At 69.5% G+C, this 225,060-nt stretch carries 209 protein-coding genes and 1 tRNA gene (1 of these 210 only partly in view); 131 read left to right on the top strand and 79 right to left on the bottom strand.

The genetic code is table 11. From position 1 onward, the window contains the following. From JJ685_RS01050 to JJ685_RS00955, 20 genes are all read left to right on the top strand, one after another. Positions 1 to 703, top strand: the 3' portion of a protein-coding gene (locus JJ685_RS01050) for a pseudouridine synthase (RefSeq protein WP_236598645.1). 770 nt of this gene lie to the left of the window's left edge; the window shows 703 of its 1,473 coding nt (coding positions 771-1,473); its start codon lies off the left edge, out of view; the stop codon is at positions 701 to 703. A 245-nt stretch (positions 704 to 948) separates the two neighbouring features. Beyond that, the gene (gene ndk / locus JJ685_RS01045) at positions 949 to 1,374 is read left to right on the top strand and encodes a nucleoside-diphosphate kinase (RefSeq protein ID WP_201672320.1); all 426 of its coding nucleotides are present in this window, start codon (positions 949 to 951) and stop codon (positions 1,372 to 1,374) included. An 85-nt stretch (positions 1,375 to 1,459) separates the two neighbouring features. Then, on the top strand, positions 1,460 to 2,605 hold the full coding sequence (gene rlmN, locus JJ685_RS01040) for a 23S rRNA (adenine(2503)-C(2))-methyltransferase RlmN (protein WP_201672319.1): 1,146 nt from the start codon (positions 1,460 to 1,462) through the stop codon (positions 2,603 to 2,605). Positions 2,606 to 2,608: 3 nt separating this feature from the next. Then, positions 2,609 to 3,445 carry a type IV pilus biogenesis/stability protein PilW gene (gene pilW / locus JJ685_RS01035; protein ID WP_201672318.1) on the top strand — a complete coding sequence of 279 codons (837 nt, stop codon included), beginning with the start codon at positions 2,609 to 2,611 and terminating at the stop codon, positions 3,443 to 3,445. After that, entirely contained in the window at positions 3,438 to 4,382 is a 945-nt protein-coding gene (locus JJ685_RS01030; RefSeq protein ID WP_201672317.1) for a helix-turn-helix domain-containing protein, read from the top strand. Before pilW ends, JJ685_RS01030 begins: the two co-directional genes overlap by 8 nt. Next, positions 4,382 to 5,653, top strand: coding sequence for a flavodoxin-dependent (E)-4-hydroxy-3-methylbut-2-enyl-diphosphate synthase (gene ispG / locus JJ685_RS01025; protein ID WP_201672316.1), 1,272 nt, complete (start codon positions 4,382 to 4,384; stop codon positions 5,651 to 5,653). The genes JJ685_RS01030 and ispG overlap by 1 nt, the downstream gene beginning before the upstream one ends. A 5-nt stretch (positions 5,654 to 5,658) precedes the next feature. Then, a complete protein-coding gene (gene hisS, locus JJ685_RS01020; protein ID WP_201672315.1) occupies positions 5,659 to 7,002 on the top strand; it encodes a histidine--tRNA ligase in 1,344 nt (447 codons plus the stop codon). A 72-nt stretch (positions 7,003 to 7,074) separates the two neighbouring features. Next, a complete protein-coding gene (locus JJ685_RS01015; protein WP_201672314.1) occupies positions 7,075 to 7,752 on the top strand; it encodes a YfgM family protein in 678 nt (225 codons plus the stop codon). Next, positions 7,749 to 8,900, top strand: coding sequence for an outer membrane protein assembly factor BamB (bamB, locus tag JJ685_RS01010; RefSeq protein ID WP_201672313.1), 1,152 nt, complete (start codon positions 7,749 to 7,751; stop codon positions 8,898 to 8,900). Before JJ685_RS01015 ends, bamB begins: the two co-directional genes overlap by 4 nt. Before the next feature lie 8 nt (positions 8,901 to 8,908). Next, positions 8,909 to 10,249, top strand: coding sequence for a ribosome biogenesis GTPase Der (der, locus tag JJ685_RS01005; RefSeq protein WP_201672312.1), 1,341 nt, complete (start codon positions 8,909 to 8,911; stop codon positions 10,247 to 10,249). Positions 10,250 to 10,380: 131 nt separating this feature from the next. Then, complete coding sequence (gene hfq, locus JJ685_RS01000; protein WP_201672311.1) at positions 10,381 to 10,629, top strand: RNA chaperone Hfq; 249 nt, start codon at positions 10,381 to 10,383, stop codon at positions 10,627 to 10,629. A 61-nt stretch (positions 10,630 to 10,690) separates the two neighbouring features. Next, complete coding sequence (gene hflX / locus JJ685_RS00995; protein WP_236598644.1) at positions 10,691 to 11,866, top strand: GTPase HflX; 1,176 nt, start codon at positions 10,691 to 10,693, stop codon at positions 11,864 to 11,866. A gap of 53 nt (positions 11,867 to 11,919) precedes the next feature. Then, positions 11,920 to 13,278, top strand: a complete 1,359-nt coding sequence (gene hflK, locus JJ685_RS00990; protein WP_201672310.1) for an FtsH protease activity modulator HflK — start codon at positions 11,920 to 11,922, stop codon at positions 13,276 to 13,278. Positions 13,279 to 13,366: 88 nt separating this feature from the next. Then, positions 13,367 to 14,287, top strand: a complete 921-nt coding sequence (gene hflC / locus JJ685_RS00985) for a protease modulator HflC (RefSeq protein ID WP_201672309.1) — start codon at positions 13,367 to 13,369, stop codon at positions 14,285 to 14,287. Between the two features lie 5 nt (positions 14,288 to 14,292). Next, positions 14,293 to 14,481, top strand: coding sequence for a DUF2065 domain-containing protein (locus JJ685_RS00980; RefSeq protein WP_201672308.1), 189 nt, complete (start codon positions 14,293 to 14,295; stop codon positions 14,479 to 14,481). Positions 14,482 to 14,600: 119 nt separating this feature from the next. After that, positions 14,601 to 15,764: an ATP phosphoribosyltransferase regulatory subunit gene (locus tag JJ685_RS00975; protein WP_201672307.1), complete on the top strand. Its 1,164-nt coding sequence runs from the start codon at positions 14,601 to 14,603 to the stop codon at positions 15,762 to 15,764. Between the two features lie 39 nt (positions 15,765 to 15,803). Continuing rightward, complete coding sequence (locus JJ685_RS00970; RefSeq protein ID WP_201672306.1) at positions 15,804 to 17,135, top strand: adenylosuccinate synthase; 1,332 nt, start codon at positions 15,804 to 15,806, stop codon at positions 17,133 to 17,135. A 13-nt stretch (positions 17,136 to 17,148) separates the two neighbouring features. Beyond that, positions 17,149 to 17,673, top strand: a complete 525-nt coding sequence (locus tag JJ685_RS00965; RefSeq protein ID WP_201672305.1) for a phosphoribosyltransferase — start codon at positions 17,149 to 17,151, stop codon at positions 17,671 to 17,673. Positions 17,674 to 17,843: 170 nt separating this feature from the next. Next, on the top strand, positions 17,844 to 19,058 hold the full coding sequence (locus tag JJ685_RS00960) for a PLP-dependent transferase (RefSeq protein ID WP_201672304.1): 1,215 nt from the start codon (positions 17,844 to 17,846) through the stop codon (positions 19,056 to 19,058). Positions 19,059 to 19,100: 42 nt separating this feature from the next. Further along, positions 19,101 to 19,895: a DUF2189 domain-containing protein gene (locus JJ685_RS00955; protein ID WP_201672303.1), complete on the top strand. Its 795-nt coding sequence runs from the start codon at positions 19,101 to 19,103 to the stop codon at positions 19,893 to 19,895. A 149-nt stretch (positions 19,896 to 20,044) separates the two neighbouring features. On the opposite strand, the gene mnmH is transcribed toward JJ685_RS00955, so the two are convergent. Then, a complete protein-coding gene (mnmH, locus tag JJ685_RS00950) occupies positions 20,045 to 21,097 on the bottom strand; it encodes a tRNA 2-selenouridine(34) synthase MnmH (protein ID WP_201672302.1) in 1,053 nt (350 codons plus the stop codon). Then, positions 21,094 to 21,732 (bottom strand): arylesterase, encoded by a 639-nt coding sequence (locus JJ685_RS00945; protein ID WP_201672301.1) that lies wholly within the window; start codon positions 21,730 to 21,732, stop codon positions 21,094 to 21,096. Before JJ685_RS00945 ends, mnmH begins: the two co-directional genes overlap by 4 nt. On the opposite strand from JJ685_RS00945, the gene JJ685_RS00940 reads away from it, so the two are divergent. The 8 genes from JJ685_RS00940 to JJ685_RS00905 all read left to right on the top strand — a co-directional run bounded on the left by JJ685_RS00940 (position 21,731) and on the right by JJ685_RS00905 (position 27,966). Beyond that, positions 21,731 to 22,402, top strand: coding sequence for an ABC transporter ATP-binding protein (locus JJ685_RS00940; protein ID WP_201672300.1), 672 nt, complete (start codon positions 21,731 to 21,733; stop codon positions 22,400 to 22,402). The two genes, JJ685_RS00945 and JJ685_RS00940, sit on opposite strands and share 2 nt — an antisense overlap. Before the next feature lie 47 nt (positions 22,403 to 22,449). Beyond that, a complete protein-coding gene (locus JJ685_RS00935; protein WP_201672299.1) occupies positions 22,450 to 23,283 on the top strand; it encodes a TauD/TfdA dioxygenase family protein in 834 nt (277 codons plus the stop codon). A gap of 26 nt (positions 23,284 to 23,309) precedes the next feature. Next, on the top strand, positions 23,310 to 24,284 hold the full coding sequence (locus JJ685_RS00930) for a Bug family tripartite tricarboxylate transporter substrate binding protein (protein ID WP_201672298.1): 975 nt from the start codon (positions 23,310 to 23,312) through the stop codon (positions 24,282 to 24,284). A gap of 57 nt (positions 24,285 to 24,341) precedes the next feature. After that, a complete protein-coding gene (rlmB, locus tag JJ685_RS00925) occupies positions 24,342 to 25,082 on the top strand; it encodes a 23S rRNA (guanosine(2251)-2'-O)-methyltransferase RlmB (RefSeq protein WP_201672297.1) in 741 nt (246 codons plus the stop codon). Next, the gene (locus JJ685_RS00920) at positions 25,079 to 26,200 is read left to right on the top strand and encodes an NAD(P)/FAD-dependent oxidoreductase (RefSeq protein ID WP_330901684.1); all 1,122 of its coding nucleotides are present in this window, start codon (positions 25,079 to 25,081) and stop codon (positions 26,198 to 26,200) included. The genes rlmB and JJ685_RS00920 overlap by 4 nt, the downstream gene beginning before the upstream one ends. Continuing rightward, positions 26,197 to 26,934, top strand: a complete 738-nt coding sequence (locus tag JJ685_RS00915; protein ID WP_201672296.1) for an NAD-dependent deacylase — start codon at positions 26,197 to 26,199, stop codon at positions 26,932 to 26,934. The genes JJ685_RS00920 and JJ685_RS00915 overlap by 4 nt, the downstream gene beginning before the upstream one ends. A gap of 5 nt (positions 26,935 to 26,939) precedes the next feature. Continuing rightward, the gene (locus tag JJ685_RS00910; RefSeq protein WP_201672295.1) at positions 26,940 to 27,275 is read left to right on the top strand and encodes a hypothetical protein; all 336 of its coding nucleotides are present in this window, start codon (positions 26,940 to 26,942) and stop codon (positions 27,273 to 27,275) included. Between the two features lie 82 nt (positions 27,276 to 27,357). Continuing rightward, positions 27,358 to 27,966, top strand: coding sequence for a 3-keto-disaccharide hydrolase (locus tag JJ685_RS00905; protein WP_201672294.1), 609 nt, complete (start codon positions 27,358 to 27,360; stop codon positions 27,964 to 27,966). Positions 27,967 to 28,014: 48 nt separating this feature from the next. On the opposite strand, the gene JJ685_RS00900 is transcribed toward JJ685_RS00905, so the two are convergent. From JJ685_RS00900 to JJ685_RS00885, 4 genes are read right to left on the bottom strand one after another with little or no spacing between them, the layout of a single operon-like run. Next, positions 28,015 to 28,590 carry a chromate transporter gene (locus tag JJ685_RS00900; RefSeq protein ID WP_201672293.1) on the bottom strand — a complete coding sequence of 192 codons (576 nt, stop codon included), beginning with the start codon at positions 28,588 to 28,590 and terminating at the stop codon, positions 28,015 to 28,017. Beyond that, positions 28,587 to 29,174 (bottom strand): chromate transporter, encoded by a 588-nt coding sequence (locus JJ685_RS00895; RefSeq protein WP_201672292.1) that lies wholly within the window; start codon positions 29,172 to 29,174, stop codon positions 28,587 to 28,589. Before JJ685_RS00895 ends, JJ685_RS00900 begins: the two co-directional genes overlap by 4 nt. 8 nt (positions 29,175 to 29,182) lie before the next feature. Beyond that, a complete protein-coding gene (locus tag JJ685_RS00890) occupies positions 29,183 to 30,064 on the bottom strand; it encodes a DMT family transporter (RefSeq protein WP_269117365.1) in 882 nt (293 codons plus the stop codon). Positions 30,065 to 30,072: 8 nt separating this feature from the next. Next, on the bottom strand, positions 30,073 to 31,008 hold the full coding sequence (locus JJ685_RS00885; RefSeq protein WP_201672290.1) for a bifunctional helix-turn-helix transcriptional regulator/GNAT family N-acetyltransferase: 936 nt from the start codon (positions 31,006 to 31,008) through the stop codon (positions 30,073 to 30,075). Between the two features lie 79 nt (positions 31,009 to 31,087). On the opposite strand from JJ685_RS00885, the gene JJ685_RS00880 reads away from it, so the two are divergent. The 3 genes from JJ685_RS00880 (at position 31,088) to JJ685_RS00870 (ending at position 33,194) form a co-directional block, all read left to right on the top strand. Continuing rightward, entirely contained in the window at positions 31,088 to 32,380 is a 1,293-nt protein-coding gene (locus tag JJ685_RS00880) for a M20/M25/M40 family metallo-hydrolase (RefSeq protein WP_201672289.1), read from the top strand. A 65-nt stretch (positions 32,381 to 32,445) separates the two neighbouring features. Further along, positions 32,446 to 33,003, top strand: a complete 558-nt coding sequence (locus JJ685_RS00875) for a sigma-70 family RNA polymerase sigma factor (protein WP_201672288.1) — start codon at positions 32,446 to 32,448, stop codon at positions 33,001 to 33,003. Next, on the top strand, positions 33,000 to 33,194 hold the full coding sequence (locus JJ685_RS00870; protein ID WP_330901683.1) for a zf-HC2 domain-containing protein: 195 nt from the start codon (positions 33,000 to 33,002) through the stop codon (positions 33,192 to 33,194). The genes JJ685_RS00875 and JJ685_RS00870 overlap by 4 nt, the downstream gene beginning before the upstream one ends. Here the strand turns inward: JJ685_RS00870 and JJ685_RS00865 are convergent. The 3 genes from JJ685_RS00865 to JJ685_RS00855 form a co-directional block, all read right to left on the bottom strand. Beyond that, positions 33,191 to 34,204 (bottom strand): DUF7482 domain-containing protein, encoded by a 1,014-nt coding sequence (locus JJ685_RS00865; protein ID WP_201672287.1) that lies wholly within the window; start codon positions 34,202 to 34,204, stop codon positions 33,191 to 33,193. The two genes, JJ685_RS00870 and JJ685_RS00865, sit on opposite strands and share 4 nt — an antisense overlap. A gap of 107 nt (positions 34,205 to 34,311) precedes the next feature. Further along, positions 34,312 to 36,459, bottom strand: a complete 2,148-nt coding sequence (locus tag JJ685_RS00860; RefSeq protein WP_236598717.1) for a 3-hydroxyacyl-CoA dehydrogenase NAD-binding domain-containing protein — start codon at positions 36,457 to 36,459, stop codon at positions 34,312 to 34,314. Between the two features lie 2 nt (positions 36,460 to 36,461). Further along, positions 36,462 to 37,667: an acetyl-CoA C-acetyltransferase gene (locus tag JJ685_RS00855; protein WP_201672285.1), complete on the bottom strand. Its 1,206-nt coding sequence runs from the start codon at positions 37,665 to 37,667 to the stop codon at positions 36,462 to 36,464. A gap of 172 nt (positions 37,668 to 37,839) precedes the next feature. On the opposite strand from JJ685_RS00855, the gene JJ685_RS00850 reads away from it, so the two are divergent. Further along, positions 37,840 to 40,332, top strand: coding sequence for a DUF6351 family protein (locus tag JJ685_RS00850; RefSeq protein ID WP_201672284.1), 2,493 nt, complete (start codon positions 37,840 to 37,842; stop codon positions 40,330 to 40,332). A 43-nt stretch (positions 40,333 to 40,375) separates the two neighbouring features. Here the strand turns inward: JJ685_RS00850 and JJ685_RS00845 are convergent, their stop codons facing one another. Next, positions 40,376 to 40,897, bottom strand: a complete 522-nt coding sequence (locus tag JJ685_RS00845) for a GlcG/HbpS family heme-binding protein (RefSeq protein WP_201672283.1) — start codon at positions 40,895 to 40,897, stop codon at positions 40,376 to 40,378. A gap of 149 nt (positions 40,898 to 41,046) precedes the next feature. On the opposite strand from JJ685_RS00845, the gene JJ685_RS00840 reads away from it, so the two are divergent. After that, entirely contained in the window at positions 41,047 to 41,394 is a 348-nt protein-coding gene (locus JJ685_RS00840; protein WP_201672282.1) for a GFA family protein, read from the top strand. Between the two features lie 13 nt (positions 41,395 to 41,407). Continuing rightward, on the top strand, positions 41,408 to 41,803 hold the full coding sequence (locus tag JJ685_RS00835) for a VOC family protein (protein ID WP_201672281.1): 396 nt from the start codon (positions 41,408 to 41,410) through the stop codon (positions 41,801 to 41,803). A gap of 21 nt (positions 41,804 to 41,824) precedes the next feature. Here JJ685_RS00835 and JJ685_RS00830 read toward each other — a convergent pair whose 3' ends face one another. The 5 genes from JJ685_RS00830 to JJ685_RS00810 all read right to left on the bottom strand — a co-directional run bounded on the left by JJ685_RS00830 (position 41,825) and on the right by JJ685_RS00810 (position 45,154). Then, on the bottom strand, positions 41,825 to 42,295 hold the full coding sequence (locus tag JJ685_RS00830; RefSeq protein ID WP_201672280.1) for a YXWGXW repeat-containing protein: 471 nt from the start codon (positions 42,293 to 42,295) through the stop codon (positions 41,825 to 41,827). A 106-nt stretch (positions 42,296 to 42,401) separates the two neighbouring features. Further along, positions 42,402 to 42,869, bottom strand: coding sequence for a J domain-containing protein (locus JJ685_RS00825; protein WP_201672279.1), 468 nt, complete (start codon positions 42,867 to 42,869; stop codon positions 42,402 to 42,404). Positions 42,870 to 42,945: 76 nt separating this feature from the next. Further along, positions 42,946 to 43,332 carry a hypothetical protein gene (locus JJ685_RS00820; protein WP_201672278.1) on the bottom strand — a complete coding sequence of 129 codons (387 nt, stop codon included), beginning with the start codon at positions 43,330 to 43,332 and terminating at the stop codon, positions 42,946 to 42,948. Between the two features lie 135 nt (positions 43,333 to 43,467). Next, positions 43,468 to 43,980, bottom strand: coding sequence for a hypothetical protein (locus JJ685_RS00815; protein WP_201672277.1), 513 nt, complete (start codon positions 43,978 to 43,980; stop codon positions 43,468 to 43,470). Positions 43,981 to 43,990: 10 nt separating this feature from the next. Next, positions 43,991 to 45,154: a mandelate racemase/muconate lactonizing enzyme family protein gene (locus JJ685_RS00810; protein ID WP_201672276.1), complete on the bottom strand. Its 1,164-nt coding sequence runs from the start codon at positions 45,152 to 45,154 to the stop codon at positions 43,991 to 43,993. 99 nt (positions 45,155 to 45,253) lie between these two features. On the opposite strand from JJ685_RS00810, the gene JJ685_RS00805 reads away from it, so the two are divergent. After that, entirely contained in the window at positions 45,254 to 46,120 is an 867-nt protein-coding gene (locus JJ685_RS00805; RefSeq protein ID WP_201672275.1) for a LysR family transcriptional regulator, read from the top strand. A gap of 573 nt (positions 46,121 to 46,693) precedes the next feature. On the opposite strand, the gene araD is transcribed toward JJ685_RS00805, so the two are convergent. Next, a complete protein-coding gene (araD, locus tag JJ685_RS00800; protein WP_201672274.1) occupies positions 46,694 to 48,424 on the bottom strand; it encodes an L-arabinonate dehydratase in 1,731 nt (576 codons plus the stop codon). An 88-nt stretch (positions 48,425 to 48,512) separates the two neighbouring features. Continuing rightward, positions 48,513 to 49,250: a DnaJ domain-containing protein gene (locus tag JJ685_RS00795; protein WP_201672273.1), complete on the bottom strand. Its 738-nt coding sequence runs from the start codon at positions 49,248 to 49,250 to the stop codon at positions 48,513 to 48,515. A gap of 541 nt (positions 49,251 to 49,791) precedes the next feature. On the opposite strand from JJ685_RS00795, the gene JJ685_RS00790 reads away from it, so the two are divergent. After that, positions 49,792 to 51,948, top strand: a complete 2,157-nt coding sequence (locus JJ685_RS00790; protein WP_201672272.1) for an AAA family ATPase — start codon at positions 49,792 to 49,794, stop codon at positions 51,946 to 51,948. A 51-nt stretch (positions 51,949 to 51,999) separates the two neighbouring features. Here JJ685_RS00790 and JJ685_RS00785 read toward each other — a convergent pair whose 3' ends face one another. Next, positions 52,000 to 52,596, bottom strand: a complete 597-nt coding sequence (locus JJ685_RS00785) for a DUF2059 domain-containing protein (RefSeq protein WP_201672271.1) — start codon at positions 52,594 to 52,596, stop codon at positions 52,000 to 52,002. Between the two features lie 34 nt (positions 52,597 to 52,630). Continuing rightward, positions 52,631 to 52,849, bottom strand: a complete 219-nt coding sequence (locus tag JJ685_RS00780; RefSeq protein WP_201672270.1) for a hypothetical protein — start codon at positions 52,847 to 52,849, stop codon at positions 52,631 to 52,633. Between the two features lie 212 nt (positions 52,850 to 53,061). Here JJ685_RS00780 and JJ685_RS00775 point away from each other — a divergent pair, with 212 nt between their 5' ends. Both JJ685_RS00775 and JJ685_RS00770 read left to right on the top strand, forming a co-directional pair. Then, a complete protein-coding gene (locus tag JJ685_RS00775; protein ID WP_201672269.1) occupies positions 53,062 to 53,241 on the top strand; it encodes a DUF3606 domain-containing protein in 180 nt (59 codons plus the stop codon). 90 nt (positions 53,242 to 53,331) lie between these two features. Then, positions 53,332 to 55,671, top strand: a complete 2,340-nt coding sequence (locus tag JJ685_RS00770; protein ID WP_201672268.1) for a DUF3482 domain-containing protein — start codon at positions 53,332 to 53,334, stop codon at positions 55,669 to 55,671. 41 nt (positions 55,672 to 55,712) lie between these two features. On the opposite strand, the gene JJ685_RS00765 is transcribed toward JJ685_RS00770, so the two are convergent. Continuing rightward, positions 55,713 to 57,680, bottom strand: a complete 1,968-nt coding sequence (locus tag JJ685_RS00765) for a hybrid sensor histidine kinase/response regulator (RefSeq protein ID WP_201672267.1) — start codon at positions 57,678 to 57,680, stop codon at positions 55,713 to 55,715. A 183-nt stretch (positions 57,681 to 57,863) separates the two neighbouring features. Between JJ685_RS00765 and JJ685_RS00760 the strand changes: the two genes are divergently transcribed. Beyond that, positions 57,864 to 58,643 (top strand): transglutaminase domain-containing protein, encoded by a 780-nt coding sequence (locus JJ685_RS00760; protein WP_201672266.1) that lies wholly within the window; start codon positions 57,864 to 57,866, stop codon positions 58,641 to 58,643. A 51-nt stretch (positions 58,644 to 58,694) separates the two neighbouring features. Here JJ685_RS00760 and JJ685_RS00755 read toward each other — a convergent pair whose 3' ends face one another. The 5 genes from JJ685_RS00755 to JJ685_RS00735 all read right to left on the bottom strand — a co-directional run bounded on the left by JJ685_RS00755 (position 58,695) and on the right by JJ685_RS00735 (position 64,348). Further along, positions 58,695 to 59,012: a hypothetical protein gene (locus JJ685_RS00755; protein WP_201672265.1), complete on the bottom strand. Its 318-nt coding sequence runs from the start codon at positions 59,010 to 59,012 to the stop codon at positions 58,695 to 58,697. A 121-nt stretch (positions 59,013 to 59,133) separates the two neighbouring features. Then, positions 59,134 to 61,086 carry a hybrid sensor histidine kinase/response regulator gene (locus JJ685_RS00750; RefSeq protein ID WP_201672264.1) on the bottom strand — a complete coding sequence of 651 codons (1,953 nt, stop codon included), beginning with the start codon at positions 61,084 to 61,086 and terminating at the stop codon, positions 59,134 to 59,136. After that, on the bottom strand, positions 61,079 to 61,540 hold the full coding sequence (locus JJ685_RS00745) for a response regulator (protein WP_201672263.1): 462 nt from the start codon (positions 61,538 to 61,540) through the stop codon (positions 61,079 to 61,081). The genes JJ685_RS00750 and JJ685_RS00745 overlap by 8 nt, the downstream gene beginning before the upstream one ends. Further along, positions 61,540 to 63,756, bottom strand: coding sequence for an ATP-binding protein (locus tag JJ685_RS00740; RefSeq protein ID WP_201672262.1), 2,217 nt, complete (start codon positions 63,754 to 63,756; stop codon positions 61,540 to 61,542). The genes JJ685_RS00745 and JJ685_RS00740 overlap by 1 nt, the downstream gene beginning before the upstream one ends. After that, on the bottom strand, positions 63,734 to 64,348 hold the full coding sequence (locus JJ685_RS00735) for a biliverdin-producing heme oxygenase (protein ID WP_201672261.1): 615 nt from the start codon (positions 64,346 to 64,348) through the stop codon (positions 63,734 to 63,736). Before JJ685_RS00735 ends, JJ685_RS00740 begins: the two co-directional genes overlap by 23 nt. A 238-nt stretch (positions 64,349 to 64,586) precedes the next feature. Between JJ685_RS00735 and JJ685_RS00730 the strand changes: the two genes are divergently transcribed. Further along, positions 64,587 to 66,092 carry a capsule assembly Wzi family protein gene (locus JJ685_RS00730; protein ID WP_201672260.1) on the top strand — a complete coding sequence of 502 codons (1,506 nt, stop codon included), beginning with the start codon at positions 64,587 to 64,589 and terminating at the stop codon, positions 66,090 to 66,092. A gap of 3 nt (positions 66,093 to 66,095) precedes the next feature. Here the strand turns inward: JJ685_RS00730 and JJ685_RS00725 are convergent, their stop codons facing one another. Next, positions 66,096 to 66,395 (bottom strand): DUF2917 domain-containing protein, encoded by a 300-nt coding sequence (locus JJ685_RS00725; protein WP_201672259.1) that lies wholly within the window; start codon positions 66,393 to 66,395, stop codon positions 66,096 to 66,098. Positions 66,396 to 66,468: 73 nt separating this feature from the next. Between JJ685_RS00725 and JJ685_RS00720 the strand changes: the two genes are divergently transcribed. Further along, positions 66,469 to 67,476: a LysR substrate-binding domain-containing protein gene (locus tag JJ685_RS00720; RefSeq protein ID WP_236598643.1), complete on the top strand. Its 1,008-nt coding sequence runs from the start codon at positions 66,469 to 66,471 to the stop codon at positions 67,474 to 67,476. Here JJ685_RS00720 and JJ685_RS00715 read toward each other — a convergent pair. Next, the gene (locus JJ685_RS00715; protein ID WP_201672258.1) at positions 67,421 to 68,089 is read right to left on the bottom strand and encodes a hypothetical protein; all 669 of its coding nucleotides are present in this window, start codon (positions 68,087 to 68,089) and stop codon (positions 67,421 to 67,423) included. The two genes, JJ685_RS00720 and JJ685_RS00715, sit on opposite strands and share 56 nt — an antisense overlap. Positions 68,090 to 68,109: 20 nt before the next feature. Continuing rightward, positions 68,110 to 69,072, bottom strand: a complete 963-nt coding sequence (gene ku / locus JJ685_RS00710; RefSeq protein ID WP_201672257.1) for a non-homologous end joining protein Ku — start codon at positions 69,070 to 69,072, stop codon at positions 68,110 to 68,112. A gap of 301 nt (positions 69,073 to 69,373) precedes the next feature. On the opposite strand from ku, the gene JJ685_RS00705 reads away from it, so the two are divergent. The 9 genes from JJ685_RS00705 to JJ685_RS00665 all read left to right on the top strand — a co-directional run bounded on the left by JJ685_RS00705 (position 69,374) and on the right by JJ685_RS00665 (position 82,775). After that, entirely contained in the window at positions 69,374 to 70,021 is a 648-nt protein-coding gene (locus tag JJ685_RS00705; protein ID WP_201672256.1) for a response regulator, read from the top strand. A 3-nt stretch (positions 70,022 to 70,024) separates the two neighbouring features. Then, positions 70,025 to 70,672 (top strand): response regulator, encoded by a 648-nt coding sequence (locus JJ685_RS00700; protein WP_201672255.1) that lies wholly within the window; start codon positions 70,025 to 70,027, stop codon positions 70,670 to 70,672. Positions 70,673 to 70,707: 35 nt separating this feature from the next. Continuing rightward, positions 70,708 to 72,774, top strand: a complete 2,067-nt coding sequence (locus JJ685_RS00695; RefSeq protein ID WP_201672254.1) for a multiheme c-type cytochrome — start codon at positions 70,708 to 70,710, stop codon at positions 72,772 to 72,774. A 400-nt stretch (positions 72,775 to 73,174) separates the two neighbouring features. Next, positions 73,175 to 73,513 (top strand): ComEA family DNA-binding protein, encoded by a 339-nt coding sequence (locus JJ685_RS00690; RefSeq protein ID WP_201672253.1) that lies wholly within the window; start codon positions 73,175 to 73,177, stop codon positions 73,511 to 73,513. A gap of 226 nt (positions 73,514 to 73,739) precedes the next feature. Then, the gene (locus tag JJ685_RS00685) at positions 73,740 to 76,451 is read left to right on the top strand and encodes an OmcA/MtrC family decaheme c-type cytochrome (RefSeq protein ID WP_201672252.1); all 2,712 of its coding nucleotides are present in this window, start codon (positions 73,740 to 73,742) and stop codon (positions 76,449 to 76,451) included. Positions 76,452 to 76,690: 239 nt separating this feature from the next. Beyond that, positions 76,691 to 77,011: a c-type cytochrome gene (locus JJ685_RS00680; RefSeq protein ID WP_201673647.1), complete on the top strand. Its 321-nt coding sequence runs from the start codon at positions 76,691 to 76,693 to the stop codon at positions 77,009 to 77,011. 109 nt (positions 77,012 to 77,120) lie between these two features. Further along, complete coding sequence (locus JJ685_RS00675) at positions 77,121 to 79,565, top strand: OmcA/MtrC family decaheme c-type cytochrome (protein WP_201672251.1); 2,445 nt, start codon at positions 77,121 to 77,123, stop codon at positions 79,563 to 79,565. Positions 79,566 to 79,585: 20 nt separating this feature from the next. Continuing rightward, positions 79,586 to 80,557, top strand: coding sequence for a DmsE family decaheme c-type cytochrome (locus JJ685_RS00670; protein WP_201672250.1), 972 nt, complete (start codon positions 79,586 to 79,588; stop codon positions 80,555 to 80,557). A gap of 22 nt (positions 80,558 to 80,579) precedes the next feature. Next, positions 80,580 to 82,775, top strand: coding sequence for an MtrB/PioB family decaheme-associated outer membrane protein (locus JJ685_RS00665; RefSeq protein ID WP_201672249.1), 2,196 nt, complete (start codon positions 80,580 to 80,582; stop codon positions 82,773 to 82,775). 69 nt (positions 82,776 to 82,844) lie between these two features. On the opposite strand, the gene JJ685_RS00660 is transcribed toward JJ685_RS00665, so the two are convergent. The 3 genes from JJ685_RS00660 to JJ685_RS00650 all read right to left on the bottom strand — a co-directional run bounded on the left by JJ685_RS00660 (position 82,845) and on the right by JJ685_RS00650 (position 84,067). Beyond that, positions 82,845 to 83,165 (bottom strand): c-type cytochrome, encoded by a 321-nt coding sequence (locus tag JJ685_RS00660; protein ID WP_201672248.1) that lies wholly within the window; start codon positions 83,163 to 83,165, stop codon positions 82,845 to 82,847. Positions 83,166 to 83,404: 239 nt separating this feature from the next. Beyond that, the gene (locus tag JJ685_RS00655; RefSeq protein WP_201672247.1) at positions 83,405 to 83,575 is read right to left on the bottom strand and encodes a hypothetical protein; all 171 of its coding nucleotides are present in this window, start codon (positions 83,573 to 83,575) and stop codon (positions 83,405 to 83,407) included. Between the two features lie 24 nt (positions 83,576 to 83,599). Beyond that, complete coding sequence (locus tag JJ685_RS00650; RefSeq protein ID WP_201672246.1) at positions 83,600 to 84,067, bottom strand: hypothetical protein; 468 nt, start codon at positions 84,065 to 84,067, stop codon at positions 83,600 to 83,602. A 60-nt stretch (positions 84,068 to 84,127) separates the two neighbouring features. On the opposite strand from JJ685_RS00650, the gene JJ685_RS00645 reads away from it, so the two are divergent. From JJ685_RS00645 to JJ685_RS00635, 3 genes are all read left to right on the top strand, one after another. Beyond that, positions 84,128 to 84,343 carry a hypothetical protein gene (locus JJ685_RS00645; RefSeq protein WP_201672245.1) on the top strand — a complete coding sequence of 72 codons (216 nt, stop codon included), beginning with the start codon at positions 84,128 to 84,130 and terminating at the stop codon, positions 84,341 to 84,343. Positions 84,344 to 84,380: 37 nt separating this feature from the next. Continuing rightward, a complete protein-coding gene (xth, locus tag JJ685_RS00640) occupies positions 84,381 to 85,190 on the top strand; it encodes an exodeoxyribonuclease III (protein WP_201672244.1) in 810 nt (269 codons plus the stop codon). 92 nt (positions 85,191 to 85,282) lie between these two features. Next, positions 85,283 to 85,918, top strand: coding sequence for a hypothetical protein (locus JJ685_RS00635; RefSeq protein WP_201672243.1), 636 nt, complete (start codon positions 85,283 to 85,285; stop codon positions 85,916 to 85,918). Here the strand turns inward: JJ685_RS00635 and JJ685_RS00630 are convergent. Beyond that, positions 85,915 to 86,475 carry a DUF924 family protein gene (locus tag JJ685_RS00630; protein WP_201672242.1) on the bottom strand — a complete coding sequence of 187 codons (561 nt, stop codon included), beginning with the start codon at positions 86,473 to 86,475 and terminating at the stop codon, positions 85,915 to 85,917. The genes JJ685_RS00635 and JJ685_RS00630 overlap by 4 nt on opposite strands. A gap of 61 nt (positions 86,476 to 86,536) precedes the next feature. Next, on the bottom strand, positions 86,537 to 86,806 hold the full coding sequence (locus JJ685_RS00625) for a hypothetical protein (protein WP_201672241.1): 270 nt from the start codon (positions 86,804 to 86,806) through the stop codon (positions 86,537 to 86,539). A 311-nt stretch (positions 86,807 to 87,117) separates the two neighbouring features. Here JJ685_RS00625 and JJ685_RS00620 point away from each other — a divergent pair, with 311 nt between their 5' ends. The 4 genes from JJ685_RS00620 to JJ685_RS00605 all read left to right on the top strand — a co-directional run bounded on the left by JJ685_RS00620 (position 87,118) and on the right by JJ685_RS00605 (position 91,589). After that, the gene (locus tag JJ685_RS00620) at positions 87,118 to 87,504 is read left to right on the top strand and encodes a CHRD domain-containing protein (RefSeq protein WP_236598641.1); all 387 of its coding nucleotides are present in this window, start codon (positions 87,118 to 87,120) and stop codon (positions 87,502 to 87,504) included. Positions 87,505 to 87,510: 6 nt separating this feature from the next. Beyond that, on the top strand, positions 87,511 to 89,103 hold the full coding sequence (locus tag JJ685_RS00615; protein ID WP_201672239.1) for an FAD-dependent monooxygenase: 1,593 nt from the start codon (positions 87,511 to 87,513) through the stop codon (positions 89,101 to 89,103). Beyond that, entirely contained in the window at positions 89,100 to 89,294 is a 195-nt protein-coding gene (locus JJ685_RS00610) for a hypothetical protein (RefSeq protein ID WP_201672238.1), read from the top strand. The genes JJ685_RS00615 and JJ685_RS00610 overlap by 4 nt, the downstream gene beginning before the upstream one ends. A gap of 75 nt (positions 89,295 to 89,369) precedes the next feature. Beyond that, complete coding sequence (locus JJ685_RS00605) at positions 89,370 to 91,589, top strand: YgiQ family radical SAM protein (protein WP_201672237.1); 2,220 nt, start codon at positions 89,370 to 89,372, stop codon at positions 91,587 to 91,589. A 59-nt stretch (positions 91,590 to 91,648) separates the two neighbouring features. Here the strand turns inward: JJ685_RS00605 and JJ685_RS00600 are convergent, their stop codons facing one another. Then, a complete protein-coding gene (locus tag JJ685_RS00600; RefSeq protein WP_201672236.1) occupies positions 91,649 to 92,542 on the bottom strand; it encodes a CoA transferase in 894 nt (297 codons plus the stop codon). 110 nt (positions 92,543 to 92,652) lie between these two features. On the opposite strand from JJ685_RS00600, the gene JJ685_RS00595 reads away from it, so the two are divergent. Further along, a complete protein-coding gene (locus JJ685_RS00595; protein WP_201672235.1) occupies positions 92,653 to 93,627 on the top strand; it encodes a tripartite tricarboxylate transporter substrate-binding protein in 975 nt (324 codons plus the stop codon). 185 nt (positions 93,628 to 93,812) lie between these two features. Here the strand turns inward: JJ685_RS00595 and pobA are convergent, their stop codons facing one another. Beyond that, complete coding sequence (gene pobA / locus JJ685_RS00590; RefSeq protein WP_201672234.1) at positions 93,813 to 94,988, bottom strand: 4-hydroxybenzoate 3-monooxygenase; 1,176 nt, start codon at positions 94,986 to 94,988, stop codon at positions 93,813 to 93,815. Between the two features lie 113 nt (positions 94,989 to 95,101). Between pobA and JJ685_RS00585 the strand changes: the two genes are divergently transcribed. The 6 genes from JJ685_RS00585 to JJ685_RS00560 all read left to right on the top strand — a co-directional run bounded on the left by JJ685_RS00585 (position 95,102) and on the right by JJ685_RS00560 (position 100,457). Continuing rightward, positions 95,102 to 95,857: an IclR family transcriptional regulator domain-containing protein gene (locus JJ685_RS00585; protein WP_201672233.1), complete on the top strand. Its 756-nt coding sequence runs from the start codon at positions 95,102 to 95,104 to the stop codon at positions 95,855 to 95,857. A gap of 136 nt (positions 95,858 to 95,993) precedes the next feature. Beyond that, positions 95,994 to 96,992 carry a sulfate ABC transporter substrate-binding protein gene (locus tag JJ685_RS00580; protein WP_201672232.1) on the top strand — a complete coding sequence of 333 codons (999 nt, stop codon included), beginning with the start codon at positions 95,994 to 95,996 and terminating at the stop codon, positions 96,990 to 96,992. A gap of 6 nt (positions 96,993 to 96,998) precedes the next feature. After that, positions 96,999 to 97,883: a sulfate ABC transporter permease subunit CysT gene (gene cysT / locus JJ685_RS00575; protein WP_201672231.1), complete on the top strand. Its 885-nt coding sequence runs from the start codon at positions 96,999 to 97,001 to the stop codon at positions 97,881 to 97,883. A gap of 1 nt (position 97,884) precedes the next feature. Beyond that, the gene (gene cysW / locus JJ685_RS00570; RefSeq protein ID WP_201672230.1) at positions 97,885 to 98,784 is read left to right on the top strand and encodes a sulfate ABC transporter permease subunit CysW; all 900 of its coding nucleotides are present in this window, start codon (positions 97,885 to 97,887) and stop codon (positions 98,782 to 98,784) included. Beyond that, positions 98,781 to 99,881 (top strand): sulfate/molybdate ABC transporter ATP-binding protein, encoded by a 1,101-nt coding sequence (locus tag JJ685_RS00565; protein WP_201672229.1) that lies wholly within the window; start codon positions 98,781 to 98,783, stop codon positions 99,879 to 99,881. Before cysW ends, JJ685_RS00565 begins: the two co-directional genes overlap by 4 nt. A 27-nt stretch (positions 99,882 to 99,908) precedes the next feature. Next, entirely contained in the window at positions 99,909 to 100,457 is a 549-nt protein-coding gene (locus JJ685_RS00560) for a disulfide bond formation protein B (RefSeq protein WP_201672228.1), read from the top strand. Positions 100,458 to 100,502: 45 nt separating this feature from the next. Here the strand turns inward: JJ685_RS00560 and JJ685_RS00555 are convergent, their stop codons facing one another. The 3 genes from JJ685_RS00555 to argA all read right to left on the bottom strand — a co-directional run bounded on the left by JJ685_RS00555 (position 100,503) and on the right by argA (position 103,721). After that, positions 100,503 to 101,849, bottom strand: a complete 1,347-nt coding sequence (locus JJ685_RS00555; RefSeq protein WP_201672227.1) for an erythromycin esterase family protein — start codon at positions 101,847 to 101,849, stop codon at positions 100,503 to 100,505. 89 nt (positions 101,850 to 101,938) lie between these two features. Next, complete coding sequence (locus JJ685_RS00550) at positions 101,939 to 102,361, bottom strand: hypothetical protein (RefSeq protein ID WP_236598640.1); 423 nt, start codon at positions 102,359 to 102,361, stop codon at positions 101,939 to 101,941. Between the two features lie 10 nt (positions 102,362 to 102,371). Then, complete coding sequence (gene argA, locus JJ685_RS00545) at positions 102,372 to 103,721, bottom strand: amino-acid N-acetyltransferase (protein WP_201672226.1); 1,350 nt, start codon at positions 103,719 to 103,721, stop codon at positions 102,372 to 102,374. Positions 103,722 to 103,906: 185 nt separating this feature from the next. On the opposite strand from argA, the gene JJ685_RS00540 reads away from it, so the two are divergent. The 3 genes from JJ685_RS00540 to JJ685_RS00530 all read left to right on the top strand — a co-directional run bounded on the left by JJ685_RS00540 (position 103,907) and on the right by JJ685_RS00530 (position 109,977). Continuing rightward, entirely contained in the window at positions 103,907 to 105,154 is a 1,248-nt protein-coding gene (locus tag JJ685_RS00540) for a GGDEF domain-containing protein (RefSeq protein WP_201672225.1), read from the top strand. Positions 105,155 to 105,291: 137 nt separating this feature from the next. Continuing rightward, a complete protein-coding gene (gene hrpA / locus JJ685_RS00535) occupies positions 105,292 to 109,185 on the top strand; it encodes an ATP-dependent RNA helicase HrpA (RefSeq protein WP_236598712.1) in 3,894 nt (1,297 codons plus the stop codon). A gap of 87 nt (positions 109,186 to 109,272) precedes the next feature. Further along, entirely contained in the window at positions 109,273 to 109,977 is a 705-nt protein-coding gene (locus JJ685_RS00530) for a twin-arginine translocation signal domain-containing protein (RefSeq protein ID WP_201672224.1), read from the top strand. A gap of 37 nt (positions 109,978 to 110,014) precedes the next feature. Here the strand turns inward: JJ685_RS00530 and JJ685_RS00525 are convergent, their stop codons facing one another. The 5 genes from JJ685_RS00525 to lptF form a co-directional block, all read right to left on the bottom strand. After that, positions 110,015 to 111,178, bottom strand: coding sequence for a pyridoxal phosphate-dependent aminotransferase (locus JJ685_RS00525; protein ID WP_201672223.1), 1,164 nt, complete (start codon positions 111,176 to 111,178; stop codon positions 110,015 to 110,017). Positions 111,179 to 111,290: 112 nt separating this feature from the next. Then, positions 111,291 to 112,238 (bottom strand): CysB family HTH-type transcriptional regulator, encoded by a 948-nt coding sequence (locus tag JJ685_RS00520; RefSeq protein ID WP_201672222.1) that lies wholly within the window; start codon positions 112,236 to 112,238, stop codon positions 111,291 to 111,293. A gap of 44 nt (positions 112,239 to 112,282) precedes the next feature. Then, a complete protein-coding gene (locus JJ685_RS00515; protein ID WP_201672221.1) occupies positions 112,283 to 112,639 on the bottom strand; it encodes a sirohydrochlorin chelatase in 357 nt (118 codons plus the stop codon). Between the two features lie 142 nt (positions 112,640 to 112,781). Beyond that, positions 112,782 to 113,885, bottom strand: coding sequence for an LPS export ABC transporter permease LptG (gene lptG / locus JJ685_RS00510; protein ID WP_201672220.1), 1,104 nt, complete (start codon positions 113,883 to 113,885; stop codon positions 112,782 to 112,784). Further along, positions 113,882 to 114,982, bottom strand: a complete 1,101-nt coding sequence (gene lptF / locus JJ685_RS00505; protein WP_201672219.1) for an LPS export ABC transporter permease LptF — start codon at positions 114,980 to 114,982, stop codon at positions 113,882 to 113,884. Before lptF ends, lptG begins: the two co-directional genes overlap by 4 nt. A 42-nt stretch (positions 114,983 to 115,024) precedes the next feature. Between lptF and JJ685_RS00500 the strand changes: the two genes are divergently transcribed. From JJ685_RS00500 to JJ685_RS00470, 7 genes are all read left to right on the top strand, one after another. Beyond that, positions 115,025 to 116,575 carry a leucyl aminopeptidase gene (locus JJ685_RS00500; RefSeq protein ID WP_201672218.1) on the top strand — a complete coding sequence of 517 codons (1,551 nt, stop codon included), beginning with the start codon at positions 115,025 to 115,027 and terminating at the stop codon, positions 116,573 to 116,575. A gap of 10 nt (positions 116,576 to 116,585) precedes the next feature. Next, positions 116,586 to 117,023 (top strand): DNA polymerase III subunit chi, encoded by a 438-nt coding sequence (locus JJ685_RS00495; protein WP_201672217.1) that lies wholly within the window; start codon positions 116,586 to 116,588, stop codon positions 117,021 to 117,023. Continuing rightward, positions 117,023 to 117,340 (top strand): hypothetical protein, encoded by a 318-nt coding sequence (locus JJ685_RS00490; RefSeq protein ID WP_201672216.1) that lies wholly within the window; start codon positions 117,023 to 117,025, stop codon positions 117,338 to 117,340. The genes JJ685_RS00495 and JJ685_RS00490 overlap by 1 nt, the downstream gene beginning before the upstream one ends. A gap of 158 nt (positions 117,341 to 117,498) precedes the next feature. Further along, entirely contained in the window at positions 117,499 to 118,629 is a 1,131-nt protein-coding gene (locus JJ685_RS00485) for a branched-chain amino acid ABC transporter substrate-binding protein (RefSeq protein ID WP_201672215.1), read from the top strand. An 808-nt stretch (positions 118,630 to 119,437) separates the two neighbouring features. Beyond that, positions 119,438 to 125,578, top strand: coding sequence for a HAMP domain-containing protein (locus JJ685_RS00480; protein ID WP_456320563.1), 6,141 nt, complete (start codon positions 119,438 to 119,440; stop codon positions 125,576 to 125,578). Positions 125,579 to 125,597: 19 nt separating this feature from the next. After that, positions 125,598 to 127,673, top strand: coding sequence for a hybrid sensor histidine kinase/response regulator (locus JJ685_RS00475; RefSeq protein ID WP_201672214.1), 2,076 nt, complete (start codon positions 125,598 to 125,600; stop codon positions 127,671 to 127,673). Positions 127,674 to 127,714: 41 nt separating this feature from the next. Continuing rightward, a tRNA-Ser gene (locus tag JJ685_RS00470) sits at positions 127,715 to 127,805 on the top strand. On the opposite strand, the gene JJ685_RS30015 is transcribed toward JJ685_RS00470, so the two are convergent. Further along, on the bottom strand, positions 127,765 to 128,073 hold the full coding sequence (locus tag JJ685_RS30015; RefSeq protein ID WP_330901682.1) for an NADPH-dependent FMN reductase: 309 nt from the start codon (positions 128,071 to 128,073) through the stop codon (positions 127,765 to 127,767). The genes JJ685_RS00470 and JJ685_RS30015 overlap by 41 nt on opposite strands. Positions 128,074 to 128,257: 184 nt before the next feature. Here JJ685_RS30015 and JJ685_RS00460 point away from each other — a divergent pair, with 184 nt between their 5' ends. From JJ685_RS00460 to JJ685_RS00390, 15 genes are all read left to right on the top strand, one after another. After that, complete coding sequence (locus JJ685_RS00460) at positions 128,258 to 128,593, top strand: hypothetical protein (RefSeq protein WP_201672213.1); 336 nt, start codon at positions 128,258 to 128,260, stop codon at positions 128,591 to 128,593. A gap of 30 nt (positions 128,594 to 128,623) precedes the next feature. After that, positions 128,624 to 130,054 (top strand): patatin-like phospholipase family protein, encoded by a 1,431-nt coding sequence (locus JJ685_RS00455; RefSeq protein ID WP_236598638.1) that lies wholly within the window; start codon positions 128,624 to 128,626, stop codon positions 130,052 to 130,054. A gap of 64 nt (positions 130,055 to 130,118) precedes the next feature. Then, on the top strand, positions 130,119 to 130,475 hold the full coding sequence (locus tag JJ685_RS00450) for a DUF4148 domain-containing protein (RefSeq protein WP_201672212.1): 357 nt from the start codon (positions 130,119 to 130,121) through the stop codon (positions 130,473 to 130,475). A gap of 206 nt (positions 130,476 to 130,681) precedes the next feature. Then, a complete protein-coding gene (locus JJ685_RS00445) occupies positions 130,682 to 133,570 on the top strand; it encodes an ATP-binding protein (RefSeq protein ID WP_201672211.1) in 2,889 nt (962 codons plus the stop codon). An 84-nt stretch (positions 133,571 to 133,654) separates the two neighbouring features. After that, entirely contained in the window at positions 133,655 to 135,943 is a 2,289-nt protein-coding gene (locus JJ685_RS00440) for a DUF3141 domain-containing protein (protein ID WP_201672210.1), read from the top strand. Between the two features lie 9 nt (positions 135,944 to 135,952). Continuing rightward, complete coding sequence (locus JJ685_RS00435; protein WP_201672209.1) at positions 135,953 to 136,534, top strand: MaoC/PaaZ C-terminal domain-containing protein; 582 nt, start codon at positions 135,953 to 135,955, stop codon at positions 136,532 to 136,534. Between the two features lie 55 nt (positions 136,535 to 136,589). Beyond that, entirely contained in the window at positions 136,590 to 136,802 is a 213-nt protein-coding gene (locus tag JJ685_RS00430; RefSeq protein WP_201672208.1) for a hypothetical protein, read from the top strand. Beyond that, positions 136,799 to 137,134 (top strand): hypothetical protein, encoded by a 336-nt coding sequence (locus JJ685_RS00425; protein ID WP_201672207.1) that lies wholly within the window; start codon positions 136,799 to 136,801, stop codon positions 137,132 to 137,134. Before JJ685_RS00430 ends, JJ685_RS00425 begins: the two co-directional genes overlap by 4 nt. Before the next feature lie 10 nt (positions 137,135 to 137,144). Continuing rightward, entirely contained in the window at positions 137,145 to 137,594 is a 450-nt protein-coding gene (locus JJ685_RS00420; protein ID WP_201672206.1) for a hypothetical protein, read from the top strand. 119 nt (positions 137,595 to 137,713) lie between these two features. Then, positions 137,714 to 139,165 (top strand): efflux transporter outer membrane subunit, encoded by a 1,452-nt coding sequence (locus JJ685_RS00415; RefSeq protein ID WP_201672205.1) that lies wholly within the window; start codon positions 137,714 to 137,716, stop codon positions 139,163 to 139,165. Between the two features lie 28 nt (positions 139,166 to 139,193). Beyond that, complete coding sequence (locus JJ685_RS00410; protein WP_201672204.1) at positions 139,194 to 140,312, top strand: efflux RND transporter periplasmic adaptor subunit; 1,119 nt, start codon at positions 139,194 to 139,196, stop codon at positions 140,310 to 140,312. After that, on the top strand, positions 140,309 to 143,404 hold the full coding sequence (locus JJ685_RS00405; RefSeq protein ID WP_201672203.1) for an efflux RND transporter permease subunit: 3,096 nt from the start codon (positions 140,309 to 140,311) through the stop codon (positions 143,402 to 143,404). The genes JJ685_RS00410 and JJ685_RS00405 overlap by 4 nt, the downstream gene beginning before the upstream one ends. A gap of 14 nt (positions 143,405 to 143,418) precedes the next feature. After that, positions 143,419 to 144,159 carry an MgtC/SapB family protein gene (locus JJ685_RS00400; protein WP_201672202.1) on the top strand — a complete coding sequence of 247 codons (741 nt, stop codon included), beginning with the start codon at positions 143,419 to 143,421 and terminating at the stop codon, positions 144,157 to 144,159. 6 nt (positions 144,160 to 144,165) lie between these two features. Continuing rightward, the gene (locus JJ685_RS00395; RefSeq protein ID WP_330901681.1) at positions 144,166 to 146,037 is read left to right on the top strand and encodes an AI-2E family transporter; all 1,872 of its coding nucleotides are present in this window, start codon (positions 144,166 to 144,168) and stop codon (positions 146,035 to 146,037) included. 10 nt (positions 146,038 to 146,047) lie between these two features. Further along, the gene (locus tag JJ685_RS00390; RefSeq protein ID WP_201672201.1) at positions 146,048 to 146,857 is read left to right on the top strand and encodes an MlaA family lipoprotein; all 810 of its coding nucleotides are present in this window, start codon (positions 146,048 to 146,050) and stop codon (positions 146,855 to 146,857) included. A 281-nt stretch (positions 146,858 to 147,138) separates the two neighbouring features. On the opposite strand, the gene JJ685_RS00385 is transcribed toward JJ685_RS00390, so the two are convergent. Continuing rightward, the gene (locus JJ685_RS00385; RefSeq protein ID WP_201672200.1) at positions 147,139 to 148,038 is read right to left on the bottom strand and encodes a LysR family transcriptional regulator; all 900 of its coding nucleotides are present in this window, start codon (positions 148,036 to 148,038) and stop codon (positions 147,139 to 147,141) included. Positions 148,039 to 148,163: 125 nt separating this feature from the next. Here JJ685_RS00385 and JJ685_RS00380 point away from each other — a divergent pair, with 125 nt between their 5' ends. Both JJ685_RS00380 and JJ685_RS00375 read left to right on the top strand, forming a co-directional pair. Beyond that, on the top strand, positions 148,164 to 148,796 hold the full coding sequence (locus tag JJ685_RS00380) for an NADPH-dependent F420 reductase (protein WP_201672199.1): 633 nt from the start codon (positions 148,164 to 148,166) through the stop codon (positions 148,794 to 148,796). A gap of 29 nt (positions 148,797 to 148,825) precedes the next feature. Next, entirely contained in the window at positions 148,826 to 149,281 is a 456-nt protein-coding gene (locus tag JJ685_RS00375; protein ID WP_201672198.1) for a DoxX family protein, read from the top strand. Between the two features lie 75 nt (positions 149,282 to 149,356). On the opposite strand, the gene JJ685_RS00370 is transcribed toward JJ685_RS00375, so the two are convergent. After that, the gene (locus tag JJ685_RS00370; protein WP_201672197.1) at positions 149,357 to 149,806 is read right to left on the bottom strand and encodes a cupin domain-containing protein; all 450 of its coding nucleotides are present in this window, start codon (positions 149,804 to 149,806) and stop codon (positions 149,357 to 149,359) included. Positions 149,807 to 150,106: 300 nt separating this feature from the next. On the opposite strand from JJ685_RS00370, the gene JJ685_RS00365 reads away from it, so the two are divergent. Beyond that, positions 150,107 to 150,691 carry a DUF4136 domain-containing protein gene (locus JJ685_RS00365; protein ID WP_201672196.1) on the top strand — a complete coding sequence of 195 codons (585 nt, stop codon included), beginning with the start codon at positions 150,107 to 150,109 and terminating at the stop codon, positions 150,689 to 150,691. A 7-nt stretch (positions 150,692 to 150,698) separates the two neighbouring features. Here JJ685_RS00365 and JJ685_RS00360 read toward each other — a convergent pair whose 3' ends face one another. The 14 genes from JJ685_RS00360 to JJ685_RS00295 all read right to left on the bottom strand — a co-directional run bounded on the left by JJ685_RS00360 (position 150,699) and on the right by JJ685_RS00295 (position 164,287). Then, on the bottom strand, positions 150,699 to 150,989 hold the full coding sequence (locus tag JJ685_RS00360) for a PepSY domain-containing protein (protein ID WP_236598637.1): 291 nt from the start codon (positions 150,987 to 150,989) through the stop codon (positions 150,699 to 150,701). A 165-nt stretch (positions 150,990 to 151,154) separates the two neighbouring features. Further along, positions 151,155 to 151,895: a GntR family transcriptional regulator gene (locus JJ685_RS00355; RefSeq protein ID WP_201672195.1), complete on the bottom strand. Its 741-nt coding sequence runs from the start codon at positions 151,893 to 151,895 to the stop codon at positions 151,155 to 151,157. Beyond that, a complete protein-coding gene (locus JJ685_RS00350; RefSeq protein WP_201672194.1) occupies positions 151,888 to 152,565 on the bottom strand; it encodes a cysteine hydrolase family protein in 678 nt (225 codons plus the stop codon). The genes JJ685_RS00355 and JJ685_RS00350 overlap by 8 nt, the downstream gene beginning before the upstream one ends. Further along, on the bottom strand, positions 152,562 to 154,154 hold the full coding sequence (locus JJ685_RS00345) for an ABC transporter ATP-binding protein (protein WP_201673640.1): 1,593 nt from the start codon (positions 154,152 to 154,154) through the stop codon (positions 152,562 to 152,564). Before JJ685_RS00345 ends, JJ685_RS00350 begins: the two co-directional genes overlap by 4 nt. An 8-nt stretch (positions 154,155 to 154,162) precedes the next feature. After that, positions 154,163 to 154,849, bottom strand: coding sequence for a biuret amidohydrolase (gene biuH / locus JJ685_RS00340; RefSeq protein ID WP_201672193.1), 687 nt, complete (start codon positions 154,847 to 154,849; stop codon positions 154,163 to 154,165). After that, on the bottom strand, positions 154,850 to 155,893 hold the full coding sequence (locus tag JJ685_RS00335) for a formamidase (protein WP_201672192.1): 1,044 nt from the start codon (positions 155,891 to 155,893) through the stop codon (positions 154,850 to 154,852). A gap of 3 nt (positions 155,894 to 155,896) precedes the next feature. After that, the gene (locus JJ685_RS00330) at positions 155,897 to 156,817 is read right to left on the bottom strand and encodes an ABC transporter permease (RefSeq protein WP_201672191.1); all 921 of its coding nucleotides are present in this window, start codon (positions 156,815 to 156,817) and stop codon (positions 155,897 to 155,899) included. Further along, positions 156,814 to 157,908, bottom strand: a complete 1,095-nt coding sequence (locus tag JJ685_RS00325) for an ABC transporter permease (protein WP_201672190.1) — start codon at positions 157,906 to 157,908, stop codon at positions 156,814 to 156,816. The genes JJ685_RS00330 and JJ685_RS00325 overlap by 4 nt, the downstream gene beginning before the upstream one ends. A 19-nt stretch (positions 157,909 to 157,927) precedes the next feature. Beyond that, positions 157,928 to 159,034 (bottom strand): BMP family ABC transporter substrate-binding protein, encoded by a 1,107-nt coding sequence (locus JJ685_RS00320; RefSeq protein ID WP_201672189.1) that lies wholly within the window; start codon positions 159,032 to 159,034, stop codon positions 157,928 to 157,930. 42 nt (positions 159,035 to 159,076) lie between these two features. After that, positions 159,077 to 159,460, bottom strand: coding sequence for an oxalurate catabolism protein HpxZ (gene hpxZ / locus JJ685_RS00315; protein ID WP_201672188.1), 384 nt, complete (start codon positions 159,458 to 159,460; stop codon positions 159,077 to 159,079). Positions 159,461 to 159,463: 3 nt separating this feature from the next. Next, a complete protein-coding gene (locus tag JJ685_RS00310) occupies positions 159,464 to 160,870 on the bottom strand; it encodes an AtzE family amidohydrolase (protein ID WP_201672187.1) in 1,407 nt (468 codons plus the stop codon). Next, a complete protein-coding gene (locus JJ685_RS00305; RefSeq protein WP_201672186.1) occupies positions 160,867 to 161,076 on the bottom strand; it encodes an AtzG-like protein in 210 nt (69 codons plus the stop codon). The genes JJ685_RS00310 and JJ685_RS00305 overlap by 4 nt, the downstream gene beginning before the upstream one ends. A gap of 14 nt (positions 161,077 to 161,090) precedes the next feature. Then, positions 161,091 to 162,797 (bottom strand): allophanate hydrolase, encoded by a 1,707-nt coding sequence (gene atzF, locus JJ685_RS00300; protein ID WP_201672185.1) that lies wholly within the window; start codon positions 162,795 to 162,797, stop codon positions 161,091 to 161,093. A gap of 131 nt (positions 162,798 to 162,928) precedes the next feature. Continuing rightward, a complete protein-coding gene (locus JJ685_RS00295) occupies positions 162,929 to 164,287 on the bottom strand; it encodes a lipase family protein (RefSeq protein WP_201672184.1) in 1,359 nt (452 codons plus the stop codon). A 290-nt stretch (positions 164,288 to 164,577) separates the two neighbouring features. On the opposite strand from JJ685_RS00295, the gene JJ685_RS00290 reads away from it, so the two are divergent. The 5 genes from JJ685_RS00290 (at position 164,578) to JJ685_RS00270 (ending at position 170,264) form a co-directional block, all read left to right on the top strand. Further along, positions 164,578 to 165,336: a FadR/GntR family transcriptional regulator gene (locus JJ685_RS00290; protein ID WP_201672183.1), complete on the top strand. Its 759-nt coding sequence runs from the start codon at positions 164,578 to 164,580 to the stop codon at positions 165,334 to 165,336. A gap of 61 nt (positions 165,337 to 165,397) precedes the next feature. After that, positions 165,398 to 166,594, top strand: coding sequence for a fumarylacetoacetate hydrolase family protein (locus JJ685_RS00285; RefSeq protein ID WP_201672182.1), 1,197 nt, complete (start codon positions 165,398 to 165,400; stop codon positions 166,592 to 166,594). Next, positions 166,594 to 168,150, top strand: a complete 1,557-nt coding sequence (locus JJ685_RS00280; RefSeq protein ID WP_201672181.1) for a UxaA family hydrolase — start codon at positions 166,594 to 166,596, stop codon at positions 168,148 to 168,150. Before JJ685_RS00285 ends, JJ685_RS00280 begins: the two co-directional genes overlap by 1 nt. A gap of 42 nt (positions 168,151 to 168,192) precedes the next feature. Next, positions 168,193 to 169,155, top strand: a complete 963-nt coding sequence (locus JJ685_RS00275; protein WP_201672180.1) for a tripartite tricarboxylate transporter substrate binding protein — start codon at positions 168,193 to 168,195, stop codon at positions 169,153 to 169,155. Next, positions 169,155 to 170,264, top strand: coding sequence for an Ldh family oxidoreductase (locus tag JJ685_RS00270; RefSeq protein ID WP_201672179.1), 1,110 nt, complete (start codon positions 169,155 to 169,157; stop codon positions 170,262 to 170,264). Before JJ685_RS00275 ends, JJ685_RS00270 begins: the two co-directional genes overlap by 1 nt. A gap of 7 nt (positions 170,265 to 170,271) precedes the next feature. On the opposite strand, the gene JJ685_RS00265 is transcribed toward JJ685_RS00270, so the two are convergent. The 3 genes from JJ685_RS00265 to JJ685_RS00255 form a co-directional block, all read right to left on the bottom strand. Then, positions 170,272 to 171,441, bottom strand: a complete 1,170-nt coding sequence (locus tag JJ685_RS00265) for an aldo/keto reductase (RefSeq protein WP_330901680.1) — start codon at positions 171,439 to 171,441, stop codon at positions 170,272 to 170,274. Between the two features lie 126 nt (positions 171,442 to 171,567). Next, positions 171,568 to 172,410 (bottom strand): SDR family oxidoreductase, encoded by an 843-nt coding sequence (locus tag JJ685_RS00260; RefSeq protein ID WP_201672177.1) that lies wholly within the window; start codon positions 172,408 to 172,410, stop codon positions 171,568 to 171,570. A 36-nt stretch (positions 172,411 to 172,446) separates the two neighbouring features. Then, the gene (locus JJ685_RS00255) at positions 172,447 to 173,433 is read right to left on the bottom strand and encodes an aldo/keto reductase (RefSeq protein WP_201673639.1); all 987 of its coding nucleotides are present in this window, start codon (positions 173,431 to 173,433) and stop codon (positions 172,447 to 172,449) included. 249 nt (positions 173,434 to 173,682) lie between these two features. Between JJ685_RS00255 and JJ685_RS00250 the strand changes: the two genes are divergently transcribed. After that, positions 173,683 to 174,549, top strand: a complete 867-nt coding sequence (locus JJ685_RS00250) for a LysR family transcriptional regulator (protein ID WP_201672176.1) — start codon at positions 173,683 to 173,685, stop codon at positions 174,547 to 174,549. Positions 174,550 to 174,648: 99 nt separating this feature from the next. Here the strand turns inward: JJ685_RS00250 and JJ685_RS00245 are convergent, their stop codons facing one another. The 3 genes from JJ685_RS00245 to JJ685_RS00235 form a co-directional block, all read right to left on the bottom strand. Continuing rightward, the gene (locus JJ685_RS00245) at positions 174,649 to 175,116 is read right to left on the bottom strand and encodes a (R)-mandelonitrile lyase (RefSeq protein WP_201672175.1); all 468 of its coding nucleotides are present in this window, start codon (positions 175,114 to 175,116) and stop codon (positions 174,649 to 174,651) included. An 81-nt stretch (positions 175,117 to 175,197) separates the two neighbouring features. Next, positions 175,198 to 176,025, bottom strand: a complete 828-nt coding sequence (locus JJ685_RS00240) for an SDR family oxidoreductase (protein WP_201672174.1) — start codon at positions 176,023 to 176,025, stop codon at positions 175,198 to 175,200. A 48-nt stretch (positions 176,026 to 176,073) separates the two neighbouring features. Further along, a complete protein-coding gene (locus tag JJ685_RS00235) occupies positions 176,074 to 176,820 on the bottom strand; it encodes an SDR family oxidoreductase (protein WP_201672173.1) in 747 nt (248 codons plus the stop codon). Between the two features lie 238 nt (positions 176,821 to 177,058). Here JJ685_RS00235 and JJ685_RS00230 point away from each other — a divergent pair, with 238 nt between their 5' ends. After that, a complete protein-coding gene (locus JJ685_RS00230) occupies positions 177,059 to 178,069 on the top strand; it encodes a LysR family transcriptional regulator (RefSeq protein ID WP_201672172.1) in 1,011 nt (336 codons plus the stop codon). On the opposite strand, the gene JJ685_RS00225 is transcribed toward JJ685_RS00230, so the two are convergent. Together JJ685_RS00225 and JJ685_RS00220 are read right to left on the bottom strand one after the other, a co-directional pair. Beyond that, on the bottom strand, positions 178,059 to 178,820 hold the full coding sequence (locus JJ685_RS00225; protein WP_201672171.1) for an ABC transporter permease: 762 nt from the start codon (positions 178,818 to 178,820) through the stop codon (positions 178,059 to 178,061). The genes JJ685_RS00230 and JJ685_RS00225 overlap by 11 nt on opposite strands. Then, a complete protein-coding gene (locus JJ685_RS00220) occupies positions 178,817 to 179,752 on the bottom strand; it encodes an ABC transporter ATP-binding protein (RefSeq protein WP_201672170.1) in 936 nt (311 codons plus the stop codon). Before JJ685_RS00220 ends, JJ685_RS00225 begins: the two co-directional genes overlap by 4 nt. Before the next feature lie 128 nt (positions 179,753 to 179,880). On the opposite strand from JJ685_RS00220, the gene JJ685_RS00215 reads away from it, so the two are divergent. The 3 genes from JJ685_RS00215 to JJ685_RS00205 are packed head-to-tail and all read left to right on the top strand — an operon-like array spanning position 179,881 to position 181,291. Further along, a complete protein-coding gene (locus JJ685_RS00215) occupies positions 179,881 to 180,885 on the top strand; it encodes an adenylate/guanylate cyclase domain-containing protein (RefSeq protein ID WP_201672169.1) in 1,005 nt (334 codons plus the stop codon). Between the two features lie 28 nt (positions 180,886 to 180,913). Then, complete coding sequence (locus JJ685_RS00210; protein WP_201672168.1) at positions 180,914 to 181,105, top strand: hypothetical protein; 192 nt, start codon at positions 180,914 to 180,916, stop codon at positions 181,103 to 181,105. After that, entirely contained in the window at positions 181,106 to 181,291 is a 186-nt protein-coding gene (locus JJ685_RS00205) for a hypothetical protein (protein ID WP_201672167.1), read from the top strand. Here the strand turns inward: JJ685_RS00205 and JJ685_RS00200 are convergent. Together JJ685_RS00200 and JJ685_RS00195 are read right to left on the bottom strand one after the other, a co-directional pair. Next, a complete protein-coding gene (locus JJ685_RS00200; protein WP_201672166.1) occupies positions 181,264 to 182,226 on the bottom strand; it encodes an SPFH domain-containing protein in 963 nt (320 codons plus the stop codon). The two genes, JJ685_RS00205 and JJ685_RS00200, sit on opposite strands and share 28 nt — an antisense overlap. 13 nt (positions 182,227 to 182,239) lie before the next feature. Then, positions 182,240 to 182,665, bottom strand: coding sequence for an NfeD family protein (locus JJ685_RS00195; RefSeq protein WP_201672165.1), 426 nt, complete (start codon positions 182,663 to 182,665; stop codon positions 182,240 to 182,242). Between the two features lie 110 nt (positions 182,666 to 182,775). Here JJ685_RS00195 and JJ685_RS00190 point away from each other — a divergent pair, with 110 nt between their 5' ends. Then, a complete protein-coding gene (locus JJ685_RS00190) occupies positions 182,776 to 185,040 on the top strand; it encodes an arginine/lysine/ornithine decarboxylase (RefSeq protein WP_201672164.1) in 2,265 nt (754 codons plus the stop codon). 98 nt (positions 185,041 to 185,138) lie between these two features. Here the strand turns inward: JJ685_RS00190 and fabI are convergent, their stop codons facing one another. After that, entirely contained in the window at positions 185,139 to 185,927 is a 789-nt protein-coding gene (gene fabI / locus JJ685_RS00185) for an enoyl-ACP reductase FabI (RefSeq protein WP_201672163.1), read from the bottom strand. Between the two features lie 37 nt (positions 185,928 to 185,964). On the opposite strand from fabI, the gene JJ685_RS00180 reads away from it, so the two are divergent. The 4 genes from JJ685_RS00180 (at position 185,965) to JJ685_RS00165 (ending at position 191,640) form a co-directional block, all read left to right on the top strand. Then, a complete protein-coding gene (locus tag JJ685_RS00180) occupies positions 185,965 to 187,785 on the top strand; it encodes an extracellular solute-binding protein (RefSeq protein WP_201672162.1) in 1,821 nt (606 codons plus the stop codon). A gap of 89 nt (positions 187,786 to 187,874) precedes the next feature. Then, the gene (locus tag JJ685_RS00175; RefSeq protein WP_201672161.1) at positions 187,875 to 188,906 is read left to right on the top strand and encodes a microcin C ABC transporter permease YejB; all 1,032 of its coding nucleotides are present in this window, start codon (positions 187,875 to 187,877) and stop codon (positions 188,904 to 188,906) included. A 7-nt stretch (positions 188,907 to 188,913) separates the two neighbouring features. Then, positions 188,914 to 190,014, top strand: a complete 1,101-nt coding sequence (locus JJ685_RS00170; protein ID WP_236598636.1) for an ABC transporter permease — start codon at positions 188,914 to 188,916, stop codon at positions 190,012 to 190,014. Positions 190,015 to 190,017: 3 nt separating this feature from the next. Continuing rightward, positions 190,018 to 191,640, top strand: coding sequence for an ABC transporter ATP-binding protein (locus tag JJ685_RS00165; protein WP_201672159.1), 1,623 nt, complete (start codon positions 190,018 to 190,020; stop codon positions 191,638 to 191,640). 266 nt (positions 191,641 to 191,906) lie between these two features. On the opposite strand, the gene JJ685_RS00160 is transcribed toward JJ685_RS00165, so the two are convergent. Next, positions 191,907 to 192,575 (bottom strand): hypothetical protein, encoded by a 669-nt coding sequence (locus JJ685_RS00160; RefSeq protein ID WP_201672158.1) that lies wholly within the window; start codon positions 192,573 to 192,575, stop codon positions 191,907 to 191,909. After that, positions 192,572 to 193,972 (bottom strand): selenium-binding protein SBP56-related protein, encoded by a 1,401-nt coding sequence (locus JJ685_RS00155; RefSeq protein ID WP_201672157.1) that lies wholly within the window; start codon positions 193,970 to 193,972, stop codon positions 192,572 to 192,574. Before JJ685_RS00155 ends, JJ685_RS00160 begins: the two co-directional genes overlap by 4 nt. 217 nt (positions 193,973 to 194,189) lie before the next feature. Here JJ685_RS00155 and JJ685_RS30190 point away from each other — a divergent pair, with 217 nt between their 5' ends. From JJ685_RS30190 to JJ685_RS00070, 17 genes are all read left to right on the top strand, one after another. Continuing rightward, positions 194,190 to 195,005, top strand: a complete 816-nt coding sequence (locus JJ685_RS30190) for a PAS domain-containing transcriptional regulator (RefSeq protein ID WP_201672156.1) — start codon at positions 194,190 to 194,192, stop codon at positions 195,003 to 195,005. Between the two features lie 128 nt (positions 195,006 to 195,133). Next, positions 195,134 to 196,000: an FAD binding domain-containing protein gene (locus JJ685_RS00145; protein ID WP_201672155.1), complete on the top strand. Its 867-nt coding sequence runs from the start codon at positions 195,134 to 195,136 to the stop codon at positions 195,998 to 196,000. Between the two features lie 22 nt (positions 196,001 to 196,022). Beyond that, complete coding sequence (locus JJ685_RS00140) at positions 196,023 to 196,508, top strand: (2Fe-2S)-binding protein (RefSeq protein ID WP_201672154.1); 486 nt, start codon at positions 196,023 to 196,025, stop codon at positions 196,506 to 196,508. Positions 196,509 to 196,519: 11 nt separating this feature from the next. Beyond that, the gene (locus JJ685_RS00135; RefSeq protein ID WP_201672153.1) at positions 196,520 to 198,925 is read left to right on the top strand and encodes an aerobic carbon-monoxide dehydrogenase large subunit; all 2,406 of its coding nucleotides are present in this window, start codon (positions 196,520 to 196,522) and stop codon (positions 198,923 to 198,925) included. 39 nt (positions 198,926 to 198,964) lie between these two features. Then, positions 198,965 to 199,606 carry an SRPBCC family protein gene (locus JJ685_RS00130; protein ID WP_201672152.1) on the top strand — a complete coding sequence of 214 codons (642 nt, stop codon included), beginning with the start codon at positions 198,965 to 198,967 and terminating at the stop codon, positions 199,604 to 199,606. Positions 199,607 to 199,618: 12 nt separating this feature from the next. Continuing rightward, positions 199,619 to 200,512 carry an AAA family ATPase gene (locus JJ685_RS00125; RefSeq protein WP_201672151.1) on the top strand — a complete coding sequence of 298 codons (894 nt, stop codon included), beginning with the start codon at positions 199,619 to 199,621 and terminating at the stop codon, positions 200,510 to 200,512. Next, positions 200,506 to 201,687, top strand: a complete 1,182-nt coding sequence (locus tag JJ685_RS00120) for a vWA domain-containing protein (RefSeq protein ID WP_201672150.1) — start codon at positions 200,506 to 200,508, stop codon at positions 201,685 to 201,687. The genes JJ685_RS00125 and JJ685_RS00120 overlap by 7 nt, the downstream gene beginning before the upstream one ends. Beyond that, complete coding sequence (locus JJ685_RS00115; protein WP_201672149.1) at positions 201,684 to 202,322, top strand: nucleotidyltransferase family protein; 639 nt, start codon at positions 201,684 to 201,686, stop codon at positions 202,320 to 202,322. The genes JJ685_RS00120 and JJ685_RS00115 overlap by 4 nt, the downstream gene beginning before the upstream one ends. Further along, on the top strand, positions 202,319 to 202,888 hold the full coding sequence (locus tag JJ685_RS00110; protein ID WP_201672148.1) for a hypothetical protein: 570 nt from the start codon (positions 202,319 to 202,321) through the stop codon (positions 202,886 to 202,888). The genes JJ685_RS00115 and JJ685_RS00110 overlap by 4 nt, the downstream gene beginning before the upstream one ends. A 215-nt stretch (positions 202,889 to 203,103) precedes the next feature. Then, complete coding sequence (rimP, locus tag JJ685_RS00105; protein ID WP_201673638.1) at positions 203,104 to 203,670, top strand: ribosome maturation factor RimP; 567 nt, start codon at positions 203,104 to 203,106, stop codon at positions 203,668 to 203,670. Positions 203,671 to 203,674: 4 nt separating this feature from the next. Beyond that, positions 203,675 to 205,177 (top strand): transcription termination factor NusA, encoded by a 1,503-nt coding sequence (gene nusA, locus JJ685_RS00100; protein WP_201672147.1) that lies wholly within the window; start codon positions 203,675 to 203,677, stop codon positions 205,175 to 205,177. Between the two features lie 20 nt (positions 205,178 to 205,197). Next, the gene (gene infB, locus JJ685_RS00095) at positions 205,198 to 208,110 is read left to right on the top strand and encodes a translation initiation factor IF-2 (RefSeq protein ID WP_201672146.1); all 2,913 of its coding nucleotides are present in this window, start codon (positions 205,198 to 205,200) and stop codon (positions 208,108 to 208,110) included. 158 nt (positions 208,111 to 208,268) lie between these two features. Next, positions 208,269 to 208,637, top strand: coding sequence for a 30S ribosome-binding factor RbfA (gene rbfA / locus JJ685_RS00090; protein ID WP_201672145.1), 369 nt, complete (start codon positions 208,269 to 208,271; stop codon positions 208,635 to 208,637). A gap of 3 nt (positions 208,638 to 208,640) precedes the next feature. Next, on the top strand, positions 208,641 to 209,594 hold the full coding sequence (gene truB, locus JJ685_RS00085) for a tRNA pseudouridine(55) synthase TruB (RefSeq protein ID WP_201672144.1): 954 nt from the start codon (positions 208,641 to 208,643) through the stop codon (positions 209,592 to 209,594). Further along, a complete protein-coding gene (gene typA / locus JJ685_RS00080) occupies positions 209,591 to 211,420 on the top strand; it encodes a translational GTPase TypA (RefSeq protein ID WP_201672143.1) in 1,830 nt (609 codons plus the stop codon). The genes truB and typA overlap by 4 nt, the downstream gene beginning before the upstream one ends. Before the next feature lie 162 nt (positions 211,421 to 211,582). After that, positions 211,583 to 212,455, top strand: coding sequence for a DMT family transporter (locus tag JJ685_RS00075; RefSeq protein ID WP_201672142.1), 873 nt, complete (start codon positions 211,583 to 211,585; stop codon positions 212,453 to 212,455). Beyond that, on the top strand, positions 212,452 to 213,537 hold the full coding sequence (locus JJ685_RS00070; protein ID WP_201672141.1) for an enoyl-CoA hydratase/isomerase family protein: 1,086 nt from the start codon (positions 212,452 to 212,454) through the stop codon (positions 213,535 to 213,537). The genes JJ685_RS00075 and JJ685_RS00070 overlap by 4 nt, the downstream gene beginning before the upstream one ends. Before the next feature lie 6 nt (positions 213,538 to 213,543). On the opposite strand, the gene JJ685_RS00065 is transcribed toward JJ685_RS00070, so the two are convergent. From JJ685_RS00065 to smpB, 3 genes are all read right to left on the bottom strand, one after another. Next, complete coding sequence (locus JJ685_RS00065) at positions 213,544 to 214,353, bottom strand: anti-sigma factor family protein (protein WP_201672140.1); 810 nt, start codon at positions 214,351 to 214,353, stop codon at positions 213,544 to 213,546. Between the two features lie 17 nt (positions 214,354 to 214,370). Further along, positions 214,371 to 214,895: a sigma-70 family RNA polymerase sigma factor gene (locus JJ685_RS00060; RefSeq protein WP_201672139.1), complete on the bottom strand. Its 525-nt coding sequence runs from the start codon at positions 214,893 to 214,895 to the stop codon at positions 214,371 to 214,373. 168 nt (positions 214,896 to 215,063) lie between these two features. Next, positions 215,064 to 215,537, bottom strand: a complete 474-nt coding sequence (gene smpB, locus JJ685_RS00055; protein WP_201672138.1) for an SsrA-binding protein SmpB — start codon at positions 215,535 to 215,537, stop codon at positions 215,064 to 215,066. A gap of 60 nt (positions 215,538 to 215,597) precedes the next feature. Here smpB and JJ685_RS00050 point away from each other — a divergent pair, with 60 nt between their 5' ends. Together JJ685_RS00050 and JJ685_RS00045 are read left to right on the top strand one after the other, a co-directional pair. Next, complete coding sequence (locus tag JJ685_RS00050; protein ID WP_201672137.1) at positions 215,598 to 216,038, top strand: type II toxin-antitoxin system RatA family toxin; 441 nt, start codon at positions 215,598 to 215,600, stop codon at positions 216,036 to 216,038. A gap of 4 nt (positions 216,039 to 216,042) precedes the next feature. Beyond that, on the top strand, positions 216,043 to 216,375 hold the full coding sequence (locus JJ685_RS00045) for an RnfH family protein (protein ID WP_201672136.1): 333 nt from the start codon (positions 216,043 to 216,045) through the stop codon (positions 216,373 to 216,375). Here JJ685_RS00045 and JJ685_RS00040 read toward each other — a convergent pair. Continuing rightward, a complete protein-coding gene (locus tag JJ685_RS00040) occupies positions 216,369 to 216,878 on the bottom strand; it encodes a DUF4124 domain-containing protein (protein ID WP_201672135.1) in 510 nt (169 codons plus the stop codon). The two genes, JJ685_RS00045 and JJ685_RS00040, sit on opposite strands and share 7 nt — an antisense overlap. 123 nt (positions 216,879 to 217,001) lie before the next feature. Here JJ685_RS00040 and guaB point away from each other — a divergent pair, with 123 nt between their 5' ends. From guaB to JJ685_RS00015, 5 genes are all read left to right on the top strand, one after another. Then, positions 217,002 to 218,471, top strand: a complete 1,470-nt coding sequence (gene guaB / locus JJ685_RS00035) for an IMP dehydrogenase (RefSeq protein WP_201672134.1) — start codon at positions 217,002 to 217,004, stop codon at positions 218,469 to 218,471. 96 nt (positions 218,472 to 218,567) lie between these two features. Then, complete coding sequence (locus JJ685_RS00030) at positions 218,568 to 218,879, top strand: type II toxin-antitoxin system Phd/YefM family antitoxin (RefSeq protein WP_201672133.1); 312 nt, start codon at positions 218,568 to 218,570, stop codon at positions 218,877 to 218,879. Next, positions 218,866 to 219,282: a type II toxin-antitoxin system VapC family toxin gene (locus tag JJ685_RS00025; protein WP_201672132.1), complete on the top strand. Its 417-nt coding sequence runs from the start codon at positions 218,866 to 218,868 to the stop codon at positions 219,280 to 219,282. Before JJ685_RS00030 ends, JJ685_RS00025 begins: the two co-directional genes overlap by 14 nt. A gap of 4 nt (positions 219,283 to 219,286) precedes the next feature. After that, complete coding sequence (gene guaA / locus JJ685_RS00020; RefSeq protein ID WP_201672131.1) at positions 219,287 to 220,900, top strand: glutamine-hydrolyzing GMP synthase; 1,614 nt, start codon at positions 219,287 to 219,289, stop codon at positions 220,898 to 220,900. 225 nt (positions 220,901 to 221,125) lie between these two features. Beyond that, positions 221,126 to 222,532 carry a tyrosine-type recombinase/integrase gene (locus JJ685_RS00015; RefSeq protein ID WP_201672130.1) on the top strand — a complete coding sequence of 469 codons (1,407 nt, stop codon included), beginning with the start codon at positions 221,126 to 221,128 and terminating at the stop codon, positions 222,530 to 222,532. 438 nt (positions 222,533 to 222,970) lie between these two features. Here the strand turns inward: JJ685_RS00015 and JJ685_RS00010 are convergent, their stop codons facing one another. Together JJ685_RS00010 and JJ685_RS00005 are read right to left on the bottom strand one after the other, a co-directional pair. Next, positions 222,971 to 223,453, bottom strand: a complete 483-nt coding sequence (locus JJ685_RS00010; protein ID WP_201672129.1) for a GreA/GreB family elongation factor — start codon at positions 223,451 to 223,453, stop codon at positions 222,971 to 222,973. 289 nt (positions 223,454 to 223,742) lie between these two features. Then, entirely contained in the window at positions 223,743 to 224,369 is a 627-nt protein-coding gene (locus JJ685_RS00005) for a tyrosine-type recombinase/integrase (RefSeq protein WP_201672128.1), read from the bottom strand. Positions 224,370 to 225,060: the final 691 nt, after the last annotated feature.

The raw sequence follows: 225,060 nt of genomic DNA, 5'->3' as shown, positions 1-225,060 counted from the left end.
GCGCTCGCGCCTGCTGGAAGGCGTGGAACTGGAGGACGGCCGGGGCTCCTTCACCTCGATCGACGAGGGCGGCGGCGAGGGCTCCAACGTCTGGTACCGCGTGACGATCAGCGAAGGGCGCAACCGCGAGGTGCGCCGCCTGTTCGAGGCGGTGGGCCATGCGGTGAGCCGCCTCATCCGCATCCGCTACGGCGCGATGGTGCTGCCGCGCGGCCTCAAGCGCGGCGCCTGGATGGAGCTCGACGAGCGCGACATCAACTCTCTCACTAGGGCGGCGGGCGTGCCGGGCCTGGCGCGGCCGGAACGAGGCGGCCGCGAGCAGGGTGAAGGCCGCGGCGGCGAAGGCCGCGGCGGCGAAGGCCGGGGTGGGCGCAACAAGCAGCGCCGCTCCGGTGCTCCGCGCGGCGACGGCCCGCGGCCGTCCGGCGGTCCCGGGGCCCGGCAGCCGAATCCGCTGGGCCCAACAGGCGGTGGCGGCCAGGGCCGGCGCAAGTCCGGCGGCGGGGGTGGTGGCGGCGGCGGTGGCGGCGGCGGTGGTGGCCAGCCCGACCCGATGAAGACCTCCTTCGGCTACATCGGCGCCGACAGCTTCAACCGCCAGCGCCGCCAGGGCAGCCCGGCCGGTACCGGGAAGCGCCGCGGTGGCGGTGGTGGCGGCGGTGGCGGCGGCGGTGGCGGCGGCGGCGGCCGCGGGCGGGGCTGAGGCAGTCGAAAACAAGATACCGAACGCAGAGGGCGCAGAGGGTACGCAGAGGGCGCAGAAGACAGCCATTTGCAGAGGTCTCCTTCTGCGCCCTCTGCGTATCTTTTGCGTCCTCTGCGTTCGGCTGTCTGGTTTTCAGAGGCCCTGTCGGGGCAATGTCACGCCATCCAAGCTAAAATTGCGGGCTTTGCCGAAACTTCCGCTACCGGCAAAACCCTAAGAAACCAACCCCAGGACCCAAGCACATGGCAATCGAACGCACCCTTTCCATCATCAAGCCCGACGCCGTGGCCAAGAACGTGATCGGCCAGATCTACGCGCGCTTCGAAGCCGCCGGCCTGAAGGTCATCGCGGCGAAGATGGCCCACCTGTCGCGCCGGGAAGCCGAGCAGTTCTACGCCGTGCACAAGGAGCGTCCCTTCTTCAAGGACCTGGTGGAATTCATGATCTCCGGCCCGGTGATGATCCAGGTGCTGGAAGGCGAGGGCGCGATCCTGAAGAACCGCGACCTGATGGGCGCCACCGATCCCAAGAAGGCCGCCCCCGGCACCATCCGCGCCGACTTCGCCGACAGCATCGACGCCAACGCGGTGCACGGCTCCGACGCCCCCGAGACCGCGAAGAACGAAGTCGCCTTCTTCTTCCCGGCGATGAACATCTACGCGAGGTAACAGTGCCCCGCCGCTCCACCGCGTTGCGCTGCCCCCCGAGGGGGCGAGGCGCGCCTGGGGCGGCCCGGCGCTGCGCCTGCACGCGATGACGGCCAACCTGCTCGATTTCGACCTCGAGGGTCTGGCCACGTTCTGCGCGGAACTCGGCGAGAAGAAGTTCCGCGCGACCCAGCTTTTCCGCTGGATCCACCAGAAGGGCGCCAGCGACTTCGGCCAGATGACCGACCTGGCGAAGTCGCTGCGCGAGAAGCTGGAAGGCAACGCCTGCATCCAGGGCCTTCCGGTCCTCTCGCAGCACGAATCCTCCGACGGCACGATCAAGTGGCTGTTCGACGTCGGCGACGGCAACGCCGTCGAGTCCGTGTTCATCCCCGAGGACGACCGCGGCACCCTGTGCGTGTCCTCGCAGGCGGGCTGCGCGGTGGGCTGCCGCTTCTGCTCCACCGGCCACCAGGGCTTCTCGCGCAACCTCTCCAGCGGCGAGATCGTGGCGCAGCTCTGGTTCGCCGAGCACTTCCTGCGCAAGCACCTGAACACCGGCGGCGAACGCGTCATCTCCAACGTGGTGATGATGGGCATGGGCGAGCCGCTCCAGAACTACCAGGCGCTGATCCCCGCGCTGCGCATCATGCTGGACGACCACGGCTACGGCCTGTCGCGTCGCCGCGTGACCGTGTCCACCTCCGGGGTGGTGCCCATGATCGATCGCCTCGGGGAAGACGCCCCGGTGGCGCTCGCGGTGTCGCTGCACGCGCCGAACGACGAACTGCGCGACAAGCTGGTGCCGCTGAACAGGAAGTACCCGGTGGGCGACCTGCTGGACGCGTGCAACCGCTACCTGGAACACGCGCCGCGCGACTTCATCACCTTCGAATACTGCATGCTCGATGGCGTCAACGACCTGCCGGAGCATGCGCGCGACCTCGCGCACCTCGTGCAGCACCACGCGGGCCGCGGCGTGTCGTGCAAGCTGAACCTGATTCCCTTCAATCCCTTCCCGGCCTCCGGACTGGTGCGATCCCCGCAACATCGGGTGCAGGCATTCGCGAAAATCCTGAGTGATGCTGGTATCGTGACGACGGTGCGGAAGACGCGCGGCGACGACATCGACGCCGCCTGCGGCCAGCTGGCCGGCGACGTGAAGGACCGCACCCGGGTGGACCGGCGCATCGCGCAGCAGCGGATGATCGTCCTGAAGCCGGTGCCCGCGGAAAGCACGAAGGAGGGGTAGGGAATGAGGATGGCGATGGTGGGGCGGAGCCGCTCCACGGCGCACTGGCTCGCGGCCGCGGGCCTGGCATCGTTGCTGGCTTCGACGCTGCTCGCGGGCTGCGCCACGCAGGCGTCGCAGCAGCAGGCTTCCACCATCGACATGGTGACGCCTTCCGACGAACCCGAGAACCGCAAGCGCGCCCGCATCCGGCTCGAACTGGCCACCGGCTACTTCCAGGAAGGCAAGACCGAGGTCGCGCTCGATGAGCTGAAGCAGGTCATCGCGGCCGATCCCACCCTGGGCGACGCCTACAACCTGCGCGGCCTGGTCTACATGCGCCTCGGCGACAACCGCGAGGCCGAAGAGAGCTTCCGCCGCGCGATCGCGATCAATCCGCGCGACGCCAACGCGCACCACAACTACGGCTGGCTGCAGTGCCAGCTCGGTCGTTACCCGGAGTCGTACCGCTCCTTCGACCAGGCGATGGCCAACCCGCTGTATCCCGACAAGGCCAAATCGCTGATGACGCTGGGCCTGTGCCAGGCGCGCGGGGGCCTGCGCCCGGAGGCGGAACGCAGCCTGACCCGCGCCTACGAGCTCGATGCCGGCAATCCCATCGTCGGCTACAACCTGGCGCGCCTGCTGTACCAGCGGGGCGACTACGAGCGGGCGCAGTTCTACATCCGCCGCCTGAACAACAGCGAGCTGGCCAACGCCGAGACGCTGTGGCTCGGGATCAAGGTGGAAAACCGCATGAACGACGCCGAGGCGATGGCCCAGCTGAGCGACCAGCTGCGCAAGCGCTACCCGCAGTCGCGCGAGCGCCAGTCCCTGGACCGGAAGGCTTTCGATGAGTGAGAACCAGGCGCCCGTCACCGACGACGGCGTGAGCGCCGGCACGCTGCTGCGGCAGGCCCGCGAGGCCGCCGGGCTGCACGTCGCGACGCTCGCGGCCAACCTCAAGGTGCCCGTGCGCAAGCTCGAGGCGCTGGAGGAGGACCAGTACGAGGAGTTGCCGGATGCGGTGTTCGTGCGCGCGCTCGCGTCCAGCGTCTGCCGCACGCTCAAGATCGATCCGATGCCGGTGCTGCAACGGCTGCCGCAGAACCCGCAGCCGCGGCTGGCGGAGCGGGCCTACGCGGTCAACGAACCCTTCCACTCGCCCAAGGACGGGCCGCTGCCCGGCCTGCTGGCGCAGGTCTCGCGCCCGGTGGTGCTGACGGTCGTCGCGCTCCTGCTCGGCGCGCTCGTGCTGATCTTCCTGCCGCTCGCGCAGCGCAGCTACGACAGCGTGGCGCCTGGCGGCTCCGAGCCGGCCCCGGCCCCCGCTGCGGCCGAACCGCGACCGGAGCAAGGCACCTCCGCGCCGGCGATCGGCGCCGCCCCCGGCCTGCCGGCCACGCCCGCGTCGGCCGCCGGCCCCGTGCCCACGCCCGCCGCCGTGACGCAGGCGCCCGAGGTCGCCGGCATGCAGTTGCGCACCAGTCCGGGCACGGCCGCCGTGCCCGCCGCTGCCGCCCCGGCGCCCGCCGTCGGCGCTTCCGGCCCGGTCCAGACCACGGGCATCGTCGTCTTCCGCGCCCGCGCCCAGTCCTGGGTCCAGGTGAAGGACGCGAGCGGCACCACCGTCATGCAGCGCCTGCTGGAACCCGGCGAGTCCGCCGGCGTGGACGGCCCGCTGCCGCTGTCGGTGGTCGTCGGCAGCGCCCAGAGCACCGAGGTGCAGGTGCGCGGCAAGCCGTTCGACATCGCGCGCCTGTCGCGCGACAACGTCGCCCGATTCGAAGTGAAGTGATGAAGCCAGACTGCCTCCCGATCGAACCCGCCGCCCCCCGGGCGCGCCGCTCCGCCCAGGCCCGCGTCGTGTGGGGCGCGCGCGTGGTCACGGTCGGGGGCGACGCGCCGGTGCGCGTGCAGTCGATGACCAACACCGACACCCAGGACGCGATCGCCACGGCGATCCAGGTGAAGGAGCTCGCCGTCGCGGGATCGGAGCTGGTGCGCATCACGGTCAACACGCCGGAAGCCGCGCAGCAGGTGCCCTACATCCGCGAGCAGCTCGATCGCATGGGCATCGACGTGCCGCTGGTGGGCGACTTCCACTACAACGGCCACCGCTTGCTGACGGAATTCCCGGGCTGCGCGCAGGCGCTGTCCAAGTACCGCATCAACCCCGGCAACGTCGGCAAGGGCGACAAGAAGGACCGCCAGTTCGCGCAGATGATCGAGGCGGCGCTGCGGTGGGACAAGCCGGTGCGCATCGGCGTCAACTGGGGCAGCCTCGACCAGGAGCTGCTCGCGCAGCTGATGGACGAGAACGCCCGCCGCGACCCGCCCTGGGACGCGAAGCAGGTGATGTACGAGGCGCTGATCACCTCCGCCCTCCAGTCGGCGCGCCTGGCCGAGGAGCTCGGCATGCGGCACGAGCAGGTCCTGCTGTCCTGCAAGGTCAGCGGCGTGCAGGACCTGATCTCGGTCTACCGCGAGCTGGCCCGCCGCTGCGACTACCCGCTGCACCTGGGCCTGACCGAGGCCGGCATGGCCACCAAGGGCACGGTGGCCTCCGCCGTGGCGATGGGCATCCTCCTGCAGGAAGGCATCGGCGACACGATCCGCGTCTCGCTCACGCCGCAGCCCGGCGAAGCGCGCACGCAGGAAGTCGTGATCGCCTCCGAGATCCTGCAGGCCCTGGGCCTGCGCAGCTTCGTGCCGAGCGTCACCGCCTGCCCCGGCTGCGGCCGCACCACCAGCACCACCTTCCAGGAACTCGCCAAGCAGATCGACGACTTCCTGCGCGCGCAGATGCCGGTGTGGCGCGCGAAGTACCCGGGCGTCGAGAAGATGAAGGTGGCCGTGATGGGCTGCATCGTCAACGGCCCCGGCGAGAGCAAGCATGCCGACATCGGCATCAGCCTGCCCGGCACCGGCGAGGCGCCCGCCGCGCCCGTCTTCATCGACGGCCAGAAGGCGATGACCCTGCGCGGCGACAACATCGCGAACGAGTTCCACCAGATCGTCGAGAACTACATCGAGAAGCGCTTCGGCCGCGTGGCCGAGAGCGCCTGAGCGACATGACCACCGAAAACAATGCCGCCGCGAAGAAGGCGGAGAAACTCGTTGCCGTCAAGGGCATGAACGACATCCTGCCGCCCTCCGTGCCGCGCACGGAACGGCTGCCGGACTCCGCCCTGTGGCAGTGGTTCGAATCCTGCGTGCGCACGGCCATGGCGCGCTACGGCTACCAGTACCTGCTGACGCCGATCGTCGAGCCGACCGCGCTGTTCGTGCGCGGCCTCGGCGAAGTCACCGACATCGTGGAGAAGGAGATGTACTCCTTCGTCGATTCCATGAACGGCGACCGCCTGACCCTGCGTCCCGAGGCCACCGCCGGCATCGTGCGCGCGATGAACGAGCACAACGCCCTGTACAACGGCCCGCTGCGGCTGTGGACCATCGGGCCGATGTTCCGCCACGAGCGGCCGCAGAAGGGCCGCTACCGCCAGTTCTTCCAGCTCGATGTCGAGGCGCTGGGCTTCGCCGGCCCCGACGTGGACGCCGAGATGATCCTCATGGCCCGCGCCCTGTGGCGCGAGCTGGGCCTGGTCGAGGGCCGCGACGTGCGGCTGGAGTTGAACAGCCTGGGCCAGCCGGAGGAGCGGCGGGCCCACCGCGAGGCGCTGGTGGCGTACTTCCAGCAGCACGCCGACGCCCTGGACGAGGATTCGAAGCGGCGCCTGCACACCAACCCGCTGCGCATCCTGGACAGCAAGGTGCCCTCCATGCAGGCCCTGATCGAAGGGGCGCCGCGGCTGATCGACCACCTCGGCGAGGCTTCGCGCGCCCACTTCGACGCCGTGCGCGCGGCGCTGGACGCGGTGGGCCTGGAATACCGCGTCAACCCGCGCCTGGTGCGGGGCATGGACTACTACAACCTCACCGTGTTCGAGTGGGTGACCGACCAGCTCGGCTCGCAGGGCACGGTCTGCGGCGGCGGCCGCTACGACGGGCTGATCGAGCAGCTGGGGGGCAAGCCCGCGCCCGCGGTGGGCTTCGGCCTCGGCATCGAGCGCCTGCTGCTGCTCCTGCAGGAGCTGAAGGTCGCCGTGCCCAGCGCGGCGCCCGATGCCTATGCGGTCGTGCCGGCGGGCACCCCGCTGCCCCCGGTGATCGTCGCCCTGGAGGCGCTGCGCACCGCCGGCGTGCGCGTGCAGCAGCACGCGGGCGGGGCGGACGGCCCCGGCAGCATGAAGTCGCAGTTCAAGAAGGCCGACGCGAGCGGCGCCCGCTTCGCCCTGGTCTTCGGGGGCGACGAACTGGCGCAGGGACAGGTCACCGTGAAGGACCTGCGGGCCGGCTCCCAGGAACTGCGGCCGCTCGCCGACCCGGCGGCCTGGGCCGGCACGCTGCGCGCCTGAGCCCCCGCCCGGGCGGCTCACCTACAATCCCACCCCAACCGGGCGCACAAGAAGCCCTCCGAAGGGCATGACATGGCTAGACACTTAGACCTCGAAGAACAGGAACAGCTTGACGAACTCAAGCACTTCTGGAACCAGTACGGCAACCTGATCACCTGGATCCTCATCGTCATCTTCGGCTCCGTCGCCGCCTGGAATGGCTGGCAGTACTGGCAGCGGCGGCAGGCGGTGCAGGCCTCCTTCCTCTACGACGAGGTGGAACGCGCCGCGGTGGGCGGCGACGCCGCCCGCGTGGAGCAGGCCTTCAAGGACATCAAGGACAAGTTCGGCCGCACCACCTACGCGCAGCAGGCGGGCCTGCTGGCCGGGCGCGTGCTCGCCGAGACCGGCAAGGCCGATGCGGCCAAGTCCGCGCTCCAGTGGGTGGCCAGCGACGCCAGCGACGAGGGGCTGCAAGCGGTGGCGAAGCTGCGCCTGGCCGGCCTGCTGGTGCAGGCCAAGGACTTCGACGGCGCCCTGAAGCAGCTCACCTCCGGCGTGCCGCGCGAGTTCGAGCCGCTGGCGGCCGACCGCCGCGGCGACATCTACAACCTGCAGGGCAACAAGGACCAGGCCAAGCTGGAATACATGAAGGCCTGGCAGGGCTTCCCCGCCGATTCGCAGTACCGCCCGCTGGTGGAGGTGAAGCTCACCGCCCTCGGCGTGGACGTGCAGACGCTCAAGCCCGCCGGGGAGCCCGCCAAGTCATGACGGGACCGCGCCTCACCCGCGCCGTGCTGGCCGCCGGGGCGGTCGCGCTGCTGGCCGGCTGCTCCTTCCTGAATTCGCTGCCCTTCGTGGGAGGGGCGGAAAAGCCGAAGCCGGCCGACCTGCAGCCCAACCCCAACCTGATCGGCGTGCAGCAGTCCTGGACCGCCAGGGTCGGCGCGGTCGATTTCCCGCTGGTGGTGGCCGTCAACGGCAATGTCGCCGCCGTCGCCTCCAGCGACGGCACGGTAGCCGGCTTCGACGCCACCAGCGGCCGCGAGCAATGGCGCGGCAGCGCCGGCGCCCCGCTGGCCGCCGGCGTGGGCTTCGATGGCGGCACGGCCGCCGTGGTGACGCGCAACAACGAACTGGTCGCCTTCTCCAGCGGCAAGGAAGTCTGGCGCCAGAAGCTCAACGCCCTGTCGTACACCGCGCCCCTGGTGGCCGGCGCGCGGGTGTTCGTGCTGGGGGGCGACCGCTCCGTGTCCGCCTTCGACGGCGGCACCGGCCGCCGCCTGTGGACGCAGCAGCGCCAGGGCGAGCCGCTGGTGCTGCGCCAGGCCGGCGTGATCCTGGCCGTGGGCGACACCCTCGTGGTGGGGCAGGGCGGCCGGCTGGCGGGCCTGAACCCGCTGAACGGCAGCGTGCGCTGGGAAGTGCCGATCGCCACCGCGCGCGGCATCAACGACGTCGAGCGCCTGGTCGACCTGGTCGGCCGGGTGAGCCGCGTGGGCGACTCGGTCTGCGCGCGGGCCTTCCAGGCCGCCGTGGGCTGCGCCGACGCGGCCCGCGGCACCGTGGCCTGGACGCAGCGCGCCAACGGCTCCGAGGGCCTCAGCGGCGATGCCGCCAACGTGTTCGGCACCGAGAGCGACAGCAAGATCGTCTCCTGGCGCCGCAGCGACGGCCAGCGGGCCTGGGTCAACGACAAGCTCCAGTGGCGCGGCGTCGGCACGCCGCTCGCCCTGGGCCGCTCCGTGGTGGTCGGCGACGAGTTCGGCTTCGTCCACCTGCTGTCGCGAGAGGACGGCTCGCTGCTCAATCGCCTGCCCACCGACGGCACCGCCATCGCGGCCGCACCGGTCGCCGCGGGGAACACGCTGGTGGTCGTGACGCACGGCGGCAACGTCTACGGGTTCGTCCCGCAGTAAGGATAGACATGAAGCCGGTGATGGCCCTGGTGGGCCGCCCCAACGTCGGGAAATCGACGCTCTTCAACCGGCTGACCAAGTCGCGCGACGCCATCGTCGCCGACTTCGCGGGCCTCACGCGCGACCGCCACTACGGCAACGCGAAGCAGGGCCGCTACGAGTTCATCGTCATCGACACCGGCGGCTTCGAGCCGACCGCGGAGCAGGGCATCTACAAGGAGATGGCCAAGCAGACGCAGCAGGCGGTGGCCGAGGCCGACATCGTGGTGTTCGTGGTCGATGCGCGGGGCGGCCTGTCCGCCCAGGACCACGACATCGCCAACTACCTGCGCAAGCTGGGCAAGCCCACCGTGCTGGCGGCCAACAAGGCCGAAGGCATGCAGGAGGGCGCGCAGCTGGCCGAGTTCTACGAACTGGGGCTGGGCGAGGTCCACCCTGTGTCCGCCGCCCACGGGCAGGGCATCCGCAGCCTGGTGGACGTGGCCTTCGAGCCGCTGAACCTGCCCGAGGAGGCGGAAGACGCCGATGCCGCCCAGCAGAGCGGCATCCTCAAGCTGGCCGTGGCCGGCCGCCCCAACGTCGGCAAGTCGACCCTGATCAACGCCTGGCTGGGCGAGGAGCGGCTGGTCGCCTTCGACCTGCCCGGCACCACCCGGGACGCCATCTCGGTGCCCTTCGAGCGCGGCGGCCAGAAGTTCGAGCTGATCGACACGGCCGGCCTGCGCCGCAAGGGCAAGGTGTTCGAGGCGATCGAGAAGTTCTCGGTGGTCAAGACGTTGCAGGCGATCGAGTCGGCGAATGTCGTCCTGCTGCTGCTGGACGCCACCCAGGGCGTGACCGACCAGGACGCCCACATCGCCGGCTTCATCCTGGAAAGCGGCCGCGCCGTGGTGCTGGCCATCAACAAGTGGGACGCGGTGGACGACTACCAGCGCGAGCTGGTGCGCCGCCAGGTGGAGCAGCGCCTGCCCTTCCTGAAGTTCGCCGACCTGCACTTCATCTCGGCGGCCAAGCGCCAGGGCCTGGGGCCGGTCTGGACGTCCATCGGGCAGGCCTACAAGTCGGCCATGATGAAGATGACGACCCCCGTGCTCACCCGGCTGGTGCACGAGGCGGTGCAGTTCCAGTCGCCCAAGCGCTCCGGCATGTTCCGGCCCAAGCTGCGCTACGCCCACCAGGGCGGCATGAACCCGCCCGTGATCGTGGTCCACGGCAACTCGCTGGAGCACGTCACCGACGCCTACAAGCGCTTCCTGGAAGGGCGCTTCCGCAAGGAGTTCGGACTGGTGGGGACCCCCCTGCGCATCGAGATGCGCACCTCGAAGAATCCCTACGCCGACAAGGAATAAGGCCGGCCGGCCGACCGTCGGACCTGAAATTCGCATCAACGGCTGCAACTGGGCCGTCAGGGATTGAGCGCCCGGCACCGTTGCTGTGGTAATGTGCAATCTCCAACAACACCGGAAACACGGAGAATATCGTGAGCAACAAAGGGCAGCTACTACAAGACCCCTTCCTGAACACCCTGCGTCGAGAGCATGTCCCGGTGTCGATTTACCTCGTCAACGGCATCAAGCTGCAGGGCCAGATCGAATCCTTCGACCAGTACGTGGTGCTGCTTCGCAACACCGTGACGCAGATGGTCTACAAGCACGCGATCTCCACCATCGTCCCGGGCCGGGCCGTGAACTTCTCACCCGCGGAAACGGGTGAAGGCAACGCCAGCTGAGACTGACGCGCAAGCCGGCCCGCCTGGGCGGGCCCGCACTCCGTTTGACCTGGTTGCCGGATTGACCGCATCCTCCGAACGCCCGGCCGCCGCCACCATCCTGGTGGGGGTGGATCTGGGCCTTCCCCACTTCGACGCCGAACTCGAGGAACTGGGCCAGCTCGCCCAGACCGCGGGCATGGAGCCGGTCGCCCGCGTGGCCTGCAAGCGCAGGGCCCCGGACGCCGCGCTGTTCGTCGGCCGCGGCAAGGCGGACGAGATCAAGCAGCTGGCCGAGGAGACGGGCGCCAGCGAGATCCTGTTCGACCAGGCCCTGAGCCCGGCGCAGCAGCGCAACCTCGAGCGGCACATGGGCCTGCCGGTCAACGACCGCACCCTGCTGATCCTGGAGATCTTCGCCCAGCGCGCCCGCAGCCACGAAGGCAAGCTGCAGGTGGAACTGGCCCGCCTGCAGTACCTGAGCACCCGCCTGGTGCGGCGCTGGTCGCACCTGGAGCGCCAGACTGGCGGTGCCGGCGTGCGCGGCGGCCCGGGCGAAAAGCAGATCGAACTGGACCGGCGCATGATCGACGACTCGATCAAGCGCACGCGGGAACGCCTGGTCAAGGTGAAGAAGCAGCGCGCCACCCAGCGGCGCCAGCGCGAGCGGCGCGAGACCTTCAACATCTCGATCGTGGGCTACACCAACGCCGGCAAATCGACGCTGTTCAACGCGCTGGTGAAGGCCCGCGCCTATGCGGCCGACCAGCTGTTCGCCACCCTGGACACCACCACCCGCCAGCTGTTCCTGCAGGACGCATCGACGGGCAACGGCATGGCGGGGCGCTCGGTGTCGCTGTCGGACACGGTCGGCTTCATCCGCGACCTGCCGCACGGCCTGATCGACGCCTTCCAGGCCACGCTCCAGGAGGCGGCGGACGCCGACCTGCTGCTGCACGTGGTCGACGCGGCCAACCCGCACCACCACGAGCAGATCACGGAAGTGCAGCGGGTGCTGCACGAGATCGGCGCCGCGGAGGTGCCGCAGCTGCTGGTGTTCAACAAGATCGATGCGCTCGAAGCCAGCCAGCGGCCGCGCCAGCAGGTGGACCGCTTCGAGGTGGAAGGCGTGCAGCATCCACGCGTGTTCGTCAGCAGCCGCACGGGCGAGGGCCTGGCGGACCTGCGCGCGGAACTCACCCGTATCGTGTCCGTCGCCTCCCAGCGGGCGGACGCCGAGCCGGCGGGCTCATCCTGACCTCAACCGCTTTTGGGCACAATGCGGCTGCCGATAACGAGAGATTCGAACGAATGAAGCTTCTTTCCCGCAGCCTCTTCCCTTCCGGGCTGGTAGGCCGCATCCGGGGCATGTTCAACCTGAACGATCCACGCTGGGGCCGCGGCGAAGACAAGAACAACGACCGTGACCGCGGCGATCGCGATCGCGACCGCGGGGACGGCAAGGGGCCGAACCAGGGGCCGCCCGACCTCGACGAACTGTGGCGCGACTTCAACCGCAAGCTCGGGGGCCTGTTCGGCAGCCGGCGCGGGGGCAGCGGCGGCAACTTCGGCAGCGGCGGCAACGGCAACTTCCAGCCGGACATGAAGAGCGCCGGGGTGGGCGCCGGCCTGATCGCGATCGTGGTGGTGGTCATCTGGATGGGCACCGGCATCTTCATCGTGCAGGAAGGCCAGCAGGCGGTCATCACGCGCTTCGGGCGCTACAGCGCCACCGTGGGCGCCGGCTTCAACTGGCGGCTGCCGTACCCGATCGAGCGCCACGAGGTCGTCTACGTGACGCAGATCCGCTCGGTCGACGTCGGCCGCGACAACGTGATCCGCGCCACCGGCCTCAAGGAATCGGCGATGCTGACCGAGGACGAGAACATCGTCGAGATCAAGTTCGCCGTGCAGTACCGCCTGAACGACGCCCGCGCCTGGCTGTTCAACAGCAAGAACCCGCAGGAGGCCGTGGTGCAGGCGGCCGAGACGGCGGTGCGCGAGGTGGTCGGCAAGATGCGCATGGACACGGCGCTGGCCGACGAGCGCGACCAGATCGGACCGCGCGTGCGCACGCTGATGCAGCAGATCCTGGACCGCTACCAGATCGGCGCCGAAGTCGTCGGCATCAACCTGCAGCAGGGCGGCGTGCGTCCGCCCGAGCAGGTGCAGGCCGCCTTCGACGACGTGCTGCGCGCCGCCCAGGAGCGCGAGCGCTCCAAGAACGAGGCGCAGGCCTATGCCAACGACGTGATCCCGCGCGCCACCGGCGCCGCCTCGCGGCTGGCGCAGGAGTCCGAGGGCTACAAGGCCCGCATCGTGGCGCAGGCCCAGGGCGATGCGCAGCGTTTCAAGCTGCTGCTGGTCGAATACCAGCGCGCCCCGCAGGTCACGCGGGACCGCCTGTACCTGGAGTCCATGCAGCAGATCTATAGCAACGTCACCAAGGTGATGGTGGAGTCGCGCCAAGGCAGCAACATGCTGTTCCTGCCGATGGACAAGATCCTGCAGCAGGTGGCCGCCGGCGGCGCTGCGGCGCCGCAGCCGCCGCACGACCCCACGACGCAGCAGCCCTCGCCGGCCTCGGCCCCGCCTTCGTCCTCGTCCTCGTCGTCCACCGACGCCCGCGCGCGCGACAACGCCCGCGGCCGCGAGCGGGAGTCTCGTTGAATATGTACCCCCACGCTCGTCACTACGTGTACTCGCTGCCCCCCGAGGGGGCGTCCGGCCTCCTTGAGGCGGCTCGGCGGAGGCCGGAATGAATCGCATCGGTTTCATCGTTTCCTCCCTGCTGGTGCTGCTGGCCCTGCTCAGCTCCATGCTGTTCGTGGTGGACCAGCGCCAGTTCGGCGTGGTCTATGCCTTCGGCCAGGTCAAGGACGTGATCAGCGAGCCCGGCCTGAAGTTCAAGCTGCCGCCGCCGCTGCAGAGCGTGAGCTACATCGACAAGCGCCTGCTGACGCTGGACAGCGTGGACACCGAGCCCATGCTGACGGCCGAGAAGCAGCGCGTGGTGATCGACTGGTATGTGCGCTGGCGCATCACGGACCCGCTGCAGTACATCCGCAACGTGGGCCTGGACGAAGCCGCAGGCAACAACCAGCTCAATCGGGTGGTGCGCAATGCCTTCCAGGAGGAAGTCAACCGCTTCACCGTGCGCGAACTGCTGTCGTCCAAGCGCGAGCAGCTGATGGCCGACGTCAAGCGCGAGGTGCAGGAGGTCGTCAAGGGCGCCAAGCCCTGGGGCGTGGACGTGATCGACGTGCGCATCACGCGCGCCGACTACGTCGAGGCGATCACCGAATCGGTCTACCGCCGCATGGAAGCGGAGCGCAAGCGCGTGGCCAACGAGCTGCGCTCGACGGGCGCCGCCGAGGGCGAGAAGATCCGCGCCGATGCCGACCGGCAGCGCGAGGTGACTGTGGCCAATGCCTACCGCGATGCCCAGAAGATCAAGGGCGAGGGCGACGCGCAGGCGGCGGCGGTCTACGGCGAAGCCTTCGGCCGCGACCCGCAGTTCGCGCAGTTCTACCGCAGCCTGGAGGCCTACAAGTCGAGCTTCAACAAGAAGAGCGACGTGCTGGTGATCGATCCGTCCGGCACCGAGTTCTTCCGCGCCTTCCGCGGTGGCGGCTCCGGCGCGGCCGCCACGAGCGCCCCGGCGGCCCCGCGCCGGTAAGCCCGTTGGACGGCGAGATCTTCTGGGCCGCGCTGGCCCTGATGCTGGTGCTGGAAGGGCTGTTCCCCTTCCTGTCGCCGGGCGGCTGGCGCCAGACCTTCCTGCGGCTGATGCAGCTGAGGGACGGCCAACTGCGCTTCTTCGGCCTCACCAGCATCCTGATCGGCCTGGTCCTGCTCTGGATCGTTCTGTGAGTCACCCGAAAAATCGCTGAAGCGATTTTTCGGATGTTCTGATCAGTGCCCCCGTGGGGGGGAAGTCGGCCGCAGCGCGACGCCCCGGTAGAATCACGTTTTTAACAGCCCCCCATCCCATGTCCGCCTGGGTCCTGCCGGATCACATCGCCGATGTGTTGCCTTCCGAGGCCCGGCACATCGAAGAACTCCGTCGCGAGCTGCTCGACACCGCCCGTGGCTACGGCTACGAGCTGGTGATGCCGCCCATGCTGGAGCACCTGGAGTCGCTGCTGACCGGCACCGGCGAGGCGCTCGACCTGCAGACCTTCAAGCTGGTCGACCAGCTGTCCGGCCGCATGCTGGGCCTGCGCGCCGACACCACGCCCCAGGTCGCCCGCATCGACGCCCACCTCCTGAACCGCCAGGGCGTGACGCGCCTGTGCTACTGCGGGCCGGTGCTGCACACGCGCCCCGACCGTCCGCACGCCACCCGGGAGCCCTTGCAATTCGGCGCCGAGATCTACGGCCACGCCGGCCTGGAAGCCGACCTCGAGGCGCTGCTGCTGGCCCTCGACTGCCTGAAGGCCACCCGCGTCGAACCGCTCACGGTGGACATGGCCGATGCGCGCATCGTGCGCTCGCTGCTCGCGGGCGTGGGCGTCGCGGGCGAGCGCATGGCGCGCGTGCATGCGGCGCTGGCCACCAAGGACGCGCCGGAGCTGGCGGCCCTGACCGCGGAATTCCCGAGCGCGGCCCGCGAGGGCTTGCTGGCACTGGTCAATCTGTACGGCGACGCGAAGGTGCTGGACGAGGCGGCGCGCGTGCTGCCGGATTCGGCCCTCCTGCAGCAGGCGCTGCAGCACCTGCGCTGGATCTCCGGCCACGTCGGGGGCGCGCGCCTGCGCTTCGACCTCGCCGACCTGCGCGGCTACGCCTACTACAGCGGCATGCGCTTCGGCATCTACACGCCGGGCGCCAGCGACGCGCTGGTGCGCGGCGGCCGCTACGACGAAGTCGGCGCCGTGTTCGGCCGCAACCGCCCCGCCGTCGGCTTTAGCCTCGACGTTCGCGAGCTGGTGGGCGTGGCCGCGAAGCGGCCGCTGAAGGCCGCGATCCGCGCGCCGTGGCTGGACGCCGGCCCGGACGCCGTCGAACTGCGCGGCGCGATCGCGCAGCTGCGCGGCCAGGGCGAGACCGTCGTCTGCGTACTGCCCGGCCACGAAAGCGAAGTGGACGAGTTCCACTGCGACCGCGAACTGGCGCGCGACGCCGCCGGCCGCTGGGCCGTGCGCGGCTGCTGATCCCCTCAACCGAATCTTTTTTCCCGCGAGAGTCAAGTGATGACGAAGACGAAGGGCCGCAATGTGGTCGTGGTCGGCACCCAGTGGGGCGACGAAGGCAAGGGCAAGCTGGTCGACTGGCTGACCGAGATGGCCCAGGGCGTGGTGCGCTTCCAGGGCGGCCACAACGCGGGCCACACGCTGGTGATCAACGGCGTGAAGACGGCGCTGCACCTGATCCCGAGCGGCATCATGCGCCCGGGCGTGAAGTGCTACATCGGCAACGGCGTGGTGCTGTCGGTCGCCAAGCTGCTGGAGGAGATCGAGGGGCTGGAGAAGGCGGGCGTGGAGGTGCGCTCGCGCCTGCGCATCAGCGAGGCCTGCCCCCTGATCCTGCCGTTCCACGCGGCGCTGGACCTGGCGCGCGAAGCGAAGCGCGAGCAGGGCGGCACCGAGAAGATCGGCACCACCGGCCGCGGCATCGGCCCGGCCTACGAGGACAAGATCGCCCGCCGCGCCCTGCGCGTGCAGGACCTGAAGCACCCCGAGCGCTTCGCGGCCCGGTTGAAGGAGCTGCTGGAACTGCACAACTTCGTGCTGACGCAGTACCTGGGCGCGCAGCCGCTGGACTACCAGCAGGTGCTCGACGAGTCGCTGCGCCAGGCCGAGATCCTGCGCCCCATGATGGCCGACGTCTCGCGCGAGCTGAACGAGGCCCATCTGCACGGGGACAACCTGCTGTTCGAAGGCGCGCAGGGCACGCTGCTGGACGTGGACCACGGCACCTACCCCTACGTGACCTCCAGCAACTGCGTGGCGGGCAATGCGGCGGCCGGCGCCGGCGTGGGCCCGGGCATGCTGCACTACATCCTGGGCATCACCAAGGCCTACTGCACCCGCGTGGGCGGCGGCCCGTTCCCGACCGAGCTCGATTGGCAGACGCCCGGCACCGTGGGCTACCACCTGTCCACCGTGGGCGCGGAGAAGGGCGTGACCACCGGCCGGTCGCGCCGCTGCGGCTGGTTCGACGCCGCGCTGCTGAAGCGCAGCGCGCAGGTCAACGGCCTGAGCGGCCTGTGCATCACCAAGCTGGACGTGCTCGACGGCCTGGAGGAACTGAAGCTGTGCACCGGCTACGAGCTCGATGGCCAGCACATCGACATCCTGCCGCTGGGCGCCGACGAGATCGCCCGCTGCAAGCCGGTGTACGAGACGATGCCGGGCTGGAGCGAGTCGACGGTGGGCGTGACCCAGTTCGACCGGCTGCCGGTCAATGCGCGGCTGTACCTGCAGCGCATCGAGCAGGTCACGGGGGTGCCGGTCGACATCATCTCCACCAGTCCCGATCGCGACCACACGATCATGATGCGCCACCCCTACCTCGCGGATTGAAGGAAGCACAACGATGTTGACGGAAGACGGCAAGCACCTGTACGTGAGCTACGACGAGTACCACAACCTCTGCGAGAAGCTCGCGCTGAAGGTGTACCAGTCGGGCTGGAAGTTCGACACCATCCTGTGCCTGGCCCGCGGCGGCATGCGCCCGGGGGACATCCTCTCGCGCATCTTCGACGTGCCGCTGGCGATCATGTCCACCAGTTCGTACCGGGCCGAGGCCGGCACGGTGCAGGGGCACCTGGACATCGCGCACTACATCACCACGCCCAAGGGCGAGATCGCCGGCCGCGTGCTGCTGGTGGACGACCTCGCGGACTCGGGCCTCACCCTGCACCGGGTGGTGGACATGCTGCGCGGCAACTACAAGGCGATCACGGAACTGCGCAGCGCGGTGATCTGGACCAAGGGCATCTCCAAGTTCACCCCGGACTACTCGGTGGAATACCTCCCCACCAACCCGTGGATCCACCAGCCGTTCGAGACCTACGACGCGCTGCGGCCGGAGAAGCTGCTGGAGAAGTGGAAGGTTTGAGACTGTCCTGAAGGCCTGAAAACCAGACAGCCGAACGTAGAGGGCGCAAAGGTTACGCAGAGGACGCAGAAGAAATCCCTTGAAAGGGATGTTTTCTGCGTCCTCTGCGCACTCTCTGCGCCCTCTGCGTTCGGCTGTTCGGTTTCCCCCGCCAAGGTACGATGGCCGGCATGAGCAAGCCGGTCACCGACCTCATCCACCATCCCTACCAGCCGCCTGCCGGCTTCAGCGCGCCGCAGCCGGGCGTGTTCAAGGCCTCCACGGTCCTCTTCGCGGATACGGCGGCCCTGCGGGCCCGCGACTGGCGGCACAAGAACGGCTACACCTACGGGCTGCACGGCACGCCCACCACCTTCCTGCTGGAGGAGCGCATCGCCGCCCTCGAGGGCGGCCGGCACTGTGTGCTGGTTCCCAGCGGCCTCGCCTCCATCGCCAACGTCGGCATGGCGTTGCTCAAGTCGGGCGACGAGGTCCTGCTGCCGGACAACGTCTACGGCCCCAGCCGCGCGCTGGCCGAGGGCGAGTTCCGGGGCTGGGGCATCGTCCACCAGCTCTATGACCCGATGAAGCCCGCCGACCTGGAGAAGCGCATCGGGCCGCACACCCGGCTGGTCTGGCTGGAGGCGCCGGGCTCGGTCACGATGGAATTCCCCGACCTGTCGGAGCTGGTACGTATCTGCCGGCGCAAGGGCGTGCCCTGCGCGCTGGACAACACCTGGGGCGCCGGCCTGGCCTTCAGCGCCTTCGACCTCGCGCCGGGCAGCGGCGAGAAGCTGGCCGTCGACATCTCCGTCCACGCGCTGACCAAGTACCCCAGCGGCGGCGGCGACGTCCTCATGGGCAGCATCGTCACCCGCGACGAGCAGCTGCACCACCGGCTGAAGCTCACGCACATGCGCGTGGGCTGGGGCGTCGGCGCCAACGACGTCGAGTCGGTGCTGCGCTCGCTGCCCAGCCTGCCGCTGCGCTATCGCGCCCACGACGAGGCCGCGCGGCGGCTGGCCCGCTGGTGCGCCGGGCGCGAGGAGATCGTGCAGGTGCTGCATCCCGCGCTGGAGGGCGCGCCGGGCCACGCCCACTGGCGCGCCCTGTGCGGGCCCGAAGGCCTCGCGGCCGGCCTGTTCTCGGTCGTCTTCCACGAGCGCTTCGCGACGGCGCAGGTCGATGCTTTCTGCGACGCTCTGAAGCTGTTCCGCCTCGGCTATTCCTGGGGCGGGCCGGTGAGCCTTGTCGTGCCCTACGACATCCCGCCGATGCGCAGCGCGCAGCTGGGAACCTGGGCGCACAAGGGGATCCTGGTGCGCTTCTCGGTGGGCCTGGAAGCCCCCGAGGACCTGCAGGCGGACCTGGAACAGGCCCTGCAGGCGCTGCGCCGCCCCGGGTAAGTCCCGGCTGGGCCCGGCGGGGCCCGCAGCTACGCTGTGGCGATGGAGAACCGCGCCGCGCCCGCCGTCGAGTCCGCCGCCAAGGCCCACCCGGCCTTGCCGCGGGTGCGGTCCGTCGGCGTGGCCGCGCCACTGCACTGGCTGGCCCGGGGCGCCCGCGACCTGGCCGCATTTCCCGGCGTGGCCGCCTTCTACGGCATCTGCTTCTGCGCGATGGCCGGGATCATCGGCTACATCTTCCGCCACAGCCCCGAGTACACGATGACCTTCGTGTCCGGCTGCCTGCTGGTGGGGCCGTTCCTGGCGATGGGCCTGTACGACGTGAGCCGGCGGCGCGAGCAGGGCCTGCCCGTGGCCCTGGGCGAAACGCTCACCTGCTGGGAGGGCCACCTGGGCAGCATGGGCCTGCTGGTGCTGGTGCTGACGGTGCTGGAGCTGCTGTGGGGCCGCGCCTCGCTGGTGGTGTTCGCGGTGTTCTTCAACACGGGCATGCCGTCCACGGCGGGCGTGCTGGAAGCGGTGTTCAACCCGCGCAACTGGGAGTTCCTGGCGGTCTACACCGTGGTGGGCGGCGTGTTCGCGGGCCTGGTGTTCTGCACCACGGCGGTCGCCATCCCCATGATCCTGGACCGCGACACCGATGCGATCACGGCGGGGCTCACCAGCTTCAGGGTGGTGCTGGAGAACCCGGTCGCGATGGTGTTCTGGGGCGCGCTGGTGGTGGCGCTGACGCTCCTGGCGCTGTGGCCGTGGACCCTGGGGATCCTGGTGGTGGGGCCGTGGCTGGGGCATGCGACCTGGCATGCCTACCGGGATTCGGTCGGCTGGGATGCGTAAGGCTGCTTGAACAGCGAAAACCAGACAGCCGAACGCAGAGGACGCAAAGGTTCGCAGAGAACGCAGAAAACATCCTTGAAAGGATTTCTTCTGCGTTCTCTGCGTATTCTCTGCGCCCTCTGCGTTCGGCTGTCTGGTTTCCGGAGCCCTCAGCCCACCAGCTCCCGCGCCAGTACCGCCATCGCCTCCGCGCTGCGGTCCCTCGGCGCGATCGCCTTCGCCTCGCCGAACTGCCTGAAATTCCGCTGCGTCGAGCTCGCATACCCCGGGTCGTAGTGCTTCACCAGCAGTTCGCGCACGACCGTCTCGAGGTCGCCCGAACGCACCTGCTCCTGCCATGCCTTCACCTGCTCGCGCCCGCGCAGCTGCGCCAGCGCCTCCAGCCGCTCGCAGAACAGGTCGCGGTCGTGGCTGAAGAAGGCGTAGTCCTCCAGCAGCAGTTGCACGCGCTCGTCGTCCGGCAGGTCGAGCCGCAGGCAGGGACTGGCGCGCATGGCCTCGATCAGGGCTTCGGGCACGGCCAGGTTGCCGACCTTGCGGCTCTCGCTTTCCACGTACACGGGCCGCGCCGGGTCGAAGCCGCGCAGCTTCTCCCACACCAGCGTGTCGAAGCGCTTCTGCGAAGGCTGCGGCTGCCCCGGGATCAGCCCCAGAACGGAGCTGCGGTGGCTGGCCAGGCCCTCCAGGTCCAGCACCTGGGCGCCGGCGGCTTCCAGGGCCTGCAGCAGGCGCGTCTTGCCCGAGCCGGTGGGGCCGCACACGACGCGGTAGGAGAGCCGGCCCGCCAGCGCCGGCAGGTCGGCCAGCAGCGCGCCGCGGAAGGCCTTGTAGCCGCCCTCGACCAGGTGCACCTGGAAGCCGATCTGCCCCAGCACCAGCGACAGCGCGCCGCTGCGCTGGCCGCCGCGCCAGCAGTACACCAGCGGCTTCCAGTCCTTGGGCTTGTCCATCACCTCGCGCTCGATGTGGCGGGCGATGTTGGCCGCCACCAGGGCGGCGCCGCGCTTGCGCGCCTCGAAGGGGCTGACCTGCTTGTACATGGTGCCGACTTCGTGGCGCTGCGCGTTGTCCAGCGAGGGCCAGTTGATCGCCTCGGGCAGGTGGTCCTCGGCGTACTCCGCCTCGCTGCGCGCGTCGATGACGGCATCGAATTCGGCCAGCCGCGCCATCGCGTCCGCCGCGGCAATGGGGCGCACGCTCATTTCAGGATCTTCCTCAGTTCGGGCCAGACGTTCTCGAGCATGCGCGGCTGTGCCTCTTCCTTCGGGTGGATGCGGTCGGCCTGGAACAGCTTCAGGGGATCCGGGCCGTCGGCGATGCCTTCCAGCAGGAAGGGCACCAGCGCCGCCTGGTGCTGCTTCGCCACCTTCACGTACAGGTCCGCGAAGCGTTTCGCGTAGTCGCTGCCGTAGTTCGGCGGCACCTGCATGCCCACCAGCAGCACGCGGGCGCCCGCCTTGCGGGCCGCGTCCGTCATTTGCGACAGGTTCTCGTCGGTCATCGCCAGCGGCAGGCCGCGCAGGGCGTCGTTGCCCCCCAGTTCGAGGATCACGTGCGTGGGCCGGTGCTGCTGCAGCAGCGCGGGCAGGCGCGAACGCCCGCCGGAGGTGGTGTCGCCGCTGATGCTGGCGTTGACCACCCGCGCCGCGATCTTCTCCTTCGCGAGCCGCAGCTCCAGCAGGGCGACCCAGCCGCTGCCCCGCTTCAGGCCATACTCGGCGCTCAGGGAGTCGCCCACCACCAGGAGCACCGGCGTGCCCGCCGCGAGAGCCCCGCCGGCGGCGGCGGCCAGCCCCGCGGCGATAAAGTCACGCCGCCGCCACATCCAGGAACGCATGTCCGAACCCATCATCTCCGTTGAACACGTTTACAAGTCCGTCACCGATTCGACGGGCACACTGGAGATTCTCCGCGATATCGATTTCTCCCTTGCGCCGCGCGAGACCGCGGCCGTGGTCGGCGCCTCCGGCTCGGGCAAGAGCACGCTGCTGTCCATCGTGGCGGGACTCGACACGCCCACCCGCGGCACCGTGCGCATGGCCGGCCAGGACCTGTTCGCCCTCGACGAGGACGACCGCGCCGACCTGCGCGCGCGCCAGGTGGGCTTCGTGTTCCAGAGCTTCCAGCTCATGGGCAACCTGACGGCGCTGGAGAACGTGATGCTGCCGCTGGAACTGGCCGGCCGCCGCGACGCCCGCAAGGCCGCCACCGAGATGCTGGGACGGGTGGGCCTGGGCGAGCGGCTGGGCCACTATCCGCGCGTGCTCTCCGGCGGCGAGCAGCAGCGGGTGGCGCTGGCGCGCGCCTTCGTCGTGCGCCCCGCGGTGCTGCTGGCGGACGAGCCCACCGGCAGCCTCGACTTCGCCACCGGCGAGACCGTGATGGACCTCATGTTCGAGCTGAACCGGGAGCAGGGCACGACGCTCGTGCTGGTGACGCACGACCGCGCCATCGCGGCGCGCTGCGAGCGCCGCATCACGATCGAGGCGGGGCGCATCGCGGCCTGAGGGATTCCCACATGGCAGCGCGGCCGGCGGACCGGTAGCATGCCACCATGCCGCAGTTTGCAGTCAAGCGCATCGCCGGCGCCCTCGGCGCCGAGCTCCAGGGCGTGGACCTGGCCCGGGACCTCACGGACGACCTCGCCTCCCGCATCCGCCAGGCCCTGCTGGAACACCAGGTCATCTTCTTCCGCAACCAGGAGCTCGCGCCGGCGCAGTTCCTGCGCTTTGCGCAGGCCATGGGCCAGCCGGTCGAATATCCCTTCGTCAAGGGCATCGAGGGCCACCCCGTCATCATCGAAGTGAAGAAGCTCGAGCACGAGCGCAGCAACTTCGGCGGGATCTGGCATTCCGACACCACCTACCTCGAGCAGCCGCCCATGGGCTCCATGCTGCTCGCGCGCGAGTTGCCACCCTTCGGCGGGGACACGCTGTTCGCCAGCCAGTACGCGGCCTACGAGGCGCTCTCGGAAGGCCTGCGCAGGCTGCTCGATCCGCTGCGCGCCATCAGCAGTTCGGCCAAGGCCGACGTGTCGAAGACGCGCGAGGACCGCATCGCTTCCGACGGCCGTGCCGAGGCGAAGAAGGACTACCTGGCCTCGCATCCCGTGGTGCGCACGCACCCAGAGACCGGCCGCAAGGCGCTGTTCGTCAACGTGGCGCACACGGTGCGCTTCGACGGCATGACGGAGGAGGAGAGCGCGCCGCTGCTGCAGTTCCTGTTCCAGCACCAGGTCCGGCCGGAGTTCACCTGCCGCTTCGCGTGGCAGCCCGGTTCGCTGGCGTTCTGGGACAACCGCTGCGTGCAGCACAACCCGGTCAACGACTACCACGGCCATCGCCGCCTGATGCACCGCATCACGCTGGCGGGCGACACGCCGCGCTGAGCGGCCCATCCCCCGGAGACTTCCGCATGTTCCCGCGTCTCAAGCGATTCGCCGCCCTGGTGCTGCTCGCCGCCTGTGCGGCCGGCCCGGCCGCCGCCCAGTCCTTCCCGACGAAACCGGTCCGCCTCGTGGTGCCGCAGACGCCCGGCGGCGCCTCCGACGCGCTGGCCCGCATCGTCGGCCAGAAGCTGTCGGAGCGCTGGGGCCAGCCGGTGGTGGTGGAGAACAAGGCCGGCGCCGGCGGCAACGTCGGCACGGATTACGTCGCCAAGTCGCATGCCGATGGCTACACGCTCCTCATGAGCTACGTCGGCACCCAGGCCATCAACGGCAGCCTGTACCGCTCGCTGCCCTACGACCCCTACAAGGACTTCGTGACGATCGCGACGGTGGCCACGGTGCCCTTCGCGCTGGTCGTGAACCAGAACTTCCCGCCCAAGACGGTGGCGGAGCTGGTCGCCTATGCGAAGGCGCATCCGGGGCAGGTGAACTTCGGCTCCGCCGGCAACGGTTCGCTCAACCAGCTGCTGGGCGAGATGGTGAACATGAACCAGGGCATCAAGCTGGTCCACGTGCCCTACAAGGGCGCCGCGGGCGCGCTCACCGACACCATCGCCGGCCAGATCCAGATGACCTTCAGCAGCCTGCCTTCGGTGGCCGGCCACATCCGCTCCGACAAGCTGCGGGCGCTGGCGGTCACCGGCTCGCGCCGCTCGCCCGCCCTCCCGAACGTGCCGACGCTCGGCGAGTCCGGGCTCGCCGGCTTCGAGCTGAGCCCCTGGTTCGGCCTGCTGGCGCCCGCCGGCACGCCCGAGGCTGTGGTGAAGAAGATCAACGCCGACGTGGCCGATGTCTTGCGCGACAAGGACCTGCTGGAGAAGTTCGCGGCCAACGGGGCGGATCCGTACGCCACCTCGCCGGAACAGTTCGCGCGGGTCCTTCTGGACGACATTCAGCGCTGGTCGCAGGTGGTGAAGACGTCCGGCGCCAAGCTGGACTAGGGAGCTCCGGCGCCAAGCTGGACTGGGAGGACGTGCGAGACGGGATAATCCCGTCCGATGTCGTCCCCCAAAGTCCTGTTCGGCTTCCACGCCGTCGGTGTGCGGCTGCGTACCGCCCCGAAATCCATCCTCGAACTGTACGTCGATGCGTCCCGGCGGGACGCGCGCATGCGCCAGTTCCTGCAGAAGGCGCAGGAGGCCGGGCTGCGCCCCATCGAGGCCGACGGCCTGCGCCTGTCGCGCCTGGCGGGCAGCGGCGGCCACCAGGGCGTGGTCGCGCGGGTGGAGGCGCTGCAGGCGAGCACCTCGCTCGACGACCTGCTGGACGGCCTGCAGGAGCCGCCGCTGCTGCTCGTGCTCGACGGGGTGACCGACCCGCACAACCTGGGCGCCTGCCTGCGGGTGGCCGACGGGGCCGGCGCGCACGCGGTGATCGCGCCCAAGGACCACGCCGTGGGCATCAACGCGACGGTCGCCAAGGTGGCGAGCGGCGCGGCCGAGACGATGCCGTACTTCATGGTCACCAACCTGGCGCGCACGCTGGGCGAGCTGAAGGAGCGCAGCATCTGGTGCCTGGGGCTCAGCGACGAAGCGGATCGCTCCCTGTACGAATCCGACCTCAAGACGCCCACGGCGCTGGTGCTGGGCGCCGAGGGCACGGGGCTGCGCCAGCTCACGCGCAAGACCTGCGACGCGCTGGTGTCCATCCCGATGCTGGGCGCGGTGGAAAGCCTCAACGTCTCGGTGGCCAGCGGCATCTGCCTGTACGAGGCGGTACGCCAGCGGGGAGGGCGGTGAGCTACGACCTGCTCGTCGTCGGCGCCAGCTTCGCCGGGCTCGCCTGCGCCCGCGCGGCGGCCCTGGAGGGCCTGCGCGTTCTCCTGGTCGACAAGAAGCCGGCCGCCGGGGCGCGCCTTCACACGACCGGCATGATCGTCAAGGACGCGGTGGACACCATCCCCTGGCTGCGCGACGTGCCGCGCGAGCTGGTGCAGCCCATCGAAGGCGTTCGCCTGTACGCGCCCAACCTCACCTTCGCGGACCTGCGCGCGCCCGGGTACTACTTCTGGGCCACCGACGTGCCGCGGCTGATGGAGTGGATGGTGGGGCTGGTGCGCGCCGCCGGCGCGGAGCTGCGCTTCGGCGCGCTCTACACCGGCGCGCGGCGCGGCCGCGACGGCGAGCCCTGGTCGGTGCAGCTCGGCTCCGGCGAGACGGTGTCCTGCCGCTACATCATCGGCGCCGACGGGCCGCATTCGCGCGTGGCCAAGTCGCTGGGGCTGTCGCAGAACCGCGAGTTCCTGTTCGGCGTGGAGCACGAATACGCGCGGGCCGACCTGGAGCCGAACTACCTGCACTGCTTCCTCGATGCGCGGCTGGCGCCCGGCTACATCGGCTGGGGCTTCGCCGGCGTCGGCGTGACGCAGGTGGGGCTGGCGCGGCGCGTGGCGCACGGCACCCGGCAGGGCCGCCTGGACCTCGCCGCCTTCCTGCGCAAGATCGACGGCCACATCCGGCCGGACGGGGCGCCGCTGTCCATCCGCGCCGGCATGATCCCCTGTGGCGGCCGCCTGCCGCACGTGGGCGGGCCGGGCGTGCTGCTGGTCGGCGACGCGGCCGGCCTCGTCTCGCCCGCCACCGCGGGCGGCATCCACACGGCCCTCCATTACGGGGAGCAGGCGGGGCAAGCTGTGGCGAGCTTCCTGCGCGGCGCCGGGCAGGACCCGGCGGCCTGGCTGCCGCAGACCTACCCCGACTTCCGCGTCAAGCGGGCGCTGCGCACGATCTTCGAGCGCACGCAGCAGGACTGGGCCTACAACATGCTGCTGCGCACGCGCGCCATGCGGCGCCTGGGCGAGTGGGTGTACTTCCACTCCAAGGGCGCCGCGGTGCCGGCCGGGAGCACGCGGGGATGAGCCGGTCCCGCGCCGGCGATCCGGCCGCGGTGCGCGACTGGGTGCGCGCGGCGCGCAGGATCGTGGTGCTGAGCGGGGCCGGGATGAGCGCCGAATCGGGCGTGCCCACCTTCCGCGACGCGCAGACCGGCCTGTGGGCGAAGTTCCGGCCCGAGGAACTGGCGACCGAGGAAGCCTTCCGCGCGCGGCCGCAGTTCGTGTGGGACTGGTACCTGCTGCGGCGCGAGATGGTGGCGAAGGTGGAGCCCAATGCGGGCCACCGCGCGATCGCCGCCTTCCAGCAGCGCCATCCCGGGCGGCTGGCGGTGGTGACGCAGAACGTCGACGGCCTGCACCAGCGCGCCGGCTCGCCGGGCGTGCTGGCGCTGCACGGCGGCATCATGGAAGACCAGTGGCTGGACCCGCCGCGGGCCTGCTGCACGGCCTCGCCGCCCCAGGCAGGACGGCCACCGCGCTGCGCGGCGTGCGGCAACCTCCGGCGGCCGGCCGTCGTGTGGTTCGGCGAGATGCTGCCCGCGCGCGAACTCGCCGCGGCGGAGGAGGCCGCGGCCGCCTGCGACCTGATGCTGGTGGTGGGGACTTCGGGCGTGGTCTATCCGGCGGCTGGATTGGCCCGGGCCACGCGAGGCAGGGTCGTGATCGTGAATCCGCACGAAAGCGACCTCGACGACGCAGCCGATGCGGTGCTGCGCGGCACGGCCGCCGCGCTGCTGCCCGGGCTGCTGGAGGAGTGAAGACGATGCGAACGAAACTCGTGGCGCTTGCCTGCGCCGCCCTGGCCCTGGCCGGTTGCACGCAGGAGCAGCAGAACAAGCTGGGCCGCAGTGTCCAAAACTGGACCGGCACCAACGGCGTGCTGGAGATCTATGCCGGCGACAAGCTCGTGCGGCGCTTCGTCCGGGTAGACAAGCTCAGTACCGGGCTCGGCACCGACGACGACATGCCGCGGGCCTACCGCTATGGCTACGGCGTGCTGGACGAGAACCTCAACTTCACCGCCGACCCGGGGGAGAAGAAGGTCTACTTCGAGGTCGGGGGCTACGGCAACTACGTGTTCTTCGAGAATCCGCGCTAGTTGTTCCTCTCTTGCGTGCCCGCGCGAAAGGCGACCAAGATCGCGCACGCGCAATCGGCGCGAGGCAAGCAAGGAGACAAGGATGAAGAAACTCACGGGCGCGGCGCTCGCCGCGACGGCCCTCGTCGCCACCCTGGGCGGCTGCGCCCAGATGCAGTCGATGATGCCGGGCAGCGGCTGGACCACGCTGATCGAGGGCACCCGCGGGCTGGACAACTTCCGCCGCGTCGGCGACGCCAACTGGGCCGCCGTGGACGGCGCCATCCAGGCCACCTCCGGCGGCAAGGACCCGGCCTACCTGGTGACGTCCGGCACCTACAAGGACTTCATGGTCCGCGCCGAATTCTGGGCCAGCGACGACGCCAACAGCGGCATCTTCCTGCGCTGCCAGAATCCGGCCGTCATCACCGACGAGAGCTGCTACGAGGCCAACATCTTCGACCAGCGCCCCGACCCCACCTACGCCACGGGCGCGATCGTGAAGGTGGCCCCGGTGCCCGCCACGTTCCAGCGCGCCGGCGGCAAGTGGAACACCTACGAGATCACGGCCCAGGGCGACCACCTCGTGGTGGTCCTCAATGGCCAGAAGACGGTGGACGTGCACAACGCCAAGCTCGCCAGCGGCCCGCTCGCGCTGCAGTGGGGGCGCGGCACGATCAAGTGGCGCAAGGTGGAGATCAAGCCGCTCTGAGCGAGCGGCGGAGGGCGACGGGGAGCGGCGCGAGCCGCTCTCTTCACTTCACAACCACCCCATCCACCCCAGCACCGCCCCCGCCCCCAGCAGCCACAGCAGGTGCACCCGCGTGCGCCACACCACCAGCGCGCTCACGATCGTCACCGCCCAGGTCGGCCAGTTCTCCAGCGCATAGCCGTTCGCGGTGGTGAGGATCCACCCGGTCGACACCAGCAGCGCGATCACCACGGGCGCCATCCCCTGCTTGAACGCGCGCACCGCCCGCAGGTCCCGGTTGCGGTGGCTCCACTGCGAGGTGAGGTACACCACCACCGAGCTGGGCAGCATGATGCCCCCCAGGCACAGCGCCATCCCGAGCAGGGCCGTCCACAGGCTGCCGGCATTGAGGCCCACGTTCCAGCCCATGAGCGCGGTGAACAGCACGTTGGGTCCCGGCGCCGCCTGCGCCAGCGAGATCGAGGCGCTGAACTGCGGGTCGGTCAGCCAGCCCTTTTCCTGCACCAGGAAGCGGTGCATGTCGGGCGCGGTGGCGATCGCCCCGCCCACGCAAAGCATCGACAGCGCCAGGTAGTGCGCCAGCAGCGAGAGCCAGTCGGCGGGGTGCATCACGATGGGGTTCATGCGAGCTTCCGGAAGGCCAGCACGCAGGCGAAGCCGCCGAGGGCGAGCAGCACCCACAGCAGCGGCAGCTTGAACCAGGCGATCGCCGCGAAGCTGGCCACGCCCAGGGCGGCAGAACAGGGCACGCCCAGCACGTTGCGCTTGAGCGCCGGCATCAGCTTCAGGCCCGTGGCCGTGATGAGGCCGGCCGCCACCGCGCCCATGCCGCGCAGGGCGCCGGCCATGTGCGGGTTGCTGGCGAACTCGGCATACGCCAGGGCCAGCGCCAGCACCAGCAGCAGCGGGAAGGTGATCATGCCGGCCAGGGCCACCAGGGCGCCCGACAGGCCGAAGTAGCGCGAGCCCAGCGTGATCGAGAGGTTGATCACGTTCGGGCCGGGCATGATCTGCGCCACCGCCCATTCCTCGATGAACTCCTCGCGCGTCATCCAGCGCTTGTTCTCCACCAGCTCGCGCTGCACGACGGCGAGCACGCCGCCGAAGCCCTGCAGGGCCAGCAGCGTGAAGGAGATGAAGAGGTCGGTGCGGGAACGGGGGCGCGCCAGCGGCAGTCCTTCGCCGGCGGCATCGAGGGTGGACGACATTCCGTCGATTATCCCGGCGCCGGCCGTCGTTTGCCGGACGCGGGTCTTGTGGCCAGGAACAGCCCCACGGCGATGAGGCCCAGCGCCAACAGCAGCTGCGGCGGCAGCGGCTCGCGCAGCAGCGCCCACCCCAGCACCGCCGCGGTCACCGGGTTGAGCGCCAGGAACACGGTGACGCGGGTCGCCGGCTCGTGCTTGAGGGCATGGAGCCACCAGAAGTAGCCCAGCCCGCTGGACAGCCCGATGAAGGCCACGACGGCCCAGGCTCCGGCGCTCAGCGTCGCCACCCGCGCGGGCCACGCTTCGGCCAGGGCCGCGACGGCCAGGAACAGCACCGACGCCAGCATCGCGAAGGCCGAGACGGGGACCGTCGGATACCGCTGCAGGTAGGGCCGGTACAGCACCGAGCAAAGGGCGCCGACGCAGGCCGACGCGAAGACGGCGAGCTCGCCCCACCAGCCGGCGCGGCCCGCGCCCTGCAGCTTGGGGGCGAGCGCCAGGCCCACCCCGGCGATCGACAGCAGCACGCCTCCCAGCAGCCGCGCGGTGACGCGCTCGCTGCCCAGCGCCGCTCCCAGCAGCAGCGTGAGCAAAGGGAACAAGCTGAAGATCAGCGCCGCGGGCGCCGCCGGCACCTGCTGCAGCCCCCAGTTCAGGAGCGCGATGAGGATGCCGAACTGGCCCGTGCCGAGCGCGGCCATCGCCCACAGGTCGCGCGGCGGCGGGCGCTCCAGCCCGCGCAGCCCCGCCAGCGCGAAGGGCAGCAGGCACAGGAAGCCGACCGCGTAGCGCAGCAGCGCCAGCGTGAGCGGCGGCACCTCCAGGACGACGGAGCGCGACGCCACGATCGCGGCGCCGACCAGCACGCTGGCGCCGGCGGCCGCGAGCAGCGGCCGGTTCAGAGCTTCAGCTCCCAGGTCTCGGCCACCAGTTCGCGCCCGAAGGCCGCGTAGGGCTCGCTGTCCTTCAGCACGAAGCCGCGGCTGGCGTAGATGCGGCGCGCGGCGGTGAGGATGCTCTGGGTCCACAGCACGATCCGGCGATAGCCCTTCGCGCGCGCGAAGGCGATGCATTCGTCGGTGAGCCGTCCCCCCAGGCCGAGCCCGCGCGCCTCCGGCCGCAGGATCAGCAGGCGCAGCTTGGCCACGGTGGCCGACTTGCGCACCAGGAACACGCTGCCTGCGCGCTCGCCGTCCACCTCGGCGATCCAGCCCTTTTCCCGGTCCGGGTCGAAGTCGCGCAGGTAGCCCGCCGCGATCTCGGCCACCAGCGCCTCGAACTGCTCGTCGAAGCCGTACTCGCGGGCGTACAGCTCGCCGTGCATCTGCACGACCCAGCCCAGGTCGCCCGGGCCCGGATCGCGCAGCACGATGCGGCGTTCGGCCTGCGGCGGGGGCTCGAGCAGGCGGTGCACCGTCTGCAGGGCCTCGATCAGTCGCGGACGCGCCGCCGCCGGCACGCTGGCCAGCAGGGCCGCGGTCTCGTCGCGCGACTTCTGCTGCAGCGGCGCGAAGGTGGCGTAGCCGGCCTCGGTGAGCCGCAGCAGGCTCTGGCGGCCGTCGTGCGGCGCGGCCTCGCGCGCCAGCCAGCCGGACTGCTCGAAGCGGCGCAGGATGCGACTGAGGTAGCCGGGGTCCAGTTCGAGCTCGCGCACGAGGTCGCGCGCGGGCAGCGGCGGCCGGTGGGCGAGTTCGTACAGCACGCGCACTTCGGTGAGGGTGAAGTCGGTGTCGAGGTAGCGCTTGAGGATGCCGATGCGCTGCGTGTAGAAGCGGTTGAAGGCGCGCACGGCCTTCACGTGCGACTTGGCCACGCGGCCGGAGGGACTGGGCATGGCGGGGAGTGTCGGCCATCTGTTTGCCGGAGTCAACGATCGGCTATGCTTGCCGACTTCGCCACCGGGAGTTCGAACGATGTCCTTGCTCCGCCGCCTGCCGATCGCCGCAGCGCTTGCCGCTTTCCTGCTGTGCACCCAGGCCTCCGCCCAGACGGCCGCCCCCGACGCCGCGGTGCAGCGCGCCGCCGCCGCCCACAGGCAGCCGCTGCTCGACACCCTGAAGGACCTGGTCTCCATCGAGACCGGCAGCCGCGACCTCGAGGGTCTCGCGCGCGCTTCCGACCTGATCGCGGGGCGGCTGCGCGCGCTGGGCGCGCAGGTGGACCTGATCGAGCCGGTCGAGGCCAGCACCTACCGCATGGCCGACACGCCCGAGAAGATCGGCCGCATGGTGCGCGGCACCTTCCGCGGCACCGGCAGCAAGCGCATCCTGCTGATCGCGCACATGGACACGGTGTACCTGAAAGGCATGCTGGAGAAGCAGCCCTTCCGCGTCGACGGCAACCGGGCCTACGGCCTGGGCATCGCCGACGACAAGCAGGGCGTGGCCATGGTGCTGACGCTGCCGGCGCTGCTGAAGTCCATCGGCTTCGACGCCTTCGGCACGCTCACCGTGCTGGTCAACGGCGACGAGGAGATCAGCTCGCCGGGCGCGCGCGAGTTCATCACCCGCGCCGGCAGCGAGCACGACGCGGTGCTGTCCTTCGAGGCGTCGCGGGTCGAGAGCGACAAGCTGTCGCTCGCCACCAGCGGCATCGCCTCGGTGGAACTGAAGGTGGAGGGCCGGGCCTCGCACGCGGGTTCGGCGCCGGAGCGCGGCGTCAACGCGCTGTACGAGCTGTCGCACCAGGTGCTGCAGATGCGCGACCTGTCCGAGCCGCAGGTCGGCCTGAAGCTGAACTGGACGATCGCGCAGGCCGGCACCAACCGCAACGTGATCCCCGCGCATGCGAGCGCGCAGGCCGACGTGCGGGTGCTGCGGGTGGCGGACTACGACCGCATCGAGGCGGCCGTGCGCGAGCGGGCGAAGAAGCAGTTGCTGCCGCAGGCTAAGGTCACGGTCAACTTCGAGCGCCGCCGCCCGCCGCTGGAAGCGACGGAGGCGAGCCGCCGGCTGGCCGCCCACGCGCAGGCGATCTATGCCGAAGTCGGCCGCAAGCTGGTGGTGGACGACCAGCCCGAAGGCGGCGGCACCGACGCGGCCTTCGCGGCCCTGCGCACCAAGGCGCCCGTGATCGAGCGCTTCGGCCTGCCGGGCTTCGGCGCGCACTCGGCCGACAACGAATACATCCTGGTGGACGCGATCGAGCCGCGGCTGTACCTGGCCGCGCGCGTCATCATGGACGTGGCGCGCGGCAAGGGCATGTAGCCGGGCCGCCGGTCCCGCACGCCGCGCGGGCTTGCCGCCACGGAGCCGGGGACTATCATGGGGCGATGGCTCCCGACTTCCACCGCGAGCTGCAGGCCCTGCGCCCGGAGCTGGTGCGCTACGCCTCGTACCTGCTGCGCGCCCCGCAGGCGGCGGAGGACGCGGTGCAGGAAACGTTGCTGGCCGCCCTGGCGGCGCCGGCCGCTTTCGGGGAGCGCTCCAGCCTGCGCACCTGGCTCACCGGCATCCTGAAGCACAAGTGCATCGACGTGGTCCGGCGCGAGCAGCGGCTGGCGCCGGCCGCCGCGCCCGATGCGGAAACCGCGGCCGAGGAGTTCGAGGACCTGTTCGACGAGAAGGAGCACTGGCGCGAGCATCCGCACGAGTGGGCTTCGCCGGAAGCGGCCCTGCAGCAGAAGCAGTTCCTGAGCGCGCTGGAATCCTGCCTGTCCCACCTTCCGCGACGCACCGTGCAGGTGTTCCTGCTGCGCGAGCAGATGGGCCGCGAGATCGACGAGATCTGCCGCGACCTCGGCCTGAGCGCCGCAAACTGTTCGGTGCTGCTGCACCGCTCCCGCATGGCCCTGCGGCTGTGCCTGCAGAAGAACTGGTTCCACGCGTGAACCTGAACGTCTCCTGCCGGCGCGCGACCGAACTGCTGTCGCAGCAGCTCGATCGCGAACTGGCGCTGGACGAAAAGGCGGCCCTGCGCGCCCACCTGCTGATCTGCCGCGGCTGCCGCGCCGTCGACCACCAGTTCCGTTTCCTGCGGGAGGCGGTGCGCACGCTCGTGGCGCGCGACGATCGCGACTAGTCGCGGCTGACGATCGGGCAGTTCACCACGAAGTCCGCGGAGGCGAACGGCGCTCCCCCGGGGCCGGTGATGGTGCCTTTCTGCGCGAGGTTCTCCACCTGGCCGAAGTCGGATTGCCGCAGGTTCTGTCCGGTGGCGACTGCGTTGGCATTCCATTGCGCCGGGTGGACGTCCCACAAGGGGCTGTAGCGTCCCTGCTTCGGGTTCCAGAACAGCACGTTGAGCGGCGAGAGTCCGTCGAGCAGGGCGGAATTGAGGCCCTGGCGCTGCGGGTTGCCGGCGCCGGTCTGGCCGTTGACGAAGGCGGCCAGGCTGGCGCGGGCCGAATCGGTGCCGTCGCCGCCCGCGCGCGGCGCCTGCATGAGGGCCGGCGCGAAGGTGACGTTCTCGAGGGCCGCCACCGCCGGGTCGGACGCATCGGTGGACAGGTACATCACGCCTCGGCCGCCCTGGAAGCCGCGCGTCAGTTCCATGCGCACGGTGTAGGTGCCCAGGTCCATCTGCCGGACCTTGCGGGCCTGTCCCGTGACGTTGGCGATGTGCGGCGCGTTGAGGATCACGCCGTTGGGCAGTTCGATGAGGGGGCTGTAGCCAGGCTCGCCGACCGCCCCCGGCTCCGCGATCGAAGGCGGGAAGCCCGTGGGGCCGGGGATCACGCGCCGGTGGAAGGAGAAGTCCACCGTCGCGGGGAACTGGACGACGCCGTTCGCGTCGACGCCCACCTTCTGCACGGCGGGGGTGCCGCGCGCGTTGGCGAGCTTCTGCGAGACATTGATCCCGCGCCGCTGCGCCTCGTTGCCGTCGGAGGTGTCGAGGACGACGTACCAGACATCCATCGCGCCGCGGCGACCGCGGTACAGCGGGAAGGTCGCGGTGTCATCGGGATGCTCGACGGCGCTGGCGATGAACAGCGTGCGTTCCCCCGCCGCGGCCGGCGCGACGCCGGCGACCGTCCAGGCCGTGAACGCCAGCAGCGCGCTCGCCGCCATCCTCGTTGCCCCTGCTTTCATGGTTTGCCCTTTCCGTTGAAGCGGCCCGCACCATGCGGACGCACTTCTTGGTCGGGGCAGGGCGCCGGACCTTACACGATGTCCCCGCCGTCGTCAGGGTCGCGTGCTCACCAGCGCGGCTCGAACCTGCGGATCGCCTGTTCGACTTCCGGCGCGACCGCGAACCCGGGGCCGTACTTCGCGGCGAGTTCGCCGGCCCGTGCGAGGAAGGCGGCGCAGCCCATGCCGTAGATGAACTGCAGCGCGCCACCGGTCCAGCCCGGGAAACCGATGCCGAAGATGGAACCGATGTTGGCGTCGTGCACGCTGGTCAGTACGCCTTCGGCCAGGCAGCGCGCCGTCTCGACCGACTGGCGATAGAGCAGGCGGTCCTTCAGGTCCCGCATGTCCCAGGCCAGGCCGGGTCGTTCGAACAGCGTCTTGAGCTCCGGCCACAGGAACTTGCGCGCCCCAGGCTCCTGCGGGTACTCGTAGAAGCCGGCGCCCGCCGCGCGGCCGTTGCGGTCGAACTCCTTGACCATGCGCTCGACCAGCAGTTCGCCGGGCGAGGCGATGTAGGTCCTGCCCTCGGCCCGCTCGTCGGCCCGGGTCTGGTCGAGGACGTGCACCGACAGCGACAGCGCCGTCTCGTCCAGCACCGCCAGCGGACCGACCGGCATGCCGGCCTGGAGGCCCGCCTGTTCCACCACCGGCGCGGGGATGCCCTCGCCGATCATGGCCGCGCCTTCCATCACGAAGGTGCCGAACACGCGGCTGGTGAAGAAGCCGCGCGCGTCGTTCACGACGATCGGGATCTTGCCCAGCGCCTGCACGTAGTCGTAGGCGCGGGCGACCGTCTCGTCGTCGGTGGACTTGCCGCGGATGATCTCCACCAGCTTCATCCTGTCGACGGGGCTGAAGAAGTGGATGCCGACGAATTTCTCCGGCCGCGCGCTGGCGCGGGCCAGCCCGGTGATCGGCAGCGTGGAGGTGTTGCTGGCGAAGAAGCCACCGGGGGCGAGCAGGGGCTCCGCCTCCTTCGTCACGCGCGCCTTCAGCTCGCGGTTTTCGTACACCGCCTCGATGAGGAGGTCGCAGCCTTCCAGATCCTGCGCCGACTCCGTTGCCACGATCCGCGCCAGCAGGGCCTGCTGCTCCGCCGCGTCCATGCGGCCCTTCTCGATGCGCGGCTGCGTGATCTTCGTGCTGTACGCCTTGCCGGCCTCGGCCTTGGCGAGCGAGACGTCCTTCAGCACGGTGGCGATGCCGCGGCTGGCCTGGGCGTAGGCGATGCCGGCGCCCATCATGCCGGCACCGAGGATGCCGACCTTGCGCGGCTGGAAGCGCCCCTCCCAGCGCGGACGCGAGCGGCCGGCCTTGATCGCGTTGAGGTCGAAGAAGAAGGTGCTGATCATGTTCTTCGCCACCGGCGAGACGATCAGCTTCGCGAGGTAGCGCGATTCGATGCGCAGCGCCGTGTCGAAGTCCACCTGCGCCCCTTCGACCATGGCGGCCAGCGCGTATTCCGGCGCGGGATAGAGGCCTCGCGTCTTCTGCTTCAGCGCCGCCGGCGCGACCGCCAGCATGCCGGCGATCTTCGGGTGGGAGGGCGTGCCGCCGGGCAGCTGGTAGTGCTTCGCGTCCCAGGGCTGCTGCGCCTGCGGATGCGCCGCGATCCAGGCCAGCGCGGCCGGCCGCAGGGCCGCCGCATCGGCCACGAGTTCGTGCACCAGCCCCGCCGCCAGCCCGTCGCGCGGGCCGAACAAGCGGCTCTCCAGGATGTAGGGCTGCGCGCCCAGCAGCCCGAGCAGGCGCGTCATCTTGGTGATGCCGGAGCCGCCGGGAATGAGGCCCAGCGTGACCTCGGGCAGGCCGAACTGGATCTTCGGCTGGTCGACCGCGATGCGATGGTGCGCCGCCAGCGCCACCTCCCAGCCGCCGCCCAGCGCCGAGCCGTTCAGGCAGGCGACCACCGGGACGCCCAGCGTCTCCAGCGTGCGGAAGTTCTTCTTGACCTGTTCGATTTCGGCGAACACGCGGGCCGCATCCCCCGCCTTCAGCCGCATGGTGCCCTTGAGGTCGGCGCCGGCGAAGAAGGTGCTCTTGGCGGAGGCGAGCACCACGCCGCGCAGCGCCGCGCGGTCGGCCACCAGCTGCTGCACGGCCTCTGTGAGGTCCCGCTGCCAGCGCTCGCACATGGTATTGACCGGCGAGCCCGGCTCGTCGAAGGTGAGGGTCGCGATGCCGTGGGCCAGTTCGTAGCGCAGGGTCTCCATGTTCACACCCGCTCCACGATGGTGGCGATGCCCATGCCGCCGCCCACGCACAGGGTGGCGAGGCCGTAGCGCAGCTTGCGCCGGTGCAGTTCGTCCACCAGCGTGTTGAGGATCATCGCGCCGGTGGCGCCGAGGGGATGGCCCAAGGCGATCGCGCCGCCGTTGACGTTGACCTTCTCGTGCGGCACGCCCATCTCCTTCATGAACTTCATGGGCACCGCGGCGAAGGCCTCGTTGACCTCGAACAGGTCGATCTGCGCGATGTCCATGTCGGCCCTGGCGAGCGCCTTGCGGGCCGCGGGCATGGGGCCGGTCAGCATGATGGTGGGATCGGCCCCCGAGAGCGCGGCGGCGACGATGCGCGCGCGCGGCTGCAGGCCGTGGGTGCGGCCGGCCGCCTCGCTGCCGACCAGGATGGCGGCGGCGCCGTCGACGATGCCGGACGAATTGCCCGCGTGGTGCACGTGGCGGATCCGCTCCACCTGCGGATAGCGGCTCAAGGCGACCTGGTCGAAGCCCATCGCGCCGAGCTGCTCGAACGCGGGTCTCAAGGCGGCCAGGCCTTCAAGGGTGGTATGCGGCTTGATGAACTCGTCCTGGTCCAGCAGGGTCTGGTCCAGCCAGTCCTTCACCGGCACCACGGAGCCCGCGAAGAAGCCGCCCTCGCGGGCGCGGGCGGCGCGGCGCTGCGATTCCAGCGCATAGGCATCGACGTCCTCGCGCGTGAAGCCTTCCAGGGTCGCGATCAGGTCGGCGCCTATGCCCTGCGGCACGAAGGCCGTGGCGGAATTCGTTTCGGGGTCGTGTGCCCAGGCGCCGCCGTCGGAACCGATGGGCACCCGGCTCATGCTCTCGACGCCGCCGGCGACCACCAGGTCCTCCCAGCCCGAACGCACCTTCTGCGCGGCCATGTTGACGGCCTCCAGGCCCGAGGCGCAGAAGCGGTTGAGCTGCACGCCGGCGCAGCGCCAGTCCCAGCCCGCCTTGAGCGCAGCGACCTTGGCGATCACGGAGCCCTGCTCGCCGATGGGAGAGACCACGCCCATCACCACGTCGTCCACGGCCGCGGTATCGAGCGCGTTGCGACGTTGCAGCTCGGCCAGCACGCCGGCCAGCAGGTTCACGGGCTTGACTTCGTGCAGGCTGCCGTCCTTCTTGCCCTTGCCGCGCGGCGTGCGAATCGCGTCGTAAACGAATGCCTCAGTCATCGCGTCTCCCTTCGGGGTGCGCCGCAGTATAGGCACCGGGTCCGGGTTGGCCCGCTGTCGCATGCGCGACGCAATGCGGGTTTTGAGCAGCACGCGCGCGGAGGCCAGGGTCCTAGATTGAGCGCCGCGCGCCTGCCCGTCGATGCAGGCCGCACCCCACCCAGGAGACCCCATGCGATTCGATCCCTTCCAGGGGACGCTGCCGCTGCACCCGGCCAGGCGTCCCATTGCGCTCGCGCTGTCCTCGATGCTTCTCGCATCCTGCGGCGGCGGCGATTCCTCGGGCGGCCCGGGCGCTTCATCGCAGTCCCTGCTGGCCCGCGGCGGCAACGAGGGACCCATGCAACTGCGCACGGTGTCCAACCGCGCCGACCTCATCAGCGGCGGCGACGCGCTGGTCGAGGTGCAGGCGCCCGCCAGCATGATCGCGTCCGGCGTCGTCCAGGTGACGCTCAACGGCACGGACGTGAGCCCGGCGTTCGTGCGCCAGGGCGAGGACCGCCTGCTGGGACGCGTGAGCGGCCTGCGCGAGGGTTCGAACGTGCTGGAGGCCGCCTTCCGCGGCGGCCCGGCGGCACGCTTGGAAGTGACGAACGCTCCGCGCCAGGGGCCCGTGCTGTCCGGCGCGCAGACCCGGCCTTTCTACTGCGCGACACCCGTGCCCGAGGCGGCACACGGCACCACGCCGGCCACCAACGGCAGCGGCCTGGGCGGCCCGCCCGACGCGAACTGCAACATCCCCACCGAGTTCACGCTGTACTACCGCACCACGGCGGCGGCCGGCAACGCGCCGGGCCAGTGCTCGCTCAACCTCCCCGATCCGGTGTGGAACAGCAACGGGATCACCGGCGCGATCCCGCCGCAGCCCGCAGCCCCGGCCAACCCCTGCTGGAAGCCGTACACCGTCGGCAGCACGCCCGCGGACATGGCGAGCGCGACCACGGCCGCCGGCCTCACCGTGCCCTTCATCGTGCGGCTGGAGCGCGGCACGATGAACCGCGGGATCTACGACATCGCCGTGCTGTTCGACCCCGCGAAGCCGTGGACGCCGGTGGCGCCCCAGGCCGCGTGGAACGCCAAGGTGTACTACTCCTTCGGCGTCAGCACCGGCCAGCCGCGGCGACAGGCGCGCAGCACCATCGCCTGGAGCGGCCTCGAGGAGCAGCTGCGGCGCGGCTACCTGGTGGTGCAGAACAGCATGACCGACTCGTCGCGCAACTCGAATCGAGTGATGATGAGCGAGACGGTGATGATGATGAAGGAGCACATCGTCGACACCTACGGCCGCGTGAAGTACACGCTGGGCACCGGATGCTCGGGCGGCTCGATCAACTCGAACATGAACGCCTCGATCATGCCCGGCCTGCTCGATGGCGTGATCACGACCTGCACCTTTCCGGACTCCGAGACGACCGCCATGGAGGTCGGCGACTGCACGCTGCTGGTCGAGGCCTACCAGAAGATGCGCGCGACGCCCTTGTGGAGCGGGCTGCCGCAGGCGCAGGTCGACGCGAAGAAGGCCGCGATCAACGGCCATCCGGATCCGTCCGGCTGCCATGCCTGGTTCAACGCCTTCGGCAGCAACGGCAAGGCCGGCGTGTACCTGCAGCGGGTGGTGGCCAACGCCGCTGGCCTGGTGGTGACGCTGCCCGCGCGGACCAACAACTGCGAGCTGCCCAACGACGCGGTCTACGACCCCGCCGATCCGGCGAAGGCGGCGCTGCCGCGCTGCAATGCCTGGTCCTGGGCCGAGTCCATCTGGGGCAGGGTGCCCGGGAGCGTCGCGGCCAACGACACCCGCGACAACGAGGGCGTGCAGTACGGCTTGAAGGCCCTCCTGTCCGGCGCGATCACGCCCGAGGAGTTCGTGGTGGTGAACGAAGCGGTCGGCGGCACCGACCGCGATTCCACCCCGCGCGCGGCGCGCAGCAGCGCGGACCTGCCCGCGCTGCGCACCGCCTACCGCGCCGGCATCGTGGCCTCGGGGCGGCAGCTCGCGAACACCGCCATCATCGACATGCGCGGCTGGGACGACTCCAACATCACCGTGCCGCCCGGACAGGTCGCCGGCGTGAACCCGATCCCGATCCACCACCAGTGGTACAGCTTCGCGGTGCGCGACCGCCTCGTGCGCGAGGCGGGGGACGCGGACAACCAGGCCCTGTGGCGCTTCGCCAGCACGGGGCTCACGCCGCCCGGAACCATGTTCCTGGATGGACTGGACGCGATGGACCAGTGGCTGCTCTCGCTGGTGGCCGACACGCGCGGCAAGCCGCTGGCCGGCAAGGTGCGCGATGCGCGCCCGGCGAGCACGCGCGACTTCTGCCTGATCCCCGGCGACGCCACCAACACCAAGGTGTTCGACCCGGCGGTGTGCGACGCCGATCCCTTCCTGCGGCCCTCGGCCTCGCCGCGCCAGGTGGCGGGCGGCCCCCGTTCGGAAGACATCCTGAAGTGCCGCCTGAAGCCGCTGGACCGCGCCGACTATGGCGCGGCCGCCTTCAGCGAAGGCCAGTGGGCGCGCCTGCAGGCGGTGTTCGCCACCGGCGTGTGCGACTGGAAGAAGCCCGGCGTGGGCCAGCAGCTGGCGGAAAGCCCGCTGAGCTTCGCCGCCGGCCCGGGAGGGCTGCCGCTGCCCGACGCGCCGGTGGCGCGCCGGAAGTAAGGCGAGGGAAGGTGCCCGCCGGCGGCCGGCGGGCACCGGGCGTTCAGCGGCCCATCGCCGCGACGCCCGCGGCGGCCACCACGCCGTCCTGCTCCGCGGAGCCGCCGGAGACGCCGATCGCGCCGATGATGCGGCCGTCCTGCATCAGCGGGATGCCGCCTTCGACGGCATTCGCACCGCGCAGCGTGAGCACGCGCAAGCCGGCGCCGCCGCCGGCGACGGCATCCTGGAAGGCCTTCGTCGGGCGCCGGAACATCGCGGCCGAGGTCGCCTTGTCCTGCGACACGCCGATGCTGCCGAACTGCGTGTTGTCCATCCGCTCGAACGCGACGAGGTTGCCGCCGGTGTCGACCACGGCGACGGCCATCGGCAGGTTGAGGCGGCGCGCCTCGGCGATGGCCCCGGCGAGCGCCTTGCGGGCCTGTTCGTGGTTCACGTTGGTGCCGTACTGCGGAACGGGGGGCGCGGCGGGCGCGGCCGGTGCCGCCTGGCCGAAGGCCAGCCCGGTCGCGCCGGCCAGGGCGGCGGCGGCGACGAAGGATGCAATGGTTCGGGTGGTGCGCATGGTGAGGTCCTCGTTGTTGACGTTAGGGGAACAGAAAGCGCCCGGGGAGGCTAGCACCGGCGTGCAAGCCCGGCAATGGATGCTTCCTTGACACCTCCCTCGCCGCGCTCTAAAAAGTTCGACCGGCCGATGAGGCAGGGAGGTGACGCATGGTCTACAAGGGAAGCTGCCACTGCGGCCGCATCCGCTACGAGGTGGAAGGCGAGGTCGACAGCGGGATGGCGTGCAACTGCTCCATGTGCTCGCGCAAGGGCTCGCTGCTCTGGTTCGTGGCGCGCGACAAGCTCAAGCTGATGACGCCGGACGACGCCGCCTCGACCTACATGTTCAACAAGCACGTCATCAGGCACCGGTTCTGTCCCGTCTGCGGAATCCATCCGTACGGGGAGGGCGCCGGTCCCGGCGGTGCCGAGATGGCCGCCATCAACCTGCGCACGCTCGAAGACTTCGACCTCGAGAGCGTGCCGGTCAAGCACTTCGACGGTCGCTCGAAGTAGAGGAGATGAAGCGATGGACCCGGTGGTGCACTTCGAGATGCCCTACGACGACCGCGAGCGCATCGCGCGCTTCTACGAGACGGCCTTCGGCTGGCGCACGCAGGCGCTGGGCGCCGAGATGGGCAACTACGTCCTCGCGGCCACCGCCGAGACCGACGGCCCGCCGCAAGGCAAGCGCGGGGCCATCAACGGCGGCTTCTTTCCGCGCTCGCCCGACATGCCCGGCCAGCATCCCTCCGTGGTGATCGCGGTGCGCGACATCGCCGAGTCCTCGCGCAAGGTCGGCGAGGCGGGAGGCAAGGTGCTGGGCACGCCGATGCCGATCCCCGGCGTGGGGCTCTACGTCGCCTTCACCGACACCGAAGGCAACCGGCTCAGCATGCTGCAGCCGGCGATGGCAGGCACCTGAGCGGCGCCTGCCTCTTCAGGCTCAGTAGCGGGACGAATCGCGCGGGAAGCGGTCGTCGCGGTTGATCACGCCGTCGCCGTCGCGGTCGCCGAACGGGCCGCGGCGTCCGTCGCGCTCGTAGTAGGCGTAGTCGTCGCCGCGCATCCAGTGGCCGGCCACGAACTGCCACTGGCCGTCATCGCGCTGCTCCCAATGGCCGGCGCGCCAGGCGAAGCCCGGCCGGGCCGTCATCCATTCGCCCCCCATCCACACGTACTGGCCGTTGCGCCATTCGTAATGCCCGGGCGCCCACACGTAGCCCTCGCGCGGGGCGGGGAAGGGTTCGGAGATCGGCGCGGGCGGCGCCGGCTGCACCAGGACGGTCTGGGCAGGATAGGTGTACACGGTGGTGCCGCTGTTGGCGACGACGGCAGGCACGGCATGGGCGGCCGAGACGACGCCCATCAGCGAACCGGCGGCCAGCGCCGCCGCGAGCAGGGTCTTGCGAGTCATGTTTTCTCCTTGTCCGAATAGGAACAAGGTGCGGCCGCGCTGGCTTGCGGGACATCGGACCCGCCCGGGTCTGCCCGTCAGCGCTGTCCGGCGTGGCGGGGAGCGTTCAGGTACGCGGTGCGCAGCGCGCCGCGGGCGCCGGCGCGGCGACGGCACAGGCTTGCAAGGCTGGCGCGGCCGTGGCGCGCGCAGGCATGGCGGCCAGGTAAATGGCAGTGCCGATCGTGCCCAGGGCCACGGCCATGGTGCCGAACAGCAGGACCCAGGGCCAGGCGTTGCCCAGCCGGAGCGTTTCCAATAGACCGGTGGGCGCGGCGGGCACCGGCGGGCGGGGCCGGGCCGCGTGGCGGGCCCGCTGGATCCACAGGTCGTGCTCGGCGCGGCGCTGCGGATCGGAGAGCACCTCGTAGGCCGCGTTGATGGCGGCCATCGCGCGGCTCGCGTTGGCGTTGCCGGGCATCTTGTCCGGGTGGTACTTCTGCGCCAGCCTGCGGTACGCCGCGCGCACGCGCTCGGGCGAGGCATGGCGCTCGACCCGAAGCACGTCGTAGTAGGTGGGCAGGGAAGCCGACATCGCTACGATTTTCATAGCTTCGCCCGCCCGTGGTCCAGCAAAACCGTTCTTCGTCGCGGCAACTGTGGGACGGTTGCTACGAAATCAGCAGCGCGCGCGCTCGCGCCACGGGGTGGGCCATGCGCCGCGCCCTGCGCTGCGCCACGCGCTGGCGGAAGAAAGTGGTGGCGAACAGGCGCGGGATCGGCACGCGGTCCCGCTGGCGCTGTTCGGCGAGCGTGCGCGCATGCGCCGGCAGTTGCGAGGCCTCGTTGCGCGCCTCCAGCGCCACCGCGGCAAGCGCGTCTTCGAGGGATGGGTGCTGGTCGCCGCCGAAGATCTTGAAGGCGCAGTCGGCGTCCCAGTAGCTGTCCGGCCGGGCCCAGCACACCTTGGCATAGCTGCAGAAGTGCTCGCCATCGTCCGCCGGCGAAGCGTAGGCCGCGAGGTAGAAGCCGTTGACCGGCCCCCAGATCCTTTCCATGGGCGTGCTCCCTGTCCTGCTTCGGGTAAGAGCCGAAGTGTGCCGAGAGGAGGCGCTCCCCGGGGCCTCCGCTCCGCAAGGTCGCGGCGTGGTCCTACACGGCTGGCGCGAGCCAGCGCGACCGTGGCGCTGCGTTCAGCGCAGGCCGGCGCAGGCGCGGCGCAGTCGGGTGCCGCGGGCGCGCTCTTCCTTCTCCTGGGCCGCGACGTCCGTCACGGCGTCCTCGTGCAGGTCGTAGACGAGGTCGGGGATCTTCTGGTCGCAGCCGGAGACGCAGCGCAGGACCGTCGCGGTGCGGAAACGCTGCTGCTCGGCCGGCACGTAGCTGGCGCCCGCGAGGGGAAAGTCGAGCACCGGCACGCAGGCGATGCGCGGCTTGCCCGCGACGCGCCGGTACGTGCAGGCGCCGAACTTGTGCAACTGGCCCCCCTCGGGCAATTCCGCCGTGGCCGAGAACACCTCGGCGCTGCCCCGGGCCCGCGCCCTGGCCGCGCGGTATTCGGCGGAGCGCACCGGCTGTTCGGTCCGCGTGATGGTCCACTGGAGGCACTTGCGCAGGTCGTAGGTCTCCAGTTCGAGCGGCGCCGCGAACGCGCCCGCCGCCAACGCGAGGCCGGTGACGAGCAGGGCGGTCCGGGGCAGCCTCATGCGGCGGGTGTCAGGCCGACAGCGCCCGCATCTCCCGGATCAGGTCGCTCTTGCCCTCGAAGCCGATCCCGGGCAGCTCGGGCATGGTGACGTAGCTGTCCTCCACCTTCACGCCGTCGGGGAAGCCGCCGTAGGGCTGGAACAGGTCGGGGTAGGACTCGTTGCCGCCCAGCCCCAGGCCCGCTGCGATGTTCAGCGACATCTGGTGGCCGCCGTGCGGGATGCAGCGCGAGGGCGACCAGCCGTGCTGCTTGAGCATCTCCAGCGTGCGCAGGTATTCGACCAGGCCGTACGACAGGGCGCAGTCGAACTGCAGCCAGTCGCGGTCGGGCCGCATGCCGCCGTAGCGGATCAGGTTGCGCGCGTCCTGCATGGAAAAGAGATTCTCGCCGGTCGCCATGGGATTGCTGTAATAGCTGCGCAGGATAGCCTGCAGCTCGTAGTCGAGCGGGTCGCCCGCCTCCTCGTACCAGAACAGGTCGTACTGCGAGAGCGCCTTGGCGTAGGCGATGGCCGTGTCGACGTCGAAGCGGCCGTTGGCGTCCACGCACAGGCGCTGGCCGGGGCCCAGGATGGACAGCACCGACTCGATGCGGCGATGGTCCTCGGCCAGCGGGGCGCCGCCGATCTTCATCTTCACCACGGAGTAGCCGCGCTCGAGGTAGCTGCGCATCTCGGCCTTCAGCTGCGCGTCGTCCTTTCCGGGGTAGTAGTAGCCGCCGGCCGCATACACGAACACCTTGCGGTTCACCTTGCCATCGCCGTGGCGCTCGGCCAGCAGCTGGAACAGCGGCTTGTTCTCGATCTTCGCCACCGCGTCCCACAGGGCCATGTCGATGGTGCCGATCGCCACCGAGCGCTCGCCGTGGCCGCCCGGCTTCTCGTTGCGGAACATCGTGTCCCACACCTTGTGCGGGTCGAGGATGCCGCGCCCGTCGAGCAGGGAGTCCGGCTTGGCCTCCATGACCCGCGGCAGGAAGCGCTCGCGCATGAGCTGGCCTTGGCCGTAGCGGCCGTTCGAGTTGAAGCCGTAGCCCACCACCGGCTTGCCGTCGCGGACCACGTCGGTGATCACCGCGACGAGGCTCAGCGTCATCTTGCTAAAGTCGATGTAGGCGTTGCGGATGGGCGAGCTGATGGGGACGGTCTTCTCGCGGATCTCGACGATCTTCATGGTGGCTGTTTCTCCGTAAAGTGGCCGCGATCATCGCCAAGGTCGCCGCCCAAGGCCAATGCCCTTTTTCTTGCAAACGATGCCGGCGAGGCACCGCCCATGAACCTGTCCTGGCTCGAGGACTTCCTCGCGCTTGCCGCCACCGGCAATTTCTCGCGCGCCGCGGAGGAGCGCCACATGACGCAGCCCGCCTTCAGCCGCCGCATCCGGGCGCTGGAGGAGTGGCTGGGGGTGGAGCTGTTCGACCGCAGCATGCAGCCGGCGCGGCTCACCGCCGCCGGCGACTGGTTCCGGCCGCAGGCCGAGGAGCTGCTGGCGCGCGTGGCCCGGGTGCCGGGCGAGGCCCGCGCCTTCGCCGAGGCCGACGCGTCCACCCTGCGCATCGCCGCCACCCACGCGCTGTCCTTCACCTTCGTGCCGGGCTGGCTGCAGGCGCTGGAGCCGCAGGCGGGCCGCGGCCCGATCCGGCTGGTGTCGGACGTGCTGCAGCGCTGCGAGGCCTTGCTGGCGCAGCGCCAGGTGCAGTTCGTGATCGCCCATGCGCCGGCCGGGGCGGGCGGCGGGCTGGCCGCGGCGGGCGCGCCCTCGGTGCGCATCGGCCAGGACCTGCTGCTGCCGGTGCAGGCGCCGGGCGCGCCGGAGGGCGCGCTGCTGCAGTTCAGCGACGAGTCGGGGCTGGGGCGCATCGTGCGGCAGGCGCTCGGCGCCGAGCTCGCGGGCACGGCGGCGCGGCCGGTGTTCACGGCCTACCTGGCCTCGGTGCTCAAGTCGATGGCGCTGGAGGGGCGCGGACTGGCGTGGCTGCCGCAGTCGATCGTGGGCGAGGAGCTCGCGGCGGGGCGCCTGCAGGTGAGCGGCCCGGCGCACTGGCGGCTGCCGGTGGAGATCCGCCTGTACCGCGACGCGAATCCCCTCGGCGCGCACGCGGAAGCGTTCTGGGCCGCCGCACGCGCGCTGGCCTGCTGAAAAAAAATTGCGGCCGATGGCCACCACTGCCAAGTTGAGGTTGTCGAGATGGTTGATGTGCGACCGGCAAGCGCTGGGAGCCGTGTTCGGTGAACGTCGCGCCGCTCGGGCCGGACCAGCCCGTGTCTGTCCGTCTCAGCGACTGTCCCCCGGCGCGGATGAGAGCCGTTGCTCGTGCTGGCGCCGCGCCCGCGCCGCGGAGGACCAGGGCGTGATCGTCCGACTCGGCGACATAAAGGAGGAGGCGCGGGCGCGGCGCCAAACTGGGGCACGCTTTTCATCCGCGCCGGGGGACAGTCGCAGAGGCGGACGGTCACGTCCTGGTCCGGGTCGGAGGCAACCGGCCAACCGTGGTAGCCATCGGCCGCCCTTCGTTTGGTCTCCCCGGAATTCGGTGAAGAACCAAAAAAAACGGCCCGGCGGGTGACGCCGGGCCGAGGGCGGGGGAAAACCGGGCGCGGGAGGATTGGGAGGTGACGCGCCCGGCTTCCGTGTCGCGCCGCCATCATCGGCGAGGGCCGCTGACCGGAATCTGACCGGCCGGCTGCGGGAATTACGTAGGGGCCCGGCCGGTCAGAAGATGTCGGGTTCGCCGGCCGCCTCGCCGAACTGCGCCTGCAGGAAGTCCATGTCGCAGCCCTCGTTCGCCTGCAGGATGTGCTGCGTGAACATCCAGCCGTAGCCGCGGGCGAAGCGCGGCGGCTGCGGCTTCCATCCGGCGCGGCGCCGCGCCAGTTCCTCGTCGGAGACCTCGAGCCGGAGGCTGCGGGCCGGCACGTCGATGACGATGCGGTCGCCGCTGCGCACCAGCGCGAGGTTGCCGCCGACGAAGGCTTCCGGCGCGACGTGCAGCACGCAGGCGCCGTAGCTGGTGCCGCTCATGCGCGCGTCGCTGATGCGCAGCATGTCGCGCTTGCCTTCCTTCAGCAGCTTCACCGGCATCGGGATCATGCCCCACTCCGGCATGCCGGGCCCGCCCTTGGGTCCGGCGTTGCGCAGCACGATCACGTCGTCCTCGGTGACCTCCGCGTGCTCGTCGTCCAGCATCTTCTTCATGCTGGGGTAGTCGTCGAACACCAGCGCCTTGCCGGTGTGGCGCAGGAACTTCTCGCTCATCGCCGACGGCTTGATCACGCAGCCGTCGGGCGCCAGGTTGCCGCGCAGCACCGCCAGCGCGCCTTCCCGGTAGACGGGGTCGGACCAGGGGCGGATCACGTCGTCGTTGAAGCACTCGGCGTCTTCGAGGTTCTCGCCCACCGTCCTGCCGGTGACGGTGACCTGGTCCAGCCGCAGGTGGTCCTTCACGCGCTGCATCAGCGCGCGCAGGCCGCCGGCGTAGTAGAAGTCCTCCATCAGGTACTGGCTGCTGCCGTTGGGGCGGATGTTCGCCAGTACCGGCACCTCGCGGCTGATGCGGTCGAAGTCGTCCAGCGAGATCTCCTGCTGCGCGCGGCGGGCCTGCGCGATCAGGTGGATGATCGCGTTGGTGGAGCAGCCCAGCGCCATCGCCACGGTGATGCCGTTCAGGAAGGCGTCGCGGGTCTGGATGCGCGAGGGGCGCAGGTCCTCGTGCACCATCTCCACGATGCGGCGGCCGCAGGCGGTCGCCATGCGCTGGTGGCTGGCGTCCACGGCGGGGATGGAGGCCGCTCCCGGCAGCGCCATGCCGATCGCCTCGGCGATGGACATCATGGTGCTGGCCGTGCCCATGGTCATGCAGGTACCGGCGCTGCGGGCGATGCCGCCCATGATGGACATCCACTGCGGCTCGCTGATGGTGCCGGCGCGGCGCTCGTCCCAGTACTTGAACGCGTCCGAGCCGGAGCCGAGCGTCTGGCCGCGCGACATGCCGCGCAGCATCGGCCCGGCCGGCAGGAAGATCGCGGGCACGTCGGCGCTGGTGGCGCCGAGCAGCATCGCCGGCGTGGTCTTGTCGCAGCCGCCCATGAGGACGACGCCGTCCACGGGGTAGGCGCGGATCATCTCCTCCACCTCCATCGCCAGCATGTTGCGATAGAGCAGGGCGGAGGGCTTGATGAGCACCTCGCCCAGGGACACGGTGGGCAGTTCAAGCGGGAAGCCGCCCGCCTGCAGCACGCCGCGCTTGACTTCCTCCGACCGGTGCTTGAAGTGCTGGTGGCAGGGATTGAAGTCGTTCCAGTTGTTCAGGATCGCGATGAGCGGCTTGCCCTCCCAGTCCTGGGGGTCGTACCCCATCTGCATGATCCGGGAGCGGTGGTTGAAGCTGCGGAATTCGTTCCGGGCCAGCCAGCGCTGGCTGCGGAGGTGTTCGAGTTTCGGCATGGCGTCTCCGGCGAAGGCGCGCGGCCGACGCGGCCGGCGCCCGTGGGGCCGCAGTCTAGTCGCTACGCCGGGCCGCGCGAGGCAGCCATCAGCAGTCCGGCCGCCCGTAGGTGCGCCAGCAGAGTTCGCGCACCCGCTGCTTGTCGCGCTCGACGCGCCGCTGGGCCTCGGCGGCGGCCTGGCGGGATTCCAGGGTGGCGCGGCGCTCCTCGTACAGGCGCTCGCTTTCGCGGCGGCGCGCCTCCGCCTGCTCCTGCCTCTGGACCTGCAGCATGGCCGCTTCCTGCATGCGCTGCGTGGCCACGGCGCGCGAGCCGTTGATGTCCGCCAGCAGCCGCCGCTCGTTGGCCTCGGCGCGCGCCGCCAGGGAAGCACGTTCGGCGGCGAGCCGGTCCTGCTCCTGCCGGCGGGTCTCGGCTTCCCGTTCCGCCGCCTTGCGTTCCGCCGCCTCCTGGACGGCCGCGAGGCGGCGCGCCTCCGCGTTGCGGTGGCTGAGGTAGATGCCGGAGGCCAGCATGACCACCAGCAGCCACACGCCGGCGACGATCCACTTGCGCAGCGGCGAAACTTCCTCCGTGAGCACCACGGTCCGCGGGCGCGGCGGCGGGCGCACCTGCGCCTGCAGCTTGCGGTCGTGCGCCGCGCGCGAATCGGGGTCGTTCAGGACCTGGTAGGCGGACCGGATCTCGCCCAGCCGCGCCAGTGCCCCTTCCTCCTGCGCCAGCCGCTCGCGCGGGAATTGCGCCTCCGCCCGGCGGAACGCCGCCTCGATTTCCTCCCTGTTGGCATCCCCGGGGACCCCGAGCACCAGATAAGCCGAACGCATGCCTGCCGTCCTTGTTGTTACTGCTTCAAGTCTAGGCAGCCGGCAGCGGGCGGCCGCGAAGGGGCCTCGCAATTTCGTTGGGTCGGGCCGGGACTGTTGCGTCCGCCCCGAAGTCCTGCGCGGGATTCAGGGGGTTGGCGCAAGCCCCGGGATCACGTGGGGGCGTGGAGCGGCCGCCGTGCGCCCGCACCCCGCCCGCCCGACAATAAAAAATCCCCCGGGGCTGCGGGAGCTCCGAGGGATAAGTAGGCGGGAAAGAAACTTGAAAAAGAACCCGCCTCAATGTATGAGATGCATGCCACGTGCCTGGGTTCCGGGCAAGCGCCACGTGGCGCGGCATGCGGCGAAATGGCAACAGCGCGCTTCGTGAATTTGTCACGAGCGACGAGCCAGCCCGACGACGCCCTGATTTTTCGACTCGCCTCGCGGGAACCCTTTCTGTAGGATGGCTCTGACAGAAGAGCCCCCCGCCCAGGGCTCTCCGCAACGCATTTTGTGCCGGCGCGCCGCGCGCGCCGGGCCGCCCCGAGCAGGTACACCGATGTCCGAACTTTCCGCCGACAAAGACCCCGTGGAGGGAACCGCAGCCGGCGCCTCCGCGCCCAGTATCTGGCTCAGCATCAAGAAGCTGGCGAGCCGCCTGTCGGACTGGTTTTCGGTCCAGTCCACCGCCGTCAAGGCGATGGTCATCTTCGTGGGCTTGCTGATTCCGCTGACGGGAGGGTATTCCGTCCTGGTGATGCAGCGCCAGGCGGCGGTCGCCGAGCAGGTCAGGGCCATGGCCGGCGCGACCGGCGCCGAGGCGCTGTGGACCCTCAACGACAAGCTGCCGGTGCAGTTCGGCACCGGCTCGGTGCTCGGTTTCCTGGAGCGCAACCCGGTGGAGCGCATCACGGTGGTCTACAAGCCGCTGATGTGGAACATCTCCGAGCGCATCGTCCTGATCGAGTCGCAGGGGACGCAGTTCGCCTACTACCCCAGCGACATGGAGACCAAGATCTTCGCCGACAAGGCCGTCAACGCGCCCTGGGGCGGCAAGCTGGTGTTCATCCCGCGCGGCGAGTTGTCCAGCGCCAGCCAGGACATGCTGGAAAAGCTGGACGAGCGCTTCGCCGGCGCCCGCCCGCAGTCCGAAAAGGACGCCTGGAAGGCCGGCGTGAGCGGCGTGCTCTCCGCCGCCCTGACCCTGGGCCTCCTCGGCTTCCTCGCCTTCCACCTCAAGGGCCAGTTCAAGTCGCTGCGCTTCATCGAGCCGCAGCAGGTGCAGGGCTCGATCGAGGACCTGGTGGGCATGGACGACATCAAGGCCGAAGTCCGCCAGATCAAGGACCAGTACGAGCGGCGCGCCGAGTACGCCGAGTACGGCATCAACAAGCCCTTCAACGTGATGTTCAGCGGCCCCGCGGGCACCGGCAAGACCAAGCTGGCGAGCTACCTAGCCAAGGAGCTGAACCTGCCGATCCTGTTCCACTCCGCCGCCAACCTCGAGACCGGCTACGTGGCCGGCGGCTCGAACACGCTGGCGCGGATCTCCTCGATGGCCAAGCGGCGCAAGCGCTGCATCGTGTTCCTCGACGAGGCGCAGGACCTGTTCATGAAGCGCGGCGGCCACCGCAAGTTCGACGACGACACGCAGAACATGCTGCTGGCGATCCTGGACGGCGTGCGCACCAAGAGCGACGCCGAGATCATCTGGATCGTCGCCTCCAACTTCAACTCCGAGTCCATGTCGATGGACGAGGCCATGCTGCGCCGCTTCCAGATGAAGGTGGACTTCCGCATGCCGAACAAGGAAGAGCGCCGCGCGATCGTGGAGCACTACCTGGGCCAGCGCGCCGACAAGGTGGCCGAGGGCCTGGACCTGCGGCACCTGGTGGAGATCACGGAGGGCCGCAGCCCGGCCGACCTGGAGACCATCGTCGACCAGGCGGGCATCACCGCGGTGCAGGCCGGCGAGCTGATCGACGCAGAGACCCTGATGCAGGCCGCCGAGCGCGTGCTGGTGGGCAACGTCAACGGCAACGCCACCAAGGAGCGCGAGCGGGACCGCCGCATCATCGCGATCCACGAGTGGGGCCACTTCCTGGTGGACTTCGAGCTGGAACGCAAGCGTGCCGGCGGCGACTGGGACAAGCTCCTGGCCGAGATGAAGACCATCAAGATCTCGCTCAAGGCCAACCCCCGCAACAACGCCCTGGGCTTCGTGTTCCACAAGCAGGGCAACAACCTGCTGAAGACCAAGGCCGACATCGAGCACGACGTGCGCGTGCTGCTGGGCGGCATGGCCAACGAGGAACTGTTCTTCGGCGAGGAGGGCACCACCAACGGCGCCCACAACGACATCACGCGCGTGACCAAGCTGCTGCACCACGCGGTGGCGGAGATGGGCATGTACCGCAAGACGCGCCTGAACTTCGGCGCGCTCCACGAAGGCAACAACCGCACGGTCGACGAGGAGACCCGCTCCATCATGGAGATGCAGAGCGAGCGCCTCTACGGCGAGACCAAGGCCACGCTGGGGCGCCTGAAGCCGCTGACGGAGCACCTGGCCGGCAAGCTGATGGAGGCCGGCGAGATGAGCCTGAAGGAGGCGCTGCACGAGATCCGCGCGTTCGAGGCGGCCTGCTTCAGTTTCGATTCGAAGGTGGGCCTGAACGGCGCGTCGAATGCGCAGCCGGCGCCGGACGCGGCGGCCTGACGGAACCGGCGAGGAGTGAGGCAGGGGCGGCCCGCGGGCCGCCCTTTTTTTTTACTTCTTGGCGGGGGCCTTCGGCGCGGCCGCCGCCGGCGCGGCGCCCTTCTGCGCTTCGACGTTGACGCCCAGGCGCTTGGCGATGCCTTCTTCCAGGCCGCGCAGCTTCGGCTCGACCTGCGGCTTGGTGTCGGCCACCAGTTTCTCGACCAGCGCACGCTGCAGCTCGCCGCCCATGGCCTGGAACTTGGCGAAGGTGGGCGATTCCATCATCGCCGCGACTTCCTTCAGTTCGGCCTCGGTGAATTTCTCCTCCAAGATCACGCCGATGGACGAGGGCGCGATCTTCACCACGCGGTCGCGCACGATCGGCACGGTGTCGTCGACGAACTTCTTGACGTCGTTCTGGATGTCCTTGCCCACGGCTTCGCGCTTGTCGGCGGCGACGCGCTGGGGCAGGGCGGCGCCGGCACGCTCCAGCATTTCCATGGCGGGCTGCTCCACCAGGTTGCGCGCCATGGCTTCCATGCCAGGTTGCTGCACCTTCAGGATGCGGGCCACGAGCTCCTTCTTGGCGGGCGTGGACTGGGCCTGTGCGGAGACGGAGCAGGCGGCGGCGATCGCGAGGATCAGCAGGGTTTTCGGAAATCGCATCCGGCCAGTGTAAAGGCTGGCCGTAAAGGGCCTGTTACGAAGCCGGCCCCTCGCTGCGGCGGCGCGCGCCCAGCTTGCGGCCGCGCCGGCGCTCGGACGGATCGGCCGTCGCGACCGGCCGCGCGACCACCTCGGTGATGTCGACCGGCATCTTGCGCCGCTCGCGGGCCTGTTCCTTCTGCTGGTGGACGTCCCAGGCCTTCTTGGCCAGCCCGGACGTGACGGCGAACACGATCAGCTTGCGCAGCAGCATGGCGGGACTCCCTTGTGATGCCAGCCATGGTGGCGGCCCGCGCCCCGGCGCCCTGTAGTCGCACACCGGGGCCGTCCGCAGGACATCCGGCTCTGCGGCGCCGGCGTCCTACAGCAGCGAAAAGGCTCGCCGGACAGCGTGGCGCTCGCCTGTCCTGCCGCGCCAGCCCGCGGCCGCGCCTACGCTGAAGGCATCGGAAAGGGGAATCGACCATGTCCGAAGATGTGAACAAGATGCTTGCCGAACAGCTGCTGATCCACCTGGAGCCCGAATGGGAGCGCCGCAACTGGTGCAACTGGCTGGGATGCAGCGAGGACGAACTGGAGCACGCCGTCACCTACGTCGGCCACGATCCGGACAACGTCCGCCGTTTCCTGCGCCAGGCCCGCTGAGCGCGCGCCGGCCGGTCCCGCCGCGGCCCGGTTAAGGGTTTGCGACCGGTGCGTGCCCGCGGTGAACTCGGGCACACTGGCCGCACTCCGATGACGGTGGAAGACGGCGTCCTGCTCCTCGACGAAGCCAGCGCGCGGCAACTCGTGCTGGCGCGTGCCGTGGAGGACGCCGACCCCCAGGGCAAGGTGCTGAGCGCCGTCGAGCGCGAGCAGATCGAGGGGGAGGCGCTGGAGGCGAGCCGCGCGGTCGGCCCCCACGGCATCGACTTCACGCAGTACCTGCTGCAGCGCGCCCGCCGCATGCTGGCGGTGGTCGACAAGCGCCAGCCGCGGATCGCCAGCCTGCAGGACCCGCTAGGCTGGCAGCGCTGGCTGCTGCTGGGGCTGCCCCTGCTGGCCTGCGGGCTCGGCGCCGCCATCGACCGCATCGACAACCCGCACCAGGTGAACATGCTGTCGCCGGCCCTGCTGGGCGTGCTGGCGTGGAACCTGGCGGTGTACGTGCTGATGCTCCTGTCGCTGTTCCTGCCCCGGGCGCCCCACCTGCCGGCCGCGGGGCTGCTGCGCTGGCTCTCCGGCCTCCCCGCGCCCGGGCGGCGCACCGGCCGGCTGCACGCCGACGTGCTTGCGCGCTTCCACGAGCACTGGCTGCGCGCCACCGGCCGGCAGCAGTGGCTGTGGTTCAAGCAGCTGCTGCACCTGAGCGCCGTGGGCTGGGCCCTGGGTCTGGCGCTGTCCATCGTGCTGGGCGGCATCGTGCGCCAGTACCGCGTCGGCTGGGAAAGCACGCTGCTCGGGGTGGAGCAGGTCCATGCCTTCCTGCGCCTGCTGTTCGCGCCGGTGGTGGCGCTGCTGCCCTTCGAATCCTTCAGTGTGGCCGACCTGCAGCGCATGGCCTTCGGTTCCGGCGCCGCCATCGGGGTGGAGGAGGCGCGGCGCTGGGTGTGGATGTACCTGGCCCTGCTGTTCCTGGTGGTCGTGCTGCCGCGCGCCGTGCTGGCGGCGTGGAGCGGCTGGCGCCGCCACCGGCTGGCCCGCGCGGTCTGCATCGACCTGCGCGATCCCTATTTCGTGCAGGTGCTGGCGCGGGTGAGCCCGGCCCGCATCACGGTGGGCCTGCTGGCGCCGGACGGACCCGGGCGCGACGCCGTGCTGCGCATGTTGCACCAGGTCGCCGACCGGGCGCCGCCCCTGGGCCACGTCCCCTGGACGGTGCTGAGCACGGCCAAGGGCGACGTGCTGCGCGTGTTCGAAGTCCCGCCCGGCACCCGGCCCCCCTCCGCCGTCGTGACGGCGCAGGCCGCCGGCGGTTCGGCCGCGCAGGCCTGGCTGCAGGATCTGCTGGGCCGCTTCAAGGCCGCGCCGCGCGCGCAGGGGCAGCGCGACGCGGTGCAGGCCACGCTGGCCGACACCGACCTGATGCTGGTCGTGCCCCACCGCGCCGCGGACCTGCGCGACGCCGGGCGGCTGCTGCACTGGGTGGGGCAGCCGACGCTGGTCCTCGCGCCGGACGACGAAGCGGTGCACGACGCGGCGCAGCAACTCGGGATCGGCGCGCTGGTGCTGCCGCTGGAACGCTGCACCTCCCACTGGCTGGGCGACCCGCTGCTGCTGGAGGCGGCGGCGGCGCGCGTGGCGAGCAGCAAGCGGGCCGGCTTCGAGCGCCTCGCGGCGACCTGGCAGGACCGCAACGCGGTGCGCTTCGGCGAGGCGATGCGCTTGCTGGCCACCGAGCTGGCACGGGCCGCGCGGGACAGCGAGGACGTCGGCAGCGCGCCGGTGAGCCTGCGCCACCTGCTCGACGCCGCCGAGCGCGACGCCAGCCAGCGCGCCCGCGAAGGCGCGCGCCAGGCCCTGCTGCAGCGCCTGCGGGAGAGCGAGAGCGCCTTGCTGGCGGAGCTGGTGCAGCTCTATCGTTCCGGCGCGCCGGTCGCGCCCATCGCCGGCGCCCGCCTGGACAGCGGCTTCAGCGAGCAGCAGCCGGTGGACACGCCGCAGGCCGGCATCGCCGGCGCCGCCACCGGGGCGGCCATGGGCGCCGGCATCGACCTGCTCACGGGCGGGCTCACGCTCGGCGCGGCGGCCGCGCTCGGCGCGATGATCGGCGGCGGCGCGGCCTATGCGGCAGCGGCCTGGCGCAACCGGGGCAGCCCCGGCGGCCAGCCGCAGGTCCAATTGGGCGACGAGCTGCTCCAGACCTTCACCGAAGGACTGGTGTTGACCTATCTCGTGGTCGCCCATCGCGCGCTCGCGGACGACGAAGCGCCGGCCGGCTGGCGCAGCGAGGTGGTCGCGGCCGTGGAAGCCCGCGCCGACGTGCTCTCCGACCTGTGGCAGCAGGCGCGCCAGTCGCCGCACCCGACGGCGACGGTGCCGGCGCTGGCGACGATCCTGGAAGACCTCGCGCGCGAATTGCTCGAACGGGTCTGAATCAGGCCCAACGCAGACCCGTTTCTCTGCCGCCCAGGAGCCTACGCGACGCGCTTGGCCTGCGCCGCGGAGTGCAGCAGTTCCTCCACCGCCGGCAGTTCCGCCGGCTTGGTGAGGTGGCGGTCGAAGCCGGCCTCGCGCGTGCGCTGCCGGTCGTCCTGCGTGCCCCAGCCCGTGAGGGCCACCAGCAGGGTTTCCTGCATCCCGGGCAGCAGCCGCAGGCGGCGCGCCACGTCGTAGCCGCTCATGTCCGGCAGGCCGATGTCGAGGAACACGATGTCCAGCGAATGTTCGCGGGCGATCTGCAGGGCCTCGGCGCCGGTGTGCGCGATGTGGGCGGCATGGCCTTCGATGTCCAGCAGCACGCCGAGGCTCTCGGCCGCGTCGGCGTTGTCGTCCACCACCATCACCTGCAGCTGGCCCGGCTTGCCCGCCGCGTTGGCCGCGTTGCGCTCCGCCCCGGCGGCCTCGCTGGCCGCCAGCGGCAGCCGCACGGTGAAGGTGCTGCCCTGGCCGGGACCGGGGCTCGCGGCCGACACGCTGCCGCCGTGCAGCGCGACCAGGCTCTGCACCAGCGACAGCCCGATGCCGAGCCCGCCCTGTGGCTTGGCGGCGCTGCTGGGCACCTGCGCGAACATCTCGAACACCCGGGACAGGGCCTCGGCGCCGATGCCGACACCGGTGTCGGTCACCGACAGGACCGCCTCGTTGCCTTCCACCCCGACCTTCAGCGTGATGCGCCCGGCCTCGGGCGTGTACTTGGCCGCGTTGTTCAGGAGGTTGCTGACCACCTGCGCGATGCGCGTCGGGTCGGCGTCCATGGGCAAAGGCTGCGAGGGTAGTTCCACGTGCAGCTTGTGGTGGCCCGCCTCGATCAGGGACGCGCTGGTCTCGACCGCGGTGGCCACGACGTCCTTCAGCTCGATGCGCTGGCGGCGCAGTTCGACCTTGCCGGTGCTGATGCGCGCCACATCCAGCAGGTCGTCGACGAGATGAACCATGTGCTGGATCTGCCTTTCCATCATCTGCCGGGTCTTGTCCAGCAGCTCGGGTTTGCTCGCGCCCATGCGCATCAGGTGCAGCCCGTTCGACAGCGGTGCCAGCGGGTTGCGCAGTTCGTGTGCCAGGGTGGCGAGGAATTCGGTCTTGCGGCGGTTGGCCTGGGCCAGTTCGTCGTTGAGGCGGCGCATGTCCTGCTCGGCGAGCAGGCGCTGCGTGATGTCGGAGAACAGCACGGCGACGAGGTCGCTGCCGGGTCCTCCCAGGCGGGTGGCGTAGATGTCGAACCAGCGGTTCATCGTCCGCGCCTCCTCGACGAAGCGCGTGGCTTCTCCGGTCTGCGCCACCCGTTCGTAGATCTGGAACCACTGCCCCTCGGGGCCGGGGACGAGTTCGCGGATCGTCCGGCCCACGGCGCCGCGCAGTCCGGTGTGCATCGTGAAGGCCTCGTTGGCCTCCTCGAAGCGGTAGTCGCGCACCTTGCCGGCCTTGTCGCGGACCAGGCGCAGCACGCAGAAGCCCTCGTCGATCGACTCGAAGAGGGCACGGTAGCGCTCCTCCTTCGCTTCCAGCCGCTGCTCGAAGTCGCGCCGCTCGCGCTGGCGCAGTTCTTCCTTGCTGCGATAGAGCTCGACGAAGACGCCGACCTTGGCCTTCAGCACCTCGGCGCGCAGCGGCTTGGCCAGGAAATCCACGGCGCCCAGCGCATACGCCGAGAGCATGGCCTCGTCGGGATCGTCGCCCGCGGTGACGAACAGGATGGGCGTGAAGCGCGAGCGCGGACGCGCGCGGATCTCGCGCGCCACCTCGAAGCCGTCCATGCCGGGCATGCGCACGTCCAGCAGCACCGCGGCGAAATCCTGCCGCGCAAGGGCCTCGAGCGCCTCCGGTCCGGAAACCGCGCGCACGAGGTTCACGCCCAGCGTCTCGAGCACCGCTTCCAGTGCGAGCAGGTTGGCGGGCTGGTCGTCGACGAGGAGGACGTGGGCGGAGATGGTGTTGTGTGGCACGGTTGCGGGCCCCGGGCGAGCGCCAGGGCAGCGCCGAGTCTAAGCCGGCTGGCAACTCTGCGGGGGCGGGCCGGCCCATGTGGCGGCGTTGTCTGGCACGCGTGCCGGAAAACGCCTTGCCCGGGTGCAGGCGGTGGTCCTACGGCAGAGCCAGGGACACGGCCAGATGATGAGTCTCCGACCATGAGACTGCGCGCGCGCAACGAGATCCGCATCCACTGCGAACAGGACTGCCCCGTGGCCGCCATGCTGCGCGCGCGCAGCGGCACCCGGCAATGGGTGGTGGCGGAGCGCTACGACATCGCGCCCTGGGTCCCGGCCAGCGAATACGTCGACGCCTTCGGCAACCTGTGCCAGCGCTTTACGCTGCCGCGCGGCGACAGCACCATCTGCGTGGAAGCCGAGGTGGAAGTGGCCGACCAGATCGACGTGGACCGGCGCGCGGCGCAGGTGCCGCCCGCGCAACTGCCCGACGAGACCCTGGTCTACCTGCTGCAAAGCCGCTACTGCCCGAGCGACAAGATGGAGGAACGCGCACGCGCCATCGTCAGCGGCAGCGCGCCGGGCTATCCGCAGGCCGAGCGGATCTGCCAGTGGATCCGGGAGAACCTCAGCTACCGCCACGGCGTGAGCGAGGAAAGCACCTGCGCGCTGGACACGCTGGAGCAGGGCGCCGGCGTGTGCCGCGACTTTGCGCACGTCGGCGTGGCCCTGAGCCGCAGCCTCCTGCTGCCCGCGCGCGTGGTGGTCGGCTACCTGCACGGGCTGGAGCCGATGGACATGCACGCCTGGTACGAGGTGTTCCTCGGCGGCCGCTGGTACGCCTTCGACGCCACCCAGGACGAGCCGCGCGGCGGCCGCATCGTGGTGGCGAACGGACGCGACATCGCCGACGTGGCCTTCCTTTCCAACTACGGGCCGCTGGAGATCGTCGCGATGGACGTCCGCGTGACGGAGGCGTGAGAAAGAAAGAGGGCCGGCAGCGCCGGCCCGGATTGCGGGGCGGGGGCCGTGTTACTTCTTGGTCTCCGCGACCTTCTTGTCGTCGCGGTCCTTCGCCGGCGTGATTTCCACCTTCGGCACCGTCAGCGTTTCCTTTTCGGTGTAGACGCCGACCTTCGGCACGTTCACGTCCTTCTGCTCGGTGGTCACGTCCACCTTGGGCGCGGTGACGTCGTACTTCGGCAGCGTGACGTCGCCTTCCTTGGTCTTGGAGACCTCGTACTTCGGCACGGACACATTGCCTTCCTGGGTCTTCTGCACGTCGCAGCCCACCAGGGCGATGGAGGCGGCGGACACCAGGCCGGCGATCACGAGAGCGGTTTGACGCATGGCTAGACTCCCTTTCAGACTGTTGCTGTCCGCGAAGTATGGGAACCCGGGCCAAGCGCGGCTGTAAGACCCGGACGGCATCCCGCGTCCGACGCGGGGCCCCTGCCGGGCTAGCGATGCCCTACGCCGTCGCGCCGGGTCCCTGCCGCGCCAGCAGGCCGCTGAGGCAGGCATGCACCTGGGCCGGATCGGCCGGCTTGACCAGGTGGGCGGCGAAGCCCGCCTCGTTGGAGCGGTGGCGATCCTGGTCACGGCCGTAGCCGCTGAGGGCGACGACCGGCAGCCGCCCGGACAGCGCCCGGCCGACGTCGATCCCGCTGCCGTCCGGCAGGCCGAGGTCCGTGAGGACGGCGTCGAAGCCGCCCGCGTGCGCCACCCGCAGGGCCTCGGCGCAGGTGCCCACGTGCTCCACCACGTAGCCGTATTCCTCCAGGCACAGCGCGAGCACCGTGGCCGCGTCCTGGTTGTCCTCCACCAGCAGCACCCTCTTGCGCTCGGACTGCGCTGCCTCGGGCGCGGCGACGGCGCCGGTGGCCTGGCCGGCCTCGGCGGCGGGCAGGGCGATGCTGAACGTGGAGCCGCTGCCGGGGCCGTCGCTGCTGGCACGGATCCGGCCGCCGTGCTGCACCATCAGGCCCTGTGCGATCGCGAGGCCCAGGCCCAGGCCGCCATAGCTCCTGGCCACTTCGGCGTCGGCCTGCTCGAACGGGCTGAAGATGCGCGCCAGCGCGTCGCTGGAGATCCCGATGCCGGAATCCGTGCAGGCGAGGTGGAACTCGCCGTCGCGGCTTTCGGTGCGCACCCGCACCCGGCCGCCGCGCGGCGTGAACTTCAGCGCGTTGCGCACGATGTTCCACAGCACCTGCTGCATGCGCGCCTGGTCCGCGTCCACCCAGTGATCGCGCGCCGCTAGCACCAGCTCCAGGTCGATCTGCTTGTCGCGCAGCGTGTCGGCGACCATGCCGACGACGGCGTGCACCAGCTGGTGCAAGTCGACGCGCTCCTTGTGCAGGCTCACCTTGCCGGCGTTGATCGCGGTGAGGTCCAGCAGGTCGTCGATCAGCCGCGCCTCCAGCGCCACGTTGCGGCGGATCATGGGCAGCAGGTCGCGGTGCCGGTCGTCCAGCCGCGCGGCCTTCTCCAGCACGTGCACGGCGGTCGTGATCGGCGCCAGCGGCGTGCGCAGTTCGTGCGACAGCACGGCGAGGAAGCGGTCCTTGGCCTGGTTGGCGCGGTCCGCTTCCTCCTTCGCGGCCCGCAGCGCCTCGGCGGCGAGGTGGCGCTCGGTGCCGTCGTGCACCAGCTTGCAGAAGCCGGCGGGCCGGCCTTCCTCGTCCTCCAGCGCGGTCAGCACGCCCTCGGCCCACAGCCGCCGCCCCTCGCGAGTGACCAGCCAGCGGTTGTCGCTGGCGCGCCCCTGCGCGCGGGCGATCCGCATCTCGGCGCGCAGGGCTTCCGGCGGGGCGTCTTCCGGCGCGAACAGCAGCGCGGCCGACTGCCCGAGCGCTTCCTGCGCGTCGTAGCCGAAGAGCACGCAGGCCCCGCGGTTCCAGAACCGGATGCGGCCGTCCTCGTCCAGCAGGATCACCGCGTAGTCGCGCAGGGCGTCGAGCACGCGCGCGAAGGTGACGTCCGCCTTGCGCAGCTGGCGTTCGGCGTGGCTGCGGGCGCGGCGCTCCTCCACTTCGCGCAGGGCGCGTTCCAGCACCGGGGCGAGCCGCGCCAGCCGGCTCTTGCTCACGTAGTCGGTGGCGCCCTTCTTCAGCAGCTCCACCGCGTTGTCCTCGCCGATGACGCCGGACACGAAGACGAAAGGGACCTCCGGGGCGAGCTCGTTGCGGCGCGCGAGCAGGTCGGCGCCGGTGAAGCCGGGCAGCTCGTAATCGGACAGGATGGCATCCCATTCCCCCGAGCGCAGGGCGTCGACGCAGGCGGCTTCCTCCCGCAGCACCTCCAGCCGCACCCCGGGCCAGCTGCGTTCCAGCTGCACGCGCACCAGCTCCGCATCGAGGCGCGAGTCCTCCACGAGCAGGATCCGCAGGCCCTCGCGCCGGGCTCCGGCGGCTTCACTCATGCCGTCTCCGCGAGCTGCGCAGCGAGCCCGGCGGCGGTTCGTTCAGCACGGCCCAGAAGATGCCGAGGTCGGCGATCGCCTCGACGAACTGCTTGAACTCCACCGGCTTGACCACGTAGGCGTTGACGCCCAGCTGGTAGCTGCGCAGCACGTCCGACTCCTCGTGCGAGGACGTCAGCATCACCACCGGGATGCTGCGCAGCGACTCGGTCTGCCGCACCGTCTGCAGCACCTCCAGCCCATTGACCTTGGGCAGCTTCAGGTCCAGCAGCACCACGGCCGGATTGCCTTCGGCGCGCCCCGCGTAGCTCGCGGTGCGCTGCAGGTACTCGAGCGCCGCTTCGCCGTCGCGCACGATGATCACCTCGTTGGCGAGCTGGCTGCGCTCGAGGGCGACCAGGGTGAGTTCCAGGTCGCGGGGGTCGTCTTCGACCAGCAGGATGGGCTTGAGCATCAGGCGGACTCCGCGTTGTTGCTTTCGGGATGGGGCGCCTCGGGTGCCGGGGGCGGCAGCACGAAACCGAAGGTGGCGCCCTGTTCGGGTTCGCCGCGCGCCCAGACGCTGCCGCCGTGGCGCTCGACGATGCGCTTGACGTTGGCCAGCCCGATGCCGGTGCCGTCGAAGTCCTCGCTGCGGTGCAGCCGCTGGAAGACGCCGAACAGCTTGCCGACGTATTTCATCGGGAAGCCCACGCCGTTGTCGCTGATCTCCAGGCCGCTGCCCTCGGGCAGGGCAAGCGGCGCGATGCGGATGCGGGCCGGCTCGCGGCCGCGCGTGTACTTGACGGCATTGGCCAGCAGGTTGCGCGCGGCCACCTGCAGCAGCAGCGGGTCGGCCCACAGGCGCGGCAGCGGCCGGGCGATGTCCCACTCGATCGCGCGGCAGCCTTCCTGCTGGCGCAGCTCCGCCACCAGGTCTTCCACGAGGGGCGTGCTGTCGACCCAGGTCGGCTTCAGGGCCGAGCGCCCGAGGCGCGAGAAGTCCAGCAGCGCGTCGACCAGCTTGCCGGCGTAGGCGGCTGCGTCCTTCACGTGGCGCAGGTAGCGCGTGGAGCGCTCGTCCAGGCGGTGCGCGTTGTCCTCCAGCACGAGGTCGACGTAGCCGGCGATGTGGCGCATGGGCGCGCGCAGGTCGTGCGACACGGTGTAGCTGAAGGCCTCCAGCTCCTTGTTCACGCGCCCCAGTTCGACGGCATGGCCGGCCAGTTCCTCGGCGCGCCGCAGCACCAGCGAGAGCAGCGCCTGCCGCAGTTCGGACACGGCCGATTGCTGCGCCGGCAGCCAGGGCGCCGAGCGGCCCCGCACGCGCTCCTGCCAGCTCTGGAAACTCTGGCGGGGGTGGATGCGGCCCTGCCCCGGCAGCAGCTTCTGGCGCGGGTCGCCGGCCCAGCGGATGGTCTGCACCAGCTCGGGCCGGAACCACAGCACGACGTGGCGGTGGACCTGCGAGATCGAGATGGCGAGCACGCCCGCGCACCCGGGCAGCATCGCCTCGGCGGGCGGGTGGACCTCCGACAGCCGGTCGGTGCAGAAGGTCTCGCCCCCGCGCGCGGCGATCCAGTGCGCCAGCTCGCGCACCATGTCGGGGGGTGGCGTCTCGCCGATGGTCCACACCGAATCGTTCAGGACCACCGCCGCGCCGCTCGCGTCGGCCAGGCGGTGCAGCGACAGCTCCGGGTCCGCGAGGCGCTGCAGCGTGCCGTCGCTCTCGGCCATCAGCGCCACCAGCGTCAGCACGCGCTGGTGCAGCGCGAGCCGCTGCGCCCCTTCGGCGTTGTCTTCCTGCGCCTGGATCTGCAGCGACACGAGCCGGCCCAGGTGCTCGCAGGCGACCCGTGTCTGGAAGGAGAGGTGGCGCGGCGCGTGGTCGTGGCAGGAGATCAGTCCCCACAGCCGCCCGCGCGACACCAGCGAGACCGACATCGAGGCGAGCGTGCCCATGTTGCGCATGTACTCGAGGTGCACGGGCGACACGCTGCGCAGGCCGGCGAAGCCCAGGTCCAGGCCGGACGGGTCCGGCGCGCCCTGCGCCGCGAGCAGGGGTACCGGCTCGTAGTTCGCGTCCGGGATCAGGCGGATGTGGTTGACCAGGTACAGCGCGCGCGCCTGCGCCGGGATGTCGCTCGCCGGGAAGCGGTGGCCCGCATAGGCGTCGTAGCCGGGATCGAGGCGTTCGGCCAACACCTGGCCGTGGCCGTCGGGGTCGAAGCGGTACACGAGGCAGCGGCCGAAGCCGGTGAGGCGCTTCATCTCGCGCACGACCACCTGGCACAGCGCATCGACGGAATCGGCGCGCTGCACCAGCGGCAGCAGGTCGCGCGCCACGTGGTACATCGGCGCCAGCAGGCCCGTGCCCGGCAAGGCCGGCTCGTATTCGACGATCACGCGCCCGTCCTGCCGGTGCGCTGCGACGTCGTGCCCGCGGTCCGCCAGCTGCAGCGTGCCGATCCACGCCGGCCCGTTGCCGGACTGCAGCGCGCCGCTGTCGACCGGCAGTTGCGCCAGTGCGTCCCTCGCCTCCTGCTCGGAAGCCCAGTTCGCGCTGTAGGCGAGCAGGCGGCCGTCGTCCGCCGCCAGCACCGACACGCGGCCGTGCGGCTGCACGGCGCCCGGCGTGCGGATCGGCTCGTCCGCGCACTGCGCGAGGTCAGGCAGGGGAAGGGCGCTCATGCAGGGCCAGTTCGAGGTGGTGGGCCAGCGCGTCGAAGGTGGCGCAGGCGCCCGCGCAGGCCTGGGTCAGGCGGGCCGGATCGGCGAGCTGTTCGTCCAGCAGCCGGCGGGCTTCGTGCCACATGCTGCCGGTGGCGGGGCCCCAGCCGTGGAAGTAGGCGCCGCCGCGCCCGGGCGTCAGGCCCGCCTGCGCGAGGCTGCGGGTGATGACCTGTCCGCCGAGGGCCGAGCCTTCCATGACGTAGATCGATCCCCAGGCCGCGGCCGCGCTCCCGAGTTCCGGCATCGGCCCCAGGGGGCCGCGGACCGAGAGCCCCAGCGCGCGCAGGTCCTGCTCCAGGAAGGGGCGGCGCGAACGGCCGCGCAGCCAGGCGTGCCACGGGGCGGGCAGCGCGGCGGCGACGTGGCCTTCCCAGGCGCCGAGAAAACCCTCCATGCCCTGCAGCACGCGGCCGTAGCGGCGGCCGTCGGCCAGCCGGCGCAGGTCGATCAGTCGGTCCAGCCGCTGGTGATGGGTGCGTGTGGCCGCCCGCAGGGCGGGCAGCGGAGCGACGGTGGGCGGGGCGACGGGACGGACAGCAGGGACGGACAACTTCGGGCTACGCAGGCGTGACGGGCTGCGGTCATCGTGTCATCGTCGCCCGCGCCGGTGTGTAGGACAAGATCCAAGGTCGCGCAGAGCCGTGTGCATCGCATGTGCATCGGACATGCGTTGCTCGTAGCATGCCAACACCCTGCGCTCGGGCGCATCAATCGGCCCGGCGCGGGTTCGGCGCCTTGGCAGGCCAGGGGATTCTGCGCATGATTCGCCACCACGAAAGGACTCATCGATGGCAGAGACGCACACGTACACGCGAAGCAGTGGCAGTTCGAAGCTGGCTGGCGCCATGGCCGCGGCCCTGGCGATCCTGGCGAGCTCCCAGGCGCAGGCCCAGAGTGCCGTGCTGGTGGAAGCCGGCAACGAGCGCCTGCGGGACGACCTGCAGTGGCTCGCGGACCGCGGCGTCATCCAGCTGTCCACGTGGTCGTGGCCCTTGCCGCTGGCGGCGATCGACGCGGCGCTGGCCGCGCGGCGCTCCGTCCTCACGGCCGCGGACCGGGACGCCCTGGCCGATGTCGAAATCGAACTGGCACGCCAGCGTGTGGCGCTCGGCGGCGGGGTGGCGTTGCGGGGCAACACGGCTTCGCATCCGGCCATGGGCTTCGAAGCGCCGGTGCGCGCCGACGCCGAGGCGAGCGCGTGGATCGAGGGCACCCGCGGCCCGGTCGCGGGCAGGCTGCAGGTGCGCGGGCTGTACCAGCCGCTGACGTCGCGGCAGTCCAACTTCAACCTGGAGGGGAGCTACATCGCCGGCAACGTGGGAGGCCAGGTGCTGTGGGCGGGCCAGCTCGCGCACTGGTGGGGGCCCGGGCAGGACGGCAGCCTGATCTGGTCCAACGCGGCGCTCGCCATTCCGGGAATCGGCCTGAAACGGGGCCAGGAACGTCCCTTCGAAACGCGCTGGCTGTCCTGGCTGGGGCCCTGGAGCTACGAGCTGTTCCTGGGGCAGATGCTGCACAACCAGTTCGCGTCGGGCACCAAGGTGTTTTCCATGCGCTTCCAGGTGGAACCGCTGCCCCGCTTCCAGCTGGGCTTTTCGCGCCTGATCCAGTGGGGCGGCTCGGTGGGCGGCGATGGACTGGACGCGCTCGGCGATGCCATCCTGGGGCGCTCGAACGATCCGAACGGGGCGGTCAACAACGAGATCGCCGGATTCGACCTGCGCTACACCTGGCTGCCGGGAGGCAACCCGCTGACGCTGTACGGCCAGTTCATCGGCGAGGACGAGGCCAACCGGGCACCCACCGAATACCTCAGCCTGGTGGGCCTGCAGTTCAAGCACACGTGGGCCGGCGCCCGGCTGCAGTGGTACCTGGAATCCGCCGACACCATGGCCAACCGCTTTTTCGGTCTGAAGGACGGCACGCCGGGAATCGCGTACCGGCATTCCCAGTTCCTCGACGGCATGTACCACGAGGGCCTGCCCATCGCGCACTTCATGGGCGGCGACGGCCGCGCCAATTCCATCGGCGTCAGCGTCGCGCCGGTGCAGAACCCCTACCGGGTTCGCTACGGCGCCCGCTACCTGCGGGCCGAGGTGAATCCCGGCAACCAGACGGTCAACCTGGCCTTCCCCGCAGCGGACACCGTCAAGCTCGCTGAACTCTCCGCGAGCTGGTACACGCGGATCCTCTCGGTCCGGGCAGCGAAGGTGCACCTGGGATTGAGCTTCCTGGACAGCCGCAACACGGGACGCGACACCGGCGTGAAGTTCGGTGTCGAGGTGCCCTTGTAGACCTCAACCCGGGCTGACCGCCCAGACGCGCGGCGAGCGCAGGCTCCGCGAGCCTTCCGCGGAGCTGCGGCCCGCGCAGGCGCTGGCGGACAGCGCGAAGGTGGAGGGCTCGAAAGCGTAGAGCAGGGCGCGCCGCGGCGCTTCGCCCTCGAAGCTGTCGCCCGGCTGCAGGATCACGTCGCGCGGGTCGTGGTCGAGCGTGAGCCACAGGCAGCCGGCCGTGCACAGGATGCGCACGCCGGCGGCATCGGTGATCTCGAACAGCTGCCGCGCGGGCAGCGTGACGGTGGGGACGGTTTCCATCGCGGGCTCCTTCGCATGCGACATGCGAATCAATATACTGGCCGCCTCACCTCTCCAAAAACGGTGGATTTGCATGGATCGCATGCAGCCAGGGAATGCGAAGCGGGACCCGCTCCCGCGCTCGCGGCAGTTGCGGCTGGACCTGCTGCACACCTTCGAGGCGGCGGCGCGGCATCTCAGCTTCACCCGCGCGGGCGAGGAACTCGCGCTGTCGCAGTCGGCGGTGAGCCGGCAGGTGCAGCAGCTGGAGGACAGCGTGGGCGCCGCGCTGTTCGAGCGCGGCCATCGCGCGCTCGCCCTCACCGAGGCGGGCCGCATCCTGCAGCGCGCGGTGGAGGACAGCCTCGAGCGCCTGCGCGATGCGGCCGCGCGGGTGCGCAGCACGGCGGGCCGCCAGCAGCTCACCGTGACCTGCACGCCGGGCTTCGCGTCCTTCTGGCTGATCCCGCGGCTGGCGCGCTTCACCGCGGCCCATCGCGACGTGGACGTGCGCATCTCCGCGACCCTGGAGCTGGTCGACCTCGAGCGCGGCAACGTCGATGTCGCGGTCCGCTTCGTGCCGGGCGCGCAGGGCCGAGGCCCGCTGCTGTTCGAGGAGGAGGTGCAGCCGATGTGCGCCCCCGGCCTGCTGCGCGACCCGGGCCGGCCCCTGAAGGCGCCCGCCGACCTGGAGCAGCACACGCTGCTCACCGTGGAGATGCACGACGCGCCGCTCACGGCCGAATGGGAGCCCTGGCTGGAGCTGATGGGACTGTCGGCGGTGCACATGGCGCACACCCTGCGGTTCACGCGCTACGGCGAGGCCGTGGCCGCTGCAGTGGCGGGGCAGGGCGTCGTGATCGGGCGGCTGCCGCTGCTGGCGGACCTCGTGCGCGAGAAGAAGCTCGTCGCCCCCTTCCGCAGCCCCGCCGCCTCGCGCCGTGCCTACTTCGTGACCCTCGCGCCGCATGCGGCGCAGCACCCGAGCGCGCAGGCTTTCGCCGAGTGGCTGGTGCGCGAGGCGCGCGAGGCCGGGGTCGCGCCGCCTAGTGCGGCCCCGAGGCCGGCGCCGCGCCCGGCCCCGCGGCCAGCGGCTCGCTGAGCGCGCGCGACCAGCCCTGGCCGGGCACGAAGCGCGCCGTCTGGACCTCGCGCGCATCGAAGCCGCTCGCCCAGCGCGCGCTGACCTCGCCGGCCGCATCCATCGACAGCTGCACCGCATCCTCGTGGCCCGCGGCAGGCGGACGTGGCAGCGCGCCGGGGAGCACGTCCGGCGGGCTCCAGCCCGTCGCCGCCTCGTAGCGGCTGAAACGCAGGCTCTGGATGGAACCCACGGTGTGGCGCCACACGGCCATCGCGACGCCCTGGCCATTGCTCGCGAGCTGCGGCTCGCTGGCTTCGCCGTAAATCTGCTCCAGCGGGGTGGCTGGCCCCCAGCCCGCCGGCGGCGTGTACGTCGCCGCGACCACGTGGCCGTCCTGCGTCCAGACCGCCAGGGCCGTGTCGACGCCGGACCGTGCCAGCCGCGGCTGCGTGCCGGGGGGCACCGCCGGCATCGGGATGCCCGCGTCGGCCTCTGCCGGCGTCGCGGCGCGGCTCGCAGCCGGCGCGGGTCCGCCCAGCACCGCCGTGGGGTTCGTCGCCCGGTCGCGGCAGCCCGCCAGGGCGAGCATCGCCAGCACCAGCACTAGGGCAGGCCTGCGCATGCATTTCATCGCGCACTCCTGGCGGAGGATCACACGCTCTTGCGCCGGCTGGCCGGCTTCGCGCTCGTTCGCGCGACGGTGGCGGTCTTGCGCGCGGCCGCCTTGCGCAACGGCACCGCCTCGTCGTTGGCCGCCTCTTCGCGCGCAGCGGCTTTCTTGCGCGCGGCCGGCGCCGGCGCGGGCGCCGCGGTCCCGCCCTTCAGGCTACGCCGCAGCAGTTCGGTCAGGTCGATCACCTCGGCGCTGGCCGGCACGTCCTCGCCCGGCAGCGGCGTCACGGCCTGCAGGCCGCCCTCGCGCTGCTTGCGTTCGACCAGCTCCATCAGCTTCTCGCGGAACTCGTCGTGGAACAGGTCGGGCTGCCAATCCCCGGCCATCGCGTCGACCAGCTGCTCCGCCATCTTCAGTTCGGCGGCGCTGGCGGCGACCTCCTCGCCCGGCCAGGCGAGCCCCGCGCCATCGCGCACCTCGTCGGCCCAGCGCAGCAGGTTGAGCACCAGGCCGCGGCCCTGAGGAATCAATGCCGCGAGATGCTGCTTGGTCGAGATCACCACCCGCGCGATCCCGACCTTGCCGGTGCGCTCCAGCGTCTCGCGCAGCAGCGCGAAGGGCTTCTGCCCGCCCTTGCCCCCGGGGCTCACGTAATACGGCTTCTGGAAGAACACGGCGGGGATCCGGTCGCGCTCCACGAAGGCTTCGATCGCGATCGTCTGCGTGGATCTCGGCAGCGCGGCCTTGATCTCGTCGGGGGTGAGCACCACGAACTGGTCCTTCTCCACCTCGAAGCCCTTGACGATCTCCTCGCGCGGCATGGCCTCGCCGGTGGCCTTGTCCACCTGCTGGTTGCCCACGCGGGTCATGCTGGACTTGTTCAGCAGGTTGAACTTCATGCGGTTTTCCGCCGTGGCCGAATGCAGCGTGACGGGGATGTGCACGAGGCCGAAGCTGATGGCGCCCTTCCAGAGGGTGCGGGAACTGGTCGGTGCGGGCATGCGGATTCCTTGGTGATCCCTGGAATCCTCGGCCAGCGGCGCCCGTCGCGGCTGTAGGACGCCGCAGGCAGGGAATGCAGGGCGCATTGCTGCCCGGCTGTTGCAATGAAACGTCAATTCGCATCGCGGATGCGTCAAGGGAACGGAAACCCCTATAGCCCATAGGACCTTCCGGTTGACGAATGTCAATCCGAACCGATGGGCTTCCTAAGACCATGCGGCATCTGAGGGGAAACCCAGGTGAGGCTCAAGAGCGGAACAATCCGCCAGATCGTGCCCAACAACCTGGCTCGGGGCTTAAATGAAAATTGAAGTGATGCTCGCCGACGGCCACCCGGTCGTGCGATGCGGCCTGCGCCGGATGATCGAGGGGACGCCCGACCTGGAGGTCGGGGCGGAGACGGGCAATGGCAACACGGCGCTCGAACTGCTGCGCTCGCGCGCCTGGGGCCTGGCCGTGCTGGATCTCTGGATTCCGGGGCGCAGCGGCCTCGAGTTGATCAAACTGATCAAGGCCGAATTGCCGCGCCTGCCGATCCTGGTGTTCAGCGCGCAGAGCGAGGAGCACTACGCGCTGCGGACGATCCGTGCCGGCGCATCCGGCTACCTCACCAAGGATGCCGATACGGAGACCATCCTCGCAGCGATGCGCAGCATCGCCGCCGGCGGCGTGCATTTCACGCAGAGTGTCGCCGCGCTGCTGTCAACCGACTTTTCGCGCCGTACCGATGCGCCGCCGCACACTCTGCTGACGGACCGCGAGTACGGCATCTTCGACCGCATCGTGCGCGGCCACGCGCTCACCGAGATCGCCGACGACCTCTCCCTGAGCATCAAGACCGTCAGCACCCACAAGTCCCACATCCTGGGCAAGCTCAACCTGCAGGGGCAGGTGGACCTGGTGCGCTACGCGATCGAGCACAAGCTGCTCGATCCGACGCTGGAGTAGCGCGTGGGGATCTCCGTCCTGGTAGCCAACGAATATCCGGTCGTCCGTTCCGGGCTGCGCACGCTGGTCGCGGCCACGGAAGACCTCGCCGTGGGCGGCGAGTCCGCCGACGGCCACGCGACGCTCGACATGGTGCGCCAGCGCGACTGGGGGCTCCTGATGCTGGACCTCTGCATGCGGGGGCGCAGTGGCCTGGAGCTGCTCAAGCTGATCCGCGCCGAGCGGCCGAGGCTGCCGATCCTGGTGTTCAGCGCGCAGCGCGAGGAGCTGTACGCGCTGCGGGCGATCCGCGCCGGCGCCATGGGCTACTTGTCCCTGCGCTCGGATGGCGAGACGATGCTGGTTGCGATGCGGCGCGTCGCGGGCGGACGCATGTTCCTCAGCCCCGAGGTCACCGAACTGCTCGCGAGCCATCCGGTCGAGAGCGGCGGCGTCCTGCCGCACGACCGGCTCACCGATCGCGAATACGGCATCTTCAGCCGCATCGTCAGCGGCGCGACGCTCACCGACATCGCCGACGAACTGTCGCTGAGCATCAAGACGGTCAGCACGCATAAATCGCACATCCTCGACAAGATGACTCTCGCCGGACAGGTGGAGATGGTGCGCTACGCCATCGAGCACAGGCTGCTCGAAACGGTGAGCGAATAAGAGGGATGGAAATTTCATTGAAGTCAGGAACAACCATGCACTATGAGGGTCTCGTAGCCAGGCTGCGTCGGGGGTGGGCCTCCGCGGCCATCGTCCTCGCCGGACTGGGGCTGGCCGGTCTCGCCGGCAATGCCGCCGCCCAGGCGGAGGCCGGGGCGGCCAAGAAGTTGGACAACGCCACCTGCCTGACCTGCCACGACGGCAACAAGGGCAAGCTGGAAGTCCCCACGCCGGCGGGCAAGCCGCGCGCGCTCCATGCGGTGGATCCCGCGCTGTTCGGGAAGGGCGTCCACCGGCAGATGGAATGCGTGACCTGCCACGTCGACATCAAGGACAACGCCGACAAGGCGAACGCGCACCAGAAGGACCCCACCGCGCCGCTGGCCAAGGTGGACTGCGCGACCTGCCACCAGGAGCTCTGGGACCAGACCGTCAAGCGCGGACGCGAGGACGAGCGGCCGCGGCTGAAGACGGTGGCGACCAACATCGAGAACTACAAGAAGTCGTTCCACGCGCGGCCGAACCCGGACGACAAGACGAAGCCGAACGCGACCTGCTCGCAGTGCCACGACACGCACAGCTTCGCCGTGCCGGTGAACAAGGCCTCGCCGGAGAACACGCAGTGGCGCCTGAGCATCTCCGAACGCTGCGGCAACTGCCACACCGACCAGCTCGACACCTACAAGGAGTCGGTGCACGGGCAGGAGAACGCCAAGAAGATGCTCGCCGACGCGGCGACCTGCTCGGACTGCCATAGCGCGCACAAGGTGGCCAACACGTCCGCTGCGCAGTTCAAGGTGAGCCTGACGGGCCAGTGCGGCAACTGCCACACCCGGCAGTACGAGAGCTACAAGGAAACCTTCCACGGCGCGGCGAACACGCTGGGCTACGCGTACACCGCGAAGTGCCAGGACTGCCACGGCAGCCACGACATCGTGCGCGTGGAGAACCCGGCCTCCAAGGTCCATCCGGACAACCGCCTCGAGACCTGCGGCACCTGCCACAACCCGAAGAAGGGCCTGCCGCCCGTGAGCAAGGGTTTCGTGAGCTTCCAGCCGCACGCGGAGCCGGGCAACTTCCAGCGCTATCCGCAGGTGACGGTCGCGTCCTGGGGCATGACCGCCCTGCTGATCGGCACCTTCGCCTTTTTCTGGCTGCACACGGGCCTGTGGTTCTACCGCGAATGGGTGGAGCGACGCGCACGCGGCGGCGGCCACCCCCACGTGCGTATCGACGAGATCCCGGCGCCCCTGCGCGGCAAGCAGTTCCAGCGCTTCACGCCGATCTGGCGCATCGCGCACCTGATGTTCGCGCTCAGCGTGATGGTGCTCGCCACCACCGGCATGCCGCTGTTCTATCCGGAAGTGCCGTGGGCGCACGCGATCATGAACTTCTTCGGCGGACCGAAGGTCACCGGCCTCATCCACCGCACCGCGGCGGTGGTGTTCGCCAGCATCTTCTTCTGGCACCTGATCTACGTGGTGATCAAGCTGGGCAGCCAGTGGCGCACCTGGAAGATCTTCGGCCCGTATTCGATGGTGCCGAACCTCAAGGACCTGCATGACTGCATCGGCATGTTCAAGTGGTTCTTCGGCATGGGTCCCAAGCCGAAGATCGACCGCTGGGCGTACTGGGAGAAGTTCGACTACTGGGCTCCCTTCTGGGGCGTGACGATCATCGGCGTGAGCGGCCTGATGATGTGGCTGCCCAGCCTGGTCGGCCAGTTCCTGCCCGGGTGGGTGTTCAACGTGGCGACGATCTTCCACAGCGAGGAAGCGTTCCTGGCGGTGGTGTTCCTCTTCACGGTGCACTTCTTCAACAACCACTTCCGTCCGGACAAGTTCCCGGTCGACGTGGTGATGTTCACCGGCAGCATGCCGCTCGACGAGTTCAAGAGGGAACACCCGCTGGAGTACGAACGCATGGTGCAGACCGGCGAGATCGGCAAGTACCTGGTCGAACCGCCGTCGAAGCTGCGCATGAAGCTCTCGAGGCTGCTCGGGTTCACGCTGATCATCATCGGCCTGACGATCCTCACGCTCGTCGCGATCGGCTTCTTCTCTGACGCCGCAGGGCGCGCACCCGCGGGCATCGTGGTCTGACGCCCCGGCCGCCGCGAGGCGGCCACTAAACGCCGCTGCGCCGGCACGTGCCTCCAGGCCGTGCCGGCGCAGCGCTTTGGGGACCCGCATTCCGGCGCCCGGCGCAATGAAGCAGCGGTGCATTGACCGACTGCGTTGCTCGGGATGTTGTCAATTCGCCGCGCCGCGCGCGAGTGCCGCACGCGGAATCGCGAACGAACGACGCAGCGGCGCGCGGAAGCTTGATGCACATCACGATTCACGCCCTCCAGTCGCGAGTTGCTCGCATTCACCGAGTGCTTGCGCGCGTTTTGGCGGCTCGGAAGATTCCTAGGGAAAGTTTGATCGGACTCCGATAGGTGCGCGCGACATGCGTCGTGACAATTTCGGGCAACGCAAGCTGGATCCTGGAATTCGCGCAATGAAGAATCGCATCGCCAAGTTCGTGTTCGTGGGCCTGGCCCTCTGCATGGTCGCCGGCCTCTCGTCCGGCGCGGAGGCGCAGCGGGCGAACAAGGGCAAGGCGGTGCAGGCCGAAGCCGTGCCGGTGGACATCAACAGTGCGAGCCGGCAGCAGCTGAAGAAGCTGCCCGGCATCGGCGACGCGGAGGCCGACAGGATCGTTGCCGGCCGTCCTTACCTCTCGAAGGCGCACCTGCAGACGCGCGGCATCCTGTCGCCGCTCGCCTACCAGGGCGTGCGCGAGCTCGTCGTCGCGCGGCAGAAGGACGCCAGGTTCGCGAAGGTTTCCGGCAAGTAAGGAAGAACTGTTTTTAGGGATGGTGGTCTCCACCAAGGAGGGAATGGTGCATATGGCAAATGGATCCTTAAGGCGGCTGTCACGGTTCGTGATGGCCGTGGCCAGCGCAGTGGTGCTGCTGCACGGCTGCGGAGGCTCCGATGGCGCGGATGGCGCCACGGGCGCGCAAGGCGCGGCGGGACCGCAAGGCCCGGCGGGACCGCAAGGGCAGCCTGGCGGTGTGGTCGTGAATCTCGCCCAGCTGTCGCCTGAGCAATTCGCGGCGACCCAGTTCAATGCGACGGTCACCGGCGTCACCATCGCCAGCCCGCCGGTCGTGAGCTTCAAGGTGGTCAACCAGACCGGCACGCCGGTCGTGGGCCTGAGCTTCGCCACGAAGGCCGCCAATGCGACCGTCCCCCGCTACCAGAACATCGCCTTCACGCTGGCGAAGCTGGTTCCCGGCGCCCCCGGCGCGACGGCGGCCGCCACCGGCCCCAGCCGTTGGGTCAGCTACATCGTGACCACGGTGCCCACCACTACGGCGGCGGCGACGGCCACGCGGCCCACCTCCGACAGCAACGGCACCCTGGTCGATAACGGCGACGGCACCTACAAGTACACGTTCTACCGCGACATCACCCAGGTGAAGGCGCAGGTCGCGGGCTTCACGCTCACCGGCGCCAACAAGGCGGCCGACCTGGGCGACCTGACCTACGACGCCAACGCCGTCCACCGGCTCGTGCTGCAGATCTCCGGCAACGCGCCGGGAACGGGCACCAACACGGCGAACGAGGTGCAGGTGGTCCCGGGCGTGCCCTTGGCCAACCCGAACAACGTCGTGTTCGACTTCGTTCCCGCGACCGGCAAGGCGCTCGCTCCCACGGACCCGGGCCAGCGCCTGATCGTCGACAAGGCGAGCTGCAACGAATGCCACGCCAAGCTCGGCGGACTCCCGGGCACCGAGAGCGCGGCCTTCCACGGCGGCAGCCGCTACGACCCGCGCTTCTGCACGACGTGCCATACCGACCAGCGCAAGTACGGGCGGACGAACAACGCGTCGTCGAACAATGTCTTCACCGGTGACACCTACGTCGCCGACGGCGTGACGGTCGGGGACTTCCCGGTCCTGATCCACCGCGTGCACAAGGGTGAACTGCTGGTAAAGGAAGGCTACAACTATGCCGGCGTCGCGCTGAACCACACGCTGTTCCCGCAGGACGTCCGCAATTGCAGCAAGTGCCACGACTCCACGGCTCCGAAGGTCGCTCCCCAGGCGAGCAACTTCAAGACCGTGCCGAGCCGCCTGGCCTGCGGCGCCTGCCACGACGGCATCGACTTCGCCAAGGGAACGGGCGTGACCAACGCCGCGGCCAACAAGGCGAAGCTGACCGAGTCGACGACCGGCGTTGCCACGGCCCCGGCAGCCACCGGCCACATCGGCGGCATCCAGACCGACGACACCAAGTGCGCCCTGTGCCACGACGCGACTTCCATCGAGAAGGTGTACCACCTCGCGATCACGCCTCCGAACCCGGTGAACTCGCTCGAAGTCACGGGCGGCAACAACAACACCAACGCGGCCTGGATCGCTTCCAAGACCGACAACCTGCCGGCGGGCGCGATCAAGGTCACCTTCGAGATCAAGAGCGTGTCGCGTAACGCTTCGAAGCAGCCGGTGATGGAGTTCAGGGGTCTGCAGAACGGCGTCGCGGTGGCTTTCAACACCGCGGGTGCCAAGACGGAGATGTGGGACAACTTCATGGGCTCGCCCAGCGCGTACTTCGTGTTCGCGGTTCCGCAGGACAACATCGCCGCACCGGCGGACTTCAACGCCTCGGCTTCCGGCTACCTGCGCAGCATCTGGAACGGTACTTCGTCCGGCGCAGGCAAGGGCACGATGACCGGCCCGGATGCCCAGGGCTTCTACACCGTCACCCTGACGGGCGTCACCATTCCCGACAATGCAGTGATGCTGACGGGTGGTGTCGGCTACAGCTACGGCCTGAAGACCAGCATGCCGCTGACGCAGACCAACGTGGTGGACAACACGCTGAGGGACTGGCAGGGCCGCTTCGCCACGGCGCCCGCGAAAGCGACCGACGTGACCGCCGGGATGCCGAACCAGGTGGGCGGCCTGATCGTCATCTCCGAGGACGTGCAGAAGGTCGCCACGGGCTACACCGGCCGCCGTCCCATCGTCGAAGACAAGCGCTGCAACGCCTGCCACCAGGAACTCGGTGCCTTCACGATCGAGTCCTTCCACGCGGGCCAGCGCAACGACGGCACGACCTGCTCGTGGTGCCACAACCCCAACCGCACCAGCAGCGGCTGGTCCGCGGATTCGACCTCGTTCATCCATGCGATCCACGGGGGCGGCCGGGGCGAGGCCGGCAAGCGCACGGTGCCGTTCACGTGGCACGCGGCGAAGGTGGATGAGTCCTACGATGACATCGGCTACCCCGGCATCCTGAGCCGCTGCGAAACCTGCCACCTGCCCGGCACCTACGACTTCAGCGCGACCGCCTCGGCGAACCAGTTCGCCAACCGGCCGCTGCGGACTGTCGCGACGGGCGTGGTGCTGAACTCGACGACGGCGACCCGCGTGCAGCAGTACTCCACCTCTCCGTACGTCACGGCGGACGCGAACTACGGCGCCGGCTTCTCGTTCAATACCTCTTCCACCACGAGTTCCACGGTGACGAAGGGCGACGGAACGAAGGTCACGCTCCTGCCAGGTGAGACGTTCAATGCGGAAGGCACCACGCTCGTGAGTTCGCCGACGGCGGCCGCGTGCTTCGCCTGCCACGACACGGATTCGGCGAAGGCGCACATGCGCAGCAACGCCGGGTCGATCTACGAGCCGCGCTCGGCCGCGCTCGCCAAGGGCCAGGAATCCTGTCTCGTGTGCCACGGCGCCGGCAGGATCTCCGACGTCACCGCGGTGCACCCGAAGTAATGCATCCGCGCTAAGGGAGAAGTAGCAACGCGGATGCCGGCGCAAACCGGCATCCGCCTTCGAGCAACGGGGACGCGCGCGTCCCCGTTTCTTTTTTGCAGCGCGCACCAGGCGCGCGCTCCGCAAAACGAAAACTACGGGTCACCGGTTGACGATAGTCAACGCGCCCGTTCTGCGGCGGAGCACCATCCGTCATAGTCAAACTTTGATCGCTTCATTAAAAGGAGAAGTTCGTGAAGATGTTTTCCCTGATCTCCACCGTCATCGCCGCCACCGCGTTCGCCCTGCCGGCGGCCGCCCAGGATGCCGATGCCGCGCAGAAGCTGCTGAAGGCGGAGAACTGCACCAAGTGCCACTCCGTCGACAAGTCGAAGAAGGGCCCCGCCTACCAGAAGGTCGCCGCGAAGTACAAGGGCAAGGCCGATGCCGAATCCAAGCTCACCACGTTCCTGACCTCGAGCCCGAAGGTGAAGCTCGATGACGGCAGCGAGGAGGAACACAAGGCCCTGAAGGACCAGAAGGCGATGGGCAACCTGATCAAGTGGGTGCTGGCGCAATAGGGTTCCGCGGCCAGTGGGGAGCGCCGGAACGCCGGGAGTGAGGGATCCGGCGTCCGGGCCAGCCGGGAAGAATTCAACGAGGGGGCCCGCGGGGCCGATGGAGAGCGGTATGCTAAGAACAACGATCCAGCGCGGGAAGGCGGTCGCCGTGGCGGCGCTTTCCGTGCTGTTGGCGGCTTGCGGCGGCGGAGGTGGAGGCGGCGACGAAGTGCTGGTGCCGCCGCCCGCGTCGCAGGCTGTGGCGAACGCCCTGGCCAGTGCCGCTGCTTCCCCGGCCAACGACTCCTCCACGAATTCCTCCGCGCCGTTCGCGGTGCTGCAGTCCGCCGGCGTGCCGGCCATGACGATCGGCAGCCCGGCGAAGGTCAACTTCGCGGTGTTCTCCGACGGCAAGCCGCTCACGGGCCTGACGACCGCGAACGTGCGCTTCGCGCTGGCCAAGCTGGTGCCCGGCACCAACGGCGAACCCGACCAGTGGGTGAGCTACATCTCGCGCACCGAAACGGCCACGCCCGGCGTCGGCCCGAACGGCAGCCCCGTGCTCGCCAGCGCCAGGCAGGCCACCACGGATCCGCAGCCGGCCGCTCCGGCCACGCCGCAACTGGCCTTCCATGCGGAGGGCTACTACACCTACACGTTCAGCACCGACGTGAAGGATCCCAGCAAGACCCAGGGCGTCGTGTTCGAGCCGGGCCGGACCCATCGCGTCGCGATCCAGCTCTCGTACGCCAACACCGCCGGCGAGACGGTGCGCGCCAATCCGTACTTCGACTTCACGGTCGACGCCCGGGGCAACTCGGTGGCCGTCACGGACCCGTCCAGGACCCGGAAGATGACGGACGTGGCCTCCTGCAATTCGTGCCACGAGAAGCTCGCGCTGCACGGCGGCGGCCGGGTCGACACCCAGTTCTGCGTCATGTGCCACAACCCCGGCACGACGGATGCGAACAGCGGCCACAACCTGAACCTCGCCACGATGGTCCACAAGATCCACGCGGGTCAGCGCCTGAAGAAGTCCTTCGGCGAGGACTACACGATCTGGGGCTACCGGGACGAAAAGCTCAGCTTCGCCGAAGTCGGTTTCCCGCAGGACCTGCGCAATTGCACCAAGTGCCACTCCGGCGCGAATGCCGCGACGCCCCAGGGCGACAACTGGAAGACGCGCGCCAGCCGCGAAGCGTGCCTGACGTGCCACGACAGCAAGCCCGGTTCGTTCTGGTTCACGCAGCACACCTTCTTCAACCAGGGCCGGGATCCGAACGCCCCGGCCACCCTGCTGCCGAACAGCGAATGCGCGCGCTGCCACGCTCCTGGCAGCACCGTGGCGCCGGAGCGCGTCCACTTCAACCAGACCGAGGCCGGCGCGGCGAAGTACAAGATGAACATCGAGAGCGCGTCCTGGGACGCCGCCTCGAACAAGGTCACGGTCAAGTACTTCCTCTCCGACCCGGCCCACGGTGAGGCCGCCTACAACCTGGTGACCAGCGAGTGCACCGCCGCGCCCGTGGCCTGCTCGGCCGACACGAAGTTCGGCAACCTGCGCCTGCTCGTCGCCTACAACAGCCTCGCGGACCAGCCCGCCGGCACGACCGAGTTCACCAGCTACAACAACGGCGGCAGGAACGCATCGGTTTCCGCGTACGCCGGGACGAACGACGGCAGCAACCACTACACCGCGACGATCTCGCTGCCGACGCCTTCGGCCACGCACGTGATCTCCGGCACGGCCCGCATCGCCACCATCGGGCAGGTGAGGGAAGCCGCCCTCGAGGCCCAGTCGATCGCCGATCCGCGGCCGGAAGCGATCCCGCGCACGCTGCTGAACGTCGCCGTGCAGCACACCTCCAGGGAATTCGCGCTGACCGGCACGCTGCTGCCGCGCCGCACCGTGGTTTCCAGCGAGAAGTGCAATGCGTGCCACGCCGCCCTGGGCACCACGACCGGCTCCAACAGCAAGACCGAAACCTTCCACGACGGCGGGCGCAACACGGTGGAAGCCTGCGTGGTCTGCCACGACCCGAACAGGGTGTCGTCCACGGTGATGACCAACGGCCTCGACCTGAACGAGTCGTTCCAGTTCAAGCGGATGATCCACGGCATCCACGGCAACTCGAAGCGCAGCTTCCCGTTCACCCACGGCAACAAGGTGGTCGGCACCTTCAACAAGGACGGCAGCTCCGCGACCGGCGGCGCGCCGCTGGCGGGCGACGTCGTGAACTACGCCGCCGAAGTGCAGTGGCCCGGCGTGGGCATCAACTGCAACGCCTGCCACGTGAACAACTCGCACCTGGTCGACAAGGGCACCGTGGGCTCCGTGGTCAAGAAGCCCGCGAACGAGGCCGATCCGCAGAAGTGGCTCGTGATCTCGCCCAAGGCGGCGTCGTGCACGGCCTGCCACGACTCGGCCAAGGCCATCGGCCACGTGACGAGCTTCGGCAACGGCGCCTTCGGCGAGAAGACCCAGGCCGCGTCGATGGTGACGACCGAGATCTGCGCGGACTGCCACGCCAGCGGCGGCTTCAAGGGTGTGGACATCGTCCACGGGCAGAAGTAACAACAGCCAAGAAAAAAATGATGCGAATGCGCAACTTGCTGGCAGCACTGCTGCTTTGCGTGGGAGGGCTGGCGGCTCCGGCAGCCCTTGCCGGAGTGGACCCCGAGGGAACGAAGGTCTGCGTCGAGTGCCACGACTCCGAGGACCTCGCGGATTCGAGCCGCCATGCGCACTCGCATCCGACCGACGAGCGGGCGCCGGGCTGCACGAGCTGCCACGGCTCCAGCGTCCCGCACGCCAAGAACCCGGAGAAGCGCAAGGAGCGGCCGCGGCCCGACGTCACCTTCGGCAAGAAGGGGGCGTCCCCGGTCGCGGTGCGCAACGCCGCCTGCCACAGCTGCCACAGCAAGGACCAGAAGCGCATGCTCTGGGCCGGCAGCCCGCACGAGGCGGCCGACGTCGCCTGCAATTCCTGCCACAAGAACCACACCAACAACGACAGGGCCCTGGCGCGCGCCGGCGAGACCGAGCTCTGCTACGGCTGCCACAAGGAGCAGCGCACGCAGCTGTCGCGGCCTTCGCACCACCCCATTCCGGAAGGGAAGATGGGCTGTTCCGACTGCCACAACGTGCACGGCTCCGCCGGGCCCAAGCTGGCGAAGCGCGACAGCACCAACGACACCTGCTTCGCCTGCCACGCGGAAAAGCGCGGCCCCTTCGCGCACCCGCACGAGCCCGCCACGCAGGACTGCGCCAGCTGCCACAACCCGCACGGCAGCACGGTGCAGGCGATGCTCAAGGCGCGTCCGCCCATGCTGTGCATGCAGTGCCACACCCCGCACGTGAACGGCAACGTGGGCGCGGTGGGCGGCCAGCCCGGCGTCTTCACCCCGGCGCGGCCCGGCGTGCCGCCGGCGGTCGGGCCGAACGCCAGCGGCAAGAACGTCGTGAACATCTGGCAGGGGCGCGCCTGCACCAACTGCCACACGCAGACCCACGGCTCGAACAACCCGGCGACCACCAACCCGACGCCGAACCTCCTGTTCCGGTAAGCCGGTGAAAAGAAAGAACACCATGCTTTCCCTCTGCCGCCCCGCCGGACGCTGCCGTCCCACCCTGCTGGCCCTGGCCCTGTTCGCGGCCTTCGCGCCCGCCTGGAGCCATGCCGAAGACGTCGTCGAGAGCTCGGTCGACGCCGGCATCGGCTTCGTCGACGGCAGCCGCGCCGACCGCGCCCAGTTCGACCAGTACAGCGGACTGCGCCCCAGCCAGTCCGTGTTCGGCATCTTCGGTGCCGACTACTACCGCCGCAACGACGAGACCGGCGTCGCCGTCGGCTTCCACCTCAGCGACCTGTTCACGGACAACCGCGAGCTCGCGCTGCGCTGGGGCCGCCAGGGCGACTGGAAGCTCGCCGCGAGCTATGGCGAGCTGATGCGCCGGGAGACGGTGCAGTTCAACAGCGGCATCGCTGGCGCCGGCACCACCACGCCGCGCATCGTGCCGGTCCTGCCCGGCACCGGTTCCGACCTGGACCTGGCCACCAAGCGCCAGGCCCTGGGCCTCGGCTTCACCAAGGTGATCTCGTCGCGCGTGCAGTTCGAGCTGAGCGGCCGCACCGAGCACAAGGAAGGGTCGCGCCTCTCCGGCGTGGGCTTCGCCTGCCCCTCCGCGGTCGGCAACGGCTGCACCGGCACCAATGCCGCCCAGGTGGGTTCGGCCGTCCTGTTCGTGCCGGAGCCGATCGACGCCGACCACCACCAGGTCGAGGCGCGCATCTCCTATGCGGCGAGCAACCTGCGCCTGGGCGTGGGCTACTACGGCTCCTTCTACCGGAACCGGCTTGGCAGCCTCACGCCGGGCCTCCCGGACAGCCTGTTCAACCCCGTGGGCACCCTGCTGCCGGTGGGCGCCGGCCTGGCCGGCATCCTGGGCAACCCGGTGGCTCTGCCGCCGGACAACCAGGCGCACCACCTGGAACTGACCGGCGCGTACCTGTACAACGCGAACTCCACGGTCAACTTCAAGCTGGCGCGCGTGCTCGCGACGCAGACGGACAGCTTCACCGGCCACGGCTTCACCACGAGGCCGGCCGGCGTGAACGACCTCGGCGGGCACATCGTGACCAACCTGGCGCAGGTCGGCTTCAGCACGCGCCCGATGGCACGGCTGTCGGTGCAGGGCCACGTGCGCTACGAGGACCGCGACGACGAGACGACGCTGCAGCCGTACAACGTCGAGGGCACGAACGTCTTCACCAACCGCCAGCTGCCCTATCGCACGACCAAGGCGAAGCTGCAGGCGAACTACCAGTTCGCGCCCGACTGGCGCGGCACGCTCGGCTGGGGGCGCGAGCTGATCGACCGCGGCGTGTTCACCCCGTCCAGCGCGACCTCGGGGGTCACCGCCCTGCGGCAGGACACGCGCGAGACCGTCTGGCGTGCCGAGCTGCGCCGCCAGATGACCGAGGACTTCAGCGGCGCGATCTCGTACGACCACAGCGAACGCAACGGCTCCAACTGGCTGCGCGACAACAGCGGCCTCGGCGTGACCGAGGTGCCCGACGCCAATGCGCCCGGGACCGGCTTCGACCGCGGCATCTTCATGCCGACGCTGTCCGACCGGCGCCGCGAGAAGCTGCGCTTCCTGGCCGACTGGCAGCCGATGGAGCAGCTGACGCTGCAGGGCGCGCTGGACGTCGGCGTGGACCACTACAGCGCGCCCGGCGTGTACGGGCTGCGCAGCGCCGGCATGCGGCAGGCGACGATCGACCTCACCTATGCGATCACCGATGCGTGGAACGTGACCGGCTTCGCGTCCTGGGGCAAGCAGAACCTCGACCAGGGCAAGCCCGACGCGGCCTTCCTCTCGTTCGACAACCACGAGTCCAACGTCGGCGTGGGCGTGACGGGGAAGGCGACGAGCAAGGTGGAACTGGGCCTGAACCTGTCGCACCTGCGGGACCGCGCGACGTTCGCGCAAGTGCTGGACGCCACCGCCTCGGGCGCCGACGCGGCGCTGCTGGCCGCGAGCGGCGGCCTGCCGCCGATCACGTTCCAGCAGGACGTGCTGCGGCTGTTCGGCCGGTATACCCTGGACAAGAACTCCTGGGTGGGCGCCGAGTTCTCGCACTACCGCACCCGGTGGGACGACTGGGCCTGGGGCTTCGCCGGCACGCCTTTCGTGTTCTCCGACGGCACCGTGGGCACGCGCCAGGAAGTGCAGCGCGTCAACGTGCTGCGGCTGGTCTACACCTACCGCTGGCAGTGACGCAGGAAGGATAGGGGCTGCGACAGCCCAGGGCGCCCTCCGGGTCGACAGGCCCGGAGGGCGTTTGCCTTATTGGGCGAGGATGAACTCGATCAGGTTCTTCATCGCGGCGTCGCTGCCCTTGAAGACCTTGTGCTCTTCCTCCGAGCCGTCGTCCAGCTTCACCTTCGGGCTGGTGGTCATCTGGGTCTTCAGCTTTTCCATGGCGTCGGCCTTGCCCTTGTACTTGGCGGCGACCTTCTGGTAGGAGGGGCCCTTCTTCGACTTGTCGATCGAATGGCACTTGGTGCAACCCTGGTCCTTCAGCGCCTTGTTCGCGGCGTCTGCATCGAAGGCGTAGGCCGGCAGGGACAACGCCGTGGCGGCGGCGAGAACGAAAAACACTTTCACGGGATGCTCCTTTCGAGGGGCTGTGGTTGCGAGGGCAAGCCGGGGAACGCCCTGGAGGTCTCCTGCCCTTGCCGCTCGCCGGTGCGCACTATCCGTCTTTACAGGACAAGCTTCTCCGGGTACCGGAATACTAGGTGGCCGTCCGTCGGCGGCAAGGGACCAAAGGTCCAATAGACGTAGGGATCGCGGTCGAGCGACAGAGCCGTGTCCCTGCGGACGCGGTCCCTTTTCCTGGCGCCTCAGCCGCCCTTGTGGGCGCGCTTGCCGGGGTTCTTCTTGCTGCGCGTGGTGGTGCCGCGTTCGAGGCTGATCTTCTGGCCCGTGCCTTCCTTGGGGATTCGGTAGCCCTCCGCAGTGCTGGGGGCCGGCGTGCGCTTGCGGTCGGCTTCGGTGGTGATCTTGTTGCCCATGGGACCTCCAGGATTCTGGAAAGGCTACGGACAATACACCAGCCCGCCTTGTTGCGTGCACAGCCCGCGCGGGCCGTACAGGTTGGGCGGCACGTGCTGCAGGTGCGTCCCGTCGCTGGTCCAGCAGCCTCCCGCATCGCACAGCGCGGGAGAGGGCGGGCGCTGGATCGCCACCGGCGGCGGGGGCGGCACCGGCGCCGGAACCTGCACCGGCGGCGCGGCGCCGGCGGGCACCTCGATCTGCGGCGGCGGCACCGCGATGGGCGCCTGCAGCACGCGGCCCGGCCGCGTCGGCGGGGCCGCAGTGCCCAGGCAGATGCCGGCGGCCGCGGAGCGCAGCGCTTCCACCCGGGCCGTGTCGGCCCCGGCACTTCGCGCCGCCTGCAGTTCGGCCAGCGCGACGCCGCAGGCGGGGGACTTCAGCGGATCCTCCTGCGCGGCGCAGGGCAGGGCCAGCACCAGCAGGGGGAGGAGGACGCGGGCGGTGTTCATGGGGCGCTTCGCGGGCTTGTCCGACAAGAGCCGGCGCGGGCCGTCGGCACATTGTGGCGCATGAAGTCCCGCGATACCCGTTCCAGCCGCGCCAGGCGCGGGGAGCGCCCCACGTCCTCGGTCCCGGCCCGGCCGGACCATGGCGAAAACTCCTCCAGCACCCTCGTCGAGGCCCCGCTGCCCAAGAAGCGCGACCGGCTGGACGCGCACGATTTCGCCGACGGCGGCGGCAGCGGCGGCGCGGAGGCATTCAGCCGGCGCCGCACCCGGCCCTGAGCCCCGCCGCGGCAGGCGGCGTGTAGGCTCCCGCCCCATGAAGATCGCCACCTTCAACGTCAATGGCGTGAAGACGCGGCTCGCGCACCTTCTGCGCTGGCTCGAGAAGGAGCAGCCCGACGTCGCCTGCCTGCAGGAACTCAAGGCGCTGGACGAGGGCTTCCCGGCCGAGACGCTCCGGGAGGCCGGCTATGGCGCGCTCTGGAAGGGCCAGCGCTCCTGGAACGGCGTGGCCATCCTCGCGCGCGGCAGCCAGCCGGTGGAGATCCGCCGCGTCCTGCCCGGGGACGAGGCCGACGACCAGAGCCGCTACCTCGAAGCCGCCGTCGACGGGCTCGTCGTGGGCTGCCTCTACCTGCCCAACGGCAACCCGCAGCCCGGCCCCAAGTTCGCGTACAAGCTGGCCTGGTTCGAGCGCCTGATCGCGCACGCCGCGGCCCTGGCCGATTCCGAGCATCCGGTGCTGCTGTGCGGCGACTACAACGTGGTGCCGACCGACTTCGACATCTACAACCCGCGCTCCTGGCGCAAGGACGCGCTGCTCCAGCCGGAGAGCCGGGCCTGCTGGGAGCGCCTGCTGGCCCAGGGCTGGACCGATGCGATCCGCCACCTGCACCCCGACGAGCCGGTCTACACCTTCTGGGACTATTTCCGCCAGCATTGGCAGCGCAACGCCGGACTGCGGATCGACCACCTGCTCCTGAACCGCAGGCTGGCGCCGGCGCTGCGCGCCGCCGGCGTGGACACCTGGGTCCGGGGCGAGGAAAAGGCCAGCGACCACGCGCCGACCTGGGTCGAACTCGAGCTCTCCAGACTCTCCAAGCCTCGCAGGAACCGTCGAGCTTAGGAAAATTTCCTAGCTGCCGAGTTGTTTTGGCTTACGGCTGGGCTTGCCCGACCGTGATTTCATCCGGTTACGTTCCTTCCAAGGAGAAATACGTGGGAGCCAGGCACGATGGCAACGATGCGCTGCTGCTGGAGGCCCTGTCGGACAAGGTGCTGCACCAGTTGCCGCCCGCCGTCTGGAAGGAACTCTTCATGGGCGCCGGCCACGGCAGCATCCACTTCGAGGAGCGCGAGCTGACGCTCGTCCACGCCGACGCCGCGGTGCCCGCCGGCGAGAGCGGCGGGGTGACGGAAACCTTCTACCAGGAACTGCAGCGCATCAACGCGCGCCACGGCGGCCGCCTCGACCCCTACGTCAACGCGACCGCGCTGGTCACCTTCGAGGAACCGAGCGCCGCGGTGCGCATGGCCATGGAACTGCAACAGGCCGCCACGGGCGTGCCGATGCGGGTGGGCGTCGTCAGCGGGCGCTGCATGCTCGCCTTCTTCCGGGCGCAGGGGCGCCTGTGGTGCACCCCGCTCGGACGCCAGCCGGCACGGGCCGCCGAGGTGGCCGCCACCGCCGCGATCGGCGGGATCGTCATCTCTCCCGAAAGCTTCGCGCTCGGCGAGATCCAGGTCCGCCTCTCCGACTACGAGGACACACGGCCCGCCTTCCTCGACTCCGAATCCGACATGGGCTCGCTGGCGCTCGACGCCGAATACGACGGCATCGACATCCGCTGCTAGCCGGAAAAGCCCCCTTCGGCCCGGAACCGTTCTTCCTCCGGCGTGTCGGGCCGCCCCAGCACAGCGTTCCGATGCGGGAAGCGGCCGAAGCGCGCCACGATGTCGCGGTGGTGCCGAGCCCAGCGCAGCGGTTCGCCCCCGACCGGCTCGTTCAGGGCCACGCAGCGTTCCAGGTCCTCGATCCGTTCCGAGTGCGCGAACGGCAGGTAGAAGAACTGGCGCAGTTCCTCCGGCACGCTGCGATCGAAGCCGGCGCGGATCGCCGCATCGGCGGCGGCACGCGCCCTGGCATCGGTCGCGTAGACGCGCGGCGTGCCGCGAAAGGCGTTGCGCGGGAACTGGTCCAGCAGCAGCACCAAGGCCAGCGCGCCTTCGGCGCTCGACAGCCAGTAGTCCAGCCGGCCGGCGGAGGCGGCCTCGTGCGCGGGGAGGAATCGCTCGCGGAAGGCGGTGTCGAATTCCGGGTCGTTGCGGAACCAGCGTTTCGGGCCGGCTTCCTGCCAGAGGCGCAGCAGGGGCTGCGGTGCGATGCCGGGGTTGGAGTCGGAGTCGCTCATGCGGGAGTTGCGTGGCAAAGAAAAGCGGGGCCGTGCCCCGCCTTTCGAAAGCCGCGGATCCTCAGCGCTGGCGCCCCTGGTCCTGGCCGGTGCCGCTCTGCTGCTTCTGCTGGTCCTGATTGGTGCCGCTCTGCTGCTTCTGCTGGTCCTGCTGGCGCTGCTGCTCCTGGTCCCGCGAGGCCTGTCCGCCGCGCTCCTGCTGGTCCTGCTGCCGCTGCTGACCGCCCTGGCCGCTGCCGGGTTGGTTCGTGCCGCCACTCTGTGCCTGGCTGCGGCCCTGCTGGTCTTGCTGGTCCTGCGGTTGGCGGTTCTGGTCTTGCCCTTGTGCCATGAAACTCTCCTTGGATACGGGAGGCGCCGCGTACGTGTGGCGATCCCCAAGACGAATGTAAGAACGGGATGGCGCCGTGCACGTCGGACGGGACGCCGGCAGAAGTAGGAAGCTGCCTGCGCAGGCAGGCACCGCTCGGCCATCCGTTTTCCGCCACATGCGGCGGTGTCCTACACGCACCAACGCTGCGCGCTGACCATCATGCGCAACCTGCAACACAACGAAAGGAAGGCATGATGATTTCTCGCGCCGTTTTCCTCGGTAGCACCGCTGCGGTCCTGTTGGCCTTCGGACTGGCCGGGTGCGACACCATGAAGTCCATGACCGGCGGCGGCGGCAGCACGGACCGCTACGAGGCCTCCCTGAGCCCCTCCCAGGAGGTGCCGCCCAACACGAGCACGGGTTCGGGGCAGGCGGAGGTCACGGTCAACCGTGACACCAGCACCATGAACTACCGCGTGTCTTACACCGGTCTCAGCGGCCCGGCGACCGCGGGCCACATCCACGGGCCGGCCGCCCCGGGCGCCAACGCAGGCGTGGCCGTTCCTTTCCCCAATGTGGCCACCTCGCCGGTGACCGGCGAAGTGAAGCTGACGCCGGAGCAGTTGAACCAGCTCAGCTCGGGGCAGTGGTACGTCAACATCCACACGGCGCGCAACCCGGGCGGCGAGATCCGCGGTCAGCTGCGGAAGCGCTGACGTTCCTTGGCCGACCCGCAGCCGCTGCCGGATGAAGTCCCGGTCCTGGTGGCCGGCGGCGGGCCGGTTGGCCTGACGCTGGCAGCCCTGCTGGCGCGCCACGGCGGGGCCAGCCTCGTGGTGGAGGCGGACGAGGGCTACTGCAGCGGCAGCCGCGCCATCTGCATCTCGCGCCGTTCGCAGGAGATCCTGGGCACGGCCGGGGCGGGCGCCGCGCTCGCGGCCAAGGCGCTGCCCTGGACCGGCGGGCGCAGCTACTGGCGCGACCGCGAGGTGCTGCATTTCGAGATGCCCAGCGAGCCGCTGCAGCGCTTCGCCCCCATGGTCAACATCCAGCAGTACCACGTCGAGGCCTTCGTGCACGAGGCCCTGCAGCGTGCGCCGGAGCTGGCGCGAGTCGCCTGGGCGACCCGGGTGGTGGAGGTGCAGCCCGAGGAGGGCGGGGTGCTGGTGGAGATCGAAGGCGCGGGCGGCCGCCGGCGCGTGCGCGCCGGCTACGTCGTGGCCTGCGACGGCGGCCGCAGCACGGTGCGGGAACAGCTGGGGCTGCAGCTCGAAGGCATGCAGTACGAGGGCCGCTACGTGATCGTCGACATCGTGCAGAAGTCGCGCCGGCCGGTGGAGCGGCTGGCCTGGTTCGACCCGCCGTCCAATCCCGGCTCCACGCTGCTGATGCACCGGCAGCCGGACGACGTCTGGCGCATCGACTACCAGCTGCGCGACGACGAGGACGGCCAGGAGGCGCTGAAGCCGGAGAACATCCTGCCGCGCGTCGCCAGCCACCTGCGCATGATCGGCGAGGACGAGCCCTGGCAGCTGCTGTGGGCGTCCATGTACAACGCCAAGTGCCTCACGCTGCCCTCGTACCGGCACGGGCGGGTGCTGTTCGCGGGCGACGCCGCGCACCTGGTGCCGATCTTCGGCGTGCGCGGGCTCAACTCGGGGCTGGAGGACGCCGGCAACCTCGCCTGGAAGCTGGCCCTGGTCCTGGAGGGCGGGGCCGCGCCGGCGCTGCTCGATTCCTATTCGACCGAGCGCGTGCAGGCCGCGCGCGAGAACATCGCGTACGGCGCCAAGAGCACCGAGTTCATGGCCCCGCCCGATTTCGCCCTTCGCCTCCTGCGCGAGGCGACGCTGCGGCTGGCGCTCGACGAACCGGCCGTGCGCTCCCTGATCAACCCGCGGCAGAGCGCACCGGTCGCCTACGCGGGCTCGCCGCTCAACGGACCCGAAGAGGGCACCTGGACGAGCGGGCTGGCCGCCCCCGGCCAGCCCGCCCCGGAAGCTCTGCTGCGCGGGCCGCAGGGCGATTTCCACCTGTCGCAGTGCTTCGGCACCGACTTCACCTGCCTCGTGTTCGGCACCGGGTCGCTGCCGCGCGCGCTGGCGGAGCTGGCCTCGCACGGGATCGCGGTGCTGGACATCGCATCGGAAGCGGACGTGCACGGCCAGGCCCGGCTGCGCTACGGACTGCCCGGCGGCCTCGCGCCCACCGGGCTGGTGCTGGTGCGGCCGGACGGCTACGTGATGGGCCGCTGGCGCGGCCTGGATCCGGCGCCGGTGCTGGCCTGCCTGCAGGCCAAGGGGTTGCAGCCATGAACGATGCCGATCTCGATCGCAGCTACACCGCGCTGTCCCAGGCCCTGGGCGAGGTCGGGCCGGACCGGAGCGAACTGCTGCTGGCCATGGTCGCCCTGGGGCTCATCGCGCGCAGCGAGCGGCCCGAAGAGGTTCTCGGGCTGGTGGCGCGGGCGCGGCAGCGCCTGCTGGACGAGCCGGGCGCCGGCTGAGCCAGCCCAATACCCACAAAGAGCGGCAGTCGGGCAAGGCGGCCTAAAATGTCGGGTTCCCCCCAACCCTCCCGCATGAACGCCCCCGTCGACGTTTCCTTTTTCGCGCGCGCCGCCAAGCCGATCACCAGCTACCGGAAGTACTGGGCACATCGCTTCGGCCCGGCTCCTTTCCTGCCGACGAGCCGGAAGGAGATGGAGGCGCTCGGCTGGGACAGCTGCGACATCGTGCTGGTCACGGGCGACGCCTACATCGACCACCCGAGCTTCGGCATGGCGGTGATCGGCCGCGTGCTGGAGGGGCAGGGCTTCCGCGTCGGCATCCTGTCGCAGCCGGACTGGCACAGCGCGGATCCGTTCAAGGCGCTCGGCAAGCCCAACCTGTTCTGGGCCGTCACGGCCGGGAACATGGACTCGATGATCAACCGCTACACGGCGGACCGGAAGCTGCGCAGCGACGACGCGTACACGCCGGGCGAAGAGGCGGGCAAGCGGCCGGACCGCGCCGCCATCGTGTACAGCCAGCGCTGCCGCGAAGCGTACAAGGACGTGCCCATCGTCCTCGGCGGCATCGAGGGAAGCCTGCGCCGCATCGCGCACTTCGACTACTGGTCGGAGAAGGTGCGTCACAGCATCGTGCTCGATTCCAAGTGCGACCTGCTGCTGTACGGCAACGCCGAACGCGCGATCGTTGAAGTGGCGCACCGCCTCGCCGCGCGCGAGCCGGTGGAGAACATCACGGACGTGCGCGGCACCGCCTTCGTGCGCCGCTCCACGCCCGAGGGCTGGTCGGAAATCGATTCGACCAGCGTCGACACGCCCGGCCGCGTCGAGGAGCACGTCAGCCCCTACATGACCATCGCCGACCAGGCGAAGGCCAAGGGACAGTCCTGCGCGAAGGAAGAGGGCGCCGACGCCGGCGCGGCGCAGGCGCTGCAGTTCGTTCCGAATCCGCGCGTGAGGCTCAATCGCGAGCGCACCGTCATCCGGCTGCCCTCCTACGAAGCGGTCCGGTCGGATCCCGTCCTCTACGCCCACGCCAACCGCGTGCTGCACCTGGAGACCAATCCGGGCAACGCCCGCGCGCTGGTGCAGGCGCACGGCGAGCGCGACGTGTGGCTCAACGCCCCGCCGATCCCGCTGACGACGGCGGAGATGGACCACGTGTTCGACCTGCCGTACGCGCGCGCGCCGCACCCTTCCTACGGCAAGGCGAAGATCCCGGCCTGGGAGATGATCCGCTTCAGCGTGAACATCATGCGCGGCTGCTTCGGCGGCTGCACCTTCTGCTCGATCACCGAGCACGAGGGCCGCATCATCCAGAGCCGCAGCGAGGAATCGATCCTGCACGAGATCGAGGAGATCCGCGACAAGGTCGAGGGCTTCACGGGCGTCGTGTCCGACCTCGGCGGCCCCACGGCCAACATGTACCGGCTCGGTTGCCGCAGCCCCGAGATCGAGGCGGCCTGCCGCAAGCCCAGCTGCGTGTTCCCGGGCATCTGCCAGAACCTGCACACCGACCACGGCCCGCTGGTGCAGATCTACCGCAAGGCGCGCGCGCTCAAGGGCATCAAGAAGATCCTGATCGGCTCCGGCGTGCGCTACGACCTGGCCGTGCAGTCGCCGGAATACGTGAAGGAGCTCGTGCAGCATCACGTCGGCGGCTACCTGAAGATCGCCCCGGAGCACACCGAGCCGGGGCCGCTGTCGAAGATGATGAAGCCCGGCATCGGCAGCTACGACAAGTTCAAGCAGATGTTCGAGCGGTACTCGGCGGAGGCGGGCAAGGAGCAGTACCTGATCCCGTACTTCATCGCGGCGCACCCGGGCACGAGCGACGAGGACATGATGAACCTGGCGCTGTGGCTGAAGCGCAATGGCTTCCGCGCCGACCAGGTCCAGGCCTTCTACCCGAGCCCGATGGCGACCGCGACGGCCATGTACCACACGGGCAAGAACCCCCTGCGCAAGGTGACCCGCGACAGCGAGGGCGTCGACATCGTGCGCGGCGAGCGGCGCCGCCGCCTGCACAAGGCCTTCCTGCGCTACCACGATCCGAACAACTGGCCGCTGCTGCGCGAGGCACTGAAGGCCATGGGACGCGCGGACCTGATCGGCAACGGCAAGCACCACCTGGTCCCGACCTTCCAGCCGGCCACCGACGGCAGCTACTGCAGCCCGCGCCGCAAGAATTCGACGGCGCCCGCGCCGGCGAAGGGCCGTATCCTCACGCAGCACACGGGCCTGCCGCCGCGCGTCACCGGCGCGGCCAAGCCCGCCCGCAAGGCGAAGTAGGCCGGCGGCGTCGCGCCCCTTTCGTCATCTCCGCGCAGGCGCGGATCCGGTGCTCCCCGTCACGCCGCCATCGTGTGCAGCGGCAGATCCTTCTCGCCCGCGAGCCGATCCAGTTCCTTGCGCGTGCGCGACGCGAAGAACGCCGCGATGGCCTCGTGCGTGGCCGGTGCGTGCATCGCGCGCATGTCGCTGCGCTCCACGCCCGCGGCCGCGCACAGCGCCGCCGCGAAGTGCGGCTCCAGCGCCGCCACCGCCACGCGGCCATCCTTGCAGGGATACACGCGGTAGCCCGCGTGCGCTCCGCCCACCGATCCGCGCGGCTGCGTGAGCCCCCAGCGGCGGGGCAGGGCCAGGTACGCCGCCGCGTCCGACAGCGCCACTTCGAGGTACAGGCCTTCCGGATGCGGATCGCCGGTGCCCGCGTAGCGTTCGTGCTTGCGCAGCGCCGCCTGCAGCACGGCCTCCGTTGCCAGCAGCGATCCGCTCATGTCGGCGTACAGCGTGGCGGGCAGCTCGAGGCCGGGGACCAATCCGTTGTCGGCGAGGTAGGTGAGGTCGTGCCCCGGTTCCTCGGCGCGCGGCCCCGGCGCGCCGACGATCGCGACCTGGCTCAAGGCCGGATGGTGCGAATGCAGTTCCTTCCAACCCAGTCCCAGCCGCGCGAGCGCGGACGGGCGGAAGGACGTGAGCAGGACATCGGTGCGGGCCAGTTCGCGCTGCAGCACCTGCCGTCCCTCGTCGGTCTTCAGGTCGGCGTGCAGCACCTTCACTCCCTCGTGCAGCTCCGCGTAGGCGTCCGGGTTGTACTGCCCCATGGGATCGCCGGACGGCGGCTCCAGCTTCGTGCAGGTGGCGCCGAGGCGGCGGCACCGCATCAGCGCCGCGGGGCCGGGCAGGTTAAGTGCGAGGCTCAGGATGCGCAGGCCGTGGAGCGGGGCGTGGGGGTGGCTCATGCCGCAAGGCTAGCAGAGTGGGGGTACATCCCGATGCTCGCCTGCCGCGCTGCAGCTACCCTCGGATGGCGCCGGACGCACCCGGCCAGCCAATCACAGGAGATCACAAGATGCAGTTCAAGCGCACCCTGGTCACGTTGCTGGGCCTCTCCACCGTCGTCCTCGCGCAGGCGCAGGGGACCTGGCCCACGAAGCCCGTCACGCTGGTGGTCCCCTTCGCGGCGGGCGGCCCCACCGACGTGGTCGCGCGCACGCTGGGCGCGGCGATGACCAGGACGCTCGGCCAGACGGTGGTGGTGGAGAACAAGCTGGGCGCGGGCGGCACGGTGGCGGCGAGCTACGTGGCGAAGGCGGCGCCGGACGGCTACACCTTCTTCATCCACCACAACGGCATGGCCACGTCCACGGCCCTGTACCGCAAGCTCAGTTACGACCCGCTGAAGGACTTCGAGTTCGTCAGCCAGGCCGTCGAAGTGCCCATGACGATGCTGGCGCGCAAGGACTTCCCCGCCAACAACCTGCAGGAGATGGTCAGCTACATCAAGGCCAACCAGGCCAAGATCAACCTCGCGAACGCGGGCCTGGGCGCGGTGTCGCAGCTGTGCGGGATGATGTTCCAGCGCGCCATCGGCGTGCAGCTCACCGAGGTGCCGTTCCAGGGCACCGCGCCCGCGATGAACGCGCTGCTGGGCGGACAGGTCGACGTGCTGTGCGACCAGACCACGCAGACGGTGCCGCAGATCAAGGCGGGCAACGTCAAGCTCTATGGCGTGACCACCCGGAACCGCGTGAAGGTGCTGCCCGGCACGCCGACGCTGGCGGAACAGGGCCTGAAGGACTTCGAGGTCGTGGTGTGGCACGGCATCTACGCGCCCAAGGGCACGCCCAAGGCGATCGTGGACCGCATGAACCAGGCCGTGCGCACCGCGCTGAAGGATCCCGACGTGATCAAGCGCATGGACGACCTCGGCGCCGAGATCGTGCCCGATGCCACCAACACGCCGGAGGCGCTGCACGCGTGGCTGCAGTCGGAGATCAACAAGTGGGGGCCGGTGATCAAGGCAGGCGGGAAGTTCGCGGACTGACGCCGCGCAGGAAGACCAGACAGAGCCAGACAGAAACCAGACAGCCGAACGCAGAGGGCGCAGAGGAAGCGCAGAGGACGCAGAAGGAAACCCGAAGGATATTCTTCTTCAACGGGATCCTTTTGCGTCCTCTGCGTAGCCTCTGCGCCCTCTGCGTTCGGTTGTCCGTTTTCTGGTTTTCGGTATTACAGCGGCAGCCCCACGTAGTTCTCCGCCAGCGCCGTCGCCGCCGCCTGCGAATGCACCAGGTAATCGAGCTCCGCCTCCTGCAGCTTCTGCGCGATCGGGCCCTCGTCCGGGAACTTGTGCATCAGCGAGGTGAACCACCAGGAGAAGCGCTCCGCCTTCCACACCCGGCGCAGGGCGCGGTCGGAATAGTGGTCCAGGCCGGCGCCGCTGCGTTCCTGGTAGTGCTCGATGAGGCCGCTGGCGAGGTACTTCACGTCGGACGCGGCCAGGTTCAGGCCCTTCGCGCCCGTCGGCGGCACGATGTGGGCGGCGTCGCCGGCGAGGAACAGGCGGCCGAAGCGCATCGGCTCGGCGACGAAGCTGCGCAGGGGGGCGATGCTCTTCTCCAGCGAGGTGCCGGTCACCAGCCGGTCGCGCGCCTCCGGGTCCAGGCGCAGCCGCAGTTCCTTCCAGAACGCGTCGTCGGACCACTGCTCCACCTTGTCGGTCAGCGGCACCTGCAGGTAGTAGCGGCTGCGGGTGGCGCTGCGCATCGAGCACAGCGCGAAGCCGCGGTCGGTGTTGGCGTAGATCAGTTCGTGGAACACGGGCGGCGTGTCCGCCAGCAGGCCCAGCCAGCCGAAGGGATAGACCTTCTCGAATTCCCGGATCGCGCCTGGCGGCACGCTGGCGCGGCTGACGCCGTGGTAGCCGTCGCAGCCGGCGATGAAGTCGCACTGGATCTCGTGCTCCTGGCCGTCCTTGCGATAGCGCACCACGGGGCTGCCGCCGTCGAAGCCGTGCAGGCTGACGCTGTCGCCGGTGTCGTAGACGGTGGGCAGGCCGGCGGCCGCGCGCGCGGCCATCAGGTCGCGCGTGACCTCGGTCTGGCCGTACACCATCACCGTCTTGCCGCCCGTGAGGCCGGGGAAGTCGATGCGGTGCCGCTCGCCCGCGAACAGCAGCTCGATGCCGCGGTGCACCAGGCCTTCCCTGTGCATGCGCTCGCCGACGCCGCATTCGTCCATCAGGTCCACCGCGATCTGTTCCAGCACGCCGGCGCGGATGCGCCCCAGGACGTACTCGCCGCTGTGGCGCTCGAGGATGATGTTGGAAATGCCGGCCTTGTGCAGCAGCTGGCCGAGAAGTAGGCCGGATGGGCCGGCGCCGATGATCGCTACCTGGGTTCGCATGGTGTTCGTCTCCTGTCAGCGCAGCGTAAGGGCTGGCGGCGGCGGCGAACAGGGGTGGCGCGCACGCGTTGTGCGATCATTGCGCGGTCTGCGCGATCATCGCGCACTCCATCATGACGATCGCCCACGCGGACTACATCGCCGGCATGGCCAAGGGTCTGGCCGTGCTGGAAAGCTTCGACACCCAGCGGCAGCGGCTCAACGCCACCCTGGCCGCCGAGCGCGCCGGACTCACCCGCGCCGCCGCGCGCCGGCACCTGCTGACCCTGGCCCACCTGGGCTACCTGGAAACCGACGGCAGCTGGTTCTGGCTGGCGCCCAAGGTGCTGCGCTTTTCCGGCAGCTACCTGGCCTCGGCGCGGCTGCCGCGCGCGGTGCAGCCGACGCTCAATCGCCTGGCCGGCGCGACGGGCGAATCCTTCTCCGCCGTGGTGCTGGACGGCGATCACGTGGTGATCGTGGCGCGCAGCGGCTCGGCGCTGCAGGCCTACGGGCTCCACCTGGGCGCCCGGCTGCCCGCCCACGCCACCTCCACCGGCCGCGTGCTGCTGGCCGGCAAGGGCCGGGCGGAGTTCAGCGCCTGGCTCAAGGGCCGCGAGCTGCCGCGGCTGACCGGGCACACGACCGTCGACGCCCGCGGCTTCCGCGCCCTGATCGAGCAGGTGCGGCAGCAGGACTACTGCGTCGCGAGCCAGGAGCACGAGCTGGGGGTGCAGGCGGTGGCCGTGCCGCTGCGCAACATGGACGGCCGCACCGTGGCGGCGCTGAACGTGGTCACCACCCGCGAGCGGGTGGAGCCGCGGGCGCTGCAGCGGGACCTGCTGCCCTTGCTGCTGGAAGCCGCCCGCGAGCTGAGGCCGCTCCTGTGAAGGGGACTTAAAGGCGAACGATAATAAACAAACAACGAGATATTCGTTGGAGCATTAAAGCGCTCTCCGCACAATCCCGACAACGCCCCGAAAAGGGGCACAACAAGGATGCGGGGCGAGTCCCCGCCTGCATCGCATGACCCTCTCCAAGATCAAGATCCTCCTCGCCGCGGTGGCTCTGGCCGCCAGCGGCCTGGCCTCCGCCCAGCAGCAGACGCTGCTGAACGTGTCGTACGACGTCGCGCGCGAGTTCTACAAGGACATCAACGCGGCCTTCGTGCCCTGGTACAAGAAGACCGCGGGCAAGGACGTGAAGGTGGAGCAGGCCCACGGCGGCTCCAGCGCGCAGGCACGCGCGGTGGCCGACGGCCTGGAGGCCGACGTGGTGACCATGAACACCACCACCGACATCGAATTCCTGGCCGAGAAGGGCGTGGTCGCCAAGGACTGGCAGAAGCGCTTCCCGCACAACGCGGCGCCGACCACTTCCACCATGCTGTTCCTGGTGCGCAACGGCAACCCCAAGGGCATCAAGGACTGGGACGACCTGCTCAAGCCGGACGTCAAGGTGGTCGTCGTCAACCCGAAGACCGGCGGCAACGGCCGCTACGCCTACCTGGCCGCCTGGGGCTACGTGAAGAAGAAGGGCGGCACGGATGCCCAGGCGGCCGACTTCGTGGCAAAGCTTTACAAGAACGTGCCGGTGCTGGCGCGCGGCGGCCGCGACGCCACCACCGCCTTCCTGCAGCGCGGGATCGGCGACGTGCTGATCACCTTCGAATCCGAGGTGGAGTCCGTCAACAAGGAATTCGGCGAGAACAAGGTCGACGCGGTCTATCCCTCGACCAGCATCGTGGCCGAGAACCCGGTGGCGGTTGTCGAGCGCACCGTGGCCAAGAAGGGCACCGGCGAACTCGCCAAGGCCTACCTGAACTTCCTGTACTCGGACGAGGGCCAGGAGATCGCGGCGAAGCACTACATGCGCCCGACCAACGAGGCCGTGCTGAAGAAGCACACCAAGTTCAAGGCCATCAAGCTGTTCACCGTGCAGGAACTGTTCGGCTCGCTGTCGGAAGCCCAGAAGGTGCACTTCAACGACGGCGGCCAGTTCGACAAAATCTACGCGACCAAGTAAGCATCCATGAGTGGCGCAATCGCGGCGCCGCTGCCCGGCACGGCGGCGGCGCCACCTCCATCCCGCGGCGGCGGCAGGAAGGTGCTCCCCGGGTTCAACCTGACCCTGGGGTACACGCTTTTCTACCTCTGCCTGATCGTGCTCATCCCGCTCTCGGCGCTGGTCCTCAAGACCTTCACCCTGAGCTGGGACCAGTTCTGGACCGCGATCAGCTCGCCGCGGGTGCTGGCGTCCTACCGGCTCACCTTCGGCGCCTCCTTCCTCGCCGCGCTGGTGAACGTGGTGTTCGGGCTGCTGGTGGCCTGGGTGCTGGTGCGCTATTCGTTCCCGGGCAAGCGCATCGTCGATGCGCTGGTGGACCTGCCCTTCGCGCTGCCCACCGCGGTGGCGGGCATCTCGCTGACCGCGCTGCTGGCCGGCAACGGCTGGATCGGCCAGTACCTCGAGCCCATGGGGATCAAGCTCGCCTTCAACCCGAACGGCGTGGTGATCGCGCTGATCTTCATCGGCATGCCCTTCGTGGTGCGGACGGTGCAGCCGGTGCTGGAGGAGTCCGAGAAGGAGCTGGAAGAGGCCGCCATGTGCCTGGGCGCGACCCGGCTGCAGACCTTCACCAAGGTGATCTTCCCCTCGATCGCCCCGGCGCTGCTGACCGGCTTCGCCATGGCCTTCGCGCGCGCCATCGGCGAATACGGCTCGGTGATCTTCATCGCCGGCAACATGCCGATGGTCTCCGAGATCACGCCGCTGATCATCATCGGCAAGCTGGAACAGTACGACTACGGCGGCGCCACGGCGGTGGCCGTGGTGATGCTGTTCTTCTCCTTCCTGCTGCTGCTCGTGATCAACGGGCTGCAGGCCTGGCAGCGGCGCAGGGCGGGGGGGCACTGACGTGGCCACCGACCTGACCAAGAAGCGCGTCACGACCACCGAGGCGCCCTGGGTGCGCCGGACGCTGATCGCCATCGCGCTGCTGTTCCTGCTGCTGTTCCTGCTGCTGCCGCTGGCGGCCGTCTTCACCGAGGCGCTGCGCAAGGGGCTGGGGGCCTACCTCGAGGCGCTGAAGGAGCCCGACGCCTGGGCCGCCATCCGCCTGACGCTGATCACGGCCGCCATCGCCGTGCCCCTGAACCTGGTGTTCGGCGTCGCCGCCGCCTGGGCCATCGCCAAGTACGAGTTCCGGGGCAAGGCCTTCCTGACCACCCTGGTGGACCTGCCGTTCTCGGTGTCGCCCGTCGTGGCCGGCCTGATCTACGTGCTGGTGTTCGGCGCCCAGGGCTGGCTGGGCCCCTGGCTGGACGCGCACGACATCAAGATCGTCTTCGCCGTGCCCGGCATCGTGCTGGCCACCGTGTTCGTGACCTTCCCCTTCATCGCGCGCGAGCTGATCCCGCTGATGCAGGCCCAGGGCAACGACGAGGAGCAGGCCGCCATCGTGCTGGGCGCCTCCGGCTGGCAGACCTTCCGGTACGTGACGCTGCCCAACATCAAGTGGGGCCTGATCTACGGGGTGATCCTGTGCAACGCGCGGGCCATGGGCGAATTCGGCGCCGTGTCCGTGGTGTCCGGCCACATCCGCGGCCAGACCAACACCATGCCGCTGCACGTGGAGATCCTCTACAACGAGTACCAGTCGGTCGCGGCCTTCGCCGTGGCCTCCCTGCTGGCCCTGCTGGCGCTGGTGACGCTGGTCGTCAAGTCGCTGGCGGAGTGGAAGCAGGAACGCGACATGAAGGCGGCCGCCGAAATGCCGCCGGAGCGCCCGATGGCGCTCGGAGGGACGACAGCATGAGCATAGAAATCCGCAACGTCAGCAAGAACTTCGGCGACTTCCGGGCGCTCAAGGACGTCTCGCTGCACATCGATTCCGGCGAACTGGTCGCCCTGCTGGGGCCCTCCGGCTGCGGCAAGACCACGCTGCTGCGCATCATCGCCGGCCTCGAGACCGCCGACGCCGGCAGCATCCTGTTCGCCGGCGAGGACACGACCGAGGTGCACGTGCGCGAGCGCCAGGTCGGCTTCGTGTTCCAGCACTACGCACTGTTCCGGCACATGACCGTGTTCGAGAACGTGGCCTTCGGCCTGCGCGTGAAGCCCCGCGGCCAGCGCCCCGCCGAGGCCGAGATCAGGAAGAAGGTCCACGACCTGCTGAACCTGGTGCAACTGGACTGGCTGGCCGACCGCTTCCCCTCGCAGCTCTCCGGGGGCCAGCGGCAGCGCATCGCGCTGGCGCGCGCGCTGGCGGTGGAGCCCAAGGTGCTGCTGCTGGACGAGCCCTTCGGGGCCCTGGACGCCAAGGTGCGCAAGGAACTGCGCCGCTGGCTGCGCCGCCTGCACGACGACCTGCACGTCACCTCCATCTTCGTCACGCACGACCAGGAGGAGGCGCTGGAAGTGGCCGACCGCGTGGTGCTGATGAACGCCGGCAACATCGAGCAGGTGGGCTCGCCGCAGGAGGTCTGGGACCACCCGGCCAGCCCCTTCGTCTACGGCTTCCTGGGCGACGTGAACCTGTTCCACGGCCGCGCCCACGAGGGCGAGGTCGACATCCAGGGCCTGCAGATCGCCTCGCCCGAGCACGCCGAGGCGCAGAACGCCCGGGCCGCGGCTTACGTTAGGCCGCACGACCTGGAGGTGCAGCGCTTCACCCCCGGCGCCGCCGGCATTCCGGCGAAGCTGGCGCGGGCGATCGTCGTCGGGCCGATCGCCCGGCTGGAACTTCTGCCGGTCGAGGGGACCAAATCGGGGGACAATTCACAGTCCGACCCCATCATCGAGGCGCAGATCCCGGCGGAACAGTTCCGGGCGATGGGGTTGAAGGAGGGCGAAACGCTGGTGGTGACGCCGCGCAAGGCCCGCATATTCGTGGAGAGCGGCGCGGGCATCTAGCCCCCCCGCATGGAGGGCTGAGGAACAATGGGCGGCAAGCTCCTGAACTGGTTCGATACCGCGCCGCGGCGCGTCCTGGCAACGGTCGCCGCGGCGTGCGTGGCCATGCTGGGCTTCGGGCTGTACCTGCAACTGGTGGTCGGCCTCGTGCCCTGCCCGATGTGCATCGTGCAGCGCTACGCGCTGATCCTGGTGCTGATCGTGGCGGCCCTGGGAGCCGCCTTCCCGGCGCGCGGCGCGCAGCTCGCGGGCACGGGCCTCATGCTGCTGGCCGCCGGCTTCGGCGCCTTCGTGGCGGCCCGCCAGAGCTGGCTGCAGTGGTATCCGCCCGAGGTCGCTTCCTGCGGCCGCGATTTCTACGGGATGATCGAGAACTTCCCGCTGCAGCGCGCGATCCCGATGATCTTCAAGGGCAGCGGGGACTGCACCAAGATCGACTGGACCTTCCTGGGCGGATCGCTGGCGAATTGGTCCTTCGTCGCGTTCAGCGCGGTGATCGTCGTGGCGGCGACGCTGCTGGCGCGCCAGTTGCGCAGCCGCGCGCGGACGCAGCAGCGCGAGGCCTTGACGGCGTAAGGATCCCCCGGGCCCCCGGCCTCCTTGGGGTGATGGTCCCAGGGATCACAGTCCCGTCGGATACGTCTCCGCCGCCTCGCCCGCGTGCCATTCCGGCTCCGCCACCAGCGGCTCCAGCGCCCGCGTCTCGTCGATGTGGATCATCGCGTCGAACTGCGCCGGCAGCTGCGTGTGGAAGTAGTGGCTGGTGCGCTCCGAGTGGGGCAGGTAGATCACCCCGATCGCGCGCTGCAGGCGCCTTTCCGCCAGCAGATTCGCCAGCGCCGCATTCCCCTGCAGCGGCAGCCAGAAGCGCTCGCCGGCTTGGTGGAACAGGTCCTCGTAGCTGCCCGGCAGCCCCGGCTGCACCCGCTTGCGCTGCGCCGGCGCGTCCCATTCCGGGGCCGCGGTCACCGTGCCGTGGTGCGTGCTGAAGCCCACCAGCATGGCGGCGTCGCCCCAGCGGTCGCGCGCCAGCTGGCCCACGTTCCACTCGCCGATGTCGCCCATCTCGGTCGCGCTCGCGTCGCCCAGGTGCGAGTTGTGCGCCCAGACGATCAGGCGGGCGCGGCCCGTCAGGCTGGCCAGGTGTTTCTCCAGGGCCTGCAGCGTCTCCACCATGTGGCTGTCCCGCAGGTTCCAGGACGAGACCCGGCCATGGAACATGGTGCGGTAGTACTCCTCCGCGTTGCGGACCAGGCGGGCGTTCTGCTGCGCGTGGAACAGGTCGGAACGGTCCTCGCCGGAGCCGGCCAGCAGGTCGGCGGCGCGCCGGTTCATCTCGCGCAGCTGCTGGATCACTTCGTCCTCGCAGTTGGACTTCATGCCGAAGCTGGCGGCATAGCCGTAGGCCTGGCTGTCCTCGCCGAAGTGGTCGAAGCAGCCGTAGCGGCTGCGCGCGCGCCGGGCCGCTTCCGGGTCCACGCGATCCAGGTAGTTCAGGACCTCCGCGATCGAAGCGTACATGCTGTACAGGTCCATGCCGTAGAAGCCCACCTGCTGCGAGGCCGGCCGGCTCGCGTTGAACTCGCGCAGCCACTCGACGAAGCCGACCATCACCGTGTTGCGCCACATCCAGGTCGGGAAGCGCTCGAATCCGGACAACGCGCCCGCGGCGTCGCGGTCGTCCGAGCGGCCGTGGATGTAGCGGTTGACGCGCCAGGCATCGGGCCAGTCCGCTTCCAGCACCAGGGCATTGAAGCCGTGCTCCAGGATCAGGCGCTGGCTGAGGGCGACGCGCTCCGCGTAGAACTCGTGGCTGCCGTGCGAGGCCTCCCCCAGCAGCGCCAGCCGGGCGCGGCCGAGCCGCGCGACGAGCTCGCCGTCGTCGGCGGCCGGCCCGGCCAGGGGCCGCAGGTGCACGCGCAGGCCCTCCAGCAGGGACGTGTCGTCACGGACGGAAGAACGGAACATGGGCACTCCTCGATCTGCAGCGATCAAGGTAGAGAAGCTGCCGCCCGCCGCGTGTAGTCGCGGGGCGAAGCGTTTGTAGGAGTGCGGCCTCAGCCTTTGCGATGGCCGGCGGGCGGCAGGCGCGGCCGGGCGTCGGCGCAGCGCCGGATCAGCTCCGCGTACGCGGCGGGGTCCTGCTCGGCGAGCTGCCGCAGCAGCAGGGCCGCGGCTTCGGGGAGGCTGGGCGCGCCGGCCTTGACCTGTTCGATCTCGGCGCGGATCGTCTTCAGCCGCTCCAGCGACTGGCTGGCCTGCTCGGGGCCGATGCTCTCCGGGTCGGCGATCCCGAGCAGCACCTCGGTGATCAGGCCCAGCTGCCTGCCATACGAAGCCACGCTTTCATGGATCCGCTGTTCGGTGGCCGCGTTGCCCGCGCGGGGCGCGATGTTGCCGAAGATCCAGTCCGTCTGCGGCTGCACGTTCTGGTTGAACAGGTGGTAGTGCGGGGACCAGAGCCAGAACCAGGGGAACATCGCGGTGCCCTCAGACGAGTTTCTTCACGAACACCATGCTGCGGCGGTCCCAGTTGTACTTGCGCTTGCGCGCTTCCGGGAGCCATTCCGGGTCCACCTGCACGAAGCCGCGCTTCAGGAACCAGTGCATGGTGCGGGTGGTGAGCACGAAGATGCTCTCCAGCCCCATCGCGCGGGCGCGCTGCTCCACCCGGCGCAGGATCTTCTCGCCGTCGCCCTGGCCCTGGCTCTGGGGCGAGACCGTGAGCGCCGCCATCTCGCCGGTGCGCGCCTCGGGGTAGGGGTAGAGCGCCGCGCAGGCGAAGATCACCCCGTCGTGCTCGACGATGGTGTAGTTGGCGATGTCGCGTTCGATCTCGGTGCGATCGCGCTTGACCAGGGTGCCGTCCTTTTCGAACGGTTCGATCAGCTGCAGGATGCCGCCGACGTCGTCGGCCGTGGCCTCGCGCAGCTCCTCCAGCTTTTCGTCCACCACCATGGTGCCGATGCCGTCGTGCACGTAGATCTCCAGCAGCAGCGAGCCGTCCACGGCGAAGGGGATGATGTGGCTGCGCTCGACACCGGATTCGCAGGCCTTCACGCAGTGCTGCAGGTAGAAGGCGGTGTCGGTCGGGTTCTGCGGGGGCGACAGGCTGGCGAGCAGCCGGCGCGCGGCGGCCAGCGGCAGCTCGGTGTCGATCGGGTTGTCCTCGCCCTCGGGCTCCAGCGGCTTGATGCGCATGCCGGGGATCTCGGTCAGGAAGATCAGCTTGTCGGCCTGCAGGGCGACCGCGACGCTGGTCGCGACCTCCTCCATGGCGAGGTTGAAGGCCTCGCCCGTGGGCGAGAAGCCGAAGGGCGACAGCAGCACCATGGCGCCCAGGTCGATGGTGCGCTTGATGCCCGCCACGTCCACCTTGCGGACCAGGCCGGAGTGGCGGAAGTCCACCCCGTCGACGACGCCGACCGGCCGCGCCGTGATGAAGTTGCCGGAGATGACGCGCACCGTGGACCCGGCCATCGGCGTGTTGGGCAGGCCCTGGCTGAAGGCGGCCTCGATCTCGTAGCGCAGCTGGCCCGCGGCCTCCTGGGCGCTATCGAGCGCCACTTCGTCGGTGATGCGCATCCCGTGCGAATAGCGCGCCTCGTGCCCCTTGGCCTTGAGCTGCTCGTTGACCTGCGGCCGGAAGCCGTAGACCAGGACCACCTTGACGCCCATGCTCTGGATCAGGGCCAGGTCCTGCGCGATGTGGGGCAGCTTGCCGGCGGCGATCGCCTCGCCCGCCATGCCCACGACGAAGGTCTTGCCGCGGTGCATGTGGATGTACGGCGCCACCGACCGGAACCACGGCACGAAAGTGAAGTTGAAGATCGCGGACATCGGGCGCGTTGCAGGCTGAGCGCGACAGTGTATAGGACAGGGCTGGCGCTTTCCGTGATCGTCGCGCCAAGGACCCGGTGGCGGCCGGCTTGCCAGGCGCATTCTTGGTCACGGCGGCGCCCAAGCACGCCTCTGCAGTGGTGGCTTGGGCGGGGGCGCTGGCGCTTTCGGGTATCGTCGAACGAATGGACACGCTCGCCGCCGGCTTCTGGGGCGCCTTTTTTTGCACCGCGGCGATGATGCTGGCCGTCTCGCTGGCGGCGTTCGTCCGTTCCCATCGGCGGGTGGCCCTGATGGCGGCGCTGACCTCGATCGCCTCCGCCGGCTTCGTCATCGCCTACCTGGGCTGGCTGCCGATCGAAGGGGACCGGGAGGCGCGCGTGCTCTCGCACGTGGCCGTCGCCACCGCCGTCGGCCTCGCGCTGATGCTGATGTCCACGCTGGGCATGCTGCGGCACCGCAGCGTGGGGCGCCCCTTCATGGCGGGCCTGATCGGGGCCGGCGCGGGCGTGGCGCTCGCGGGCTGGGCGCTGGAGCCCACCGAGGCGCTGGCGCTCAGTTCGCTCACCGCCTTCACCGTGGGCTTCGCGATGCTGGTGGTGGCGGTGCGCGGCGCCGTGCGCGGCGACCGCGCCGGCTGGACCTTCGTGGCCGGCCTCGTCTTCCTGCTGGTGGCGCTGGCGGGCCTGAGCTGGATCGCGCTGACGCGCCACCAGGCCTGGCCGTTGCACGCCGTCAGCGCGCTGGCAGGCTGCGCCTACCTGAGCGTGGTGGCCGGCGTACTGTGGGCCCGCTATTCCTACCTGCTGGAACTGTCGGAGGTGATGGCGCACGGGCCCAACTACGACCCGGTGACCCGGATGCGCTCGCACAGCGAGACCGGGCACATGCTGGGCGACGTGTTCTTCCGGCGCAACACGGACCCGCGCCCGATCGGCGTGCTTGCCATCTGCATCGCCAACCTGTACGCGCTCGAGAACCTCCATGGCCGGGCGGCCTTCAACCATGCCCTGTTCGTCTCGGCCGGGCGGCTGCGGCGCTGCGTGCCGCCCAACGTGGAAATGGGCCGCCTGAGCGAGGACGGCTTCCTGCTGCTGGTGCCGCACACGGCCGACGAGCAGCGTCTGGGCCAGCTCGCGCGGACCATCCGGGAACGCCTGATGCGGCCGATCTCGCTGAGCACGAGCCGCGAGCCGGAGGACCTGGAAACCTCCGATGCCACCTGGGTGGCCGAAGTGGGGATCGGCGTGCTGGGCACCAGCACCCAGGTGCGGCCCTCGCAGGTAGTGGGCACGGCGCGCGCCATGGCGCGCACGGCCTGGAGCTACCGCAGCCGGCTGGCCTGGTTCGACAAGTCCGCCGACCAGATCGCCGAGCTGGGGCTGGACGACGTGGGGCCCCCGATCCAGCCGCAAGACACCGTCAGCGCCTGAAGCCGGCGCCACGCGCCGGCGGCCGCCGCCGGGAGGGCGGATAATCTGCGCCTTTTCCGCGCCACGCCGCCTTGCCTTCCGCCCTGAACATCACATTCCCCGAGAACCTTCCCGTCTCCGCCCGGCGCGAGGAGATCATGGCCGCGATGGCGGCGCACCAGGTGGTGATCGTCTGCGGCGAGACCGGCTCGGGCAAGACGACGCAGCTGCCGAAGATCGCGCTGGCCCTCGGTCGCGGCAAGCTCCAGGCGGCGCCGGGGAAGGGGCGGCTGATCGGCCACACCCAGCCGCGCCGCATCGCGGCCTCCAGCGTGGCCAAGCGGATCGCGCAGGAACTGCAGACGCCGCTGGGCGAAGTCGTCGGCTACAAGGTCCGCTTCACCGACCGGCTGGCGCGCGACGCCTCGGTGAAGCTGATGACCGACGGCATCCTGCTGGCCGAGACCCAGTCGGACCCGCTGCTCAACGCCTACGACACCATCATCATCGACGAGGCGCACGAGCGCAGCCTCAACATCGACTTCCTCCTTGGCTACCTGCGCCAGCTGCTGCCCAGGCGGCCGGACCTGAAGGTGGTGGTGACCTCGGCGACCATCGACGCCGAGCGCTTCGCCCAGCATTTCGCGTCCGCCAGCGGGCCGGCGCCCGTCATCTACGTGTCCGGCCGCATGTTCCCGGTGGAGCAGCGCTGGAAGCCCTTCGAGGAATCGCGCGACTTCGACCTGAACGACGCGATCGCGGAGGGGGTCGACGAGCTGTGGCGCGGCAATGCCCCGGGCGACATCCTGGTGTTCCTGCCGGGCGAGCGCGAGATCCGCGAGGCGGCCGACCACCTGCGCAAGCACCTGGCGCACGACCCGCTCACCCGCAACGCGGAAGTGCTGCCCCTGTTCGCGCGGCTGTCGCAGGCCGAGCAGGACCGGGTGTTCGACACCCACGGCGGGCGGCGCATCGTGCTGGCCACCAACGTGGCCGAGACCTCGCTCACCGTGCCGGGGATCCGCTACGTGATCGACACCGGCACGGCCCGCGTCAAGCGCTACAGTTTTCGCAGCAAGGTGGAACAGCTGCTGGTCGAGCCGGTGAGCCAGGCCGCGGCCAACCAGCGCGCCGGCCGCTGCGGGCGGGTGGCCAACGGGATCTGCATCCGCCTCTACGAGGAACAGGACTTCGCCGGCCGCCCGCGCTTCACCGATCCGGAGATCCTGCGCTCCTCGCTGGCCGGCGTGATCCTGCGCATGAAGTCGCTGCGGCTGGGCGCGGTGGAGGAATTCCCTTTCATCGACCCGCCCTCGCGCCGCGCGATCGCCGACGGCTACGACCTGCTGAACGAGCTGGGCGCGGTGGACGACGACAACGAGCTCACCGCCATGGGCGCGGAACTGGCGCGGCTGCCGCTGGACCCGCGGGTGGGCCGCATGATCCTGGAGGCGCGCCAGCGCGGGGCGCTGCAGGAGGTGCTGGTGATCGCCTCGGCGCTGTCGCTGCAGGACGTGCGCGACCGTCCGCTGGAGCTGCAGGCGCAGGCCGACCAGCAGCACGCCAAGTTCGACGACGAGAAGAGCGAGTTCTCGGGCTACCTGAGGCTGTGGCAGTGGCTGGACGAGTCCCGCGGCGGGCATGGGACTCCCTCCCCCTCGAGGAGGGGGAGGGCCGGGGAGGGGGAGCGCAATGACACCTCTGTGTCGGGAGCCGAAGGCCCCCAACACAAGCTGTCGAACCGGCAGTACGAGGCCCTGCTGCGCCAGAACTTCATCAACGTGCGGCGGGTGCGCGAATGGCGCGACGTGCACAGCCAGCTGCTCACGGTGGTCACCGAGCACAAGTGGCGCCTCAACGAGCAGCCCGCCAGCTACGAGCAGATCCACAAGGCGATGCTGTCCGGCCTGCTGGGGAACATCGGCTTCAAGCTGGAGGACGACGAGGCCTACCTCGGCGCGCGCGGCATCAAGTTCTACCGCCATCCGGGCGCGCACCTGCGCAAGCGGCCCGGGCGCTGGATCGTCGTCGCCGAACTGGTGGAAACCACCCGCCTGTTCGGGCGCGGCATCGCCAACATCGAGCCGCAGTGGGTGGAGGAGGTCGCGGGGCACCTGCTGAAGAAGCAGCTGCTCGATCCGCACTGGGAGAAGAAGGCGGCCGAGGTGGTGGCGCTGGAGCGCGCGACGCTGTACGGCCTCGTGATCTACAGCGGCCGCCGCGTGCCCTTCGCGCGCGCCGACCTGCAGGGCGCGCGCGAGATCTTCCTGCGCGAGGGCCTGGTGGCCGGCGAGTGGGAGACGCGGCTGCCCTTCCTGGCGGCGAACCAGAAGCAGATCCGGCAGGTCGAGGAGCTGGAACACAAGTCGCGCCGGCAGGACGTGCTGGTCGACGAGGAACTGATCTACGCCTTCTACGACCAGCAGGTCCCGAAGGACGTCTACAGCGGCGCCACCTTCGAGCGCTGGTACCGGGAGGCGAGCCGCGGCCAGCCGGAGCTGCTGAAGCTCTCGCGCGACGAGCTGATGCGGCACGAGGCGGCCGGCATCACCAGCAACGCCTTTCCCAAGACGGTGAAGCTGGGGGGCGTGGACTGCTCCGCGGCCTACCTGCACGAACCCGGCGATCCGCGCGACGGCCTCACGGTGTCGGTGCCCCTGTTCGTGCTGAACCAGGTGAGTGAGGAGCGCTCGGAGTGGCTGGTGCCCGGCATGCTGAAGGACAAGATCCAGGCGCTGCTGAAAAGCCTGCCGCAGAAGCCGCGCTCGCGTTTCGTGCCGCTGCCGGAGTCGGCCGCCAGGCTGGCGGAGACGCTCTCCGCGCCCGAGCGTTGGACCCATGGCAGCCTCACCGACGCCCTGCTGAAGCAGGTGCGCGACGCCACCAGCCTGGACGTGAAGCGCACCGACTTCAAGCTGGACATGGTGCCGGCGCACCTGTTCATGAACATCCGCGTGGTGGACGAACACGGCCGGCAGCTGGGGATGGGGCGCAATCTCGGCGCGCTGAAGGCGGAACTGGGCGCGAAGGCGCGCGGAGCCTTCCAGGCCCTGGCGGGCTTGAAGGTTTCTCCTTCACCCACGCCCTCCGGAGGAGGGCAGGTTGGGGGCGCGCCGGGCGCTGGCACGGGCAAGGACCGGGAGCGCCCCCCTTCCGACCTCTCCCCCAAGGGGGCAGGGGGAACAGCCAGTGCGCCGTCGTCCGAGCAGCGCTACACCGCCTGGACCTTCGGCGAACTCCCCGAGCTCATGGAGGTCCGCAAGGGCGGCACCAGCCTCATCGGCTTCCCCGCGCTGATCGACCGGAACGACGCCGTCGCCATCGAGGTGTTCGACGAGCCCGAGGTCGCCGCGGCGCGCCACCGCGGCGGCCTGCGGCGCCTGTTCGCGCTGCAGCTGCGCGACGCGCTGAAGTACGTGGAGAAGAACATCCCCGACCTGCAGAAGATGGCGGTGGCCTTCATGCCCCTGGGCACCCAGGAGGAGCTGCGCGACCAGGTCATCGAGGTCGCGCTGGACCGGGCCTTCCTGCAGGACCCGCTGCCGGCCACGGCGGTGGATTTCCAGCGCCGCCTGGACGAAGGCCGCGGACGCCTGACGCTGATCGCCAACGAAGTGGCCCGGCTGGCCGCGACGATCCTCGTCGAGCACGCCGCGGCCGCGCGCAAGATCAAGGACACGAAGATCCAGCCCGACGCCACCGGCGACGCCGCGCAGCAGTTGCAGCGGCTCGTGCCCAGGCGTTTCCTGGCCACCACCCCCTGGGTGCGCCTGCAGCATCTTCCCCGGTACCTGAAGGCCATCGTGCTGCGGCTGGACAAGCTGCGGGCCGACCCCGCGCGGGACGCCTCGCGCCTGGCCGAGCTCAAGCCCCTGGAGCAGCGCTACTGGCGCCTCGTGGCCGAGCGCAAGGGCGTCACGGACGAGAGAATGGAGGACTTCCGCTGGCTGCTGGAGGAGCTGCGCGTGAGCTTTTTCGCGCAGGAACTGCGCACCCCGCAGCCAGTCAGCGTGAAGCGGCTGCAGAAGGCCTGGGACCAGTTGAACGGCTGAACTGCGAACCTGCGTTCGCGGTAAAACACCGGATACTCCTCCCGTCCGCCGGGCAGTACCGTGGCGGCAGCCTGGGGAGGATCGTTCATGGACCGACGCAGCTTTCTGGAGTCCTGTTCCGCCGGCGCCGCCTGCCTGTCGGGCGGCTTCGCCCCGCCTGCCTGGGCCGCCAATGCGCGGCCGAAGGACTACGCCCAGGTCCTGCTGGTCAACGAGCGCGGCGACCCGCTGCGGGCCTCGGAGCTGCGTCCGCAGGCGAACTACGTGTTCCACTATCCCTTCGAGGCGACGCCGGTGTTCCTGCTGGATCTCGGCAAGCCGCTCGCGCCGCATGCCCTCAGTACGGCGGACCGGGCGGCCTACACCTGGCCCGGCGGGGTGGGGCGCAACCGCAGCATCGTGGCTTTCTCCGCCATCTGCGCGCACCAGCTGGTGTACCCCACGAAGGAAGTGAGCTTCATCAGCTACCGCAAGACGCGGGCGCAGCGCGGCGTGCAGGACGGCCTGATCCACTGCTGCGCCGAGCACAGCCAGTACGACCCGTCCCGCGGCGCCGAGGTCCTGTCGGGGCCGGCCAAGCAGCCCCTGTGCGCCGTGCTGCTGACGCACGATCCGAGGGCCGACACCCTGACGGCCTACGGAACCCTGGGCGCGGAACTGTTCGACGAGTTCTTCCGCAAGTACGAGGTGAAGCTCAGTTTCGAGATGGGGCCGAAGGCGAAGACGAGCGTCGCGGGGCAGTCGGTGGTGCGGGAACTGGAGAAGTTCTGCCGCAACCCGGTGCAGTGCTAGCGCTCGTCCTTCCCGCGCCGGCGGGGGGCCAGGGCGTTCAGAGCTTCGCCAGCCGTTCCAGCGCCGCCCGCAGCGTCTCGTCCTTCTTCGCGAAGCAGAAGCGCACCACCCGCTGGTCGAAGCCGTCGCCGTAGAACGCCGACAGCGGGATCGCCGCGACGCCGATCTCGGTGGTGAGCCACTTGCAGAACTCGGCTTCCGACAGGTCGCTCACCTCCGCGATGTCGACGCACTGGAAGTACGTGCCCTCGCTGGGCAGCAGCTTCAGGCGCGAATTCGCGAGGCCGGCGCGGAACAGGTCGCGCTTGCGCTGGTAGAAGGCGGGCAGCTGCAGGTAGGGTTCCGGCGAGGCCATGTAGGCCGCCAGGCCGAACTGCATCGGCGTGTTGACCGTGAAGACGTTGAACTGGTGGACCTTGCGGAACTCCGCCGAGAGCGGCGCCGGGGCGGCCACGTAGCCCACCTTCCAGCCGGTCACGTGGTAGGTCTTGCCGAAGCTGGAGACGATGATGGAGCGCGCCGCCAGGCCGGGGAAGCGGGCCGCGCTCTGGTGCGGCTGGCCGTCGAACACCATGTGCTCGTAGACCTCGTCGCTGATCACGAAGACGTCGGTGGGCGCGAGCAGGTCCTGCAACTGCAGCATCTCCTCGCGCGTCCAGACGGTGCCGCTCGGGTTGTGCGGCGAGTTGATCAGGATCGCGCGGGTGCGCGGCGTGAGCGCCGCGGCGATCTTCGCGAAGTCCGGGCGGAAGCTGTGCGGCACCAGCGGCACGCGCACCACCTTGCCGCCGGCGAGCTCGATGTTGGGCACGTAACTGTCGTAGCAGGGCTCCAGCACGATCACCTCGTCCCCCGGCTTCACGATGGCCAGCACCGCGGTGATGATCGCCTGGGTGGCGCCGGCCGTGATGGTGATCTCCGATACCGGGTCGTAGCGGCGGCCGTAGACCGCCTCGATCTTGGCCGCCACCGCCTCGCGCAGCGGCGTGATGCCGGTCATGGGCGGGTACTGGTTGAGGCCCTTGCGCATGGCCTCCGTCACGGCTTCCGTGAGCTTCGGGTCGCATTCGAAATCCGGGAAGCCCTGTCCCAGGTTGACGGCATTCCTCTCGGTGGCCAGCGCGGACATCACCGTGAAGATCGTCGTCCCCATGGTGGGGAACTTCGTTGCGATGGGCGGGGTTCGTACAAGTGCGTTCATACGGGACGGCATGCTGGCGGTATTTCCCGGTGCCACCGGGGAACCGGCTTTGCCGGGCCGCGGGTGGCGCCCCCTCGAGGGGGAGGCGGCCGCAGGCCGCTTCGGGGATGGGTCATAGATCGTAGTCGTTGCCGTGGCCGCTCATCGCCTTGGCGATCAGGTTGCGGTCCAGGCGGTCGGGCGAGAGCAGTTCGGCGAAGCGGTAGACGAAGTTGCGCAGGTAGGCGCCGCGCTTGAAGGCGACACGGGCCAGATTCTGGCCGAACAGCGTGCCCAGCGGCCGCACGGCCAGGTCCGAGTTGCTGCCGTCGTCGCGCACGGCCATCTCGGCGACGATCCCGATGCCCAGGCCCAGGCGGACGTAGGTCTTGATCACGTCGGAGTCGATGGCCTCCAGGGCGATGCGGGGGTGCAGCTTCTTCTGGGCGAAGGCGCTGTCGATCCGGGTGCGGCCCGTGAACGACGGGTGGTAGGTCACCAGCGGCTCGGCCGCGATGTCCTCCAGCGTGATCCGCTCCTTCTTCGCCAGCGCGTGCGCCAGCGGCAGCACCAGCACGTGCTGCCATTCGTAGCAGGGCAGGGTCACGAGGTCGGGGTAGTCGCCCAGCGACTCGGTGGCGATGCCGATCTCCGCCGTCTCCTCCATCACCATCTTGGCCACCTGGTCCGGCGAGCCCTGGTGCAGGCTCACGCTGACCTTCGGGTAGAGCTCGCGCAGCCGGGCCACCGGCAGGGGCAGCACGTAGCGCGCCTGCGTGTGGGTGGTGGCGATGGACAGGGTGCCGCTGTCCTGTGCGCTGAACTGCTCGCCGATGCGCTTGAGGTTGCCCACCTCGCGCATGATCAGCTCGATGCTTTTCAGGACGTGCTGGCCGGGCTCCGTCACGCGCTTCAGGCGCTTGCCATGGCGGGCGAAGATCTCCACGCCCAGTTCCTCTTCCAGCTCGATGATGGCCTTCGAGACGCCCGGCTGCGAGGTGTGCAGCGCCTTGGCCGCTTCCGTGAGGTTCAGGTTCCGCCGTACCGCTTCCTGGACGAAGCGAAACTGGTGCAGATTCATATATGTTGAATTTCTTCTAAGGCAGAAATTCATTATGCCTGCATCTACTCCAAGGCAATCTTTGCGATGAGGTCCAGGACGCGGCTGTCCTCCCCGACGGCCTTCTGCAGCACGAAGGTGACGCCGGGATGGGTGGTTTGCAGCCCCTGCACCAGGTCGGGCAGGTCCTCCCGCGCGTGGCGGCCCGTGCCGAGGAACATCGGGAGGATGGTGACGCGGTCCGCGCCGGCCGCGACCACGTCCCCGGCGGCGGTGGCCAGGTCGGGCGCATCCAGTTCGAGGTAGGCGCAGCGCACGGCCACGTCCGGGTGCTGCGCCCGCAGGCGCGCCGCCACCGTCTCCATCGGCAGGCGCCACAGCGGGTCGCGCGAGCCGTGGCCGAACAGGATCACCGCTTTCATTTTTCGTCGGACCCGGCGCCCGCCGGGTGCCGCGGCGATTGCGCAAGCATGGCGCAACCGGGTGCCACCGCGGAACCGGCTTTGCCGGGCCGCTGGTGGCGCCCCCTCGAGGGGGAGGCGCCGCAGGCGCTTCGGGGGTGGGTCATCTCCGCAATACCAGCCAGCCGAAGGCGCCCAGGGAGGCCAGCATGTAGAGGAGGCCCGGCGCGCCGGCGGCCATCCAGGGCACCCAGTTCTTCAGGTTGCCGATGTAGCCGAACATGTTGTTCAGGAGGAAGAAGCTGATGCCGATCAGGACCCCGCCGAACACGTAGCTGGTGATCCCGCCCGAGCGGAAGTGCAGGTAGGCGAAGGGCAGCGCCAGCACCACCATCACGAGGCAGCTGAGCGGATAGAACACCTTGCGCCAGAACTCGATCTCGTAGCGCTGCGAGGTCTGCGAGTTCGCCTCCAGGTGCTGGATGTACTGGAACAGGGCGATGGTGCTCATGCGCTCGGGCTTGAGCAGGGCCACCGCCACCATCTCCTGGGTGATCTCGGTCGGCCAGCGCATGCTGGGCAGGGCGACGCGCTGCACGCGGGTGGAATCGTCGGCGCTCTTGAATTCGGTGCGCTCGACGTTCTCCAGCAGCCACGCGCCGTCGTCGCCGAACACGCCGCGCTGCGCCTGCGTGAGCGAAACCATGTAGCCGCGCGCGTCGGCCTCGAAGATGCGGATGCCCTGCAGCCGGCCATCGGGCGTGAGCGAGCGGACGTTCACGTTGTACGAGAAGTAGCGCTGGCGCTCCTTCAGCCAGGCGCCGGTGGTGCCCACCGACAGCATCCCGTCCATGCGGGCCTTCAGCAGCTGCGCCGTCCGGTCGCTGAGCGGGGCCAGGTAGTCGCCCGTGAGCACCGTCAGCACCGTGAACCCGAAGCCGAGCAGCAGCAGCGCCCGCAGGGCGCGCCACGGGCCGAGCCCGCTGGTGCGCAGGATCGTGTATTCGGAGCTCTGGGCGAAGCGCGCCATCACGAAGATCGTGCCGATCAGCACCGCGATGGGCAGCAGCTCGTACAGGTGGCTGGGCATGCGCAGCGCCACGTAAAGCAGCGCCTGCGTCATCCGGTAAGGCTGGAGACCTCCCTTGCCCAGGTCGCCCAGTTCGTCGACGAAGTCGAAGAAGAAGAACAGGGCGAGGAAGCCCAGGCTCACGAATGCGACGGCCTGGAGGATCTCCAGGTAGACCAGGCGGCGGATCGTCTTCATGGGCCGCGCCCCCGCAGGCGCATCATCACCGGGCGCACCGCCCAGTTGTTGTGCTGCTTGGCGAGCCACAGCGCCGCCAGCAGGAAGGTGCCCCCGTGCAGCAGCAGCATGAACGTCGAGGCCGGGGTTCGGCCGGAGGCGACCCAGCTCTGGCCCACGTTCAGGAGGTTGTAGTAGATGACGAAGGCGAACAGCGCGAACACGAGGTTGCCGCTGCGCCCCGCGCGCGGGTTGACGCTGGAGACGGTGACGGCCAGCAGCACGAGGTTGAGGGCCGCGAACGCCATGCCGATGCGCCAGGCCAGCTCGCTGCGGTTCGCGGGCGTCGGATCGAGCGCGAGCGCGAGCGTCGAGCGGGCGCGCACGGGGGCCTCGTCCATGCTGGCGAGCGTGTTGCCCTTCACCCTGCTGCCATGGACCTCGAACTCGCTGATGCGGATGCCCTCGCCGGTGGTCGAGCTCTCCAGGCGCTGACCGTTCGACAGCATCAGGAACTGGCTGTCCCCGATGGTCTCGACGTGGCCGCTGCGCGCCGAGGTGACCGTCTCCTTGTCCTTGTCGCGGGTGGAGATGAAGATGTTGCGGCCCGACTTGTTGTCCGGCGTGTCCTTGTCCAGGAAGAACACGCGCTGGCCGCTGGCGGACTCCTGGAACTGGCCGGGCGCCACGCGCTCGAGGTCGCCGCGCTTGCCGTAGCGCTCCTTCAGCTCGCGCGTCTGCTGGTTGGCCCAGGGCCACACCACCAGCGACAGCAGCATGATGGCGGCCAGCACGGGCCAGGCGAAGCGGAACAGGGGCTTGACCAGGGCCGACAGGCCGCGGCCGGCGCTGAACCAGATCACCATCTCGCTGTCGCGGTACATCCGCGACAGGGTGCCCACGATCGCGATGAACAGCGAGAGGGTCAGGATGGTGGAGAGGTAGCCGAGCACGGTATAGCCCATCACCATCATCACTTCTTCGGGATTGACGCTGCCGCGGTTGGCGAGGCTCAGGGTGCGGATCAGCGTCATCGTGACGATGATGGTGACCAGCACCACGAGGGAGGCGCCGAAACTGCGGGCCAGTTCCTTGCGAACGGTTGAATGGAATAACATCGGCGGCTGCGGGCGCGACAGGCGCATGAACAACAACGGATTATGGACTTCGAACTCAAGACCCTGGACCTGGCCGGCGCGGCCGCGGAAAAGTGCGACGTGCTGGTGGTCCTGGTGCCCGAGGGGTTCCAGGCCGGCAAGGACGCGGTCTCGCGCCTCGTGTCCGCCGCCCTCGCGGCCAAGGACCTCGAACCCAAGGCCGGCAAGCTGCTGCAGGCGTACCGCACGGAGGGCATCGCGGCCCCGCGCGTGATCCTCGCCGGCGCCGGCGACGGCTCGGGCAAGCGCCTGCAGACCGCGGTGCAGGCGGCGGTGGGCGCCATCAAGTCCTCGCCCGCGAAGCGCATGGTGATCCTGCTGCCGCCCGGCAGCGGGGCCCCGGGCGTGCGCGCGGCGGTCTGCGGCACGGCCGAGAGCAGCTATGTCTACGTGGCGACCAAGTCCAAGCCCGAGGGGCGGGAGCTGAAGAAGGTCGTCGTCGCCGTCGCCGATGCGGGCGCCGAGCGGGAAGCCTTCGCGCGCGCCCGCGCCGCGGCGGCCGGCATCGAGTTCGCCCGCGAGCTGGGCAACCTGCCTCCCAACTACGCCACGCCGACGCGGCTGGGCGACGAGGCGACGAAGCTGGCCAAGGCGCACGGCTTCGGCATCGAGGTGCTCGGGCCCAAGGAGATCTCGCGCATCGGCATGGGGTCCTTCCTCGGCGTCGCCAAGGGCTCGGCCGAGCCGCCGCGCTTCATCGTGCTGCGCCACGACGGCGCGGGCAAGGGCGAGCCGCCGCTGGTGCTGGTGGGCAAGGGCATCACCTTCGACACCGGCGGCATCTCGATCAAGCCCTCGGCCGAGATGGACGAGATGAAGTTCGACATGGGCGGGGCCGCCAGCGTGCTGGGCACCTTCCGCGCGCTGGCCGAACTCAAGCCGCGCCTCAACGTGGTGGGCCTGATCCCGAGTTGCGAGAACATGCCCGATGGCGGCTCCTACAAGCCGGGCGACATCCTCACCAGCCTGAGCGGCCAGACCATCGAGGTGCTGAACACCGACGCCGAGGGGCGCCTGATCCTCTGCGACGCGCTGACGTATGCCGAGCGCTTCAAGCCGCGCGCCGTGGTGGACATCGCCACGCTCACCGGCGCCTGCGTGGTGGCGCTGGGCGCCGTGCGCAGCGGCCTGTTCGCCACCGACGACCAGCTGGCGCAGCAGCTGCAGCAGGCCGGCGAGGTCGCGCTCGACCCGTGCTGGCGCCTGCCGCTGGACGAGGAATACGCGGAAGGCCTGAAGACCAATTTCGCCGACGTGGCCAACGTCGCCGGGCGCGCGGGCGGGGCCGTGGTCGCCGCCAAGTTCCTGCACCGCTTCACCCAGAATTACCCTTGGGCCCATCTCGACATCGCCGGCACCGCCTGGAAGGGCGGCAGCGCCAAGGGCTCGACGGGCCGCCCGGTGGGCCTGCTGGTCGAATACCTGCTGGCGCAGGCGGACGGTGCCGCGCCGGCCGGCAAGCGCGCCGCTTCCTCGCCGCGGGCGGCGGGGAAAGGCAAGCCGGCCGCCGGTGCGAAGGCCGCTGCCAAGGGCAGGGCCCGGGCCGGCGCATGATGCCCCGGGAATGACCGAAGTCGCCTTCCACTTCAACGTGCCCGACAAGCTGGCCTATGCCTGCCGGCTGCTGCGCAAGGCCACCGGCGCCGGCTCCCGGGTCGTGGTGACCGGCGAACCCGGGCTGCTGCGCCGCCTCGACACCGAGCTGTGGACCTTCTCGGCGCTGGAGTTCATCCCGCACGCGCACGTCGGCTCGGCCGAGGCGCACGTGGTCGCGGCCTCCCCCGTGGTGCTGGCCGACTCGCCCCGCGGCACGCCGCACCACGAGGTGCTGGTGAACATCGGCGGCGCGGTGCCCGAGGGCTTCGAACGCTTCGAACGCCTGATCGAACTGGTCTCGCAGGAGGAGGACGACCGCCTGCAGGCCCGCGCGCGCTGGAAGCACTATGCCGACCGCGGCTATGCCATCCGCAAGCACGACCTCGCCGAACGGGAGGCCCGCTGATGGCCACGCGCACGCCCCCCAGATTCGTGCCCACGCTGACCGAGGTGGTGCAGACGCCCCCCGCGCCGCCCGCACCGGCGGGGGGCGCGCCGGTCGGGCTGACGCAGGAGCAGCTCGCGCAGCGCGTCCTCCAGCGCGTGGAGCTCACGCTCGACCGGCGGCTGCGCGAGGCCATCGCCAGCGCCATCGTGGAGCACACCAGCGCGCTCACGCCCCTGCTGCGCGAGCGCGTCGAGAGCGTGGTGCGCGAGGTCGTGGCGGAGGCGCTCGCCGACGAAATGCAGCCGCGTCAACGCATGGCGGGCCCAAACGTTTGAGCTGATGCAAGCATTGCGTTGCGCAGGTGATGCAAAGCTCGCTTTTCATTGGCGCCCTAGAGGAGTCCCTCTGGCTGGGGCCTGGAAATTGCGATATGGTCCGCGCCGTTGAGCGAACAACGAGTGGATCTCAACCATCACGAACATTGGAGGTTTCCATGCAATTCAAACTGAAAACGACGGTCGTCCTCGCACTGGCAGCCACCTGCGGCATCGCGTTCGCGCAGGAGGAGGTCGTCAAGATCGGCCACGTGGCGCCCATGTCGGGCCCGCAGGCCCACTATGGCAAGGACAACGAGAACGGCGTCCGCATGGCCATCGAGGACCTGAACGCCCAGGGCGTCACGATCGGCGGCAAGAAGATCAAGTTCGAGATCCAGGCCGAAGACGACGCCGCCGACCCGAAGCAGGGCACGGCCGCCGCCCAGAAGCTGTGCGACGCCAAGGTCGCCGGCGTGGTGGGCCACCTGAACTCCGGCACGACCATCCCCGCCTCCAAGGTCTACAACGACTGCGGCATTCCGCACGTCACCGGCGCGGCCACCAACCCCAACCTGACCAAGCCCGGCTACAAGACCACCTACCGCATCATCGCCAACGACAACGCCCTGGGCGCTGCGCTGGCCCTGCACGCGGCCGACAAGCTCAAGCTGAAGACCGTGGCGATCGTCGACGACCGCACCGCCTACGGCCAGGGCGTCGCCGAGGTGTTCAAGAAGACCGCCGAGTCCAAGGGCATGAAGGTCGTGGACCAGCAGTTCACGAACGACAAGGCCACCGACTTCATGGCCATCCTGACCTCCATCAAGTCCAAGAACCCCGACGCGATCTTCTACGGCGGCATGGACGTCCAGGCCGGCCCGATGCTGCGCCAGATGGAGCAGCTCGGTCTGACGAAGGCGAAGTTCTTCGGCGGCGACGGCATCTGCACCGCCGAGATCGCCAAGCTGGCGGCCGGCGCCAAGACGCTGGACAACGTGGTCTGCGCCGAAGGCGGCGCCTCGCTGGACAAGATGCCCGGCGGCAAGGCCTGGAAGGAAAAGTACGACAAGAAGTTCCCGGGCCAGTTCCAGATCTACAGCCCGTACACGTACGACGCCACCTTCGTGCTGGTGGACGCGATGAAGCGCGCCAACTCCACCGATCCGAAGAAGTACATCCCGATGCTGCAGAAGGCGAACTACAAGGGCGTCACCGCCAACATCGTGTTCGAGCCGAACGGCGAACTGAAGAACGCCGCGAGCACCCTGTACACGTACAAGGACGGCAAGAAGGCGGCCGTGCAATAAGCGCGTCGCGCCGCGATGAAAGGGCCGCCTTCGGGCGGCCTTTTTCCTTGCATGCCGCGCACGCGAGCGCGCCTCCCGCTGGACCGGGGTAACCGTGTGTATCGCGTCTGCGGTCCGCGCGCGCGCCGCAGCAGTCACCGCGCATGCAGGAAACTCCGTAGCGTGCGCGCTTCAGCCCTGTAGGTGCCTGAGTTCTTTTCATGTCAGCAGGCTCCTACAGTCCGCACCAGCAATGGGTTTGCGCCGGGTCGGCCTTTCCTGTCGCGTTGCCGGCTTTTCCCCGAGGCGCTACCCTCCCAAGCTCTGTTGGCGTGCCAACAGTTGCTTACCTTTGGGGGATCACATGGAAGTTCTGGCGAAGCCGCCCACCGCTGAGCATCGAGACGGGGACTTGAAGCTTGTATTGAAGGCGCTGTCCGCGTTCCGGCGCGGCGAGCAGGGGGTGTCGCTGCCCACGGAATGGGACGGCTTGTTCGGGAAGATCGCGGCGGAATTCAACGAGCTTTCCTCGCAGACCACGCGCACCAGCCACAAGCTCAAGACGGTCGCGGCCGGTCCGCACGGCGGCTCCCGCTCCGCGCGCCGGCTCGCCGACGACAAGCTCACCGGCTTCTGGCAGGACAACGTCGCCGGCGTGAACCAGCTGCTGGACGAAGTGGAGCTGTCGTCCGAGCGCACGCGCACGCTGCTGTCTTCGCTGACCGAACTGAAGAAGGGCAACGTCCAGGCCGAACTGCCGCACGACTGGACCGGGCTGTTCGGCAAGGTGGCCGACGCCTTCAACGACGTCGTCGCCGAGAACGTGCGCATGTCGCAGGAACTGGCCCGCCTGTCGCGCGTGGTCGGCAAGGAGGGCAAGCTGAAGGAGCGCGCGGCGATGCCCGCTGCCGGCGGCTTCTGGCGCGACTCCGCCGAATCCATCAACTCGCTCATCTCCGACCTGGTGCACCCGACGTCCGAAGTGGCGCGCGTGATCGGTGCGGTGGCCCAGGGCGACCTGTCCAAGTCGATGGCCCTGGAGGCCGACGGCCGCGCGCTGGAGGGCGAGTTCCTGCGCACCGCCATGACCATCAATAAGATGGTGCAGCAGCTGGGAACCTTCTCCGCCGAAGTGACGCGCGTGGCGCGCGAGGTGGGCACCGAAGGCAAGCTGGGCGGCCAGGCGGAAGTGCAGGGCGTGGCAGGCACCTGGAAGGACCTCACGGATTCCGTCAACTCCATGGCCGGCAACCTCACGGCGCAGGTGCGCAACATCGCGGAGGTGACGAAGGCGGTGGCCGCGGGCGACCTGTCCAAGAAGATCACCGTGGACGTGAAGGGTGAGATCCTGGAGCTGAAGAACACCATCAACACGATGGTGGACCAGCTGCGCTCCTTCGCCTCGGAAGTGACCCGCGTGGCGCGCGAAGTGGGTACCGAGGGCAAGCTGGGCGGCCAGGCCGACGTGCAGGGCGTGGCGGGCACCTGGAAGGACCTGACCGAGTCGGTCAACTTCATGGCCGGCAACCTGACTTCGCAGGTGCGCAACATCGCGGACGTGACCAAGGCGGTGGCCGCGGGCGACCTGTCGAAGAAGATCACCGTGGACGTGAAGGGCGAGATCCTGGAGCTGAAGAACACCATCAACACAATGGTGGACCAGCTGCGCTCCTTCGCCTCGGAAGTGACCCGCGTGGCGCGGGAAGTAGGTACCGAAGGCAAGCTGGGTGGCCAGGCCGACGTGCAGGGCGTGGCCGGCACCTGGAAGGACCTGACCGACTCCGTGAACTCGATGGCCGGCAACCTGACGGCCCAGGTGCGGAACATCGCGGACGTGACCAAGGCGGTGGCCGCGGGCGACCTGTCCAAGAAGATCACGGTGGACGTGAAGGGCGAGATCCTGGAGCTGAAGAACACCATCAACACGATGGTGGACCAGCTGCGATCCTTCGCCTCGGAAGTGACCCGCGTGGCGTGCGAAGTGGGTACCGAAGGCAAGCTGGGCGGCCAGGCCGACGTGCAGGGCGTGGCCGGCACCTGGAAGGACCTGACCGACTCCGTGAACTCCATGGCCGGCAACCTCACGGCGCAGGTGCGGAACATCGCGGAGGTGACGACCGCCGTGGCGGCCGGTGACCTGTCCAAGAAGATCACCGTGGACGTGAAGGGCGAGATCCTGGAACTGAAGAACACCATCAACACGATGGTGGACCAGCTCTCCTCCTTCGCCTCGGAAGTGACGCGGGTGGCGCGCGAAGTGGGCACCGAGGGCAAGCTGGGCGGCCAGGCCGACGTGCAGGGCGTGGCGGGCACCTGGAAGGACCTGACCGAGTCGGTCAACTTCATGGCCGGCAACCTGACTTCGCAGGTGCGCAACATCGCCGACGTGACCAAGGCGGTGGCCGCCGGCGACCTGTCCAAGAAGATCACCGTGGACGTGAAGGGCGAGATCCTGGAGCTGAAGAACACCATCAACACGATGGTGGACCAGCTTTCCTCCTTCGCCTCGGAAGTGACCCGGGTGGCCCGGGAAGTGGGTAACGAAGGCAAGCTGGGCGGCCAGGCCGACGTGCAGGGCGTGGCCGGCACCTGGAAGGACCTGACCGACTCGGTGAACTCGATGGCCGGCAACTTGACGGCCCAGGTGCGCAACATCGCGGACGTGACCAAGGCGGTGGCCGCGGGCGACCTGACCAAGAAGATCACGGTGGACGTGAAGGGCGAGATCCTGGAGTTGAAGAACACCATCAACACGATGGTGGACCAGCTGCGCTCCTTCGCCTCGGAAGTGACCCGCGTCGCGCGCGAAGTGGGTACCGAGGGCAAGCTGGGCGGCCAGGCCGACGTGCAGGGCGTGGCCGGCACCTGGAAGGACCTCACCGACAACGTGAACTTCATGGCCGGCAACCTGACCTCGCAGGTGCGCAACATCGCGGACGTGACCAAGGCGGTGGCCGCCGGCGACCTGTCGAAGAAGATCACCGTGGACGTGAAGGGCGAGATCCTGGAGCTGAAGAACACCATCAACACGATGGTGGACCAGCTGCGCTCCTTCGCCTCGGAAGTGACCCGCGTGGCGCGCGAAGTGGGTACCGAGGGCAAGCTGGGCGGCCAGGCCGACGTGCAGGGCGTGGCGGGCACCTGGAAGGACCTGACCGACTCCGTGAACTCGATGGCGGGTAACCTCACGGCGCAGGTGCGGAACATCGCGGAAGTGACGACCGCCGTGGCGGCCGGTGACCTGTCCAAGAAGATCACGGTGGACGTGAAGGGCGAGATCCTGGAGCTGAAGAACACCATCAACACCATGGTGGACCAGCTCCGTTCCTTCGCCTCGGAAGTGACCCGGGTGGCGCGCGAAGTGGGCACCGAAGGCAAGCTCGGCGGCCAGGCCTACGTGCAGGGCGTGGCCGGCACCTGGAAGGACCTCACGGACAACGTGAACTTCATGGCCGGCAACCTGACCTCGCAGGTGCGCAACATCGCCGACGTGACCAAGGCGGTGGCCAGCGGCGACCTGTCCAAGAAGATCACGGTGGACACCAAGGGCGAGATCCAGGAGCTGAAGAACACCATCAACACGATGGTGGACCAGCTCTCCTCCTTCGCCTCGGAAGTGACGCGGGTGGCGCGCGAAGTGGGCACCGAAGGCAAGCTGGGCGGCCAGGCCTACGTGCAGGGCGTGGCCGGCACCTGGAAGGACCTAACGGACAACGTGAACTTCATGGCCGGCAACCTGACTTCGCAGGTGCGCGGCATCGCCAAGGTGGTGACCGCGGTGGCCAACGGCGACCTCGAACAGAAGCTGACCGTGGAAGCCAAGGGCGAGATCGCCTCGCTGGCCGACACCATCAACTCCATGACCGACACGCTGGCCACCTTCGCCGACCAGGTGACCACCGTGGCGCGCGAAGTGGGCGTGGAAGGCAAGCTGGGCGGCCAGGCCAAGGTGCCAGGCGCCTCCGGCACCTGGAAGGGCCTGACCGAGAACGTGAACCAGCTGGCCGCCAACCTCACCACGCAGGTTCGCGCCATCGCCGAGGTGGCCACCGCCGTGACGCAGGGCGACCTGACGCGTTCGATCACCGTGGAAGCGCAGGGCGAAGTGGCCGCTCTGAAGGACACGATCAACGAGATGATCCGCAACCTGCGCGACACCACGCAGGTGAACACGGAGCAGGACTGGCTGAAGACCAACCTGGCCAAGTTCTCGCGGATGCTGCAGGGCCAGCGCGACCTGGTCGCGGTGGGCCACCTGATCCTGTCCGAGCTGGCGCCCGTGGTGGGCGCCCAGCAGGCCGAGTTCTACGTGCTGCGCTACACGCAGGAGCAGCCCAGGCTGCGCCTGATGGCTTCGTACGCCTCGGACGGCCACGGCGCCTACGGCAAGGAGGTCGACCTGGGGCAGGGCCTGGTCGGCCAGGCCGCCTTCGACAAGAAGAAGATCATGCTGACCTCCAGCTTCCCCGAGACCCTGAAGATCGTCTCCGGGCTGACGGAGAGCGCGCCGCTGAACGTGCTGGTGCTGCCGATCATCTTCGAGGGGCAGGTGCGCGGCGTGATCGAGCTCGCGTCGGTCGAGCGCTTCAACCCGACCCACCAGGCCTTCCTGGACCAGCTGACGGAATCGATCGGCATCGTGATCAACACGATCGAGGCCAACATGCGGACCGAGGACCTGCTGTCGCAGTCCCAGTCGCTGGCCCAGGAACTCCAGTCCCGCCAGCAGGAACTGCAGCAGACCAACGAGGAACTGCAGGAGAAGGCGCGCCTGCTGGCGCACCAGAACCAGGAGGTGGAGCGCAAGAACACGGAAGTGGAACAGGCGCGCCAGGCCCTGGAAGAGAAGGCCAAGCAGCTCGCCCTGACGTCCAAGTACAAGTCCGAGTTCCTGGCCAACATGTCGCACGAGCTGCGCACGCCGCTGAACTCGCTGCTGATCCTGTCGGACCAGCTGTGCAAGAACCCCGAGGGCAACCTCACCCCCAAGCAGGTGGAGTTCGCCAAGACGATCCACTCGTCCGGCAACGACCTGCTGATGCTGATCAACGACATCCTGGACCTGTCCAAGATCGAGTCCGGAACGGTGGTGGTGGACGTCAACGAGCTGCGCCTGTCCGACCTGCAGCTCTACGTGGAGCGCACCTTCCGCCACGTCGCTGAGGCGAAGAACGTGGACTTCACCGTGCGCAGCGGCCTCAACCTGCCGGCTTCCATGGTGACGGACGCCAAGCGCCTGCAGCAGATCCTGAAGAACCTGCTGTCCAACGCCTTCAAGTTCACGCACCAGGGCCACGTGACGCTGAACATCGAGGAGGTGTTCGCCGGCTGGAGCCCGGACAACGAGGACCTGAACCGCGCCCAGCAGGTGCTGGCGTTCTCGGTGTCCGATACCGGCATCGGCATCTCGCCCGACAAGCAGCAGATCATCTTCGAGGCCTTCCAGCAGGCCGACGGCTCCACCAGCCGCAAGTACGGCGGCACGGGCCTGGGCCTGGCGATCAGCCGCGAGCTGTCCAAGCTGCTGGGCGGCGAGATCCGCCTGGTGTCCTCGCCAGGCCAGGGCTCGACCTTCTCGCTGTACCTGCCGCTGGTCTACATGACTACGCGCACGACGCGCCGCATGACCACCGACTTCCGCGGAGACGCCACGATGGCGCCGGTGCCCAAGCGCCTGGCGCCCCCGCAGCCGCCGGCGCTGGCCGAGGACGTGCAGCCCGTGCGCGGCGTGGGGCCGGCCGAGCCGGAAGAGGCCTATGCCGCCGACAACGTGGCCAATGACGACCGCGACTCCATCCAGCAGGGCGACCAGGTCCTGCTGATCGTGGAGAACGATCTCGCGTTCGCGCGCTTCCTGCTGGATGCGGCGCGTGCCAAGGGCTTCAAGGGCCTGGTCACCACCGTCGGCGCCGGGGCGCTGACGCTGGCCAACCAGCACAAGCCCTCGGCCGTGACCCTGGACATGCACCTGCCCGACATGGCCGGCTGGCGCGTGCTCGACCGCATCAAGCACGACCTGTCGCTGCGCCACGTGCCCGTGTGCGTGATCTCGACCGACGACAGCAAGGACCGCGCCTTCAAGTCCGGCGCGCTGGCCTTCGTCGAGAAGCCGATCCGCTCCAAGGAAGTGCTCGATGCGATGCTGGACAAGCTTTACACGTATGTCGCTCGCAGCGAGAAGAGCCTGCTGGTGGCCCTGGACGACCAGGACGTGCTCAACGACCTGCTGGCGCAGATCGAGGGCGAGCAGGTCGACGCGACCGTCGTGGCCAGCCCGCAGCAGTTTCTGCAGGCGCTGGCCGACAGCCGGTTCGACGCCGTCGTGCTGGAGGACGGCTTCGGCGGCGCCGACCCGCGCGAGTTCCGGCGCGCGATCGCGGCCCAGTCCACCATCGGCCCGTTGCCGCTGGTCCTCTACCGCGGCGAGGACGGCGTGCGCAATCCCTGGCACTCCGACGAGGCGCTGACGGTGCACGAGGTGAGCGGCGAAGCCCGGCTGTTCGACGCGGCGCTGATCGCGCTGCACAAGAGCCTGGCGCGGCTGCCCGAGCTCAAGCGCAACGTGATCGACGACGTCTACGAGTCCGCCAAGCCGCTGGCCGGCAAGCGCGTGCTGATCGTGGACGACGACATGCGCAACATCTTCGCGCTGGCCACCGTGCTGGAAGAGCACGGCATGGACATCGTCTGGGCCGACAACGGCCGGGAAGCGATCAACCGCGTGGCCAACGATCCCGGCATCCAGGTCGTCCTGATGGACATCATGATGCCGGAAATGGACGGCATGGCCACCATGAAGGAGATCCGCAAGCTCCCGCAAGGCCGCAACCTGCCTATGATTGCGGTCACCGCCAAGGCGATGAAGGGTGACCGCGAGAAGTGCATCGAGGCGGGCGCCTGGGACTACCTGGCCAAGCCCGTGAATACGCCCGACCTGCTTGCCGTGCTGCGTGCCTGGCTGCAGCAGTAAGGCAGCGTTGGGAGATCCGGTGACGACGAAGACTGCGAGTCCGCGGGAGGCTGCCGACAAGGTCAACATCCTGGTGGTGGACGACCTGCCGGAAAAGCACGTCGTGTTCAGCACGATCCTCGAGGAGCTCGGGCAGAACATCGTCAACGCGCGCTCCGGGCAGGAGGCCCTGAAGTACATCCTCGAGATGGAATTCGCGGTCATCCTGCTGGACGTCAACATGCCCGACATCGACGGCCTGGAGACGGCCAGCCTGATCCGCCAGTACAAGAAGTCGGCGCAGACGCCGATCGTGTTCATCACGGCCTACGTGGACGAACTGCAGGCCCGGCGCGGCTACGCGCTGGGCGCCGTGGACTACATTCCCTCGCCGGTGGTGCCCGAGGTGCTGCGCTCGAAGGTGCGCGTGTTCGTCGAGCTGTTCCGCATGAACCGCCAGCTGCAGAAGCAGGCGGTGCAGCGCGAGGAACTGGCACGCTCGGAGGCGGCCCGGGCCGCGGCGGAGGAGGCCATCCACCGAGCCGACTACCTGGCCGAGGCGAGCCAGGCGCTGTCCCGCTCGCTCCACCTGGACGACACGATCGCGGCGATCCTGAGCCTCTCGGTGCCCATGCTGGGCGAGCGCGCCGTCCTCGGAATCCCCGACAAGGAGGGCGGGGTGCGCCGGCTGGAGATGCACCCGGCGCCGCGCGCCGACGACGCCGAGGTGTTCACGCCCGAACTGCGCGCGGCCGCCGACCAGGTGATCCGCGACAAGCAGTTCCGCCTGTGGAAGAAGGAGGGCCGCGCGGCGGCGATCTGCCCGCTGACGGCCGGCGACGAAATCCGCGGCGCCATCGCCCTGCTGGGCGAGGCCGACAAGTTCGATTCCGGGCATGTCTCGCTGATCCGCGAGTTCGCGAGCCGCGCCTCCATCGCGATGGAGAACGCGCGCCTGTACTCCGCGGTGCAGGAGGCCGACCGGCGCAAGAACGAGTTCCTGGCCATGCTGGCGCACGAGCTGCGCAACCCGCTCGCGCCGATCCGCAACGCGGTGCACATCCTGGCCACCGCGGAGTCGCTCGCGCCCAAGCTGGCGTGGGCGCGCGACGTGATCGGCCGCCAGGCCGACCACATGTCGCGGCTGATCGACGACCTGCTGGACGTCTCGCGCATCGTGCAGGGCAAGGTGGTGGTGCGGCCCGAGAAACTGCAGCTGGCCACGCTGATCGAGCGCTCGGTGGAGGCGAGCTCGCCGCGCGTCGGCCAGCGCGAGCAGGTGCTCGACGTGCTGCTGCCCAAGGAGGGCATCGAGATCGAGGGCGACTCGGTGCGGCTGTCGCAGGTGCTGTCGAACCTGATCAACAACGCCAGCAAGTTCTCGCCCGCGCGCAGCCGCATCCGGCTGGAGGGAAGCTATGCCGAGGGCGAGCTGCGGATCGCGGTGAAGGACGAGGGCGCCGGCATCGCGCCGGAATTCCTGCCGCACATGTTCGAGCTGTTCGCGCAGGCCGACCAGTCGCTGGACCGCTCGCAGGGCGGCCTGGGCATCGGCCTGACGCTGGTGAAGCACCTGGTCGAACTGCATGGCGGCCGCGTGTGGGCCGACAGCGAGGGCCTGGGCAAGGGCGCGCAGGTCACGATCGCGCTGCCGGCGAAGATCGCCACCGAGCCCGCGCAGCCGCTGCCGTCCGTGAAGCACCAGCCGGTGGTGGCGCGGCACGAGGTTTCGCGGATCCTGGTGGTCGATGACCTGGCGGCGTCCGCCGAGACGCTGAAGACGCTGCTGGAGATGGAGGGCTTCGAGGTGCGGGTGGCGCACGAAGGGCAGTCCGCGCTGGAGATCGCGCGCGAGTTCCGGCCCAACGTGGTGCTGCTGGACATCGGACTGCCCGGCATGAACGGCTTCGAGGTCGCGCACGGCCTGCGCAGCCAGCCCGAGAGCCACGACGCGCTGCTGATCGCGCTGACCGGCTACGGCGAGGCGGAGAGCCGCACCCGCTCGGCCCAGGCCGGCTTCGACTTCCACATGGTCAAGCCCGCGGACGTGAACCTGCTGCTGACGATGCTGGCGAACCCGGAGGAGGCGCGCAGCAAGGTGGCGGCAACGGCCTGAAGAATCCGCTCTTCGGTCCTGCTACAATCGCAGGCTCTGCTGGAGAGGTGGATGAGCGGTTTAAGTCGCACGCCTGGAAAGCGTGTGAGGGTTAATAGCCCTCCGCGGGTTCGAATCCCGCCCTCTCCGCCAGCAAACAAAGCAAAGCGCCCCCTCGTGGGGCGCTTTTCATTGGGAGATCAAGTTCTCTTGGCTCTCGCTGAATCCCGCTCCACATCCCGGCCAGGTCCCCCGCCGGGAATCCCCCGCTCACCGCCGACGCCGCCACCAGCGCGTTCTTCAGCACCGCCGGCACGCCGTGGTTGTATTCGCCCGTCACGATCAGCAGGGCGTCGATCGATGCGATCTTGCGCGCCCATTGCCGTGCGGTGGCGCCCCAGGCTGCAATCCGGTCGCACACCTGGTGCGGCCGGGGTGCCTCGATGCCGTCCTCGTCTCCTGACCGAACTCCGACCGCTCCGCGACGCTTCGCTGACGACGCGCCCGGCGCCAGGCCTTAACTTCTGCCGCGTGGACCCGGCGCACCCTGCCGGATCCATCGGGCCTCCGGGCCCGCGACAACATCCGATTCGGAGGATCGCATCATGACCAAGCTCACCCCCGCCCTCTGCGGACTGGCCGCCTTGCTGGCGTTCTCTGCGTACGCGCAGCAGGACTTGCCCGGCGAGGACCGGGCCGCGCCCTCGGAGCCCGCCACCAGGGCCGAGCGGCAGGCCGCACGCGAGAGGAGGCACACCCTCGGCCGGGAAATGGGGAAGAACGACGAGGGCCGGGTGGCGGACCAGCCGGTCTCCGCAGGCAAGCGCCAGGCTGCGGGCACGCAGGAGAAACTGGCGGCGCGTGCGGGCCGCAAGGCTGCCGGCACGGAGGTCGTCCGCAGCGGCACCGGCCGCGTGCCGGAAGCGGACAACGGGCGCTGAGCGGCAGGCCTCGGCCCGGGCTGTAGCCGGATGCACGCGCAGCTCCGATCGGCGTTGCATGCCCTCTGGGCCTGTGCCACGGCGCTCGCCCTGACGGCCTGCTCCACGGCCCGCCCATGGGTCAACCCGCCGCTCACCGGGGAGGCGCAGTGGGCCGCGGGGATCACACGGCCCCTGCCGGAAGTGGCGTCGTCGGCGCCGGATCACGCCATCATCGCCGCCGTCACCCTCTCGGGCGGAGGCGCGCGCGCCGCGGCCTTCGGCCTCGGCGTGCTGGAGGAACTCAAGGCCACCCGCTTCGAGCTGCAAGGCCGGGCGACGACGCTGCTGGACGAAGTGAACCTGATCAGCGGCGTGTCCGGCGGAAGCGTTCTCGCCGCCTATTACGCGGCGTTCGGCGACGAAGTCTTCACGCGCTTCGGGCGCGACTTCCTGCTGGTGGATTTCCAGACCAGCCTGGTGCGCGATATCCTCTCCCCGGCAACGCTGTACCACCTCACTTCGCCGTGGTGGGGCCGCAGCGACACGCTGGCACTGCGCTTCGACGCCTTGTTTCGCGGCATCACCTTCGGCGAGCTGCGGGCCCGGCGTCCGCTGACGCGCCTGCTGGTCACGGCCACCGACCTCACCACCGGTGCACCTTTCGAATTCACCCCGCAGCAGTTCGCGGTGATCTGCTCGGACCTGGACAGGGTGCCGCTTTCCGTGGCGGTCGCGGCATCGTCGGCGGTGCCCATGCTCCTGAGCCCGGTCACCTTGCGCAATTACGCGGGGACCTGCCCCTTCGCGGCGCCTGCCGCAGATCCGGCGCCTGCCGACCGCAACCTCTCGGCGCGCCTGCTGCAGCGGATCGCGGAGAGCTACCGCGATGCCGGGGAACGTCCGTACCTGCACCTCGTCGACGGCGGCCTGGCCGACAACCTGGGCGTGCGCGGGCTCGTGGACCACACCATGGCGGGCGGATCACTGGACAAGAGCTTCGGCACGCGGCCGGAGGGCTCCGTGCACCAGATCGTGCTGGTGAGCGTGAACTCCGAGCGCGACGCGGGCGAACGCATCGACCGCACGGACCGTGTCCCGGGCATGGTGCAGGTACTGGACGCGCTGGTGTTCGGGGCGGGCTCGCGCTTCGCCGAGGAAACGACCGCCATGGTGGATGACCAGGCGCGCCGCCTGCGCGAGCAACTCCACGCCGCACGCGGCCGCCCCGGCAGCCCCTTCGCCGCCGACGCGGAACTGCATGTGATCACCGTGAGCCTGCGCAGCCTGCGCGACGCGGACCTGCTGCGCGTGCCCACGGCCTTCCAGATCCTCCCGGTGCAGGTGAACGAGCTGCAGGCGGCGGGCCGCACGGCACTGCGGGATTCGCCCGAATTCCAGCGCCTGCGAGCGAGCCTCGGGTCCGGGGCGGTGGACGACTGCGCCTCACCCAAGTGCGACCGAACGGCGACCGATCCCTGACGACGCGCGAGCGCCGCGGACCTAACCTCTCTTCGTCCAGACAACGGACTGTGAAAGGAACACTATGAACCGCATCGCCTTCTTCGGCACCCTCATTCTCGCCACCGCAGCCGTCAGCGCCTTCGCCGACGACATCACCATCGACCCGCACCCCTTCGTGTCCTCGCGAACCCAGGCCGAGGTGCAGGCGGAGCTCGCCCAGTACAAGCAGGCCGGCGTGAACCCCTGGTCCGCCTCCTACAACCCGCTGAAGACCTTCCGCTCGGCGAAGACCCACGCGCAGGTGGAGCAGGAATACCTCGCAGCGCGCGACGAAGTGCGCGCCATGACGGCGGAAGACAGCGGGTCCTCGTACCTCGCGCAGCACCGCGTGCGCGACACCGGTTCGCAGCTCGCCGGCCAGGCCGCCCGGCCCCAATGATCCTGCGCGGGGAGCACTCTTCCAACTGCGGGGCCCGCGAGCCGAACCCCGGCGAGAACTTCCTGCGGCCGTGCTACCTGCGGCGGCCGTGACACGCGTCGCGCCTTCCGGATTTCCTGTCGGCACGCGGTCCTGCGCGGGTGCAGAATGGATCCGTCGCCCGGGATCGCCGGAAGCCACCCAACGGATTGCGAGGAGATCACGCCTTGGCACGCCCCCAGAGTGCCGTCTCGAACCCGGTCCGCGTGCGTTTCGTCGAGTTCGAACTCGACGAGGCCAACGCGTCGCTGCTGCGCGACGGCAAGCCGCTCGCGCTCGCCCCGACACCTTTCGCGCTCCTGTGCGCGCTCGCGCGGCAACCGGGCACTCTGCTCACCAAGGATGCATTGCTCGACGAGGTCTGGGGCCACCAGTTCGTGAGCGAGTCCGTCCTGAAGACGGCGGTGAGCGACCTGCGCATGGCGCTCGGCGACGATCCGCGCCAGCCGCGCTTGATCGAGACCGTGCCCCGGCGTGGGTACCGGTTCATCGCGAACCCGAGCGCGTTCGCGCCGCGCTCGCCGCCGCCCGCGCAGGCACAAGGCCCGGCGCAGGACGCGTCCTTCTTCATCGGCCGTGCCGACGCGCTCGCCCGCCTGGAGCGGGCCTGGCAGGCGGCCGCGGACGGCCAGCGCAGGCTGGTCTGGGTGGCCGGCGAACCGGGCATCGGCAAGACGACGCTGATCGACCGCTTCGCCTCGGGCCTGGGCGACATCGCCTGCGCCCGCGGCCAGTGCGTGGAGCACTACGGGACCGGCGAGCCTTATCTCCCGGTGCTGGAGGCGCTGGCGGACCTGTGTCGCCGGGACAGCGCGCTGCCCGCGCTGCTGCGCGCGGTCGCTCCCACCTGGCTGCTGCAATTGCCGTGGCTCAGCTCCGCCGAGGAGCGCGAGGCGTTGCGCCGCGAGCTGGCCGGCGTCGGCCCGGAACGCATGTTGCGCGAGATGGGCGAGCTGCTCGATCGCTACGCCGAGCGCCGGCCGCTGCTGCTCGTCATCGAGGACCTCCACTGGAGCGATCGTTCGACGATCCACCTCCTCGACTACCTCGCGCGGCGGCGCGGCGGCGCGCGCATCATGTGGCTGGCCAGTTTCCGCCTGGCCGAAGTGGTCGCCGGCGACCATCCGCTCAACCGCGTGCGGCACGAGCTGCGGCTGCAGCGCCTGTGCGAGGAGATCGTGCTCGATCCCTTCTCCGAAACCGAAATCGCGGACTACGTCGCCGGACAGGCGCAGGGGTTCGCCGCCGACGAAGGCTTCGTGCACGCGCTGCACGAGCGTACCGACGGCGTGCCGCTGTTCGTGGCTTCGGTCCTGGTCGACGTGATCGCGCGCGCGGCCCAGGGCGGTGGCGCGCTGCCGGGCGACGCGCTCGCGAAGCTGCCGGTGCCCGAGAACCTGGCCGGCATCATCGATCACTTCCTCGCGCGGCTGGACGTCGAGGAGCGCGCCATGCTCGCCACGGCGGCGGTCTGCGGCTCCGAATTCCGGGCCGAGACGGTGGCGCAGGCACTGGAACGGGACGCGGGGTGGGTGGCCGAAGCCTGCGAGCGTCTCGCGCGCGGGCACATGTGGGTGACGGCGCCTAGGCGGGGAGGGGAGGACGTCGCCCCCGAGCCGCCCTACGCGTTCCGGCACGCGTTCTTCCGCGAGATCCTCTACGAGCGCACGCCGGCGACGGCGCGTGCGCAGGTGCACCGCAAGGTCGGCGCCGCGCTGGAAGCGGAACGCGCCAGAGGCCGCGCGTTGCCGGCAGCGGAGCTTGCGATGCACTTCGACCGGGGCCGCGATCCCGCCGCCGCCCTGCGCTACTACGCCCAGGCCGCCGAGGCCGCGCTGATGCAACTGAGCCCGGTGGAATGCATGGAGCTCACCGGGCGCGCGCTGCTCCTCCTGGACCAGGCGACCGACGTGGCGGAGCGCGACTCGCTGGACATCACTCTTTCGACCCTGCGCGGCGTCGCCGCCTTCCAGGCGCACGGCGTGGGGAGCGAGGCGAAGGACGCGCTGCGGCGGGCCTACCTGCTGCTCGATCGCGTGCCGCAGCATCCCGCGCGCGGGCAGTTGCTGCACGGCCTCGGCTTCCTGCTCTCCATCCGCGGTGAATATGCCGAAGCGCTCGAGGTCACGCAGCGCGCCGTGGCTTTGTCGGCGACGACGCAGGATCCCGTCCTGCTGCTGACCGCCTGCACGGTGGAGGGCGAGGTGCACATGATGCAGGGCCGTCCCCGGCGCGCCCGCGCAGCGATCGAGCGGGCGCTGCCCGCCCTGGATGCCGCCGACACCGTTCCGGACCTGGGCTTCGTCGCCGCGCCGCAGGTGATGCTGCTGGCGCAGCTCGCCGTGCAGCTGCTTCACCTCGGCATGCCGCGGCAGGCGCGCGCGCTGCTGCGCCAGGCGCACGCGCGGGCGCAGCAATTGCGCCAGCCCATGGCGCAGATGGTCGTTCTGTGGTTCGACGCCCTGCTGGAGGTGCGGCTCGGCAACGGGGAGAGCGTGGCCAGGCTCGCAGACGAATTGCAGGCCCTGGTGGAGGAGTTCGGACTCGGCCAGGGACGCGCCGCGGCCGGGTTCTTCCGCGGGTGGGCCCAGGCCCGCCGCGGCGAAGCATTGGACGGCTACCGCGTGATCCGCGAGGCCTACGAACGCAATACGGCCAGCGGCATGCGCGCCGGAGGCAGCGAAGTCCTGGGTTACGCCGCGGAGGCGCTCCTGCTCGCCGGCGAAGCCGACGCGGCCGAGGGCCAGCTGCGCGAGGCCTTGCGCTTCGTGGAGACGCACGGGGAGCGCGTGTACCTGGCGCAACTGCTGCTGACGCAGGCGGCCATCGCGCGGGCGCGCGGGCAGGCGGCGGCCGCCGAAGCCTCGGTCCGCAGTGCGCTGCAGGAGGCACGGGCCCAGGAGGCGCCGTGGCACGAGCTGGTGGCGCTGGTCGCGCTGTGCGAGCACGGTGAGGCGAAGCCCGCCGAGCGGAAGGCGCTCGCGGCACTGCTGGAGGCCCTGCCGGAAGCTGCCGAGACGCCGCCCGCCGCGAGGGCGCGTGCGCTGCTGGCGTAAGCGCAGCTTGCGCTTACCCGATCCCGACCGAACCGCGACGCATCGCTGACGACGTGACTTGCAGCGGCGAATAACGTTCGCTGCATGGAACACACATCAACGATCGCCGTCGTGGGCGCCGGCACTGCGGTCCACTCCAGGGTGGCGCAGGTTCTGCAGAACCGCACGAAGCTGGCGCTCCAGCACCTGCAGGAACGCGTGCAAGCGGCTTGCGAGCGCCAGGCGGACGGAGCCGCGGCGGGACCGCTGCTTCCCTGGCAGGCCTGGGCGAGCGGCGCGCAGTACGCCGTGGACTTCGCGCAGCGCTCGGTGCTGTTCTGGGACGCGCTGCGCCAGCGCGGCAACAACTTCATCGAGCACGAGCGGCAGGGACTGCCCCCCGTGCTGCACTTCGAGCACGAAACGGTCATGGACGGCCGCGGGTTCGAGCGGCCCGTCAACTACGCGCTGCTTCACATTCTCCCGCCGGCAGGCATGCAGGTGGACGCGAAGCGCCGCCCCTACGTGATCATCGACCCGCGCGGCGGCCACGGGCCGGGCATCGGCGGCTTCAAGGACGATTCGCAGGTGGGCGTGGCCTTGCGCGAAGGCCATCCGGTGTACTTCGTCGTGTTCTTCCGCGATCCGCAGCCGGGGCAGACGCTGCTGGACGTGTGCAACGCGGAGCGCGAGTTCGTGCGCCGCGTGCGCGAGCTTCATCCCGATGCGCCCAAGCCCGCCATCGTCGGGAACTGCCAGGGCGGCTGGTCGGCCATGATGCTGGCCGCCTCCAGTCCCGACGACACGGGCCCCGTCGTGGTCGTGGGCGCGCCGATGTCCTACTGGGCCGGCGCCTGGAGCGACGACATCGGCGACAACCCGATGCGCTACGCGGGCGGACTGCTGGGAGGTACGTGGCTGTCGTCGCTGACCTCGGACCTGGGCAACGGCAAGTTCGACGGCGCCTGGCTGGTGCAGAACTTCGAGAACCTCAACCCGGCCAACACCTTCTGGAACAAGTACTTGCAGCTGTTCGCGAACGTGGACACCGAGGCGGCGCGCTTCCTCGAGTTCGAGCGCTGGTGGGGCGGTTACTTCCTCCTGAACGGGGAGGAGATCGAGTGGATCACGCAGACCCTGTTCGTGGGCAACCGGCTGTGGAAGGACTCCCGCTTCGACCTGCGGGCGATCAAGTCGCCCATCGTGCTGTTCGCTTCGCTGGGCGACAACATCACGCCGCCGCAGCAGGCCTTCAACTGGGTAGCCGACGTGTACGGCAGCACGGAGGAGGTCAAGGCCACGGGGCAGGTCATCGTCGGCCTGATGCACGAGGACATCGGCCACCTGGGCATCTTCGTATCCGGCAAGGTCGCGAAGAAGGAGCACGCGCAGATCGTCTCGGTGCTGAAATCCATCGAGGCGCTGCCGCCGGGCCTTTACGGGATGGAGATCTCGGAGCAGGCGGGCGCCGACGGCAAGCCTTCGCACGACGTGCGCTTCCTCGAACTGCGGCTGGAGGACATTGTTCCGAAGCTGAACCGCTTCCAGCGCGAGGACGAGAAGCCCTTCGAGGCCTTGCAGGTCGTGTCGGAGTTCAACCAGCGCGCCTACGAGCTGTTCGCACGTCCGGTGGTGAAGGCGCTGGTCAGCGAGCCGGCGGCCGCGCTCTCGCGGGCCTTCCACCCGCTGCGCTTCCAGCGCTGGGCCCTGTCGGACCTGAACCCCTGGACCTGGTGGCTGGCGCCGGCGGCACAGGCCGTCAAGGCGCAGCGCCAGTCTCTCACGCCGGAGCATCCGGCCCGACGGCTGGAGGCGACCGTGTCCGAACTGGCCGGCGCGGGACTGGACGGCTACCGCGCGCTGCGTGACGCAGCCTCCGAAGCGGCCTTCTTCCAGTTGTACGGCAACCTGTTCGCCTACCTCCATCCCGACGACGCGTGCGGCGAGGAAGCGCCGGCGGTGGATCCGCGCGGCTTCCCGGCGGTGAAGCAGGCCCTCGCCGCCGTCGGGAGCGGCGGGTATGCGGAGGCCCTCGCGCGCGTCGCCTTCCTGCTGGGGCACGACGACGCACCCCTGCCGCTGTCACGCGTCGAGCTTGCGCACGACCTGCTCGAGGAGTATCGCGAACTGCTGCCCGCGCTGCCGCGGGACGAGGCGCGCCGCATCGGCGGCGAGCAGGAAATCATTGCCCGCTACGCGCCCGACCAGGCGATCGAGACCCTGCCCGCGCTGCTGGCGCGCAAGAAAGACCGCGAGCGGCTGCTGACGCTGCTGGATCGCGTGCTGGCGGACCGCCGCGTCCAGCGCATCCGGCCGTCGGCACAGCAGGTGGCCACGCTTGCCCGCATCCGCGCGCTGCTGGGCGCGCCGGCTCCGCGCCACATTCCTGCATAGAACCACGACATGACAACGACTTCACCATCCAACCCGCTCGAAGTGCTGCGCAACCGCACCTTCGACGAGATTGCCGTGGGCGACCACGCCAGCCTCCAGCGTACGCTCACCGCCGCCGACATCCAGTTGTTCGCAGCGATCTCGGGCGACATCAATCCGCAGCATCTCGACCCCGAATTCGCCGCGTCCACGCCCGCGCAGGGCGTGATCGCCCACGGGATGTGGGGCGCGGCGCTGATTTCCGCCGTGCTGGGTACGCAGCTGCCCGGGCCCGGCACCGTCTACCTCGCGCAGACGCTGAAGTTCCGCGCGCCGATCCGCGTGGGCGACACACTGACGATCACCGTGACCGTGATCGCGCGCGACGAGACCAAGCACTCCGTGGTCCTGGCCTGCACCTGCGTCAACCAGGAGGGCCAGACGGTGATCTCCGGCGAAGCGAGCGTGAGCGCGCCGACCCTGCGCTTCGAGCGCCCGCGCGGCACCCTGCCGCAGCTGCGGATCTCCGTGGCGGAGGGCGACGACCTGGTGCGGGTTCCGCAGTCGTCGAGCCGACCAACGAGGAATGGGTCGCGGCATCCCACGCGCTGACCTTGATCCGCGAAGACGCGCAGTGCATTCCATGAGTCATCCCGGGAGACCGACCATGCCCTTCCAACCGGAATCGAAGTACCCGAACCGGCGGTCCTACGTGATCAAGGTGCGCAACGATGCGCAGCCGGACGCGCTGGCTGGCCGCCTGGAGAACCTGGTCACCGGCCAGCAGCGCGAGTTCGCCTCCGGGCGCGAACTGCTCGATTCGATCGCGCGCGACCTCGCGGCCGGTCCGGGCGATCCGCCCTCGGGAGGCGAGCCATGACCATGCAGCAGGATGGCTACCGCGTGGGGCGGTTCGCGAGCAACCTCGAGGACATCGACCGGGAAGTCGCGCGCCTGGCGCAGCTCTGCCGCGTGCCGCTGTTGCAGCGCGGCGTGGTGGAACGCGTGCTGCACGGCGATGACTCCGTCTGCGGCACGAAGAATTCCCGGGCGTTCGTGAAGCTGCACGACCTCCTGATGCTGCACTTCGCCGTGCGCGAGAAGTCGGCCGATCAACTGGGCCAGCGCCAGACTGCCGCGATCGAGATGGTCGTGGTCGAGCGCCTGCGCAAGTCCTTCCCCGACCTGGCGGCGGACTGGCCCCCGGCGTGAGCGCCGCACCGTGACCGAGATCAGCGTCGTCGGCGCCATGGCGGGCGTCGTGGGCTCGCTCGCCGGCGGCGGCGCCACCATCGCCACGGCATGGATCACCCAGAAGACGCACAGCCGGCGCGAAATGATCCGGCTGGATGTCCGCAAGCGCGAGACGCTGTACGGCGAGTTCATCGGCGAATGCGGCCGGCTCCTGATGGACGCGCTGACGCACACGCTGGAACACCCCGAGACCCTGCTGCCCGCCTACGCGCTCCTCAACCGCATCCGGCTCGCCGCCTCCGCCCCCGTGCTCGCCGAGGCGGAGCGGCTCCTGATGCGCATCACGGAGCAGTACTTCGCCAGCAACGTGACGCTGGAGGAGATGGGCCGCATCGCGCGCTCCGTCGATGCCGATCCCCTGAAGGCCTTCGGCGAGGCCTGCCGCGCCGAGCTGAAGGCCCTCCACGCGCGAGTCTGAGCGCGGCGCCTGCGCCCCGCAGGCGACCGAAGTACGACCGAACGACGACGCTTCACTGACGACTCCGCGCCCGCCGCTTCTTACGCTCTCCCCATCGACTTCCTCTCACGACCGGGACCATGCCGAATCATCCACGCCCTGCCGCCACGCCGCTGGCCGCCACCCTCGCGATCGCGGTCGCGCTGGGGCTGGCCGGCTGCGCCACTCCCAACCTCCACTCTTCGGTCGACGTGCCGGTCCGCTTCGCCGCGCCGGCGGAGGCCCAGGACGCGCCCGAGGTCGCCTGGTGGGAAAGCTACGGCGACCCCGTGCTCTCCGACCTGGTGCGCCGCGCCGCGCGCGAGAACCGGGACATCCGCATGGCCGTCCAGCGCGTGCGCGCGGCCCGTGCGGGAGAGACGATCAGCCGTTCCGTGCTGTTCCCCAGCATCGGGCTGAGCGCCAGCGGGCAGGACGCCAAGACGGGCCACGACGCCGCGGTGAAGCAGCACATGCCCGACATCCAGCGGGGCAGCGCGGGCCTCGACGTCTCCTGGGAGATCGACCTCTCCGGGCGCCTCCGTGCGGGCGCCGCCGCCGCGGCCGCCGACGCCCTGGCGGCGGAGCACGGCGCGAGCGGCGTGCGGCTGCTGGTCGTAAGTGACGTCGCCACCAACTACTTCACCCTCGTGGGCGCCCTGCGCCAACTCGAGACGGTGCGCGCGATCTCTGCCGCGCAGGACGAAACCCTGCGCCTGGTGACAGCGCGCCAGCGGGCCGGCCTCGCCACCCCGTTCGACGTCGAGCGGGCCGCCACGGAGGCTTCGCGCGCACGCGCCGCGATCCCGCCGCTCGAGACGGTCGTGGCCGTCTCGCGTCATCGCATCGCGGTGCTGGTGGGCGACCAGGCCGTGAACGCGGCCGGCATCGCGACCCACGGCGGCGAGCTCACCGTGCCGCCGGCGCGGCCGGGCCAGCCCGCCACCCTGCTGGAACGCCGTCCGGACCTGCTCGCGCTCAAGTCGCAGCTGGACGCCGCCAACGCCCGCCGGCAGCAGGCCCAGGCCGAGTGGTTCCCGCGCCTGTTCCTTGGCGCCGTGTTCGGCCGCGAGAGCCTGGAATTGAACAACATCGACGTCGGCGCGGCGCACTTCCGCAATGTCGCGGGCCTGCTGGCGATGCCGCTCTTCAACGCGGGTCGCACCCGCAGCATCAACGAGATCGCCGAAAGCGCGCAGTCCGAAGCCGTGATGCGCTACGAGGACGGCATCGTGCGTGCCCTGGAGGATGTGGAGAACGCGCTGGTCGCGCTCGGCGACGAACGCCGCCGCGCCGTCGACCTGCGCAACGCCGCCAACTCCGCCGATTCGGCCCTGGGGCGCGCGCAGTCGCTGTACGACCGCGGGCAGATCGACCTGTTGCCGCTGCTCGATGCGCAGCGCACGCGCCTGGCGGTGCGGCTCGGCGCCAACGACAGCGACACGCAACTGCTGCTCGACAGCGTGCGCCTCTACAAGGCGCTGGGCGGCGGCTGGCAGGCCTTCGAGCCGCAGCCCGCCGCGACCGGCACCCCACCTTCCACCCATTCCTGAACCCCATCGATCGCCACGAGGAGCTGTCTTGAATACCTCACACGCCGCGGCCCTGCTCGCCGTCCCCCTGGCGGCGCTGCTTGCCGCCTGCACCCCGAACAAGCCCACCGCCGAGGCCCCGCGGCCGGTGCGCACCGCCGAAATCCGCTACGACGCCGCGCGCGAGGCGAACCGCTACGTCGGTACCGTGCGCGCACGGCACGAAGTGGACCAAGCCTTCCGCGTGGGCGGCAAGGTCGTGCAACGCAAGGTCGATGTCGGGCAGACCGTCCGCGAGGGCGACGTGCTCGCCGTGCTCGACGACGCCGACTACCGGCTTGCGGTGGAAGCGGCGCAGCAGCAGCTCACCGCCGCCACCACGCAGGCGCGCCAGGCCGAATCGGACCGCCAGCGGCTCAATGCCCTGAAGGCCGACGGTTCCGTCAGCGACTCCGACGATGAAAAGGCGCACAGCGGCGCCAGGACGGCCGAAGCGACGGCGCAAGCGCAGGCGCGCAACCTGGAGCTGGCCCGCAACCGCTTGAATTACACGGTGCTGCGCGCCCCGCGCAGCGGCGTCGTCACCGCGGTCAAGTTCGAGGTCGGGCAGGTGGTCGCCGAAGGGCTGCCCATCGTCTCCATCGCCGCCGAGGGGGAGCCCGAGATCGTGGTGGACGTGCCGGAGGACCACCTCGCGAACTTCACCAAGGGGAAGTTCAAGGCGTCCCTCGCGAGCGCGCCGGGCGAAAGCTTCGACGTGGTCCTGCGCGAGATGTCGCCCGAGGCCGTGCCGCAGACCCGCACCTTCCGCGCGCGCCTGAAACCCGTCTCGACGCGACGCCTGCCGCTGGGCGCGACCGCGACCCTGGTTGCGGAACGTCCCACTGCGCAGACCACGGTGGCCGCCATCCCGGCGGCGGCCATCACGCAGAACAACGGCAAGCCTGCGGTGTGGGCGGTGCGCCGCGCCACGGGCACGGACGCCTTCGCGCTCGTGGAAATGGTGCCCGTCACCGTCCACGGCTTTCGCAACGACGACGTGCTGCTCTCCGGCCTGCCCGCCGGAACGCTGGTCGTCACCGCGGGCGTGCAGAAGATGGCGCCCGGCCTGAAGGTCGCGCTGTCCGGCGCGGACCGTGCCGTCGAAGTGAGCCAGGCCGCGCGATGAAATCCTTCAACCTCACCGAATGGGCGCTCGGCCACCGTGCCGTGGTGCTGTTCCTGATCCTCGTCATCGCCGTGGCGGGCGTGCTGGGATTCGGCAAGCTCGGCCAGCTCGAGGACCCGAACTTCTCGGTGCCCTCGATGACGGCCACCGTGATCTGGCCCGGCGCGACCGCGCAGCAGATCCAGGACGAAGTCCTCAACCGCCTGGAGAAGAAGTTCGAGCAGCTCGATCACTTCGAGAAGGTCGTGACCTATGCGCGCCAGGGCTACGGCGGGCTGACCATCACCGTCAAGGGCAGCACCTCGAAGAAGGACCAGCGCGAGGCCTGGTACCAGGCGCGCAAGAAGTTCTCCGACATCAAGCTGGAACTGCCCGATGGGGTGATCGGCCCCATTTTCAACGACGAATTCGGGGACGTGTACGGCCTGCTGTACGCCGTCAAGGGCGACGGCATAGTCCACGCCGAGCTTGCCGACATCGCCGAGGACATCAAGCGCCGGCTGCTGAAGGTGCCCATGGTCAAGAAGGTGGACCTGTTCGGCAAGCAGCAGCAGCGCGTGTACGTGGAGTTCTCGCACCAGCGGCTGGCGGCCCTGGGCATCACGCCGGCGCAGATCGCCGACAGCCTGCGCGCGCAGAACGACATGCTCGCCAGCGGCCTGGTCGACACCCACGGCGACCGCGTGTTCCTGCGTGTGAGCGGCCAGTTCAAGAACCTGGACGACATCCGCAACGTGCCCGTCTCGGCCGGCGGACGCCAGATCAAGCTGGGCGACTTCACCACCATCACGCGCGGCTACGAGGACCCGCCGGTCTTCACGGTGCGCCACAACGGCCAGCAGGTGCTGATGCTGGGCATCTCGATGAGCGACGACGGCAACATCGTCAAGCTCGGTGAAGCCGTCGAACAGGCGGTCGCGAAGGTCCAGGCCGAACTGCCGCACGGCGTGGAGCTGGAACGCGTGGCCGACCAGCCCACCACCGTGAAGGACTCGGTGTGGGAGTTCGAGCGCTCCCTGCTGGAAGCGCTGGCGATCGTGCTGGCCGTGAGCCTGGTGAGCCTGGGCCTGCGCACCGGCATCATCGTGGCGTTGTCGGTGCCGCTGGTGCTGGGTGTCGTCGCCGTGGTCATGCTCGCCATGGGCTGGAACCTGGAGCGCGTCTCGCTCGGTTCGCTGATCATCGCGCTGGGCCTGCTGGTGGACGACTCCATCATCTCGGTCGAGATGATGGCGGTGAAGATGGAAGAGGGCTGGGACCGCCTGAAGGCCGCCGCCTACTCCTACTCCGCCACCGCCATGCCGCGCCTGACCGGCGCGCTGATCACGGTGGCCGGCTTCATGCCGATCGGCTTCGCCAAGTCCGTCACCGCCGAATACGCCGGCGGCATCTTCTGGATCGTCGGCGTCGCGGTGCTGTTCTCGTGGATCGTGTCGGGCATCTTCACGCCCTACCTCGCGGTGAAGCTGCTGCCCAAGGATTTCGGCAAGCACCACCATGGCGGCGACCCCTACGGCACGCCCTTCTACCGGAAGCTGCGCCGCGGCATCGACCTGGCGCTGGAACGCCGCTGGCTCGTGATCGGCGTGACGGTGGGCGCGCTGGCCGTCGCCCTGTACGCCATGCGTCTCGTGCCGCAGCAGTTCTTCCCCAACAGTTCGCGCCCGGAACTCATCGTGGAGCTGCGGCTGAAGGAAGGTGCTTCCTTCAAGGCCACCGAGGAGCAAGTCAGGCACATGGAAGCGGTGCTGAAGAAGGACGAGGACATCCGCTTCTTCACCGCCTACACCGGCGCCGGCGGCCCGCGCTTCTACCTCGCGCTGTCGCCGGAACTGCCCAACGCCGGCTACGCCCAGTTCGTGGTGATGACCAAGGACATGGAGGCGCGCGAGCGGGTGCGCTCGCGCCTGATGGCTTCCATGCCCGGCGAGTTCCCGCAGGCGTGGGTGCGCGTCACCCGGCTGGAGATGGGGCCGCCCGTGGGCTTCCCGGTGCAGTTCCGCGTGGTTGGACCGGACACCCAGAAGGTGCGCGCCATCGCCCGCGAAGTCGAAAAGTTGGTGGCGTCCAGCCCCGCCGTGCGCGACATGCAGCTCGATTGGTTCGACCCGGTGCGCACGCTGCGGGTGGAACTCGACCAGGACAAGGCGCGTGCCCTGGGGCTCACGCCCGCCGACGTCTCGCTGGTCGCGCAGACGGTGATGACCGGCGCGCCGCTGTCGCAGCTGCGCGAGCACGAGAACCTGATCGACATCGTGGCGCGCGCCGTGCCTTCGGAGCGCCTCGACCTGGACACGCTGAAGGACGTGAACCTCTTCACCCGCCAGGGCACCGTGGTGCCGCTGTCGCAGGTGGCCCGCGTGAAGAACGAGCTGGAAGAGCCCGTGCTGTGGCGGCGCAACCGCGACATGGCGATCACCGTGCGTGCCGACGTGAAGGACGGCGAGCAGGGCGTGTCCGTCACCCAGACCATCCGGCCGCTGCTCAAGGACATCGAGGCCAGGCTGCCGGCCGGCTACCGCATCGACGTGGGTGGCGCCGTGGAGGAAAGCGACAAGGCCAACACCGCGCTGGCCGCCGTCGCCCCGGTGATGGTGCTGACCATCCTGCTGATCCTCATGCTGCAGCTGCAAAGCTTCTCGCTCATGTGGATGGTGTTCCTCACCGCGCCGCTGGGCCTCATCGGCGTCGTGGCGGCGCTGCTGATGACGCGCGCTCCGCTCGGCTTCGTCGCGATCCTGGGGATCATCGCGCTGGGCGGGATGATCATGCGCAACGCGGTGATCCTGATCGACCAGGTGCAGACCGAGATGGACAACGGGGCCGACCCCTGGACCGCCGTCGTCGAGGCCGCCGTGCACCGGACGCGTCCGGTGGTGCTGACCGCCGCCGCCACCGTGCTGGCCATGGTCCCGCTCACGCGCAGCGTGTTCTGGGGCCCGATGGCGATCGCCATCATGGGCGGACTCACGATCGCCACGCTGCTGACGATCTTCTTCGTGCCGGCCCTGTATGCGGCCTGGTTCAAGGTGCGGCGGGCGCAGCCCGCCGGCGAAGCGCGCGTCGCCGCCGAGCCGCTGCCCGTGGCCTGACCGGCAGCCGACGCATGATCTCCGCCCGCCATCTTGCGCTGTACTGGAGCGGCGACTTCCTCGCGGCGAACGCCCTGATCGGCCTCAACCTGCTCGGTGCGCTGCTGCTCGGCATGGTGGTCGGCTACGAGCGCTCGTACAACGGGCGTGCCGCCGGCATGCGCACCTATGGCTTGGTGTGCATGGCCTCGACCGCGCTGACCGTGTTCGTCGGTTATGCGCCGCTCTGGTTCGGGGGCGCGACCCCGCAGTTGAGTGTCGACCCGACGCGCGTGATCCAAGGCGTGGTGTCGGGCATCGGCTTCCTCTGCGCCGGCGTGATCGTCAAGGACGGGCTGAGCGTCAGCGGCCTCACGACCGCGGCGTCGCTGTGGGCCGCGGCCGCCACCGGCGTGCTGCTCGGGGTGGAGCTGTACGCGGCGGCGCTGCTGCTCGCGCTCCTGAGCATGCTCTCCATGACCCTGGTGCACGAGATCGAGCGCAAGCTGCCGGGTCGTGCCGCCTTCGACGTCTGCCTCACCTTCCACAAGGATGCCGCGCCGGCGTTCGAGGAGATGGTGGACGTGGCGCTGGCGCACGGCTACCGCGTGGTACGCGAGAGCTTCAGCATCACCTTCAGCGACAGCCAGCCGCTGTGGCGCTTCGGCGTCGTGGCGCTGGATCGCTCGCGGTCGACCTCGCCGGCGCTGCTGGCGCAGGAGCTCGCACGCGCGCACGACGTGGCGCGCTTCAGCATCGTGCCGGTGCGCAATTGAGCGGCAGTGGACAGCCTGGACCTCCAGACATTCCGTGAGCGGCTTCCGACCGGCTGGCTGCTGCCGGCCTGCTGCTTCATTGCCCTGGTGCATTTCGGGCAGCAGGTGCTGGAGCCGCTCACGCTGGCCCTGATCCTGAGCCTGGTGATCGCGCCGCTGGTGCGCCAGCTGCGCCGCCTGGGCCTGCCGCGGCGCGCGGCGACCATCGCGTCGGTGGCGCTGGTGGGCGGCGCCGTGCTGGCGCTGGCCTCGGTGCTCGCCTTCCAGCTCGCCGCGGTCGCCGCGGACCTTCCGCAGTACCGCGCCCGCATGCTCGCGAAAGTCGAGCAGGTGCGTGAACTCACCGTAGGCCCCCTCGAGAAGTGGCGCGGCGAGCTGGGCCTGGCCGCGCCCGAACCGCGAAGCACGGCGCCAGCCGGCGCTGCGGCGGACGAGCGCGCACCGCCGGCACAGGCCGTTCCGCGGCTGCTCGGCGCGATCGGCCGCGCCATGGCGGAATGCGGGGTCGTGCTGGTGCTGCTGGTGTTCATGCTGCTGGACCAGGACGCGCTGCGCGACCGGCTGCTGCGCCTCGCGGGCCGGACCGAGCTGGCCTCGACCCTGCAGGCGGTGGCGGACGCGGCCAGCGGGATCTCGCGCTTCTTCCTCACGCAGATGGTGGTGAACCTGTCGCTCGGCGTCGTCGTCGCGGTGGCGCTGTGGGTGATCGGCCTCCCGCACGCGGCGCTGTTCGGCGCGCTCGTGGCACTGCTGCGCATCCTGCCGTATGTGGGCATCCTCGCCGCGGGCGTCGCGATCGCGGTATTCGCCGCCGCGGTCGATCCGGGCTGGTCCCTGGTGCTGCAGGCCGTCGGCGTGCTGCTCGTCGCCGAACTCGCGGTGGCCAACGTCATCGAACCGAACGTCTATGGCCACAGCAGCGGCCTGGCGCCGGTGGCGATCATCGTCGCGGCCCTGTTCTGGAGCACGCTCTGGGGACCGGTGGGCCTCATCCTGTCCACGCCGCTGACGCTGTGCCTGGTGGTCGCGGGCCGGTACGTGCGGGCCCTGCAGCCCATCACGATCTTCTTCGGCGACAGCCCCGGCATCACGCAGGGCCAGCGGCTCTATCACCGTGCGCTCGCCGGGGAACTGCGCGACGTCCAGGAAGACGCCTGCGCCTGGCTGGCGCGCCGCGGCTTCGCGTCCTACTGCGACCACGTCCTGCTGCCCGCCACGGCGCTGGCGGCGGCCGACCACCGCCAGGGTCGCCTGCACGAGTCGCAACTGCAGGCCCTGCGCAAGACGCTGGTCGGCCTGGTCGAATGGCTCACCGGGGGCCGTGCAGTGCGGCGGAGCGGCCGCAAGGCGCGGACCGCCAGCCTGGTGGAGGCGAACGTGGGCGGGCACCTGCGCCGCATGCGCGAGGCGCGCCTCGGCCGGTGGCAGGGGCCGCTGCACGCGAGCGCGTCCGCCATCGTCCTGTGCGCCAGCCTGCCGCTCGAGCGCGACGAGTTCGAGGCCGAACTGCTGGTGCGCGCGCTGGCCGACACCGGGATCGACGCCCGCAGCGTGACCCTGCCGCACGAGCCGGAGCGCGAGGAGACCGAATCCGGCCTGGCGGAGCGCATTTCGACCGTGTTCGTCGCGTGTCCCGAGCAAGGCGCCTTGACGCCATGGCTCTCCGCCTGCCGCGAACTGCGCCGGCGCCTGCCGCGCGCCGTGCTCGCCACGGTGCGGCTGCCGCTCGATGCGGACAGTCCCGACGAATCGGCGCTGCAGGGCGAGGTGGACCTGGTGCTGCGTTCCTTCGCCGAAGCGCTGGCCTTCGTGCAGGCGGGCGGCAGGCCGCCGGCTCCAGCGCTTGCCACTCCTTCCCTTCCGATCCAGACAACCTGAGGTTCCCGCCATGCGACAGCCCCCCTTCCGCGCCGCCCTCCTTGCGCCCCTGCTCCTGCTGGCAGGCTGTGCCACCGTGCCGTTCCGCGACCCGGACGATCCCCTCGAATCGTTCAACCGCGAGGTGAACAGCGTCAACCGCGGCGTGGACCAGGCGGCGCTGAAGCCGGCCGCCGAGGCCTACGAGCACGGCGTGCCGCGCCTGGTGCGCGCGGGCGTCTCGAATTTCCTCGGCAATCTCGGCGACCCGTGGTCGGCCGTGAACAGCTTGTTGCAGCTGAAGGCCGGGGACGCCGCGCAGGACACGATGCGGTTCGCGGTCAACACCTTCTTCGGGCTCGGTGGCGTGCTGGACATCGCCACCGATGCGGGCATGGAGCGGCACAAGCAGGATTTCGGGAACACGCTGGCGCACTGGGGCGTGCCGGCGGGGCCGTACCTGGTGCTGCCGATCCTGGGCCCCTCGACGCTTCGCGATACGGTGGCGCTTCCGGCGGACTGGTTCGGCGATCCGCTGCGCTTCGTCGCGCCGGTGATGGACCGCAATGCGCTGGTCGCGGGCCGCACCGTGGACGTGCGGGCCAGGATGCTTGCGGCGGACCCCATGCTCGACGGCGCGCTGGACTGCTACACCTTCATGCGCGACGCGTACCTTCAGCTTCGCGAGGCGCAGGTCCATGGCACGCACGCTGCCGCGGAAGACGCGCCTCCCACCGACGCCGCGGAAGGCGAGGGCGTGCAGACTGAGGGGCGACCGAGCCGCGACCCTTTGGCGACGACTTCGAGCGGCATGCCGTCTATCGTTGCTTCACCCCAATGAGGAGAACCCCCGTGAAGATCCGAGCCCTTTCGCTCATCGCCTTGCTTGCCGCGCTTCTGCTTGCCGGCTGTGAAACGACGCCCTCGACCGACAAGGAGAAGGCAGGCAGCGCCACCCGGTCGCAGCCTTCTCCGAGGTGGGAGGACACGGTCCGCCCTATCTAGCGGATCGCACCGAAGGCGGTTCTTGCCCGCCTCGCCCTCGTCATGGGCGAAGCACGAAGTGCCCCGCGAAAAGGAGTGCGTGACGAGTGTCCCCGCGGTGCCGACCCGCGCGTCGGATCAATCGCCCCACGCCTGGATGCGGAAGGCCTCCAGCAGGAAATCGATCAGCACGCGCACCTTGGGCGTGAGGTGCTTGCGGCTGGCATACACGGCGTAGATCCCCAGCTCGCGGGACCGGTACGGCGGCAGCACCTCCACGAGCGTGCCGGCGCGCAGGTGGTGGCCCACCATGAACGAGGGCTGCAGCACGATGCCCTGGTGCTGCAACGCGGCGGCCACGCAGGTGTCGCCGCTGTTGGTCCGCATGCGCGGCGCGACCTTCACGCTGACGGGGCCCTCGGGCCCCTCGAAGGCCCATTGCTCGCCCATTGCCAGCAGCGTGTAGGCGAAGACGGTGTGCGCGGCGATCTCCGAAGGGTGCGCAGGCGTGCCGTGGCGCCGCAGGTACTCGGGCGATGCGCACAGCACCATGCGGGTCGATGCGAGCTTGCGGCTCACCAGCGACGAACTGGCCAGCTGCGCGATGCGAACCGCCAGGTCATAGCCCTCGTCGACGAGGTCGACGACGCGGTCCGACAGCGTGACGTCCAGATCCACCTGCGGATGCTGCTGCATGAAGGCGGGCCACAAGGGGGCCAGGTGCAGCAGGCCGAAGCTGACCGGCACGTTGAGCCTCAGCTGTCCGACGGCCTCGTCGGCCCGTGCGGTGACCTCGGCCTCCGCTTCCTCCACGTTCGACAGCAACTCCTTGCAGCGGGCGTGGAACACCTCGCCTTCGACCGTGAGCGAGAGCTTGCGCGTAGTGCGATGCAGCAGCCGCACGCCCAGGCGCGCCTCCAGGTCGCTCACCAGGCGCGACACGGCCGTCTTGGACAACCGCAGTGCCTCGGCCGCGCGCACGAAGCTGCCGGCGTCGACGACCGCGGCGAAGGCGCGCATTTCCTCGAATCGGTCCATGGGGTGGATTATCCCGAAATCCGGCACTAAGTAACCGGTGTCGACGGGTTTATCTATTGTGTTCGCAACTTTAGAGTTGTCTCCATCGCAGCCAAGCGCTGCTCCACCCACCAGGAGAACCTCTCATGAAGATCACTGTCATCGGCGCCGGCAACATGGGCTCGGCCTTCGTCAAGCAACTCACCCGCGCGGGCCACCAGGTCAGCGTCACGGCGCGCGACGCCGCCAAGGCGGAACAGGTCGCGGCGGCGAACCCGGGCGCCCGTGCGGTCCGCGCCGCCGGCGCGGCCGAAGGCGCCGATGCCGTCGTCCTGGCCACTGGCTACCCCGAGGCGGCGGCTGCGCTGCGCGGTGCGGGCAATCTGGCCGGCAAGGTCGTCATCGACATCACCAACCCGCTGACGGCCGACTACATGGGCCTGACCCTGGGCCACGGCACGTCCGCGGCGGAAGAGATCGCGAAGGCGGTGCCCGGCGCCGAGCTCGTGAAGGCCTTCAACACCGTGTTCGCCCAGGTCCTCGCGGAAGGCGCGGACTTCGGCAACGGCCGCAAGGCCGACGTGTTCGTGGCCAGCGACAGCGAGCGTGCCAAGCAGACGGCGGGCGCGATCGCAGAGAGCATCGGCTTCCACGTGGTCGACGCCGGGCCGCTGAAGAACGCGCGCTACCTCGAGCCGGTGGCCGGACTGAACATCTACCTCGGCTACGGCGCCGGGCAGGGCACGAGCATCGCCCCCGTCTGGATCCGCAAGGCCTGACCCCCCGAAACACATCGCAGGAGACTTCCATGAACACGTCTTTCTTCCAACGCGTGCTGGCCACCGGTGCGGGCCCTGGCGCCCTGGCGCTGCGCGTACCGGTCGGCATCATCTTCGCCGCGCACGGCGCGCAGAAGCTGTTCGGCTGGTTCGGCGGCTACGGCCTCGAAGGCACCGGCCAGTTCTTCGGCTCGATCGGCCTGAACCCCGGCTACCTGATGGCGCTGCTGGCCGGCCTGGTCGAATTCTTCGGTGGACTCGCGCTGGTGTTCGGCCTGCTCGTGCGCCCGGCGGCCGCGGCGCTCGCCGCCGCCATGCTGATCGCCATCTTCGGCGTCCACATCGGCAAGGGCTTCTTCGCCGACAAGGGCGGCTACGAATACGCCCTCGCGCTGTTCGCGGCCTCGGTCGCGCTGCTGTTCAGCGGCGCTGGCGGTTACTCGGTGGACCAGGCGCTCACGCCGCGGCCCGCTGGAGCCCGCTGATGGCCCGCCTGCCCAGCCTGTTCGCCTCGCACGGTGCACCCACGCTCGCCGTGGGGCCCGGGCCGAGGAAACGCTTCATTTGGGTTTCCCCGATTCGTCGACCAAGGTCGTCGCGTTCGTTCCTACGCCGGTGATTTGAACGATGACTTCTTCGTCCTTGGCCCCGTCATAGTGAATCTGGTTTGCATGGTGGATCACGAAGCTGCCCGCCGAGACGGGGGTCGTCGAATCGCGGTCCCACTTCGCCCCCGAACCAACCCACCATGTGCCCTTGATCACGACGATCTGCCTGTCTTCGGCATGGAAGTGGGGTGGACTGAATGTTCCTGGGGGGAAACGCACACGGATGACGTAGGGCCCTGGCTTCGGTGGACTGCCGTAAAGCACAGCCGATCGGAGTCCCGGCACAAGCGGGTTCTCAACCCACCTGATATCCGCCTCCCGGGTGAGCGTCATGGCTGCGGGGTCAGGATCGGCAAGCGCAATGAAGGGCGCCGCGAGTGCGAAAACCAGAACGCATTTCATGCTCTGCCTCCGAGTCGTCAACCTGGCCGTGATCGATGCGCCGACGAGGACCCCGCCGGCAGGGCGTCCAGGCCGATCGGCATGCTAGGCGAGTCCGCGTATTTCGTTTGCAGATGCCCTGAGCGCCCCCGGGTCTATGGCGCGCCCCACGCGGAACGGGTAGGCTCCCGACAGGGCATCTGGTTGAGATGCCTGAGGCTTCCGAGCGCCAATTGCTGTGGCACAGGCTTTTCAGCTGCGTAGCCGCTTCACCGCGGCTGCGTCCCGCACCAAGCCCCGCGCCCCGCGGGAGGATGGGCTATGAACCGTTTGCGCCGCCGCCGCTTGCTCGGTCTCTCGATGGCCGCGATGCTGGCTGCCTGTGCGGCTCCGCCACCGAGTGCGACCGTGCAGGTATTCACCCTTCCGGCGCAGCTGCCGCCCGGAACGCCCTATCGCCACGAGCGCCTGCCCTCTCAGGCCGCCCGCCCCGATCAGGCGATGCTGGAAGGTGTCGCGGATGCGGTGCTCGCACGCGCTGGGCTGCGGCGCGACGAGGCGAATCCGCGCCTGGCCATTCAGGTGACGGTCAGCCAGGACGCCGTGGCGTACGGGCCAGCTTGGGGCTTCCCCTCCGTGGGCGTGGGCATCGGCGGCAGCAGCTGGGGCGGTGGCAGCGTGGGAATCGGCTTGAACTTTCCGATCGGCGGCACCGCCGTGTATCCGTCGCAGCGCGTGGACGTGCTCCTGCGCGACGTCGCCAACGGGCAGGTGGTGTTCCAGTCGCAGGCCAGCAGCAACTCGGGTGCGAACGCCGCGATCCTGCTGGAGGTGGCGCTGCGCGACTTCCAGAACGTGCCGCCCGGCATGCGGCTGGTGCCGCTGGCGGGGCCGGTCGGGTACTGAAGCCGTTCTAGCGGGACCGCCCGGTTTCAGCGTCGATCACGATGAGGCGGACGTCGCCTGCGGTGGAGAGCACCTTGATCCGCCAGACCACGGTATTGTCCACATGCAGGCCTTGCTCGACCGCCAGCACCCGACCGGGAGCCAGATGGTGGGCGATCGAGGCCGCTTGATCGCGGTCCACTCCCGCCCAGGCCGGCGGCAGCAGGGATAGCAGGCCGAGAAGCAGAATGCCCAGAGTCACGGCGCGGTGCTGCCTCGGCAGCGGCGCATCTCCATGGCGCATGAGGGTTCCTTTCATGATGTTCCGCTCCAGCATAGGAGCTCCCACCTGAACGAACGAGGAACGGTCTCCCGGAAACGCCGATCCGGCCATTCCTGAGCCACAGCGCCATGGAAGGCCGCCCGGCCGGGCCCGCGCCAGCGCAGCAGGGCTGACGGCGATGTCCTCCCGGAAATCGGCGAGCTACCGGCCCGGCGCGCCGGCGCGCGCGAGGTAGACCTGGTGCAGCGTGATCTTGCGGACCTCGGCCTGGCTGGTCGCGATGTGGGCCGACAGCAGCAGCGCCGCCTGGTCGCCGCGCCGCAGGCGGACCGCCGTCAGGATCTTGCCGTGCTCCTCGTACGTGTGCTCGATGCGGGCCTGCCTGGTGAAGTCGAGCCGGCGCACGACCCGGATGCGGTCGGTCACCTCGCGGTGCACCCGGGCCATCTCGGGATTGCCGGCCGCGGCGACGAGGGTGCAGTGGAACTCCTCGTCCCACTGCGCCAGCTGCACCGCGTCGCCGCTGCGGGCACCGGCCGGCACCAGCCAGCGGGCCGCCAGGCCTTCCAGCAGGGGGCGGTCCACCCGGCGATCGTCGGCGCACAGGCGGTGCACGGCGGTCGTTTCCAGGACCATGCGTAGGTCGTACAGCTGGTCGAAGCGTTCGAAGTCGAAGGGCAGGACGCGCCAGCCGCTGCGGAACTGCACTTCCACCACGCCTTCCTGCTTCAGGCGGAACAGCGCCTGCCGCACCGGCGTGCGGCTGACGCCGAGCCGGTCGCACAGCTCGTTTTCGGTGAAGCGGTCGCCGGGCACCAGCCGGAACGCGGCCACGTCCTGCTTCACCTGCTCGTACACGTCCTCCGCGCGCGAGCGGTGCACATGGGGCCGCCGTGCGCCGGCGGAACTCCGGTGCGCCACGGGGCCGAGCGCTTCAGCCATGCGCGACCGTGCGCAACGCCTCCAGCAGCGCTCCGCTCGTGGCGGTCCAGCCGACGATCGCGCCCTGCGCGCGCACCATCTCCAGCGTCGCCGCCTTGAAGGGCGGGAAGTAGCTCTCGGTGCAGTCTTCCAGCAGCAGGCCTTCGTAGCCGCGGTCGTTGGCCTCGCGCATGGTGGTCTGCACGCACACCTCCGTCGTCACGCCCATGAATACCAGCTGCGCGATGTCCCGCTCGCGCAGGCGCGAGTCGAGCGAGGTGGCGTGGAAGGCACCCTTGCCGGGCTTGTCCAGCACCACCTCGCCCGCGCGCGGCGCGAGCTCCGGGATGATCGCGTTGCCCGGTTCGCCGCGGACCAGGATGCGCCCCATCGGCCCCCGGTCGCCGATGCGCAGGGCCGGCTGTCCGCGCAGGCGCTTGGCCGGAGGGCAATCGGAGAGGTCGCTCGCGTGCGACTCGCGCGTGTGCACGACGAGCCCGCCCCGGGCGCGCCACGCCCCCAGCACGCGCTGGCACGCCGGCACGATCGCCTCCAGCCGGCGCACGTCGTTGCCCAAAGCCTCGCCGAAGCCACCCGGCTCGATGAAGTCGCGCTGCATGTCGATGATGACGAGCGCGGCGCGCGCCGGATCGAACGGGAACGCGAAGGGTTGCGCGTCGACGGCGATCATGCGGCGACCTCGTCCCGCGGGAGCGCGGTCGCCGCATGGAGAGCCGGAGGTGTTTCGGTCTCCTCGTGGTGGCCGCCGCCCATGTGCGCGCCGAGGACCTGCCGGTCCGCCGCCGCGGCCTCGGTGGCGTAGACCAGCCGGCCCTCGCTCATCACCACGATGCGGTCGGCCAGCTCCAGCAGTTCGTCGAGGTCTTCGCTGACCAGGAGCACCGCGCCGCCCTGGTCGCGCACGGCGCGGAGGCGGTCATGGATTTCCCGCACGGCGGCGAAGTCCAGCCCGAACACCGGGTTGGCGGCGACCAGGACGTTGATCTGCCCGGCCAGTTCGCGCGCGAGCACGGCGCGCTGCACGTTGCCGCCGGACAGGCTGCGGATCGGCGCGTCCTCGCCCCGGGTCTTGATTCCGTAGACCGCGATCCATTCGCGCGCCCGGCTGCGCCATTGGCCGAAGCACAGGCGTCCGCCGGCCGTGAGCGGCGCGCGGTCGAAGTCGCGCAGCGCCATGTTCTCGGCCACGCTGAGGTCGCCGACGCAGCCATTGCGCAGCGGCTCCTCCGGCAGGCTGCGCACCTTCAGCCGGTGGTTCTCGGCGCGGCGCGAGCCGTAGGCTTCGCCCAGCACGCGCACGGAGCCCGCCGCCCGGGCGCGCTGGCCGACCAGCGCTTCCACCAGCTCGCGCTGGCCGTTGCCCGAGACGCCGGCGATGCCCAGGATCTCGCCGGAGCGCAGTTGCAGGGAGAGCCCGCGCACGGCGAGCGTGCCGCGGTCGCCCATGACCTGCAGGCTTTCCAGTTCGAGTGCCGGCACAGTTGCCGGCACCGCGCCCGGGGCAGGGCGCGCGTGCCGCGGCGCCTGTTCGCTGGCAGCCGCGCCGGCATCGCCCACCATGGCCTGCGCGAGCCGGGCCGGGTCGGTCGCCCGGACGGCGCAGTGCTGGACGGCGTGGCCGCGCCGCAGCACCGTCACGTCGTCGGCGTGCGCCATCACCTCGCGGAACTTGTGCGTGATCAGCAGCACGGTGCAGCGGCCGGCCCGCGCCAGCTCGCGCACGTGGCCGAGCACCTCGTCGGCCTCCTGCGGCGTCAGCACCGAGGTGGGCTCGTCCAGGATCAACAGGCGGGGCTGCAGGTACAGCTGCTTGAGCAGTTCCAGCTTCTGCTTCTCGCCGGCGGCGAGTTCCTGCGGTCGCGCGTCGAGGTCGAGGCGGAACGGCGTGGAGGCCAGGAACGCGTTCAGCTCGTCGCGCTTGCGCTTCCAGTCGATCACGTGCGGCACCTGGCCGCCTGCCAGCAGCAGGTTCTCCGCCACGGTCATGCCGGGGGCCAGGGTGAAGTGCTGGTACACCATGCCGATGCCCAGCGCGCGCGCGGCGACCGGGTTCGGGACCTCCTGCTCGCGAGCGTCGACCAGGATGCTGCCCGCCTCCGCGCGATGGAAGCCGGCGATGCACTTCACCAGTGTGCTCTTGCCGGCGCCGTTCTCCCCGAGCAGCGCGTGGACGGTGCCCGGCGCCACCTTCAACGTGACCTGGTCCAGCGCGGTGAAGCTGCCGAAGCGCTTGGTGAGCTGGTAGGTCTCCAGCGCCATCGCTGCGCTCACAGCGCCTCCAGCACGGCCGCCGACGGGGCGTGGACGCCGAACACGCCGCCCTGCATCGTGATCATCTTCAGCGCCGCCTCGTGGTTGCCGCGGTCGGTGGCGGCCGTGCAGTCGGACAGCAGCAGGCATTCGAAGCCGCGGTCGTTGGCTTCGCGCAGGGTCGTGTGCACACAGACGTCGGTGGTGATGCCGGCGAGCACCAGGTTGCGGATGCCGCGCGTGTGCAGGATCAGTTCGAGGTCGGTGGCGTAGAAGCAGCCCTTGCCCGGCTTGTCGATCACCGTCTCGCCGGGCAGGGGCGCGAGCTCGGGAATGATCTGCCAGCCGGGCTCGCCGCGCACCAGGATGCGGCCGCAGGGGCCGGGATCGCCGATGCCGACGCCGTCGGTGCCGCTGCGGCGCGAGCGCCAGCGCTTGTTGGCCGGCAGGTCCGACAGGTCGGCGCGATGGCCCTCGCGCGTGTGCAGCACGGGGTGGCCCCGCGCGCGCATGGCGGCCATCAGCTTGCGCAGCGGCGCGATCGGCGCGCGCGTGAGCGAGATGTCGTAGCCCATCTTGTCCACGTAGCCGCCGGGCCCGCAGAAGTCCGTCTGCATGTCGATCACGAGCAGGGCAGTGTTGGCAGCCCTGAGGTCGCCGTTGAAGGGCCAGGGATAGGGGTTGGCGTCGATGAAGCGTTCCATTCAGGCCACCTTCTTCAGCGCAACGGGGGCCTCGACCTCCATCACCGGATTCCGCTGCGGCCCGGCATAGGCGCGCGTCGGCGGCGCGAAGCCGCAGGACGTCCCGTCCGTGACCTCCACCTTCCAGGGCAGCCGGTAGCGCCCCGCCGCCATGTCGTGCATGTAGGTGTAGGGGCAGTCCTGGGCGCCGCCCTGCACCGCGACGTAGCCGCGGTGGTACAGCTGGTAGAGGTTGTTCTCCACGCCCCAGCCGCTGCGCGCCTCGCGCACCAGGTCGGGCCGCAGCTCGCAGGTGATGATCTCGTCCGCGCGGCCGCCGCCTTCCACCAGCACGGTGCCGTCGAAGTTGCAGAACATGCCTTCGCCCATGCTGTCGAAGGTGCCGTCGCTGCCGCACATGCACACGCTGGCCGTGTACGCGAGGTTGCCGAAGGCGTTGGCCTGGTTGCTGATCCTCCAGGCGTGGCGGATCGGCGCGGTGTAGCCGGCGGCGCGCAGGATGATCTCGGCGCCCTTGTACGCCGCCTCGCGCGCCATCTCCGGGAACATGCCGTCGTGGCAGATGATCAGCGCGAGCTTGCTGCCGTTCGGCCCTTCGCAGACCGGCACGCCCAGGTTGCCCGGCTCCCAGGGTTCCACCGGCACCCATGGATGCAGCTTGCGGTAGTACAGCTTGATCGCTCCGGTGTCGTCGATGACGAGGCCGCTGTTGTACGGGTTGCCTGCGGGGTTCGCCTCCATGATGGAGAAGCAGCCCCAGATGCGGTTCTCGCGGCAGGCCTCGCGGAACGCCGCGACCTCCGGGCCGTCCAGCGTGCACATGATTTCCGCGCTGGTGTCCATGGAGAGCCCGTGCAGCGAGTACTCGGGGAACACGACCAGGTCCATGGTGGGCAGGTTGCGTCGTGCCTTGCCGACCAGCTCGCAGATGCGCGCCGCCTGCGCCGCCAGGCCCGCCTTGGTGGCGACCCCCGGCAGCTGCAGCTGCACCAGTCCCAGGACCACGCCGTTCTTCGCCTTGTTCAGTCCGCCCAGTCCGCTCATTGCCTACCTCGCCGAGGAAAGTTCGCCCGGGCTGCCGGCCGCCAGCCGGCCCGGCCGGCAGCTCAGGACCAGGATCAGCAGCGTCAGCACATAGGGCACGATGTTGAAGAGGTGATAGCCCCAGCCGATGCCGATCGACTGCAGGGCCGGTCCGAGGGCGCCGGCGCCGCCGAACAGGAGTGCCGCGCCGACGCAGCGCAGGGGACTCCAGCGGGCGAAGATCACCAGCGCCACCGCGATCAGCCCCTGGCCGCTGGAGATGCCTTCGTTCCAGCTGCCCGGATAGAACAGCGTCAGGCAGGCGCCTCCCAGGCCGGCGACCAGGCCGCCCGCCGCGGTGGCCGCGATGCGGATGGCCGGCACCGGGTAGCCGAGCGCGCGCGCCGCGTCGGCCGAGTCGCCCGCCATGCGCACCAGCAGGCCGGCGCGCGTGTTGGCGAAGCCCCACCAGAGCGCGCCCGCCAGCAGCACGCCGAGCGGCACCAGCGGATTGATCTGCAAGGCGGCGCGCACGGCCGGTGTGCTGCTCCAGGTGCCCAATTCGATCGGCGGCAGCTGCGGCGCCTGCGGCTGGATCAGCGGCTTGCCCAGGTAGAAGGCCAGCCCCGTCCCGAGCAGCATCAGGGCGATGCCGGTGGCGACGTCGTTCACGCGCGGCAGCGAGCAGAGCAGGCCGTGCAGGGCGGCGAGCGCGGCCCCCGCGAGCATCGCCACCAGGACGCCCGTCCACACCGACCCGCTCAGGTAGGCGCCGCCGAAGGCCGCCATCGCCGACAGCACCAGTACGCCTTCCAGCCCCAGGTTGATGCGGCCGGCCTTCTCGGTGATGCATTCGCCCAGGCTGACGAAGAGGAAGGGCGCGCCCACCCGCAGGGCGCCGCCGAGGATGGCCGCCGTGAGGCCCTGCAGCTGGTCCGCGTTCATTGGGTTTCCTTCGTTTCGGCCACCAGCAGCGTCAGCGGCTCGGACGGGCCGAAGCGCCACAGGCGCGCCAGCAGCGCCTTCCAGTCCGTCCCGCGCAGCGCCTCGCTGGCCAGGATCAGCACGAAGGCGATGCCTTGCAGCACGAGCACCGAGGCGTCCGGCAGCCCGAGCCGCCGCTGCAGCAGGCTGCCCGCCGCGGCGAAGCCGCCGAACAGGATCGCCACCGGCACGACGGCCAGCGGGTGGTGGCGCGCAATGAAGGACACCAGGATGCCCGCGTAACCGTAGCCTGCGATGAGCGAGGCGTTGGCGCTGGTGTGCACCGCCGCCACTTCCACCGCGCCCGCGAGGCCGGCCGCGGCGCCGCCGCAGGCGCAGGCCAGCAGGATCAGCCGGGTCGCGGGCAGTCCCACGAGCTGGGCGGCGCGCAGGTTGCCGCCCACCACCCGCACCGAGAAGCCCGAAGGTGTCCAGCGCAGCCAGAGGGCGGCCGCGATGCAGGCCAGCAGGCCCAGCACCAGCCCCCAGTGCACGTCCGACCCGGCGATGCCGCCGATGCGCAGGCTCTCGGCGAGGGCGTGGGTCGACGGCTTGTTCAGGCTGGACGGATCGCGCAGCGGCCCCTCCACGAGGTGCTTGAACAGGCCGATCGCCACATATGCGAGCAGCAGGCTGCTGATGGTCTCGTTGACCCCGCGCCACTGGCGCAACCAGCCGGCCAGCATGATCCAGGCGCCGCCGGCCAGCGCGCCGGCCAGGCACACCGCGACGCTGCCGGGCCAGCCGGCGAGCGGCAGCGCCTGCGCCAGCGCCGCCGCGGCCAGCCCGCCCAGCACCAGCGCGCCTTCGCCGCCGATCACCGTGAGCCCCGCGCGGGCCGGGATGGCGACGCACAGGGCGGTGAGCATCAGCGGCGCGGCGCGCTGCAGCGTGTTCTGCCAGGAGAACCAGTCGCCGAACGCGCCCTGGAACAGGATCCGCCAGACCTCCACCGGACTCGCGCCGGCGAACGACACGAACACGCCGAACAGCGCGAGCGCCGCGGCAATGGCGGCCACGGGCAGCAGGGCTTCCCTGAAGAGTGCGCGCATGGCAGGCCGGTCCCCGGGCCTACGCCGCGTTGCCGATCACGCCTTCGACCAGGTAGTTCATCTTCTCGAGTTCGATGTCGCGCTGCTTGTGGGTCGTGCCCGCCGGGATCACGGTGGCGCCCTTGTTGTCCTTCAGGGGGCCCTTGAAGATGTCGAAGCTCCCCGCCACCATCTGGGCCTTGATCGTGTCGGCCTGCTTCTTCGCCGCGTCGGTCACGGCGGGGCCGTAGGACGACATCTTGACGAAGCCTTCCTTCAGCCCGCCGCGGACGAAGTTCGGGTGCGGCTTGCCGCTGCGTGCCGCCTCGAGAAAGGCGGTATAGGCCGTGATCCAGTTCCACTCCGCGCCGGTGAGATAGGCCTGCGGCGCCAGCTTCGCCTGGCTGGCGTGGTAGCCGCAGACCATCTTGCCGCGCCTGGCCGCGGTCTCGACCACCACCTTCGGTCCGTCCACGTGCATGGTGAACACGTCCACGCCCTGGTCGGCCAGGCTGTTGGTGGCTTCGGCCTCCTTGACCGGAAGCGCCCAGTCGCCGGTGAAGATCACCTGCGTGGTGACGTTCGGCTTGACCGAGCGCGCGCCGAGCGTGAAGGCGTTGATGTTGCGCAGCACCTGCGGGATCGGCTTGGCGGCGATGAACCCGAGCTTGTTGCCCTTCGTCATGTGGCCGGCGACCACGCCGTTGAGGTACTGGCACTCGTCGATGTAGCCGAAGTAGCTGGCCGCGTTCTTCGGGTGCTTGCCCTCGGCCCAGAGGCCGCCGCAGTGGGCGAAGCGGACGTCGGCGAACTTGGGCGCGACCGCGAGCACGTGCGGGTCGAAATAGCCGAAGGAGGTCGGGAACAGCAGGGTCGCGCCGTCCTGCGCGATCATGCCGGCCATGGTCTTCTGCACGGCGACGGTCTCGGGCACGTTCTCTTCCTCGACGACCTTGATGCCGGCCATCTTCTTCAGCGCCGCGGCGGCCTCGGCCTGCGCCTGGTTGTAGCCGTAGTCGTCGCGCGGGCCGACGTAGATCACGCCGATGGTGAGCGGCTTCTGCGCGAAGGCGAGCGGGGCGGCGCCGAACGCGGACAGGGCGGCGAGCGACTTGAGCGTGTCGCGGCGGTTGAAGCGCTGGTTCATGGAGAGCTCCTTGAAAGGAAGAGGCACGGGCGACTGCGAGGATCAGGCGGGGGGCGCGAGCAGGCTCACGTGCGCCGCGACGACGCGCCAGCCTTGCGGCGTGCGCATCCAGGTCTGGCTCTGCCGGCCGGTCCGGTCGCTGCCGGCGCGGCGGAACTCGGTGTGGGCGGTGGCGAAATCGCGGCCGTAGCTCGTGATCACGGTCCGCAGCAGCTCGCGCGCGAGCCCCTGGGCGGACCGGGCGCTGCGGAATTGCGCGATGGCGTCGTAGCCGTATAGGTTCTCGGTGACGCCGTAGCGCAGGGTGTGCGGGCTGTTCCAGAACAGCTCGTCGAGCACGGCGACGTCGTTGCCGGTGAGCGCGGCCTCGTAGCGCGCGAACTGCGCGCCGACCTCCGCGACCACTTCCGGGATGTTGATCTCCACGCCTTACTCCCTTCCCCGCTGGGGGAGGGCCGGGGTGGGGGAGCGCAAATGCGCCACCCCGCTGTCCTGCAGCGCCCGGGCTGCGCGCAGGCACAGGTCCTCCCTCCACGGCGCTGCGATCAGCTGCACGCCGATCGGCAGCCCCCCGGTGCCTTCGGGCCACAGCGGTGCGGCCGCCACAGGGCAGCCGGCAAAGGAAACCGGCTGCGTGAGCAGGCCCATGGCGGGGCGGGCGGGCTGGCGCGTGCCGTTGAGATCCAGCCACTCGGTGCCGATCGCCGGCGCGCTCACCGGCGTGGCGGGGGCGACCAGCACGTCCCAGTCGCGGAACAGGGCGTTGACGCGGTCCCGATAGACGCGACGGAAGCGCTGGGCGCGCAGGTACCAGTCGGCCGGCTGCAGGAGGCCGGAGATGAAACGGTCCACCACCAGGGGCTCGAAGTCCTGCGCCCGCGTGCGCAGGTCCTGCAGGTGCAGGCTGCCGGCCTCGCTGGCGGTGATGATGAAGGCGGCGGCACGGCCGAGGGCGGCGTCGGGCCACTCGACTTCGTCGCTCGCCCCCAGCGTCTGCGCCGCGAGCGCGGCAGCGGCACGCGCCGCCGGTGACGCATTGAGGCGGAAGTAGCCGCCCAACAGGCCGACCCGCAGGCCGATCATGCCGAGCGAAAGGGTCGGCATCGCCGCTTGCACGCGCAGCGCGTGGCAGCCGGGATCGAGCGGGTCGCCGCCCTGCATCGCGTCATAGGCCAGGGCCAGCCCTTCGACGGTGTCGGCCAGCGGCCCGAGATGGTCGAGGCTGTGGACGAAGGGATAGCTGCCGCGCCGCGAGAGGCGCCCGAAGGTGGGCTTCAGGCCCCACACGCCGCACAGGGAGGCCGGCACGCGGATCGATCCGTTGGTGTCGGAGCCGAGCGCGAGCGGCACCTGTCCCGCCGCGATGGCCGCGCCCGAACCGCCCGACGAACCGCCGGCGGTGCGTGCCGGATCGTGCGGGTTGCGGGTGGGACCGTAATGCGTGTTCTCGGTCGTGAAGCCGTAGGCGTATTCGTCCATGTTGAGCGCGCCCAGCAGCACCGCCCCGGCGGCCGCCAGTCGCTGCACCAGCACCGCATCGGCGGCGGCCGGCGGCTGGTCGCGGTTGATGACCGAGCCGGCCAGCGTCGTGAGCCCTTCGATGTCGTACAGGTTCTTCACCGCGTACGGCAGGCCCGCCAGCGGCGGCAGCAGTTCGCCGCGGGCCCGGCGCGCGTCGACGGCATCGGCCTCGGCGCGGGCCCGGGCCGCGGTGCGTTCCGTGAAGGCGTTGACGCAGGCGTCGCTGGCCTCGATGCGCGCCAGCGCGTCTTCGCATACGTCGCGGGCGCTGCGCTCGCCCGAGGCGATGGTGCGCAGGACTTCCAGCGTCTTCATGGCGCGTCCTCCGCGGGGAAGGGCGCCGGCCGGTAGATCTCGGCCAGTTCGTCGGCAGCGGCGAGCGGTGCCGTTTCCAGCAGGCGGGCCAGGGCGGACGTGCGGCCGAAATGCCGGGCGACTGCCTGCGCACGGGCCGGATCGAGGTGCAGGCCCATCGCGAGGGCGGCTGCCTGCACGTACTGGAGGACTTCGGTTTCTTCCATGGGGGCTCTCCTGGCTAGAAGGCCGGCACGGCGTCCGAACGCTGCAAAGCGAGATAGGCGCGCCAGCCACCGAAATGCGAGATGTCGCGGGCGTCGAGGATGGAGAACGCTTCGCACACGAAGCCCTGCACTGCGCTGCCGTCGGCCAGGCGCAGCGTGGCGATAGCCAGGGGCGGCGGCACCAGCGCGACGAAGGACCCGTACTGCTCCATCGGCATCTCCCACACCTCGACGGCGATGCGGTGGCCCATGCCGGGGTCGATGCGCAGCAGCCCCGGTTTCGGCGGCGTGGTGCCGGGCAGGGCGAACAGGCGGTAGTCGGGCGCGGTCTCGGTGCGTGCCAGCAGGCGGGCGCCGCGCTCGGTGAGCTGCGGGTTCAGCGCCATGCCCGAGAGATGCGCGCCGACCACGGCGAGCTTCACGGTGGCGGGGACGGCCAGGCCCGGGATGGCAGCGGGCGCGGGCAGCGGCAGGTCGGTGGCCCCCTGCGGCAGCCCCGTGGCGTGGTGGTAGCGCTGGCCCAGCTCGGCGAGCTGCAGGTCGCTGCCGCTCCGGCCGATCAGCGTGATGCCGAAGGGCAGGCCATCCGCGCGCAGGGTGCTCGGAACCGACAGGGCCGCGTAGTCCAGCAGGTTGACGAAGTTGGTGTAGGCCCCGAGATTGCGGTTCAGCGCGACGGGGTCCGCGTGCATCTGCGCGATGGTGTAGTGCGTCGGCGCGGTCGGCACGACGAGCAGGTCGATGTGCTCCCACATCGCGTCTGCGCGCTGCGCGAGGGCGCGCAGGCGTGTCTGCGCCTCGCAGAGTTCCCACGCCGCATACCCGGACCCGGAGGCGAGGATGCCGCGCACCGGCTCGACGACCTCGTCCGCGTGGCCGTCGAAGAAGGCGCGCACCGCCGCATAGCGCTCCGCCACCAGCGCGCTGTCGTACAGCAGCGAGGCCGCCTCGCGCAGGGGCCGGTAGTCGATCGTCACGGGCGTGCCACCCAGCTCGCGCAAGCGGGCGACCGCGTCGGCGAAGGCCGCCCGGGCGAGCTCGTCGCCGAAGAAGACCAGTTCGTCCGGCACGCCGAAACGGAAGCGCTGCGGGTAGGGCGAGCGTTCCAGCCGCAGCCGGCGGGAGTACGGGTCGGCGCAGTCGTGGCCCATGGCCGCGTGCCGCACGCGGGCGGCGAGCGCAACGGTGGGCGCGAAGATCGACACGCAGTCGACGCTCTGTGCGGCGGGCAGCACGCCGCGCGCGCTGACCAGGCCTTTCGAAGGTTTCAGTCCGACGATGTTGTTGAGGCCGGCCGGTACCCGGCCCGAGCCGGCGGTGTCGGTGCCGAGCGCGAAGTCGACCTGCCCGCGCGCGACGGTCCACGCCGATCCTGAACTGGACCCGCCGCACACATATCTGGCATCGAACGCGTTCGGCACCGGACCGTAGGGTGAGCGCGTGCCGTTGAGTCCGCAGGCGAACTGGTCCATGTTCGTCTTGCCGGCGACGGATGCACCGGCATCAAGCAGCCGCTGCACCACCATTGCGTGTTCGTCGGCCCGGTAGCCGAAGCCCGGGCAGGCCGCGGTGGTGGGCAGCCCTGCGACGTCGATGTTGTCCTTGACCGCGAAGTGCAGACCCGCGAGCGGGCCGTGCGCCGTCGTGGAGATCGGCGTCGCGAGGCGCAGGATCCACGCGGCGTCTTCTGCCGTGCGGGGCGGGGGCGGTGTCTGCACCATCCGGGAGCATCCCATCATGTATGCAAGACACGGACGCATTTGCCATGCCAAGGCCCGGCACCGCAAAAGAGCACCCGCCGCCCCCTGGCGAAAGGCCGGCGTCTTGACGCACCGGCCGCAACCGCGTCGCCTTACTTCAGCGTCGCCTGCGTGCCGATCTCGAGCAGCCGGTTGAAATGAGCGCGCGCCTGCGCGTCGCAGAACGGCCGCGCGTACGTGGAGTGGTAGTTGGCGTAGTAGGTGACGTACCCGTCGGAGCCCGGCGCCGGCGGGGCGACACCACCGGGGCCGAAGGTCGCCTGCACCTGGGGATCGACATCCACCGCGGTGACGCTGGTCGCGCCGCGGCGCGCGAAGGACGCCAAGGCAACCGCCTGATGGACCGCCGGCGGGATGACCGGATCGCCCGAGCCGGCGCAGAGAAGGGTCGGGGCCCTGGGATCCCAGTCCAGCATGTCATTGCGCTTTGCGCTGCGCCGGGCCGGGTGGCCGGGCTGGTTGCGCACCGCGATGACGTAGTCGCGCTGCATCAGCGCTCTGCGCGCGTGCGCGGGGCTGCCGTCAGGCAGCGCTCCAGTCGTGAGCAGGGTCTGGAAGCCCAGCGTCGGATTCGGCAGCAGCGACTCGATGGTCCTGGCGTACGGCAGGCGGAAGGCCTCGATCGGCTCCTGGTAGAGATTGCCGTAGATCTTCTGCCAGCTGGTGAGCAGATAGGGAGTGAAGAACTGGTAGGCCACGATGGGCTCCTCCAGCTGCATCGCGCCCGAGAGGTTCAGCGGCGCAGCGAGGTGGGCGGCGCCCACCACGTCGAAGGCATCGTTGGGCTGTTGCTCGATCAGGCGCTGGGCCGCGGCCGATGCATGCCCGCCTTGCGAGTAGCCGGCCAGCAGCACCAGGCTGGGAGCGATTTCCCCCTGCGCCTCCATCGCCTGGCGCGCAGCCCGGATCGCGTCGACCAGGGTGGTCGCCTCCGATTCGGCGTGGAGGAAGGGATGGAAAGCATACGAGGACCGGGCGAATCCCAGGTAGTCGCTGGCCACGACCGCGTAGCCGTGGGCGGCGAACATCGCGATGAGCTCGAAGGTCTCGGGATCGGCGGGATTGGCCAGCGTGCGCAGCTTCTCCACGTCCGTCGCCTTGCCGTAGGCGATCAGCGGGTGCTCGTCCTGGGCACAGGCGCCGCTCGGCACCAGCAACGCCGCGGAGGCATTCGACGCTTCGCCCCACACGCCGCGTGTCCGATAGTTCAGGGCGACGACGCGCACGTCGCAGCGCGCCCGCCCGGTCAGCGGCCGCAGCGCGGGTTCCGTGCGGGCATCGATCGCGGTCGTGACGAGCGTCCGCAACGTCGCGGGGGGCTCCAGCAGCTTCCCGCCTTGCACCGGCGCGCGCGCTGCGTTCGGGAACTGCGCTTCCGCACCGAAACTGCCGAGCGCGACGGCCAGCACGGTCGCGGCGCGGAGTGCGTACAGGATCGAACTGCATCCCATGGTGTCCCCCTTTTGCGCCGCGTCGGGCGGCAGCGCTTGACACTGGGGAGACTCTGCATCAGGGGAGGGCGGCGCAGGACACCATTCGTCTGCTGGACCAGTCATGCGCGCCTGGTGGGGCCGCTGCACGGGATCACAGGCCTCCCGGCAAGTTCGGAAGCGGCAGGCGGTCTTACTTCCTGCCTCCACACCGAGGTACCTCGGCGCGGGTAAACCCCCGTGCCTAAATGTCGCCCCACCCCTAAAGTCTGCTTGGTCCGGTGGCCTGACCACCTAGCCACTCAGCCTCCATGCCCATTGAAGCCATCAGTTCCAAGCGCCTCTACCGCCAGATCGCCGACCAACTTGGCGAGCTGGTGCGCCGCGGCGAGTTCAAGCCCGGCGACCGCCTCCCGTCCGAGCGCGACCTTTCCCAGCAGTTCAACGTGAGCCGGGCCTCGGTGCGCGAGGCGCTGATTGCGCTGGAGATCGACGGACTGGTGGACGTCCGTGTCGGCTTGGGCGTGTTCGTCAACGCCGCGCCCGCCGCCAACTCGCAGGCGGCGGCCCTCGGCGAGCCGGGGCCTTTCGAAGTGCTCTCCGCGCGCTACCTGATCGAGGGCGAAACCGCCGCCCTGGCCGCCCGCGACGGCAGCGCCCGGGACCATGCCCGCATCCGTGAAACCCTGCAGATGATGGCCGACGAGATCAAGGACCGGGGGACGGGCCTGGATGCCGACGCGCTGTTTCACCTGCGTATCGCAGAGGCCTGCGGCAACAGTGCCCTGGTGCACGTGGTCCACCAGCTCTGGAACTTCCGCTCCAGTGCCATGTTCCGCAAGCTCGACGAGCACTTCGACAGCCTCGAGCGCCATGAACAAGCCATCGAGGAGCACCGCCGCCTTGTCGACGCCATCGAGAAGCGCGACGCCGAAGGCGCCCGCGCCGCCATGAAACTCCATCTCGACACCGTGCGCGCGGCGCTGGAACGAGGTTGGGAATTGGCCAACGTCAACGGCGGAACCCCCGCCAATCCGCCGCGCCTGACGGGCACAACCGCCTGGTCCTGATCGTCCACGTGCACGCGCCGATGCCTTCGTGGCACGCCGCGATCAAGGAGTTTCCCTTCCCATGAATTCGCATTCCCTGCGATTGTCCGCAGAGCGCTTCCTTCCCGACGACGGCTACGCCGGCACGCTGGTGGCGCGCGTCTGGCGCCCGGCCGTGCAAGGCCCCTGCGTCGTCGCGTTGCGCGAACACGGTGTGTACGACCTCACGGCCGAATTCCCGACCGTGAGCACGCTGCTGGACCTGCCGGAGCCCGCCCGTGCGGTGCGCGAAGCGACCGGCGAGCGCCTGGGCAGCCTGGAGGAAATCGTCGCCAACAGCGACGAATCACGGCGCGATGCCGCCAGGCCCTTCTTCCTCGCGCCTTGCGACCTGCAGGTGGTGAAGGCTGCCGGCGTGACCTTCGCCACCAGCCTGATCGAACGCGTGATCGAAGAGCAGGCTGACGGCGACCCGGGCAAGGCGCAGGAAGTCCGTGCGCGCGTGGTCGCGCAGATCGGCACCGACCTCTCGGCCGTCAAGCCGGGATCCGCCCAGGCCATGCGCCTGAAAGCGCTCTTGCAGGAGCAGGGCCTCTGGTCGCAGTACCTGGAAGTGGGCATCGGGCCCGACGCCGAGGTCTTCAGCAAGGCGCCGGTGCTGTCCTCGGTGGGCACGGGCGCCGACATCGGCATCCGCTCCGATTCCACCTGGAACAACCCGGAACCCGAAATCGTGCTGGCGGTGAACAGCCGCGGCGGGATCGTCGGCGCGGCGCTCGGCAACGACGTGAACCTGCGCGACCTGGAAGGCCGCAGCGCGCTGCTGCTGTCCAAGGCCAAGGACAACAACGCCTCCTGCGCCATCGGCCCGTTCATCCGCCTGTTCGATGCGAGCTTCGGCCTGCACGACGTGCGCCGGGAGAGGGTGGACCTGCGCGTGGACGGCCCCGAGGGCTTCGTGCTGGAAGGGCTGAACTCGATGGAGTTCATCAGCCGCGAGCCGCAGGACATCGTCGACCAGACGATCGCCGCGCACCAGTACCCCGACGGCTTCATGCTGTTCCTCGGCACCCTGTTCGCGCCGACGCAGGACCGGGACGCACCGGGTGCAGGCTTCACCCACAAGGTGGGCGACCGCGTCTCCATCCGCAGCGCCCGGCTGGGCGAACTGTGCAACCGGGTGGCGCACAGCGAGAGCGCCGCCCCCTGGACCTTCGGCCTGCGCGCCTTCATGGCCAACCTGGCACAGCGCGGACTGCTGGCGAAAGGCGGGCTCTGATGGACGCCGCGACCGGGGCCCCGGTGGGGCCGCTCACGATCCGCCTGCATGCGGACGACGACGTCGTCATCGCCCGGCAGCAACTGCTCACGGGCACCTTATTGCCGGAAGAGGGTGTGCGCGTGGCGGGGCTGGTTCCGCCCGGCCACAAGCTGGCCGTGCGCGACATCGCCGCCGGCGAGCCGGTGCGCCGCTACGGCCAGATCATCGGCTTCGCCTCGCAGGCGATCCGCTGCGGCGCGCACGTGCATGTGCACAACCTCGCGATGGGCAGCTTCGACCGCGACGCCGCCGGGGTGGCGGGCATCGACGCGCGTCCCACGCAAGCCGTCGCGGAGCCCGCCACCTTCATGGGCATCGTGCGCGCCGACGGCCGCGTGGCCACGCGCAACTACATCGGCGTGCTCACCTCGGTGAACTGCTCCGCCACCGCGGCCCGCGCCATCGCCGATCACTTCCGGCGCGACATCCGGCCGGAAGCGCTGGCGGACTTCCCGAACGTCGACGGCGTCGTCGCCCTCACGCACGGCGCCGGCTGCGCGATCGACTCGGAAGGCGAGGGCCTGCGCGTCCTGCGCCGCACGCTGGCCGGCTACGCGCGGCACGCCAACTTCGCGGCCGTGCTCGTTATCGGACTGGGTTGCGAGACCAACCAGATCTCCTCCTGGATCGCGCACGAGAACCTGGTCGCGGGCCCGACGCTGCAGACGTTCAACATCCAGGACAGCGGCGGCACCGCGCTGGCGGTGCAGCGCGGCGTGGAAGCCGTGCGCGCGCTGCTGCCCGAAGCCAACCGGGTCGAGCGCGTGCCGGTCCCTGCGAGCCACCTGGTCGTCGGCCTGCAGTGCGGCGGATCGGACAGCTATTCCGGCATGACCGCCAACCCCGCCCTCGGCGCCGCCATGGACCGGCTCGTGCGCCACGGCGGCACCGCGATCCTCTCGGAAACGCCCGAGATCTACGGAGCCGAACACCTGCTGACGCGCCGCGCGCAAAGTCGCGAGGTGGCCGACAAGCTGCTGGATCGCATCCGCTGGTGGGAAGCGTATTGCGAGCGCATGGGCGCCGACATGAACAACAACCCCTCGGCGGGCAACAAGGCGGGCGGCCTGACGACCATCCTCGAGAAGTCGCTGGGCGCCGTCGCCAAGGGCGGCAGCAGCAACCTGGTGGACGTCGTCGAGTACGCGCAGCCGGTGCGTTCGCACGGCCTGGTCTTCATGGACACGCCGGGCTACGACCCGGTCAGCGCCACGGGCCAGGTGGCCGGCGGTGCCAACCTGATCTGCTTCACCACCGGCCGGGGCTCCGCATACGGCTGCGCGCCCGCGCCTTCGATCAAGCTGGCCACCAACAACGCGCTGTGGCAGCGGCAGCGCGCCGACATGGACATCAACTGCGGGCCGATCGCCGATGGCGACCTCTCCGTAGATGCCATGGGCGAGGAGATCTTCCAGGCCATCCTGCGCATCGCCTCCGGCGAGCGCACGCAGAGCGAGCTGCACGGCTACGGCCAGAACGAATTCGTGCCCTGGCAGCTCGGCGCGATCACCTGAACCCCGCATCCCCCTCACCAAGACCCACCAGGAGACGCAACCATGACCTTTCCCAACCGGCGCGACCTACTCGGCCTGCTGGCCCTCGCCGCCTTGCCCCTGTGCCCGATGGCGCAGCCGGCCGCGTACCCGTCCAAGCCGGTCGAACTCGTCGTGCCTTACCCGGCCGGCGGCGGCACCGACGTCCTCGGGCGCGCCTTCGCGGTGGCGGCGGTCAAGCACCTGCCGCAGCCGCTGATCGTCATGAACAAGCCGGGCGCCGCCGGTGCCATCGGCTGGGCCGACGTCCTGAACGGCAAGGAGCCGGGCTACAAGGTGGCGCTGCTGGCGACCGACCTCATGACGCAGCCGAACATGGGGCTGACCAGGATCACGTACCAGGACTTCACGCCGATCGCCCGCCTGAACTACGACCCGGCGGCGATCACGGTGCGCGCCGATGCACCGTGGAAGACGGTGGAGGAATTCATCGCGGCCGCCAAGAAGGCCGACTTCCGCATCGGCAACGGCGGCAACGGCTCCACCTGGCACCTGGCCGCCGCGGCCCTCGAGGACAAGACGGGCGCGCACTTCAACCACATCCCGTTCGCCGGCGCCAATCCGGCCGCGCTCACCCTGCTCGGTGGCCACATCGAAGCGATCACGGTCAGCGCCGCGGAAGTCTATAGCCACGTTGCCGCCGGCAAGCTGCGCGTGCTGGCGGTGATGTCGGAGGAGCGCATCAAGGGCTTCGAGAACGTGCCCACGCTCAAGGAGCGCGGCCTGGACATCCAGATCGGCACCTGGCGCGGACTGGCCGTGCCCAAGGGCACGCCGCCGGACGTGGTCGCCACCCTGCGCGCCATGACCGCCAAGACGATGCAGGAGCCCAGCCTGCGTGAAGCGCTCGAAAAACAGAACATGGGCTATGCCTATGCCGATGGCGAGGGTTTCGGCGCAGTCATGGCGCGGGACCACGCCTACTACGGCGCCCTGATCAAGAAGCTCGGACTCAAGGGACAGTGATGGGCGAGCACCTGCGCCTGTCCGCTGCGCAGCTCACGGACTTCGCCGTCGCCCTGCTCGGGAAAGCCGGAATGCCGGCGGACAAGGCGCAGGCCGTCGCGACCGTATTGGTGGACGGGGACCTGATGGGGCACACCACGCACGGGCTGCAACTGCTCGCGCCCTACCTCGCCGAGATCGAGAAGGGCAGCATGGCGCTCGAGGGCGGGCCCGAAGTCTTGTCGTCGCGCCCGGCAGCGCAGCTGTGGGATGGCCGCCGCCTGCCCGGACCCTGGCTGGTGCTGCAGGCGCTGGAGCAGGCGGCCCGGCAGGGGCGGGCCGAGGGCACCGGGACGGTGGTGATCCGCCGCAGCCACCACATCGGCTGCCTGGCGAGTTACCACCGCCGGGCGGCGGAGCAGGGACTCGTGCTGCTGCTCACCTGTTCCGATCCGAACACCGCGAGCGTCGCGCCCTTCGGAGGCCTGGACCCGGTCTTCACGCCCAACCCGATTTCGGCGGGCTTCCCCACGGGGGGCACGCCCGCGTCCATCGACATCTCCACCTCCACCACCACCAACGGCATGACGGGGCGGCTCTACCAGGAGGGCGGCAAGCTTCCGGCTGCCTGGTTGATCGACGGCCACGGACAGCCCTCCGATGATCCGGCCGTGTTGTTCAACGAGCCGAAGGGCACCATCCTTCCCCTGGGCGGGCTCGATTCGGGGCACAAGGGCTACGGGCTTTCGCTGCTGGTCGAGGCCTTGACGGGCGGCCTCGCAGGCCATGGCCGCGCCGACCCCCGCGACGGTTGGGGCGCCACGGTGTTCCTGCAGGTCATCGACCCCGCCGCCTTTGCGGGAGTGGACGCCTTCGAACGGCAGATGGGCGCGGTGGCCCGCCAGTGCCGCGCATCCAGGCCCGTCGACGCGCAGCGGCCCGTTCGCCTGCCGGGCGAACGGGGCTATCAGCTTGCCGCCACCCAGGCCGAGACTGGCGTGCTGCTGCACGAAGCGATCCTGCCCGCGATCCGTCCGTGGGCTGAGAAGTACAAGGTCCCGCTGCCGCACGTGGAGACAGTGCCCCGCAGGTCCGCGGCAGGCATCGGCTCCAGCCAGCGACTGCTGTAGACCCCCTTCACCGCTTCGGCACAGCCTCGACGCCGGTTCCCGCCAGCACCGCCGGCGACAGCCGCTCGCCACGGACAGGGATGGCCGCGAGGGCGGCGCTGAGCTCGTCCAACTCCACCGGGCTGAACGAAATCGACGCTGCAGCGACGTTCTCCTCCAGGTGGGCCACGTTCGTGGTTCCGGGGACGGGCACGATGAAGGGCTTGCGGGCACTCAACCAGGCCAGTGCGAGCTGCGCCGGGGTCGCGTTCTTGCGACGCGCCCAGGCCTGCACCAGCCGCACCAGCGCCATGTTGGCCGGCAGCGCATCGGGCGCGAAACGAGGCACGGCGGCGCGGAAGTCACCCTCGCCGAAGCGCGTCCTGGCGCTGACGGTCCCTGCCAGGAAGCCCATGCCCAGCGGGCTCCAGCACACGAAGCCGATGCCGAGCTCCTCGCAGAGCGGCAGCACCTGCGCTTCGGGACCCCGCCACAGCATCGAATACTCGTTCTGGATCACTGCCACCGGGTGCACGGCGTGCGCGCGGCGGACACTCTGCAGGCCGGGCTCCGACATCCCGTAATGGAGCACCTTGCCCTGGGCCACCAGGTCCTTGATCGTGCCGGCGACATCTTCGATGGGCACGTTGGGATCGACGCGGTGCTGGTAGAGCAGGTCGATGCGGTCGGTGCGCAAGCGCCGCAGCTGGTTGTCCACGACTTCGCGAATGTGCTCGGGCCGACTGTTGAGGCCCCCGCGTCGCTCCCCGGACCGGGGGTCGATGTCGAAGCCGAACTTGGTGCACAGCACGACCTGGTTGCGGCGCCCTTGAAGCGCTTCGCCGACGAGTTCTTCGGAGAAGAGCGGACCGTAGGCCTCGGCGGTGTCGAAGAGCGCGACGCCGAGATCCACCGCATGGCGAATCAGGGCCATGCCCGCCGAACGGTCGGTGCTGCTGGCGTACAGGTCGTTCACCTCTTGCGGGGTGCGGCCTCGGTGCCACTGCACGCCCATACCGATGGGGAAGACCTGGAAAGGACCCAGCCGCCGCCGCGTGCTCGTGCCTGCGGCTGCGACCGCGCCTGCGGTGCCTGCGGGGGGCGCCCCGGAAGGCGCCGCACAGGCAGACAGGAGAGCGGGGACTATGGCCAGCGTGCCCGCAGCAGCGAGCAACTGGCGGCGGTGGATGCTTTCCACTTGTCGGGACTTGATGGGAGGTTGCTGGGTCGGCATGAGGACGACTGTAGGAGGCGCCCATCGTTCGGACTAGACCCGAATGCATTGAAGGACTCGCAAGCGGCGCTTGATGATCCTCTTCGCTCCCTAAGCGTTCTCGTGTGCGAGGGACGAGGACAGTTCCCGGAATGCGGCGGCCTGCGCCCGCAGGGCGTCGGCCTTCGCCACGAAGGTTTCCAGCGCATCGACGCCGGCAGCGAAGCGGGCCGGCGGCGCGTCAAGGCCGGCAAGTTCGACAATCGCCTTGGCAAGCTTCGCAGGGTCCCCGCCTTGTTTGCCGTTCATGCCGCTCCAGGCGGTGACGGTTTCGCGAGTCTGCTCGGCGTAGTCGGGGATGCTGGGCTTGGCGAACGTCGTGGAGTCCGGCGAGAGCAGTTCGGTCCGGAAGAAGCCCGGCTCCACCAGCATGGTGCGGATCCCGAATTGGCGCACCTCTGGATCCAACGACTCCATCCAGCCCTCCACACCGAACTTCGCGGCGGCATAGGCCGTGCAGAACGCTTGCCCGGTGATGCCGGCGGTCGACGAGATGGTGAGCACGAGGCCGGAGCGCTGCCTGCGCATCGCGGGCAGTGCGGCCCGGGTGACGTTCATGGGCCCGAACAGGAGCGTTTCGATCTGCTGGCGGACCTGCTCGGGGCTCAATTCCTCGAAGAAGCCTGCATGGAAATTGCCTGCGTTGTTCACGAGGACGTCGAGCCTGCCGAACTCCGCGAGCGTGGCGGCGACAGCCGTCCTGGCGTCATCGAGGCTCGTCACATCCAGTTGGATGCTCAGCAGGTTCTCGGATCGACCGATGGCCGCCGCCACTTTCCCCGCGTCGCGGCCAGTCGCCACCACGCGGTGTCCAGCGGCAAGTGCGGCTTTGGCAATCTCGGTGCCCAAACCCCGCCCGGCGCCCGTCACGAGCCATACCTGTTTGTCAGCCATGTGTGTTCCTTCCTGAAGAGACGGCGCGCGGCCTGGTCACGCTCTCGGCTCGACGACCTTCATCTGCTCCGCGTTCATGCGGCCACCGTGCACCTTCAACCTGGCGAGGGCGCTATCGATCTGCTGGAGGTCCGCGGCCGACAAGCGCACTGCAAGGGCACCGTGGTTCTCCTGCAGGTGATCGGGATTGCGCGTACCAGGAATCGGGACGATCCAGGGCTTCTGCGCCAACAGCCAGGCGAGTGCGACCTGCGCCGACGTCGCGCCCTTCTGTTGGCCGATGCGCTTGAGCAGGTCCACGAAGGATCGGTTCGCCTCCAGGGCCGCAGGCGAGAAGCGGTCGAAGCCAGCGCGCAAGTCGGTCTTCGGGTCGAACTTCGTATCCGCGTTCAATGTCCCCGGGAGGTAGCCCATTCCGAGCGGTCCCCAGGGCACGAAACCGATGCCCAGTTCCTCGCACGCCTTCAGCACGCCGTTGTGCTCGGGGTCTCGGTTCATCACCGAGTATTCCGTCTGCACCGCCGACACGGGCAGCACGGCATGGGCGCGGCGGATGGTTTCGGCGCTCGCTTCCGACAGGCCGAAATGCAGAACCTTGCCCTCGGCGACCAGGTCCTTGATCGTCCCGGCCACCTCCTCGATCGGCACACTCGGGGCGACGCGGTGCTGGTAGTAGAGGTCGATCCGGTCGGTGCGCAGGCGCTTGAGGGATCCTTCCACCACCTTCCGGATGTGGGCGGGCCGGCTGTTCAGCGCGCCGCCGTTGTCCATGTCGAAGCCGAACTTGGTGGCAATCACCACCTCGTCGCGCACGGGAGCGAGCGCCTCGCCCACCAGATCTTCATTGGTGTAGGGGCCGTAGACCTCGGCCGTGTCGAAGAACGTCACGCCGTTGGCATGCGCCTTCCGGATGGTCTCGATGCCCTGCCGGCGATCTGCTGGCGGGCCGTAATTCGCGCTGATGCTCATGCAGCCGGCGCCGAGTTCAGACACCTGGAGTTTTCCGAGATGGCGGGTCTTCATGCTGCTTTCCTTGCGGGTGGGTGACGCGGCCCAGGTGGTGGGCGCGATCGCCAGCGCGGCGCCGGCACGCGTGGTTGCGGCAAGGAACTGGCGGCGGTTGCGTGGGTGCATGGACGATCCTTGAAGAGGTGACCTGGAGTTCGTTGACCTCGAATGTCGGTCGCCTCACTCGAAAGAAAAATGGCCAAACGCTGAACGACTTGTGAAGGTAAGCTTCATGATGTGAAGCTGAATCAACTTGACGGATTGATGGCCTTCTGGAAGGTGGCGGAGCACCGCGGGTTCACCAGGGCGGCGGCGGAACTCGAGGTCTCGGCTTCCGCATTGAGCCAGGCGATTCGACAGCTGGAGACCCGCCTGGGGGTGCAACTCCTGCACCGGACCACGCGCAGCGTGAGCCTCACCGAGGCCGGCGAGGCCTACCTCGCGCGCGTCGGGCCGGCACTGGGCCAGGTCGTGGAAGCTGGCGAGGACCTGAATGCGCTGCAAGGACGCCCCGCCGGAACCCTTCGCCTGAACGCGGCGCGGATCTCCATCGCGATGGTCCTGCAGCCGATGCTGGCGGGCTTCCTCAAGGAGAATCCGCACGTTCACCTGGAACTGACGAACGACGAAGGCTTCGTCGACATCGTCGAGCGTGGTTTCGATGCCGGCGTGCGGATGGGCGAGAGCGTCCACAAGGACATGGTGGCCGTGCCTCTTGGCGGCCCCGTCGTCGTCGCGGTGGTGGCTTCCCCTGAATACCTGCAGCGCTTCCCCGCACCTCGCCATCCGGACGACCTGGCCCGGCACAACTGCGTGCGATTCCGCTTCGCGGGCACGGGCGCCATCTACAAATGGGAGTTCGAGGTGAACGGGCGTACGGTGGAATACGAGATCGGCGGCAACCTCACGATCAGCGACACCATCTTCGGCGTGGAGGCCGCTCTCGAAGGCATCGGGCTTGCCTACACCTTCGAGCCACTCGTGCGGCAACACCTGAAGGACAAGCGACTCAAACGCGTGCTGGCCCCGTTTTCGCCGACGTTCCCGGGGTTCTACCTGTACTACCCGAACCGGCGCAACCAATCGACGAAGCTTCGCGCCCTGGTCGATTACGCGATTCGTCGGAATTGAAGGGAGCGCAGGACGACGCGGCCGAGTGCGCCACGCCACGCGAGCGCCGGTCCGTGCCGGCGGAGCGCACTTCGGCGGGGCTCGTGGAGTTCTTCATGTTCATTTCCCTTCGTACTGCGCGTCGCCGACCTTCTCCAGCCAGTCCACGCTCTTGCCGGCCAGCTGTTCCGCGATCGCGATATGCGTCATGGCGGAACCCGTGGATGCGCCGTGCCAGTGTTTCGTCCCGGGCGGGATCCAGACCACGTCGCCGGGCCGGATCTCCTCGATGGGCCCACCCCAGCGCTGCACGCGCCCGACGCCGGATGTGACGATCAGCGTCTGCCCCAGCGGGTGCGTGTGCCATGCGGTGCGCGCGCCGGGCTCGAAAGTGACGAAGCCGCCGGAGACACGCGCCGGTTCGTCCGCGCGGAACAGCGTGTCCACGCGGACGGAGCCGGTGAAGTTCTGCTCGGGACCCTTGCTGGCGGGCTGCGAGCCGCTGCGAGTGATCTTCAATTCCTGCTGCCCCTGCGCGGATGCGGCGGCGATGGAGAGCGACATCACGGTCGCTGCGAGGGATTTCATGCACTGTCCTTCAAGTCGTTGCGTGCCAGCGGCAACTGCCGTACGCTGCGTCCCGTGGCGTTGCTGCGGCGCGAGCCGTGCTCATTGCGGCGCGAGTTCGCCGTACCAGTAGGCCGCCGTCACGCCGCCATCCATCAGGAAGTCGCTGCCGGTGATGAACCCGCCTTCCGGCCCCATCATCAGCGCGGCGAGCGAAGCCACTTCATCGGGCGTGCCGGCGCGGCCGGCGGCGGAGACGGAGAGCATGCGGCGATAGCCTTCGCCGCGCGGGCCGGTGAGTTCGTCCTTCGCCAGCGGCGTCATGATGATGCCGGGGCTGATCGTGTTCACCCGCGCCCCGCGCTTGCCCCAGCGCACCGCCTCCGCCATCACGCGCAGCGAGTTGCCGCGCTTGGAGAGCTGGTAGGCGTGCAGGGAGTCCTTCACCTGGTCCGGCTGCAGGAAGGGCAGGGCGAGCAGGTCTTCCACCGGCGTGGTCGCCAGGGCCTTGTTCTGTTCCACGCCGAGCGGTGCCAGCCGATGACCCGATTGCGACGCGATCACCACGCCGGACCCGCCGCGTGCGATCACGCTGCCGAACTCTTCGAGGATCATGGCCGTCCCGTACAGGTCCACCTTCAGGATGGTCGCGGGGGAGGCCTGGGACGGGGACACGCCGGCTGCATGGACCAGGCGCGTGACCTCGCCGATGGCCGTGGCCTGTTCGACCAGCGCATGCACGTCCGCCCGTGACGACGCATCGACGGTCGCGACGCTCACGTCGTAGCCCGCATCGCCCAGCACCTGCGCGGCGGACTTGGCGTTCTCCGCGCGCAGGTCGGCCAGCAGCACGTGCTTGCCGACGCCGACCCGGCGGGCGATGGCCTGGCCGATCTGGCCCGGCCCGATGACGACGACGACTTCACTCACGTCTCTTTCCTTTCGATGTCGATGGCCGGTTCCGTCCCGGCCTCTTCCTCAGAGTTCCTGCTTCGTCGGCCGGAACAGGATCTCGTTGATGTCCACGTCTTCCGGCTGGCTGATGGCGAACGCCACGGCGCGGGCGAACGAGTCGGCCGGGATGGCATAGGCGTCGTAGAACTTGCGCAGATTGGCGGCCACGGCAGGGTCGGTCGCGCTCTCGGGCAGTTCGGTCGCCACCGCGCCGGGAGAGATGATGGTGGTGCGCAGGTTGTAGGGCTTGACTTCCTGCCGCAGCCCCTCCGAGATCACGCGCACCGCGTGCTTGGTCGCCGAGTACACGGCATTGCCGATGCCCACCTTGTGCCCCGCCACCGAGGACACGTTGATGATCTGGCCGGACTTCTGCGCCTGCATGTGGGGCAGGGCCGCCGCGATGCCGTACAGCACGCCCTTGATGTTCACGTCGATCATGCGGTTCCAGTCGTCGACCTTGGCCTGCGCCAGCAGCGAGTGCGGCATCAGCCCGGCGTTGTTGACGATCACGTCGATGCGGCCGAAGGACCGCACGGCGGCGTCGACCAACTTTTTCACCTGCGCGGCATCCGTGACGTCGGTCGCCAGTGCAAGGGCCTTGCCGCCGCGGGACTTCAGTTCTTCGGCGAGGGCGGCGATGCGCTCGAAGCGACGGGCGCCGAGCACGACCGTGGCGCCTTGTCCGGACAGCAAGCGCGCAGCCGCTTCGCCCAAGCCGCTGCTGGCGCCGGTGATGACGATGACCTTGGATGCGATGTTGTCGCTCATGGGGAACTCCGGAAAAGGGGGAGGAAGGATCCCTTCAGCGCAGGCAGAAGGCGATGGCTGCTTCCGTGGCCGGGTCTTCGGCGGGAGTTGCCAGCGCGCAGGCCAGTGCCGTTGCTGCTGCCACGAGCCACGCGGCGAGGGATCTGTTCATGCCGTCGAATGTAGGCACCGGGGCGCGCCGGGACTAGACGCGCGCAGCTTGATGGATTACCAAGCAGTCCTTGATAATCCGCGGCCAATGCCCATCAACGAGCTGCGCTCCATCGCCACCTTCGCCAAGACAGCGGAGCTGGGGAGCCTGCGGCGCGCGGCAGAGGCGCAGGGCATGACGCCCCAGGCAGCGAGCCAGGCACTGGCGCAACTGGAGCAGCACCTGGGCGTGCGGCTCTTCCACCGCACGACACGCAGCATGTCGCTCACGGACGAAGGCAGGCAATTCCTCGAAGCCGCGCTGCCAGCCCTGGCCGGCATGCAGCGCGCGCTGGAGATGACGCGCCGCGCCAAGGACGACATCGCGGGCCCCCTGCGCATCGTGGGTCCGCGCTCGGTCTTCACGCCGGTCCTCTGGCCCTTGCTCGACGAGTTCTGCCGGCGCTACCCGGACGTGCAGCCCGACGTGCAACTCGACGACCGCATCGGGAACTGGGTGGAAGACCGCGTCGACGTCGGATTCCGGGTCGGCGCGTCGGCGGCAGAGGGTGTGATCGCGCGCAAGCTGTTCCCCCTGCAGTTGATCGTCTGCGCCGCCCCGACTTACCTGCAGAAGCACGGGGCACCGCAGAGCCTGAACGACCTGGCGAAGCACAAGTGCAGCGCCTTCCGGCATGCGGGCACCGGCCGCATCCTTCCCTGGTACGTGAAGGTCGACGGCGACCTGGTGGAGCACCACGTCGTCCCGGCGCTGATCCTGAATGACGAGGCCATCGAGACCGAAGCCGTCCTCGCCGGCCATGTCATTGCCTCGCTCACGGGTGTCGCCGCGGCTGCGCACATCCGTAGCGGACGGCTCGTTCCGTTGCTGACGCAGCACGTGGCCGACAGCTCGAGCGTCTTCATCTACTACGGCAGCCGTGCCGCCCAGCCCACGCGCGTGCGCGCATTCATCGACCTCGCGGTGGAGCGGGTGGCCAGCAATCCGGCCTATGTGCTGGGCGCCGGGGAACTGGCCGCAGCCGAGGCCAGGGGCGCGAGGCGGACCATCCCCGCACCACGGGAGATTCGACACAGTCAACGAGCGCTCAGCTCTTGAGCCGGTAACCGGTCTTGAACATGTACGCCACCACCCCCATGCACAGCGTCATGAACAACAGCGTCATGCCCAGGCTGATGCCCACGCTCACGTCGGCCACGCCGTAGAAGCTCCACCGAAATCCGCTGATCAGGTAGACCACCGGGTTGAACAGGGTGACCTTCTGCCAGAACGGCGGCAGCATGTCGATGGAATAGAAACTGCCGCCCAGGAAAGTGAGGGGCGTCACGATCAAGGTCGGGATGAACTGCAGTTTCTCGAAGCCATCGGCCCAGATCCCGATGATGAAGCCCAGCAAGCTGAAGGTCACGGCGGTGAGGGCCAGGAACAGCAGCATGACGCCGGGATGCATGATCCGCAAGGGAACGAACAGGGCCGCGGTCGCCAGGATGATGAGGCCCAGCGCGATGGATTTCGTCGCGGCCGCTCCGACATAGCTGATGACGATCTCGAACGCCGAGACCGGAGCCGACAGCAGCTCGTAGATCGTGCCGGAGAACTTCGGAAAGTAGATGCCGAAGGAGGCGTTGGAAATGCTTTGGGTCAGCAGCGACAGCATGACCAGGCCGGGGACGATGAAGGCTCCGTAGCTGACGCCGCCCACCTCCGGGATGCGCGAGCCGATGGCGGAGCCGAACACCACGAAGTACAGGGAAGTCGAGACCACCGGTGAGACGATGCTTTGCAGCAGGGTCCTGAAGGTGCGGGCCATCTCGAAGCGGTAGATCGCGCGGATCGCGTGCAGGTTCATGGGCGGTCGGTGTCATGCACCAGGGTCACGAAGATGTCCTCGAGGGAGCTCTGGCGGGTCTCCAGGTCCTTGAAGTCGATGCCGGCGGCCTCCAGGTCCTGCAGCAGGTGACTGATGCCGGAGCGCTCCGTTCGAGCGTCGTAGGTGTAGACCAGCTCGGAGCCGTCGCCGCCCAGCTGCAGGGCGTAGTTGCCCAGGGCGACGGGCAACCGGTCCATCGGCTGCGCCAGGTGCAGCGTGAGCTGCTTGGTCCCCAGCTTGCGCATCAGCTCCGCCTTCTCTTCCACCAGGATGATCTCGCCCTTGCTGATGATGCCGATGCGGTCGGCCATCTGTTCCGCTTCGTCGATGTAGTGGGTGGTCAGGATGATCGTGACACCGCCGGCGCGCAGTGAGCGCACGAGATTCCACATCTCCTGGCGCAGGGTCACGTCCACGCCAGCGGTCGGCTCGTCGAGAAAGAGCAGGGTGGGTTCGTGCGACAGCGCCTTGGCGATCAGAACCCGTCGCTTCATGCCGCCCGAGAGGGTGCGCAGCTGGCTGTCCCTCTTGTCCCACAGTGACAGGTCCCGCAGCACCCGCTCGATATGCGCAGGATGGGGTGGCTTGCCGAACAAGCCGCGGCTGAAGCTCACCGTGTTCCACACGGTCTCGAAGGCGTCGGTCGTGAGTTCCTGGGGAACCAGTCCGATGCGCGAACGCGCGGCTCGAAAATTCCGGCCGATGTCATGCCCGTCGACCGTGACCGTCCCGGTGCTCGCGTTGACGATGCCGCAGACGATGCTGATCAGGGTGGTCTTGCCCGCGCCGTTGGGTCCGAGCAGGGCGAAGATCTCGCCCCGCCGGATCTCGAGGCTGATGTTCTTCAGGGCCGAGAAACCGGACGCGTAGGTCTTGGAAAGCCCGTCGATGGAGAGGATCGCTTCACGCATGTGGCCGCGCAGCGTATCCCAATTCCCGGCGGGACGCGCCGGGACAGGTCGGGCGCACGTCCTACAGGTCGCGGGCGGGCCTGCCCTAGCATGGGGCGCAGGGCCGCCCGCGGCGGCCCGACTATGCCATGTCCGATGAACTCGAGCCACCGCTGACCGAGGAGGCCCTGTGCCGCCTCAGCACCGTCGTGGCGCCGATGCCGGCGGCGGCCACGCAACTGTTCTCCGGCCTCGCGCCGGATGCGGCCGCCGCCCTGCAGGCGCTGTACCGCGATCTCCCTGCACCGGCCTCGCTGCCGATGGTGGCCCGGACGCTTGTGCCGGCCGCCGGCGCCTTGCCGCCGCGCTGGATCCATGCGGTGCAGTTCCGGCAGGGCGTGCTGTTCGCGCTGGGCGAGGCGGCCGGGGAGGCCGTTCCCGCGCCCGCGCCCGTGGAGCCCGCGGCTGCCGCGGCACCGCCGACCCTGACTCCCGTCGCGGTGCTGGTCGCCGTGCTGCAGGACGCGGCGGACCTCTCGGTGCGCCTGAGCGCCGAGGAGTACTTCGAGCTGCTGAACGAAGTCGGCGGCGAGTTGGACGCGATCTTCCGCCAGCACCAGGGCCGCCCCGGGCGTGCCGCCGGCGAAGCGCTGGTCTGCTACTTCCTGCCGCAGCCGCCGGCCAGCTACCTCTGGAACGCCCTGGCGGCGGCCCATCGCACCCGGGAGGCGATGCGCCAGGTCAGCCAGCGCTGGCGGGTGCGCAAGGGCTGGGACCTGGAACTGCGCATCAGCATCGGCATCGACGAAGGCCAGGACTGGCTGGGCGCCCTCGGCATGCCGGGGCAGGCGGGCCTGCGCGTGCTGGGGGACGCCGCCGACCGCGCCGGTCATCTTTCGAACGGCGGCCGCAAGGGCGCGATCCTGCTCACCCGCAACCTCGTGGGCAGGCTCACGCGCGAAGAGCGCCAGCAATTGACCTACGGCGTGCCCCGCCCGGAGGGAGCGCACGGCGAGGCGCCCCTCCTGTTCACCTTCGCCCGGCTGGCCGACCTGGGCGGCCCGGGTGCGGCCCCGGCCGCGGCGGCCGACCTGGCCGTGGCCGAACTCCTCGCACTGCATTACCCGGGCACCCCGCCCGCGGGTTCCCGCTGATAACAAAGAGAGACAAGGACGTCATTCCATGCGCTGGTTCCACAAGGATCTGAAAAGCACCCTCTCGGCCCTGCTGACCGTGAGTACACTGGCGCCGCCGACCGCGGAGGATCAGGCCGAAAAGCTCGACGAACTGCGACGCGAGATGCTCGCCCTGGCCGTGCTGACCGAGACCAACCGGTCCGAGCTCCTGGCCCGGCGCATCCGCTACGCGGTCTAGGTGGAGACGCTCTGGTACGCCCGTGGCGAATTGATGGGGCAACTGGCGCGGGGGTATGGCGAGCAGGAAGCACGCCAGAAGGTCGTCGCCCTCGACGACCTGTTCACGGCGCTGCTGCCCCGGGGCCTGCGCTCGCGCCCCAGCCGCCTCGACGGAAGCTACCGGTCCAGCCGCCCCGGACTCTGAGCCGGCGCCGGGCCGGCCGGGCCGGTGGAGCGCGTGCCGGCCACCATCTTCATCGCCGAGGCGATGAGGCCCGACACCTCGCTCATGTTGGCCGGGATGACCAGCGTGGTGTTCGAATCCTCGGCCACCTTGCCGAACGCATCGACCGCCCGCTCGGCCACCTTGAGCTGCACCGCCTGCTCGCCGCCCGGCTGGCGGATCGCCTCGGCGACCTGCCGGATCGCGCTGGCCGTCGCCTCGGCCACCGCGATGATGGCAGCCGCCTCACCCTGCGCCTTGTTGATCTCGGCCTGCTTGGCCCCTTCGGAGCGGGCGATGAACGCCTCGCGCTCGCCGGTGGCGATGTTGATCTGCTCCTGGCGCCGGCCTTCGGAGGCCGCGATCAGCGCGCGCTTCTCGCGCTCCGCGGTGATCTGCGCCTGCATGGCATGCAGGATTTCCTTGGGCGGCGTCAGGTCCTTGATCTCGTAGCGCAGCACCTTCACGCCCCAGGTCAGCGCGGCCTCGTCGATCGCCTGGACCACCTGGGCGTTGATCATCTCGCGTTCCTCGAAGGTCTTGTCCAGCTCGAGGCGGCCGATCACGCTGCGCAGCGTCGTCTGGGCCAGCTGGGTGATCGCCACGATGTAGTTGGAGGAGCCGTAGCTGGCCCGCACCGCGTCGGTCACCTGGAAATAAAGAATCCCGTCCACCTGCAGCTGCGTGTTGTCGCGCGTGATGCAGACTTGGCTCGGCACGTCCAGCGGGATCTCCTTCAGGCTGTGCTTGTAGGCGACCCGGTCGATGAAGGGCATGAGGAAGTTCAGGCCCGGGGTGAGCGTCTGGTGGTACTTGCCCAGCCGCTCCACCACCCAGGCGTGCTGGTGCGGCACCACCTTGATGGACTGCACGACGAAGACGGCGGCCACGATGAACAGGACGATGGCGGTGGTCATTCTTCTTCTCCTTCTAGATCTTCTCCACGACGAGGCGGCTGCCGACCACCTCGCGCACGCGGTAGGCGCCGGGCCCCTGCGGGGTGCCGCCGAAGGGCACGACCGTCCAGTTCGCGCCCCGGTAGCGGACGGTGGCGGTGTGGTCCGCGGCCCAGTGCTCCACGTGCACCGATTCGCCCACGTCCGGGTTGACGCTGGGGTTGGCCTGCGCGGGCAGTTCCTTCGGGCGGCGCCCGCGTTGGAGGTGCCAGAAGGCCACGGCGCCGCCACCCACCAGGGCGGCGACCACCAGTTGCGTCGCCTGGGAAGCGCCGGCGTGGGCCGCGACGGCGCCCGCGACGAGGCCGATGGCCAGCATCAGCAGGTAGAAGGTCCCCGTCAGGAGTTCGACAGCCACCGCCGCGCCGGCGAGCAGCCACCACAGTGTGGAGTCAGCCATAAGCCCCCTTTGGCGAGATTGTGGGCTATTTCCTCATCCGTCCGACGTGCGGCCGCTGCGGATTTCATACACTTCGCGCTCATTCGCCTTTTTCGCCCCGACGCTCCTCCATGAAGTTCCGCTTCCCCATCGTCATCATCGACGAAGACTACCGCTCGGAAAACACGTCCGGGCTGGGCATCCGCGCGCTGGCGCAGGCGATCGAGTCCGAAGGATTCGAGGTGCTGGGCGTGACCAGCTACGGCGACCTGACGCAGTTTGCGCAGCAGCAGAGCCGGGCCAGCGCCTTCATCCTCTCCGTCGACGACGAGGAGTTCACGCCCGGACCGGACACGGACCCCGCCGTGGTCAAGCTGCGCGCCTTCATTCAGGAGGTCCGGCGCAAGAACGCCGACGTGCCGATCTACGTGCACGGCGAGACCAAGACCTCGCGGCACCTGCCCAACGACGTGCTGCGCGAACTGCACGGCTTCATCCACATGTACGAGGACACGCCGGAGTTCATGGCCCGGCACATCATCCGCGAGGCGCGCTCGTACCTGGAGGGCATCCAGCCGCCGTTCTTCAAGGCGCTGCTCGATTACGCCGAGGACGGCTCCTATTCCTGGCACTGCCCCGGGCACTCCGGCGGGGTGGCCTTCCTGAAGAGCCCGGTGGGCCAGATGTTCCACCAGTTCTTCGGCGAGAACATGCTGCGCGCCGACGTCTGCAACGCGGTGGACGAACTGGGGCAGCTGCTCGATCACACCGGCCCGGTGGCCGCCTCCGAGCGCAACGCGGCGCGGATCTTCAACGCCGACCACTGCTTCTTCGTCACCAACGGCACCAGCACGTCCAACAAGATCGTGTGGCACCACGAGGTGGCCCCCGGCGACGTGGTGGTGGTGGACCGCAACTGCCACAAGTCGATCCTGCACTCGATCATCATGACCGGGGCGATCCCGGTCTTCCTGCGGCCGACGCGCAACCACTTCGGCATCATCGGCCCGATCCCGCAGAGCGAGTTCAGCCCCGAGTCGATCAAGGCCAAGATGCGGGCCAACCCGCTGCTCAAGGGGGTCGACCCCGAGACGGTCAAGCCGCGCATCCTGACGCTGACCCAGTCGACCTACGACGGCGTCCTGTACAACACCGAGACCATCAAGGGCATGGTGGACGGCTACGTCGAGGCGCTGCACTTCGACGAGGCCTGGCTGCCGCACGCGGCCTTCCACCCGTTCTACGGCGCCTTCCACGCGATGGGCAAGAAGCGCAACCGGCCCGAGAAGTCGCTGGTCTACTCGACCCAGTCGATCCACAAGCTGCTGGCCGGCATCAGCCAGGCCAGCCACGTGCTGGTGCAGGACGCCAAGGAGAACAAGCTCGATCGGCACCTGTTCAACGAGTCGTTCCTGATGCACACGTCCACCAGCCCGCAGTACGCGATCATCGCCAGCTGCGACGTGGCGGCGGCGATGATGGAGCCGCCCGGCGGCACCGCGCTGGTGGAGGAGTCGATCACCGAGGCGCTGGACTTCCGCCGCGCCATGCGCAAGGTGGACCAGGAGTACGGCAAGGACTGGTGGTTCAAGGTCTGGGGCCCGGACAAGCTGGTGGACGAGGGCATGGGCCGCGCCGACGACTGGATCATCAAGGGCGAGGCCCGGGCGGCCAAGTGGCACGGCTTCGGCAACCTGGCCGAGGGCTTCAACATGCTGGACCCGATCAAGTCCACCGTGGTGACCCCCGGCCTGGACCTGAACGGCAAGTTCGCCAAGACCGGCATCCCGGCGTCGATCGTCACCCGCTTCCTGGCGGAGCACGGCGTGATCGTGGAGAAGACGGGCCTCTACAGCTTCTTCATCATGTTCACCATCGGCATCACCAAGGGCCGCTGGAACACGCTGCTGACGGCGCTGCAGCAGTTCAAGGACGACTACGCCAAGAACCAGCCGATGTGGCGCATCCTGCCGGAGTTCTGCCAGCAGTTCCCCCGCTACGAACGCATGGGGCTGGCCGACCTGTGCCAGTACGTGCACGAGATGTACGCCAAGTACGACATCGCGCGACTGTCCACCGACATCTACCTGTCCGACCTGCAGCCGGCGATGAAGCCCAGCGAGGCCTTCTCGTACATCGCGCACCGCAAGACCGAGCGGGTGGAGATCGACCACCTGGAAGGCCGCATCACCACCAGCCTGGTGACGCCGTACCCCCCGGGCATCCCGCTGCTGATCCCGGGCGAGGTCTTCAACCGCAAGATCGTGGACTACCTGAAGTTCGCGAGGGCCTTCAACGCCGAGTGCCCCGGCTTCGAGACCGACATCCACGGCCTCGTGGCGGAGGAGGACGAGAACGGCAAGGTCCGCTATTACGCGGACTGCGTGAAGGACTGACCCTCACTCCCTCCCCCTGAGGGGGAGGAGGGCTGGGGTGGGGGGCCCGCACGATTCCCGGAGGGGCGAACCCGACCCCGGCGCGGGGATGCCGCGCCTCAGGGCTGGTCTTCGACCCCGATCGCCACCTGCGAGAAGCCGCCGTCCACGTAGGTGATCTCGGCGGTGACGCCGCTCGCCAGGTCGCTCATCAGGAACGCGACCACGTTGCCCACGTCCTCGATCGTGACGTTGCGGCGCAGGGGCGCGGCTCCGGCAACGATGCTGAGCAGCTTGCCGAAATCCTTGATGCCGCTGGCCGCCAGCGTCTTGATCGGGCCGGCGCTGACGCCGTTGACACGGATGCCCCGGGGACCCAGCGAGCCGGCCAGGTAGCGCACCGACGCCTCCAGGGAGGCCTTGGCCAGGCCCATGGTGTTGTAGTGCGGCACGATCTTGACCGCGCCCAGGTACGACAGCGTCAGCAGGGCCGCCTTGTCGTTCAGGTAGGGCAGCGCGGCCTTGGCCATGGCGGGGAAGCTGTAGGCGCTGATGTCCTGGGCGACGCGGAAGGCTTCCCGCGACAGGCCGTCGAGGAAGTCGCCGGCGATGGATTCGCGCGGGGCGAAGCCGATGCTGTGCACGAAGCCGTCGAACTTCGGCCAGACCGCCGCGAGGTCCTTGAACAGGTTCTCGATCTGGGCGTCGTCGCCGACGTCGCAGTCGAAGATCAGTTCGGAGTCGAACTCGGCCGCGAATTCGGTGATTCGGTCCTTGAACCGCTCGCCGACGTAGCTGAAGGCCAGCTCCGCGCCCTGGTCGCGGCAGGCCCGGGCGACGCCATAGGCGATCGAACGGTTCGACAGCACGCCGGTGATCAACAATTTCTTGCCTGTGAGGAAGCCCATGGGTCTCTCGTTTGAAAATTCTCGGCAGAATTGTCGCATGCGAGGATTGCCGATACTGCTGGCCCTGGCGATCAGCCCGGCCGCCTGGGCCGCCCATGGCTATGCGCTATGGGGGGATCTCAAGTATCCGCCCGGTTTTCCGAACTTCGCCTACGTCAACCCCCAGGCGCCCAAGGGTGGGGAACTGAGGCTGGTGAGCAACCTGCGCCTGTCGACCTTCGACAAGTACAACCCGTTCACGATCAAGGGCTCGCCGCCGGCCTACCTCTCGGCGCTCCTGTTCGACAGCCTCCTGTCAGGCGCGCAGGACGAGGTCGGCTCCGGCTACGGCCTGCTGGCCGAGGACGTCGCCGTCACGCCGGACGGCCTGGCCGCCACCTTCCGCCTGCGCTCCCAGGCCCGCTTCCACAACGGCGACCCCGTGCTGGCCGCGGACGTGAAACACACCTTCGACACCCTGCTGGGGCCCTACACCTCGCCGGCCTACAAGACCATGCTGGAGGACCTGGACGGCCTCGACGTGCTGGACGACCGCACGGTGCGCTTCCGCTTCAAGAAGCCGAACCGCGAACTGCCGCTCACGGTGGGCGGCATGCCGATCTTCAGCCGCAAGTGGGGCATGGAGAACGGCAAGGCCAAGAAGTTCGAGGACGTCGTGATGGACATCCCGATCGGCAGCGGCCCCTACAGGATCGGGCCGGTGAGCTTCGGCAAGGACGTCACCTACGTGCGCGACCCGAACTACTGGGCGCGCGACCTGAACGTGCGGCGCGGCACCGCCAACTTCGATCGCATCACCGTCAAGATCTACAAGGACAACACGGCCAAGCTGGAGGCCCTGAAGGCCGGCGAGTTCGACATGATGCGTTTCTTCTCCGCCGGGGACTGGGCGCGGCGCGTCAACGGCCGCAAGTTCAACACCGGCGAACTGGTGAAGGGCGAGTTCCGGCACAAGCTGCCGGCGGGCTTCCAGAGCTACGTCCTGAACCTGCGCGTGCCCAAGCTGCAGGACGTGCGGGTGCGCGAGGCCCTCGACCTCGCGCTGGACTTCGAATACATGAACCGGACGGCGTTCTACAACTCCTACCAGCGGGTGACCGGCCTGTTCGGGAACACCGACTGCAAGTCCTCGGGCACGCCGCCGCCGGAGGAACTCGCCTTGCTGGAGCCCTGGCGGGGCAAGGTGCCGGACGCCGTGTTCGGCCCGGCCTACGAGCCGCCCCGCACCGACGCCCCGGGCAACTCCCTGCGCAACAACCTGCGCAAGGCGCGCGAGCTGCTGCGGCAGGCCGGGTGGGAAGTGCGCGACGGGGCGCTGCGCAACGCCAAGGGGGAGCCCATGGTGCTGGAATACCTGGACAGCCAGGAAACCGGCGCGCGGGTGGTGACCCCGTGGATGCGTAACCTGGAAAAGCTCGGGATCGCGATCAACTTCCGGCCGGTGGACTTCGCCCTCTACCAGCAGCGCCTGCAGAAGAAGCAGTTCGAGGTGATCAGCCTGGCCTACGCCGGCACGCACACGCCGGGCCAGGAATACTTCGACCTGTTCGGCAGCAAGTCGGCCGACATCGAGGATTCCGGCAACCACTCGGGCATCAAGAGCCCGGCGGTCGACGACCTCCTGAGCCGCATGGTGGGTGCGAAGAGCAAGGCCGAACTGCTGCCCGCCTGCCGCGCGCTGGAGCGCGTGATCATGCATTCGCACATCCTGATCCCGCAGTGGACCGCGCCCACCCACCGCATCGCCTACAACGCCTGGCGCCTGCAGCCCACGTCGGCCATGCCGCCCTATTCGCAGGGCGAGGGCTGGGCGATCGATACCTGGTGGGCCAAACCTTCGCCACAGGCGCCCATGTGACATGAACCTCCACGGTCCTTCACTTCGTTTGACTCCCTGCCCCCCGAGGGCGCCGTCAGCGCCCTTCGGGCGGCCGGCCGGGCGCTGACATGGCCTCGTACATCCTCAAGCGCCTGCTGCTGATGCTGCCGACCCTGCTGGGGGTCCTGCTGATCACCTTCATCGTCACCCAGTTCGTGCCCGGCGGGCCGGTGGAACAGTACCTGGCCGAAGCCCGGGCGGGCGCCGGCGGCACGGGCACCGAGGGCGGCACCTTCAGCTACCGTGGCGGGCAGGGCGTCGACCCGAAGAAGCTGGAGCAGATCAGGGCGCTGTACGGCTTCGACAAGCCGCCGCACGAGCGCTTCCTCCAGATGCTGGGGCAGTACGCCCGCTTCGACCTGGGCAACAGCTTCTTCCAGAACAAGGCGGTGTCGCAGCTGATCGTGGAAAAGCTGCCGGTGTCCATCAGCCTGGGGCTGTGGACCTTCTTCATCAGCTACCTGATCGCGGTTCCGCTGGGGGTGGCCAAGGCGGTGCGGGCCGGCTCGCGCTTCGACCTGGTGACCACGCTGATCGTGCTGATCGGCTATGCGATCCCGGGCTTCGTGCTGGGCGTGGCGCTGCTGGTGATCTTCGGCGGCCAGTTGGGATGGTTCCCGCTGCGGGGCCTGACTTCCGGCAACTGGCAGGAGCTGGGCTGGGGCGCCCGGATCGTCGACTACCTGTGGCACATCACGCTGCCGGTGACCGCCATGGTGGTGGGCAGCTTCGCCGTCACGAGCATGCTGACCAAGAACTCCTTCCTCGAGGAAATCCGCAAGCAATACGTGCTGACGGCCCGGGCCAAGGGCCTGGACGAGCGCCGCGTGCTGTGGAAGCACGTGTTCCGCAACGCACTCATGCCGATCATCGCGGGCTTCCCCGCCGCCTTCCTCGGCGCTTTCTTCACCGGCTCGCTGCTGATCGAGACGCTGTTCTCCCTCGACGGCCTCGGGCTCCTCAGTTACGAGAGCGTGATCCGGCGCGACTATCCCGTGGTGCTCGGCACGCTGTACCTGTTCACGGTGCTGGGCCTGCTCACCAAGCTGGTCAGCGACCTCATGTATGTCTGGGTGGACCCGCGTGTCAAGTTCGAGTAGCCCGCAGATGCTTGCCGACCCCAGTGCCGCCGGCCAGACCGGCGGCGCCGGTTCCGCCAACCTCACGCCGCCGGCCGTGTGGGTGCACGTGTCGCCCGCCCGGCGCGCGTGGCGCCGCTTCCGCAAGAACCGGCTGGGCTTCTGGAGCCTGCTGGTGTTCCTCACGCTGGTGATCCTGAGCCTGTTCGCGGAGGTGATCTCCAACGACCGGCCGATCCTGGTGCGGTACGAGGGCCGGTACTACTTCCCGATGGTCAACTCCTACGCGGAGACCACCTTCGGCGGCGACTTCCAGACCGAGACCGACTACCTGGACCCCTTCATCCGGGAGCAGTTGGCCAAGGGCAGCAACCTGGCGATCTACGCGCCCAACCCCTACGGGCCGAAGACGCTGAATTACTTCGCCAAGGAGCCGAACCCCTCGCGGCCCACGCGCGACAACCTCCTGGGCACCGACGACCGCGGCCGCGACATGCTGGCCCAGCTCATTTACGGCTTCCGCCTCAGCGTGCTGTTCGGCCTGGCGCTGACCGTGATCGGCGTCGTCATCGGCGTGATCAGCGGGGCGATCCAGGGCTTCTTCGCCGGCCGCACGGACCTCGCGTTCCAGCGCTTCATCGAGATCTGGGACTCGATGCCGGAGCTGTACCTGCTGATCATCTTCAGCGCGATCTTCTCCCCCAGCGTCTCGCTGCTGCTGATCCTGCTGGCGCTGTTCGGGTGGACGGGGCTGTCGCAGTACGTGCGGGCCGAGTTCCTGCGCAACCGGCAGATGGACTACGTGCGCGCCGCCAGGGCGCTGGGCGTGGGGAACGGCCGGATCATGTGGAAGCACATCCTGCCGAACAGCATGACCCCGGTGATCACCTTCCTGCCCTTCCGCATGAGCGCCGCCATCCTCGCCCTGACTTCGCTGGACTTCCTGGGCCTGGGGGTGCCGCCGGGCACGCCCTCGCTGGGCGAACTCCTGAGCCAGGGCAAGAACAACATCGACGCCTGGTGGATCTCGCTGTCGACCTTCGGCGTGCTGGTGATCACGCTGCTTCTGCTGACGTTCATGGGGGATGCCTTGCGCGATGCGCTCGATCCGAGAAAAGCGGATGTCTGAAGAATGAAGCAGAACATGCCGCTGCCGCCGCTGCTGGAAGTGAAGGACCTGCGGGTGTCCTTCGGCGGCAAGGAGGTGGTCCACGGGGTCGACTTCGCCATCGCGCCGGGCGAGAAGCTGGCGCTGGTGGGCGAGTCGGGCTCGGGCAAGACGGTCACGGCCCTGAGCCTGGTGCGGCTGGTGCACAACGCCCGCATCACCGGCTCGGCGCGGCTGGCCCCGCGCGAACCCGGGGCGCCCCCCACCGAACTGCTGGAGGCCTCGGAGCGCGAGCTGCTGGGCATCCGCGGCCGCGACATCGCCATGATCTTCCAGGAGCCGATGACGGCCCTGAATCCGGTCTACACGGTGGGCGACCAGATCGCGGAGGTGCTGCAGGTCAAGCAGGGCCTGTCGCCGAAGCAGGCCTGGGACGCCGCCGTGGAGGCCCTGGCCGCCACCGGCATCCCCGAGCCGCAGCGGCGCGCCGGCACCTATCCGCACCAGCTCTCGGGCGGCCAGCGGCAGCGCGCCATGATCGCCATGGCGCTCGCCTGCCGGCCGCGGCTGCTGCTGGCCGACGAACCGACGACCGCGCTGGACGTGACCCTGCGGCAGCAGATCCTGGAACTGCTGGCCGACCTGCAGCGCCAGATCGGCATGGCCGTGCTGCTGATCACGCACGACCTGAACCTGGTGCGGCGCTTCGCCGACCGGGTGGCGGTGATGGAGAACGGCAGCCTGGTGGAACAGGGCCCGGTCGCCCACGTGTTCGAGCAGCCGCAGCATCCCTACACCGTGAAGCTGATGAACAGCCGCCCCGACCGCGACGTGCAGGACCCGCGCGGCGGCGAGCCGCCGGTGATGCAGGCGCAGCAGCTGCGCGTGAGCTACCCGGTGCCCATCCCGGGCTTCCGCGGCTGGTTCCGCAAGGGCGAGTTCGTGGCGGTGCAGGGCGCCGGTTTCCAGGTGCCGCCGGGTGGCACGCTGGGCATCGTCGGCGAGTCCGGCTCCGGCAAGTCCACCATGGCGCTGGCGGCGCTGGGCCTGATCCCGCACAAGGGCGAGCTGGAGGTGGTGGGCACCCGCTGGGGGCCGGACAGCGCGAAGAACCGCGACATCCGCCGGCTGGTGCAGGTCGTGTTCCAGGACCCGTTCTCCTCCCTGTCGCCCCGCATGACGGTGGAAGAGATCGTCGGCGAGGGCCTGCTGGTGCACGAGGCGGCGCTCACCCTCGAGCAGCGGCGCGAACGGGTGGTGCAGGTGCTGCAGGAGGTGGGCCTCACGGAGGCGCAGTTCCCGGGGCTGCTGGGGCGCTATCCGCACGAGTTCTCCGGCGGCCAGCGCCAGCGCCTGGCGATCGCGCGGGCGCTGATCGTGCAGCCGCAGGTGCTGGTGCTGGACGAACCCACCAGCGCGCTGGACGTCACGATCCAGAAGCAGGTGCTGAAGCTGCTGCAGCGGCTGCAGCGCGAGCGTGGCCTGTCCTACCTGCTGATCACGCACGACGTCGACGTGATCTGGGCGATGGCCCACGAGGTGCTGGTGATGAAGGACGGGCAGGTGGTGGAGTCGGGCACCGTGGCCCAGGTGCTGCGGAACCCGCGGGACCCCTACACGCAGACCCTGGTCGCGGCGGCGAGCTGACCCTCACGCGTCAACACGCCCCTCCCGAGGTCCGCCGGCTTCAGCGCACCGCCATGGAGCGTCGTTGCTCGCGGCGCGACCGCATGAATCTCGCGGGCAGCCCACTTCACCGGCAGGCCGCCAGGTCACCCACCAGTGGAACCCGCAGCACTTCGATCGAATACTTGAAACGCGAGTAGGCAATGTAGAGCGCGTTGTTGTGCTCGATCGCATGGGGATACTGGTGCGAGGCCTCCGGGTCTGGGAGCTGCAGCCCTTCGGCGACCTCAGTACGCCATCCAGATTCCCGCCGCGCCGGCGAGCGCGAGGCTCGCGCCCCACACCCGATCCAGGTTGAACCAGGCCCGGCGCAGGAACTGCAGTCCCAGCCAGCGGTAGACCGCGACCGCCATGGCGAGCCCGGCCAGCATCATGGCCAGCGTGTGCACGCCGGCCACCGCCAGTGCCGTCGCCAGGTCGGAGCGTGCCAGCGTCTCCATCACCCGCGCATGCGCGCGCTCGATGCCGCCCGCGTCCGCTGCAGGCGCCTCGCACAAGCGCAGCATGAAAGGCACCAGCATCAACCCGGCCCCGTGCGCCGTCGCCATCAGGAACGACCACCACGCCAGCCGCGAGGGCGGGATGCGGGCGAGGGCGCGCGGATGCCGCGTGTCGACCGTCTTCCACAGCCCGAACAGCAGCACCAGGGCGCCGGCACCGAGCCGGATCGCGCGGCTCCACTCCACGAACCAGGTCAGCGTCGCCAGCGGCACCAGCACCACCGCCATGGCCGCGAAGTGGCCGCCGCCCAGGGGCAGGGCCGTCACGAGGACGGCCCCGGTGCGCCGGGCGGTGAGGCCGTTGGCCACCGCGAGCGGCCAGCCCATGGCCGGGTTGAGGCCGTGGTAGACGCCCAGGACGATCACGGTCGTCCAGAGCGCCGCGGTCGCGCTCAAGCCGAGGAGTAGCAGTACGAGTCCGTGGAGCAGTCGCCGCCCTGCAGCCGCACCTGGTGCGCGCCGTAGTCCGCGCCGAACTCCACGAAGAACTCGCGATCGAGGTCCATGCTGCCGTTGACCTTGCACATGGCCTGGACGCCCGCGATGCCGTCCGGGTAGAACTGCGCGTCCCAGGTGCTGTAGAGGGAGTTGGTGAAGTAGACGCGCTTGCCGTCGCGGCTGATCTCGATCATCTGCGGGCCGCCGCCGAACGCGCGGCCGGTCGGGTGCGGCTCGTGCCGCGCGATGCCGCCGATGCGCACGCTGCCGGCCAGCTCCGGCTTCATCGGATCGCTCACGTCGTACTGCCGCAGCTCGCCGGTGCCCCAGCACGCGACGTAGAGGTGCTTGTCGTCCAGCGACAGGTCGATGTCGCTCACCAGCGGCGGCACGGCCCCGAATCCCTTCAGCAGCGGCGGCAGCTGGTCGGCCGGCGCGGGCTCGGGCGGGATGGTCGCCGTCTTGCGGGCGTGGAACTTGCCGTTCTCCCGGTACCAGGTCCACACCGAGGCCTCCAGGTTGGTGGTGTCCACCACCACGCCGACGAAGCCGTATTCGCGCGAGGGGTCGTGGGCCGGCCGGATCTCCAGGGACATCTGGTGGTTGGCCCCGAGGTCGATGGACTGCACGTGGCGGCGCTCGCGCAGGTTCCAGAAGTGCAGGGCGTGGCCGTAGCGGTTGGCCAGCAGGTCCTCGGGGACGATGCCGTTCTCGAACTGCGGCGGCAGCGCCCATTCGCTGGACACCATGTAGTCGCGCGGCAGGTTCCACCAGAAATCGTAGTGGCGCTCCTGCGGGCCGCGGTCGATCTCCCAGCGCCCCAGCACCTCGAAGGTCTGGCAATCCATCAGGAAGATGCCGGGCGGGCCCTGGGTGCCGTCCGCGCCCCTGCCCCCGAGGGTGCTCACGTAGATGCCTTCCGGCCCGCAGTGCACGGTGTGGGGCCGAGAGTAGCCGGTCTTGCGCAGGATCTCGTCGGGCTCGATGGTCTTGACCAGCCTCGGCTGGGTGGGGTCCGGCTGCGTGTCGAACACGTACATGCGCGACGAGCGCATGCCCGGCACGATCAGGTAGCGCCGCTGCAGGAACGCGTGCCCGCTCAGGGGCGAGAGCGCCGAACTGCAGGCGTTCCAGCCGAAGTGGTGCAGCTCGTCGCCCTTGTGCGGCAGGTCGACGCGGTGCAGCACCGAGCCGTACTTCGGCGACGCCGGATCGAGATCGACCACCGCCAGCGCATCGGGGCGCGAGCGGTCGGGCGAGAGCAGCGCCGTGTAGCAGAGGTGTTCGGGCTCCGCCTCCATCGCCAGCCGCGGCGAGGGGTAGAAGGTGGGGTCCGGTCGCAGGGTGTGGGTCATGGAGGTCTCCTCGTCGGCGTGGACGCGGCCGCGCAGTGCGGGCGCACGGCGCTGCCATCCTCGGACGCGGCGCCACGCGGCGCAAGCCCCTGCGAGAGGGATGGAATGCGCGCTGCGGCGCAACATGCCCCGGCTCCATGGTGCCTTGCGAGGACTCGTCAATCGGAGTAACTTGGATCGAACCGCGGGATTGTCAATCGCGGCACCAGGAGACAAGGTGAAGACCTGCCCCATCAGCACAGCCATACCGTCTTCATCCTCGTCGAGCTCCTGGCTCTACCTGCTGGAACGCTTCGACGTCGGCGTGGTCCACATCGACCGGGAACTGCGCGTGGTCGGCATGAACGACTTCGCGCGGCGCAGCCTGCCGGTGCAGGAGAAGCTGCCCTTCGGCAAGATCGTCACCTCCTTCCACCCGGAGGCCGCGCGCGCGAAGCTGAAGTTCCTGCTGGGGCAGGCCGAATGCCCGGTGAACAACGCGCCGCCGATGGCGCTGATGATCAGCATCCCCGACCGCGTCCTGCTGATCAAGGTGTCCAAGATGGGCGACGCCCAGGGGGCCACCATCGGCTACACGCTGGTCTTCTACGACATCACGGACGTGGTGAGCCAGAAGGTGGAGGACGGGCCCGCGCGCGACAGCGCCGACGCACCCGAGCCGCGCCGCCTGCGCAAGATCCCCACCATCAAGAAGAACCGCGTGCTGCTGGTGGACGTGCCCGCCGTCTCCTTCATCCGCTCCGAAGGCCACTACACGTGGGTGCACACCAGCCAGGGCGCCCAGTTCTGCAACCTCAACATCAGCGACCTGGAAGCGCGGCTGGATCCGCAGCTCTTCCTTCGCGTGCACCGCAGCTACATCGTCAACCTCGCGCAGGTCGACGAGATCGTGCGCGACGACGGCCGCATGATGCTGCGCATGATGGGTTCGACTCCCGCCGACATTCCGGTTTCGCGCGCCAGCGCGCCGCACCTGATGGAGCAACTGGGACTCGGTGACGCACTTTCCCACTCGGCCCAGCGAGTGAACTGACGTTCGTGCAACGGCGCTGCCGTTCGTGCAGCGAATCGCGGGTTTGGTTTGGCTTCCCGCTCGCGCATCAGCCGTTTTCCTACAGTCGGCCGAACCACGCCCGGCGTGAGGCGTGCGAGGAGACAAGCGTGATACCCCACCCGTTCGAATACCACGCGCCCACCAGCCTGCCCGACGCAATCGCACTGCTGGGCCGTTATGGGGACGACGCCAGGCTGCTGGCCGGCGGCCACAGCCTGCTGCCGATGATGAAGCTGCGCTTCGCGCAACCGGCCCACCTGATCGACCTCGGGCGCATTCCGGACCTGCGGGGCATCGCGGAGGTGGGCGACGAGATCCACATCGGCGCCATGACCACGGAGAACCAGCTGATCTGGTCGGCGCTGCTGCACCAGAAGGTGCCTCTGCTGGTGGAGGGCGCGCGCGCCATCGCCGACCCGCAGGTGCGCTACCGCGGCACCATCGGCGGCGACATCTCGCACGGCGATCCCGGCAACGACCATCCCGCGCTGATGCTGGCGCTGGACGCCACCTTCGTCCTGCGCGGGGCCCAGGGCGAGCGGCTGGTGAAGGCCACCGACTTCTTCTTCGGCCTGTACGCCACCGCGCTGCAGCCGGGCGAGGTCCTCACGCGCATCCAGGTCCCGGTGCCGGCGGCGGGCACCGGCTGGGCCTACGAGAAGCTCAAGCGCAAGATCGGCGACTTCGCCACCGCGGCTGCCGCGGTGCTGCTGCGCCTGCAGGGCGGCAAGGTGGCCGGCGCGAGCATCGCGCTCACCAACGTCGCCGCCACGCCGCTGAAGGCGAGCGCCGCCGAGGACTTCCTCGTCGGCCAGGCGCTCGACGACGCCAGCCTCGCCGAAGCCGCGCGGCTGGCGATGGAGATCTGCGACCCGGTCGCCGACCAGCGCGGCGACGCCGACTACAAGAGGGCCATGGCCGGCGAGATGACGCGCCGTGCGCTGCTGAAGGCCCATTCCCGCGCCCGCGCCTGAAGACGTACCCGAGGAGACGAGCATGGCCCAGAAGATCCTGGTGTCGTTCACCCTGAACGGCAAGGAAGTCGACGTGGCGGTCGAGCCGCGCGAACTGCTGATCCACACGCTGCGCGAGCGGCTGCTGCACACCGGCCCGCACATCGGCTGCGAGACCTCGCACTGCGGCGCCTGCACCGTGGACCTCGACGGCATGTCCGTCAAGTCCTGCACCATGCTCACGGTGCAGTGCGAGGGCACGAGTCTGCTGACCATCGAGGGCCTGGAGCAGAACGGCACGCTGCACGCGCTGCAGCAGGCCTTCCACGAGCAGCACGGCCTGCAGTGCGGCTACTGCACGCCCGGCATGATCACCCGGGCCTACCGGCTGCTGCAGGAGAACCCGAACCCGAGCGAGGAAGAGATCCGCTACTGGATCTCCGGCAATCTCTGCCGCTGCACCGGGTACCAGAACATCGTCAAGGCCGTGCAGGCCGCCGCGCAGAAGCTCGCTGCGCAACCCGCCTGAAGGAGAGCACCATGGGCGACATGTCGGAACTGCAGCAACGCGAAGAGGCGTTGCAGGGCATGGGCACCTCCCTGCTGCGCAAGGAGGACGCCCGCTTCATCCGCGGGCAGGGCAGCTACGTCGACGACGTCAAGCTCCCGGGCATGCTGTTCGGCGCCCTCGTGCGCAGCCCCTACGCGCATGCCCGCATCCGCGGCATCGACAAGAGCAAGGCGCTGGCGTCCCCGGGCGTGGTGGCGGTGCTGACCGCCGACGACCTCAAGCCGGTCAAGCTGCACTGGATGCCCACGCTGGGCGGCGACGTGCAGGCGGTGCTGGCGGACCAGAAGGTCTGCTTCCAGCTGCAGGAAGTGGCCATGGTGCTGGCCACCGACCGCTATGCGGCGGCCGACGGCGCGGCGCTGGTCGAAGTCGACTACGAGGAACTGCCGGCCATCGTGGATCCGAAGAAGGCGATGGACGCCGACGCGCCCGTCATCCGCGAGGACATCGCCGAGAAGAAGGAAGTGGGCCACGGCCCGCGCACCCACCCGAACCACATCTTCACCTGGGAAGCCGGCGACAAGGCGGCCGCCGACGCCGCCTTCGCCAACGCGCCCGTCACCGTGCGCGAGGAGATCCTGAACCCGCGCGTGCATCCGTGCCCGCTGGAGACCTGCGGCTGCGTCGCTTCCTTCAACAAGGCGACGGGCTACCTCACCGTCTACATGACCACCCAGGCGCCGCACCTGGTGCGCACCGTGCTGGCCATGCTGTCGGGAATCGCGGAAAGCAAGATCCGCGTGGTCGGCGGCGACATCGGCGGCGGTTTCGGCAACAAGGTGCCGGTGTATCCCGGCTACGTGGTGGCGATCGTCGCCTCCATCGTGACCGGCGTGCCGGTGAAGTGGATCGAGTCGCGCATCGACAACATCTCGACCACCGGCTTCGCCCGCGACTACCACGGCGTGGGCGAGCTGGCGGCCGACACCGACGGCCGCATCAAGGGCCTGCGCTTCACCGCGCTGGCCGACCACGGCGCCTTCAATTCGCACGTGTCGGCCACGAAGTTCCCGGCCGGCCTGTTCTCGATCTGCACCGGCTCCTACGCGATCCCCAATGCCTACTGCCGGGTGGATGCGGTCTACACCAACAAGGCGCCGGGCGGCGTGGCCTACCGGTGCTCGCTGCGGGTGACCGAGGCCGTGTACCTGATCGAACGGATGATCGACGTGCTGGCCCAGAAGCTCGGGATCGACAAGGCCGAGATCCGCCGCCGCAACTTCGTGGCGAAGGAGCAGTTCCCGTACACCACCTCCATGGGCTGGACGCTGGACAGCGGCGACTACGCCCCGGCGCTGGAGAAGGTGCTGAGGGCGGTCGACTACGAAGGGCTGCGGCGCGAGCAGGCCGAGAAGCGGGCGAAGGGCGAGCTGATGGGGATCGGCATCTCCACCTTCACCGAGATCGTGGGCGCCGGCCCCACCAAGGCCTGCGACATCCTGGGCATCGGGCTGTTCGACAGCTGCGAGATCCGCGTCCATCCCACCGGCGGCGTGATCGCCCGCCTGGGCACCATGAGCCAGGGCCAGGGCCACGCGACCACCTACGCGCAGATCATCGCCACCGAGCTGGGCCTGCCGGCCAGCGACATCGTGGTGGAAGAGGGCGACACCGACAAGGCGCCCTACGGCGCGGGCACCTGGGGCTCGCGTTCGACGCCGGTGTCCGGCGCCGCCACCGCGAAGGCCGCGCGCAAGATCAAGGAGAAGGCGCGCCAGATCGCCGCCCACCTGCTGGAAGTGGGCGAGGGCGACCTGGAGTGGGAGGTGGACCGCTTCCGCGTCAGGGGCAATCCCGAGGCCGCGAAGACCATGAAGGAGATCTGCATGGCCTCGCACACAGGCAACATCCCCGACGGGATGGAGCAGGGCCTCAACGCGGTCGCCTACTACGACCCGCCCAACCTCACGTATCCCTTTGGCGCCTACGTCTGCGTGGTCGACATCGACCGCCACACGGGCGAGGTCCAGGTGCGGCGCTTCTACGCGCTGGACGACTGCGGCACGCGCATCAACCCGATGATCATCGAGGGCCAGATCCACGGCGGGCTGACCGAGGCCTTCGCGGTGGCCATGGGGCAGCAGGTGCCCTTCGACGAGAACGGCAACCACCTGGGCAACAGCCTGATGGACTACTTCCTGCCCACCGCCGTCGAGACGCCGCGCTGGGAGACCGACCATACCGTCACGCCCTCGCCGCACCACCCGCTGGGCGCCAAGGGCGTGGCCGAGTCGCCGCACGTGGGCGGCATCCCCTGCATCAGCAACGCGGTGATCGACGCGTTCGCGCACCTGGGGGTGACGCACATGGACATGCCGCACACGGCGTTCCGCGTCTGGCAGCAGTGCCACGCGCTCGGCATCGACAAGCATTGAATCTTTCGTCACACGCAGGGTTCCTCGGGGAGATATCGGATGAAGGTGCAACTGGAGAAATCGTTCGCGCTCGGCGGCCCGGCGGCCGCGGCCTGGGTCCTGCTGCAGGACCTGGAGGCGGTGGCGGCCTGCATGCCCGGCGCGCGGATCACCGAGAAGGTGGGCCCGCGCGACATCAAGGGCACGGTGACCGTGCGGATGGGGCCGGCGAGCCTCGTCTTCCGGGGGGAGGTGCAGGTCAAGGACGTCGATGACGAGGCGCGCAGCCTGTTCCTGGTGGGCCGCGGCACCGACACGACCGGCACCTCGGGCGCGGCGATGGACCTGCGGGCGCACATCGAGGAGGCCGGCGCCACCGCCTGCCGCCTGGTGGGCGCCGCCGAGGTCTCGGTGAGCGGCAAGGCGGCGACCTTCGGCGGCCGCCTGATGTCGGCCGTGGCCGACCAGGTGCTGCAGCAGTTCGCGGCCAACTTCGCCGAGAAGCTGGGCAGCGTGCCGGTGCCGGTGCCGGTGCAGGTACCGGAGGAGGCGGGCGTGCCAGCCGCCGAGGCCGTGTCCGTGCCCGGGCCCGAACCCATTCCCCCCGCGCCGCCGCCGCAGCGGGAGCTGAACGGCTTCGCGCTGGTGTGGGCCATGCTGCGCGACTGGCTGCACCACTTGTTTCCGGCCCGGCGGGCGTAAAGGGGGCCCCCGGTGACCGAGGCGCGCAGGAACGAGGTCGCCGGCCTCCAGGGTCAGCTCGCGCAGGCCGGCTACATCGCCGAGCCTTCGCTGGCCGCGGCCCTGCTGCTGATGCTGGACCTGCAGCGGCCGCTGCTGCTGGAAGGCGATGCCGGCGTCGGCAAGACCGAGGTCGCGAAGGCGCTGGCGTCCGTGCGCGCCACCCGGCTGATCCGGCTGCAGTGCTACGAGGGCCTGGACACCCATGCTGCCATCTACGAGTGGAACTACCAGCGCCAGCTGCTCGCGATCAAGCTGCTGGAACAGGACGCCCGCAGCGTGGCGCAGAAGGAGCAGGACATCTTCTCCGAGCGCTACCTGCTCAAGAGGCCGCTGCTGGAGGCGATCACCTGCGCCGAGCCGCCGGTGCTTCTGATCGACGAGGTGGACCGCGCCGACGAGGCCTTCGAGGCCTACCTGCTGGAGTTGCTGTCGGATTTCCAGCTCTCGATCCCCGAACTGGGGACCGTGCGAGCCACGACGCGGCCGCTGGTGGTGATCACCTCCAACGGCACCCGCGAGCTGTCGGATGCGCTGCGGCGGCGCTGCCTCTACCAGTACATCGACTATCCCGACGCCGAGAAGGAACTGGCGATCGTGCGCCTGAAGGCGCCGCAGGCCGCGCCGGGGCTGGCACGCCAGATCGTGTCCTTCGTGCAGGGCGTGCGCCGCATGGAGCTGCAGAAGAAGCCGGGAATCGCCGAGACGCTGGACTGGACGGCGGCGCTGCTGCGCCTGGGCATCTCGGTGATCGAGCGCGACGGCGCCGAGCGTATCCTGGAAACCCTGGGCGCGCTGATCAAGACCCGCGACGACCGTGCCGCCTTCCCTCGCGAAGCGGTCGCGCGATTGGCGGCGGCATGCTGAACGCCGCTTCCGCCATCCCAGCCCCCGCCGTCATCCCCGCGGAGGCAGGAATCCATGGCTTCCTCGAATCCCGCGCCGGCGACCGCCTCGCCGGCTTCCCCGCCTTCCTCCGCGCCAACGGCTTCGTCGTCGGCGCCGCCGACGCCGTGCAGGTGCTGCGCACCGCCCGCGACGTCGGCGTGCTCGACGCCGAGGTCCTGCGCTGGAGCCTCCAGGCCCTCCTGTGCGGCCGCTGCGACGAATGGCGCCGCTTCGACGATCTCTTCGACGCCTGGTTTCTCCCCGCCAACCGGTGGGCCGCGCCGCAGCGGCGCAGCGTCGAGGCCGGGATGCAGTCCGCCGCCACCCGCGCCGGCACCGGCGAGCCGGGGCGGGAGCAGGGCGACCCGCTGCGTCCGCGCGCCGCCGCCAGCCGCGCCGAGTCCCTCGCCTCCACCGACTTCCGCGATCTGGCGCGCGAGCACGCGCTGGACATCGACGCCCTCATGCGCCAGCTTGCGCGCCGCCTGAAGCAGATCCGCCTGCGCCGCATGGCGCGCGCCCACCAGCGGCGCCGCCTCGCCCTGCAGGCCACCATCCGCCGCAGCGTCGAAAGCGGCGGCACGCCGATCCGCCTGGCCTGGCAGGCGCCGCGCCGCGTGCGGCCGCGCCTCGTGCTGCTGCTGGACGTGAGCCGCTCGATGGCGGCCTACAGCTTCTTCTACCTGCGCCTGGCGCGGGCGCTCAGCGGCGAGCTGGCCGACGTCCACACCTTCATCTTCCACACCCGCGTCACGGCGGTGTCGGAAGCCCTGCGCGACCCGGACCCCTGGCGCGCCCAGGAGCGATTGCACCTGCTGGCGCAGGGCTGGGGCGGCGGAACGCGCATCGGCGAAAGCCTCGCGCAGTTCAACGCCGAACACGCCGCGCGCCTGGTGCACTCGCGCACCGCCATCGTCGTGATGAGCGACGGCTACGACACCGGCGAGCCGGCCCGCTTGTCCGCCGCGCTCGCGCAGCTGCGGCGGCGCGCCCGCCGCATCGTGTGGCTCAACCCCCTGTGCAGCCGGCCGGGCTTCGCACCGGTGAGCCAGGGCATGCAGGCGGCGCTGCCGCACCTGGACCTGCTCGCACCCGGCGGCGACCTGGCGAGCATCCGCGCCGTCCTGCCCGAACTCCTGGAGGCACTGCAATGACCGCCGACCGTTCCACCACCCGCTTTTCCGCGGTCGTCCTCGCCGCGGGCCAGTCTTCGCGCATGGAGGGCGCCAACAAGCTGCTGGTGGACTTCGGAGGCGAGCCCCTGGTGCGGCGCACCGTGCGCACGGTGCTCGCCGCCGGCGTGCAGGAGACGGTCGTCGTCACCGGCTGGCAGGGGCGCGAGATCACGCGCGCCGTGCTGGACCTGCCCGTGACCGTGCAGCCCAACCTGCTGTGGGAGGACGGCCAGATGCGTTCGGTGGCCGCCGGCGTCGCCGCCCTCGCGCAGGCCACGGACGCGATCTTCGTCTGCCCCGGCGACCTGCCGCTCCTGCGCACCGAGGACCTGCAGGAGCTCATGGACGTCTACCTGGCCCATCCGGACAGCTCCATCGTGATCCCGCGCTTCGGCGGGGAGCGCGGCAACCCGATCGTGTTCGCCGCCGCCTATGCGCCCGAGGTCGCGGCCGGCCGCCGGCTGATCGGCTGCCGCCGGCTGGCCCAGCAGTACCCGGAGGAAACCTTCTGGTACGACGCGGCGCACGACCGCTTCACCACGGACTGCGACACGCCCGAAGCGTACCGTCGCGTGCTGGAACGCCTGGCCCAGCCGGCGGAGGCCCTGACATGACCGGCAGCGCCTGGGCCGCCCTCGGCGTCGCCCTGGTCCTGGCCGGCCTGCTGGCGCTCGCCAAGCTGCGCCCCGCCCGCGGCGGCCTGAACTCCCCGCAATGGATGCTGCTGCTCGGTGCCGTCGGCATGCTGGCTGGCATGGCGGTGGATGCGCATTCGGGCGGGCTCGCCACGCTGTCGTCCCTCTGCACCGGTCCGACCGACCTCGGCGCGATGGTGCTGCTGCACGTGACCCAGTTGCCGCTGGCGCACCTCGGGATGCTGGGGGGCGGCCTGCTGGTGCTGCCCCTCATGCCGCGCCTGCGCCGCGGCTGCCGCCGCCAGCTCTGCGCCCAGCTGGGCCAGAATCTGGTCTGCTCCGCCTGGATGGTGGTGGGGATGGCGGCCGGCTCGCTGGTGTTCCTCGAACTCGCCGGCTGGGCGCAGGCCGTGCGCGAGCCCGCCGCGGTGCTGGCGGGCATGTTCGCCGGCATGGTGTGGGGCATGGTGGCCAGCGTCACCCTGGTGCAGGGGCTGGTGCGGCTGAGCCTGGGGCCCCGGCCGCCCGCGGGCAGGCGCCCTTGACCCGCGGGCGTGCGCCCTTGAAATCGGCGCCGGTGCTGCCAGCTTCCTGAAGGTCGCGGCCCCCGGGCCGCAGCCGCCCGAGGGCCCCGCGCGGAATGCGTGAAAAGGGCCCTGAACCCTTGCGAGTCAAGGCTTTGGCCGCTACAATACCGGCTTCACGACCAAACGGGCGGGTTACCAACCGCCCGTTTTTTTTGGCGAATCGACCCACGACCTTGGCAATTCACGAACTCGTCGCCCAAACGGTGGCCGGACTCGGCTACGAACTGGTGGAGCTGGAACGCTCCGCCGGGGGCACGCTGCGCGTGACCATCGACTTCCCCTGGGAAGCCGGCGAGGAGGAGCGGTCCGTCAACGTCGAGGATTGCGAGCGCGTCACGCGCCAGCTCCAATACACGCTGGAGGTCGAGAATATCGACTATAAGCGCCTCGAGGTCTCGTCGCCCGGAATCGATCGCCCCCTGCGCGGCGAGAAGGATTTCGAACGCTTTGCCGGCGAGGTGATCGATGTCACGCTGAAGGCGCCCATGGGCGCCGCGGCTGCTGGCCAGGTCGCTGCCAACCGCCGCAAGTTCCGCGGCACGCTGCAGCGGGCCGACGCCGGCTGGGAGATCGCCTGGAACGACGAGCCGCCGGCGCCGCAGCCGGGGCAGAAGCGGGTCAAGAAAAAGGAGCCAGCCACCGTGCAGGTGCTGGGGTTCACGCTGGACGAGGTGAAGGACGCCCGTCTGGCGCCAATTGTGGATTTCAAGGGGCGCAAGCGCGCCGGGGTTCAGGAGTAGGGACATGAATCGCGAACTGTTGATGCTGGTGGATGCCATCTCGCGCGAGAAGAACGTGGAACGCGATGTCGTGTTTGGCGCGGTCGAGGCCGCGCTTGCCCAGGCGACCAAGAAGCTCTACCACGGCGAAGTCGACATCCGCGTGGCGATCGATCGCGACACCGGGGTCTACGAGACCTTCCGCCGCTGGCTGGTGGTGCCGGACGAGCAGGGCCTGCAGAACCCCGACGCCGAGGAACTCCTGATGGACGCCAAGGAGCGCGTCGCCGACGTCGAGCCGGGCGAGCACATCGAGGAGGGCATCGAGTCGCTGCCGATCGGCCGCATCGGCGCCATGGCCGCCAAGCAGGTGATCCTGCAGAAGATCCGCGACGCCGAGCGCGAGATGCTGCTGAACGACTTCATGTCGCGCGGCGACAAGATCTTCGTGGGCACCGTCAAGCGTATGGACAAGGGCGACATCATCGTCGAGAGCGGCCGCGTCGAGGGACGCCTGCGCCGCGGCGAGATGATCCCCAAGGAGAACCTGCGCAACGGCGATCGCGTCCGCGCCATGATCATGGAAGTGGACCTGACGCTGCGCGGCGCGCCCATCATCCTGTCGCGCGCGGCCCCCGAATTCATGATCGAGCTGTTCCGCCAGGAAGTGCCCGAGATCGAGCAGGGCCTGCTGGAGATCAAGAGCTGCGCCCGCGACCCGGGCTCGCGCGCCAAGATCGCCGTGATCTCGCACGACAAGCGCGTCGACCCCATCGGCACCTGCGTCGGCGTGCGCGGCTCGCGCGTCAACGCCGTGACCAACGAGCTGGCCGGCGAGCGCGTCGACATCGTGCTGTGGTCCGAGGATCCGGCGCAGTTCGTGATCGGCGCCCTGGCGCCCGCCAACGTGAGCTCCATCGTCGTCGACGAGGAGAAGCACGCGATGGACGTGGTGGTGGACGAGGAGAACCTCGCCATCGCGATCGGCCGCGGCGGCCAGAACGTCCGCCTCGCGTCGGAGCTGACCGGCTGGAAGATCAACATCATGGACGCCAACGAATCGGCCCAGAAGCAGGCCGAGGAGCAGCAGACGCTGCGCGCGCTGTTCATGGAGAAACTCGATGTCGACGAGGAGATCGCCGACATCCTCATCGTCGAGGGCTTCACCAGCCTCGAGGAAGTCGCCTACGTGCCATTGCAGGAGATGCTGGAGATCGAGTCCTTCGACGAGGACACGGTCAACGAGCTGCGCACGCGCGCCAAGGACGCCTTGCTGACGATGGAGATCGCGCGCGAGGAGAGCGTCGAGGAGGTGTCGCAGGACCTGCGCGACCTCGACGGCCTCAACCCGCAGCTGATCGCCAAGCTGGCCGATGCCGGCGTTCACACCCGCGACGACCTGGCCGACCTGGCCGTCGACGAACTCACGGACATTACTGGCCAGTCCGCGGAAGAGGCCAAGACCCTGATCATGAAGGCGCGCGAACACTGGTTCGCCGGCCAGCCGGCCGCCGCGGCGCACGAGTGAGGGGAGGGGACGAACAGAACATGTCTAGTACTACCGTCGCCGAGTTCGCGCATGAACTCAAGAAATCGACCGAGACGCTGCTGGAGCAGCTGCGCAGCGCCGGCGTGGCCAAGAATGCCCCGACCGACTCGCTGACCGACGCCGACAAGCAGAAGCTGCTGGGCTACCTGCAGGCCAGCCACGGCACGGCCTCGGCCGAGCGCAAGAAGATCACCCTGGTGAAGAAGTCCACCAGCGAGATCAAGCAGGCGGACTCGAGCGGCAAGGCCCGCACGATCCAGGTGGAAGTGCGCAAGAAGCGCACCTTCGTCAAGCGCGACGAGGGCGCCGACACCGCGGTGGTGGAAGCCCCCGAGGTCGCCGCGCCCCCGTCGCCGCCCGGTCCGGACGATTCCGAACTCGCCCGCCGCGAGGAGGAAGCCCGCCACCAGGCCGAACTGATCCGCCGCCAGGAAGAAGAACTGGCCGCCAAGCGCCGCGAGCGCGAGGAACAGGAAGCCCGCGAGCGCGCCGCCGAGGAAGCCCGCGCCGCGGAAGAAGTCCGTGCCGAGAAGGCGCGCCAGGAGGAGGAGGCGAAGGCCGCCGCCGTCGCCGGTGCCAGCGCCGCCCGCGCCGCCGAAGCGGAAGCCGCCCAGGCCGTCGCCAAGGCGCAGGCCGAGGCGCGCGACAAGGCCGCCGCCGAAGCGCGGGAGAAGGCCGCCGCCGAATCGAAGAAGCGTGCCGACGAAGAGGCCGCGCGCGCCCGCGACCTGCAGGAGCGCCGCCGCAAGGCGGAGGCCGAAGCCGCCGCGATCCGTTCCATGATGGCCCAGCCCAAGAAGGTGCTGGTGGCCAAGAAGCCGGAAGAGGCCAAGCCGGTCGCCAAGGCGCCGGAGCCCGCCAAGCCGGGCGTGAAGGGCACGCTGCACAAGCCGCCGACGCAGGCGCGCGCGGGCGGCCCCGGTGCGCCCGCGGCCGCGCCCGCCGCCCCCGGCGGCGCCGGCAAGGAAGTCAAGTCGGCCAAGCTGTCTTCCAGCTGGGCCAACGATCCGGCCAAGAAGAAGGAAATCAAGACCCGCGGCGATTCGTCGGGTGGCGTCGGCCGCAATGCGTGGCGTGGCGGCCCGCGTGGTGGCCGCCGGGACCACCGGGGCGACCGCGACGACCGCCAGGCCGCCGCCGCGCCGACGGAACAGCGCATCATCGAAGTGCACGTGCCGGAGACCATCACGGTCTCCGAACTTGCGCACAAGATGGCCGTGAAGGCCTCCGAGGTGATCAAGGCCCTGATGAAGATGGGCCAGCTGGTGACCATCAACCAGTCGCTGGACCAAGACACGGCCATGATCGTGGTCGAGGAAATGGGCCACAAGGCGGTCACGGCCGCCCTGGACGATCCGGAAGCCTTCACCGAGGAGGAAGTGTCCGGCCAGAGCGCCGAGGCGCTGCCGCGCGCGCCGGTCGTCACGGTCATGGGCCACGTCGACCACGGCAAGACCTCGCTGCTGGACTACATCCGCCGCGCCAAGGTGGCGGCGGGCGAGGCCGGCGGCATCACGCAGCACATCGGCGCCTACCACGTGGAGACCCCGCGCGGCGTGATCTCCTTCCTGGACACCCCGGGCCACGAGGCGTTCACCGCCATGCGGGCCCGCGGCGCGCAGGCGACCGACATCGTGATCCTGGTGGTGGCCGCGGACGACGGCGTCATGCCGCAGACCAGGGAAGCCATCAAGCACGCGAAGGCGGCGGGCGTTCCGATCGTGGTGGCGATCAACAAGATCGACAAGCCGGATGCCAACGCCGACCGTGTGAAGCAGGAACTGGTGGTCGAGCAGGTCGTGCCGGAAGAGTACGGCGGCGAGTCGCCGTTCGTGGCGGTGTCGGCCAAGACCGGGCAGGGCATCGACGACCTGCTCGAGCAGGTGCTGCTGCAGGCCGAAGTGCTGGAACTGAAGGCGCCGGTGGATGCGATGGCCAAGGGCCTCGTGATCGAAGCGCAGCTGGACAAGGGCCGCGGCCCGGTCGCGACGGTGCTGGTGCAGTCCGGCACGCTGAAGACCGGCGACGTCGTGCTCGCGGGCCAGACCTATGGCCGCGTGCGCGCCATGCTGGACGAGAACGGCAAGTCGATCAAGGGCGCGGGCCCCTCCATTCCGGTGGAGATCCAGGGCCTGACGGAAGTGCCGCAGGCCGGCGACGAGTTCATGGTGATGGCCGACGAGCGCCGCGCGCGCGAGATCGCCACCTACCGTGCCGGCAAGTTCCGCAACACGAAGCTGGCCAGGCAGCAGGCCGCCAAGCTGGAGAACATGTTCGCGGACATGACGGCCGGCGAGGTGAAGACGCTGCCGATCATCGTGAAGGCGGACGTGCAGGGCTCGCAGGAAGCGCTGGCGCAATCGCTGCTGAAGCTGTCCAACGAAGAAGTCAAGGTGCAGATGGTGTATGCCGCCGTCGGCGGCATCAGCGAGTCGGACGTCAACCTGGCGATCGCCTCCAAGGCCCTCATCATCGGCTTCAACGTGCGGGCCGACGCCGGCGCGCGCAAGCTGGCCGAGGGCAACGGCATCGAGCTGCGCTACTACAACATCATCTACGACGCCGTGGATGAACTGAAGGCGGCGATGTCCGGGATGCTGGCGCCGGAGAAGCGGGAAGAGGTCATCGGCTCGGCCGAGATCCGCACCGTGTTCGTGGCGTCCAAGATCGGCACGGTGGCCGGCTGCTACGTCACCAACGGCATGGTCACCCGCAGCGCGCACTTCCGCCTGCTGCGCGACAACGTGGTGATCTACACGGGCGAACTGGAGTCGCTCAAGCGCGTGAAGGACGACGTGCGCGAAGTCAAGGAAGGCTTCGAGTGCGGCATCAAGCTGAAGAACTACAACGACATCAAGGAAGGCGACCAGCTCGAGTTCTTCGAGGTCAAGGAGATTGCGCGGACGCTGTAAACAGCAGGTAAACCGAACAGCCGAACGCAGAGGACGCAAAAGAACGCAAAGGGCGCAGAAGAACATCCTTTTGAAGGATTTTTCTGCGTCCTCCGCGTAACCTCTGCGACCTCTGCGTTCGGTATCTGGTTTTCCCCAGCAAGCGCACCGACCCCGCCATGCCCAAGAAGTCGTCCAAACCCAACCGCAGCTACCAGATCGCGGACCAGATCCAGCGCGACCTGACGGAGCTGATCGCGCGCGAGCTGAAGGATCCGCGGGTGGGGATGGTCACGGTCAATGCCGTGGAGGTGACGCCGGACTACGCCCACGCCAAGGTGTTCTTCAGCATCCTGGTGGGCGACGCGCAGGAAACCGAGGACGCGCTGAACCAGGCCGCGGGCTTCCTGCGCAACCACCTGTTCAAGCGCCTGCACATCCACACCGTGCCGACGCTGCACTTCCACTTCGACCGCACCACCGAGCGCGCGGCCGACATGAACGCCCTGATCGCCAAGGCGGTCTCTTCCCGTTCCAAGGACGACTAGCACGTGAACGCGCCACGCACCAGGGTGCAGAGGCGCCCTGTGCATGGGGTGCTTCTGCTCGACAAGCCGCTGGGCCTTTCCAGCAACGACGCCCTGCAGAAGGCCAAGTGGCTGCTGCGGGCGGAAAAGGCCGGCCACACCGGCACGCTCGACCCCATGGCGACCGGCGTGCTGCCGCTGTGCTTCGGGGCGGCGACGAAGTTCAGCCAGCTCCACCTGGACGCCGACAAGACCTACGGGGCGGTGGCCCGACTGGGCGTGCGCACGGCTTCGGGCGACAGCGAAGGCGAGGTGATCGAGCGGCGCGAGGTGCCCGCCATCCCGGCGGAACGGCTGGCCCAGGTCCAGGCGCGGTTCACGGGGCCCATCACCCAGGTCCCGCCGATGTACAGCGCCTTGAAGAAGGACGGCAAGGCGCTCTATGAATACGCGCGGGCCGGCGTCGAGGTGGAACGCGAGCCGCGCCAAGTCTCGATCTTCGACCTCCGGCTGAGCCTCGAGGCGCCGGACCTGCTGAAGATCGTGGCCAGGGTCAGCAAGGGCACCTACATCCGCACGCTCGGCGAGGACATCGGCCTGGCCCTCGGCTGCGGCGCCCACCTGGTGGCCCTGAGAAGAATCGTCACCGGGCCCTTCGATGCTTCGCAATGCCTGACGTTGGCGGAACTCGAGGCGCTGCCCGAGTCTGAAAGAGGGGCCCGCCTGCTTCCGGTGGAGGCCCTGCTGGCGGGACACACGCGTGTCACGCTGGCCCCGCAAGAATCCGGCCGCTTCCTCAGCGGCATGCGCCGCCGCGGCGGCTGGCGCGACACGGAAACCGCCGCAGTCTTCGGGGAATCGCCCAGCACGCTCCTCGGGACCGCCCATGTGAAGGCGGGGGAACTGATCCCCTCCCGCCTGCTGAGCCCGATCGAAATCCAGCAAATCCTCGGCGTGGCCGAGCCAGAGAACGTATGAAGACGCAAATCCGCAACATCGCCATCATCGCCCACGTCGACCACGGCAAGACCACCATGGTGGACCAGCTGCTGCGCCAGTCCGGCACCTTCGCGGACCACGAGAAGGTGGTCGACACCGTGATGGACAACAACGCGATCGAGCGCGAGCGCGGCATCACCATCCTGGCCAAGAACTGCGCCGTCAGCTGGAAGGGCACCCACATCAACATCGTCGACACCCCTGGGCACGCCGACTTCGGCGGCGAGGTGGAGCGCGCCCTGTCCATGGTGGACGGCGTGCTGCTGCTGATCGACGCCCAGGAAGGCCCGATGCCGCAGACCCGCTTCGTGACCAAGAAGGCGCTGGCCCTGGGCCTGCGCCCGATCGTGGTCGTGAACAAGGTCGACAAGCCCGGCGCCAACCCCGACAAGGTGATCAACGCCGCCTTCGACCTGTTCGACAAGCTCGGCGCCACCGACGAACAGCTCGATTTCCCGGTGGTCTACGCCTCCGGCATCAACGGCTGGTCCTCGCTGGAAGAGGGCGAGCCGGGCGAGCAGTGGGGCCCCGACATGGCGGCCCTGTTCGACACCATCCTGCAACACGTGCCGCAGCACGAAGGCGACGACACGGCGCCGCTGCAGCTGCAGATCTCCGCGCTGGACTACTCCAGCTTCGTGGGCCGCATCGGCGTGGGCCGCATCAACCAGGGCAGCCTCCGCCCGGCCACCGACGTGCTGGTGATGGAAGGTCCGGACGGCAAGCAGTTCCGCGGCCGCATCAACCAGGTCCTGACCTTCGAGGGCCTCGACCGCGTGCAGGTGAAGGAAGCCGGTCCGGGCGACATCGTCCTGATCAACGGCATCGAGGACATCGGCATCGGCGTGACGATCACCGACCCGCTGAACCCGCTGCCGCTGCCGATGCTGAAGGTGGACGAGCCGACGCTGACCATGAACTTCTGCGTCAACACCTCGCCGCTGGCCGGCCGCGAAGGCAAGTACGTCACCAGCCGCCAGATCTGGGACCGCCTGCAGAAGGAACTGCAGTCCAACGTGGCGCTGCGCGTCAACGAGACCGCCGAGGAAGGCGTGTTCCAGGTGATGGGCCGGGGCGAACTGCACCTGACCATCCTGGTGGAGAACATGCGCCGCGAGGGCTACGAGCTGGCCGTGTCCAAGCCGCGCGTGCTGTTCCACGAGGAGAACGGCGTCAAGACCGAGCCGATCGAACTGGTCACGGTGGACATCGAGGACCAGCACCAGGGCGGCGTGATGCAGGCCCTGGGCGAGCGCAAGGGCGAGCTGGTGAACATGGAGCCGGACGGCCGGGGCCGCGTGCGCCTGGAGTACCGCATCCCGGCGCGGGGCCTGATCGGCTTTTCCAACGAGTTCATGAACCTGACCCGCGGCTCGGGCCTGATCGCCAGCATCTTCGACGGCTACGAGCCGTACAAGGGCGAGATCGCCAGCCGCAAGAACGGCGTGCTGATCTCCATGGACGACGGCGAGATCTTCACCTACGCGCTGGGCAAGCTGGACGACCGCGGCCGCATGTTCGTGAAGGCGAACGACCCGGTGTACGAGGGCATGATCGTCGGCGTGCACAACCGCGACAACGACCTGGTGGTCAACGCCACCCGCACCAAGCAGCTGACCAACTTCCGCGTCTCCGGCAAGGAAGACGCGATCAAGGTCACGCCGCCGATCGACCTCACGCTGGAATACGGCGTGGAGTTCATCGAGGACGACGAACTGGTGGAGATCACGCCCAAGTCGATCCGCCTGCGCAAGCGCTTCCTGAAGGAGCACGAGCGCAAGCGCGCGGTGCGCGAGGCCGCGTAAGATCGGGGGAAAACCGAACAGCCGAACGCAGAGGGCGCAAAGGTTACGCAGAGGGCGCAGAAAAGACCAATTGAAATTTCATTCGGTTTTTTTCTGCGCCCTCTGCGCTTCCTCTGCGCCCTCTGCGTTCGGTTTCTGGTTCTTAACGGTCTCACAAGAACAATGAAACTCACCCACACCAAAGCCGTCTTCCTCATGGTCGCGGTGACCCTCATGTGGTCCATCGCGGGCGTGATCACGCGGCATCTCGAGCATGCGCGCAGCTTCGAGGTGACCTTCTGGCGCAGCTTCTTCACGGTGGTGTCGCTGCTGGTGATCCTGCCGTTCTTCCAGGGCCGCGCGGTGTTCGCGAAGCTGCGCACGGGCGGCGGGCCGCTGTGGCTGTCCGGCGTGTGCTGGAGCATCATGTTCACCGCCTTCATGGTGGCCCTCACGCTCACCAGTGTGGCCAACGTGCTGGTGACCATGGCCATCGGGCCCTTCCTCACGGCGCTGATCGCGCGCATCTTCATCGGCCACCGCATCCCGGCGCGCACCTGGACGGCCATCCTGGTCGCGGGCGCCGGCATTGCCTGGATGTACGGCTCGCAGCTCGATGGCGGCCAGCTCGCCGGCACCCTGGTGGCGCTGTGCGTGCCGCTGGCGAGCGGCGTCAACTGGACGATCTCGCAGCGCGCCCATGCGCAGGGCCGCAACATCGACCTCGTGCCTTCGGTGCTGCTCGGCGCGGCGATCTCCTCGATCGTCACGCTGCCGCTCGCGATGCCGCTGCAGGCCTCCGCGCACGACGTGGGGCTGCTGGCGTTGCTGGGGCTGGTGCAACTCGCGATCCCCTGCGCGCTCGCGGTGGTCTGCGCCCGCGTGCTGAAGGCGCCGGAGATCGCGCTGCTCGCACTGCTGGAGGTGATCTTCGGCATCGTCCTGGCGTGGATCGGGGCCGACGAGATCCCCAGCCAGACGGTGCTCGCGGGGGGCGCCCTGGTGATCGGCGCGCTGGTCGTCAACGAGATCGTGGGCTGGAGGCAGAGGGCATGAGCGGGATCGTCGCGGAAGTCCGCGGCAGCGCCGGCTTCCTCACGCTCGACCGCCCGAAGGCGCTCAACGCGCTTTCGCTGGACATGATCCGCGCCCTGGCCGCGGCGCTGCTCGAATGGCGCGACGACGACCGCGTGGAGCGCGTCGCCGTGCGCGGCATGGGCAGGGAAGGGCCGTTCGGCGCCTTCTGCGCCGGCGGCGACATCCGCTTCTTCCACCAGGCGGTGCTGGCCGGCGACCCGCGGCTGGAAGACTTCTTCACCGAGGAATACACCCTCAACCACCTGATCCACGGCTACCCCAAGCCCTACGTCGTGTTCCTGGACGGCATCGTGATGGGCGGGGGCATGGGCATCTCGGCCCACGGCGGCGACACCAGCCTGCGCATCGTCACCGAGCGCACGAGGATGGCGATGCCGGAAACCCAGATCGGCCTGTTCCCGGACGTGGGCGGCGGCTGGTTCCTGGCGCGCTGCCCGGGCCGCATCGGCGAGTACCTGGCGCTCACCGGGCAGGCGATCGGCTGGTCCGACGCGCTGGCGGCGCGGCTGGCGGACGGCGTGCTCGCCGCGTCCGAACTGCCGGCGGTGTGGGACAGCCTGGCGGACGCGCAGGCCTTCGAGGCCCTGTGCGAGCGCCTGCGGCAGCCCGCCGTGGCGCAAGGACTGGAGCTGGCCAGCCGGCGCGCCGAGATCGACCGCTTCTTCTCGCTGCCGGGCGTGCCGGAGATCGTCGCCGCGCTGGAGGCGGACGGATCGGAGTGGGCCGCGCACACGGCGGCGACGCTGCGCAAGCGCTCCCCGCTGATGCTGCACGTCACGCTGGAGCACCTGCGCCGGGCCCGCCACCTGACCCTGGCGCAGGACCTGCGCATGGAGCGCGACATGGTGCGCCACTGCTTCCGCCTGCGGCCGGGCGCGGCGAGCGAGACCTTCGAGGGGATCCGGGCGCTCGCGATCGACAAGGACCACGCGCCGAAGTGGAATCCGGCGCGGATCGAGGAGGTCACTCCGGAGGAGGTGCGGGCCTTCTTCGACAGCCCGTGGCCCGCGCACGCGCATCCGCTGCGCGGGCTGGCCTGACGCGGCCTACAACTGCCGGTACACCGCCTCCGCCAGCACCAGCAGCCCCGGCCGCGGCAGCTTGCCCGTGATGGCGTAGCCGAAGCCGTTCTCCACCCAGTAGAAGCTCGCCACGCCGCCCTCGTTGGCGAAGCGGAAGGCGGTTTCGCCCATGCCCTTGCCGGCCGCGCCGTCCACCGCGCCGACATAGAGCGTCACGCGCTCGCCGTTGGCGTTCTGGTACATGAACTGCGCCCGTGCGCTGTTCTCGCCCGGCAGCAGGCGGCCGCCCACCAGCTCGTAGCCCGAAGGCGCCAGGCTCGGCAGCTTCAGCGGCCGGTTCAGGCGCTTGGACAGCCACTGCACCAGGTGCTGCTGCTGCGCGGCCTCGACTTCCACCGGGTGCCGCACCTCGGGGACGTAGACCGAGTGCGCCAGCACCGCCTGGTGCACGAACTGCCCGGCCACGCGCGAACCGTTGGCCGTCGCCACCGCGCGGTCCTGCCACTGCACGTGGCCGGCCCAGCCCGCCCCGAAGGCGACCAGGATGGCCGCCGCCATGCCGCCCCAGCGCTGCCAGCGGGCGACGCTGTTGCTGCGCGTATGCAGAATCTGCGCCGCCTGCAGCAGGTGCGGGGGCACCGTCTGCTCCAGCACGTCGGCATGCATGTCGCGCAGTGCGAGCCGCTGGGCCTTCCACGCATGCACCTGGTGCGCCAGCGCCGGGTCGCCCGCCAGCCGGGCCTCCACCGCGGCCTGCCGCAGCGGGTCGAGCCGGCCGTCCACGTAGGCGTGGAGTTCGGGGTCGTCGGTCGTCGGAAAGCTCGGCTCGGTCATGGTGTGTTGTCCCAACCTCATTTCAACCGGCGCAGCGCCGGACTCCGGGCGGCCGCGGTGCCGCCCTCCATCAACTCCCGCAGGCGGCTGCGGGCCCGCGACAGGCGCGACATGACGGTGCCCAGCGGCACCCCCGTCATGCGCGCGACGTCCTCGTAGCGCAGGTCCTGCAGGGTCACCAGCAACAGCGCCTCGCGCTGTTCCGGGGGCAGCCGCAGCAGGCAGCGCTGCAGGTCCAGCGTCTGGTCGGGGCTTTCGGACGGCCCCGGGAGGTCGCTGGCCAGCTCGTCGAGGTCGACCCGCTGGCCGGCCTGCCGCATGGCCCGCCGCGCGCCGTCGACGAACAGGTTGTGCATCAGCGTGAACAGCCACGCCCGCAGGTCGCTGCCGGCCGCCCACAGCTTCCAGCGCTCGCAGGCACGCTCCAGCGTGTCCTGCACCAGGTCGTCCGCGGCCCAGGCATCGCCCGTGAGAGAGCGTGCGTAGCGCCGCAGGTCGGGGATGTGGCCGACCAGGCTGTTCGGGAGCGTGGGTGTGTTCATGCCCAAGCCTAGCCGCGGACAGCGGGCCGCCGCATCCGGGTCAACACTTCATGCGCATGGCTGCCGCCCCGTGGCCTGGGCATGGTCGTCTCCGGTTCCTTAAAGGATTCTCCTTAACCGGATGAACGCTGCGACCCGGCGGTTTATTCCGCGGGCCGCCCATCGCCCTCAGCGATGGCGCTCCTTCATGGCCCGCTCGACTTCCCGTTTGCCCTCGCGCTCCTTGATCGTGTCGCGCTTGTCGTGCGTGGCCTTGCCGCGGGCCAGGGCGATCTCGACCTTCGCCCGGCCTTCCTTCCAGTACAGCTGGATCGGCACCAGGGTGTGGCCCTTCTGCTCCACCTTGCCGATCAGGCGGCGGATCTGGTCCTTGTGCATCAGCAGCTTCTTGGTGCGGGCGGCCTCCGGCTTGACGTGCGTCGAAGCCGTCTTCAGGGGGTTGATCTGGCAGCCGATCAGGAACAGCTCGCCATCGCGGATCACGACGTAGCCGTCGGTGAGCTGCGCCTTGCCCTCGCGCAGGGCCTTCACTTCCCAGCCTTGCAGCACCAGGCCCGCCTCGAACTTCTCCTCGAAGAAGTAGTTGAAGGCGGCCTTCTTGTTGTCCGCGATGCGGGCGTGCGTTTCTTTCTTTGTCGCCATGAACTGACAGCTGGGGATGGCGGCGTCTCTCTACAATGCCGCGGGGCCCGCAATTCTTCCATGAAAACGATCCACAAATCCGTGCTGATCTGGTACAGCGCCGAAGAGATGTTCGCGCTGGTGACGGACGTCGCGAAGTACTGCGAGTTCCTGCCCTGGTGCGACCACTCGCGCGTGGTGGCGCTGGAGCCCGATGGCATGAAGGCCGAAATGGGCCTGGCCTTCAGCGGCATCCACCAGACCTTCACCACGCGCAACTACCACGTGCCCGGGCGCGAGGTGCGGATCAAGCTGGTCGACGGCCCGTTCTCCAACCTCGATGGCACGTGGAAGTTCGCGCCCCTGGGAGAGGGCGGCCAGCGGGCCTGCAAGGTGACGCTGGAGATGCAGTACGGCTTCAAGAGCACGGCCCTGTCGGCCGTGATCGGCCCCGTGTTCGACAAGATCGCGGGCAGCCTGATCGACGCCTTCGTCAAGCGGGCCGAACAGGTCTACGGCTGATCCCATGCCCCGCGTGACCGTGTGCTGGTCGCCCGCGCCGCGCGAGGTGCTGGAATGGCCGCTGGAGCTGCCCGAGGGCGCCAGCGTCGCCGATGCGGTGCGGGCGAGCGGCTTCGCCGCGGCCTCGGGCGGGCCGCAGCCGGGGGAGGGCGAACTGGGGGTCTGGGGCCGCCGCTGCACGCCGCGGCAGGCAGTGGGCGAAGGCGATCGGATCGAAATCTACCGGCCGCTGCGCGTGGATCCGAAGGTCGCCCGCCGGGAGCGCTTCCGCAAGCAGGGCGCGCGCGCCGCGGGCCTGTTCGCGCAGCGCCGTCCGGGCGCGAAGCCCGGTTACTGACGCTCGACGGCGCAGTCCCGCGCGATCACCTCGTCGAGCCGCTTGCCTTCGGCCGCGCGCATCGCGTCGTCCATGATCTCGCGCTCGCCCTTGGCGTTGACCACGGCGAGGCGCTGGCCCGAGTCGATGCTGGCCTTGGCCGTGCGGGCGCGGCTGCAGTTCTCGGAGCGCTGGGCGGTGACGCGCGCGTCATCCTCCTTGCGCTTCTTCGCCTCGGCGGCTTCCGCCTGCCTGCGCTTTTCCTCCAGGCCCTTGTCCTTGCCGGAAGGCCTCAGGCTCGGGTCGACGCCGACCGGGGTATTGGCCGCCACGGGCGCGGGCACCGGCATGGCGGCCAGCGCCCCCTTGCCTTGCTTCAGGATGCGGTTCGGCGCGATGTCGGGCGGCGGCGGCTGGTCGCTGAAGACCCGGTGCCCCTCGTTGTCCAGCCACTGCCACTCGGCGGAGGCGGTCAGCGGCGCGAGGCATGCGAGCGAGAGCAGGGCGACGGCGGCAGCTTTCATGCATCCAGTGTAGCCGGGCACCCCGGCGGCACCGCCCCGTGGATGGGCCGGCGTGGCGCAACAGCCGCAGGCCGACGTGCGAAATCTCACGCGGGTACAATCCTTTTTTTGGAGCCCTTCCCCATGCGCCTTCTCGGAAAAGCGCTCACCTTCGACGACGTGTTGCTGGTGCCGGCGTTCTCCCAGGTCCTGCCCAAGGACACGTCCCTCGCGACGCAGCTTTCCCGCAACATCCAGCTGAATCTCCCGCTCGTGTCCGCCGCCATGGACACCGTGACGGAGGCGCGCCTGGCGATCGCCATCGCCCAGGAAGGCGGCATCGGCATCGTCCACAAGAACCTCACGGCGCAACAGCAGGCCGCCGAAGTCGCCCGGGTGAAGCGCTACGAGTCCGGCGTGCTGCGCGACCCGGTGGTGATCACGCCCCAGCACACGGTGCGCCAGGTGATCGCGCTGCAGGAGCAGCTGGGGATCTCCGGCTTTCCGGTGCTGGACGCCGGCAGGGTGGTGGGCATCGTCACCGGCCGCGACCTGCGCTTCGAGACGCGCTACGACGTGCCGGTGAGCCAGATCATGACGCCGCGCGAGCGGCTGATCACGGTGCGCGAAGGCACCAGCCTGGCCGAGGCCAAGGCGCTGTTGAACAAGCACCGGCTGGAACGCCTGATGGTGGTCAACGACGCCTTCGAGCTCAAGGGCCTCATCACGGTCAAGGACATCACCAAGCAGACCAGCTTCCCCAACGCGGCGCGCGACCCGAGCGGTCGCCTGCGCGTGGGCGCGGCCGTCGGCGTGGGCGAGGGCACCGAGGAACGCGTGGAATGCCTGGTCAAGGCCGGCGTCGACGTGGTCGTGGTGGACACCGCGCACGGCCACAGCAAGGGCGTGATCGACCGCGTGCGCTGGGTCAAGCAGAACTACCCCCAGATCGACGTGATCGGCGGCAACATCGCCACCGGCGGCGCGGCGCGCGCACTCGTGGAAGCGGGCGCGGACGCGGTGAAGGTGGGCATCGGCCCCGGCTCGATCTGCACCACCCGTATCGTCGCGGGCGTCGGCGTACCGCAGATCACCGCGATCGACAACGTCGCCACCGCGTTGGCCGGCAGCGGCGTCCCGTTGATCGCCGACGGCGGCATCCGCTACTCGGGCGACATCGCCAAGGCCATCGCCGCCGGCGCGGGCACCGTGATGATGGGCGGCATGTTCGCCGGCACCGAGGAGGCGCCGGGCGAGATCGTCCTGTACCAGGGCCGCAGCTACAAGAGCTATCGCGGCATGGGCTCGATCGGCGCCATGCAGCAGGGCAGCGCCGACCGCTACTTCCAGGAAGCCACCAGCACCAACCCGAACGCGGACAAGCTGGTGCCCGAAGGCATCGAGGGCCGCGTGCCGTACAAGGGTTCGCTGGTCACGATCGTCTACCAGCTCGCCGGCGGCGTCCGCGCGGCCATGGGCTACTGCGGCTGCGCCACCATCGAGGACCTGCGCTCGCGCGCCGAATTCGTCCAGATCACGGCGGCGGGCATGCGTGAGAGCCACGTGCACGACGTGCAGATCACGAAGGAAGCGCCGAACTACCGGGCGGACTGAGGCGCCCTGACCCCACGAAAAGGGCCAGAATTTTCTGGCCTTTTTTGCGGCCTTCTCTTAAAATCTGGCCAGAGTTCAAGAAATCTGGACCAGAAGATGCTCACCGTCCCCATCCACCAGGCCAAGAGCCAGCTCTCCGAACTGATTCGCGCGGTGGAACAGGGCGAGGAAGTGGTGCTGACCCGCCACGGCAAGCGCGTCATCCGCCTGATCAAGGAACCGGAAACGGAGCAACCCAGCATCGAGGCGCGCCGGCAGGCGATCGTCGCCGAACTGGAAGCACTCCGTGCGAAGGTCGGCAATGGCGGGGCGGGATTCCAGGAGCTCTGGGACGAGCACAAGCGCGAGCGCGACGCCCGGGGCGACGCCTGGACCGACGACCCGAAGGGTTCCCATGCTGGTCGTTGACGCTTCCGCTTTCGCGAGCTGGGTCTTTCCGGACGAGGGCGGCGAGAAGGTCTCGCAGGCCCTCATCCGCATCATGACCGAGGAAGAGAGTGCGACCAGCGCCGCCATCTTCCCGCTGGAAGTCCTGCACGCCAGCGGCAAGGCGCTGGCCCGCGGGCGCTTCACTGCCCCAGCCCACCAGCACGTGCTGCGGCTGCTGAGCCGGCTGCCGGTGGCGCTCGCGCCACTGCGCATCACGCCCCTGGAATTCTGGAACTGGTCCCGCTCGCTCGAACTCACCCCTTACGACGCCGCGTACCTGAAGGTTGCGCTGGACCTGAAGGCGCCCCTCGTTACGATGGACCGCGCCCTGCAGCGTGCCTGCCTCAAGCTCGAACATCCCCTGATCACCGATCTGGCCTGACTCCATGCAACACGACAAGATCCTCATCCTCGACTTCGGCTCCCAGGTCACGCAGCTGATCGCGCGTCGCGTGCGCGAGGCGCACGTGTATTCCGAGGTCCATCCCTGCGACGTCAGCGACGAGTGGGTGCGCCAGTACGCGGCCGACGGGAAGCTCAAAGGCGTGATCCTCTCCGGCAGCCATGCCAGCGTGTACGAGGAAAGCACGGACAAGGCCCCGCAGGCCGTGTTCGAGCTGGGCGTGCCCGTGCTGGGCATCTGCTACGGCATGCAGACCATGGCGCAGCAGCTCGGGGGCAAGGTCGAGCCGGGCCACAAGCGCGAATTCGGTTTCGCCGAAGTGCGGGCGCGCGGGCACACGGCGCTGCTGCAGGACATCGCGGACTACACGACCGGGCAGGGCCACGGCATGCTGCACGTGTGGATGTCGCACGGCGACAAGGTCGTGGAGATGCCGCCCGGCTTCAAGCTGATGGCCTCCACCGAGAGCTGCCCGATCGCCGGCATGGCGGACGAACAGCGCCGCTTCTACGCCGTGCAGTTCCACCCCGAGGTCACGCACACGGTGCAAGGGCGCGCTCTGCTCGAGCGCTTCGTGCTGGGGATCTGCCAGGCCCGGCCCGACTGGGTGATGCGCGACCACATCGCCGAAGCCGTCGAGGCGATCCGCAGGCAGGTCGGCGACGAGGAAGTGATCCTGGGCCTGTCCGGCGGCGTCGATTCCTCGGTGGCCGCGGCCCTGATCCACCGCGCCATCGGCGACCAGCTCACCTGCGTGTTCGTCGACCACGGCCTGCTGCGCCTCGACGAAGGCGACATGGTGATGGACATGTTCGCGGGCAAGCTGCACGCCAAGGTCGTGCGGGTGGACGCGAGCGAGCTGTTCCTCGGCAAGCTGGCCGGCGTGAGCGAGCCGGAGCAGAAGCGCAAGATCATCGGCGGCCTGTTCGTCGACGTCTTCAAGGCCGAGGCCGCCAGGATCAAGGAGAGCCATTCGCGCCACGTCGCCTGGCTGGCCCAGGGCACGATCTACCCGGACGTGATCGAGTCCGGCGGCGGCAAGAGCAAGAAGGCCGTCACGATCAAGAGCCACCACAACGTGGGTGGCCTGCCGGAGCAGCTGGGGCTGAAGCTGCTGGAGCCGCTGCGCGACCTGTTCAAGGACGAAGTGCGCGAGCTGGGCGTGGCCCTGGGCCTGCCGCCGGAGATGGTGTACCGCCATCCCTTCCCGGGCCCGGGCCTGGGCGTTCGCATCCTGGGCGAGGTCAAGCGCGAGTACGCGGACCTGCTGCGCCGCGCCGACGCCATCTTCATCCAGGAGCTGCGCAACTTCCGCGACGAAGCCAGCGGCAAGACCTGGTACGACCTCACCAGCCAGGCCTTCACCGTGTTCCTGCCGGTCAAGAGCGTGGGCGTGATGGGCGACGGCCGCACCTACGATTACGTGGTGGCCTTGCGCGCGGTGCAGACCAGCGACTTCATGACGGCGGACTGGGCGGAGCTGCCGTATGCGCTGCTGAAGAAGGTTTCCAGCCGCATCATCAACGAGGTGCGCGGCATCAACCGCGTCACCTACGACGTGAGCAGCAAGCCGCCGGCGACGATCGAGTGGGAATGAGCCAAGATCGTCCCACGGTGTTTCCGCGCATCCCAAGACAACCCGATTTTCCTTTAGGGACAAGGACTTAGCGTCCCAAGACGTCCCGGCGAATCCAGAGGCGCCCCAGGCGTTCTGTCGGTTGACCTGACGGTATCCGAGCACCTAGGCTGGCAGGCCTGCGACGATACCGTCAGACCCCCTGACGGTATCCGGTCCTGCGACAAGGGACGGATCGGAGATCTCATGGATACCTCGGTGGATCGGGCTCGCGCTGGACTAGCCAGCGCGAAAACGCGGCACGCATTGACGGAAGCCAAGCTGCGAGAGCTGCAGCCTGGTGAGCGGGCGTACAAGGTCAGCGACGGGGGCAACGGTCTTTACGTCGTTGTCTCGCCCAGTGGCAGCAGGTCGTTCCGCTACGACTATCGGTTGAGCGGCCGACGCGAGACGCTGACCATCGGACGCCATGAGCCGATGGCGCGCCATGCCCAGCGATCCCACTTGGCCTACGGCATGGATGTGACGCTGGAGGAGGCGCGCCTGCTGCTGGCTCGGGCACGCGTCGATGTCAGTTCCGGGCGGTCGCCGGCCCGAGCGAAGGTTGAACAGCGCAGCGAAGTCGCCGACGCCATGAGCTTCGGGCGGTGGGCGACGCGGTATTTCGAGTTCAAGTCCGACGCCAAGAGTGGTGCCGAACGACTGGCCGACAGCACGCTGTCATTGCGGCGTTCGATCTACAACCGCATCCTAGCCGGCCCGTTCGGGAAGCTGAACCTCGATGAAATCAAGCCGGTCGCGCTGGGTGAGTTGCTCGACCGCGTCAAGACTGAACGAGGGCCTGGTCCGGCCGTGCACGCCAGGGAACTGGTGTTGCAGGTCTACCGGTTCGCCAATGGCAAAGGCGTCGACATCGCCAATCCGGCTGAAGCGCTCGCGCGGAAGGCCTACGCGACGTTCGTCCCGCGTGAGCGCAACCTGAGCCGCCATGAAATCAAGACGTTGCTCGACGGGCTGGAGAAGACTGGCACCGCCCCAACACTGCGGCTGGCGGTCAGGTTCTTGCTGCTGACGGGCGTTCGCAAGGGTGAATTCATCGGGGCCACTTGGCCGGAAGTGGACTGGGAAAGGGCCCAGTGGCTGATCCCCGCCGAGCGGATGAAGGCGGGCAGGCCACACACGGTCTACCTGGCCGAGCAGGCCTTGGACATCCTGACAACGCTTCGAACCTGCTTCCCGTCGAGCAGTTTCGTCCATCCCAGCCGCTATGACTCCGCTGAGCCGATCAGCCAGGCCACACTGAACCGGACGATCGCCGCGGCGGTAGACCGAATCAACGAGGATCGAACACCGGACCAGGAGCCGTTTCAGCCGGTCTCCGTCCATGACCTTCGCCGAACGTTCTCGTCACGGCTCAACGACGCCCTGTTTCCTGAGGTCCTGATCGAAGCCTGCCTGGCCCACCAGAAGAAGGACCACGTCGCCGCAGCCTACAACCATGCCCGCTTGTCCGGGCCGCGGCGGGTCCTCATGCAAGTGTGGGCGGACATGGTGGACAGCTGGATGCGCGGCGAAACCGCCAGGGATGCCGTCGTCCAGGGCAAGGCGAAGATCGATGCGGCTGCGCACGACGCGGAAGGCATGAACTTGTAGGCCGAAGCACTCGGGCGTTCCGACACTTCGTGAGTAAGCGTACGGCCAGGGCCCTCTAGAAACGCGACTACTGTATGAGCACGATCGCTGATCGTGTTCGCCGAAGGATGGTGCCGGTGAGGGTGGCAGCGGTGGCGGCGCCCGAGGGCGCTCCAGCAGCCGGCGCACTCGCGTGCGCTCCATGGCCGAAGGCATCATCGAGATCTTCTGAGCGGCCGCTCAGACTGGTTGCTGCCGTTCGAATCTGGCGGACGAATGTCGGCGGATGCAAAGACCGGTCGGTAAGCGATTCGAAACGCGGAGGACCGCTCCACTTCGAAACTTGACGCTCGCCACCGGTCAATCAGCTTGCAGGCAACTTCCTGCAGCAGCGGCCGCCAGCGGCTGCTCTCGAAAGCGGCGAGCTGGTGCTTCCGACCCACAGGAGTCGTTCACGGCTTAATGAACCCGCAGTACCTCAAACTGCTGTTGGATTGGGGCGACCTCTATCGACACCTCATCACCCTCGCATTTGCCCAGTATGGCCCTGCCTAAAGGGGCTTCGCTGCTGATGACCTGAACGAGCTGAGTGCCGCTGACCAACTTCATGCTGCCCCCATCCGGGCCGAGAAAGAGGTGTTGCTGCTTGCCGTCGGAATCGATCAGGCAGACAAGCGCGCCGAGCTGTACACCTTTTCTGACGTCGTAGGGACGCGGGCGGAATTGGCGCCAATTGGCCAGCGCCTGGCGGATGGCTTCGGCGCGCCGAACTTGGCCGGTGACGAGGTAGGCGGCCTCGAGTCCCAATGTGTCGTATTTGTTTTCGGCGATGTTTTCTTCGTGGGTCGCCGTTTCATGGGCCGCGCGCACTGCCTGTTCGGCTTGCAGCAGGTCTTCGGCGAGCCGTTTCACCACCTGCTGTTGCAGCAAGAATTTATCCATGACGAAAGGTACGCATCTCAGACAAGCGGGGGGCAGGCCTTGATTATGAAGGGCTCCACCAGCGGTCGACCAGATTGCGCTTTCGGCAGTGTTGTCAATCTTTCAAACGGCCAGGACGCTCCGACATGGGAGCCTTTTTATACGGTGCAACTTGCGCAAATGACCGCTTGTGGCCGGGACCGTGAGTCGGCAGCATCGCCATGAAGCGTCGGCGGGGGCGATGCGGCCGACCCGGCCGCCCGATTGCAGCCTCCAGCATGGCCAAAGGACGGCCGGTACTGCTGGTCGTTCAGATCTCAGTCTGATCGGAGATCTCCAGGGCGTCGTCTACCTCGATGCCAAGATATCGGACGGTCGACTCCAGCTTGGAGTGGCCGAGCAGCAGTTGCACCGCGCGCAGGTTCTTGGTCCGGCGATAGATCAAGGTCGCCTTGGTTCTGCGCATCGAGTGCGTACTGTACTCGGCGGGATCGAGCCCAAGCTCTTGGACCCATCCCCCGAGGATCCGAGCGTACTGGCGCGTCCCCAAATGGGGCGAGTCATGGATCCGGCTGGGGAACAGGAAGTCCTCCGACTTCAGCTCGGACTGCTTGATCCACTTCTGTACGGCATCCCGAGTAGTTGCCGGAGTGATCTCGAACTGCACTGGGCGCTGCGTCTTGTGCTGCATCACCACGGCGCGGGATGCCACCTGATCGCCGTGGCAGACGTCTCGGACCTTGAGGCCGACGAGGTCGCAACCACGGAGCTTGCTGTCGATGCCGAGATTGAAGAGTGCCAGCTCACGCAACCGGCTCTCCATCTGCAGCCGGACGCGCAACGCCCAAATGTCCTTGAGCTTCAATGGCGCCTTCTGCCCGACGATCTTGCCCTTGTACCACGGCTCACGATGAACGGAGTTGACTACGGAACCCATGATGGTCTCCCCATCGAGTTGAGGGCCATCCAGGTTGCGCTTACTGGCCGCTGGCGTTCCGCGACCCGCCACACGCGGGACAACGCCAGAGCCTGGCGGTGGCGGTCAGCTTCTGAGCGAGCGTTCGGACTCACGGTTCCGGCCAGAAGCGGCCTACCGGTGTCGGCCGTTCTGAGCTCAGCCCGCACACAGTCCGCTGGAACACAAAGCCACGCATTTGCGGGGCTTTGTTCATGCAGCAGCGTGAGGGCGGGCCATTACAGCGCCAAAACCCATTTGATGAAGTTGTGCATGGCGCCCTTGCAGACCCACGCTCACGGGACCAAAAGGCGCCCAAGCTCACCATCGGGCCCACCGACCTCAAGACGTTCCAGGTGATCTGGTCGGCCTGCAAACCCACAAACTACCTGCCCCAAACACCGTCCTAGATCTCGGTCAGCTCGGAAATCTCCAATCTCCAACGCGTCGTCAACTTCGTCCTCGTTCATTCGGAAGCATCGTCGACCATTCACCTTCACAGCGTGCTTTCTCGCATCCGCGATCTCGGAGCGAAGGCGGGCGCGGTGCTCCCGGATGGCCACCCAAAATCCCCCACCCGTGGCCACCTCAAACTCCTCCACCTGAATTGATCGGGAGAGGGTAGTAGGCCGGCGCCGCCGGCCCCCTTTGGACAGGACGTGAACTGACCTCC

Source organism: Ramlibacter monticola (genome assembly GCF_016722785.1).
Classification (GTDB): domain Bacteria; phylum Pseudomonadota; class Gammaproteobacteria; order Burkholderiales; family Burkholderiaceae_C; genus Ramlibacter; species Ramlibacter monticola.
This window is presented reverse-complemented; position numbering and strand designations above follow the sequence as displayed.

Bases quoted from the DNA above. Each gene is read 5' to 3' on its own strand.
- ndk (WP_201672320.1), top strand. From the start codon at position 949: ATGGCAATCGAACGCACCCTTTCCATCATCAAGCCCGACGCCGTGGCC.
- rlmN (WP_201672319.1), top strand. From the start codon at position 1,460: ATGACGGCCAACCTGCTCGATTTCGACCTCGAGGGTCTGGCCACGTTC.
- pilW (WP_201672318.1), top strand. From the start codon at position 2,609: ATGAGGATGGCGATGGTGGGGCGGAGCCGCTCCACGGCGCACTGGCTC.
- JJ685_RS01030 (WP_201672317.1), top strand. From the start codon at position 3,438: ATGAGTGAGAACCAGGCGCCCGTCACCGACGACGGCGTGAGCGCCGGC.
- ispG (WP_201672316.1), top strand. From the start codon at position 4,382: ATGAAGCCAGACTGCCTCCCGATCGAACCCGCCGCCCCCCGGGCGCGC.
- hisS (WP_201672315.1), top strand. From the start codon at position 5,659: ATGACCACCGAAAACAATGCCGCCGCGAAGAAGGCGGAGAAACTCGTT.
- JJ685_RS01015 (WP_201672314.1), top strand. From the start codon at position 7,075: ATGGCTAGACACTTAGACCTCGAAGAACAGGAACAGCTTGACGAACTC.
- bamB (WP_201672313.1), top strand. From the start codon at position 7,749: ATGACGGGACCGCGCCTCACCCGCGCCGTGCTGGCCGCCGGGGCGGTC.
- der (WP_201672312.1), top strand. From the start codon at position 8,909: ATGAAGCCGGTGATGGCCCTGGTGGGCCGCCCCAACGTCGGGAAATCG.
- hflK (WP_201672310.1), top strand. From the start codon at position 11,920: ATGAAGCTTCTTTCCCGCAGCCTCTTCCCTTCCGGGCTGGTAGGCCGC.
- hflC (WP_201672309.1), top strand. From the start codon at position 13,367: ATGAATCGCATCGGTTTCATCGTTTCCTCCCTGCTGGTGCTGCTGGCC.
- JJ685_RS00975 (WP_201672307.1), top strand. From the start codon at position 14,601: ATGTCCGCCTGGGTCCTGCCGGATCACATCGCCGATGTGTTGCCTTCC.
- JJ685_RS00970 (WP_201672306.1), top strand. From the start codon at position 15,804: ATGACGAAGACGAAGGGCCGCAATGTGGTCGTGGTCGGCACCCAGTGG.
- JJ685_RS00965 (WP_201672305.1), top strand. From the start codon at position 17,149: ATGTTGACGGAAGACGGCAAGCACCTGTACGTGAGCTACGACGAGTAC.
- JJ685_RS00960 (WP_201672304.1), top strand. From the start codon at position 17,844: ATGAGCAAGCCGGTCACCGACCTCATCCACCATCCCTACCAGCCGCCT.
- JJ685_RS00955 (WP_201672303.1), top strand. From the start codon at position 19,101: ATGGAGAACCGCGCCGCGCCCGCCGTCGAGTCCGCCGCCAAGGCCCAC.
- mnmH (WP_201672302.1), bottom strand. From the start codon at position 21,097: ATGAGCGTGCGCCCCATTGCCGCGGCGGACGCGATGGCGCGGCTGGCC.
- JJ685_RS00940 (WP_201672300.1), top strand. From the start codon at position 21,731: ATGTCCGAACCCATCATCTCCGTTGAACACGTTTACAAGTCCGTCACC.
- JJ685_RS00945 (WP_201672301.1), bottom strand. From the start codon at position 21,732: ATGCGTTCCTGGATGTGGCGGCGGCGTGACTTTATCGCCGCGGGGCTG.
- JJ685_RS00935 (WP_201672299.1), top strand. From the start codon at position 22,450: ATGCCGCAGTTTGCAGTCAAGCGCATCGCCGGCGCCCTCGGCGCCGAG.
- JJ685_RS00930 (WP_201672298.1), top strand. From the start codon at position 23,310: ATGTTCCCGCGTCTCAAGCGATTCGCCGCCCTGGTGCTGCTCGCCGCC.
- rlmB (WP_201672297.1), top strand. From the start codon at position 24,342: ATGTCGTCCCCCAAAGTCCTGTTCGGCTTCCACGCCGTCGGTGTGCGG.
- JJ685_RS00915 (WP_201672296.1), top strand. From the start codon at position 26,197: ATGAGCCGGTCCCGCGCCGGCGATCCGGCCGCGGTGCGCGACTGGGTG.
- JJ685_RS00910 (WP_201672295.1), top strand. From the start codon at position 26,940: ATGCGAACGAAACTCGTGGCGCTTGCCTGCGCCGCCCTGGCCCTGGCC.
- JJ685_RS00905 (WP_201672294.1), top strand. From the start codon at position 27,358: ATGAAGAAACTCACGGGCGCGGCGCTCGCCGCGACGGCCCTCGTCGCC.
- JJ685_RS00900 (WP_201672293.1), bottom strand. From the start codon at position 28,590: ATGAACCCCATCGTGATGCACCCCGCCGACTGGCTCTCGCTGCTGGCG.
- JJ685_RS00895 (WP_201672292.1), bottom strand. From the start codon at position 29,174: ATGTCGTCCACCCTCGATGCCGCCGGCGAAGGACTGCCGCTGGCGCGC.
- JJ685_RS00885 (WP_201672290.1), bottom strand. From the start codon at position 31,008: ATGCCCAGTCCCTCCGGCCGCGTGGCCAAGTCGCACGTGAAGGCCGTG.
- JJ685_RS00880 (WP_201672289.1), top strand. From the start codon at position 31,088: ATGTCCTTGCTCCGCCGCCTGCCGATCGCCGCAGCGCTTGCCGCTTTC.
- JJ685_RS00875 (WP_201672288.1), top strand. From the start codon at position 32,446: ATGGCTCCCGACTTCCACCGCGAGCTGCAGGCCCTGCGCCCGGAGCTG.
- JJ685_RS00865 (WP_201672287.1), bottom strand. From the start codon at position 34,204: ATGAAAGCAGGGGCAACGAGGATGGCGGCGAGCGCGCTGCTGGCGTTC.
- JJ685_RS00860 (WP_236598717.1), bottom strand. From the start codon at position 36,459: ATGGAGACCCTGCGCTACGAACTGGCCCACGGCATCGCGACCCTCACC.
- JJ685_RS00855 (WP_201672285.1), bottom strand. From the start codon at position 37,667: ATGACTGAGGCATTCGTTTACGACGCGATTCGCACGCCGCGCGGCAAG.
- JJ685_RS00850 (WP_201672284.1), top strand. From the start codon at position 37,840: ATGCGATTCGATCCCTTCCAGGGGACGCTGCCGCTGCACCCGGCCAGG.
- JJ685_RS00845 (WP_201672283.1), bottom strand. From the start codon at position 40,897: ATGCGCACCACCCGAACCATTGCATCCTTCGTCGCCGCCGCCGCCCTG.
- JJ685_RS00840 (WP_201672282.1), top strand. From the start codon at position 41,047: ATGGTCTACAAGGGAAGCTGCCACTGCGGCCGCATCCGCTACGAGGTG.
- JJ685_RS00835 (WP_201672281.1), top strand. From the start codon at position 41,408: ATGGACCCGGTGGTGCACTTCGAGATGCCCTACGACGACCGCGAGCGC.
- JJ685_RS00830 (WP_201672280.1), bottom strand. From the start codon at position 42,295: ATGACTCGCAAGACCCTGCTCGCGGCGGCGCTGGCCGCCGGTTCGCTG.
- JJ685_RS00825 (WP_201672279.1), bottom strand. From the start codon at position 42,869: ATGTCGGCTTCCCTGCCCACCTACTACGACGTGCTTCGGGTCGAGCGC.
- JJ685_RS00820 (WP_201672278.1), bottom strand. From the start codon at position 43,332: ATGGAAAGGATCTGGGGGCCGGTCAACGGCTTCTACCTCGCGGCCTAC.
- JJ685_RS00815 (WP_201672277.1), bottom strand. From the start codon at position 43,980: ATGAGGCTGCCCCGGACCGCCCTGCTCGTCACCGGCCTCGCGTTGGCG.
- JJ685_RS00810 (WP_201672276.1), bottom strand. From the start codon at position 45,154: ATGAAGATCGTCGAGATCCGCGAGAAGACCGTCCCCATCAGCTCGCCC.
- JJ685_RS00805 (WP_201672275.1), top strand. From the start codon at position 45,254: ATGAACCTGTCCTGGCTCGAGGACTTCCTCGCGCTTGCCGCCACCGGC.
- araD (WP_201672274.1), bottom strand. From the start codon at position 48,424: ATGCCGAAACTCGAACACCTCCGCAGCCAGCGCTGGCTGGCCCGGAAC.
- JJ685_RS00795 (WP_201672273.1), bottom strand. From the start codon at position 49,250: ATGCGTTCGGCTTATCTGGTGCTCGGGGTCCCCGGGGATGCCAACAGG.
- JJ685_RS00790 (WP_201672272.1), top strand. From the start codon at position 49,792: ATGTCCGAACTTTCCGCCGACAAAGACCCCGTGGAGGGAACCGCAGCC.
- JJ685_RS00785 (WP_201672271.1), bottom strand. From the start codon at position 52,596: ATGCGATTTCCGAAAACCCTGCTGATCCTCGCGATCGCCGCCGCCTGC.
- JJ685_RS00780 (WP_201672270.1), bottom strand. From the start codon at position 52,849: ATGCTGCTGCGCAAGCTGATCGTGTTCGCCGTCACGTCCGGGCTGGCC.
- JJ685_RS00775 (WP_201672269.1), top strand. From the start codon at position 53,062: ATGTCCGAAGATGTGAACAAGATGCTTGCCGAACAGCTGCTGATCCAC.
- JJ685_RS00770 (WP_201672268.1), top strand. From the start codon at position 53,332: ATGACGGTGGAAGACGGCGTCCTGCTCCTCGACGAAGCCAGCGCGCGG.
- JJ685_RS00760 (WP_201672266.1), top strand. From the start codon at position 57,864: ATGAGACTGCGCGCGCGCAACGAGATCCGCATCCACTGCGAACAGGAC.
- JJ685_RS00755 (WP_201672265.1), bottom strand. From the start codon at position 59,012: ATGCGTCAAACCGCTCTCGTGATCGCCGGCCTGGTGTCCGCCGCCTCC.
- JJ685_RS00750 (WP_201672264.1), bottom strand. From the start codon at position 61,086: ATGAGTGAAGCCGCCGGAGCCCGGCGCGAGGGCCTGCGGATCCTGCTC.
- JJ685_RS00745 (WP_201672263.1), bottom strand. From the start codon at position 61,540: ATGCTCAAGCCCATCCTGCTGGTCGAAGACGACCCCCGCGACCTGGAA.
- JJ685_RS00740 (WP_201672262.1), bottom strand. From the start codon at position 63,756: ATGAGCGCCCTTCCCCTGCCTGACCTCGCGCAGTGCGCGGACGAGCCG.
- JJ685_RS00730 (WP_201672260.1), top strand. From the start codon at position 64,587: ATGGCAGAGACGCACACGTACACGCGAAGCAGTGGCAGTTCGAAGCTG.
- JJ685_RS00725 (WP_201672259.1), bottom strand. From the start codon at position 66,395: ATGGAAACCGTCCCCACCGTCACGCTGCCCGCGCGGCAGCTGTTCGAG.
- JJ685_RS00720 (WP_236598643.1), top strand. From the start codon at position 66,469: ATGGATCGCATGCAGCCAGGGAATGCGAAGCGGGACCCGCTCCCGCGC.
- JJ685_RS00715 (WP_201672258.1), bottom strand. From the start codon at position 68,089: ATGAAATGCATGCGCAGGCCTGCCCTAGTGCTGGTGCTGGCGATGCTC.
- ku (WP_201672257.1), bottom strand. From the start codon at position 69,072: ATGCCCGCACCGACCAGTTCCCGCACCCTCTGGAAGGGCGCCATCAGC.
- JJ685_RS00705 (WP_201672256.1), top strand. From the start codon at position 69,374: ATGAAAATTGAAGTGATGCTCGCCGACGGCCACCCGGTCGTGCGATGC.
- JJ685_RS00695 (WP_201672254.1), top strand. From the start codon at position 70,708: ATGCACTATGAGGGTCTCGTAGCCAGGCTGCGTCGGGGGTGGGCCTCC.
- JJ685_RS00690 (WP_201672253.1), top strand. From the start codon at position 73,175: ATGAAGAATCGCATCGCCAAGTTCGTGTTCGTGGGCCTGGCCCTCTGC.
- JJ685_RS00680 (WP_201673647.1), top strand. From the start codon at position 76,691: ATGTTTTCCCTGATCTCCACCGTCATCGCCGCCACCGCGTTCGCCCTG.
- JJ685_RS00675 (WP_201672251.1), top strand. From the start codon at position 77,121: ATGCTAAGAACAACGATCCAGCGCGGGAAGGCGGTCGCCGTGGCGGCG.
- JJ685_RS00670 (WP_201672250.1), top strand. From the start codon at position 79,586: ATGCGAATGCGCAACTTGCTGGCAGCACTGCTGCTTTGCGTGGGAGGG.
- JJ685_RS00665 (WP_201672249.1), top strand. From the start codon at position 80,580: ATGCTTTCCCTCTGCCGCCCCGCCGGACGCTGCCGTCCCACCCTGCTG.
- JJ685_RS00655 (WP_201672247.1), bottom strand. From the start codon at position 83,575: ATGGGCAACAAGATCACCACCGAAGCCGACCGCAAGCGCACGCCGGCC.
- JJ685_RS00650 (WP_201672246.1), bottom strand. From the start codon at position 84,067: ATGAACACCGCCCGCGTCCTCCTCCCCCTGCTGGTGCTGGCCCTGCCC.
- JJ685_RS00645 (WP_201672245.1), top strand. From the start codon at position 84,128: ATGAAGTCCCGCGATACCCGTTCCAGCCGCGCCAGGCGCGGGGAGCGC.
- xth (WP_201672244.1), top strand. From the start codon at position 84,381: ATGAAGATCGCCACCTTCAACGTCAATGGCGTGAAGACGCGGCTCGCG.
- JJ685_RS00630 (WP_201672242.1), bottom strand. From the start codon at position 86,475: ATGAGCGACTCCGACTCCAACCCCGGCATCGCACCGCAGCCCCTGCTG.
- JJ685_RS00625 (WP_201672241.1), bottom strand. From the start codon at position 86,806: ATGGCACAAGGGCAAGACCAGAACCGCCAACCGCAGGACCAGCAAGAC.
- JJ685_RS00620 (WP_236598641.1), top strand. From the start codon at position 87,118: ATGAAGTCCATGACCGGCGGCGGCGGCAGCACGGACCGCTACGAGGCC.
- JJ685_RS00610 (WP_201672238.1), top strand. From the start codon at position 89,100: ATGAACGATGCCGATCTCGATCGCAGCTACACCGCGCTGTCCCAGGCC.
- JJ685_RS00605 (WP_201672237.1), top strand. From the start codon at position 89,370: ATGAACGCCCCCGTCGACGTTTCCTTTTTCGCGCGCGCCGCCAAGCCG.
- JJ685_RS00600 (WP_201672236.1), bottom strand. From the start codon at position 92,542: ATGAGCCACCCCCACGCCCCGCTCCACGGCCTGCGCATCCTGAGCCTC.
- JJ685_RS00595 (WP_201672235.1), top strand. From the start codon at position 92,653: ATGCAGTTCAAGCGCACCCTGGTCACGTTGCTGGGCCTCTCCACCGTC.
- pobA (WP_201672234.1), bottom strand. From the start codon at position 94,988: ATGCGAACCCAGGTAGCGATCATCGGCGCCGGCCCATCCGGCCTACTT.
- JJ685_RS00585 (WP_201672233.1), top strand. From the start codon at position 95,102: ATGACGATCGCCCACGCGGACTACATCGCCGGCATGGCCAAGGGTCTG.
- JJ685_RS00580 (WP_201672232.1), top strand. From the start codon at position 95,994: ATGACCCTCTCCAAGATCAAGATCCTCCTCGCCGCGGTGGCTCTGGCC.
- cysT (WP_201672231.1), top strand. From the start codon at position 96,999: ATGAGTGGCGCAATCGCGGCGCCGCTGCCCGGCACGGCGGCGGCGCCA.
- JJ685_RS00565 (WP_201672229.1), top strand. From the start codon at position 98,781: ATGAGCATAGAAATCCGCAACGTCAGCAAGAACTTCGGCGACTTCCGG.
- JJ685_RS00560 (WP_201672228.1), top strand. From the start codon at position 99,909: ATGGGCGGCAAGCTCCTGAACTGGTTCGATACCGCGCCGCGGCGCGTC.
- JJ685_RS00555 (WP_201672227.1), bottom strand. From the start codon at position 101,849: ATGTTCCGTTCTTCCGTCCGTGACGACACGTCCCTGCTGGAGGGCCTG.
- JJ685_RS00550 (WP_236598640.1), bottom strand. From the start codon at position 102,361: ATGTTCCCCTGGTTCTGGCTCTGGTCCCCGCACTACCACCTGTTCAAC.
- argA (WP_201672226.1), bottom strand. From the start codon at position 103,721: ATGTCCGCGATCTTCAACTTCACTTTCGTGCCGTGGTTCCGGTCGGTG.
- JJ685_RS00540 (WP_201672225.1), top strand. From the start codon at position 103,907: ATGGACACGCTCGCCGCCGGCTTCTGGGGCGCCTTTTTTTGCACCGCG.
- hrpA (WP_236598712.1), top strand. From the start codon at position 105,292: ATGGCCGCGATGGCGGCGCACCAGGTGGTGATCGTCTGCGGCGAGACC.
- JJ685_RS00530 (WP_201672224.1), top strand. From the start codon at position 109,273: ATGGACCGACGCAGCTTTCTGGAGTCCTGTTCCGCCGGCGCCGCCTGC.
- JJ685_RS00525 (WP_201672223.1), bottom strand. From the start codon at position 111,178: ATGAACGCACTTGTACGAACCCCGCCCATCGCAACGAAGTTCCCCACC.
- JJ685_RS00520 (WP_201672222.1), bottom strand. From the start codon at position 112,238: ATGAATCTGCACCAGTTTCGCTTCGTCCAGGAAGCGGTACGGCGGAAC.
- JJ685_RS00515 (WP_201672221.1), bottom strand. From the start codon at position 112,639: ATGAAAGCGGTGATCCTGTTCGGCCACGGCTCGCGCGACCCGCTGTGG.
- lptG (WP_201672220.1), bottom strand. From the start codon at position 113,885: ATGAAGACGATCCGCCGCCTGGTCTACCTGGAGATCCTCCAGGCCGTC.
- lptF (WP_201672219.1), bottom strand. From the start codon at position 114,982: ATGTTATTCCATTCAACCGTTCGCAAGGAACTGGCCCGCAGTTTCGGC.
- JJ685_RS00500 (WP_201672218.1), top strand. From the start codon at position 115,025: ATGGACTTCGAACTCAAGACCCTGGACCTGGCCGGCGCGGCCGCGGAA.
- JJ685_RS00495 (WP_201672217.1), top strand. From the start codon at position 116,586: ATGACCGAAGTCGCCTTCCACTTCAACGTGCCCGACAAGCTGGCCTAT.
- JJ685_RS00490 (WP_201672216.1), top strand. From the start codon at position 117,023: ATGGCCACGCGCACGCCCCCCAGATTCGTGCCCACGCTGACCGAGGTG.
- JJ685_RS00485 (WP_201672215.1), top strand. From the start codon at position 117,499: ATGCAATTCAAACTGAAAACGACGGTCGTCCTCGCACTGGCAGCCACC.
- JJ685_RS00480 (WP_456320563.1), top strand. From the start codon at position 119,438: ATGTCGCAGGAACTGGCCCGCCTGTCGCGCGTGGTCGGCAAGGAGGGC.
- JJ685_RS00460 (WP_201672213.1), top strand. From the start codon at position 128,258: ATGACCAAGCTCACCCCCGCCCTCTGCGGACTGGCCGCCTTGCTGGCG.
- JJ685_RS00455 (WP_236598638.1), top strand. From the start codon at position 128,624: ATGCACGCGCAGCTCCGATCGGCGTTGCATGCCCTCTGGGCCTGTGCC.
- JJ685_RS00450 (WP_201672212.1), top strand. From the start codon at position 130,119: ATGAACCGCATCGCCTTCTTCGGCACCCTCATTCTCGCCACCGCAGCC.
- JJ685_RS00440 (WP_201672210.1), top strand. From the start codon at position 133,655: ATGGAACACACATCAACGATCGCCGTCGTGGGCGCCGGCACTGCGGTC.
- JJ685_RS00435 (WP_201672209.1), top strand. From the start codon at position 135,953: ATGACAACGACTTCACCATCCAACCCGCTCGAAGTGCTGCGCAACCGC.
- JJ685_RS00430 (WP_201672208.1), top strand. From the start codon at position 136,590: ATGCCCTTCCAACCGGAATCGAAGTACCCGAACCGGCGGTCCTACGTG.
- JJ685_RS00425 (WP_201672207.1), top strand. From the start codon at position 136,799: ATGACCATGCAGCAGGATGGCTACCGCGTGGGGCGGTTCGCGAGCAAC.
- JJ685_RS00415 (WP_201672205.1), top strand. From the start codon at position 137,714: ATGCCGAATCATCCACGCCCTGCCGCCACGCCGCTGGCCGCCACCCTC.
- JJ685_RS00405 (WP_201672203.1), top strand. From the start codon at position 140,309: ATGAAATCCTTCAACCTCACCGAATGGGCGCTCGGCCACCGTGCCGTG.
- JJ685_RS00400 (WP_201672202.1), top strand. From the start codon at position 143,419: ATGATCTCCGCCCGCCATCTTGCGCTGTACTGGAGCGGCGACTTCCTC.
- JJ685_RS00390 (WP_201672201.1), top strand. From the start codon at position 146,048: ATGCGACAGCCCCCCTTCCGCGCCGCCCTCCTTGCGCCCCTGCTCCTG.
- JJ685_RS00385 (WP_201672200.1), bottom strand. From the start codon at position 148,038: ATGGACCGATTCGAGGAAATGCGCGCCTTCGCCGCGGTCGTCGACGCC.
- JJ685_RS00380 (WP_201672199.1), top strand. From the start codon at position 148,164: ATGAAGATCACTGTCATCGGCGCCGGCAACATGGGCTCGGCCTTCGTC.
- JJ685_RS00375 (WP_201672198.1), top strand. From the start codon at position 148,826: ATGAACACGTCTTTCTTCCAACGCGTGCTGGCCACCGGTGCGGGCCCT.
- JJ685_RS00370 (WP_201672197.1), bottom strand. From the start codon at position 149,806: ATGAAATGCGTTCTGGTTTTCGCACTCGCGGCGCCCTTCATTGCGCTT.
- JJ685_RS00365 (WP_201672196.1), top strand. From the start codon at position 150,107: ATGAACCGTTTGCGCCGCCGCCGCTTGCTCGGTCTCTCGATGGCCGCG.
- JJ685_RS00360 (WP_236598637.1), bottom strand. From the start codon at position 150,989: ATGAAAGGAACCCTCATGCGCCATGGAGATGCGCCGCTGCCGAGGCAG.
- JJ685_RS00355 (WP_201672195.1), bottom strand. From the start codon at position 151,895: ATGGCTGAAGCGCTCGGCCCCGTGGCGCACCGGAGTTCCGCCGGCGCA.
- JJ685_RS00350 (WP_201672194.1), bottom strand. From the start codon at position 152,565: ATGATCGCCGTCGACGCGCAACCCTTCGCGTTCCCGTTCGATCCGGCG.
- JJ685_RS00345 (WP_201673640.1), bottom strand. From the start codon at position 154,154: ATGGCGCTGGAGACCTACCAGCTCACCAAGCGCTTCGGCAGCTTCACC.
- biuH (WP_201672193.1), bottom strand. From the start codon at position 154,849: ATGGAACGCTTCATCGACGCCAACCCCTATCCCTGGCCCTTCAACGGC.
- JJ685_RS00335 (WP_201672192.1), bottom strand. From the start codon at position 155,893: ATGAGCGGACTGGGCGGACTGAACAAGGCGAAGAACGGCGTGGTCCTG.
- JJ685_RS00330 (WP_201672191.1), bottom strand. From the start codon at position 156,817: ATGAACGCGGACCAGCTGCAGGGCCTCACGGCGGCCATCCTCGGCGGC.
- JJ685_RS00325 (WP_201672190.1), bottom strand. From the start codon at position 157,908: ATGCGCGCACTCTTCAGGGAAGCCCTGCTGCCCGTGGCCGCCATTGCC.
- JJ685_RS00320 (WP_201672189.1), bottom strand. From the start codon at position 159,034: ATGAACCAGCGCTTCAACCGCCGCGACACGCTCAAGTCGCTCGCCGCC.
- JJ685_RS00310 (WP_201672187.1), bottom strand. From the start codon at position 160,870: ATGAAGACGCTGGAAGTCCTGCGCACCATCGCCTCGGGCGAGCGCAGC.
- JJ685_RS00305 (WP_201672186.1), bottom strand. From the start codon at position 161,076: ATGGAAGAAACCGAAGTCCTCCAGTACGTGCAGGCAGCCGCCCTCGCG.
- atzF (WP_201672185.1), bottom strand. From the start codon at position 162,797: ATGGTGCAGACACCGCCCCCGCCCCGCACGGCAGAAGACGCCGCGTGG.
- JJ685_RS00295 (WP_201672184.1), bottom strand. From the start codon at position 164,287: ATGGGATGCAGTTCGATCCTGTACGCACTCCGCGCCGCGACCGTGCTG.
- JJ685_RS00290 (WP_201672183.1), top strand. From the start codon at position 164,578: ATGCCCATTGAAGCCATCAGTTCCAAGCGCCTCTACCGCCAGATCGCC.
- JJ685_RS00285 (WP_201672182.1), top strand. From the start codon at position 165,398: ATGAATTCGCATTCCCTGCGATTGTCCGCAGAGCGCTTCCTTCCCGAC.
- JJ685_RS00280 (WP_201672181.1), top strand. From the start codon at position 166,594: ATGGACGCCGCGACCGGGGCCCCGGTGGGGCCGCTCACGATCCGCCTG.
- JJ685_RS00275 (WP_201672180.1), top strand. From the start codon at position 168,193: ATGACCTTTCCCAACCGGCGCGACCTACTCGGCCTGCTGGCCCTCGCC.
- JJ685_RS00270 (WP_201672179.1), top strand. From the start codon at position 169,155: ATGGGCGAGCACCTGCGCCTGTCCGCTGCGCAGCTCACGGACTTCGCC.
- JJ685_RS00260 (WP_201672177.1), bottom strand. From the start codon at position 172,410: ATGGCTGACAAACAGGTATGGCTCGTGACGGGCGCCGGGCGGGGTTTG.
- JJ685_RS00255 (WP_201673639.1), bottom strand. From the start codon at position 173,433: ATGAAGACCCGCCATCTCGGAAAACTCCAGGTGTCTGAACTCGGCGCC.
- JJ685_RS00250 (WP_201672176.1), top strand. From the start codon at position 173,683: ATGGCCTTCTGGAAGGTGGCGGAGCACCGCGGGTTCACCAGGGCGGCG.
- JJ685_RS00245 (WP_201672175.1), bottom strand. From the start codon at position 175,116: ATGAAATCCCTCGCAGCGACCGTGATGTCGCTCTCCATCGCCGCCGCA.
- JJ685_RS00235 (WP_201672173.1), bottom strand. From the start codon at position 176,820: ATGAGCGACAACATCGCATCCAAGGTCATCGTCATCACCGGCGCCAGC.
- JJ685_RS00230 (WP_201672172.1), top strand. From the start codon at position 177,059: ATGCCCATCAACGAGCTGCGCTCCATCGCCACCTTCGCCAAGACAGCG.
- JJ685_RS00225 (WP_201672171.1), bottom strand. From the start codon at position 178,820: ATGAACCTGCACGCGATCCGCGCGATCTACCGCTTCGAGATGGCCCGC.
- JJ685_RS00220 (WP_201672170.1), bottom strand. From the start codon at position 179,752: ATGCGTGAAGCGATCCTCTCCATCGACGGGCTTTCCAAGACCTACGCG.
- JJ685_RS00215 (WP_201672169.1), top strand. From the start codon at position 179,881: ATGTCCGATGAACTCGAGCCACCGCTGACCGAGGAGGCCCTGTGCCGC.
- JJ685_RS00210 (WP_201672168.1), top strand. From the start codon at position 180,914: ATGCGCTGGTTCCACAAGGATCTGAAAAGCACCCTCTCGGCCCTGCTG.
- JJ685_RS00200 (WP_201672166.1), bottom strand. From the start codon at position 182,226: ATGACCACCGCCATCGTCCTGTTCATCGTGGCCGCCGTCTTCGTCGTG.
- JJ685_RS00195 (WP_201672165.1), bottom strand. From the start codon at position 182,665: ATGGCTGACTCCACACTGTGGTGGCTGCTCGCCGGCGCGGCGGTGGCT.
- JJ685_RS00190 (WP_201672164.1), top strand. From the start codon at position 182,776: ATGAAGTTCCGCTTCCCCATCGTCATCATCGACGAAGACTACCGCTCG.
- fabI (WP_201672163.1), bottom strand. From the start codon at position 185,927: ATGGGCTTCCTCACAGGCAAGAAATTGTTGATCACCGGCGTGCTGTCG.
- JJ685_RS00180 (WP_201672162.1), top strand. From the start codon at position 185,965: ATGCGAGGATTGCCGATACTGCTGGCCCTGGCGATCAGCCCGGCCGCC.
- JJ685_RS00175 (WP_201672161.1), top strand. From the start codon at position 187,875: ATGGCCTCGTACATCCTCAAGCGCCTGCTGCTGATGCTGCCGACCCTG.
- JJ685_RS00170 (WP_236598636.1), top strand. From the start codon at position 188,914: ATGCTTGCCGACCCCAGTGCCGCCGGCCAGACCGGCGGCGCCGGTTCC.
- JJ685_RS00165 (WP_201672159.1), top strand. From the start codon at position 190,018: ATGAAGCAGAACATGCCGCTGCCGCCGCTGCTGGAAGTGAAGGACCTG.
- JJ685_RS00155 (WP_201672157.1), bottom strand. From the start codon at position 193,972: ATGACCCACACCCTGCGACCGGACCCCACCTTCTACCCCTCGCCGCGG.
- JJ685_RS00140 (WP_201672154.1), top strand. From the start codon at position 196,023: ATGGCCCAGAAGATCCTGGTGTCGTTCACCCTGAACGGCAAGGAAGTC.
- JJ685_RS00135 (WP_201672153.1), top strand. From the start codon at position 196,520: ATGGGCGACATGTCGGAACTGCAGCAACGCGAAGAGGCGTTGCAGGGC.
- JJ685_RS00130 (WP_201672152.1), top strand. From the start codon at position 198,965: ATGAAGGTGCAACTGGAGAAATCGTTCGCGCTCGGCGGCCCGGCGGCC.
- JJ685_RS00120 (WP_201672150.1), top strand. From the start codon at position 200,506: ATGCTGAACGCCGCTTCCGCCATCCCAGCCCCCGCCGTCATCCCCGCG.
- JJ685_RS00115 (WP_201672149.1), top strand. From the start codon at position 201,684: ATGACCGCCGACCGTTCCACCACCCGCTTTTCCGCGGTCGTCCTCGCC.
- JJ685_RS00110 (WP_201672148.1), top strand. From the start codon at position 202,319: ATGACCGGCAGCGCCTGGGCCGCCCTCGGCGTCGCCCTGGTCCTGGCC.
- nusA (WP_201672147.1), top strand. From the start codon at position 203,675: ATGAATCGCGAACTGTTGATGCTGGTGGATGCCATCTCGCGCGAGAAG.
- infB (WP_201672146.1), top strand. From the start codon at position 205,198: ATGTCTAGTACTACCGTCGCCGAGTTCGCGCATGAACTCAAGAAATCG.
- rbfA (WP_201672145.1), top strand. From the start codon at position 208,269: ATGCCCAAGAAGTCGTCCAAACCCAACCGCAGCTACCAGATCGCGGAC.
- typA (WP_201672143.1), top strand. From the start codon at position 209,591: ATGAAGACGCAAATCCGCAACATCGCCATCATCGCCCACGTCGACCAC.
- JJ685_RS00075 (WP_201672142.1), top strand. From the start codon at position 211,583: ATGAAACTCACCCACACCAAAGCCGTCTTCCTCATGGTCGCGGTGACC.
- JJ685_RS00070 (WP_201672141.1), top strand. From the start codon at position 212,452: ATGAGCGGGATCGTCGCGGAAGTCCGCGGCAGCGCCGGCTTCCTCACG.
- JJ685_RS00065 (WP_201672140.1), bottom strand. From the start codon at position 214,353: ATGACCGAGCCGAGCTTTCCGACGACCGACGACCCCGAACTCCACGCC.
- JJ685_RS00060 (WP_201672139.1), bottom strand. From the start codon at position 214,895: ATGAACACACCCACGCTCCCGAACAGCCTGGTCGGCCACATCCCCGAC.
- smpB (WP_201672138.1), bottom strand. From the start codon at position 215,537: ATGGCGACAAAGAAAGAAACGCACGCCCGCATCGCGGACAACAAGAAG.
- JJ685_RS00050 (WP_201672137.1), top strand. From the start codon at position 215,598: ATGAAAACGATCCACAAATCCGTGCTGATCTGGTACAGCGCCGAAGAG.
- JJ685_RS00045 (WP_201672136.1), top strand. From the start codon at position 216,043: ATGCCCCGCGTGACCGTGTGCTGGTCGCCCGCGCCGCGCGAGGTGCTG.
- JJ685_RS00040 (WP_201672135.1), bottom strand. From the start codon at position 216,878: ATGAAAGCTGCCGCCGTCGCCCTGCTCTCGCTCGCATGCCTCGCGCCG.
- guaB (WP_201672134.1), top strand. From the start codon at position 217,002: ATGCGCCTTCTCGGAAAAGCGCTCACCTTCGACGACGTGTTGCTGGTG.
- JJ685_RS00030 (WP_201672133.1), top strand. From the start codon at position 218,568: ATGCTCACCGTCCCCATCCACCAGGCCAAGAGCCAGCTCTCCGAACTG.
- JJ685_RS00025 (WP_201672132.1), top strand. From the start codon at position 218,866: ATGCTGGTCGTTGACGCTTCCGCTTTCGCGAGCTGGGTCTTTCCGGAC.
- guaA (WP_201672131.1), top strand. From the start codon at position 219,287: ATGCAACACGACAAGATCCTCATCCTCGACTTCGGCTCCCAGGTCACG.
- JJ685_RS00015 (WP_201672130.1), top strand. From the start codon at position 221,126: ATGGATACCTCGGTGGATCGGGCTCGCGCTGGACTAGCCAGCGCGAAA.
- JJ685_RS00010 (WP_201672129.1), bottom strand. From the start codon at position 223,453: ATGGATAAATTCTTGCTGCAACAGCAGGTGGTGAAACGGCTCGCCGAA.
- JJ685_RS00005 (WP_201672128.1), bottom strand. From the start codon at position 224,369: ATGGGTTCCGTAGTCAACTCCGTTCATCGTGAGCCGTGGTACAAGGGC.